General features: G+C 71.7%; 219 protein-coding genes, 3 pseudogenes and 1 riboswitch (1 of these 223 only partly in view). Of the genes and pseudogenes, 83 read left to right on the top strand and 139 right to left on the bottom strand.

Features of this window, described 5'->3' with window-relative positions:
* The 6 genes from IEY17_RS12590 to IEY17_RS12565 form a co-directional block, all read right to left on the bottom strand.
* On the bottom strand, window positions 1-1,199 hold the 5' portion of the coding sequence (locus IEY17_RS12590; protein WP_188987522.1) for a sarcosine oxidase subunit beta family protein. It extends 40 nt beyond the left edge of the window; only the first 1,199 of its 1,239 coding nucleotides appear in the window; it begins with the start codon at window positions 1,197-1,199; its stop codon lies beyond the left edge, outside the window.
* Window positions 1,196-2,497, bottom strand: a complete 1,302-nt coding sequence (locus tag IEY17_RS12585; protein ID WP_188987521.1) for a serine hydroxymethyltransferase — start codon at window positions 2,495-2,497, stop codon at window positions 1,196-1,198. The genes IEY17_RS12590 and IEY17_RS12585 overlap by 4 nt, the downstream gene beginning before the upstream one ends.
* A 122-nt stretch (window positions 2,498-2,619) precedes the next feature.
* Window positions 2,620-3,246 carry an MBL fold metallo-hydrolase gene (locus IEY17_RS12580; protein WP_188987520.1) on the bottom strand — a complete coding sequence of 209 codons (627 nt, stop codon included), beginning with the start codon at window positions 3,244-3,246 and terminating at the stop codon, window positions 2,620-2,622.
* Window positions 3,243-4,331 carry an S-(hydroxymethyl)mycothiol dehydrogenase gene (locus tag IEY17_RS12575; protein WP_188987519.1) on the bottom strand — a complete coding sequence of 363 codons (1,089 nt, stop codon included), beginning with the start codon at window positions 4,329-4,331 and terminating at the stop codon, window positions 3,243-3,245. The genes IEY17_RS12580 and IEY17_RS12575 overlap by 4 nt, the downstream gene beginning before the upstream one ends.
* A 184-nt stretch (window positions 4,332-4,515) precedes the next feature.
* Window positions 4,516-5,691, bottom strand: a complete 1,176-nt coding sequence (locus IEY17_RS12570; RefSeq protein WP_188987571.1) for an NAD(P)/FAD-dependent oxidoreductase — start codon at window positions 5,689-5,691, stop codon at window positions 4,516-4,518.
* A complete protein-coding gene (locus IEY17_RS12565; RefSeq protein ID WP_188987518.1) occupies window positions 5,691-6,038 on the bottom strand; it encodes a bifunctional 3-phenylpropionate/cinnamic acid dioxygenase ferredoxin subunit in 348 nt (115 codons plus the stop codon). The genes IEY17_RS12570 and IEY17_RS12565 overlap by 1 nt, the downstream gene beginning before the upstream one ends.
* Window positions 6,039-6,158: 120 nt before the next feature.
* Between IEY17_RS12565 and IEY17_RS12560 the strand changes: the two genes are divergently transcribed.
* From IEY17_RS12560 to IEY17_RS12550, 3 genes are all read left to right on the top strand, one after another.
* Complete coding sequence (locus tag IEY17_RS12560) at window positions 6,159-6,944, top strand: IclR family transcriptional regulator (RefSeq protein WP_188987517.1); 786 nt, start codon at window positions 6,159-6,161, stop codon at window positions 6,942-6,944.
* 139 nt (window positions 6,945-7,083) lie between these two features.
* Window positions 7,084-8,529 (top strand): MFS transporter, encoded by a 1,446-nt coding sequence (locus IEY17_RS12555; RefSeq protein ID WP_188987516.1) that lies wholly within the window; start codon window positions 7,084-7,086, stop codon window positions 8,527-8,529.
* A gap of 327 nt (window positions 8,530-8,856) precedes the next feature.
* Window positions 8,857-10,272 carry an MFS transporter gene (locus IEY17_RS12550; protein ID WP_229680080.1) on the top strand — a complete coding sequence of 472 codons (1,416 nt, stop codon included), beginning with the start codon at window positions 8,857-8,859 and terminating at the stop codon, window positions 10,270-10,272.
* On the opposite strand, the gene IEY17_RS12545 is transcribed toward IEY17_RS12550, so the two are convergent.
* Window positions 10,241-10,885, bottom strand: coding sequence for a sugar phosphate isomerase/epimerase family protein (locus IEY17_RS12545; RefSeq protein WP_229680079.1), 645 nt, complete (start codon window positions 10,883-10,885; stop codon window positions 10,241-10,243). The genes IEY17_RS12550 and IEY17_RS12545 overlap by 32 nt on opposite strands.
* 79 nt (window positions 10,886-10,964) lie before the next feature.
* Here IEY17_RS12545 and IEY17_RS12540 point away from each other — a divergent pair, with 79 nt between their 5' ends.
* The gene (locus IEY17_RS12540; RefSeq protein WP_188987515.1) at window positions 10,965-12,011 is read left to right on the top strand and encodes a LacI family DNA-binding transcriptional regulator; all 1,047 of its coding nucleotides are present in this window, start codon (window positions 10,965-10,967) and stop codon (window positions 12,009-12,011) included.
* Between the two features lie 68 nt (window positions 12,012-12,079).
* Here IEY17_RS12540 and IEY17_RS12535 read toward each other — a convergent pair whose 3' ends face one another.
* Window positions 12,080-12,217 (bottom strand): hypothetical protein, encoded by a 138-nt coding sequence (locus IEY17_RS12535; RefSeq protein WP_188987514.1) that lies wholly within the window; start codon window positions 12,215-12,217, stop codon window positions 12,080-12,082.
* Window positions 12,218-12,364: 147 nt separating this feature from the next.
* Window positions 12,365-13,273 carry a LysR family transcriptional regulator gene (locus tag IEY17_RS12530; RefSeq protein ID WP_188987513.1) on the bottom strand — a complete coding sequence of 303 codons (909 nt, stop codon included), beginning with the start codon at window positions 13,271-13,273 and terminating at the stop codon, window positions 12,365-12,367.
* A 119-nt stretch (window positions 13,274-13,392) separates the two neighbouring features.
* Between IEY17_RS12530 and IEY17_RS12525 the strand changes: the two genes are divergently transcribed.
* Window positions 13,393-14,064 carry a M15 family metallopeptidase gene (locus tag IEY17_RS12525; RefSeq protein WP_188987512.1) on the top strand — a complete coding sequence of 224 codons (672 nt, stop codon included), beginning with the start codon at window positions 13,393-13,395 and terminating at the stop codon, window positions 14,062-14,064.
* Window positions 14,065-14,084: 20 nt separating this feature from the next.
* On the opposite strand, the gene IEY17_RS25805 is transcribed toward IEY17_RS12525, so the two are convergent.
* The 5 genes from IEY17_RS25805 to IEY17_RS12505 form a co-directional block, all read right to left on the bottom strand.
* Window positions 14,085-14,207, bottom strand: coding sequence for a hypothetical protein (locus tag IEY17_RS25805; protein WP_268240336.1), 123 nt, complete (start codon window positions 14,205-14,207; stop codon window positions 14,085-14,087).
* Between the two features lie 92 nt (window positions 14,208-14,299).
* On the bottom strand, window positions 14,300-14,770 hold the full coding sequence (locus IEY17_RS12520; protein WP_188987511.1) for an MSMEG_6728 family protein: 471 nt from the start codon (window positions 14,768-14,770) through the stop codon (window positions 14,300-14,302).
* A gap of 194 nt (window positions 14,771-14,964) precedes the next feature.
* Window positions 14,965-15,831 carry a sugar phosphate isomerase/epimerase family protein gene (locus IEY17_RS12515; RefSeq protein WP_188987510.1) on the bottom strand — a complete coding sequence of 289 codons (867 nt, stop codon included), beginning with the start codon at window positions 15,829-15,831 and terminating at the stop codon, window positions 14,965-14,967.
* 64 nt (window positions 15,832-15,895) lie between these two features.
* On the bottom strand, window positions 15,896-17,317 hold the full coding sequence (locus IEY17_RS12510) for a sugar porter family MFS transporter (RefSeq protein WP_188987509.1): 1,422 nt from the start codon (window positions 17,315-17,317) through the stop codon (window positions 15,896-15,898).
* A gap of 31 nt (window positions 17,318-17,348) precedes the next feature.
* Window positions 17,349-18,299: a TIM barrel protein gene (locus tag IEY17_RS12505; RefSeq protein WP_188987508.1), complete on the bottom strand. Its 951-nt coding sequence runs from the start codon at window positions 18,297-18,299 to the stop codon at window positions 17,349-17,351.
* A 239-nt stretch (window positions 18,300-18,538) separates the two neighbouring features.
* Here IEY17_RS12505 and IEY17_RS12500 point away from each other — a divergent pair, with 239 nt between their 5' ends.
* On the top strand, window positions 18,539-19,519 hold the full coding sequence (locus tag IEY17_RS12500) for a LacI family DNA-binding transcriptional regulator (protein WP_188987507.1): 981 nt from the start codon (window positions 18,539-18,541) through the stop codon (window positions 19,517-19,519).
* Window positions 19,520-19,533: 14 nt separating this feature from the next.
* Here the strand turns inward: IEY17_RS12500 and IEY17_RS12495 are convergent, their stop codons facing one another.
* The 8 genes from IEY17_RS12495 to IEY17_RS12460 form a co-directional block, all read right to left on the bottom strand.
* Window positions 19,534-20,220: an acetoacetate decarboxylase family protein gene (locus tag IEY17_RS12495; RefSeq protein WP_229680078.1), complete on the bottom strand. Its 687-nt coding sequence runs from the start codon at window positions 20,218-20,220 to the stop codon at window positions 19,534-19,536.
* A gap of 167 nt (window positions 20,221-20,387) precedes the next feature.
* Entirely contained in the window at window positions 20,388-20,549 is a 162-nt protein-coding gene (locus IEY17_RS12490; protein WP_188987505.1) for a hypothetical protein, read from the bottom strand.
* Window positions 20,550-20,574: 25 nt separating this feature from the next.
* Window positions 20,575-20,781, bottom strand: a complete 207-nt coding sequence (locus tag IEY17_RS12485) for a hypothetical protein (protein WP_188987504.1) — start codon at window positions 20,779-20,781, stop codon at window positions 20,575-20,577.
* An 18-nt stretch (window positions 20,782-20,799) separates the two neighbouring features.
* Window positions 20,800-21,384, bottom strand: coding sequence for a DUF5947 family protein (locus IEY17_RS12480; protein ID WP_188987503.1), 585 nt, complete (start codon window positions 21,382-21,384; stop codon window positions 20,800-20,802).
* On the bottom strand, window positions 21,381-21,920 hold the full coding sequence (locus IEY17_RS12475) for a NifU family protein (protein ID WP_188987502.1): 540 nt from the start codon (window positions 21,918-21,920) through the stop codon (window positions 21,381-21,383). Before IEY17_RS12475 ends, IEY17_RS12480 begins: the two co-directional genes overlap by 4 nt.
* Window positions 21,913-23,706, bottom strand: coding sequence for a nickel-dependent hydrogenase large subunit (locus IEY17_RS12470; protein ID WP_188987501.1), 1,794 nt, complete (start codon window positions 23,704-23,706; stop codon window positions 21,913-21,915). The genes IEY17_RS12475 and IEY17_RS12470 overlap by 8 nt, the downstream gene beginning before the upstream one ends.
* A 3-nt stretch (window positions 23,707-23,709) precedes the next feature.
* Window positions 23,710-24,723 (bottom strand): NADH-quinone oxidoreductase subunit B family protein, encoded by a 1,014-nt coding sequence (locus IEY17_RS12465; protein WP_229680089.1) that lies wholly within the window; start codon window positions 24,721-24,723, stop codon window positions 23,710-23,712.
* A 133-nt stretch (window positions 24,724-24,856) separates the two neighbouring features.
* Window positions 24,857-25,933, bottom strand: a complete 1,077-nt coding sequence (locus tag IEY17_RS12460) for a hypothetical protein (RefSeq protein ID WP_188987499.1) — start codon at window positions 25,931-25,933, stop codon at window positions 24,857-24,859.
* A 256-nt stretch (window positions 25,934-26,189) separates the two neighbouring features.
* On the opposite strand from IEY17_RS12460, the gene hypF reads away from it, so the two are divergent.
* Window positions 26,190-28,466 (top strand): carbamoyltransferase HypF, encoded by a 2,277-nt coding sequence (gene hypF / locus IEY17_RS12455; protein WP_188987498.1) that lies wholly within the window; start codon window positions 26,190-26,192, stop codon window positions 28,464-28,466.
* Here the strand turns inward: hypF and hypB are convergent.
* From hypB to IEY17_RS12405, 10 genes are all read right to left on the bottom strand, one after another.
* Entirely contained in the window at window positions 28,463-29,176 is a 714-nt protein-coding gene (gene hypB / locus IEY17_RS12450) for a hydrogenase nickel incorporation protein HypB (protein ID WP_188987497.1), read from the bottom strand. The two genes, hypF and hypB, sit on opposite strands and share 4 nt — an antisense overlap.
* Window positions 29,177-29,506, bottom strand: coding sequence for a hydrogenase maturation nickel metallochaperone HypA/HybF (locus IEY17_RS12445; protein ID WP_188987496.1), 330 nt, complete (start codon window positions 29,504-29,506; stop codon window positions 29,177-29,179).
* 4 nt (window positions 29,507-29,510) lie between these two features.
* Window positions 29,511-30,599, bottom strand: coding sequence for a hydrogenase expression/formation protein HypE (hypE, locus tag IEY17_RS12440; RefSeq protein ID WP_308423980.1), 1,089 nt, complete (start codon window positions 30,597-30,599; stop codon window positions 29,511-29,513).
* Window positions 30,596-31,723, bottom strand: coding sequence for a hydrogenase formation protein HypD (gene hypD / locus IEY17_RS12435; RefSeq protein WP_188987495.1), 1,128 nt, complete (start codon window positions 31,721-31,723; stop codon window positions 30,596-30,598). The genes hypE and hypD overlap by 4 nt, the downstream gene beginning before the upstream one ends.
* Before the next feature lie 11 nt (window positions 31,724-31,734).
* Complete coding sequence (locus tag IEY17_RS12430) at window positions 31,735-32,007, bottom strand: HypC/HybG/HupF family hydrogenase formation chaperone (protein ID WP_188987494.1); 273 nt, start codon at window positions 32,005-32,007, stop codon at window positions 31,735-31,737.
* The gene (locus IEY17_RS12425; protein ID WP_188987493.1) at window positions 31,985-32,692 is read right to left on the bottom strand and encodes a D-sedoheptulose-7-phosphate isomerase; all 708 of its coding nucleotides are present in this window, start codon (window positions 32,690-32,692) and stop codon (window positions 31,985-31,987) included. Before IEY17_RS12425 ends, IEY17_RS12430 begins: the two co-directional genes overlap by 23 nt.
* On the bottom strand, window positions 32,676-32,921 hold the full coding sequence (locus IEY17_RS12420; protein WP_188987492.1) for a HypC/HybG/HupF family hydrogenase formation chaperone: 246 nt from the start codon (window positions 32,919-32,921) through the stop codon (window positions 32,676-32,678). Before IEY17_RS12420 ends, IEY17_RS12425 begins: the two co-directional genes overlap by 17 nt.
* The gene (locus IEY17_RS12415; protein ID WP_188987567.1) at window positions 32,918-33,538 is read right to left on the bottom strand and encodes a D-sedoheptulose-7-phosphate isomerase; all 621 of its coding nucleotides are present in this window, start codon (window positions 33,536-33,538) and stop codon (window positions 32,918-32,920) included. Before IEY17_RS12415 ends, IEY17_RS12420 begins: the two co-directional genes overlap by 4 nt.
* Before the next feature lie 117 nt (window positions 33,539-33,655).
* Complete coding sequence (locus IEY17_RS12410) at window positions 33,656-34,306, bottom strand: hypothetical protein (RefSeq protein ID WP_188987491.1); 651 nt, start codon at window positions 34,304-34,306, stop codon at window positions 33,656-33,658.
* A gap of 14 nt (window positions 34,307-34,320) precedes the next feature.
* Window positions 34,321-34,788 (bottom strand): hydrogenase maturation protease, encoded by a 468-nt coding sequence (locus IEY17_RS12405; RefSeq protein WP_229680077.1) that lies wholly within the window; start codon window positions 34,786-34,788, stop codon window positions 34,321-34,323.
* A 538-nt stretch (window positions 34,789-35,326) separates the two neighbouring features.
* On the opposite strand from IEY17_RS12405, the gene IEY17_RS12400 reads away from it, so the two are divergent.
* From IEY17_RS12400 to IEY17_RS12380, 5 genes are all read left to right on the top strand, one after another.
* The gene (locus IEY17_RS12400; protein WP_188987565.1) at window positions 35,327-35,992 is read left to right on the top strand and encodes a FadR/GntR family transcriptional regulator; all 666 of its coding nucleotides are present in this window, start codon (window positions 35,327-35,329) and stop codon (window positions 35,990-35,992) included.
* A 19-nt stretch (window positions 35,993-36,011) separates the two neighbouring features.
* Complete coding sequence (locus IEY17_RS12395) at window positions 36,012-37,004, top strand: asparaginase (protein WP_188987490.1); 993 nt, start codon at window positions 36,012-36,014, stop codon at window positions 37,002-37,004.
* Window positions 37,001-38,401 (top strand): aspartate ammonia-lyase, encoded by a 1,401-nt coding sequence (gene aspA, locus IEY17_RS12390; protein WP_188987489.1) that lies wholly within the window; start codon window positions 37,001-37,003, stop codon window positions 38,399-38,401. Before IEY17_RS12395 ends, aspA begins: the two co-directional genes overlap by 4 nt.
* 235 nt (window positions 38,402-38,636) lie before the next feature.
* Window positions 38,637-39,503 carry an oxygenase MpaB family protein gene (locus IEY17_RS12385; RefSeq protein WP_188987488.1) on the top strand — a complete coding sequence of 289 codons (867 nt, stop codon included), beginning with the start codon at window positions 38,637-38,639 and terminating at the stop codon, window positions 39,501-39,503.
* A gap of 85 nt (window positions 39,504-39,588) precedes the next feature.
* The gene (locus tag IEY17_RS12380) at window positions 39,589-40,041 is read left to right on the top strand and encodes a DUF6098 family protein (protein ID WP_229680076.1); all 453 of its coding nucleotides are present in this window, start codon (window positions 39,589-39,591) and stop codon (window positions 40,039-40,041) included.
* Between the two features lie 100 nt (window positions 40,042-40,141).
* On the opposite strand, the gene IEY17_RS12375 is transcribed toward IEY17_RS12380, so the two are convergent.
* The 8 genes from IEY17_RS12375 to IEY17_RS12340 form a co-directional block, all read right to left on the bottom strand.
* On the bottom strand, window positions 40,142-41,356 hold the full coding sequence (locus IEY17_RS12375) for a diguanylate cyclase domain-containing protein (RefSeq protein WP_229680075.1): 1,215 nt from the start codon (window positions 41,354-41,356) through the stop codon (window positions 40,142-40,144).
* A 384-nt stretch (window positions 41,357-41,740) separates the two neighbouring features.
* Window positions 41,741-42,409, bottom strand: a complete 669-nt coding sequence (locus tag IEY17_RS12370; RefSeq protein WP_188987486.1) for a hypothetical protein — start codon at window positions 42,407-42,409, stop codon at window positions 41,741-41,743.
* A gap of 89 nt (window positions 42,410-42,498) precedes the next feature.
* Entirely contained in the window at window positions 42,499-43,386 is an 888-nt protein-coding gene (locus IEY17_RS12365; protein ID WP_188987485.1) for a hypothetical protein, read from the bottom strand.
* Window positions 43,383-43,688 (bottom strand): WXG100 family type VII secretion target, encoded by a 306-nt coding sequence (locus IEY17_RS12360; protein WP_188987484.1) that lies wholly within the window; start codon window positions 43,686-43,688, stop codon window positions 43,383-43,385. The genes IEY17_RS12365 and IEY17_RS12360 overlap by 4 nt, the downstream gene beginning before the upstream one ends.
* Window positions 43,685-44,104 (bottom strand): YbaB/EbfC family nucleoid-associated protein, encoded by a 420-nt coding sequence (locus IEY17_RS12355; RefSeq protein ID WP_188987483.1) that lies wholly within the window; start codon window positions 44,102-44,104, stop codon window positions 43,685-43,687. Before IEY17_RS12355 ends, IEY17_RS12360 begins: the two co-directional genes overlap by 4 nt.
* 20 nt (window positions 44,105-44,124) lie before the next feature.
* On the bottom strand, window positions 44,125-44,955 hold the full coding sequence (locus IEY17_RS12350) for an ESX secretion-associated protein EspG (RefSeq protein WP_188987482.1): 831 nt from the start codon (window positions 44,953-44,955) through the stop codon (window positions 44,125-44,127).
* On the bottom strand, window positions 44,952-45,299 hold the full coding sequence (locus tag IEY17_RS12345) for a hypothetical protein (protein WP_188987481.1): 348 nt from the start codon (window positions 45,297-45,299) through the stop codon (window positions 44,952-44,954). The genes IEY17_RS12350 and IEY17_RS12345 overlap by 4 nt, the downstream gene beginning before the upstream one ends.
* A 17-nt stretch (window positions 45,300-45,316) precedes the next feature.
* Window positions 45,317-46,450, bottom strand: a complete 1,134-nt coding sequence (locus IEY17_RS12340) for a hypothetical protein (protein WP_188987480.1) — start codon at window positions 46,448-46,450, stop codon at window positions 45,317-45,319.
* Between the two features lie 212 nt (window positions 46,451-46,662).
* Here IEY17_RS12340 and IEY17_RS25365 point away from each other — a divergent pair.
* The 3 genes and pseudogenes from IEY17_RS25365 to IEY17_RS12330 form a co-directional block, all read left to right on the top strand.
* A pseudogene (locus tag IEY17_RS25365) lies at window positions 46,663-46,920 on the top strand (ArsR/SmtB family transcription factor); the annotation flags it as partial.
* Between the two features lie 63 nt (window positions 46,921-46,983).
* Window positions 46,984-47,373 carry a VOC family protein gene (locus IEY17_RS25360; protein WP_229680088.1) on the top strand — a complete coding sequence of 130 codons (390 nt, stop codon included), beginning with the start codon at window positions 46,984-46,986 and terminating at the stop codon, window positions 47,371-47,373.
* 229 nt (window positions 47,374-47,602) lie between these two features.
* Window positions 47,603-49,654 carry a putative bifunctional diguanylate cyclase/phosphodiesterase gene (locus IEY17_RS12330; protein WP_229680074.1) on the top strand — a complete coding sequence of 684 codons (2,052 nt, stop codon included), beginning with the start codon at window positions 47,603-47,605 and terminating at the stop codon, window positions 49,652-49,654.
* 87 nt (window positions 49,655-49,741) lie between these two features.
* Here IEY17_RS12330 and IEY17_RS12325 read toward each other — a convergent pair whose 3' ends face one another.
* The 8 genes from IEY17_RS12325 to IEY17_RS12290 form a co-directional block, all read right to left on the bottom strand.
* A complete protein-coding gene (locus tag IEY17_RS12325; RefSeq protein WP_229680073.1) occupies window positions 49,742-50,527 on the bottom strand; it encodes an SDR family NAD(P)-dependent oxidoreductase in 786 nt (261 codons plus the stop codon).
* A 139-nt stretch (window positions 50,528-50,666) separates the two neighbouring features.
* Window positions 50,667-52,124 (bottom strand): aldehyde dehydrogenase family protein, encoded by a 1,458-nt coding sequence (locus IEY17_RS12320; RefSeq protein ID WP_188987478.1) that lies wholly within the window; start codon window positions 52,122-52,124, stop codon window positions 50,667-50,669.
* Complete coding sequence (locus IEY17_RS12315) at window positions 52,121-53,182, bottom strand: P1 family peptidase (protein ID WP_188987477.1); 1,062 nt, start codon at window positions 53,180-53,182, stop codon at window positions 52,121-52,123. The genes IEY17_RS12320 and IEY17_RS12315 overlap by 4 nt, the downstream gene beginning before the upstream one ends.
* A complete protein-coding gene (locus IEY17_RS12310; RefSeq protein WP_188987476.1) occupies window positions 53,179-54,051 on the bottom strand; it encodes an ATP-binding cassette domain-containing protein in 873 nt (290 codons plus the stop codon). The genes IEY17_RS12315 and IEY17_RS12310 overlap by 4 nt, the downstream gene beginning before the upstream one ends.
* The gene (locus IEY17_RS12305; protein ID WP_188987561.1) at window positions 54,044-55,009 is read right to left on the bottom strand and encodes an ABC transporter ATP-binding protein; all 966 of its coding nucleotides are present in this window, start codon (window positions 55,007-55,009) and stop codon (window positions 54,044-54,046) included. Before IEY17_RS12305 ends, IEY17_RS12310 begins: the two co-directional genes overlap by 8 nt.
* Window positions 55,010-55,062: 53 nt before the next feature.
* The gene (locus IEY17_RS12300; protein ID WP_188987475.1) at window positions 55,063-55,899 is read right to left on the bottom strand and encodes an ABC transporter permease; all 837 of its coding nucleotides are present in this window, start codon (window positions 55,897-55,899) and stop codon (window positions 55,063-55,065) included.
* The gene (locus IEY17_RS12295; protein ID WP_188987474.1) at window positions 55,896-56,846 is read right to left on the bottom strand and encodes an ABC transporter permease; all 951 of its coding nucleotides are present in this window, start codon (window positions 56,844-56,846) and stop codon (window positions 55,896-55,898) included. The genes IEY17_RS12300 and IEY17_RS12295 overlap by 4 nt, the downstream gene beginning before the upstream one ends.
* Window positions 56,847-56,913: 67 nt before the next feature.
* Window positions 56,914-58,422 carry an ABC transporter substrate-binding protein gene (locus IEY17_RS12290; protein WP_188987473.1) on the bottom strand — a complete coding sequence of 503 codons (1,509 nt, stop codon included), beginning with the start codon at window positions 58,420-58,422 and terminating at the stop codon, window positions 56,914-56,916.
* Between the two features lie 156 nt (window positions 58,423-58,578).
* On the opposite strand from IEY17_RS12290, the gene IEY17_RS12285 reads away from it, so the two are divergent.
* The 3 genes from IEY17_RS12285 (at window position 58,579) to IEY17_RS12275 (ending at window position 61,765) form a co-directional block, all read left to right on the top strand.
* Entirely contained in the window at window positions 58,579-59,334 is a 756-nt protein-coding gene (locus IEY17_RS12285) for a FadR/GntR family transcriptional regulator (RefSeq protein ID WP_229680072.1), read from the top strand.
* Window positions 59,335-59,485: 151 nt separating this feature from the next.
* On the top strand, window positions 59,486-61,042 hold the full coding sequence (gene otsB / locus IEY17_RS12280) for a trehalose-phosphatase (RefSeq protein WP_188987472.1): 1,557 nt from the start codon (window positions 59,486-59,488) through the stop codon (window positions 61,040-61,042).
* 228 nt (window positions 61,043-61,270) lie between these two features.
* Window positions 61,271-61,765 (top strand): Asp23/Gls24 family envelope stress response protein, encoded by a 495-nt coding sequence (locus IEY17_RS12275; RefSeq protein ID WP_188987471.1) that lies wholly within the window; start codon window positions 61,271-61,273, stop codon window positions 61,763-61,765.
* A gap of 44 nt (window positions 61,766-61,809) precedes the next feature.
* Here IEY17_RS12275 and IEY17_RS12270 read toward each other — a convergent pair whose 3' ends face one another.
* The 3 genes from IEY17_RS12270 to IEY17_RS25355 all read right to left on the bottom strand — a co-directional run bounded on the left by IEY17_RS12270 (window position 61,810) and on the right by IEY17_RS25355 (window position 63,383).
* The gene (locus IEY17_RS12270) at window positions 61,810-62,415 is read right to left on the bottom strand and encodes an HdeD family acid-resistance protein (RefSeq protein ID WP_229680071.1); all 606 of its coding nucleotides are present in this window, start codon (window positions 62,413-62,415) and stop codon (window positions 61,810-61,812) included.
* A gap of 208 nt (window positions 62,416-62,623) precedes the next feature.
* Window positions 62,624-63,061 carry an FHA domain-containing protein gene (locus tag IEY17_RS12265; RefSeq protein ID WP_229680070.1) on the bottom strand — a complete coding sequence of 146 codons (438 nt, stop codon included), beginning with the start codon at window positions 63,059-63,061 and terminating at the stop codon, window positions 62,624-62,626.
* 127 nt (window positions 63,062-63,188) lie between these two features.
* Window positions 63,189-63,383: an RtcB family protein gene (locus tag IEY17_RS25355; protein WP_229680069.1), complete on the bottom strand. Its 195-nt coding sequence runs from the start codon at window positions 63,381-63,383 to the stop codon at window positions 63,189-63,191.
* Window positions 63,384-63,648: 265 nt separating this feature from the next.
* Between IEY17_RS25355 and IEY17_RS12255 the strand changes: the two genes are divergently transcribed.
* Entirely contained in the window at window positions 63,649-64,632 is a 984-nt protein-coding gene (locus tag IEY17_RS12255; protein ID WP_188987468.1) for an Acg family FMN-binding oxidoreductase, read from the top strand.
* A 24-nt stretch (window positions 64,633-64,656) separates the two neighbouring features.
* Here the strand turns inward: IEY17_RS12255 and IEY17_RS12250 are convergent, their stop codons facing one another.
* Window positions 64,657-65,643 carry an Acg family FMN-binding oxidoreductase gene (locus IEY17_RS12250; protein WP_188987558.1) on the bottom strand — a complete coding sequence of 329 codons (987 nt, stop codon included), beginning with the start codon at window positions 65,641-65,643 and terminating at the stop codon, window positions 64,657-64,659.
* A 512-nt stretch (window positions 65,644-66,155) separates the two neighbouring features.
* On the opposite strand from IEY17_RS12250, the gene IEY17_RS12245 reads away from it, so the two are divergent.
* Complete coding sequence (locus IEY17_RS12245) at window positions 66,156-66,671, top strand: lytic polysaccharide monooxygenase auxiliary activity family 9 protein (RefSeq protein ID WP_188987467.1); 516 nt, start codon at window positions 66,156-66,158, stop codon at window positions 66,669-66,671.
* Window positions 66,672-66,748: 77 nt separating this feature from the next.
* Here the strand turns inward: IEY17_RS12245 and IEY17_RS12240 are convergent, their stop codons facing one another.
* From IEY17_RS12240 to IEY17_RS12225, 4 genes are read right to left on the bottom strand one after another with little or no spacing between them, the layout of a single operon-like run.
* Window positions 66,749-67,489: a DUF2071 domain-containing protein gene (locus tag IEY17_RS12240; protein WP_188987466.1), complete on the bottom strand. Its 741-nt coding sequence runs from the start codon at window positions 67,487-67,489 to the stop codon at window positions 66,749-66,751.
* A gap of 2 nt (window positions 67,490-67,491) precedes the next feature.
* Complete coding sequence (locus IEY17_RS12235; RefSeq protein WP_229680068.1) at window positions 67,492-68,532, bottom strand: type III polyketide synthase; 1,041 nt, start codon at window positions 68,530-68,532, stop codon at window positions 67,492-67,494.
* The gene (locus tag IEY17_RS12230; protein ID WP_188987464.1) at window positions 68,529-69,728 is read right to left on the bottom strand and encodes an acyl-CoA dehydrogenase family protein; all 1,200 of its coding nucleotides are present in this window, start codon (window positions 69,726-69,728) and stop codon (window positions 68,529-68,531) included. Before IEY17_RS12230 ends, IEY17_RS12235 begins: the two co-directional genes overlap by 4 nt.
* A 6-nt stretch (window positions 69,729-69,734) precedes the next feature.
* On the bottom strand, window positions 69,735-70,451 hold the full coding sequence (locus IEY17_RS12225) for a class I SAM-dependent methyltransferase (protein WP_188987463.1): 717 nt from the start codon (window positions 70,449-70,451) through the stop codon (window positions 69,735-69,737).
* A 27-nt stretch (window positions 70,452-70,478) separates the two neighbouring features.
* Here IEY17_RS12225 and IEY17_RS12220 point away from each other — a divergent pair, with 27 nt between their 5' ends.
* A complete protein-coding gene (locus tag IEY17_RS12220; RefSeq protein WP_188987462.1) occupies window positions 70,479-71,303 on the top strand; it encodes a UbiA family prenyltransferase in 825 nt (274 codons plus the stop codon).
* Between the two features lie 222 nt (window positions 71,304-71,525).
* Here IEY17_RS12220 and IEY17_RS12215 read toward each other — a convergent pair whose 3' ends face one another.
* Together IEY17_RS12215 and IEY17_RS12210 are read right to left on the bottom strand one after the other, a co-directional pair.
* The gene (locus IEY17_RS12215) at window positions 71,526-72,155 is read right to left on the bottom strand and encodes a class F sortase (RefSeq protein WP_188987461.1); all 630 of its coding nucleotides are present in this window, start codon (window positions 72,153-72,155) and stop codon (window positions 71,526-71,528) included.
* A complete protein-coding gene (locus IEY17_RS12210) occupies window positions 72,152-72,682 on the bottom strand; it encodes a hypothetical protein (protein ID WP_188987460.1) in 531 nt (176 codons plus the stop codon). The genes IEY17_RS12215 and IEY17_RS12210 overlap by 4 nt, the downstream gene beginning before the upstream one ends.
* A 197-nt stretch (window positions 72,683-72,879) precedes the next feature.
* On the opposite strand from IEY17_RS12210, the gene IEY17_RS12205 reads away from it, so the two are divergent.
* Both IEY17_RS12205 and IEY17_RS12200 read left to right on the top strand, forming a co-directional pair.
* A complete protein-coding gene (locus tag IEY17_RS12205) occupies window positions 72,880-73,581 on the top strand; it encodes a response regulator transcription factor (protein ID WP_188987459.1) in 702 nt (233 codons plus the stop codon).
* Complete coding sequence (locus IEY17_RS12200) at window positions 73,565-75,367, top strand: sensor histidine kinase (protein ID WP_188987458.1); 1,803 nt, start codon at window positions 73,565-73,567, stop codon at window positions 75,365-75,367. The genes IEY17_RS12205 and IEY17_RS12200 overlap by 17 nt, the downstream gene beginning before the upstream one ends.
* 29 nt (window positions 75,368-75,396) lie before the next feature.
* Here IEY17_RS12200 and ilvA read toward each other — a convergent pair whose 3' ends face one another.
* Window positions 75,397-76,647 carry a threonine ammonia-lyase IlvA gene (gene ilvA, locus IEY17_RS12195; protein WP_188987457.1) on the bottom strand — a complete coding sequence of 417 codons (1,251 nt, stop codon included), beginning with the start codon at window positions 76,645-76,647 and terminating at the stop codon, window positions 75,397-75,399.
* Between the two features lie 146 nt (window positions 76,648-76,793).
* On the opposite strand from ilvA, the gene IEY17_RS12190 reads away from it, so the two are divergent.
* Window positions 76,794-77,699, top strand: coding sequence for a universal stress protein (locus IEY17_RS12190; RefSeq protein ID WP_229680067.1), 906 nt, complete (start codon window positions 76,794-76,796; stop codon window positions 77,697-77,699).
* On the opposite strand, the gene IEY17_RS12185 is transcribed toward IEY17_RS12190, so the two are convergent.
* A complete protein-coding gene (locus IEY17_RS12185; protein ID WP_188987456.1) occupies window positions 77,663-78,061 on the bottom strand; it encodes a DUF5313 family protein in 399 nt (132 codons plus the stop codon). The genes IEY17_RS12190 and IEY17_RS12185 overlap by 37 nt on opposite strands.
* Before the next feature lie 119 nt (window positions 78,062-78,180).
* Here IEY17_RS12185 and IEY17_RS12180 point away from each other — a divergent pair, with 119 nt between their 5' ends.
* From IEY17_RS12180 to IEY17_RS12170, 3 genes are all read left to right on the top strand, one after another.
* A complete protein-coding gene (locus IEY17_RS12180) occupies window positions 78,181-79,476 on the top strand; it encodes a nickel pincer cofactor-dependent isomerase, group 22 (RefSeq protein WP_188987455.1) in 1,296 nt (431 codons plus the stop codon).
* Between the two features lie 318 nt (window positions 79,477-79,794).
* Window positions 79,795-80,361, top strand: a complete 567-nt coding sequence (locus IEY17_RS12175) for a GNAT family N-acetyltransferase (protein WP_188987454.1) — start codon at window positions 79,795-79,797, stop codon at window positions 80,359-80,361.
* Between the two features lie 316 nt (window positions 80,362-80,677).
* Entirely contained in the window at window positions 80,678-82,144 is a 1,467-nt protein-coding gene (locus IEY17_RS12170) for an LCP family protein (RefSeq protein ID WP_229680066.1), read from the top strand.
* Window positions 82,145-82,172: 28 nt separating this feature from the next.
* Here IEY17_RS12170 and IEY17_RS12165 read toward each other — a convergent pair whose 3' ends face one another.
* The 3 genes from IEY17_RS12165 to IEY17_RS12155 form a co-directional block, all read right to left on the bottom strand.
* Complete coding sequence (locus IEY17_RS12165) at window positions 82,173-82,970, bottom strand: SAM-dependent methyltransferase (RefSeq protein WP_188987452.1); 798 nt, start codon at window positions 82,968-82,970, stop codon at window positions 82,173-82,175.
* A 400-nt stretch (window positions 82,971-83,370) separates the two neighbouring features.
* Window positions 83,371-84,525, bottom strand: a complete 1,155-nt coding sequence (locus tag IEY17_RS12160) for an MFS transporter (RefSeq protein WP_188987451.1) — start codon at window positions 84,523-84,525, stop codon at window positions 83,371-83,373.
* A 38-nt stretch (window positions 84,526-84,563) separates the two neighbouring features.
* Window positions 84,564-85,106 (bottom strand): Chromate resistance protein ChrB, encoded by a 543-nt coding sequence (locus IEY17_RS12155; protein ID WP_188987450.1) that lies wholly within the window; start codon window positions 85,104-85,106, stop codon window positions 84,564-84,566.
* A 187-nt stretch (window positions 85,107-85,293) separates the two neighbouring features.
* Between IEY17_RS12155 and IEY17_RS12150 the strand changes: the two genes are divergently transcribed.
* The 4 genes from IEY17_RS12150 to IEY17_RS12135 all read left to right on the top strand — a co-directional run bounded on the left by IEY17_RS12150 (window position 85,294) and on the right by IEY17_RS12135 (window position 90,087).
* Window positions 85,294-85,917 carry a carbonic anhydrase gene (locus tag IEY17_RS12150; RefSeq protein WP_188987449.1) on the top strand — a complete coding sequence of 208 codons (624 nt, stop codon included), beginning with the start codon at window positions 85,294-85,296 and terminating at the stop codon, window positions 85,915-85,917.
* A gap of 158 nt (window positions 85,918-86,075) precedes the next feature.
* Complete coding sequence (locus tag IEY17_RS12145) at window positions 86,076-88,454, top strand: MGDG synthase family glycosyltransferase (protein WP_188987448.1); 2,379 nt, start codon at window positions 86,076-86,078, stop codon at window positions 88,452-88,454.
* Window positions 88,451-89,371 carry a DMT family transporter gene (locus IEY17_RS12140; RefSeq protein WP_229680065.1) on the top strand — a complete coding sequence of 307 codons (921 nt, stop codon included), beginning with the start codon at window positions 88,451-88,453 and terminating at the stop codon, window positions 89,369-89,371. The genes IEY17_RS12145 and IEY17_RS12140 overlap by 4 nt, the downstream gene beginning before the upstream one ends.
* The gene (locus tag IEY17_RS12135; protein WP_188987555.1) at window positions 89,368-90,087 is read left to right on the top strand and encodes an SDR family NAD(P)-dependent oxidoreductase; all 720 of its coding nucleotides are present in this window, start codon (window positions 89,368-89,370) and stop codon (window positions 90,085-90,087) included. The genes IEY17_RS12140 and IEY17_RS12135 overlap by 4 nt, the downstream gene beginning before the upstream one ends.
* Window positions 90,088-90,159: 72 nt before the next feature.
* Here the strand turns inward: IEY17_RS12135 and hpnH are convergent, their stop codons facing one another.
* The 9 genes from hpnH to IEY17_RS12090 all read right to left on the bottom strand — a co-directional run bounded on the left by hpnH (window position 90,160) and on the right by IEY17_RS12090 (window position 100,242).
* Window positions 90,160-91,161 carry an adenosyl-hopene transferase HpnH gene (gene hpnH / locus IEY17_RS12130; protein WP_188987447.1) on the bottom strand — a complete coding sequence of 334 codons (1,002 nt, stop codon included), beginning with the start codon at window positions 91,159-91,161 and terminating at the stop codon, window positions 90,160-90,162.
* Between the two features lies 1 nt (window position 91,162).
* Entirely contained in the window at window positions 91,163-91,768 is a 606-nt protein-coding gene (locus IEY17_RS12125) for a phosphorylase family protein (RefSeq protein ID WP_188987446.1), read from the bottom strand.
* Between the two features lies 1 nt (window position 91,769).
* Window positions 91,770-93,677 carry a squalene--hopene cyclase gene (gene shc, locus IEY17_RS12120; protein WP_188987445.1) on the bottom strand — a complete coding sequence of 636 codons (1,908 nt, stop codon included), beginning with the start codon at window positions 93,675-93,677 and terminating at the stop codon, window positions 91,770-91,772.
* Window positions 93,674-94,678, bottom strand: coding sequence for a polyprenyl synthetase family protein (locus IEY17_RS12115; protein WP_188987444.1), 1,005 nt, complete (start codon window positions 94,676-94,678; stop codon window positions 93,674-93,676). The genes shc and IEY17_RS12115 overlap by 4 nt, the downstream gene beginning before the upstream one ends.
* The gene (gene hpnE / locus IEY17_RS12110) at window positions 94,675-96,030 is read right to left on the bottom strand and encodes a hydroxysqualene dehydroxylase HpnE (RefSeq protein ID WP_229680064.1); all 1,356 of its coding nucleotides are present in this window, start codon (window positions 96,028-96,030) and stop codon (window positions 94,675-94,677) included. The genes IEY17_RS12115 and hpnE overlap by 4 nt, the downstream gene beginning before the upstream one ends.
* Window positions 96,027-96,881, bottom strand: a complete 855-nt coding sequence (hpnD, locus tag IEY17_RS12105; protein WP_188987553.1) for a presqualene diphosphate synthase HpnD — start codon at window positions 96,879-96,881, stop codon at window positions 96,027-96,029. The genes hpnE and hpnD overlap by 4 nt, the downstream gene beginning before the upstream one ends.
* Window positions 96,882-96,886: 5 nt before the next feature.
* Window positions 96,887-97,783 (bottom strand): squalene synthase HpnC, encoded by an 897-nt coding sequence (gene hpnC / locus IEY17_RS12100; RefSeq protein ID WP_229680063.1) that lies wholly within the window; start codon window positions 97,781-97,783, stop codon window positions 96,887-96,889.
* A gap of 288 nt (window positions 97,784-98,071) precedes the next feature.
* Entirely contained in the window at window positions 98,072-98,926 is an 855-nt protein-coding gene (locus IEY17_RS12095; RefSeq protein WP_188987442.1) for an oxygenase MpaB family protein, read from the bottom strand.
* Between the two features lie 104 nt (window positions 98,927-99,030).
* Window positions 99,031-100,242, bottom strand: a complete 1,212-nt coding sequence (locus tag IEY17_RS12090) for a dipeptidase (protein WP_188987441.1) — start codon at window positions 100,240-100,242, stop codon at window positions 99,031-99,033.
* A gap of 111 nt (window positions 100,243-100,353) precedes the next feature.
* On the opposite strand from IEY17_RS12090, the gene IEY17_RS12085 reads away from it, so the two are divergent.
* The 10 genes from IEY17_RS12085 to IEY17_RS12040 all read left to right on the top strand — a co-directional run bounded on the left by IEY17_RS12085 (window position 100,354) and on the right by IEY17_RS12040 (window position 109,476).
* On the top strand, window positions 100,354-100,551 hold the full coding sequence (locus tag IEY17_RS12085; RefSeq protein ID WP_188987440.1) for a hypothetical protein: 198 nt from the start codon (window positions 100,354-100,356) through the stop codon (window positions 100,549-100,551).
* Window positions 100,552-100,795: 244 nt separating this feature from the next.
* A complete protein-coding gene (locus IEY17_RS12080) occupies window positions 100,796-101,251 on the top strand; it encodes a MaoC family dehydratase N-terminal domain-containing protein (protein ID WP_188987439.1) in 456 nt (151 codons plus the stop codon).
* Window positions 101,252-101,423: 172 nt separating this feature from the next.
* Window positions 101,424-102,407, top strand: coding sequence for a DUF3048 domain-containing protein (locus IEY17_RS12075; protein ID WP_188987438.1), 984 nt, complete (start codon window positions 101,424-101,426; stop codon window positions 102,405-102,407).
* A 13-nt stretch (window positions 102,408-102,420) separates the two neighbouring features.
* Window positions 102,421-103,533 carry a CapA family protein gene (locus tag IEY17_RS12070; protein ID WP_188987437.1) on the top strand — a complete coding sequence of 371 codons (1,113 nt, stop codon included), beginning with the start codon at window positions 102,421-102,423 and terminating at the stop codon, window positions 103,531-103,533.
* A 69-nt stretch (window positions 103,534-103,602) separates the two neighbouring features.
* Window positions 103,603-104,136, top strand: a complete 534-nt coding sequence (locus IEY17_RS12065) for a TSCPD domain-containing protein (protein ID WP_188987436.1) — start codon at window positions 103,603-103,605, stop codon at window positions 104,134-104,136.
* 121 nt (window positions 104,137-104,257) lie between these two features.
* Window positions 104,258-104,911 carry a Crp/Fnr family transcriptional regulator gene (locus IEY17_RS12060; protein ID WP_308423981.1) on the top strand — a complete coding sequence of 218 codons (654 nt, stop codon included), beginning with the start codon at window positions 104,258-104,260 and terminating at the stop codon, window positions 104,909-104,911.
* A 169-nt stretch (window positions 104,912-105,080) separates the two neighbouring features.
* Window positions 105,081-105,938 carry a hypothetical protein gene (locus tag IEY17_RS12055; RefSeq protein WP_229680061.1) on the top strand — a complete coding sequence of 286 codons (858 nt, stop codon included), beginning with the start codon at window positions 105,081-105,083 and terminating at the stop codon, window positions 105,936-105,938.
* Window positions 105,939-105,943: 5 nt separating this feature from the next.
* A complete protein-coding gene (locus tag IEY17_RS12050; protein ID WP_229680060.1) occupies window positions 105,944-108,061 on the top strand; it encodes a hypothetical protein in 2,118 nt (705 codons plus the stop codon).
* Between the two features lie 41 nt (window positions 108,062-108,102).
* A complete protein-coding gene (locus tag IEY17_RS12045) occupies window positions 108,103-108,888 on the top strand; it encodes a hypothetical protein (protein ID WP_229680059.1) in 786 nt (261 codons plus the stop codon).
* A 102-nt stretch (window positions 108,889-108,990) separates the two neighbouring features.
* Window positions 108,991-109,476, top strand: coding sequence for an NUDIX domain-containing protein (locus IEY17_RS12040; protein WP_188987433.1), 486 nt, complete (start codon window positions 108,991-108,993; stop codon window positions 109,474-109,476).
* Window positions 109,477-109,486: 10 nt separating this feature from the next.
* Here IEY17_RS12040 and IEY17_RS12035 read toward each other — a convergent pair whose 3' ends face one another.
* Window positions 109,487-109,924, bottom strand: coding sequence for a hypothetical protein (locus IEY17_RS12035; RefSeq protein ID WP_188987432.1), 438 nt, complete (start codon window positions 109,922-109,924; stop codon window positions 109,487-109,489).
* A 163-nt stretch (window positions 109,925-110,087) separates the two neighbouring features.
* Here IEY17_RS12035 and IEY17_RS12030 point away from each other — a divergent pair, with 163 nt between their 5' ends.
* The 4 genes from IEY17_RS12030 (at window position 110,088) to IEY17_RS12015 (ending at window position 113,355) form a co-directional block, all read left to right on the top strand.
* The gene (locus IEY17_RS12030) at window positions 110,088-110,909 is read left to right on the top strand and encodes a CoA transferase subunit A (protein WP_188987550.1); all 822 of its coding nucleotides are present in this window, start codon (window positions 110,088-110,090) and stop codon (window positions 110,907-110,909) included.
* Entirely contained in the window at window positions 110,906-111,655 is a 750-nt protein-coding gene (locus IEY17_RS12025; protein WP_188987431.1) for a CoA-transferase subunit beta, read from the top strand. Before IEY17_RS12030 ends, IEY17_RS12025 begins: the two co-directional genes overlap by 4 nt.
* A gap of 20 nt (window positions 111,656-111,675) precedes the next feature.
* Window positions 111,676-112,437, top strand: a complete 762-nt coding sequence (pcaD, locus tag IEY17_RS12020; RefSeq protein ID WP_188987549.1) for a 3-oxoadipate enol-lactonase — start codon at window positions 111,676-111,678, stop codon at window positions 112,435-112,437.
* 111 nt (window positions 112,438-112,548) lie between these two features.
* The gene (locus tag IEY17_RS12015) at window positions 112,549-113,355 is read left to right on the top strand and encodes an IclR family transcriptional regulator (protein WP_188987430.1); all 807 of its coding nucleotides are present in this window, start codon (window positions 112,549-112,551) and stop codon (window positions 113,353-113,355) included.
* Window positions 113,356-113,632: 277 nt separating this feature from the next.
* On the opposite strand, the gene IEY17_RS12010 is transcribed toward IEY17_RS12015, so the two are convergent.
* Entirely contained in the window at window positions 113,633-114,376 is a 744-nt protein-coding gene (locus IEY17_RS12010; RefSeq protein ID WP_188987429.1) for a FadR/GntR family transcriptional regulator, read from the bottom strand.
* Between the two features lie 149 nt (window positions 114,377-114,525).
* On the opposite strand from IEY17_RS12010, the gene IEY17_RS12005 reads away from it, so the two are divergent.
* The 4 genes from IEY17_RS12005 to IEY17_RS11990 all read left to right on the top strand — a co-directional run bounded on the left by IEY17_RS12005 (window position 114,526) and on the right by IEY17_RS11990 (window position 118,682).
* Window positions 114,526-115,260 (top strand): (Fe-S)-binding protein, encoded by a 735-nt coding sequence (locus IEY17_RS12005; RefSeq protein ID WP_188987428.1) that lies wholly within the window; start codon window positions 114,526-114,528, stop codon window positions 115,258-115,260.
* Between the two features lie 17 nt (window positions 115,261-115,277).
* Window positions 115,278-116,705 (top strand): LutB/LldF family L-lactate oxidation iron-sulfur protein, encoded by a 1,428-nt coding sequence (locus IEY17_RS12000; protein WP_188987548.1) that lies wholly within the window; start codon window positions 115,278-115,280, stop codon window positions 116,703-116,705.
* Complete coding sequence (locus IEY17_RS11995) at window positions 116,702-117,373, top strand: LutC/YkgG family protein (protein WP_188987427.1); 672 nt, start codon at window positions 116,702-116,704, stop codon at window positions 117,371-117,373. Before IEY17_RS12000 ends, IEY17_RS11995 begins: the two co-directional genes overlap by 4 nt.
* 127 nt (window positions 117,374-117,500) lie before the next feature.
* The gene (locus IEY17_RS11990) at window positions 117,501-118,682 is read left to right on the top strand and encodes an acyl-CoA dehydrogenase family protein (protein ID WP_188987426.1); all 1,182 of its coding nucleotides are present in this window, start codon (window positions 117,501-117,503) and stop codon (window positions 118,680-118,682) included.
* Here the strand turns inward: IEY17_RS11990 and IEY17_RS11985 are convergent.
* The gene (locus IEY17_RS11985; protein WP_268240338.1) at window positions 118,666-118,875 is read right to left on the bottom strand and encodes a DUF3616 domain-containing protein; all 210 of its coding nucleotides are present in this window, start codon (window positions 118,873-118,875) and stop codon (window positions 118,666-118,668) included. The genes IEY17_RS11990 and IEY17_RS11985 overlap by 17 nt on opposite strands.
* 143 nt (window positions 118,876-119,018) lie before the next feature.
* On the opposite strand from IEY17_RS11985, the gene IEY17_RS11980 reads away from it, so the two are divergent.
* Window positions 119,019-119,231: a hypothetical protein gene (locus IEY17_RS11980; RefSeq protein WP_188987425.1), complete on the top strand. Its 213-nt coding sequence runs from the start codon at window positions 119,019-119,021 to the stop codon at window positions 119,229-119,231.
* Window positions 119,232-119,353: 122 nt separating this feature from the next.
* On the opposite strand, the gene IEY17_RS11975 is transcribed toward IEY17_RS11980, so the two are convergent.
* The 3 genes from IEY17_RS11975 to IEY17_RS11965 are packed head-to-tail and all read right to left on the bottom strand — an operon-like array spanning window position 119,354 to window position 122,117.
* Window positions 119,354-119,932: a GNAT family N-acetyltransferase gene (locus IEY17_RS11975; protein WP_188987424.1), complete on the bottom strand. Its 579-nt coding sequence runs from the start codon at window positions 119,930-119,932 to the stop codon at window positions 119,354-119,356.
* On the bottom strand, window positions 119,922-121,400 hold the full coding sequence (locus IEY17_RS11970; RefSeq protein WP_188987423.1) for an APC family permease: 1,479 nt from the start codon (window positions 121,398-121,400) through the stop codon (window positions 119,922-119,924). Before IEY17_RS11970 ends, IEY17_RS11975 begins: the two co-directional genes overlap by 11 nt.
* Before the next feature lie 21 nt (window positions 121,401-121,421).
* The gene (locus tag IEY17_RS11965; RefSeq protein ID WP_229680057.1) at window positions 121,422-122,117 is read right to left on the bottom strand and encodes a GPP34 family phosphoprotein; all 696 of its coding nucleotides are present in this window, start codon (window positions 122,115-122,117) and stop codon (window positions 121,422-121,424) included.
* A 271-nt stretch (window positions 122,118-122,388) separates the two neighbouring features.
* Here IEY17_RS11965 and IEY17_RS11960 point away from each other — a divergent pair, with 271 nt between their 5' ends.
* The gene (locus IEY17_RS11960; protein ID WP_188987422.1) at window positions 122,389-124,266 is read left to right on the top strand and encodes an ABC transporter ATP-binding protein; all 1,878 of its coding nucleotides are present in this window, start codon (window positions 122,389-122,391) and stop codon (window positions 124,264-124,266) included.
* A gap of 128 nt (window positions 124,267-124,394) precedes the next feature.
* On the opposite strand, the gene IEY17_RS11955 is transcribed toward IEY17_RS11960, so the two are convergent.
* Both IEY17_RS11955 and IEY17_RS11950 read right to left on the bottom strand, forming a co-directional pair.
* Entirely contained in the window at window positions 124,395-124,886 is a 492-nt protein-coding gene (locus tag IEY17_RS11955) for a MarR family winged helix-turn-helix transcriptional regulator (RefSeq protein ID WP_188987421.1), read from the bottom strand.
* A 116-nt stretch (window positions 124,887-125,002) separates the two neighbouring features.
* Entirely contained in the window at window positions 125,003-126,010 is a 1,008-nt protein-coding gene (locus IEY17_RS11950; protein ID WP_188987420.1) for a PHP domain-containing protein, read from the bottom strand.
* Window positions 126,011-126,148: 138 nt separating this feature from the next.
* On the opposite strand from IEY17_RS11950, the gene IEY17_RS11945 reads away from it, so the two are divergent.
* Window positions 126,149-127,258: a tartrate dehydrogenase gene (locus IEY17_RS11945; RefSeq protein ID WP_188987419.1), complete on the top strand. Its 1,110-nt coding sequence runs from the start codon at window positions 126,149-126,151 to the stop codon at window positions 127,256-127,258.
* A 65-nt stretch (window positions 127,259-127,323) separates the two neighbouring features.
* Here IEY17_RS11945 and IEY17_RS26210 read toward each other — a convergent pair.
* A pseudogene (locus IEY17_RS26210) lies at window positions 127,324-128,090 on the bottom strand (ABC transporter permease).
* 57 nt (window positions 128,091-128,147) lie between these two features.
* A complete protein-coding gene (locus IEY17_RS11935) occupies window positions 128,148-129,083 on the bottom strand; it encodes a S1C family serine protease (RefSeq protein ID WP_188987418.1) in 936 nt (311 codons plus the stop codon).
* Between the two features lie 549 nt (window positions 129,084-129,632).
* Between IEY17_RS11935 and IEY17_RS11930 the strand changes: the two genes are divergently transcribed.
* On the top strand, window positions 129,633-130,319 hold the full coding sequence (locus IEY17_RS11930) for a GntR family transcriptional regulator (protein ID WP_188987417.1): 687 nt from the start codon (window positions 129,633-129,635) through the stop codon (window positions 130,317-130,319).
* 181 nt (window positions 130,320-130,500) lie between these two features.
* Here IEY17_RS11930 and IEY17_RS11925 read toward each other — a convergent pair whose 3' ends face one another.
* Window positions 130,501-130,941 carry an ArsI/CadI family heavy metal resistance metalloenzyme gene (locus IEY17_RS11925; protein WP_188987416.1) on the bottom strand — a complete coding sequence of 147 codons (441 nt, stop codon included), beginning with the start codon at window positions 130,939-130,941 and terminating at the stop codon, window positions 130,501-130,503.
* Between the two features lie 83 nt (window positions 130,942-131,024).
* Here IEY17_RS11925 and IEY17_RS11920 point away from each other — a divergent pair, with 83 nt between their 5' ends.
* Window positions 131,025-131,390: an ArsR/SmtB family transcription factor gene (locus IEY17_RS11920; protein WP_188987415.1), complete on the top strand. Its 366-nt coding sequence runs from the start codon at window positions 131,025-131,027 to the stop codon at window positions 131,388-131,390.
* Window positions 131,391-131,710: 320 nt separating this feature from the next.
* Here the strand turns inward: IEY17_RS11920 and IEY17_RS11915 are convergent, their stop codons facing one another.
* The 4 genes from IEY17_RS11915 to IEY17_RS11900 all read right to left on the bottom strand — a co-directional run bounded on the left by IEY17_RS11915 (window position 131,711) and on the right by IEY17_RS11900 (window position 135,418).
* Complete coding sequence (locus IEY17_RS11915) at window positions 131,711-132,334, bottom strand: cytochrome P450 (protein ID WP_268240337.1); 624 nt, start codon at window positions 132,332-132,334, stop codon at window positions 131,711-131,713.
* A 33-nt stretch (window positions 132,335-132,367) separates the two neighbouring features.
* A complete protein-coding gene (locus IEY17_RS11910; protein ID WP_229680055.1) occupies window positions 132,368-133,150 on the bottom strand; it encodes a DeoR/GlpR family DNA-binding transcription regulator in 783 nt (260 codons plus the stop codon).
* Window positions 133,151-133,235: 85 nt separating this feature from the next.
* Entirely contained in the window at window positions 133,236-134,228 is a 993-nt protein-coding gene (gene pdxA, locus IEY17_RS11905) for a 4-hydroxythreonine-4-phosphate dehydrogenase PdxA (RefSeq protein WP_188987414.1), read from the bottom strand.
* On the bottom strand, window positions 134,225-135,418 hold the full coding sequence (locus IEY17_RS11900; RefSeq protein ID WP_188987413.1) for a four-carbon acid sugar kinase family protein: 1,194 nt from the start codon (window positions 135,416-135,418) through the stop codon (window positions 134,225-134,227). The genes pdxA and IEY17_RS11900 overlap by 4 nt, the downstream gene beginning before the upstream one ends.
* Window positions 135,419-135,642: 224 nt before the next feature.
* Between IEY17_RS11900 and IEY17_RS25800 the strand changes: the two genes are divergently transcribed.
* A complete protein-coding gene (locus tag IEY17_RS25800) occupies window positions 135,643-135,774 on the top strand; it encodes a hypothetical protein (protein ID WP_268240332.1) in 132 nt (43 codons plus the stop codon).
* Between the two features lie 65 nt (window positions 135,775-135,839).
* Here IEY17_RS25800 and IEY17_RS11895 read toward each other — a convergent pair whose 3' ends face one another.
* The 8 genes from IEY17_RS11895 to IEY17_RS11860 form a co-directional block, all read right to left on the bottom strand.
* Complete coding sequence (locus IEY17_RS11895; protein ID WP_229680054.1) at window positions 135,840-139,781, bottom strand: HAMP domain-containing protein; 3,942 nt, start codon at window positions 139,779-139,781, stop codon at window positions 135,840-135,842.
* 25 nt (window positions 139,782-139,806) lie between these two features.
* Window positions 139,807-140,463 (bottom strand): response regulator, encoded by a 657-nt coding sequence (locus tag IEY17_RS11890; RefSeq protein WP_188987412.1) that lies wholly within the window; start codon window positions 140,461-140,463, stop codon window positions 139,807-139,809.
* Window positions 140,464-140,581: 118 nt separating this feature from the next.
* Window positions 140,582-141,001, bottom strand: coding sequence for a CBS domain-containing protein (locus IEY17_RS11885; RefSeq protein ID WP_188987411.1), 420 nt, complete (start codon window positions 140,999-141,001; stop codon window positions 140,582-140,584).
* A 100-nt stretch (window positions 141,002-141,101) separates the two neighbouring features.
* Window positions 141,102-142,235: an N-methyl-L-tryptophan oxidase gene (gene solA / locus IEY17_RS11880; RefSeq protein WP_188987410.1), complete on the bottom strand. Its 1,134-nt coding sequence runs from the start codon at window positions 142,233-142,235 to the stop codon at window positions 141,102-141,104.
* A gap of 68 nt (window positions 142,236-142,303) precedes the next feature.
* On the bottom strand, window positions 142,304-143,068 hold the full coding sequence (locus IEY17_RS11875) for an amino acid ABC transporter ATP-binding protein (RefSeq protein ID WP_308423979.1): 765 nt from the start codon (window positions 143,066-143,068) through the stop codon (window positions 142,304-142,306).
* Window positions 143,065-143,922 (bottom strand): amino acid ABC transporter permease, encoded by an 858-nt coding sequence (locus tag IEY17_RS11870; protein ID WP_188987409.1) that lies wholly within the window; start codon window positions 143,920-143,922, stop codon window positions 143,065-143,067. The genes IEY17_RS11875 and IEY17_RS11870 overlap by 4 nt, the downstream gene beginning before the upstream one ends.
* Before the next feature lie 20 nt (window positions 143,923-143,942).
* Window positions 143,943-144,854, bottom strand: a complete 912-nt coding sequence (locus tag IEY17_RS11865) for an ABC transporter substrate-binding protein (protein ID WP_188987408.1) — start codon at window positions 144,852-144,854, stop codon at window positions 143,943-143,945.
* A 175-nt stretch (window positions 144,855-145,029) separates the two neighbouring features.
* Window positions 145,030-145,254 (bottom strand): hypothetical protein, encoded by a 225-nt coding sequence (locus IEY17_RS11860; RefSeq protein WP_188987407.1) that lies wholly within the window; start codon window positions 145,252-145,254, stop codon window positions 145,030-145,032.
* On the opposite strand from IEY17_RS11860, the gene IEY17_RS11855 reads away from it, so the two are divergent.
* On the top strand, window positions 145,255-146,640 hold the full coding sequence (locus tag IEY17_RS11855; RefSeq protein ID WP_188987406.1) for a glycosyltransferase family 39 protein: 1,386 nt from the start codon (window positions 145,255-145,257) through the stop codon (window positions 146,638-146,640).
* On the opposite strand, the gene IEY17_RS11850 is transcribed toward IEY17_RS11855, so the two are convergent.
* The 3 genes from IEY17_RS11850 to IEY17_RS11840 all read right to left on the bottom strand — a co-directional run bounded on the left by IEY17_RS11850 (window position 146,637) and on the right by IEY17_RS11840 (window position 150,912).
* The gene (locus IEY17_RS11850; protein WP_188987405.1) at window positions 146,637-147,947 is read right to left on the bottom strand and encodes a PrsW family intramembrane metalloprotease; all 1,311 of its coding nucleotides are present in this window, start codon (window positions 147,945-147,947) and stop codon (window positions 146,637-146,639) included. The two genes, IEY17_RS11855 and IEY17_RS11850, sit on opposite strands and share 4 nt — an antisense overlap.
* 170 nt (window positions 147,948-148,117) lie before the next feature.
* Window positions 148,118-149,611, bottom strand: coding sequence for a CoA-acylating methylmalonate-semialdehyde dehydrogenase (locus IEY17_RS11845; protein WP_188987404.1), 1,494 nt, complete (start codon window positions 149,609-149,611; stop codon window positions 148,118-148,120).
* The gene (locus tag IEY17_RS11840; RefSeq protein WP_188987403.1) at window positions 149,608-150,912 is read right to left on the bottom strand and encodes an aspartate aminotransferase family protein; all 1,305 of its coding nucleotides are present in this window, start codon (window positions 150,910-150,912) and stop codon (window positions 149,608-149,610) included. The genes IEY17_RS11845 and IEY17_RS11840 overlap by 4 nt, the downstream gene beginning before the upstream one ends.
* A gap of 208 nt (window positions 150,913-151,120) precedes the next feature.
* On the opposite strand from IEY17_RS11840, the gene IEY17_RS11835 reads away from it, so the two are divergent.
* The 3 genes from IEY17_RS11835 (at window position 151,121) to IEY17_RS11825 (ending at window position 154,332) form a co-directional block, all read left to right on the top strand.
* A complete protein-coding gene (locus IEY17_RS11835; RefSeq protein ID WP_188987402.1) occupies window positions 151,121-152,740 on the top strand; it encodes a PucR family transcriptional regulator in 1,620 nt (539 codons plus the stop codon).
* Between the two features lie 650 nt (window positions 152,741-153,390).
* Complete coding sequence (locus IEY17_RS25955; RefSeq protein ID WP_308423978.1) at window positions 153,391-153,858, top strand: TSUP family transporter; 468 nt, start codon at window positions 153,391-153,393, stop codon at window positions 153,856-153,858.
* Window positions 153,859-154,098: 240 nt separating this feature from the next.
* Window positions 154,099-154,332: a hypothetical protein gene (locus IEY17_RS11825; protein ID WP_188987401.1), complete on the top strand. Its 234-nt coding sequence runs from the start codon at window positions 154,099-154,101 to the stop codon at window positions 154,330-154,332.
* A gap of 58 nt (window positions 154,333-154,390) precedes the next feature.
* Here IEY17_RS11825 and IEY17_RS11820 read toward each other — a convergent pair whose 3' ends face one another.
* The 5 genes from IEY17_RS11820 to egtA all read right to left on the bottom strand — a co-directional run bounded on the left by IEY17_RS11820 (window position 154,391) and on the right by egtA (window position 159,168).
* The gene (locus tag IEY17_RS11820; protein ID WP_188987400.1) at window positions 154,391-154,726 is read right to left on the bottom strand and encodes a hypothetical protein; all 336 of its coding nucleotides are present in this window, start codon (window positions 154,724-154,726) and stop codon (window positions 154,391-154,393) included.
* A 122-nt stretch (window positions 154,727-154,848) separates the two neighbouring features.
* Window positions 154,849-155,820, bottom strand: coding sequence for an L-histidine N(alpha)-methyltransferase (gene egtD / locus IEY17_RS11815; protein WP_188987399.1), 972 nt, complete (start codon window positions 155,818-155,820; stop codon window positions 154,849-154,851).
* Window positions 155,817-156,575, bottom strand: coding sequence for an ergothioneine biosynthesis protein EgtC (gene egtC, locus IEY17_RS11810; protein ID WP_188987398.1), 759 nt, complete (start codon window positions 156,573-156,575; stop codon window positions 155,817-155,819). Before egtC ends, egtD begins: the two co-directional genes overlap by 4 nt.
* A 3-nt stretch (window positions 156,576-156,578) precedes the next feature.
* A complete protein-coding gene (gene egtB / locus IEY17_RS11805) occupies window positions 156,579-157,919 on the bottom strand; it encodes an ergothioneine biosynthesis protein EgtB (protein WP_188987397.1) in 1,341 nt (446 codons plus the stop codon).
* 19 nt (window positions 157,920-157,938) lie between these two features.
* Window positions 157,939-159,168 (bottom strand): ergothioneine biosynthesis glutamate--cysteine ligase EgtA, encoded by a 1,230-nt coding sequence (gene egtA / locus IEY17_RS11800; RefSeq protein WP_188987396.1) that lies wholly within the window; start codon window positions 159,166-159,168, stop codon window positions 157,939-157,941.
* Between the two features lie 284 nt (window positions 159,169-159,452).
* Here egtA and IEY17_RS11795 point away from each other — a divergent pair, with 284 nt between their 5' ends.
* Complete coding sequence (locus tag IEY17_RS11795; protein ID WP_188987395.1) at window positions 159,453-160,046, top strand: TetR/AcrR family transcriptional regulator; 594 nt, start codon at window positions 159,453-159,455, stop codon at window positions 160,044-160,046.
* A gap of 115 nt (window positions 160,047-160,161) precedes the next feature.
* Window positions 160,162-161,547 (top strand): pyridoxal phosphate-dependent decarboxylase family protein, encoded by a 1,386-nt coding sequence (locus IEY17_RS11790; protein WP_188987394.1) that lies wholly within the window; start codon window positions 160,162-160,164, stop codon window positions 161,545-161,547.
* A gap of 83 nt (window positions 161,548-161,630) precedes the next feature.
* Here IEY17_RS11790 and IEY17_RS11785 read toward each other — a convergent pair whose 3' ends face one another.
* Window positions 161,631-163,106: a peptide MFS transporter gene (locus tag IEY17_RS11785; RefSeq protein ID WP_308423977.1), complete on the bottom strand. Its 1,476-nt coding sequence runs from the start codon at window positions 163,104-163,106 to the stop codon at window positions 161,631-161,633.
* Between the two features lie 225 nt (window positions 163,107-163,331).
* Between IEY17_RS11785 and IEY17_RS11780 the strand changes: the two genes are divergently transcribed.
* From IEY17_RS11780 to IEY17_RS11765, 4 genes are all read left to right on the top strand, one after another.
* Window positions 163,332-163,895, top strand: a complete 564-nt coding sequence (locus tag IEY17_RS11780; protein ID WP_188987393.1) for a TIGR03086 family metal-binding protein — start codon at window positions 163,332-163,334, stop codon at window positions 163,893-163,895.
* 183 nt (window positions 163,896-164,078) lie between these two features.
* Window positions 164,079-165,416, top strand: coding sequence for a hemolysin family protein (locus IEY17_RS11775; RefSeq protein WP_188987392.1), 1,338 nt, complete (start codon window positions 164,079-164,081; stop codon window positions 165,414-165,416).
* Entirely contained in the window at window positions 165,416-166,456 is a 1,041-nt protein-coding gene (locus IEY17_RS11770) for a hemolysin family protein (RefSeq protein ID WP_188987391.1), read from the top strand. The genes IEY17_RS11775 and IEY17_RS11770 overlap by 1 nt, the downstream gene beginning before the upstream one ends.
* Before the next feature lie 187 nt (window positions 166,457-166,643).
* Window positions 166,644-167,222 carry a TIGR03086 family metal-binding protein gene (locus IEY17_RS11765; RefSeq protein ID WP_188987390.1) on the top strand — a complete coding sequence of 193 codons (579 nt, stop codon included), beginning with the start codon at window positions 166,644-166,646 and terminating at the stop codon, window positions 167,220-167,222.
* Window positions 167,223-167,256: 34 nt separating this feature from the next.
* On the opposite strand, the gene IEY17_RS11760 is transcribed toward IEY17_RS11765, so the two are convergent.
* The 12 genes from IEY17_RS11760 to IEY17_RS11705 form a co-directional block, all read right to left on the bottom strand.
* Entirely contained in the window at window positions 167,257-168,036 is a 780-nt protein-coding gene (locus IEY17_RS11760) for an energy-coupling factor ABC transporter ATP-binding protein (protein WP_188987389.1), read from the bottom strand.
* Complete coding sequence (gene cbiQ / locus IEY17_RS11755; RefSeq protein ID WP_188987388.1) at window positions 168,024-168,791, bottom strand: cobalt ECF transporter T component CbiQ; 768 nt, start codon at window positions 168,789-168,791, stop codon at window positions 168,024-168,026. Before cbiQ ends, IEY17_RS11760 begins: the two co-directional genes overlap by 13 nt.
* Window positions 168,792-168,794: 3 nt before the next feature.
* Window positions 168,795-169,136: a PDGLE domain-containing protein gene (locus IEY17_RS11750; protein ID WP_188987387.1), complete on the bottom strand. Its 342-nt coding sequence runs from the start codon at window positions 169,134-169,136 to the stop codon at window positions 168,795-168,797.
* Entirely contained in the window at window positions 169,133-169,828 is a 696-nt protein-coding gene (locus IEY17_RS11745) for an energy-coupling factor ABC transporter permease (protein WP_188987386.1), read from the bottom strand. Before IEY17_RS11745 ends, IEY17_RS11750 begins: the two co-directional genes overlap by 4 nt.
* Before the next feature lie 224 nt (window positions 169,829-170,052).
* Window positions 170,053-170,322, bottom strand: coding sequence for a HesB/YadR/YfhF-family protein (locus tag IEY17_RS11740; RefSeq protein ID WP_188987385.1), 270 nt, complete (start codon window positions 170,320-170,322; stop codon window positions 170,053-170,055).
* A gap of 206 nt (window positions 170,323-170,528) precedes the next feature.
* Entirely contained in the window at window positions 170,529-173,423 is a 2,895-nt protein-coding gene (gene gcvP / locus IEY17_RS11735) for an aminomethyl-transferring glycine dehydrogenase (RefSeq protein ID WP_188987384.1), read from the bottom strand.
* A gap of 177 nt (window positions 173,424-173,600) precedes the next feature.
* Window positions 173,601-173,703: riboswitch (glycine riboswitch) on the bottom strand.
* Between the two features lie 75 nt (window positions 173,704-173,778).
* Window positions 173,779-174,351: a MerR family transcriptional regulator gene (locus IEY17_RS11730; RefSeq protein ID WP_188987383.1), complete on the bottom strand. Its 573-nt coding sequence runs from the start codon at window positions 174,349-174,351 to the stop codon at window positions 173,779-173,781.
* 230 nt (window positions 174,352-174,581) lie between these two features.
* Window positions 174,582-175,058 carry a bifunctional nuclease family protein gene (locus IEY17_RS11725; RefSeq protein WP_029720152.1) on the bottom strand — a complete coding sequence of 159 codons (477 nt, stop codon included), beginning with the start codon at window positions 175,056-175,058 and terminating at the stop codon, window positions 174,582-174,584.
* Window positions 175,059-175,597: 539 nt separating this feature from the next.
* Window positions 175,598-176,065 (bottom strand): glycogen accumulation regulator GarA, encoded by a 468-nt coding sequence (gene garA / locus IEY17_RS11720; RefSeq protein WP_188987382.1) that lies wholly within the window; start codon window positions 176,063-176,065, stop codon window positions 175,598-175,600.
* A 116-nt stretch (window positions 176,066-176,181) separates the two neighbouring features.
* On the bottom strand, window positions 176,182-176,568 hold the full coding sequence (gcvH, locus tag IEY17_RS11715) for a glycine cleavage system protein GcvH (RefSeq protein ID WP_188987381.1): 387 nt from the start codon (window positions 176,566-176,568) through the stop codon (window positions 176,182-176,184).
* Window positions 176,569-176,692: 124 nt separating this feature from the next.
* Window positions 176,693-177,382, bottom strand: coding sequence for a cardiolipin synthase ClsA (clsA, locus tag IEY17_RS11710; RefSeq protein ID WP_188987380.1), 690 nt, complete (start codon window positions 177,380-177,382; stop codon window positions 176,693-176,695).
* A 135-nt stretch (window positions 177,383-177,517) separates the two neighbouring features.
* Complete coding sequence (locus IEY17_RS11705) at window positions 177,518-177,733, bottom strand: hypothetical protein (RefSeq protein ID WP_188987379.1); 216 nt, start codon at window positions 177,731-177,733, stop codon at window positions 177,518-177,520.
* On the opposite strand from IEY17_RS11705, the gene IEY17_RS11700 reads away from it, so the two are divergent.
* Both IEY17_RS11700 and IEY17_RS11695 read left to right on the top strand, forming a co-directional pair.
* Window positions 177,669-179,936 (top strand): propionyl-CoA synthetase, encoded by a 2,268-nt coding sequence (locus tag IEY17_RS11700; protein WP_308423976.1) that lies wholly within the window; start codon window positions 177,669-177,671, stop codon window positions 179,934-179,936. The two genes, IEY17_RS11705 and IEY17_RS11700, sit on opposite strands and share 65 nt — an antisense overlap.
* Window positions 179,937-180,024: 88 nt before the next feature.
* A complete protein-coding gene (locus tag IEY17_RS11695) occupies window positions 180,025-181,614 on the top strand; it encodes a beta-N-acetylhexosaminidase (RefSeq protein WP_188987377.1) in 1,590 nt (529 codons plus the stop codon).
* Between the two features lie 131 nt (window positions 181,615-181,745).
* On the opposite strand, the gene IEY17_RS11690 is transcribed toward IEY17_RS11695, so the two are convergent.
* From IEY17_RS11690 to IEY17_RS11660, 7 genes are all read right to left on the bottom strand, one after another.
* Window positions 181,746-181,982 carry a phosphopantetheine-binding protein gene (locus IEY17_RS11690; protein ID WP_188987376.1) on the bottom strand — a complete coding sequence of 79 codons (237 nt, stop codon included), beginning with the start codon at window positions 181,980-181,982 and terminating at the stop codon, window positions 181,746-181,748.
* A gap of 24 nt (window positions 181,983-182,006) precedes the next feature.
* Window positions 182,007-182,660, bottom strand: a complete 654-nt coding sequence (locus IEY17_RS11685) for an isochorismatase family protein (protein ID WP_188987375.1) — start codon at window positions 182,658-182,660, stop codon at window positions 182,007-182,009.
* Between the two features lie 25 nt (window positions 182,661-182,685).
* Complete coding sequence (locus IEY17_RS11680) at window positions 182,686-184,317, bottom strand: (2,3-dihydroxybenzoyl)adenylate synthase (RefSeq protein ID WP_188987374.1); 1,632 nt, start codon at window positions 184,315-184,317, stop codon at window positions 182,686-182,688.
* Window positions 184,318-184,327: 10 nt separating this feature from the next.
* Window positions 184,328-185,575 (bottom strand): isochorismate synthase DhbC, encoded by a 1,248-nt coding sequence (gene dhbC, locus IEY17_RS11675; RefSeq protein WP_188987373.1) that lies wholly within the window; start codon window positions 185,573-185,575, stop codon window positions 184,328-184,330.
* Window positions 185,576-185,602: 27 nt separating this feature from the next.
* Window positions 185,603-186,388 (bottom strand): 2,3-dihydro-2,3-dihydroxybenzoate dehydrogenase, encoded by a 786-nt coding sequence (locus IEY17_RS11670; protein ID WP_188987372.1) that lies wholly within the window; start codon window positions 186,386-186,388, stop codon window positions 185,603-185,605.
* A 234-nt stretch (window positions 186,389-186,622) separates the two neighbouring features.
* Window positions 186,623-187,960 carry a carboxyl transferase domain-containing protein gene (locus IEY17_RS11665; protein ID WP_188987371.1) on the bottom strand — a complete coding sequence of 446 codons (1,338 nt, stop codon included), beginning with the start codon at window positions 187,958-187,960 and terminating at the stop codon, window positions 186,623-186,625.
* Window positions 187,953-189,392 carry an acyl-CoA synthetase gene (locus IEY17_RS11660; protein WP_188987370.1) on the bottom strand — a complete coding sequence of 480 codons (1,440 nt, stop codon included), beginning with the start codon at window positions 189,390-189,392 and terminating at the stop codon, window positions 187,953-187,955. The genes IEY17_RS11665 and IEY17_RS11660 overlap by 8 nt, the downstream gene beginning before the upstream one ends.
* A gap of 192 nt (window positions 189,393-189,584) precedes the next feature.
* Here IEY17_RS11660 and IEY17_RS11655 point away from each other — a divergent pair, with 192 nt between their 5' ends.
* Together IEY17_RS11655 and IEY17_RS11650 are read left to right on the top strand one after the other, a co-directional pair.
* A complete protein-coding gene (locus tag IEY17_RS11655) occupies window positions 189,585-190,307 on the top strand; it encodes a FadR/GntR family transcriptional regulator (protein WP_188987369.1) in 723 nt (240 codons plus the stop codon).
* Window positions 190,308-190,528: 221 nt separating this feature from the next.
* A complete protein-coding gene (locus IEY17_RS11650) occupies window positions 190,529-191,023 on the top strand; it encodes a VTT domain-containing protein (RefSeq protein WP_188987368.1) in 495 nt (164 codons plus the stop codon).
* A 137-nt stretch (window positions 191,024-191,160) separates the two neighbouring features.
* On the opposite strand, the gene IEY17_RS11645 is transcribed toward IEY17_RS11650, so the two are convergent.
* Window positions 191,161-192,591 carry an MFS transporter gene (locus IEY17_RS11645; protein ID WP_229680052.1) on the bottom strand — a complete coding sequence of 477 codons (1,431 nt, stop codon included), beginning with the start codon at window positions 192,589-192,591 and terminating at the stop codon, window positions 191,161-191,163.
* Between the two features lie 234 nt (window positions 192,592-192,825).
* Between IEY17_RS11645 and IEY17_RS11640 the strand changes: the two genes are divergently transcribed.
* From IEY17_RS11640 to IEY17_RS11620, 5 genes are all read left to right on the top strand, one after another.
* The gene (locus IEY17_RS11640) at window positions 192,826-193,686 is read left to right on the top strand and encodes a TetR/AcrR family transcriptional regulator (RefSeq protein WP_229680051.1); all 861 of its coding nucleotides are present in this window, start codon (window positions 192,826-192,828) and stop codon (window positions 193,684-193,686) included.
* Between the two features lie 51 nt (window positions 193,687-193,737).
* Window positions 193,738-194,622, top strand: a complete 885-nt coding sequence (locus IEY17_RS11635; protein WP_188987367.1) for a beta-keto acid cleavage family enzyme — start codon at window positions 193,738-193,740, stop codon at window positions 194,620-194,622.
* A gap of 20 nt (window positions 194,623-194,642) precedes the next feature.
* On the top strand, window positions 194,643-195,605 hold the full coding sequence (locus IEY17_RS11630) for a 3-hydroxyacyl-CoA dehydrogenase NAD-binding domain-containing protein (protein ID WP_188987366.1): 963 nt from the start codon (window positions 194,643-194,645) through the stop codon (window positions 195,603-195,605).
* 188 nt (window positions 195,606-195,793) lie between these two features.
* The gene (locus tag IEY17_RS11625; protein ID WP_229680050.1) at window positions 195,794-196,720 is read left to right on the top strand and encodes an ADP-ribosylglycohydrolase family protein; all 927 of its coding nucleotides are present in this window, start codon (window positions 195,794-195,796) and stop codon (window positions 196,718-196,720) included.
* A 62-nt stretch (window positions 196,721-196,782) separates the two neighbouring features.
* Window positions 196,783-196,953, top strand: coding sequence for a hypothetical protein (locus IEY17_RS11620; protein WP_188987365.1), 171 nt, complete (start codon window positions 196,783-196,785; stop codon window positions 196,951-196,953).
* A 73-nt stretch (window positions 196,954-197,026) separates the two neighbouring features.
* Here the strand turns inward: IEY17_RS11620 and IEY17_RS11615 are convergent, their stop codons facing one another.
* The 4 genes from IEY17_RS11615 to IEY17_RS11600 form a co-directional block, all read right to left on the bottom strand.
* Window positions 197,027-198,403, bottom strand: coding sequence for an FAD-binding oxidoreductase (locus IEY17_RS11615; protein WP_188987364.1), 1,377 nt, complete (start codon window positions 198,401-198,403; stop codon window positions 197,027-197,029).
* Window positions 198,404-198,607: 204 nt separating this feature from the next.
* The gene (locus tag IEY17_RS11610; RefSeq protein WP_188987538.1) at window positions 198,608-199,537 is read right to left on the bottom strand and encodes an NAD-dependent epimerase/dehydratase family protein; all 930 of its coding nucleotides are present in this window, start codon (window positions 199,535-199,537) and stop codon (window positions 198,608-198,610) included.
* Window positions 199,538-199,695: 158 nt separating this feature from the next.
* Window positions 199,696-199,899: a cold-shock protein gene (locus IEY17_RS11605; RefSeq protein WP_188987363.1), complete on the bottom strand. Its 204-nt coding sequence runs from the start codon at window positions 199,897-199,899 to the stop codon at window positions 199,696-199,698.
* 251 nt (window positions 199,900-200,150) lie between these two features.
* A complete protein-coding gene (locus IEY17_RS11600) occupies window positions 200,151-201,344 on the bottom strand; it encodes a Glu/Leu/Phe/Val family dehydrogenase (protein ID WP_188987362.1) in 1,194 nt (397 codons plus the stop codon).
* 516 nt (window positions 201,345-201,860) lie between these two features.
* Here IEY17_RS11600 and IEY17_RS11595 point away from each other — a divergent pair.
* The 4 genes and pseudogenes from IEY17_RS11595 to IEY17_RS11585 all read left to right on the top strand — a co-directional run bounded on the left by IEY17_RS11595 (window position 201,861) and on the right by IEY17_RS11585 (window position 206,680).
* A complete protein-coding gene (locus tag IEY17_RS11595) occupies window positions 201,861-202,685 on the top strand; it encodes a hypothetical protein (protein ID WP_188987361.1) in 825 nt (274 codons plus the stop codon).
* A gap of 34 nt (window positions 202,686-202,719) precedes the next feature.
* Window positions 202,720-203,475, top strand: a pseudogene (locus IEY17_RS25795) (amidohydrolase); the annotation flags it as partial.
* A 101-nt stretch (window positions 203,476-203,576) separates the two neighbouring features.
* On the top strand, window positions 203,577-204,317 hold the full coding sequence (locus tag IEY17_RS25790) for an amidohydrolase (RefSeq protein ID WP_268240330.1): 741 nt from the start codon (window positions 203,577-203,579) through the stop codon (window positions 204,315-204,317).
* Between the two features lie 143 nt (window positions 204,318-204,460).
* Complete coding sequence (locus IEY17_RS11585; RefSeq protein ID WP_188987360.1) at window positions 204,461-206,680, top strand: terpene synthase family protein; 2,220 nt, start codon at window positions 204,461-204,463, stop codon at window positions 206,678-206,680.
* Here the strand turns inward: IEY17_RS11585 and IEY17_RS11580 are convergent.
* The 6 genes from IEY17_RS11580 to IEY17_RS11555 form a co-directional block, all read right to left on the bottom strand.
* Complete coding sequence (locus tag IEY17_RS11580; RefSeq protein WP_188987359.1) at window positions 206,677-208,293, bottom strand: hypothetical protein; 1,617 nt, start codon at window positions 208,291-208,293, stop codon at window positions 206,677-206,679. The genes IEY17_RS11585 and IEY17_RS11580 overlap by 4 nt on opposite strands.
* A gap of 193 nt (window positions 208,294-208,486) precedes the next feature.
* The gene (locus IEY17_RS11575; RefSeq protein WP_188987358.1) at window positions 208,487-209,155 is read right to left on the bottom strand and encodes a YdcF family protein; all 669 of its coding nucleotides are present in this window, start codon (window positions 209,153-209,155) and stop codon (window positions 208,487-208,489) included.
* Window positions 209,156-209,274: 119 nt separating this feature from the next.
* Entirely contained in the window at window positions 209,275-209,898 is a 624-nt protein-coding gene (locus IEY17_RS11570) for a hypothetical protein (protein WP_188987357.1), read from the bottom strand.
* Window positions 209,899-210,370: 472 nt separating this feature from the next.
* Complete coding sequence (locus tag IEY17_RS11565) at window positions 210,371-211,165, bottom strand: serine hydrolase (protein WP_188987356.1); 795 nt, start codon at window positions 211,163-211,165, stop codon at window positions 210,371-210,373.
* Window positions 211,166-211,248: 83 nt separating this feature from the next.
* Window positions 211,249-212,613 (bottom strand): amino acid permease, encoded by a 1,365-nt coding sequence (locus IEY17_RS11560; protein ID WP_229680083.1) that lies wholly within the window; start codon window positions 212,611-212,613, stop codon window positions 211,249-211,251.
* A 289-nt stretch (window positions 212,614-212,902) separates the two neighbouring features.
* Window positions 212,903-213,841: an ornithine cyclodeaminase family protein gene (locus IEY17_RS11555; protein ID WP_229680048.1), complete on the bottom strand. Its 939-nt coding sequence runs from the start codon at window positions 213,839-213,841 to the stop codon at window positions 212,903-212,905.
* A gap of 197 nt (window positions 213,842-214,038) precedes the next feature.
* On the opposite strand from IEY17_RS11555, the gene IEY17_RS11550 reads away from it, so the two are divergent.
* From IEY17_RS11550 to IEY17_RS11530, 5 genes are all read left to right on the top strand, one after another.
* Window positions 214,039-215,616, top strand: coding sequence for an aldehyde dehydrogenase family protein (locus tag IEY17_RS11550; RefSeq protein WP_229680047.1), 1,578 nt, complete (start codon window positions 214,039-214,041; stop codon window positions 215,614-215,616).
* Window positions 215,616-216,767 (top strand): NAD(P)/FAD-dependent oxidoreductase, encoded by a 1,152-nt coding sequence (locus IEY17_RS11545; protein WP_188987354.1) that lies wholly within the window; start codon window positions 215,616-215,618, stop codon window positions 216,765-216,767. The genes IEY17_RS11550 and IEY17_RS11545 overlap by 1 nt, the downstream gene beginning before the upstream one ends.
* Before the next feature lie 60 nt (window positions 216,768-216,827).
* On the top strand, window positions 216,828-217,985 hold the full coding sequence (locus IEY17_RS11540; protein WP_188987353.1) for a Glu/Leu/Phe/Val family dehydrogenase: 1,158 nt from the start codon (window positions 216,828-216,830) through the stop codon (window positions 217,983-217,985).
* A 96-nt stretch (window positions 217,986-218,081) separates the two neighbouring features.
* A complete protein-coding gene (locus tag IEY17_RS11535; RefSeq protein WP_188987352.1) occupies window positions 218,082-219,005 on the top strand; it encodes a LysR family transcriptional regulator in 924 nt (307 codons plus the stop codon).
* A 72-nt stretch (window positions 219,006-219,077) separates the two neighbouring features.
* Complete coding sequence (locus tag IEY17_RS11530) at window positions 219,078-221,261, top strand: thiamine pyrophosphate-dependent enzyme (RefSeq protein ID WP_188987351.1); 2,184 nt, start codon at window positions 219,078-219,080, stop codon at window positions 221,259-221,261.
* Between the two features lie 89 nt (window positions 221,262-221,350).
* Here the strand turns inward: IEY17_RS11530 and IEY17_RS11525 are convergent, their stop codons facing one another.
* From IEY17_RS11525 to IEY17_RS11505, 5 genes are all read right to left on the bottom strand, one after another.
* Window positions 221,351-222,346 (bottom strand): phosphatidylinositol-specific phospholipase C, encoded by a 996-nt coding sequence (locus tag IEY17_RS11525; protein WP_188987350.1) that lies wholly within the window; start codon window positions 222,344-222,346, stop codon window positions 221,351-221,353.
* Between the two features lie 58 nt (window positions 222,347-222,404).
* A complete protein-coding gene (locus tag IEY17_RS11520; protein WP_188987349.1) occupies window positions 222,405-223,853 on the bottom strand; it encodes a carboxylesterase/lipase family protein in 1,449 nt (482 codons plus the stop codon).
* 39 nt (window positions 223,854-223,892) lie between these two features.
* Window positions 223,893-225,224 (bottom strand): wax ester/triacylglycerol synthase family O-acyltransferase, encoded by a 1,332-nt coding sequence (locus IEY17_RS11515; RefSeq protein ID WP_188987348.1) that lies wholly within the window; start codon window positions 225,222-225,224, stop codon window positions 223,893-223,895.
* Between the two features lie 529 nt (window positions 225,225-225,753).
* Window positions 225,754-226,644, bottom strand: a complete 891-nt coding sequence (locus IEY17_RS11510; protein ID WP_188987347.1) for a methylenetetrahydrofolate reductase — start codon at window positions 226,642-226,644, stop codon at window positions 225,754-225,756.
* Between the two features lie 65 nt (window positions 226,645-226,709).
* A partial coding sequence (locus IEY17_RS11505; RefSeq protein ID WP_188987346.1) for an adenosylhomocysteinase occupies window positions 226,710-226,833 on the bottom strand: 124 nt, incomplete at its 5' end.

The following is a 226,833-nucleotide window of genomic DNA, read 5'->3' as shown; positions in this document are numbered from 1 at the left end:
GCCCCTGTCGTGAAGCGGTCGAGGCCGAACGGGGCGACGTACGGATGCGGCTCACCGTGCGCGATGGTGTGCGCGTAGCACCAACCGATACCCGGCGTGGCCTTGAAACCCCCGGTCCCCCAGCCGGCGTTGACGAAGACGTTCTCGTAGGGGGTGTGCCCGATGATGGGGCTGGCGTCCGGTGTGACGTCGACGATCCCGGCCCAGGTGCGCAGCAGGTGCGCGCGGGCGAACACGGGGAACAGTTCCACCGCAGCGGCCATCTGCCGCTCGATGATGTGGAACGCGCCGCGCTGGCCGTAGCCGTTGTAGGAATCCACGCCCGCGCCCATCACCAGTTCGCCCTTGTGCGCCTGGGAGACGTACACGTGCACGGCGTTGGACATCACGATGGTCGGGTGCACCGGCTCCAACAGCTCCGACACCAGCGCCTGTAGCGGGTGCGACTGCAGCGGGGTGCGGACACCGAGCATGTCCAGCAGAACGGAGGTGTGCCCCGCCGCGCACAGCGCGACGGTCCCGCAGGCGATGTCACCGCGGGTGGTGCGCACGCCGGTCACCCGTTCGCCGTCGACGGTGAACCCGGTGACCTCGCAGTCCTGGATCAGGTCGATTCCGGCCTCGCTCGCACGACGAGCGAAGCCCCAGGCGACGTAGTCGTGCTTGGCGATCCCGGCCCGCGGCTGGTACGTGGCGCCCTGCACCGGGTAGCGGATGTTGTCGGAGACGTTGACGATCGGGCAGATCTGCTTGATCTCCTGCGGGCTCAGCCACTCCGCGTCGATGCCGTTGAGCTTGTTGGCCTCGACCCGGCGGATCGAGTCGCGGATGTCCTGCTCGGTGTGGGCGAGGTTGAGCACACCGCGCTGGTCGAACAGGATGGGGTAGTCGAGGTCCTCCTCCAGGCCCTCCCACAGCTTCAGGGAGTGCTCGTAGATCGCCGCGGATTCGTCCCACAGGTAGTTGGAGCGGATCAGCGTGGTGTTGCGGGCCATGTTGCCGCCCGCGAGCCACCCCTTCTCCAGCACGGCGACGTTGGTGATGCCGTGGTTCTTCGCCAGGTAGTGCGCGGTCGCCAAGCCGTGCCCGCCACCCCCGACGATGACCACGTCGTAGGACTTCTTCGGTTCCGGGTTGCGCCAGAGGAAGTCGGGGTGTTCGGGCAGGTGCGCGCCGGGCGGCGTGGTGTGTGCGGTCATGCCTGCAGCTCCGGGTAGAGAGGACGACTTTCAGCGAGTTTCGCGACGCGGTCGGCGAGGGCGTCGAGTCCGGCTTCGGTGGTCTCGGGGCGGAGCGCCAGCGCGATGATGTCGGACACCTCGGCGAATTCCTCGTCACCGAAGCCGCGCGCGGCCAGCGCCGGAGTGCCGATGCGCACCCCGGAGGAGATCATCGGCGGGCGCGGGTCGAACGGAACCGCGTTGCGGTTCACCGTGATGCCGACCCGGTGCAGCCGGTCCTCGGCCTGCTTGCCGTCCATTTCGGAGTTACGCAGATCCACCAGCACCAGGTGCACGTCGGTGCCGCCGGAGACCACACCGACGTTCGGCTCCTGCAGCAGCCGGTCGGCGAGGATCTTCGCGCCGGCGAGGGTGCGCTCCTGCCGTTCGCGGAACGCCGGTTCGCCGGCGAGCTTGAACGCCACCGCCTTGCCCGCGATCACGTGCTCGAGCGGTCCGCCCTGCAGGCCGGGGAAGACGCTGGAGTTGAGCTTCTTCCCCAGGTCCGCCTGGGCGAGCACGACGCCGCCTCGCGGGCCGCCCAGCGTCTTGTGGGTGGTCGAGGTGACCACGTGCGCGTGCGGCACCGGCGAGGGATGCAGCCCGGCGGCCACGAGCCCGGCGAAATGCGCCATGTCCACCATCAGGTAGGCGCCGACCTCGTCGGCGATCCGCCGGAACTCCGCGAAGTCCAGGTGCCGCGGGTAGGCCGACCACCCCGCGATGATCAGTTTCGGCCGGTGTTCCTTGGCCAGCCGCTCCACCTCCGCCATGTCGACGAGGTGGTCGCTCTCGCGCACGTGGTAGGCGACAGCGTTGAAGTACTTCCCCGAGAAGGTCAGACGCATCCCATGGGTCAGGTGCCCGCCGTGCGCGAGGTCCAGGCCGAGGAAGGTGTCGCCCGGTTCCAGCAACGCCGCCATGACCGCGGAGTTCGCCTGCGCGCCGGAGTGCGGCTGCACGTTCGCGTAGTCGGCCCCGAACAGCGCGGTGACCCGGTTGATCGCCAGCTGCTCGATCTCGTCGACGTTCTCGCAGCCACCGTAGTAGCGACGCCCCGGATATCCCTCGGCGTACTTGTTGGTCAGCACCGAGCCCTGGGCCTGCATCACGCTCAGCGGCGCGAAGTTCTCGCTCGCGATCATCTCCAGCGTGGTGCGCTGCCGGGCCAGTTCCCGGCTGACGGCCGCATGGACCTCCGGGTCCGTCTCCGCCAGCGGCAGGCCGAGCACTCTCTCGGCGCTCGGCGCCCCTTGACGACCAACCGTTGCGGACATGCGGCCGACCTCCCGAGTACATCAGTATTGGACGATTGATATATCAGTTACATGTCACGTTAGGTGCTGTTGCGCCCTCGGTCAACAGCCGGAGGACAACTTCTCGCGAATGCCGGGCTTTGTCAGTAGCCCCGCGCTATCCACTCCTCCAGATGAGGCGCCTCGGTGCCGATGGTGGTGGCGGCGCCGTGCCCGGTGTGGACGATCGTGTCGGCCGGCAGGGCGAGCAGCGTGCGGCTGATCGAGCCGATGATCGTGTCGAAGTCGGAGTAGGACCTGCCGGTGGCCCCCGGTCCTCCCCGGAACAGGGTGTCCCCGGTGAACACGGTGCCCAACTCAGGGACATAGAGGCAGCAGGAGCCCGGAGAGTGCCCCGGCGTCGACAGGACCCGCAACTCGATGCCGGCCACGGTGAGGATCTGCCCGTCCCACAGCTCCCGGTCCGGCTGGCGCTCAGCATGGGTCAGCTTCCACAGCGGCGCTTCGGCCGGGTGGAGCATGATGGGCGCATCGAAGCGGTCAGACAGCACCGGGGCCTGGTTGACGTGGTCGTCATGGGCGTGGGTGCACACGATCGCCACCACTCGGCGATCGCCGATCCGCGCCGTGATCGCCTCGGCATCGTGCGCGGGGTCGATGACGACAACCTCGCGGTCGTCACCGACGAGCCAGACGTTGTTGTCCACCTCCCAGGTACCCCCGTCGAGGGAGAAGGTGCCCGAGGTGACCAGGTGCTCGATGGGACTCACAGGACCACCACCGAACGCAGCACATCGCCGCGGTGCATCTTCTCGAAGGCCGCCTCGACCGAGTCGAGGGAGATCTCCTCGGTGACGAACTTCTCCAGCGGCAGCCGGCCCTGTAGGTGCAGGTCGATCAGTGCCGGGAAGTCGCGCGAGGGCAAGCAGTCGCCGTACCACGAGGACTTCAGCGCTCCCCCACGAGCGAAGTACTCGATCAACGGCAGTTCCGGCGCCATCATGTCCGGCGTCGGCACGCCGACAAGCACGACGGTGCCGGCCAGGTCACGGGCCTCGAACGCCTGCTTCCAGGTCTCCGGGCGCCCCACGGCGTCGATCACCACGTCGGCGCCGAAGCCCCCGGTGCACTCCCGGATGGCCGCCACGACATCGGTCTCCCGGGCGTCGACGACGTGGGTGGCACCGAACTCCCGGGCCTTGTCCAGCTTCCGCGGGTCCCGGTCCACCGCCACGATCGTGCTCGCCCCGGCGAGCTCAGCCCCGGCGATGGCCGCGTCACCGACCCCACCGCAGCCGATCACCGCGACCGAGTCACCGCGGCTCACCTCCCCGGTGTTGATGGCGGCACCGATGCCGGCCATCACGCCGCAGCCGAGCAGGCCCGCCACCTGCGGCCTGACCCGTGGATCAACCTTCGTGCACTGCCCGGCGGCCACCAGCGTCTTCTCCGCGAACGCCCCGATCCCCAGCGCCGGGCTCAGTTCCTGCCCCGAAGCCAGGGTCATCTTCTGCGTCGCGTTGTGTGTGTCGAAGCAGTACTGCGGCTTGCCCTTACGGCAGGCACGGCACTGCCCGCAGACCGCACGCCAGTTCAGGATGACGTAGTCACCCGGGGCCACGTTGACGACGCCCTCACCGACCGATTCCACGACTCCGGCGGCCTCGTGCCCCAGCAGGAACGGGAACTCGTCGTTGATCCCACCCTCCCGGTAGTGCAGGTCCGTGTGGCACACCCCGCATGCCTGAACCCGGACCACCGCCTCACCAGGACCCGGGTCCGGGATCACGATCGTCTCGACGGTGACGGGCTTGCCCTTCGCGAGCGAGACGACTCCGCGGACGTGCTGCGGCATAACGCTTTCTCCTTCTTCCTTTCCTACGATGACGACACCGCCCACTCTGACATACGAGTGGTATATCAGGCCAGGGCGCGGTGCGGTCGGGACACGACACCGGATCGACGACGATGGCTGGACAACGCATGTGGGGCAGCGGCGAGCCCGGGGAAAGGCCGAGCCGCCGCCCGCGAGCGTCGGGTCAGCGCTGCCCGGACAGCAACCCCGCCAGCTGGCGGCGCCACCGCCCGAACGAACGGGCGCGGTCCACCGCGAGAACGGCTACCGGGCTGCCGGCCTGGTCGCGGTAGACCGCGAGGAAGTCGAGCGATTCGAGGTCGCCCTCGATCACGTCGACGGTGGACTCCGCCGTGCGGTGACCCGCGAACTGGATCTTGTGACCGTACTGGTCCGACCAGAAGTACGGCACCTCGTGATGCGCCGGCGGCGTGTAGCTCCGGCCGAGCAGAGCGGACACCGCGCCAACGGGCTGCTGCACGGCATTGGTCCAGTGCTCCAGGCGCCGGGCCGCGCCGAGGTAGTTGCGATGGGAGTTGGCACAGTCGCCGACCGCGACCACACCGGGGATGTTCGTCTGGCCCTGCGCATCGGTCACGACACCGTCGTCGAGGTCGACGCCGGAGCCGTCCAGCCACTCCACGGACGGCACGGCCCCGATCCCGACCACCACCACATCGGCCGGGAGTTCGCGGCCATCGGTCAGGCGGACGGCCTTCACCTGCGTACCGCCGACCAACTCGGCGAGCAGCGCGCCGGTGTGCAGCCGCACTCCCTTGGTGGCGTGCAGCCCGGCGCAGACCTCACCCATCTCGGCACCGAGCGGCTTGAGCAACGGCACGGGCGCGGCCTCCACAACATCGACCTCGAGACCCAGTCCCACCGCCGTCGAGGCGATCTCGGAACCGATGAACCCCGCACCGATCACCACCAGACGGGCTCCCGGGACCAGTTCCTCGCGCAGCGCCCGTGCGTCGTCGAGCGTGCGGAGTGTGTGCACACCCTGGGGCAACTCCCCTGGGAGGTTCCTGGCCCGGGCACCCGTTGCCAGCACCACACCGTCGGAGACGATCCGTTCACCGTCGTCGAGCACCACCGCCCGTTCAGCGGTGTCGAGAGCGGTCGCGGTGCGCCCGAGACGCCAGTCCGCGGCCAGTGCCTCGTCCTCGGGTGTCGCCAGTTTCAGGTCGTCTTCGGAAACCGTTCCGGCCAGGAACTCCTTCGACAACGGTGGGCGGTCGTACGGCGCGTGGGTTTCGTCGCCGACCACGACGATGCGCCCCTCGAAACCCTGGTCCCGCAGCGCGCGGGTCGCGGTGAGCCCGGCCAGGGATGCTCCGACAACAGTGACCGTCCGCATCATCGGACCTCTTCCGCGAGCGCTTCAGCAACGTCCGCCCCGGTTTCCGCCGACTCGAGCACGTAGACCATCCCATCGGAAATGACGACTTCGTGCGTACGCACCGGTGTCCGCGCGGGCGGCCCGCTGGGTCGCCCGGTGCGGAGATCGAAGCAGGCGGCGTGCAGGGGACATTCGACCGCGCACCCTTCGAGCCAGCCGTCCGAAAGCGAGGCATCCTGGTGGGTGCACGTGTCGTCGATCGCGTAGAAGACACCATCCGCGTTGAAGACCGCGATTGGCACGCTGCCCTGTACGCGCACCGACTCCCCGACTGGAATGTCAGACACCGCGCCAACTAAGATCATCGCTGCTCCTGTTGCTCATAGCGGAACACGACGTGTGATACGCAACAGAGCATCCGGCACTTATCGTTTCCCGTCAATCAACCGATCCCAGATGAGCTCACCGAGGTTCGGAGTTGCACCATGCACAACAACGGCAAGGTCTCAGCGGCCGCTGAACCCCGGACACCCACCCAGGCCGTGGACCGGGCGCTGTCCATGCTCATCCTGCTGGCCAAGCGCGGACCGTCCGGCGTGACCGAGCTGGCGCTCGAACTGGGCGTCCACAAGTCCACCGCGTCGCGCCTGCTGGCCGCGCTGGAGCGGCAGCGCTTCGTCGAACAGGCCGGCCCCCGGGGGAAGTACCGGCTCGGTTTCGGCATCGTTCGGCTTGCCGGGGCAACGGCGGCACAGCTGGACATCGCGAGGGAGAGCAGGCCGGTCTGCGTTCGGCTGGCATCCGAGCTGCGCGGAACGGTCAGCCTCAGCGTCTTCGAGGGCGGCGGCGCGACCGCGGTCGTGCAGGAGCCGAGCACCGAGCGCAACTGGATCGGTCTCCGAGTGCCGCTGCATGCGACCGCGAGCGGAAAAGTGCTCCTGGCCAGCTTCGGATTCGAGGAGCTCGACGACGCCCTGTCGCGACCGCTGCAGCGCTTCACCGCACACACCGTCACCTCACCCGGCGCCTTGCTGGCGGACCTGAACCGGGTGCGCGACCGCGGCTGGGCAGCGGCGAGTGGCGAGTTCGAACCCGATCTCCACTCCGTCGCCGTCCCGGTACGCGGTCCCGGCGGGCGCATTGCCGGAGCGCTGAGCGTGTCGGCGGACGGGTACCACCTGCCCCCTGCCGAATTCCAGCGCACCGCGCGCATTCTCACCGAGGCGGCCGCGGAGATACTCGATCGGCTGCAGAGCCTGGCGGGCCCATAGCAGCCAGCGCGGAGTCCCTTGACCCCCACTAACACATCTATTAGCTTACACAGATATATTAGTCGGATGGAACGCCGATGATCATGAATCCACGCCATCGCATGTCCTCGTTGTGCCTCGGACGGAATGGAGCGGCCGGTTGAGCGGGGCGGCCGACGGGTTCCGGGGTGCGGTCGGCCGGGTGGCCGTCGAGGAGGCGCAGACCATCCGTCGTGCGGCAACGGCCGCGACCCTGAGCAACATCGCCACGTGGTACGACTTCGGCATCTACTCCTACATCGGAGCCGTTGCCCTGGATCGGGTGTTCTTCCCCGATGCCGGGCAGTGGGCAACGGTGCTCACCCTGGGTACGTTCGCCGCCGCGTTCGTGGTTCGCCCGCTCGGCGGGATCATCCTGGGGCCGTTGGGTGACCGCATCGGACGCACCAAGGTCCTGGCTGCCGCGGTGGTTCTGATGGCGGTCGCGACCGCACTGCTCGGGTTGGTTCCCAGCTACGGCGCGATCGGCCTCGCGGCGCCGTTGATCGTCTTGTTCATCCGGATGCTGCAGGGCTTTTCCGTCGCTGGCGAGTACATCGGGGTTCTGACCCTGGTCGCCGAGTACGCCCCGGACCGGCGGCGCGGCTTCTTCGGCAGCTGGCTGGAATTCGGCACGCTGATCGGGTACGCGCTCGGCGCGGGTGTGTCCGCGCTCCTGGTTGCCGCGCTGCCCGAGGAGGACCTGCTGGCCTGGGGATGGCGGCTACCCTTCATTCTCGCCCTTCCCCTGGGTGTCCTCGGGATCTACCTGCGGATCCGCCTGGAGGAGACCCCCGCGTTCCGGCAGCTGATGGAGCGCTCGCCGGCGATGGCCACCATGTCACTGCGCAGGGTGTTCCAGATTCTGGGGACCCACTACCGCTCGGCCGTGCTGATCGCTGGTGGGCTGATCGTGGCGTGGAACGTCACCAACTACGTGCTGACGAACTACGTGCCGACCTATCTGACGGGCACCCTGGCGCACCACGGCGAGGGTGGCACCAGCGAGGCGTTGTCGAGCGCGTTCCAGGTGGTCGTCATGCTGGCGATGCTGTGCACCATCGTCTTCGTCGGCAGCCTCAGCGACTGGATCGGCCGGAAGCCGATCCTGATCACCGGTAGCGTCTCGCTGATCCTGCTCGGTCTGCCTTCGGTGTGGCTGCTGCGCGAAGGGCCTCCCGACCAGCTCCTGGGCTTGCTGATCATGGGTTTCGCTTTGCTCTGCTTCGCTGCGGTGACGCCCTCGGCACTGCCCGCACTGTTTCCCACGTTCGTCCGCTACGGCGGTCTGGCCATCATCTTCAACGTGTTCGTGTCCGCGTTCGCGGGCACCGCACCCACCGTCATCGGCTTCGCGGTGACCACGACCGGCAATCTCGACTGGCCTGGCTACTACCTCATCGGGGCAGGTGTGATCGGGCTCGTGAGCACCCTGTTCCTTCAAGAGTCGGCCGGAGATCGCCTGACGGGAGCGGCACCGCTCACCTCGAGCGCGGACCTGCCCGCACCGAAGCTCTCCGAAGACGGCGTGCCGCTGGAGAACCCGCCAGCTCCCGGCCAGGGCTGACGACCTGCGCCCGCCGCATGCTGTCCTGGAGTCGAACCGCGGCTTGCGGCCCAGCGCGGACCAGGCCCTTGACCCCGGGGTGCACACCACCTACTCTCACCAGCCAACTGATATCCCAGTTGAATATCTGATCGTCGCCACCCGACGGTCACCAGCGTCGAGCACAGCCATTCGCGCGGCATCATGACCGCCGACCGGCACGAGCCCGAACGCACTGTGCGGACCGGGTGACGTCGGCTCGGTTTGTTTCGACCTCCACAACGCCACACCAGCCCGGTGCTCAGCACGGTCTGGGCCCATCGACGCCGCCCCCAGCAAGGAGATCCGGTGACCGCCTCCATCATCGACGACGCCCGTTTCGGGCCCTTCCACAGGAAGATGTTCCTCCTCACCGCCGGCGGGCAGTTCCTCGACGGTTACCTGCTCAGCATCGTCGGTGTGGTCGTTCTCGGGATGAGCGAAGACCTCGGGATCTCCGCGAGCGACGAAGGTCTGATCGGCGCCGCTGCGCTCGTCGGCCTGTTCGCCGGCGGTCTGGTCTTCGGACGCGTGACCGACCGCATCGGCCGTCAACTGCTGTTCACACTCCACTTCGTCGTGATCGCCGCCGCATCGATCGCATCGATGTTCGTCAACGATCCGACGCTGCTGGGCATCCTGCGGTTCGTCATCGGAGTCGCGTTGGGTGCCGACTACGCCATCGGCAGTGCCCTGCTGTCGGAATGGCTCCCCCGAGCTCAGCGCGGCCGCGTCATGGGAATGTTGATCACCGCGTGGTTCGTGGGCGCCGCAACCGCTTACGTCGTCGGATACGCCTTCGTCACCCTCATCGATTCCGGTGCGTGGCGGTGGGCGCTGGGCAGCGCCGCGGTCCCGGCGGTCGTGTTCATCATCGCCCGCATCGGGACCCCCGAGTCCCCTCGCTGGCTCATCAGCCGGGGCCGCGTCGACGAAGCACGCGAGGTGCTCAGGCGCGTCTACGGCGAGGAGGCCACCACCCCCGAAGCGATCGAGTCGCTCCAGGTCGACGAGACGGCCCACGGTCTGGGCTTCGCCGAGGTTTTCCGCGGCGGCTACCTCAGGCGCACCGCTTTCGTCGGCCTGTTCTGGCTGCTGCAGATCGTTCCCCTGTTCGCGATCTACACGTTCGGCCCCACGATCCTCAACGCGTTCGGCATGTCGAGCACCAACGACTCGATCATCGGTTCAGCGTTGATCAGCGTGCTGTTCGTCATCGGTTGCCTGCCCGCGTTGCGCCTCATCGACACACTCGGGCGGCGGCTGCTCATCATCTGGTCGTTCGCGCTCATGACCATCCCGCTGGCGATTCTGGGCCTGATGCCCACAGCGCCCGTCGCCGTCGTGATCGCCTGCTTCTGCGCCTACGCGTTCTTCTCCGGCGGCCCCAACATCCTCGAATTCATCTACCCCACAGAACTTTTCCCCACCGAGGTGCGTGCCACCGCGGTCGGAATCGGCACCGCGGTCAGCCGCATCGGCGCCGCCATCGGGACCTACCTGCTGCCCATCGGCCTGGACCTCATCGGGGTCGGCGCAACCATGCTGATCATGGCGGCGATCACGCTTCTGGGGTTCGCGATCTGCGTCGCGCTGGCGCCGGAGACCAGGGGGCGCCGACTGGCCGATGCCAGCGCGACCAGTCCGGTCGGTGCGACCGCAGAGTCCCAGGCCATGGGTGACCGTACGGGAGTCAGCCACGACCCGTCGGCAGTGGACCGTTGATGCGGCCGACCAGCGCGTCCTGGAGCGTTCTGACCGCCGTGGCCACCGACTCGCGCTGCCCGAGCGAGTAGTCTTCGTTCTCAATGGACAGTGGTCCGTCGTAGCCCGCCTCCTGAAGCGCGGTGGCGAACCGGGACCAGAAGGCAACACCGTCGGGGTGGCCGGTACCGACGGCGACGAAGTTCCAGGCCCGGTCGGCGACCTGTTCGTTGGGCAGGGTTTCCAGCCGGGACCGGACGGCGGCGCTTTCCTCGATGCGGGTGTCTTTGGCGTGGACGTGGTGGATTGCGCCGTCCAGTGCCTGGATGGCGGCGATCGGATCGGCACCCATCCAGAGCAGGTGGCTTGGGTCGAAGTTCGCCCCGACCGTGTCGCCGACCGCCTCGCGCAGTTTCAGCAGGCCCGGCACGCTGTCGACGAGTTGGTTGGCGTACATCTCGACCGCGATCCTCACTCCGCGCCGCTGGGCTTCGGCGGCCAGGTCGCCCCAGTAGTCGACGGCGACGGTCCACTGCTGTTCCAGCAGGCGAAGGTTTTCCGGTGGCCACACCGTGGTGATCCACGCGGGGAAGCTGCCTCCGGGCGCGGCGGGCAGACCGGGTCGTGGCGTCAAGAGATTGCTTGGATCGATCTACACTGGTGGTCGAGCACCTGAGCTTCTACCCGGTCACAGCTTCATGCCCGGAGGTCTCATGCCCCCCAGAAAGGCGGCTGCGCGCTCACCGGAGAACGGCACCGAGCGGCGACCCACGTTGCTGGATGTCGCCCGACGCGCGGGCGTCTCGCGCGCCACGGCGTCACTGGTCATCCGTGACGCGCCGGGGCCGAGCGCGCAATCCCGCGAACGGGTGCGGGCAGCCGCCGCCGAACTCGGCTACCGCCCTGACGTCACCGCACAGCTGCTCCGACGTCGGCAGAGTCAGTTGATCGGCGTGGTGTTCAGTGCGCAGGACCCGTTCCACGCCGACCTGATCGAGCACATCTACGCCGCCGCCGAGGACGTCGGCTACGACGTCGTGCTCAGCGCGGTCGTTGCGACTCGCGACGAGCGCCGTGCCTTCGAAGCACTCGTCGCATCCCGCTGCGCCGCGGTCGTCGCACTCGGTGTGCGCGAGGACTGCAGGACCGACCACGACAGCCAGCTCCCGGTCGTGGAGATCGGCCGCCCGTCGAACGAAACGTCGTTCGACGCCGTGCACACCGCCGACGAGGAGGGCACCCACCTCGCGGTGGAGCACCTTGTCTCGCTGGGCCACCAGGACATCGTCCACATCGACGGCGGCGACCAGCCAGGGGCCGTCGAGAGGCGAGCGGGGTATGTGGATGCGATGCGCAGCCACGGGCTCCAGCACCAAGCTCGCGTGCTGCCCGGCGACTACACCGAGCTGTCCGGCATCGCCGCCGCACGCACCCTGCTCGAGGACAACGAGCTTCCGACTGCCGTCATCGCAGGCAACGACCAATGTGCCGTCGGTTTGCTCGACGAGCTGCGGCGCTCCGGTATCGATGTGCCTGGCCAGATCTCGATCGTGGGATACGACGACAGCCGACTCGCGAGACTGGCACACGTCAACCTCACCACCGTGCGCCAGGATGCCGAGCAGCTGGCCCGGCTGGCCGTCCAGACAGCCCTCGATCGCCTCGACAACGGCCTCGACAGCCAACCGCGGGTCTGTCGGCTCGCCCCGCATCTCGTCGTCCGCAGTACGACCGGCCCGGCTCGCCGGCGGACGCACTGAGGCAGCTTCTGACTCTGCCGGGAGGTGCCGCGGCGAGCACGGACATGGCACGTTCCTTCCCGGATGAGCTAGGCGTACTCGCGGCGGAACTCGGCCTCGAGCTCTTCGAGCGACGTGCCCCGGGTCTCGGGCAGTGCACGAGCGCTGAACCAGACAGCGCCAACGCCCAGCACCGCGAAGTCGAAGAAGGTGTTGGCAATGCCCAACGCCGCAACGTTCGTTGCGGCAGACGATGCCGCCCTACCGCAGCGGAACGCCTTCTCCTGACAACCAGAACGAGGGTTTAGATCGATCTAAACATCGCTTAAGTTGCGTCCCGATGTGACGCATGTCAACTACGTCGCTGCGGCGACTCAGCGCGGCAGGTCGCGGTCCACCGCCGCCTGCACATCGATGCGCCGCGCGACGTCGAGGAAGGCGCGCGCCAGGATCGGCTCCGGGTCGCGGTCGTGCACGACGAGTCCGACCGCCCGGGTCTCCTCGGGTTCGACGAGGGGCACGGCGCGCATGCCCGACGGGATCCCGAACCGATGCAACCAGGACTGCGGCAGCACGGTCGCCCACGGCCCGTCCCGCACGTGCGCGTACAGGGCCGTGATCGAGTCGGTCTCCACGGTCGGCGTGGGTTTCGCCCCGGCCCGCGCGAAAACGGCATCCAGGATCCGGCGGTTCTGCATGTCGTCGGTGAGCAGGCACAGCGGCAGCTCCGCGGCCTCCCGCCAGGTCGCCGAGCCGCGGTCGGCGAACCCGTCGCCGACGAGCAGCAGGTACCGCTCCCGGTAGAGCTCCCATGTGCGCACCCCGGTCAGCGGCTCGTTGTCCAGGTAGGTCACCCCGACGTCCAGTTCGTACTGGGACAGTCCCCGCTGGATCTGCACCGAGGTCATCGACCGCACCGAGAACCGGACCCGAGGCTGCTCCGCCGACATCGCCCCGGTCAGCAGGGGCAGCACGCTCAGGGCGGTGGGGACGCTGCCGATCCGCAGCCGCCCGCTGAGCCCTTCCCGCATCGCGCCCACGTCCTCGACCAGGGCGTCGCGCTCGGCCAGGATCCGGTAGGCCCACCGGAGAATCCGCTCCCCCTCCGGCGTGAACCCCAGAAACCGGTTGCCGCGCCGGATGATCGGCACGTGGAACTCGCTTTCGAGCTTCCTGATCGCGGCGGACAGCGCAGGCTGCGAGATGTGGCACGCCCGGGCCGCCCGGGCGAAGTGCCGCTCCCGCGCCAACGCCGTCAGGTACTCCAGTCGCCGGATCATCATGGCGGCATCATAACCGGCGTTCCCGCAGGTCAGACGTAGTCCGGCGGGCAGGCCGACGCTACCTCGACACCGGTACCGTGGGTGGCGGGTTCCCAACCGGGGTCGATCATTTTCACGGGATGGGGGCGAGAGCGATGGGCGCGGCTCGTCGAACGCGCGGTGCGGTGCTGGCAGCGGTGCTGGCTGCCGGTCTCGTGTTGCCGCAGTGCACCACCGCCCCAGCCCCGCCGCCTGCCCGTGGGACCGTCCACCCGGTCACCGCAGCGGAGCTCGGCGCGAGCTGGCGGCCGGGCTGCCCGGTGGCTCCCGAGCAGCTGCGCCGGGTCGAGGTGCCGTACCTCGGGTTCGACGGCCGGACGCACCGCGGCGAGCTCGTCGTGCACGCCGACCGGGTCGCGCAGGTTGTCTCGGTCTTCGCCGAGCTGGAGCGGCTGCGCTACCCGATCGAGAAGATGCGCACGGTCGACCACTACCCCGCCGCGGACGACGAGTTGTCCATGCGGGACAACAACACCTCGGCGTTCAACTGCCGGGACATCCCCGGCACCGGCCACTGGTCCCAGCACGCCTACGGCCGGGCGGTCGACGTCAACCCGCTGATCAACCCCTACCTGGACGACACCGGGGTGGTCCAGCCGGGGAACGCGGCACCCTACCTGGACCGCAGCCGCGCCGACCCGGGGCTGCTGCACGACGGCGACCCCGCGGTGCGCACGTTCGTCGACCGTGGCTGGCAGTGGGGCGGCCACTGGCACGACCCGATCGACTACCAGCACTTCGAACTGCCCTGACGGCCGCGGCCGCGAAGGGCTCAGGCGGCGGTCCCGCCCACCGCGACCCCGCACAGATGGTCGCGGGCCTCCTCCGGGGTCAGGCACCGCAGCCCCAGCGCCCGGACCTCGGCCAGGAGCACGCCCTGCCGCGGTGTGCACAAGCCGTCGAGGACGTCCTCGTCGACCCGGGCAGTCGGCGGCGCCCGTCTGCGGGCCCCACCTGTGTTGGCACCAGGAAAGCACGCGCGTGCGGCTACCGCCGGGCGCGGTCGGACACCGGCCACACGTACGGCAGGTCGTCCGGCACGCCGTCGAAGAACACCGTGTAGTGGGCGCGGTCCTTGCGGAGCAGGGCGGACTGGTGGCTCCGGTGGAAGGCGGGATCACCGAGCCACGGCGGCAGCTCGCCCCGGGCGGCCAGGTCCCGCTGCGAGCGCACGTGCGCGACGCCGGTGGCGGCCTCGAGGTCCCGGCGGAGCGTCGCCGCGCAGGTGTCGCGGCGACCGGTGCCGACCCACACGCCGCAGATGGCGAGGCCGTAGCAGGCGAGCGCTTCTTCGTACCCGGCCCACATCGCCGTGACCGGGTGGTGCCGCCAGCCGTGCCCGGGCACCGTCAGCGCGCGGAGGATCTGCAGCGCCTCCACCCGCTGCTTGCCGAGGCGCCGGCTGTCGAGCACCCGGGCCGTCTCGGCGAAGCCCGGGTAGGGCAGGAACGTCTGCATCGACCCGTCCCCCGCGGTGAACCAGCGGAACCCCACGCTACGTCCGCGGCGCGAGGCCCGGCAAGCGAACCTGCTGGTGCACCGTCGACCGAGGTGGCGCGCATCCGCAGCGTCCTGGGCCGACCGGGGTCCGCTGACGGCCGCGGCGGGGGGCAGCCGGAACGCGGTCCCCGGGGGAACCGCGGACCGCGACCTCAGCGGCGGAGTTCCTTGGTGATCCGCTCGAGCATGTACTTCGAGGACTCCACGGCCCGGTCCTCCCAGGCGAACACGCACGCGGTGGCGATGCCGTCGAAACCCATCTCCCGCAGGGTGCCGAAGAAGGCGTCCCAGTCCACCTCACCCTGGCCGATGTCGAGGTGCTGGTGGATGCGAGCCGGGGTGCCCGGCGGGTTCAGGATGTAGCGCAGCCCGGACGACGCCTTGTGGTTGAACGTGTCCGCGATGTGCACGTGGGCCAGCTTGTCCCCGGCGTAGCGCAGCATCGCGGGGATGTCCGCCCCGGTGTCGTCGCCGGACAGGTGGAAGGTGTGCGGCGCGCAGTACAGATAGTTCACCCACGGCTTGTTGATCGCCCGCACCAGGTCCACCGCGGGCGTGTTGACCTCGCAGAAGTCGTCCGGGTGGGCCTCCAGGTTCAGCGCGATGCCCTCGCGCTCGAACACCGGCAGCAGTTCCTCCATCGACCGCCAGAAGGCCGCCTCGCTCTCGGCGGGGCGCTCGGGGCGGCCGTTGAACTCCGAGTTCATCTGCTGGCAGCCCAGTTCCGCGGTCACCTCGATCATGCGCTTCCAGTAGCGCACCGCGGCTTGGCGTTCGGTCTCGTCCGGACCCGACCAGCGGTACAGCGGGAGCACGCTGGCCAGCTGGACACCGGTCTCGCGCAGCGCGCTCTTCAACTCCGCGACCCGGTCATCGTCGGCCCGGGGGTGGACGAAGAACGGCATGAAGTCGTCGCGCGGCGACAGTTCGATGTACTCGTAGCCGATGTCGGCGACGGTCCGCACCATGTCCCGGATGGACAGCATGCGGAACATGTACGGGTCGAGTGCGATCTTCATGATTCCCTCGAACTTCTCGAGTCCGCAGTGGACTCGTCGGTGCTGTGTGCGGCGCCCGGGCTCGTCACGAGTAACGGGCGCGCAGTTCGGATTCCAGGCTTTCCAGGGACCGGCCGCGGGTCTCGGGCACGAACCTCGCGACGAAGGCGATGGCAACGACGCCGACGACCACGAAGACGCCGAACGTGGCGGCGATGCCGAGCTCGGCCACCAGCACCGGGAACGTCAGTCCCACGGCGAAGTTGGTGGCCCACAACGTGAGGCTGGCGATGCCGAAGGCGAACCCCCGCATCTTCAGCGGGAAGATCTCCGCGAGCATCAACCAGGTCACCGGCGAGGTGGCACCCTGCTGGAACGCCAGGAACGTCACGGTCAGCGCGAGCACGAGCAGCGCTCGGGTGGTGCCCTCCGGCACGACCAGCGACACGACCGCGACCAGCAGCAGCGCGGTGACCGTGCCCGCCTGCCCGACCAGCAGCATCGGCCGCCGGTTCACCCGCCCCAGCAGGTAGATGCCGACGAAGGTGGCCAGCACCGAGATCACGCCGTTGGCGATGTTGGCGACGAGGGCGCCGTTGGCGGAGAGCCCGGAGCTCTGCAGGATCTGGGTGCCGTAGTACATGATCGTGTTCACGCCGCTGAGCTGCTGCACGACGGCGATGCCGATGCCGACCAGCACGAGCCGGCGAATCCACGGCACCGCCAGGTCCGACCAGCCGCCGGTCTGCGCCTTCTCGTCCTCCTCGGCCAGCCGCTGCACGTCGGCCAGTTCGGCCTCGGCGCGCTGCGCGGAGCGGACCTGCCGGAGCACGTCGAGCGCCTCGCCGAGGCGGCCCCGCGACGCCAGCCAGCGCGGGCTTTCGGGCATGACCAGCATGCCGAACCACAGCACCACGGCGGGCAGCGACGCGACGACCAGCATGTAGCGCCACACGTGGGCGGACTCGCCCAGCAGACCGGCGATTGCGGCGTTGAAGGTGAACGCGAGCAGCTGACCGGTGACGATCATCAGTTCGTTCTGCGTGACCAGCCGGCCGCGGCGCTCGGCGGGTGACACCTCGGCCAGGTACGTCGGCACGGTCACCGACGCACCGCCGACGGCCAGTCCGAGCACGAACCGGGCCGCCACCATGAATGCCGCGTCCGGCGCGAACGTGCAGGCCAGCGTGCCCGCCAGGAAGATCCCCGCGAGCGCGAGGATGGTGCGCCGTCGGCCGCGGGCGTCGGCCAGCCGGCCGCCGGTGAATGCGCCGATGGCGGCGCCGAACAGCAGGGAGCTGGTGACCAGCCCCTCGGTGAGCGGCGTGAGCCCGAGGTCGGACTGCATGTAGGGCAGCGCGCCGTTGATCACGCCGGTGTCGTAGCCGAACAGCAGACCACCGAAGGTGGCGACGAGGGTGATGGTCCTCAGGCGGCGTGCGTGGGGGCCTCGGGCGTCGTGCGCTGCCGCGTGCGGGGAAGGCACGTCGGTGTGCGCTGTGGACATGGATCGGTCTCCTCCGTCGGAGCTTCCGGCGTCACCGGATCGTGGGCCGTTTGCTGCCGCTCAGCCCGCACCCGGCAAGGTACTCGCGGGTACGCACGGCAATGGGCAACGGCACATCCGGCGCACACGGATACAGATCCTGCTCAACGATCACGAACAACTCCGCATCCAACGACGACAACGCCGCAACAACCTCAGCCGGATCCGGCACCCCCGCCGGCGGCTCCACACACACCCCCCGCCTGACCGCCTCACCGAACGACAACCCCTCAGCCGCCACCTGCGCAAGCACATCCGGATCCATCTGCTTGATGTGCACATAACCAATACGCCCGGCATACCGGCGAATCAGATCAAGATTGTCACCACCACCATAGGCAACATGCCCGGTATCCAGACACAAATTCACAAACCGGGAATCCGTGGCATCCAAAAACCGCTCGATCTCCGGCTGGGTCTGAATATGACTGTCCGCATGCGGATGCACACACAACCGCACGTCAAACTCCTCCAACAACATCCTGCCCAGCTCATCAGCCGCCCGACCCAGCACCGCCCACTGCTCGGCGGACAACTCCGGCGACTCCGTGTAACCACCGGTCTTCTCATCCCGGAACATCGGCGGAATGAACACCAGATGATGCGCACCCACCGCCGCCGTCAACTCCGCGACCCTGCGCGTGCTCGCCACCACCTCCTCCCACAGATCCGGCCGGTGCAACGCACCGAACGTCGTCCCCCCCGACACCTGCAGACCCCGCGCACCAACCTCCTCAGCCAGCCGCCTGGGATCGGTCGGCAAAAACCCGTACGGCCCCAGCTCCAACCACCGGTACCCGGCCTGCACCAACTCGTCAAGGAACTGCGTGAACCCCACCTGGTGCTCATCCTCGGCAAACCACACGCCCCACGAATCAGGCGCGGAACCCAGACACAGATTGCCCGCCACAACACGAGCAGCGGACTGGGACGACGCTGTCATGGACCCTCCTCGGTCGGTGGGCGACGGTGCCCACCGCAGTTTTTGATCTTGAGGCCGATCATCGGCGCTGGTGACTCAGCCTGGCGCGCGCTACTAGCGCGCTCTAGTTCCCGGTACTATGGTGCCGACCACAGCAGTATGTCAAGACTTTCTGTCAAACATCGGCATAGGCGGGGTGGTGCAGGATCACGGGAGTGATCGACGAATCCGCTCGGGGTAACGGCCGGCGCAGACCGACGATGGCGGACGTGGCACGCCGCGCCGGGGTGTCGCGGGCGCTGGTGTCACTCGTCTTCCGGGACCAGCCGGGCGCCAGCGAGCGCACCCGCCAGCGCGTGCTGCGCGTCGCCGACCAGCTCGGGTACCGCCCCGACACCGCGGCGCGCATGCTGGCGAGTCGCCACAGCCGCACCCTCGGCGTGATGCTGACCGTGCACCAACCGTTCCAGGCCGACCTGGTGGAGGCCATCTACCCCGAGGCCGAACGGCTCGGGTACGAGGTGCTGCTGTCGGCCACCGCGCCGTCCCGCGACGAGCGCAAGGCCGTGGAGTCGCTGCTCAGCCACCGCTGCGAGGCCCTCATCCTGCTCGGTCCCCGCGGCGGCAGCCACCAGCTCGACGAGCTCGGGCAGCGGGCGGTCGTCGCCGTCGTCGGCCGCCGAGCGACCGGGGCGCGGGTGGACAGCGTCCACACCGCCGAGGACGAGGGTGTCCGGCAGGCCGTCGACTACCTCGCCGAGCTCGGCCACCGCCGGATCGTCCACATCGACGGCGGCGACGGACCGGGCGCACCCGAGCGGCGCGACGCCTACCTCACGGCCATGCGCGCCCGCGGGCTGGCCGCCGAAGCACGGGTGATCCCCGGCGCCCACACCGAGGACGCCGGGGTGAAGGCGGGCCGGTCCCTGCTCGGCGAACGACAGCTGCCCACCGCGGTGCTGGCCGGCAACGACCGCTGCGCGCTGGGTCTCATGCGCACGCTGGCGCAGGCGGGGCTCGACGTGCCGCGGGACGTCTCCGTCGTCGGCTACGACGACAGCCATGTCTCGCACCTGGCGCACGTCGACCTGACCACGATCCGCCAGGACGTGGACCGCATGGCCGAGCAGGCCGTTCGCCTGGCCGTCGCGCGGCTGGAGGACTCCGCGCTGCCACCGCGGGAGGTGGTGCTCGAGCCGAAGCTCGTGGTGCGCGGCACCACCGGTCCACCGGCGGACTGAGCGGGGCTGGCCGCTCAGCCGACCACGTCCGCGTCGGCGACTGTCATCGCCATCGTCCCGATGGAACTGGTGCACAGCGCCGTCTTGGGCAGGCCGAGGGAGGCGAGTTCCCTCGCGACCGGGTGGTCGCCGAGGCGCAGCAGCGCCCCACCCGGCCGGGACCGCACGCGCTGCGCCCTGAGCTTCCAGGGGATTCGGCGCAGCACCCCGTCCTGGTGGGTGTAGGCGTCCAGGGAAACCAGCTCGCTGCGGCTGGGCACCGGGATGCCGGGCTTGACGAGCAGCCCGGCGACCAGGCGACCGTCCTGGCGGATCACGCAGCTCTTCGTGCGCCCGCCCAGGCGCAGGTCGATGTCGGCCATCTCCTTGGGGAAGCCCCAGATGGTCCGGCCGGCCGCCAACGTGAAGGTCTGGTCGACCGGGAGCCAGTGGATGAAGGCGCCGCTCCCCCGCCGCACCGGGTCGCGAACGAGGAAGGCCACCGCGAACTCGTGGTAGGACCCCAGGTCGCCGTCGCGGTAGTGGACGAACGCCAGTGCGCAGACCGCGGTGCCGCGCACCGGTTCGACGGGGTCAAGCCCGGCATGGGAGAGCACCGAGCGCGCCCGGCGTGCGGGAACGGTGAACATCGCCGCGCACGCGCTGGCATCCCGGATGCGCACCGGCATGGTCACGCGCTCGCCCTGAATCAGGTGACTCACCACACACCAAGTAGAACGCGTTCATCCACCGCAGTCCAGCCGCGCGCGCCATGCGAGCATCCGGTCGGCAAAGCCGTACTCCAGAACACGTTATTGGAACGCCGCGTTTCCGCGCCGGCACCTGTTCCGGGCCGCCGCGCGGCCCGCGTCCACAGCGGACTCCGTGGTCAGCCGCGCTGAGGGTGCTTGCCCGGGATGCCGCGGCGGAACGACATCGTCATGCGCCACATCCGGACCTCGCGGACCAGCCCGGGCAGTTCCCGCACGAACAGCGCGAGCAGTCCGGCGGTGAGCAGCACAGCCTGCGCGATCAGCACCTTCCTGGCCATCCGCTCCCCTCCTCTCGTCGTGGTCTCAGCCCGGCGGGATGTTCGGCATGGCCCGCCGGACCGGGTTGTGGTGCTTCCAGTGGATCCCGGTGGAGCGGCGCGCGTCGGCCGTGCCGTCCGCGCGATGCCCCGCCTGCCGCCGGGACGCCCCGTGGTTGCCCTGGTGCAGGCCGCGGACGTGACCGGGGGTGTCCGGTTTCACGTCCGCGCGGCCGACTCGGATTCCGCCCATCTTCCCTCCTCGGGTCCCTCACCTGGGATCGGCAGCCAGTTCGGCGAAGAAACCTTCGATCGCGGGCCACACCGCCGACCCGCCGGACAGTCCCCGCCACTCGCGACGCAGCACCGCGACGAGCCGGTAGCACACGTCGACCGGGACGATCCAGTGCTCCTGGTGCCCGCGCGCGGTGTTGACCAGCAGCGCCTCCACCTCCGGTGCCATGTGGTCGAGCTCGGGCCGCTGGTCGGCGACCTGCCGCCATGCCGGCGCGGCCACCTCCCACACCGCCACCCCGGCCGGGCCGGGGTAGTGGGCGAGTGCGGTGCCGTCCGCCCGCACCACGAAGAAGGCGAGCCCGACCGGGATACCGAGGGACGCCGTGGGCACCGGGGCCAGGCGGTGCCGACGCCGCGGCACGAGCCGGTAGTGCCCGGCCGCGTCGCGATCGAACAGCACCGCGCAGGCCCGGCACGCGCACATCAGCTCACGGCGGTCGACGTCGACCAGATGCCGGTGCTCGGCCACGAGCGGCTCGCGGCACAGGTCGCAACGCTCCTCCGCGGCGCGTCGGCCCGTTCCGTGACGGATCAGGCGGTGCAGGGCTCCCGTGCTCACCCCGGCCTCCGCGCCCGGCTCAGGACCGCGTCGACGGAGATCACCGAGGCACCCTGCTCCGCCGCGACGACATCGACGTCGGTGAGCTCGGGCGCCACCGCCCGCACCGCCTCGGCCACCGCCTGCGCCACCTCGTCGGGCGGCGACGAGCAACCGCACCCGCCGGACAGGCGAATCCGCGCCACCGAGCCGTCGACATCGACCAGCTCGACCTGGACGCCTCGCCGACGGGCGTGCGGCCGGACATCGTCGAGCGCCCGCCGCACCCGCTCCCCCACCGGGTCGGGGTGCAGGTCGTGCAGCACCAGCAGGTGGTTCAGCAGTTCGTCGTCGGTCACGGTTCGCGGCGACGACCTCGCGTCGAGGCGGACCAGCCGGGCCAGCGCCTCGCCGTAGACCTCGACCAGCTCCCGCACGGCCTCCAGCGCCGCGTCGGACGTCGGCCCCGGGGCCTGCTCGACGACCTCCAGCAGTGCGTCGACGCGCGCCAGGCGCGCCCGAACCGCCTCGTCGTCCAGCCCGCCCCGGTCAGCCATGCGCCCCTCCGAACGTCGGCGAGTGCACCTTCCGCAGCTCGCGTCCGCCGCCGAGATACATGTGCACCCCGCAGGGCAGGCACGGGTCGAAGCTGCGCACGGTCCGCATGATGTCGATACCCCGGAAGTCGTCCGGTCCGTTCTCCTCGAAGATCGGCGTGTCCGCCACGGCGTCCTCGTAGGGGCCCGGCACGCCGAAGCTGTCGCGGGGGCTGGCGTTCCACGGCGTCGGCGGGTACGGGTGGTAGTTGGCGATCTTCTTGTCCCGGATGACCACGTGGTGTGACAGCACCCCGCGCACCGCCTCGTGGAACCCGCAGCCGATCGCCTCGTCCGGGACCTCGAAGTCGGTGAAGATCCGCATGTCACCGGCCCGCACCTGCTCCATCGCCTGCTCGGTGAAGTGCAGCGCCATCGCCGCGGCGTAGGCCACGAAGTACGCCCGGGCCCGGTCGCGTTCGATCGCGTTGGACAGTGGCTTGCCCTCCTTGTCGTGGGGGATCCGCCACTCCAGGGTCATCTCGGGCAGTTGGTCGCTGCGCGGCAGCGAGATCTGCACGCTGCCGCCGGTCGCCTTGACGTAGGGCGTGTCCACCAGGCCGTTGAGGGCCGTCGACCACAGGCGGGCCAGCGGGCCGCCGCCGGTGTCCAGCGCCAGGTGGTTGCGGCCGTCGAACCAGCGCGGGCTCATCACCCAGCTGTAGTTGCCGTCGAAGTCGCGTTTCTGCGGCACCGGCACGGTGGTCTGGTTCCATGGGTGGCGCATGTCGACCGGGTTACCGAGCGGGTCGTGCGTGACGAACGGTTCCTCGTTCACCCAGTCCTCGTAGAACGAGCTGCCGAGCAGGATGCGGATGCCGAGGTTGATGTCCACCAGGTCGTTGGTGACCAGTTCGCCGTCCACGATGATGCCGGGGCTGACGAACATCGCCCGGCCCCAGTCGCGCATCGTCTCGTAGCGGTAGTCGCAGACGTCATAGTTCTGCCACGCGCCCCAGCAGCCCAGCAGGACGCGGCGGCGGCCGACCTCCTCGTAGCCGGGCAGCGCCTCGTAGAAGAAGTCGAACACGTCGTCGTTGAGGGCGACGGCCTTCTTGACGAAGTCCAGGACCCGGATCAGGCGGGTGAGGTAGTCGGTGAACGTGGTGGGTTCCGGCATCGTGCCCACCCCGCCCGGGTACAGTGTGGACGGATGCACGTGCCTGCCCTCCATCAGGCAGAACATCTCGCGGGTGACCCGACTGACCTGCAGCGCCTCCTTGTAGATCTCGCCCTCGAAGGGGTTGAAGGCCCGCATGATGTCGGCGATCGTGCGGTAGCCGTGGATGCGGGCGTTGGGCGCCTCGGCGGTCTCCGCGCGCCGCAGCAGGGCGGGGTTGGTCTCCTTGACGATGGCCTCGCAGAAGTCGACGAAGACCATGTTGTCCTGGAAGATCGTGTGGTCGAACATGTACTCGGCGGCCTCGCCGAGGTTGACGATCGTCTCCGCCAGCGGCGGCGGTTTGGCCCCGTAGGCCATCTGCTGGGCGTAGTTCGAGCACGCGGTGTGGTTGTCGCCGCAGATGCCGCAGATGCGGCTGGTGATGAACCCGGCGTCACGGGGGTCCTTGCCCTTCATGAACACCGAGTAGCCGCGGAACAGCGACGAGGTGCTGTGGCACTCGGCGACCCGGCCACCGGCGAAGTCGATCTTGGTGTAGACGCCGAGGTTGCCGATGATCCGGGTGATCGGATCCCAGTTCATCTCGACGAGCTTGCCCTGCTCCTGCTTGACCGCCTCGGCCATGGGTCACCGCCCTACTCTCGTCGTCCGGTGGTGGGTGCGCCAGCGGGGGTTGTAGCCGCTGGTCAGCACGGGTCTGTTGTGGTGCCACTTCGGTTCCCGGTTGGCCACCGCGTTGGTGATGCCGCGCAACCGGCGGATGACGGCGCCGTAGGGCTTGTTGAGCACCGTCGACAGGCTGCCGCCGGTGGGCTCGTCCATGAACGGCATGAACATGTCCGGGAATCCCGGCATGGTGCAGCCGATGCAGATGCCGCCGACGTTCGGGCAGCCGCCCACGCCGGACATCCAGCCCCGTTTGGGGACGTTGCAGTTGACGACCGGGCCCCAGCAGCCCACCTTCACCTGGCACTTGGGCGAGTTGTAGTCCTTGGCGTAGTCCGCCTGCTCGTAGTAGGCGGCCCGGTCGCAGCCCTCGTGCACGGTCTTGCCGAACAACCACTGCGGCCGCAGCTTCTCGTCCAGCGGCGGCGGTGGTGCCGAGCCCGCCGCGTGGTACAGCAGCCAGGTCAGGGTTTCCATGAAGTTCTCCGGCTGGACCGGGCATCCCGGGATGTTGATGATCGGCAGGCCGCCCTGGGACGTGAACTCCCAGCCCAGGTAGTCGGCCAGCCCCATGCAGCCGGTGGGATTGCCCGCCATGGCGTGGATTCCGCCGTAGGTGGCGCAGGTGCCCGCGGCGACCACGGCCCACGCCCGGGGCGCGAGCTGGTCGATCCACCAGTTCAGCGTCAGGGGTTGGCCGGTTTCCGGGTCGTTGCCCAGGGAGGTCCAGTAGCCGTCGCCGTCGATGATGTTCTGGTTCGGGATCGACCCCTCGATCACCAGCACGAACGGCCCCAGTTCACCGCGGGCGGCGGCGTGGAACGGCCGCAGGTAGTCCTCCCCGCCCGGGCTCGGCGAGAGCACCTTGTTGTGCAGGTTCACCTTCGGCAGGCCGGGGATGAGCCCGAGCACGACGTCCTCGATGGCAGGTTGCCCGGAGGCGGTGACCGCCACGGTGTCACCGTCGCAGCTCATGCCCTCGGAGATCCACAGGATGTCGATCTCGTCGAAGCCGCCGCGCTGCTCGGCCCGGCCTGGTTCCTCCGGAGAGGTGCGCGGTGCGCTGTCGGTCGTCATGTCGTGGGCCTCCTCCGCAGTCGTTCGGTGCTCACGCCGGCGGGCGGCGCAGCGAGCGCAACGTGCCGTGCAGCCGCGAGAGCACCTCTGGCGGCATGGTGTCGACGCGGTCCAGGATCTCGGCGGCCCGCGGATCAGTGGCGCGAGCCTCGCGTTTCTCCTCGTCGGTCAGGGTGAGCGTCCGCAGCGACAGCAGCTCGTCGATCTCGGCCGCCTCGTGCAGGTCTCCCGGGCTTTCCGGGGCGACCTCCGGGTGGTCGGGCAGCAGGATCGGCGAGGACAGCACCAGGTCCCGGGATGCGCCGACGAGCACCGGGAAGGTGTGGATGTTGCGGCTGCGTTCGGCGTGTCCCACCGCCGGTTCGGGCGGGTCCATCATGGACAGGAACGCCAGGCCGGTGCCGCCGATCAGCACGTGGGTCGCGACGAGCGAGTGCCGCAGCGCCTCGGCGCGCGACGCCGCCCCGTCCACGTCGCCGGTGTTCTCGACGCGAACCCGCACGCGATGCAGGGCCGCGTCGACCCGGTGTACGTGCAGCACCAGCGACGCCGAGACCGGCGCGGATCGGCGCACGATCCGAATCCCGCGGCCGAGTTGTTCAATCCGGTCGCCACCGGGCAGGTGGATGTCGCGGACCAGGTCGGCCGCCAGCAGGTCGGACAACCGCGCCGCCACGTCGAACTCCTGCGGCAGTGCCTCGTCGACCGAGAGGTGGCCGACGCCGTCGACGTCCACCGAGTCCACCGGCAGGTACCGCCCGTCCAGCCGGCGTTCGACGTCCTTCGCCCGCACCCGCAGGAAGCGCAGCCGGACGCGGATCACCACGTCCCGCGCCGGTCGCCCGGCCTCGAACAGGCACTCGGTCTGCTGCTGCCACGACTCGACGGAGCCGGCCACCACCGGCTCCACCGGGCCCGACGCCTCGGCCCACCGCCGCGGCGCGACGACCCCGAACTGCCAGCGCATCCGGTTCTTCACCGCCGACCTGCGGTAGGGGTACAGCAGGTATCCCTCGTAGAGCACGGCGTCGGCCACCGCCCGCGCGCGCTCGAACCCCGTGCCGGTGCCACCGCCGGCTGCGCTCGTGCCGTTCGCTGTCCCGCTCAAGGGCCTTCCGCCTCCGCATCGCGTCGCGTTCGCAGGTGCGTTCGCCTGCCGGGATTCCGCCTGACGACCGACCTCGCCACATCGAGGTCCTGGTCCGGTTCTGTCACCATCCGCCACCGGATTCGCCGTCGGTGGCGTGAGATTCGTGCTGCGCGACGAGTCCACGCTACGGCGGGTGGCGTGGCGGCAAAAGTCGATCTGGTCGGGTGGAGTCCCGCCGGATGCGGTGCGGCGGGCGGGGCGTGAGACTGGCGCGGTGGACGAGTTGGTTCGGCGGCGGATCCGGGTCGAGGGCGTCGTGCAGGGCGTGGGTTTCCGGCCCTTCGTCCACTCCGTCGCGACCGGGCTGGGTTTGGGCGGGCACGTCGGCAACGACGCGCGCGGGGTGATCATCGAAGCCGAGGGCCCGGAGGGGGCGATCGCGGACCTGGTTCACGCGCTGCGCACCCGGTGCCCGCCGCTGGCGGTGGTCGAGGAGGTCACCGTCAGCGCGGTTCCCCCGCTCGGCGAACGCACCTTCCGGGTGGTCGACAGCGCGGACGGCGGCCCGCGCACCGTCTCGGTTCCCGCGGACGTGGCAACCTGCGAGGACTGCCTGCGTGAGATCTCCGACCCGGCGGACCGCCGCCACGGGTACGCCTTCACCAACTGCACCGGCTGCGGCCCGCGGTTCACGATCGTGCGCGACATCCCGTACGACCGGGGCAACACCACCATGGCGGACTTCCCGCTGTGCCCGGCCTGCGCGGCTGAGTACCACGATCCGGCGAACCGGCGGTTTCACGCCCAACCGGTGTGCTGCCCGGAGTGCGGGCCGCGGCTGCGGCTCGTCGACGCCGCGGGCAACCCACTGCCCGGCGATCCGGTCGACGGTGCGGCGGCCGCGCTCGCGCAGGGCGCGATCGTCGCGGTGAAGGGGCTCGGCGGGTTCCACCTCGCCGTGGACGCCACCGACGACGACGCCGCGTCCGCGCTGCGCAAACGCAAGAACCGCGAGGCCAAACCGTTCGCGGTGATGGTCGCCGACCTCGAACGGGCGCGGCAGCTGTGCTCGCTGGACGACGCCGAGGCAGCCCTGCTCACGTCGCGCCGCCGTCCGATCGTGTTGCTCGACCGGTTGCCGCACGCACCGGTCGCTCCGGCGGTCGCGCCCGGGAACACCCAGCTGGGGCTGCTGCTGCCGTACACGCCGGTGCACCACCTGCTGCTGCGCCGGTTCCCGAAGCCCATCGTGCTGACCAGCGGCAACGCCTCCGACGAACCCATCGCGCACCGGGACGACGATGCGCTGCAACGGCTTTCGTCGATCGCCGACGTTTTCCTCACCCACGACCGGCCGATCCACGCGCCCGCCGACGACTCCGTGGTCCGCGCGTTCCGCGGGAAGCAGCTGGTGCTGCGGCGATCGCGTGGGTACACACCGGAACCGGTGGTGCTGCCGTGGGAGTTCCCACGCCCGGTGCTGGCCTGCGGTGCGGAGCTGAAGAACACCTTCGCGCTCGCCGAGCGGCGAAAGGTGGTGCTCTCGCAGCACATCGGCGACCTCGAGGACTACCCCACGTTCCGGTCGTACGGTGGGGGCATCGAGCACTTCCGCGCGCTGCTCGGCATCGACCCGCAGGTGGTGGTGCACGACCTGCATCCGGAGTATCTGTCCACGAAGTACGCCGAGGAGCTGGACGACGTCGAGCTCCTGGGCGTCCAGCACCACCACGCGCACATCGCGTCCTGCCTGGCCGACAACGGCCACCCGGGGCCGGTGGTCGGCGTGGCGTTCGACGGACTGGGGTACGGACCGGACGGCACCCTGTGGGGCGGCGAGTTCCTGCTTGCCGACCTGGCCGGGTACCGGCGGGTCGGGCACCTCGAACCGGTGCCGCTGCCGGGTGGCGCGGCGGCCGTCCGGCAGCCGTGGCGGGTGGCGGTGTCCTACCTCGTGCGCGCCTACGGCAACGACGTCCCCGCCGGTCTGGCTCTGCTGCGCCGCCGAGACCGCTGGGCGCGGATCGCCGCCCTGACGCGGACTCCGCGCCACTCCCCGCTGAGTTCCAGCGCCGGCCGGTTGTTCGACGCGGTCGCCGCGCTCCTCGGGGTGCGCGACGTCAACGACTACGAGGGGCAGGCGGCTATTGAGCTGGAGCAGTTGGCCGATCCCACCGAGCGCGGGCGCTACGAGCTGCCGGTGTCCGGTGGCGACGTGCTGCGCCTGCGCGGGGCGGACCTGATCCGCGAGGTGGTCAACGACGTGCTCGCCGGTGCGGCGCCCTCGGCGGTGGCCGCGCGGTTCCACAACGCGGTCGGGCGGGCCATCGTGGAAGCGTGCGTGCGGGTGCGGGACAGCACCGGTGTTCGCACCGCCGCCCTGTCCGGCGGGGTGTTCCAGAACGCGTTGCTGCTGGACCGCACGACGGCGGCCCTGCGCGCCCGGGGTTTCCAGGTCCTGGTGCATTCCCGCGTGCCGCCCAACGACGGCGGCATCAGCCTGGGGCAGGCCGCGGTCGCCGGTGCGCTCGACCGCGGCCGGGAGAGCTAGCCGACCGGGGACCCCGACGCCGCCGGGGTGCGTTCGCGCAACCAGTCGTGCCAGCGGTCGAAACCCGTGCCGCTGAGCGCCGAGACGGGCAGCACCTCGACGCCGGGGCGGGTGCGGTCCACAGTGCCACGGAAGCGGTCCACGTCGAACCCGAGGTGCGGGAGCAGGTCGACCTTGTTCAGCAACACCAGGTCGGCGGCCCGGAACATGTGCGGGTACTTCAGCGGCTTGTCCTCGCCCTCGGTGACCGAGGCGATCACCACCCTGGCGTTCTCCCCCAGGTCGAACAGGGCCGGGCACACCAGGTTCCCCACGTTCTCGACGAACACCACGGAATTCCGCACGGGGTCGAGCGAACGCAGGGCCTCGGCCAGCATCGCGGCGTCCAGGTGGCACCCCGTTCCGGTGTTGATCTGCACGACGCGGCTGCCGAGCGCGCGCAGCCGGTCGGTGTCGAGCGACATTGCCTGGTCACCCTCGACCACGCCCAGCGGCACGTCGTCGAACGTCCGCGCGGTCCGCTCCAGCAGGGTCGTCTTGCCCGCGCCCGGTGAACTCATCAGGTTCACCGCGACGATCCCGCGTTCGCGCAACCACTCCCGGTTGCGCTCGGCGAGCTCGTCGTTGCGGGCCAGCACCCGCTGCTCGAGCTCGACGGTCCGGACCCGCCGGTCCTGCAGGGTTTCACCGCATCCGCACGTTCCGCACACCTAGACCACCTCCACCGACTTGACCAACACCTGCTCCCCCGCCACCACGGCGACATCGGTGCTGCCGCACCGACAGCGGGCGAGCAGGTCGTCGATTGCGAACTCAGCGCCACACGACCGGCACTTCCCGCGCCCGGCGGGTTCGGCGATGGCCAGCTCGGCGCCCTCCAGCGGGGTTCCCCGCGCCACCAGGTCGAAGCAGAAACGCACCGCGTGCGGCACCACCCCGGACAGCACGCCGACCTCCAGGTGCACGCGCCGGACCGGGGCCTCGCCGGTGGCGGACACGACCGCGTCGACGATGCACTGCGTGATGCCGAGTTCGTGCACCGCGTCAGCAGATCCTCGGCAGCGGGTCGCCGACCAGCAGGTCCACGATCCGGGTGCCGCCCAAGGCGGTGTTGAGCAGCACCAGCCCGGGCGGGTCGTCGGCGATCCGGCCGATGGCGGTGGCGTCCACACCGAGCGGATGCGACCGCATCACCCGCAGCGCGTCCGCGGCCTGCGCACCGTCCACGACCACCACGACGCGCCCTTCGCAGGCCACGTAGAGCGGATCGATGCCAAGCAGCTCGGACGCGCCCCGCACCTCCTCGCGCACCGGCACCGTGTCCTCGTCGACCACCACGGCGACCCCGGAGGCCCTGGCGATCTCGTTGAGTACCGTGGCCACGCCACCGCGGGTGGGATCGCGCAGCGCCCGCACGCCGGGCACCGCCGCCAGCAGGTCGCCGACCAGCCCGTGCACGGCCGCGGTGTCGGACTCGACGTCGGCGTCGATGTCAAGCTCGCCGCGGGCCAGCATGATCGTGATGCCGTGGTCCCCGATCGGGCCGGACACCACCACCGCGTCGCCCGGTCGCACCGAGTCGACGCCCAACCGGTGGTCGGTGTGCAGTGTGCCCAGCCCCGCGGTGTTGATGTAGCAGCCGTCGGCCTTGCCCTTCTGCACGACCTTGGTGTCGCCGGTGACCACCCGCACCCCGGCCACCGCGGCGGCATCGGCCATCGAACGCGTGATGCGCACCAGGTCCGCGGTCGGGAAGCCCTCCTCGATGATGAACCCGGCCGACAAATAGCGCGGCGTGGCCCCGGAGACAGCGAGGTCGTTGACCGTGCCGTTGACCGCGAGGTCACCGATGTCGCCGCCGGGGAAGAACAACGGGGACACCACGAAGGAGTCGGTGGTGAACGCCAGCCGGGCGGCGTCGGCGGCCAGCTCCGCACCGTCCTCCAGGCGCGCCAGGACGTCGTTGCGGAACGCCTCCAGGAACACCGCCTCGATGAGCGTCTGGGTCGCCTTGCCGCCGGAACCGTGCGCGAGCGTGATCCGGTCCTCCCGCAGCCTCGGCTTGCGGGATCGGGCGCGCTCGATACGGTCCAGCACCTGCTGTTCGGCCTCGGCCGCTCGGTCGGTGGTCACGCCCCGCTCACCTCCCGCACCCGCCGCCGGTTGAAGCGGCCGAAGTTGTAGTACGCCGCACACGCCCCCTCCGGTGACACCATGCAGGTGCCGATCGGCGTCTCCGGGGTGCACGCGGTGCCGAAGACCTTGCACTCCCAGGGTTTCAGCACGCCCTTGAGCACCTCCCCGCACTGGCACGCCTTCGGATCGGCCACCCGCAGCCCCGGCAGGTCGAACCGCTTCTCGGCGTCGAACGGCGCGAACCGCTCGCGCAGCCGCAGCGCCGAGTGCGAGATGAACCCCAGGCCGCGCCACTCGAAGTAGGGACGCAGCTCCATGGTCTCGGCGATGGCGCGCAGCGCGGTGGTGTTGCCCTGCCACGGAACAACGCGGGTGTACTGGTTCTCCACCTCCGCGCGACCCTCGGCGAGCTGGCGCAGCAGCAGGTAGATCGACTGCAGGATGTCCAGCGGTTCGAACCCCGAGACCACCAGGGGTTTGCCGTAGTCGCGCGGGATGAACTCGTAGGGCCGGCAGCCGATGACCGTGGACACGTGGCCCGGGCCCAGGAACCCGTCCAGCCGCAGGTCCGGCGAGTCCAGGATCGCCTTGATCGCCGGGATGATCGTCACGTGGTTGCCGAACACCGAGAAGTTCTCGACCCCCTCCGCCTCGGCGCGCAGCAGTGTCATCGCCGTCGACGGCGCGGTGGTCTCGAAGCCGATGGCCATGAACACCACGTGCTGCTCCGGGTCCTGGCGGGCCAGCTTCAGCGCGTCCAGCGGCGAGTAAACCATCCGGATGCTGGTGCCCTCGGCGTTGGAGTCGAAGAACGAGCCGTCGCTGCCCGGCACCCGCATCATGTCGCCGAACGACGTCATCAGCACGCCCGGGCGGCGCGCGATGTGGATGGCGTCGTCCACGCGGCCCATCGGGATCACGCACACCGGGCATCCTGGTCCGTGTACCAGGGTGACGTTGTCCGGCAGGAGGTCCTCGATGCCGTGCTTGTAGATGGTGTGCGTGTGCCCGCCGCAGACTTCCATGAACTTGTACTCACGGCCGGGGTCGCAGAGCCTGGCGATCTCCGCGGACAGCGCCCGCGCCCTGTCCGCGTCCCGGTACTCGTCGACGAACCGCATCCGCGCCCCTCCTAGTCGATGTGCGAGTCCTCGAACGCGTCCAGCTCGTCGCTGTAGGACTGGCCGATCCCCGCAAGGAACTCCAGCACGGCACGGGCTTCTGTCTCGTCCACCTTGGACAGCGCGAACCCGACGTGGATCAGCACCCACTCGCCCGGTGCCGGCGGGTCCTCGGCGAGCAGGCTGATGTTGATGTTGCGGCGGACGCCGCTGACCACGACCTTGGCCAGGTCCGCCCGGTCCGGCAGGACCTCCACGACCTCACCGGGGATCGCCAGGCACATCGGCCGCTCCCTCGTCGTCGAGCGCCGCCAGCTCCAGCAGCGCCATCTCCCACAGGGCGTGGTACAGCGTGGTCTGCGCCTCCTGGATGCGGTGCACGGACGAGGACGGGACCACGAACAGGTGTTGGATGCTGTCGGACTCGGCCATCTTGCCGCCGCGGTCGCCGGCGATGCCGACGGTGAGCAGCCCGCGGTACCGCGCCTCGTCGAAGGCGCGGAGCAGGTTCGCCGAGTTGCCGCTGGTGGACAGGCCCACCGCGATGTCGTGCCGCCCGCCGAACGCGGCGATCTGGCGGGCGAACACCACATCGAAGCCGACGTCGTTGGACAGTGCGGTCACCACGGCGATGTCGCTGGTCAGGCCGATCGCGGGCAGGGCTCGGTGGTTCGGTCCGGGGTGCAGGAACAGGCTCGCCAGATCCTGTGCGTCGGTGGAGCTGCCGCCGTTGCCGAAGCTCAGCAACCGGCCGCCGACGGCGAACCGCCGGGCCATCGCGGCCGCGCAGTCGACGATCTGCCGCCGGTAGCGGCCCAGCAGGTCGGCCCGCAGCCGGGTGATCTCGCCGATCTTGTCCACGGTGGACCGGCGGACCTCGGTGAGCACGGCGTTTGCGTCTCCCTCGGCCTCGGCCAGGAACGGGTACAGCGACTCGAAACCGTCCACGTCGTCAGCTGCGGAACCCACCGCGCCCCTCCCCCGTGATCGCGATCGCCTCGCCAGCGTGGACCAGGACGGTGTCGCCGGGCCGCGGCGCCACCAGCGCCACGCTCACCGTTTCCCGCCCGGCACCGGTGTCCACCACCGCGAGCTGGTCGTCCAGCAGGCGCACCACGCGCACCTCCACGGCCGCGTCGGAGCACGTCACGCAGTGCTCCCCGCGACATTCCGGACCCGGCACCCCCGCGGAGGTCATGCCACCACATCCGTACGGAGTGCGCCGGGGTGCTCGAAGAACACGTGCACCAGCTCCCACAGCACGTGGTAGGCGGTCACGTGCACCTCCTTGACCACCCGCGGGTCGTCGGAGGCCGCGACGAGGACGTGGTCGAAACCCGCGGTGGCGATCCGGCCGCCATCGCCGCCCACCAGCGCCACGGTCAGCAGGCCGCGCCGCCGGGCCTCCTCCAGCCCGCGCAGCACGTTGGCGCACCAGCCGTCGGTGGAGATGCCCAGCGCGATGTCCGGCGGGTCGGCGAGGTGGCGGATCTGATGCGCGAAGACCTCCTCGAAGCCCTCGCCGGTGGCCACCCCGGTCACCGTGGCGACGTCCGAGGTGAGCGAGATCGCGGGCAGCGCTTGTTTGCCGACGATGACCGGGTGCACGAACTCCACGGCCACGTGCTGTGCGTCCGTGCTGGGGCCGCCGTTGCCGAACACGACGAGCTTGCCGCCCTGCTGGAACCGGCGCGCCATCGCGTGGCACGCGCGGGCGACCTCCTCGGCGTCGCGCGCCAGCGCGTCCAGCGGGCGCACGCGTCGCTGGAAGATCTGCTCCAGGGCGGTGTCGGCGGTTTTTTCCGGCCACGGCATCGAAGTCACGTCCTCACCTCGGGGACTTCGGTCCACCCAAGCTAGGACCGGCGAAACCGATGGCACAAATCGATCTGCCGACCCGGACCCGGACGAAGGAACCCGGTCGCCGCACCGTCATCGCGGCCGCGCCACCGCGTCCACAAGGGAGGTGATGATCAACGCCGCGGCGGGGACCGCGGCCGGTGGGGTGTGTCGCGGTTCACACGTCACCACGAAGCTCCGGCACGTTCCGCGGGTTTCGGGCGGTGTGCCGCCGAGCAGTCGCCCGAGTTCGTCCGGTGTGACTTCCGCGACCGCCAGCGATCCGGGCGGGTCGTCGCGGCGTGCCGCGCACACCAGTACGGCGACGTCGCAGTCGCCCAGCGCGGCCAGGAAATCCGCGGTGCGGATGCCGAAGTCGGCGGTGCGCGCCCCGGTCGGCAGACCGTGCCGGCGCAGGGTGTCGAGCACCTCCCGGCCGAACGTACCGCCCGGCTGCCGCTCGTCGCCCGCGCTGGCCACCAGTAGCCGCGGCGCGGTGCCGGCGGAGATGGGTTCGACCTCGTCCGGTGCGAAGAAGAAGCGGTGTCCGAGCTGGCTCATCGGCCCGAGGTCGAACGCCGGATCGTCCAACAGCGACACCACGACGTGCTCGCTGCCGTCCATGCCGCGCTCCAGGCGGTCCACGACCGCGATCCGCCCGGCCAGCGCCAGGTCCACCACATCGGACCGCCGCGACGGGTTCAGCCGCACCCGGCACCCGGGGCGGATTTTCTGCTCCGCCATGCCCCGTCTTCCCTTCACCGCACGCACAGCACGTCCCGGAGAACCTCCTGCACCAGTCGTGCCGCCGCGTCGACCGATCGCGCCACCGGGCCGGACAGCCCCATGCGTTCACCGCAGTCCGCGGGCTCGCACCCCACGAGCAGCACCCGGCCCACCTCGGCTCCGAGCGACCTGCACAGGGCGAGCACCGCCTGCGGGTTCATGCCGTGGCTGTCCACCGGCGGCGCCCCGCCGGGTTCGGCGTCCGGTTCGACGACGAACAGCGTGCCCGGCTCCTCGCCCCGCGCCACGGCGTCCACGAGGATGAGCGCGTCGTACCCGTCGAGCAGCTCGTAGGCCAGGTGCAGGCCGCGGACGCCGTAGTCGGCCACCACCACGCCGCCCGGCACGGGTTCGCGGCTGAGCCGGTCGGCGACCGCGACGCCGAACCCGTCGTCACCCCGGAAGACGTTGCCCACACCGGCGACCAGGACGCGCCCCACCGGCCATCACCGCCGCGGCTTGCCGTCATCGCGCTCCGCCATGCGAGCAGGGCACCACAACGGCTGCCACTCCGCCAATCGGGAGCAGCCCCACCCCGGTCGAACACCGGGCAGGGAGGGAGCGATCAATTTTATCCACAAAGGACGAATGTTTCCGAAAGATCAGCGCCGCAACGGATCCCGTTCGCTCCGGAGCGACACACGGCGAATCAGGCGAGGCCCGGGCGCGGCCGCCGAACACCGCGCCACAGGTCAGGCGCCGAGTCGTCCACGAGTTCCCAGCACCGGCGACGCGAAAGACTCCCGGGACTTTACGATCACGCGCCGAACGAGCGGACCATCACCCCGGGCCAGGTTCCCAACTTTGCACGAGGGGGCGCGGAGCGGGGTGCCCTTCGCCGGACTGCCGCGTGACGGGCTTGCCCGCACGCCCCCGCCGCGCAGCGCGGCTTGACAACGTGCCGGTACGCGGTTCACGCTTACGGGCGTGAACCTGTCAGACAGCCGGACAGCCGGACAGGTGGTCCGGGTCAGCGCGATGGAGGCCGTGCTGGCCCACCTCCGCGGCGCCATCGAGCGAGGCGAGTACGCGATCGGCGACAAGCTCCCGTCCGAGGCCGTGCTGAGCAAGGAGTTCCAGGTCAGCCGCTCGGTCGTGCGGGAGGCGCTGCGCGCCCTGCAGACGCTCGGGCTCACCGTGTCGCGCACCGGGAAGGGTTCCTTCGTGGTCGCCACCGAACCGGCCGAGATGCCCACCTTCGGGCACTACTCGGCGCGCGACCTGATGGAGGTGCGCCGGCACGTCGAGGTCCCGGCCGCCGGTTACGCCGCACTGCGGCACCGCCCGGACGACCTGGACGCGCTCACGGGTCTGCTGGAGCGCATGGAGCGCGAGACCGACGACACCCTCTGGGTGGCGCTGGACTCCCTGTTCCACATCACCGTCGCCCAGGCGTCGGGCAACCCGGTGTTCGGCAAGGTCATCGAGGAGATCCGGGACGCGCTGGCCCGTCAGTCGGCGTTCCTGAACCAGCTCGGCGACCGCCGCCCCGCTTCCAACCGCGAGCACCGCGCGCTCGTCGACGCCATCGCCGCGCACGACAAGGACGCCGCGGTGCGCGCGATGAACACCCACCTGGAACACGTCGAGCGCGCGCTCACCGACATCGTCGGCGCGTCCCCCGACCGCCCTGACCGCGGATGACCGCGCTGCTGGAGACCGCATGATCCCCGCCCCGACCACCGTCCCCACCCACGTCCCCCTGGTGCACGTCCTGCGCGACGGGCTCGTCGAAGGGGTCCACCACGGCTCCGCCGTTGTGCTGGCCCCCGACGGCGAGGTCCTGTTCCAGGCCGGTGACGTCGACGTGGCCTGCTACCCCCGCTCCACGGCCAAGCCGCTGCAGGCCGTGGCCATGGCCCGCCTCGGCCTGTCGCTGCCGCCGCACCTGCTGGCCCTCAGCGCGGCCAGCCACTCCGGCGAGGAGTTCCACCTCGCCGGAGTGCGCCGCATGCTGGAGGCGGGCGGCGGCACCGAGGACGACCTCGGAAATCCCGCCGACCTGCCGTTCGACCCTGCCGAACGGGACTCCTGGATCGCCGCCGGGCGGCCGGCCCGCAGGCTGGCGCACAACTGCTCCGGCAAGCACGCCGCCATGCTGCACACCGCGCGCCGGCACGGTTGGTCCACACAGGACTACCTGAACCCGGACCATCCGCTGCAGTGCGAGATCGCCGCCACCGTTGAGGACCTCACCGGCGAGAAGGTCGCGCACACCGCCACCGACGGCTGCGGGGCCCCGCTGTTCGCCGTGTCGCTGCGGGGCCTGGCCACCGCGATCGGCCGCATCGCCACCGCCGCGCCGGGCACTCCCGAGGCGCTCGTGGCGCACGCGATGCGCGCCCACCCGGAGTACGTGGGCGGCAGCCGCCGCGACGTGACGGCGCTGATGCGGTCCGTGCCGGGCCTGGTGGCCAAGGACGGTTTCGAGGCCGTGCAGATCGCCGCCCTGCCCGACGGGACCGCGTTGGCGGTCAAGATCGCCGACGGTGCCGACCGCGCCCGCCTGCCGGTCGTGCTCGCCGCCCTGCGGATCGCGGGCGTCGACGGCGACCTGCTGCTCCCGCTGGCCCCTCCCGGCGGCCCGGACGGGCTCGCGGTCGCCGGGGACCTCGCCGCACACCTCCGCGATCACCACAAGAGGACGATGCCGTGACGACTCGGACCGAACACGACCTGCTGGGCGACAAGGACGTTCCCGCCGACGCCTACTGGGGCGTGCACACCGCGCGGGCGCTGGAGAACTTCCCCATCACCGGCACGGCGGTGTCGACCTATCCGCACCTGGTGAACGCGCTGGCCGCGGTCAAGGAGGCCGCGGCCCGCGCCAACGCCGAGCTCGGGCTGCTGCCGCCCCGCATCGCCGACGCCATCGCCACGGTGTGCCAGGAGATCCGCGGCGGGGCGCTGCACGACCAGTTCATCGTGGACGTCATCCAGGGCGGCGCGGGCACCTCGACCAACATGAACGCCAACGAGGTCATCGCGAACCGGGCGCTGGAACTACTCGGGCACGCCAAGGGCGACTACGCCCGCGTGCATCCCAACGAGCACGTCAACCTCAGCCAGTCCACCAACGACGCCTACCCGACCGCGGTCAACGTCGCCACGATCACCGCCGTGCACCAGCTGTCCGCCGCGATGCGGGTGCTGGAGCGGGCTTTCGCGGCCAAGGCCGTCGAGTTCCGCGACGTGCTCAAGATGGGCCGCACGCAGTTGCAGGACGCCGTGCCGATGACGCTGGGCCAGGAGTTCGGCAGCTACGCGGTGATGCTCGGCGAGGACCGGCAACGGCTGGACGAAGCCGTGGCGCTGCTGCACGAGATCAACCTCGGGGCCACCGCGATCGGCACCGGGCTGAACACCCCGCCCGGTTACGCGGCGGCCGCCTGCCGCCACCTGGTGGCGATCACCGGGCTACCGCTGACCACCGCAGCGGACCTGGTCGAGGCCACGCAGGACTGCGGGGCGTTCGTGCACCTGTCCGGTGTCCTCAAGCGCATCGCGGTCAAGCTGTCCAAGACCTGCAACGACCTGCGGTTGCTGTCGTCCGGGCCGCGTGCCGGACTCAACGAGATCAACCTGCCGCCGGTGCAGGCCGGGTCGTCGATCATGCCGGGCAAGATCAACCCGGTGATCCCCGAGGTGGTCAACCAGGTCGCGTTCGAGGTGATCGGTAACGACGTGGCGATCACCATGGCCGCCGAGGCCGGGCAGCTCCAGCTCAACGCGTTCGAGCCGATCATCCTGCACTCGCTGTCGGAGAGCATCACGCACCTGCGCGCCGCCTGCCTGGTGCTCGCCGAGCGCTGCGTCGCCGGGATCTCCGCAAACCCCGACGTCACCCGCGGGTACGTGGAGAACTCCATCGGCCTGGTCACCGCGCTGAACCCGGCGATCGGCTACGCGGCAGCGACCGAGATCGCCAAGGAGGCGCTGGCCACCGGCCGCGGGGTGGCCGAACTGGTGCTGGAGCGCGACCTGGTTCCCGCCGAGAAACTCGCCGCGCTGCTGCGCCCGGAGAACCTGGCCAACCCCACGGCCACGCCCTGATCGCCGTCAGGCGCCGCGAGCCCGGTGCGTCGACGTGGCTGAGAAGCCCGGTCGCCCGACACGACGATCGAGGCGACCGCAGCGCACCCGCACTGCTCCACGCCGTTCTCGTGTCGACGCTCGTCGCAGCGCTCCTGCTCACCCCGTCGCTGCTGTGGATGTCCGCGTTGTTCCAGGGCACTCCGCAGCAGCGCGGGAGCTGACGAGCAGGGTCGTGGCGGTCCACAATCGGCCCATGACCACCGCGAAACTCGATGCCGCGCGGCGCGGCCTCGGGTCGGCGCTGTTCGAACGCGTGGCAGGCCCGGACGGCGCCGCCACCCGGGAGCGGATCCACACCGCGCCAGGTCCCCGCTGGTTCGCCGAGGACCGGCCGATCCGGCGGGTGCACGGTGACGCGGCCATGTTCGTCGGCGGGTTGCGCGCGCTACTGCTGCAGTCGCTGCATCCGCTGGCGATCGCCGCGGTGTCCGCCCACTCCGGGTATCGCGGTGATCCGTGGGGGCGTCTGCAGCGCACGAGCACCTTCCTGGCCGTCACCACGTTCGGCACGGCGCACGACGCGCAACGGGCGGTTGACCGCGTGCGGCGAATCCACGCCAAGGTCCGCGGCACGGCCCCGGACGGCCGGCGATACCACGCCGCCGACCCGCACCTGCTCGAATGGGTGCACGTCGCCGAGGTGGACAGCTTTTTGCGCTGCCACCAGCGCTACGGTGCGCGGCGGCTCTCCCCGGCCGAATGCGACGCGTACGTCGCCGACACCGCCCGGGTGGCGGCGGCGCTCGGCGTGTCCGATCCGCCGCGGTCCCAGGCCGACCTCACGGCGCGTCTCAACGCCTACCGGCCCGAGCTGCGCAGCACCCGGGAAGCGCGCAGCACCGCCCGGTTCCTGCTGCTCGAGCCTCCGCTGCCGCTGCTGGCCCGCGGCCCGTATGCGCTGCTGGCCGCCACGGCCGTCGCCATGCTCCCGGCCTGGGCCCGGTGGCCGCTGCGGCTGCCCTACCTCCCCCTCACCGAAGCCACGACCGTCCACCTGGCCGGGCGCGGCGTGGTCGGCGCCCTCCGCTGGGCGTTGACGGCGCCGCCCGACCAGCCGTGAGCCGGCCGGTTCATCGACGATCGCGTGCCCACGATCTCGGCGATCCACCGACTGCGCCGACCGGCACCGCGGGTATCCCGGTGTGGTGGAAGCGCAGGACCTGCCGACGTTGCACGACCTGGAACAGCTGTCCGAGGTCGTGCGGGGGCACGACCTCGGAAGGGACCTGTACCTGCGCTGGTCCCGGGGCCCGGGGTTCGACGCGGACTCGGTCAGCCGCGATGCGCTGACCGGCGTCGAGCTGCCCGGACTGTCGGCGAACCCGCTGCGCGTCGAGTCGTGGTGGGGCAGCCGTTCGCTGCGCCTGTGGGTCGCCCGCCGTCTCCACGACTACCGGCACCTGCGGGACCGCCAGCCGGGCGCGGACGTGCGGGCGTGGTTGCTGGCGGGCACCGAGGTCGCGCGGGGCCCGGACAACGAACCCCTGGTCGCCTGCGACCGACCGCTGGCGTGGGTGGCCGAGGAGGCGCTGCGCGAAGCGCACCGGCTGGTGACCGAGCAGAAATCGGACTGGGGTTCACTCGACCGCCAGGCGTGACGGTCCGTTGTGGACGGTCAGCGGCAGGGCCGTGATCCGGAAATCGCACGAGGGCCACCCGGGCGAGGACCACAGCACCACGGACCCGTGCCGAGCGATGTCACGCCCCGCGGGGCGAGCGCTTGCGGCGGTACATGTCGCGGTCGGCCCGGTGCATGAGCTCCTTCGGGCAGGTGCACGGGTCGGCCGCGGTGGCCAGGCCCACGCTGGCGCGGAGGCGGAGGCGGTGCCCCGCCGCGACCCGGTCGACGTCGAGCCGCCGGGTGATCCGCTCCCGCAGCCGCTCCGCCGCCGCGACGCCGGGCACGTGGCTGACCACCGCGAACTCGTCACCACCGATGCGCGCCACCGTGCCGCTGGTGCCCACCGAGGTGAGCAACTGATCGGCCACGGCGATGAGCAGCTGGTCTCCGACCGCGTGCCCGTACCCGTCGTTGACCGGTTTCAGGCAGTCCACGTCGGCGACGAGTACCGCCAGCACGCCCCCGTCCCGGGCCAGCTGCGCCAGGCCCTGCTCCAGCCGGTCGGTGAACAGCGCGCGGTTGGCCAACCCGGTCAGCGGGTCGTGCAGCGCCAGGTGCGCCAGATCGGGGTCCACCGCGCAACGTTCGCTGAGCTCCTCGCACTGCACGACGAAGGACGCGGGACTGCCGTCCGGCCCCGGCACCACGCTGCAGCTGACCATCACCCAGATCGGGTGGCCGTCCCGATGCCGGTAGCGCTTCTTCAGTCGCGCCGAGCTCACCCACCCCGACAGGAGCTCCGCGAGGGCGTCGTTGCTGGCGGCCAGGTCGGCGGGGTAGGTGACGTCGCAGAACCGCATTGACAGCATCTCGTCGCGGGAGTAGCCGAGCAGCTCGCACAGCGCGTCGTTGACGGCCGTCCATCGCCCGCCGAGGTCCATCATGCCCATCCCGTTGGGCGCGTTGGCGAACACCCGCAGCCAGAGCTGCTCGGCTCGGAACGGGTCCTCGATCTCGTGGAACTGCACGAGCAGCAGGTGGCGTTCGCAGCGGGGTTCGCCGATCAGCGACACGCACTGCGTCACCCACCGGACGCTGCCGTCGGCGCGCTGCAACCGCCGCTCGACCGTCGTGTCCCCACGGCGCAGGACGAGCTCGTCCGGTGGGCCGGCACCGGCCTCACCGCTGGTGGCCAGGGTCTCCGGCGGGCTCCCGAACAGCTGCACGCATGCCCGGTTGACGTGCACGCACCGCCCCATCGGCGTCACCAGCGCCATCGGCGTCAACGACTGGTCCAGTACGGCCCGCCACAACAGCGCCACGTTGGCCGGCGCGGAAGTCCGATCGGTCACCGCGGCACACCTCCGCCCCTGCTCAAGACGACCGGCAGCCAGCCTGGACCGTGCGTTCGGGGCATACGCGACCTCGGGGTTCGGGAATGACAGACATACCAGGCCAACCCTGACGGCAGTGGCGCCGCGCCGCTGCCGGGCAACTACGGAGACGCATACGTATGTCGCGGGTACGTATGTCGCCGGGCCGACGCGAGAAAGCGGTCCAGCACCCAACGAACCTTCCCCACGCTCCAGCCCCGCCCGACCCACGGTCTCTCCCCGGCGGATGGCCCACCCAAATTCCGGCAAACTCGGCAGACTCCCCCGTGGGTGGGGTGTTCAGGTTTCGGCGAACTGGGAGGTGGTTGGGCTTGCTGGGCGCGTGCGTAACGCGGAGCGCCCCTAGTCCGGCACGACGGCGGCGAACAGCTCGCCCGCGGTGAGCCGGGCAACGAGCTCGGCCACCGCGGCCCGACCGCCGCCGCGCGCGTCGATCCAGCGGCTCACCCGGCACGCGGCGCGGGCGTAGGTCTGCTCGTCGGCGCTGGCGGCCCGCAGCCACTCGTCGAGGGTGCCGGGCAGCGGCCCGGTCGGCGCCACCCGGCAGCGGTCACCGCCCGTGTGGAGGTAGCGCGGATCACCCGAGACCAGGACCGCCAAGCCCTCGTCGAACCACTGCGGCACCTGGTCCGCGTGCGCACCGAGCCGGTGCCGCAGCTCCACGTGCGACATCTCGTGCGAGGCGATCACGGGATCGACTCCCCGCGGCGACAGCAGCACCGCCCGGTTGAGCACCGCGACGCCGCGTTCCCGGCCCCCGCCGATCCGCCGGTAGCAGTCGTCGTCCAGGCACACCAGCAGCCGGGGCGAACTCACCACGCCACCGTAGAACTCGTGGACCCGTTGCCGCGCGGCCACGACCGCGTCGACAACCCGCTGCCGCTGCGCCTCGGACAGCCCGGAGCCCGCGTACGCACCCGGCCCGACGGCGACGAACCCGTAGCAGCCGAGACAGACCGTCGCGGCCACGGCGGGAAAACCCACCGCCACCACGACAACGACTGCGATCACCAACGCACTGCCCGAACCCACCGCCCAGAACCACCACCGCCGAGCACGCCCGCCCACCACGGCTCCATACAACCAGAACGGCCGCCCCGTCAGGCGTGGTCCGCTGTCGTGGCTGGGCCGCTCGGGTCGCGCCGTGTGCTCTGTTCCCTCGGCTCGGACTCCGAGCGGGACCGGACGCTGCTGGTCGCCGCGGCGTTCGGCGTGCCGGGGCGGTACCTGCTCGTCGGCTCGTTGCTCGTCGCCTGGCAGCGTTCGCTGATCTCGGCGATCGTCTTCATCAGGCCCGCCACCGCCCGGGTCGTCCTCGCGACGTGCTTGACCAGGTTCTGCGCGCTGGACAGCAGTTTCTGCATCGTCGCGACGATGCGGCCGCCGTACTCCGCCGCCACCTGCACGGCCTGCGGGATCGCTGCCGCGATGCTGGCGCCGAAGGTGGCCTGGGCCGCGGCGACCGCCTGGTTGAGGATCATGATGATCCTGCCGGTGGCTTCCTGGACCAGCGTCGTGACCTCCTGGAGCGTGGCCGCGACCACCTGTCCCGCGCCCGCGGCGACCTCCGCCAGCGCCGCGCTCGACTCGCCGAGCCCGGCGAGGCCGTCCACCAGCTCCGCGGCGGTCCGCAGGTACCCCGCCGCGGCCTCACCCGACCAGCTGCTGGTCTCCGGCCCGGTGGACTGCCGGTAGGAGTCGGCCAGCGATTCGACCACGCGGCCCGCGTCCTGGAATCCCTGCGCGCCCGTGGAGATCGCCGCCGGGTCACCGACCAGTTGGTGCAGCGGTTCCTCGAGGAACGACACCGATGCGGTGATGAAGCCGAAGCCGGCGTCGGCCAGGGCGGACAGCGGGCTGGAAGCTGGCCCCGCCAGCGACTCCAGCCCGGCTCCCGTCCCACCGAGCCCACCGGTGACCCAGTCGCGGTTGCACACGGCGTCGGTGGTCGCCCTCAGTTCGTCGAGCAGCTCCGCGGTGCTCGTCATGGCGTTGCCTCCCCGCCGAGCAGCTCTGCGTTGTGCTCGTCGACGTGCTCGTAGTCCTCCGCGGTGCGCACGAGGGCCGCACCCACCGCGTCGACCGCCGACGACGCGTGCGTGATCGCCTCCGCGGTCTGGGTCATGGCACTGCCCAGCGCGGCCGTGAGGAACTGCACGAACGTGCCGAGGGCGTTGTCGCCCATGCCGCCCCGCAGCCCGGCCGCGGTGCTGGACAGGCCGTCCGCGAGCTGGGTGAGTGTGCCCGCGTGCGCCCGGATCTGGCCGGGATCGACCTGGAGGCTGCTCATCGGACGATCACCTCCGGGTTCGCGAAGTACTCGTCGTCGTCGACCGGACCCCGCCGCTCCTCGGCCTCCCGGACCGCGGCGGGGGGTAGGTGCTCCTTGACGAAGTCCAGCGACGGCCCCTCACCGACGTAGCCGGCCATGATCTCCACCACCTGCGCGCCGACCGTGCGCTGCGCCTGCTGTGCGGTGGCCAGGATGAGCTTCGCGAGCTGCTCGGCTTCGAGCGCGCGTGCCGCGGGCGTCAACCTGATGTCCTCCAGCGCACCACCCGGTCCGACCTGCACGGCGACCTCCCCACGCGGGGAGGTCGCGCTGCCGCGCACCTGGCTGAGGCTCCTGCTGACCGCTTTGGCGTCCGCGGCGGCCCGCGTCAGCCTCTCGTCGTAGCCCGCGAGCCACTGTGCTGCCGATTCCACGTGTTCCCTCCGGATGTCGTTCACCTGTCCCCGGGTCGCCGGGGTTCGCGGGCCAGGCTGGCCAGTTCCTCGAGCGCGAACCGGAAATCCGCGCCGCGCAGCGGGTTCACGCTCACCCAACCGCGGTCAGAGCGGTCCACCCGCACCCTGCCCTGCGGACCGTCCAACCAGGACAGTTCGCGGCCGACGCGGACGCTGCGCCCGCCGACCCGCCGCGTCGCCCCCAGCTGCCCGCGCCCCGACAGCGTCGGCAGCAGGGCGGCGAGCCGGTCGAGCGCGGCGGGATCGCCGCCGCGCCGGTGGACGAGGTCCCGCAGGAACCGCTGTTTTTCCGCGTCGTCGTCGATCTCGCCGATCAGCCGTACCGCGTCGGTCAGGGCCCGTTCGGGCAGCGCGATCGGCATCGACCGGGCCGCGGCGAGCTCCGGCACCTCCGCCAGCAACGGATCGGTGAGGTCCTTCGCCGCGACCCGGCGAATCCGCACCGGGGTGGCCGGGTCGCCGTCGAGTCGCTGCTGGCAGATCAACGCCCACGACCGGTAGACGACGGCCACGACGCCGGTCGCGCCGTCACCGTCGACCACGACGAGGTCGACCGTGCCGCGGTGCTCGCGCAGGGCGGTCACCAGCTCGGCGGCGGCACCGGCGGGGCCGTCCTCGTCGGCGAGCCCCCGCAGCTGGAGCGTCCGACCGGCCGCGGCCATCAGCACCTCCCGCTCCCCGTCGATCCGCCCGAAGGAGGGAATCTGCAGCGGGAACGGAAACGGCACACCGGCGTGCGCGGCGATCAGGTCAAGCTCGACCTGTCCGAACAGGATCGACCTTCCGGTCGGGGCGGTCGCCGCGGTCATGCCTCGGCCCCGCCCGTGCTCCGCAGCGCCTGCGCGGCCCCGGCATCGTTGGCCACGTACTCGGCGAGAGTCGCGTCCAGGGCGCGGTGGAAGTCGGTCAGCTCGGTGCCGGCCGACTGGATCTCACCGGCCAGCCCCGACCGGCCCGCAGCCTCCCGCAACCGAACCGCCAGGTGGATCGCGGGCGGTGCGGTGCCGAGCATCGGCAGCCGGTCGGCCAACCGGTTCGCGGAAGGCACCAGGCTGCTGGTTTGGTCGGCGATCCCGGCGAGCGCCGAGATCTGCGTGGTGAGGTCCTGCGGCGCCACCTGGTAGCCGCGCGCGGGTGCTGCTTCGGAAGTCACGGTCGCTCCTGTCGGTGTCACTGCCCGATGACCGGCGCGCTGGCCGGCCGGTCGTCGTCGAAGAGTCCCTGGTCGATGGTGGGCAGCCGGTTGTGGTGCACCTTCTCCTCGTCGTCCGCGCCGTGCCGGGGCGCCGCCCCGGGCGGCACCAGGCCGCTGCCGGAGGCCGCGCGCGCCGCGGCGAGACCGGACAACACGCCGGAGCGGGCCAGGGCACCACCGAGCGCACCGCCGCCGCTGCGCAACCCGGGTTCCAGCGGGTCCGCGCCGACCAACCGGTGCCAGGGCAGGCCAGCCGACGTCGAACCGCCACCGGCGAACCCGGCGGCCGTGGTCTGCGCGGGCGCGTCGAAGGTCCGGACGGCCTGCGCACCGGCCGACACCGGAGCGATCCGCCGGCTGCTGTTGCGCAAGCTCATCTCGTAGCGCTGCATCACGTGGACCGCTTCGGCCTTCTTCTGGGCGGCCGTCACGCTGGACAAAAACAGGCTGGCGCCGCCGACGGCCACCGCCCCGATGGCCGCCCCCATCAGCGCACCCGGCCCGGCGCCGACACCGCCGGCACCCGCGCCGACCACACCCCCGATCACCGCGCCGGCCCCGGCGCCCGCCGCGGCACCGGCCAGCACGCTCCCCGTCGGGTCCCCGGGCGGCGGCGGCATCGCGTTGCGCGCGGCGGCGAGCGCGTCAGCCGCCTCCTGCGTCGCCTGCTGGGCGGTGTACGCGCGGTCACTGATCCCGGCGGCCCGCTCCCCCATCTCGCCGAGCCGGTCCGCCGCCAGCGCCCCCGCCTCGCTGCTCCAGTTGGCCTGCATGGCGCTGCGCTGCTGGCGCATCGCGTCGGCGCGGTCGGACAGCTCGGTGCTGTGCCGCCCCCATTCGGCCGCCATCGTGCTGACGTCGCCAACGTCGGCGTTCTGCCAGAGCATCTGGTAGAGCTGCTCGTGGGTGTAGGCGTTCCAGTTCGTGCCACCCGGCGGGATCGGGGACCCGAAGTAGCCTTCCCAGACGTCGCGCAGGGCGTCCACGACGGGCTGCAGCAGCGCGCCGCCCGGCCCGGCCTGGTCGAGCGCGGACGTGGCGGCGCGGGCCAGCTCCTGCACCCCGGCGGAGGCCGCGGCCATCGCGTTCGATGCGGTTTCGTCGATCATCTCCGGTCGTTCGTCCTCCTGCCCGGTTCACGGGTGACGGAGCCGTGCATGAACGTCATGCGGCTTCTCGCTTTCGACCTCGGACCCGCTGCCTGGGAACGACACCCAGATCACCAGGAGCACCCGGGAGAAACATCAGCAACATTGCTGATGTTGCGCTTCCACCCCGGACGATTGACAGGCAAGCGACGACTTGCCTAACGTTTCGGGCTGTGGATGCGGTCTTCAAGGCGCTGGCCGATCGCACGCGCCGCACGATCCTCGACGAGCTGACCGACCGGGACGGCCAGACCCTCTTCGAGATCTGCGCGCGCCTGGCCTCCAAGCACGGGCTCGGCTCGTCGCGGCAGGCGATCTCGCAACACCTCGACGTCCTCGAGGCCGCGGGACTGGTCGAGACCAGGCGCGAGGGCCGCTACAAGTTCCACTACATCAACACCACACCGCTCGAACCGATCGTCGAGCGGTGGCTCAAGAAAACCGGGGAAGACGCCGGTGACCGCACCGGCGCGGAACGGGGGAGAGGGATCACCATGAGGATCAACCTGGCCAGCGTGCTCGTCGACGACCAGGACAAGGCGCTGCGGTTCTACACCGAAATCCTCGGTTTCCAGCAGAAGAACGACATCCCGATGGGTGAGCACCGGTGGATCACCGTGGTGTCCCCGGAGGACCCGGACGGCACCGAACTCGTCCTCGAACCCGACGTGCACCCAGCGGTGAAGCCGTTCAAGGAGGCGCTGGTCGCCGACGGCATCCCGTTCACCTCCTTCGCCGTCGACGACGTCCGGGCGGAATACGATCGATTGCGCGGGCTCGGGGTGCGCTTCACCCAGGAACCCACGGACATGGGCCCGGTGACCACGGCCGTGCTCGACGACACCTGCGGCAACCTCATCCAGATCGCCCACCAGGCGGGCTGAAGTCACCGGATGCCGGGGCCCGATCCCACCTCGCGGACCATGTCGTCAGGCTTGGAGGTTGACCGAACGGCCCGGAACCGAGGTCAGCTTTTCACCTGTTCAGGTTGACCCGCTTGCAAATGGGCAGTCTAGGGCTACATGGGCAGGCCAGGATGACGCGCCGAGGAGGTGCCGGGTGGTTCAAGAGTGGGCCAGGCCCTCCAACCGTCCCGGGGATCTGGAGCTGGGAGTGACCGCGGCGAAAGTCCTCGCTGCCGAGGACATGCGCGACTACGCGATCTTCTCCCTCGACGCCCAGGGCAACGTGGCCAGTTGGAACGCCAGCGCGGAGCGGGCCAAGGGCTACCGCAGCGATGAGATCATCGGGCGGAACGTCTCGATCTTCTACCCGCGGGAGCAGGCCGAGTCCGGATACCCGCAGTGGGAACTCGACCAGGCCGCGGAACACGGCTTCTTCATCGACCGCGGCTGGCGGATCCGCAAGGACGGGAGCCGATTCTGGGCCCACGTCGTGATCACCGCCCAACGCGCGCTCGACGGCACCCTGAACGGGTTCATCAAGGTGACCCGCGACGAGACCGTGGCGCAGGTTCGCCAGCAGCGGTCCAAGCGCCGATTCACCGATCTGTTCGAGCTCGCTTCGACGGGCGTCGGCCTGTTCGATGACACCGGCCGCATCCTCGACGCCAACGGTGCGTTGTGCGATCTGCTCGGTTACCGGCTCAGCGACCTCTGCGGCAAGCTGGACCGCGATGTCCTCCACCCGAGCGATCCGGGCGATGGGCTGGTGGGCGGGCCTGCTGCACCCGGCGGCGCTGACCAGCCGATCCCGCACCGGGTGCTGGCGCGGTCCGACGGCCAAGCGGTGCTGTGCCAGGTGCACAGCAGAGCGTCCGTGCTCGAGGACGGCACCCACGCCTGGCTGGCGACCTTCCACGACGTCACGGAGGAGGTCCACCGCACCGAGAGGCTCCGCTACCAGGCCACCCACGACGAGACGACCGGGTTGCTCAACCGCAGGGGGTTCGAGGAACTGCTGTCCTCCCTGCTCTCCCCGGACGCGGCCGGGCAGGTCGCGGTGTTGTTCTGCGACCTGGACAACTTCAGGCGCGTCAACGACGCGCTCGGTCATGAGGCGGGTGACGAACTGCTCGCCTCGGTCGCCGAACGCCTCACCGCGGAACTGCCCGCGAAATGCACGGCCGCGCGATTCTACGGAGACCAGTTCGCGATCGCCTGCTCGGATGTGGAAGCCGCCGGTGGGCTTGCCGCGCTCAGCCGGGATATCGCCGAGTCCTTCCGGATGGTCGTACCGGTTCGGGATTCTCTGGTGCACGTCTCGGCCGCGGTCGGTGGGACCGTTGCCGAGCACGCCGACGTCGCCTTCCCCGAACTCCTGCGCGCTGCCGAGGCGGCGATGGTCGAAGACCGGATGCGCGGAGAGGGCCGGATGGGTCTGGCGCGCGGTCTCGTCGTGCCCGCTCCCTCGGACGCCGACCAGCTCACCATCGAGCAGTCCCTGCGCGAGGCGATCGCCGAGGACCGCGTGGAGTTGCACTACCAGCCCATCGTCGACAACACCGGGTCGGTGCTGATGGCCGAGGCGTTGTTGCGGTGGTGCCGCCCCGACCTGGGCCGACTCGCACCGGACGTCGTGCTCAGGGTGGCCGAGCGGGGCGGCCTACTCGCCGCGCTGGACCGGTACGTCCTCCGGCGGGCGCTGCGCGAGTCCGTCGGCTGGCGCGGGCCCGACCACCGCCCGATCGCCGTAACGGTCAACCTGTCCGGGCTCCAGCCCGACCGGCCGAGCTTCGCCGCGGAGGTGTCCGCGGCCATCACCGAGGCCGGTGCAGATCCCCGGCACCTGGTCCTGGAGATGGTGGAAACCGTCCTGACCGAGCTCGGGCCTCGAGCGCGCCAGGTGTTGACCGAGCTCGCCGCCACCGGCGTGCGGTTCGCCATGGACGACTTCGGCACCGGTTACTCCTCGCTCGCCCGGCTCCGGGAGCTCCCCACGCAGATCCTCAAACTCGACCGCGGGTTCGTCGGCGGCATCTGCGCCAACCCCACCGACCTGGGCATCACCCGAGCCGTCAGCGAACTGGCCCGCACGATGGGATGCCTCTGCATCGCGGAAGGTGTCGAGAACATCACCCAGCACCACCTGCTCCGCGCCATCGGTGTCGACGCGTACCAGGGTTACCTGTTCTCCCCGCCGCTTCCGGCAGCGGAGTTCCGCGACTTCCTCAGCACCACGCCGCTGCAGCTCCCGCGGCTGTAGCGGCAACGCGGTCTTCCGTGTGATCGCGGAATATCCGCGAAATCGCTGTCCGCACAGCGCTGCGCCTCCGCGGACATCGGGTCTGCGTCAGGTCGGGGGCGTGTAGCGGCCGTCGATCGCGGTCCAGCCGCCGTCGACGAACAGCTGGCTGCCGGTCACGAAGGAGGACGCGTCCGAGGCCAGGTAGACCACCGCCCCGGCGAGCTCCTGGGGCCGCGACCAACGACCGAACGCGCTCTTGCCCGCGTACGCCTCGTACCACTCCGGGACCGCGCTGATCTGCGCGGTCAGCGGCGTTTCCACCACGCCCGGAGCGATCGCGTTCAGCCGCACCCCGGACGGACCCAGCTCCGCGGCCGCGGTCCGCAGCAGCTGCACGAGACCCGCTTTCGTGGCGGCGTACACGCCCTGGCCAGGTTCCACCGTCGCGGCGCGGATCGAGCTGAACCCGATGATGCTGCCCCGCCCCCGCTCAGCCATCCCTGCGCCGAACGCGCGCACGAGGTCGAAGGAGGCGCGCAGGTTCAGCGACACGACCTTGTCGAACTCCTCGGCGGTGTAGTCGAGCAGCCGCTTGCGCACGTTCACCGCGGCGGTGAACACCAGAACGTCGACGGCGCCGAGCTCGGCCGCGGCCCGCACGACGGCCTGCCCGTCAAGGACGTCGAGCTCGTAGGCCGACAACGCATCCCCTGCGGCGGCCGTCGTTTCGGCGGCTTGGGCATCACGGTCGGCACAGACAACCTCGGCTCCGTGCGCGGCGAGGGCCAGCGCGCTCTCCCGGCCGATGCCGCTGCCCGCGCCGACGACCACGGCCTTGCGCCCGTCGAGCCGGAACAGCCGCGCGTAGTCGGCCATCGGGTCCGTTCCCATGTGCACCTCGCAAATGTCGTTCGGACTCGTCCTGCGTGGCATCCGGCGAAATCCGGTGGACGTTCGTCGCGTCGATCCGCACCGGAACCGCCGCCGGGGTCACCCAGCACCGCGAGGGCGCCGCTGCGACGCCCGGCGCTCAGTTCGGTTCGGGACGGATGATCGCCATCCGGGTGACGGTGAGTTCCTCGATCGCGAACCGCGGTCCCTCGCGGCCCGCCCCGGAGTGCTTGACGCCGCCGTAGGGCATCGTGTCGCTGCGGAAACCCGGGACCTCGTTGACGACCACCCCGCCGACCTCCAGCCGGTCCAGCGCGGCGTACGCGGTGCGCAGTGATCCGGTGTAGACGCTGGCATGCAGGCCATAGCGGGAGTCGTTGACCGCGTCGAAGGCCGCGTCGACGTCGGGCACCGAGCGGACGGCGACGACCGGGCCGAACACCTCCTCGTCCCAGGCCGGAACACCCTTGGGCACGTCGAGCAGCACGGTCGGCTCGATCACGCCGTCACGCACCCCTCCCCCGCTCACCACGCGGGCCCCGGCCCGCACCGCCTCGTCGATCCACGCCCGGACCCGCTCGGTCGACCGCTGGTCGATGAGCGCCGACACGCGCGTCTCGGGGTCCCGCGGATCGCCCGTGACCACACCGCGCACGCGGTCGCCGAGCCGTGCCAGGAACTCCTCACGGACGGAGTCGACGACGAGGACGCGTTGCACGCTGATGCATGCCTGGCCGGAGGCGTAGAAACCGCCACGCACGACGGCGTCGGCCGCGGCGTCGAGGTTCGCGTCCTCGGCGACGACGAGCGCCGCGTTGGACCCCAGTTCGAGCAGGACCTTGGTGGGCGCGGCGTCCCGCGCGATTTGGTGGCCGACCGCGGCCGACCCGGTGAACGACACCGCGCCGATGCGGCGATCGGTCGTCAGCGCCACGCCCACGTCCACCCCGCCGGTGACCAGCTGGACCGCGGAGCGCGGTGCTCCGGCGGCGGCGAGCGCCTCGCGGACCAGGTGCACCAGCCACAGCGTGGCCAGCGGGGTCTGCGGCGCGGGTTTGGCGACCACCGGGCATCCCGCGGCCAGCGCGGGCGCGATCTTGTGCGCGGCGAGCAGCAGCGGGTAGTTGAACCCGGCGATGCCCACCACCACGCCGATCGGTCTGCGCACCCAGAAGCCCTGCAGTCCCTCGCCACTGGGCAGCAGGTCCAGCGGCACGGTCTCGCCGTGCAGCCGGGCCACCTCCTCGGCCGCGGTGTGCAGCGTCAGCAACGCGCGGTCCACCTCGACGCGGCAGTCGACGAGCGGTTTGCCGGTTTCGGCGATGAGCAGCCGCACCATCTCGTCGCGGCGGTCCGCGATGGCCCGGTGCGTCGCGAGCAGCGCCTCCCGCCGGACGTGGGAGGGCAGCCGGCCCACGGCGTCGCGCACCGCGAGCGCCGCGTCCAGCGCGCGGCGCGCGGCGGCCACGTCGCCGACCGGTGCGTGCGCGACGACCGAACCGTCGTATGGAAAGCGGACCGCCGCCATACGCGGCGCCGGTTCCCACGACTCGCCGATCGGCAGACCCTCCGGGAACTCGCCCTGCACCTCGTTCATCGCTCTCCCTCGTTGGCGGCGCGGAAGGCCGACGGGTATGCCTCCCGGTAGCTCACCCAGCGGCCGGCGGGCGTCTCGACGGTCTCGGCGGCGAGCAGCGCGTGCCCGATCGCCCGGGTGAAGCAGTCCCCGGCGGCGTCGAGAATCAGCTGGAACCGCGTCAGGTCCGGTGCGCCGCGGGCGCCGGTGGCCAATGCGAAGACCGTGTCGCCGTCGAGCATCGTGTGCACCGGACGGATGCCGCGGGCCATGCCGTCGTGCGCCACGCCGGCGACCTTCGCGCACTGGGCCTTGGACAGCGCGGCGTCCGTGGCCACCACGCCGATGGTGGTCGCCATCGGGGGCCGCGCCAGGTCGGGCAGCGGCGGCGGGTCCGTCGGGGCGCTCGCCAGGTCTGCGGGGTCCGGGCGGGTCACGCCGGTGAACTCGCCGGGCAGCCCGAAGCGGGTGGCGTAGAGCTCCCCGGTCGCCGGGTCGACGCAGGACCCGGCCGCGTTCACCACGGCCAACGCGGCCACGGTCGTGCCGTCGTCGAGTACCGCGCTGGCCGAACCGACGCCGCCTTTGAGCGCCCCGGCCTTCGCCCCGGTCCCGGCGCCCACGACGCCCTGCGGGACCGGCCCGTCCCCGGCCGCGTCGTAGGCGGCTGCGCCCATCGCGGCGTCGGGGTGGGCGGTGAAGTCGCCGCCGCGGCCCAGGTCGAAGATCACGGCCGCGGGCACGATCGGCACCACCTCGCCCGGTCCGCCGACCGAGACGCCCGCCCCGGCATCGCGCAGGCGCCGCATCACGCCGTCGGCGGCGGCCAGCCCGTACGCGCTGCCACCGGAGAGCACGACCGCGTCGACGTGCTCCACCACGTTGCGGGGGTCGAGCAGGTCGGTCTCGCGGGTTCCCGGGCCCCCGCCGCGCACGTCGACCCCGCAGCGGGCACCGCCGGGCGGGGCGAGCACAACCGTGGTGCCCGACAGCCAGCCGTCGCCGCGGCGATGCGCGTGGCCCACCCGGATTCCGGGGACGTCGACGAGGGTGTTCGTGGCTCCCGTGCGTGCGGTCATGACGTCGGCTCCTGGACGAGGTCGGCTGCGGTGGCCCCGGCGAGGGCCTTCTCCAGGGTGGGGATCGCGGCGATGAGCCGCCGGGTGTAGGGGTGCCGGGGGTCGCCGTAGACCTGCTCGGTCGGCCCCATCTCGACGATGCGGCCCTCGCTCATCACCGCCACGCGGTCGCAGACGTGCCGCACCACGGCCAGGTCGTGCGAGACGAACACCAGGGTGAGCGAGAGCTCGTCGACGAGGTCGGCGATCAGGTTGAGCACCTGGCCGCGCACCGACACGTCGAGGGCGCTCACCGGTTCGTCGGCGACGATGATCCGCGGTCGCGGGGCCAGCGCGCGGGCGATCGCGATGCGCTGGCGCTGGCCGCCGGAGAACTGGTGTGGGTACCGGTCGGCCGTGTCGCGGCCCAGACCGACCGCCTCCAGCAGCGCCGGCACCTCGTCGCGGTGGTCGCGGCCCTGCGCCACCAGCGGTTCGGCCACGATGTCGCCGACCCGCATCCGCGGGTCCAGCGAGCTCATCGGGTCCTGGAAGACGAGTTGCAGGTGCTCGCGGAGCATCCGCAGCCGCCGCTCCGGCAGCCGGGTGATGTCGGTGCCGTCGACCATCACGGTGCCGCTGGTGGGCCGGTCGAGGCCCGCGATGATGCGCAGCAGGGTGGACTTGCCGCACCCGGACTCGCCGACAATGCCGAAGTGCTCGCCGGGGGCGACGTCGAAGCTGATGCCGCGCAGCGCGTGCACCGGCGGTGCGGGGTGCAGCAGCGAGGTCCGCGGCCGCCGGTAGTCGCGGGTCACGGCGCGCACGCTGATCGCCGCCGTCGGGTCGGGTTCCGGCGGCAGCTCGGGCAGGTGCACCTGGTCAGTCATGGCGGGCCTCGCTCGTCGGCGGGTGGAAGCAGGCGTAGCCGGTGCCGGTGGCCATGTCCGTCCACGGTGGACGTTCGGCGCACGCGCCGGTAGCGTGCGCGCAGCGGTTGCGGAACACGCAGCCCGCCGGGAACCGGCCCGCGGCCGGGACCGAGCCGGGGATCGTGGCGAGCCGGCCGCGGTCGTCGACGTCCAGGTTGGACGCCTCGATCAGCCCCTGCGTGTAGCGGTGGCGGGGGCGGGTGAAGACCTCACGCACCGGCCCGGCCTCGACGATGCGTCCGCCGTACATCACCAGCACCCGCTCGCACACGGTCGCGACCACGGCGAGGTCGTGCGTGATGAACAGCATCGCCGCGTCGCGCTCCTGGACGCCGCGGACGATCACATCGAGCACGCGCGCCTGTACGGTGACGTCCAGCGCGGTGGTCGGCTCGTCGCACACCAGCAGCGCCGGGTCGTTGGCCAGGGCCAGCGCGAGCATGATGCGCTGCCGCTGCCCGCCGGAGAACTGGTGCGGGTAGGCGCGGGCGGCGGCCTGCGGATCCGGCAGCCCGACCCTGTCGAGCAGCTCCACCGCGGCGGTGGCGGCCGCGCGGCGGTCCCGCTGCGTCCGGTGCACCAGCATGGCCTCGGCCACCTGGCGGCCCACCCGCATCGTCGGGTTGAGCGCGGTCATCGGCTCCTGGAACACCATCGCGACGTGCTTGCCGCGGACCCGCGACATCGCCGCCTCACCGGCGCCCACGAGGTCGTGGTCCACGCCCGCGAGCCGGACCGAACCGCTGGCGCGCACCCCCTCGGGCAGCAGGCCCACAATGCTCAGCGCGGTGAGGGACTTGCCGGACCCGGACTCGCCGATCAGGCCCACCCGCTCGCCCGCGCGGATGGTGAACCCGACGTCGGCCACCAGCGTCCGGTCGCCGCTGACCACGTCGAGGCCCCGGACGGTGAGCAGGTCCGGCTGGGCCGGGGCCCGGCCGGTCGCGGCGGCGGTCTGCGCGGACGTACTCACCGGCGGCCCTCCAACTTCGGGTCGAGGAGGTCGCGCAGGCCGTCGCCGAGCAGGTTGAACCCCAGCACGGCCACGGCGATCGCGGCTCCCGGGTAGACGGCCAGCATCGGCGCCGACCAGAGCATCTCCTGGCTCTCCTGCAGCATCCGGCCCCATGACGGGGTGGGCGGTGGGGTGCCGAAGCCGAGAAACGACAGCGCCGCCTCGGCGAGGACGGCGATGGCGAACCCGACCGAGGACTGCACGATCACCAGGCTGCTGACGTTCGGCAGCACGTGCCGGACGCCGATGGCCCACGGGCCGCGGCCGGCCATGCGGGCGGCGAGCACGTACTCGGTCCGCATCACCTGCAGGGTGCCGCTGCGCACCAGCCGCGCGAAGTTCGGGATGGACGCGATGCCGATGGCGATCATGGCCACCAGCGTGCCCGAGCCGTACACCGCGGCGAACATGATGGCCAGCAGCAGCGCCGGGAAGGCGAGCAGGAGGTCGTTGCCGCGCATGAGTAACTCGCCGAACCAGCGCGGCGCCATCCCGGCGACGACACCGAGCGGCACCCCGATCACCGCGGCGACGCCCACGGCCACGAAGCCGACGAACAGCGTGGTGCGGGCCCCGACGAGGATCTGGCTGAACACGTCGCGGCCGAACTTGTCGGTGCCGAACCAGTGCTCCCAGGACGGTCCCGCCAGCCTCGCCTGCGCATCGACCAGGGTCGGGTCGTGCGGCGTCCAGAGGAACGACAGCAGCGCCATGCCGATGACCGCGGTGACGATCGCGCCGCCCACGACCAGGCTCGCGTTCCACCGGCGGCCGGTGTCCGGTGCGCTCATCGGCCCCCCGTCCGCAGTCGCGGGTCGATCACCAGGTACAGCAGGTCGACCAGGTAGTTCACCAGCAGCACGGCCACCACCAGGACCATCACCACGTCCTGCACGAGGATCAGGTCCCGGTTGGCGACACCGTCGAGCAGGAGGCTGCCCAGCCCCGGGATCACGAAGACCCGCTCCACCACGACGGCCCCGACCAGCAGGGTGGCCAGTTGCAACCCGAGCACCGTCACCACCGGCACCGCGGCGTTGCGCAGCCCGTGGCGCACCAGCGCCCGCATCGGTCGCAGCCCCTTCGACCGCGCGGTGCGCAGGTAGTCCTCGCGCAGCACGTCGAGCACCGCGCTGCGCACGTAGCGGGTGAGGACCGCAGCCTGCACGACGCCGAGCGAGAAGGCGGGCAGCACCAGCTGGCTGGCGAACGCGGCGGGGTCCTCGGCCGGCGGGGTCCAGCCGTTGGCGGGCAACCAGCCCAGGCCCACCGCGAACACGGTGATCAGCAGGATGCCCGCCAGGAACGCCGGCACCGCGACACCAACCTGGGACAGCGCCGACAGCAGCACGCCCGACGGTGTGCGGTGCCGGACCGCGATCAGCGTCCCGGCCGGGACGGCCACCAGGACGGCGATCAGGATCGCGGTGCCGACCAGCCACAGCGTGACCTGCAGCCGGTCGGCGATCTGCGGCCCGATCGCGGCCCCGGACACGTAGGAGTCGCCGAGGTCGAACGTGACCAGCCCGCGCAGCCAGCCGAAGTACTGCGCCACGAGCGGCCGGTCCAGCCCGAACCGCGCGCGCAGCTGGTGGACCGCTTCCTCGGACGCGTTCACGCCCAGGGCGACGCGGGCCGGATCACCCGGCAGCACCGCCATGAACGCGAACACGGCGACCGAAATCACCGCGAGACTGGCCAGCAGGACGGCGGTCCGCCGCAGCAGCCGCAGCAGCACGAGCGCCCCTTCCCGTCGAAGACTTTCCGCTGGTCACCGAACCTCACGACACCGCCTGGCCGGGCCCTCAGAACCGGCCCAGTCCGGTGAGGTCGAACGACTCGGAGAGCCGGTTGCGCGGCAGGCCGGTGATCACGGAGTCGGCGACCACCAGGTTCGGCAGCAGAAACAGCCAGTCCGCGGCGGCGTCCTGGGACACCATGCGGGCGGCCTCCCTGAGAAACCGGACCTGCTCCTCCGGCGTGCCGCGGTCGGCTTTCCGCAGCAGGTCGCGGAAGGCCGCGTTGTCGTATCGGGTGTAGTAGCCCGGATTGCCGAAGACGGCCCCCAGGTCGCGGGGTTCGATGTGGCCGACGATCGACATGTCGTAGTCGGCGTTGGTGAACACGGTGTTCAGCCACGCGGCGGGGAACTCCAGCTGGTCCAGGTGGACCCTGAATCCCAGCTGCTCCAGCTGGCTCTTGACGACCGTGCCGCAGGACGTGGCGTAGGGCAGGGTGGGCAGCCGCAGCCGCAGCGTCGTGCCCGCCTCGCCGGACTCCTGCAGCAGTTGCCGCGCCCGCGCCGGGTCGTGCGGGTACAGCCCGGTCAGGTCCTCGTACCACGGGTCCGTCGGGGGAACCATGCTGCCGATCAGCTGGCCGCGGCCCGCCCAGCAGGTGTCCAGCAGCGCCCGGTGATCGATGCCGTAGCGCACCGCCTGGCGCAGCTTCGGATTGCGCATCGGCCCGGAACCGCCGTTGAACGCCAGCAGGACCTCGTTGTTGGTGGTGCCCTCGATGACCTGGTAGCGGGGGTTGCCCGTGAACTGGCCGAGCGACTCGGGCGTCTGCACCGAGCTGATCACGTTGATCGTTCCGCTCAGCAGCGCGTTGTTCACCGCTGTCGGATCCTTGAAGTACCTGAGGGTGACGGTCGGAAAGTACGGCTTCGGTCCCCAGTAGTCGTCCCGGCGGGCGAGGATGATGGAGTCGCCGCGGGTCCACTTCCGCACGATGTAGGGCCCGGTGCCGACCGGCGTGGTCGCCAGCTGGTCCACCCCGGTGCGGCTGAACATGGCACCGACGCGGGTGGTCATCCGATAGAGCCAGTCGTTGCTGGGTTCGCGGAGGGTGACCCGCAGTTCGGTCGGCGACACCACGTCGGTCCGCTCGACGACGTCGGCGGCCTTCTTCAGCGACACCGTCCAGTCGGTGCGGACGCGATCCAGGGAGAACTTCGCGTCCTCGGCGGTGAACGGCGCGCCGTTGCTGAACGTCGCGCCCTCGACGAGGTGGAAGGTGTAGGTGCGGCGGTCCGGCGAGACGTCCCAGGACCGGGCCAGCGACGCGACGATGTCGCCGCGCTGGTCGACCTTCACCAGCGTCTCGTAGACGTTGTACAGCAGCGCTTCGGGGATCGCGGCGCCGTCGGTGCGGGTGAAGTCCAGGTTCGCGGGTTCGGCGACGAACCCGATGCTCAACGCGTCCTCTCCGGCGCCGTTCCCGCCGGCCCCGGACCCCGCCGAGCACGATGCCAGCAGCAGCGCGGCGACGGCCGACAGCGCCGCGGCCGCCTTCCTGATGTGGGACCTCACGCAGATCTCCGTCCTGTGCTCCGCAGCGCCGAACGTGCTCCGCTGTCGCGCACCACCATAATGGTCTGACCAGTTAACCTGGTTTCAGTTATGCTCTGCATCACGCCGTCGGTTGTCAAGAGTGCGGGCCCGTCGGCGATGACCGGAAGAGGACTCGTGAACGACGCCAGGTTCCAGCAGGTGCGGCCGGTGCGGCTGTACCAGACCATCGTCGAGCAGATCGAGGGCGCCATCGCGCGCGGCGAGTTCCGGCCCGGGCAGCGGCTGCCGAACGAACGGGAACTGGTCGCGCAGTTCGGCGCCTCCCGGCCCACGGTGCGCGAGGCACTGCGGGTGCTGGAGGCCAACGGCGTGATCCGCTCCCGCCCCGGCGACCCGCACGGCCCCGAGGTGCTGCCGTTCTCGCCCAGCGGCCTGGCCAAGCAGATGACCCGGCTGGCCCAACTGGAGGAGATGTCGGTCGCGGAGCTGGTCGCGTTCCGGATGATCCTCGACTCCGCGGCGAACCTGCTCGCCGCGCGGCTGCGCTCGGCGGCCGAACTCGCCGCCATGGAACGCACCCTCGCGGTGATGGCGGAGGCGATCGACCGCGGCTACGACGAGTTCAGCAAGGCCGACGTCGCCTTCCACGACGCGATCGCGAGCGCGAGCCGCAACTCCCTGATCCAGGTGTGCAACAACGTCGTGCGTGGCGTCGTGCTGTCGCTCATCGAGGACAGGGTGGCGCGTTCGCGCAACAGCCGGGCGCTGATGCGCGAATCCCTCCAGCACCACCGGGAGGTCCTGGCCGCGATCCGGGCCGGGGACGGCCAGGCCGCCGCCCGGATCTCCCGCCGCAACATCTATGACTACTACGCGGGCTACGTGCCCGAGAGCGACCGTGCGGCCATGCGCGCGCTGCTGGAGGTCTGAAGCGCGCTCGCCGACGGGTGGCTGTCGTCCACATCCCGTCGGGTCGAGGTGCCCTCACACGGCGGATCCCGTCCGCGGGGCTCAGACCGGCGGTGGCCGGGACGCGCTGCGATATTGGCATGGACGCTCGCTGCGCGAGTGGAGGGTCGCCATGGACGCCACGCACCTCGATCCGGGCCGCTACCACGCGGCGCTGTTCGACCTGGACGGAGTGATCACCAACACCGCCTCGGTGCACGCGGTGGCGTGGAAACGGCTGTTCGACGACTACCTCGTGACCCGCCCGCCGGTGCCCGGGGAGGACCACCGGCCGTTCGACGACGCCGACTACCGCGACCACGTCGGCGGCAAACCCCCGGTGGACGGGGTGCTGGACTTCCTCCGCTCGCGGGGCATCGACCTGCCCCGCGGAGCCCCGGACGACGACGCGGGCGCGGAAACCGGGTACGGGCTCGGCAGGCTCGCAGACCGCCACTTCCGCAGCGTGATCGCGACCAAGGGGGTGCGGGTCGCCGGGGACGCGGTCGCGCTGGTCAAGGTGCTGCGCCGACGCGGCGTCCGCACCGGCGTCGTCTCCGCCAGCCGCAGCTGCACGACGGTGCTCGCCGGCGCAGGGCTGGCGCGGTTGTTCGACGTCCAGGTCGACGGGGTGCTGGCCGAGGAACTCGGGCTGCCCGGCAGACCCGATCCGGCCATGTTCCTGGAGACCGCACGGCGGCTCGGCGTGGCCCCGGACGCCTCGGTGGTGTTCGAGGACGCCGAGGCGGGTGTGCGGGCCGCGCGGCGCGGTGGCTTCGGCCTGATCGTCGGCGTCGACCGCGGCGGGACACGGGAGCGCCTGCTGGCTTCGGGTGCGGACGTGGTCGTGTCCGCGCTCGACGAGATCACCGTGTCGCCCGGCGAACGCCCGCTGTCGGCGGTCCCCGACGCCCTCACCGCCTGGGACGAGATCGCCGCCCGTCTGCGCGGGCGGTCCCCGGTGCTGCTGTTCGACTTCGACGGCACGCTCAGCCCGATCCGGGACACTCCGGAAGAGGTCGAGATGCCCCCGGACAACCGGCGGGCGCTGGAAGAGCTCGCCCGGTCCTGCCCGGTGGCCGTGGTCAGCGGGCGCGACATGCGGGACGTGCGGCAGCGCGTCGGGGTCGCCGCCGCGTGGTATGTCGGCAGCCACGGGTTCGAGGTGGCCGGTCCGACCGGGGAGGAGGTCGTCGCGCATCAAGGCGGGCAGGACGCCCTACCCGCGCTGGACGCGGCCGAACAGCGCCTGCGAGCCGAACTCGGGTCCGTGCCGGGCACCCTGGTCGATCGCAAGCGCTTCGCGCTCGCGGTGCACTACCGGGCCGTTCGCGCCGAGGACGTCGACCGCGTCCGGGAAGCCGTCGAGCGGGTCGCCGCGGCGGCACCCGCGTTGAAGCTCACGCACGGCCGCTGCGTGCTGGAACTGGTGCCCAAGGTCGACTGGCACAAGGGCCGCGCCGTGCGCTGGCTGCTCGGCCACCTCGGCGCGGACCGCGCCACGGTGCCTCTCTATGCCGGTGACGACGTGACCGACGAGGATGCGCTGCGCGAGATCCACGGGGACGGGATCGGGATCGTGGTGCTCAGCGGTGAGCACGGCGACCGCCTGACCTGGGCCCACTACTCGGTGGCGGGGCCGGGCGAGCTGAGCGAGCTACTCACCCGCATCACGTCGTCGCTGCGGTGAGGGCCCGTGCCCGCGCACGGTCGCCACCTGGCGCGGCGGTACGGGGCGTTGACCCAGCTCATCACCTTCGTGCTGCGGCCCACGATGTCGCACCGCGCTCGACCCGCGTCCCCGCCTTCGCTGGGTGATCACCTGCCGGTTCGGTGAGCTCGGGTCCCGCCAGGGTGTGCGCGGCGGCGCTTGCGGGTACGACGACGGTCCTGGGGGCGAGTGCGAACGGAGGCAGCGATGGCTGAGCAGGAAGCCCGGAAGGCGGAATCCCAGGCGGAGCGCACCGGGACGAACTGGACCACGACATCCGGGCGGGGCACCGCGGGAAGCACCGGTGAGATCGCCGAAACATCGCAGGGGCGCACCACGATCGGCGCCACCGTGGTGCAGAAGATCGCCGTCGCGGCCACCCGGCAGGTGCCGGGGGTGGCCGCGCTGGGCGGCGGCATGGCGCGGGCGTTCGGAGCGCTGCGCGAACGCATCCCCGGCGGCAGTTCGTCGCAGACCACCGGTGTGGTCGTCGAGGTCGGGCAGAAGCAGGCCGCGATCGACCTGGAGATCGTCGTGGAGTACGACGTCTCGATCGTGGAACTGGCCCGCGCGGTGCGCCGCAACGTCATCACCGCGGTGGAGGGGATGACGGGCTTGGACGTCGTGGAGGTCAACATCGCCGTTTCCGACATCCGAGTGCCTGGTGAGGAGGAGGAACCCGCGCCCGCACGCGTCGAATGACGCCTCCCGGCGCGGCCTGCGATGCGGGCGCGGGCTCGGCGTGGTCACGCAGGGGCCGGGCCTGCGTGGTGCGCGGGTGCGGGGACCGCGTGGGGACGCGTCTGGATCGCGCGAACAGTCGCGATCCCGCCGTAGACGATCAACCAGATGCCCATGATGTAGGTCAGGGTGACCAGCCCGATGCCGGGGTAGGCCAGCAACGCGATGCCCGCGAGCACGCTGAGAATCCCGGCCGCGATCGCCCACCCGCGCGATTCGACGCGGCTGCCGATGATGCCGTGGAAGGTCTCGATGACGCCGCTGACCATCCAGAACAGCCCCAGCACGATCGGGAACATGACGGCCGCCGCCACCGGCGACCGCAGGATGATCACGCCGCTGATGACAGCCAGTACGGCCAGCAGCACCTGCGCCAGGGCACCTTCCCGATGCGCGCTGACGGCCCTGACGAACCAGAAGATCCCGCCGATGAACAGCTGAACCCCGAAGATCACGGCCAGGGTCAGGATCGCTGGACCCGGCCACGCCAGCACGGCGACGCCGGCGAGCAGGGTGAGGATCCCGAAGGCCATCAACCAACCCCAGGACCGGCCGAGCCGGGCCAGTGGGTCAGCGGCCGCCATGGCGGCCTTGTCCTGCGCGTTCGACATGATCGCCTCGCATGGGTGGAAACGGATCCGACTGCTCCAGATTGGTCCCCGGCGCGGCTTCTCCCCAGGGCCCTACGCCCCGAAGTCGTTCGCTCGCCGCGCCGTGTCGTGCTCCCCGGACCCACCGCAGTCCCCGTTGCCAGGAGAGCCAGGTGCCCGGGGGCGACGGTCCCGCAAGGCGACCGGCGCCCCTGGGCGCTGCGGTGCGTCAGCTCCCGGCGCGGAAGAGGAACCTGGCCTTGCCGACCCAGATCTCGTCGCCGTCGGCGAGTTCGGCCCGTTCCACGAGGCGGCGGTTGAGGTAGGTCCCGGTGAGGGAACCGCGGTCCTCCAGTACGTAGGCGCCGTCGCGCCACCGCAGTTCGGCGTGGTGGCGGGCGACGGTGGCGTCATCGACGACGATGTCGCAGTCCCGCGCCCGACCGATCGTCACCCGCGGCGTGCCCAGCGCGAACCCCGTGCCCGCGTCCGGTCCGCGGTGGATCACCAGCCGAGGACGCGCCTCCGGCTCGACCGGTGCACGCGGCGGGGGCACACTCTTCGCGCCTGCCTCCGGCGAGCGGGACTGCTCCGTCCAGAGCGAGGTCGGTTCGAACCAGGTCACATCCTTGCTCGGGGCGGGCGTGCGGTACCAGGTCTGGTTCACCAGACAGTCTCCTCGTGCTGCGTCGGAAGTGGAGTCGGTGCCGGACCACCCGGCAACCGCCGCCAGCATGCCCGGCCCACCGCGCACCATGCCCAGGTCTTTCGTCCCTTTTTTCCGGGTCGTCCCCCTAGGGACCGGTGCCCATGCTGCCCGGGATGATGCCCAGGTCGCCGCGCCGGCGCGGATCGTGTCCTTGCGGGGGCACCAAGACGTCCACGCCGTCGTGGGTCTCCTCGGCCACGTGGTTGTGGTGGCAGGAGATCGGCTCGCCGAACCGGGCGCCCGGCACGGTGCGCGCCAGCACCCCATGCACCAGCGACATCACGCGGCTGACAGCGCAAGCCGCAGCAACCGCCACAGCTGCACGGTCCCGAATTTGCTTGAACATCAGAAGAACCACCCACCCAGGGACACACCGGGCAAGGTCCCGAATTCGCCTAAAGTTGGAAGAACCACCCCCCTGGGGCGCGGGGGCGGGGTTCCACATGGATGTTGCGGGAACCGGAGCGCAGCATCAGCCACACCCGGTCCGGGCTGCGGGCGTTTGCCGCCGTCACTGTGGCGGTACGCCGGAGAGGAGTCGCGCGATGCGCACGTTCCCCGCTGCACTGGGACTGGACCCCGACGAGGTGGAGCAGGGCGTCCGGCTGGCCGGGATGGCCCCGTCGCTGCACAACAGCCAACCCTGGCGCTTCCGGGTGCTACCGCACGCCATCGAGGTGCACGCGGACCCGGACCGCCGGCTGCCCGCCGCCGACCCGGAGGACCGCGAGCTGCGGCTGGCGTGCGGCGCTGCGCTGTTCAACCTGCGGCTGGCGCTGGAGCACGCGGGGGTGCGGCCGGTGGTGACCCTGCTGCCGCATCTGGCCGGGCCGACCACGCTGGCCGAGGTGCGCAGCGGTGGGCGGGCGAACCCGCGCCCGGAGATGACGCTGCTGTATGAGGCGATCCCGCGGCGGCACACCCACCGCGACCCGTTCCGGGCGACCCCGGTGTCCGCCGAGGTCCGGCATCTGCTGGCCAACGCGGCCCGCGAGGAGAAAAGCTGGTTGCACGTGGTGCAGCCGGGCGGACGCGGCACCCTCGAAGGTCTGGTGCACCGCGCCAACCGCGCACAGCAGGCCAGTGCCCGCTTCCGTGCCGAACTGGCGGCCTGGACCGGGCGGCCTGACGACACCACCGAGGGCGTGCCGGTGTCGCGGGCCGGGCCCAAACCGGAACCGCAGGACCAGTGGGTGCACCGCGACTTCACCGGCGGCCACGCCAGCCGCTCGGCCGAGGTGGAGTTCGAGGCCACCCCGCTGCTGGTCGTGCTGTGCTCGCCGCGCAGCAGCCGGGAAGCCGACCTACAGGCGGGGCAGGCGCTGCAGCGGCTGTGGTTGACCGCGACGACCCGCGGCCTGGTCGCCTCGGTCCTCTCGCAGGTCGTCGAGGTGCCCGAGACCCGCGACGAACTGCGACGGCTGCTCGGCGGCGACCTGGCCCCGCAGGCGCTCCTGCGGATCGGCCACGGGGCGCCGACGGTTCCCACACCGCGCCGCGAAGCCGCCGACACCCTGATCGACGCGTGATCAGGGGCCCTCGGCGAGGGAGCGTCAGCGGTCGGCCAGTTCCCGGAGCATCTCGCGCACCTCCCGGCGTGGCGTCCGCGGCGGTCGCTCCGTGCGCGGCGGCCAGCCGACCCGGATGGCCAGTTGCGGGTACTGCTGCCCGTGCAGCACCGTTCGGCGCACGTGGTCGCGGGTTTCGACCACTTCGAACGCCTCGCTGAGGGGGCAGCTCGCCAGCCCCGCCAGCTCGGCGCGGCACAGCACCACACTGGTCGCCTCACCGGCCGCCAGGTGCGCGCGGACGTCGTCAGCGCGGGTGCTGACCAGCAGGAGGCTGCCCGCGGTCGCGGGCGAGCCGACCTCCTCGTGTGCGACCGGCACGCGCCCGTAGTCGCGGACCACCACGTCGCCGTACCGCTGCCCGTGCACGGGCGAACTGCTTTCCGGCATGCCTTCGGCTGCCTCGACTGTCAGCCCGGTCCAGGCCGCCAGTTCGGCGCGGTAGCGTTCGGACGCCCCGTGCATCACTGCCGCCTTGATGAACGCCTGGGCCAGAGCGTGGCGCTGCTCCCCCTCGACGACCAGCACGTCCGCCCCGGATTCCCGACCGGCCCGCACGAGATCGCCCAGCAGTTCACCCGGCACCGGCTCGGGTCGGTACTGCCTGCGGTCGGCGTGGCGTTCGCAGGCCGCTCCGGCGAGCGCGACGTCGGTCCCACCCGGTTCCGCTGCGGCGACCACCTCGATGGTCGCCAGCAGGTCCGGTTCGGCGGGATCCGGGATCCGCTCGACGCGCACCTGCCAACCCAGCGCCCGCAGCGCCAGAACGGCGTGGTGCAGCGCGGCCCCGTTGCTGATGACCAGTTCGCGCCCGGTCGGATCGGTCTCCGGCAGCACGCGCGAGCGGTCCATCCGCAGCTCCAGGACACCGGCGCCGGCCCGCCACCGCCACGGCTGCACGTTGAACAGCGACGGAGCGCGGCTGGCCAGCGCGACGGCCTCGCGCAACGTGTTCCCGCCCGGATGCTGCATCACGACACCCTCCCGCGTCGCCGGGTACCCATCAGGCTCGCGCGGCCGCCCGGGCGGGAACAGGGTCTACCGGACTGTGTTCCGGCCGGGTCGGCTTGGCCGCCCGCTTCGGGCTGGACAAGCACCGGCGCCCGCGCCATGATCGACAAGTCCGCAACACCGTGGTGAACCGGTTGTGGTGCTGCGGGAGCTTGCTGGACATGGCGCTGCCAGTGCGGTCCGCGCCGCTGCTCCTGCTGCTGTCGCCGGACTGGCCGGTGTCCGCAGTGGACGCAGCGACCGCAGCGGGAAAATCGCGAAAACGCTGGGAAAAACACACCGGATCACGCTGGCCTGCGGGAACTGTCCTCGGGCTGCTCGGTTTCCTTGACGGGTCGGAAAAACCGCATCTATGGTCCAGACCACCCGATCGGCACCGCTCTCCCGGACTGGTCGGCAGGTCGCCGGAATGCCCCCCTCTCCCTTTCCTCGGCCGAGCTCCACCAGCACCGTCTCCCCGAAGAGGAGCTGCGATGAACCTCAAGCCGAAGCTCGCCGCCGCCGCGGTCGGCGCTGCCCTCGCCCCGCTGCTGGTCGCCATCCCCACCAGCACCGCCAGCGCCCACGGATGGATCACCAGCCCGCCCAGCCGCCAGCAGCAGTGCGCCGCCGGGACGGTTCCCTGCGGGGCCATCAAGTACGAGCCGCAGAGCGTCGAGGGCCCGAAGGGCCTGCAGAGCTGCAGCGGCGGCAACAGCCGGTTCGCGGAACTGGACGACGACAGCAAGGGTTGGACCGCCACCCAGGTCGGCAACTCGGTGACCTTCAACTGGAAGCTCACCGCCGCGCACCGCACCTCCACCTGGGAGTACTTCATCGGCGGCAACCGCATCGCCGTCTTCGACCAGGGCGGCCAGCAGCCCCCGAGCCAGCTCTCCCACACCGTCGACCTTGGCGGCGTCTCCGGTAGGCAGAAGGTCCTCGCGGTCTGGAACATCGCCGACACCGCCAACGCCTTCTACGCCTGCATCGACCTCAACGTCGGCTGACCACACCACGCACGAGTGACGAGTGGAGGGCACCGTCGGAGTGAAGTGCCCTCCACTCCGTCCACAGCGGATCGCAATCAGACGAAAGACGTTACGTGGTGCCGGGTCTCTTGGTGGTGCGGGACGGGTACGCCAAGACGAGCGTCCACTCTGGACGCGAAGAGGGTGCTCGGGATCTGCGGTGCGGACGGCAGACCCAGTACTGCCAGCAGGCCGTTGTCGGAGAAGTCGCGCAGTTGCGCCACATCCAGCGACCACGGCTCGTGCGCCAGCGGAGCCACGACCGTCGTGCCGCGGCAGCGGGTGTAGACCCGCCACCTCGCCGTCAGGAAGCGGTCCAGGTCCGTCGGCGCGATGCGGTGGCCGCGGCGGGCCCGGAAGCACAGCGACGCATCACCGCTCGTCGCCCGGTACTCGATCCCGCGCGGCGATGACGCGCGACCTTGCGCGCAAGCCCGGCACGGCAGGTGCGCCACCGCGCCGGCCAATGGCGCGAGAAGGGACTCGGAGACCGCGACCACGAAGAACACCACGCCGCGCCGCCCCTCGTCATCCACCACGTAGGTGCGGACGTTGACCTCGTCGAACCGCCGGGAGCAGCGCAGCCCCACCACGCCCGTGAGCGTGATCCGCAAGCCCACCAACCCGATCCAGCCCGTGCCCGCGAACACGTCGACGTGGGTGCGGGGCGGCAGCAGCGGTGCCAGTTTCGGCGCCGGGCACGGCCAGTTCAGCAGCACCACGTCGCGCAGCGCCAACGAGACCAGCGGGAAGCGCACCGCGTGCGGCGGCGTCAGCGCGACCGGTTCGACGCCCACCGCTACCCCGCCCGCAGCAGCGCCGCATACAGCGTCAGGCCCGGTCCGAAGGCGAGCGCGACCACGTGCCCTCCGGCTTCCAGGTGCCCGCCGGACAGCAGTTCCTCGACCACCAGCAGCAGCGTCGCCGACGAGCAGTTGCCGTGCTCGGCCAGCACTTCCCGCGACGGCCACAACGCCTCCGGCGGCAGACCGAGCGTCCGCTCGACGGTGTCGAGGATGCGCGGCCCGCCCGGGTGCACGGCCCAACCGAGGACGTCACCGCGCCGCAGGCCGTTTCGCGCCAGCAGGTCGCCGACCACCGCGCCGACGTGGCAGGCCAGCACGTCGGGCACCCGCGGCGACAGCCCCATCCGGAACCCGAGATCGGTGATCTCCCAGGTCATGTGGGCGCGCACGCTCGTGTCGGTGAAGGCGGCCAGGTCCACCAGCGTCAGCCGCCCGGTCCGCCGCGGGTGCAGGACCGCGGCCACCGCGGCGTCGCCGAACAGCGCGTGCGAGACGATCTGCTGCGGGTCGTCGGTGGGCGGCTGGATGTGCAGCGACGTCAGCTCCACACACAACAGCACCGCCGCCCGGTGCTGGGCCGTGACGAAGTCGGCGACGCTGCCGAGCGCGGGCAGCGCCGCGTAGCAACCCATGTGCCCGACGAACAACCGCCGCAGATCCGGGCGCAGGCCGAGGGAGTCGACGAGCTTGATGTCCAGCCCCGGGGTGCCGTATCCGGTGCACGAGGCCACGGTGAGCAGACCGATCTCGCCGGCATCGACACCCGCGTCGGCCAGGGCCGCGGCCACCGCCCGGTGCCCCAGCGGCGGTGCCTCCTCGTCGAAGCGGCGCATCCGGGCGGCCGTCGACCAGCCCGACAGGTCCTCCTTGATCGGGTTGGCCACGGTGTTCCTGCGCCGCACCCCGGCCGCGGCGAACAGCCGCCGCGCCAGCGGCCGCCCGCCGAAGTGGTCGCGGAAGAAGTCGTCCCACAGCACCTGCTGCTCGACGGTGTCGGGCAGCGCCGAACCCAGCCCCGCGATCACCGGCGTCACCAACGCGGTGAGTCGGTGTCGTGGTCGGGGTCGCCGCCAAGCGCGGCCACGCCGAGCCAGTCGGCGCAGACGTCGGAGGTCGCTGGCTGCAGCGCCCCGCACCGCGCGTCGCGGTAGATGCGCTCCAGCGGATGCCCGCGTCGGGTCGCCGCCGCCCCGGCCGCCTCCAGCACCGACGACGCCACCTGCGCGGCGGTGTCGCCGGCGACCAGCTTCGCCCGCCACACCCAGCGGTTCGTCTCCGGCTCCCCCGGCTGCTCGGTCACCCGCCGCGCCGCCTCCCGCACCACCGACTCGGCTGCGGCCACCGCCGCATCGGCGCGCCCCATCCGGGACCGCACCGTAGGCAACCCGTGCAGGCCGCGTTCGCACAGGTGCGCCGCACCGTTTCGCAGCGCAGAGCGGGCCACCCCGACGTACACCGCGGCGTAGGAGGCGACCAGCCACTGGGGCATGACCTGCGCGACCAGCAACGCCAGCCCCTCGATTCCGCCGAGCAGCGCCTCCGGGCCGACCCGCACGTCGAAGTGCACGTCGTGGCTGCCGGTGGCCCGCATGCCCATCGCATCCCAGGTCGGTTCGACCAGGACGCCGTCACCTGCGGGCACGAGGAAGTACGACACCGTCGGCTCGGCCGCATCACCGTCCTTCGCGGTGACCAGGTACGCGTCCGCGTGCCCGGCGCCGGAAACGAACGCCTTGCTGCCGCGGATTCGGTACCCGCCGTCGACCCGCCGGTAGGTGGTCGTGGTGCGCGACAACCGCGAACCGCTGCCGCGTTCGCTCATCGCCACCCCGTACAGGGCCCCGGCGGCGGCTGCCCCGAGCAGCCGGTCGCGTTCGGCGAGAAACGCGTCCGTGGCCCCCAGTTCTCGCAGCAGTTCGTCGGAAGTGTGTGCGAGCGCGCCGGTCACCGAGGCGTGCATGTTGAAGATCAGGGCGGTGGAGCCCGCCCCGCTGCCCAGTTCGACGGCCACCGCGGCGTAGTCGGCGAACGACGCGCCGGAACCACCGAGTTCCTCGGGCACCATCAGCCCGAGCAGGCCGTGCTCGCGCAGGTCGGCGAAGTCCGCGGCAGGGAACTCGCCGGTGGCGTCGTGCTGCTGGGAGCGTGCCGCCAGGCGCGGCAAGAGTTCCCGCGCCACCTGCCGCGCGGCGGCGGGTGAAGATAGTTCTGCGACCGGGAAAACCGACAACGGCGATCATCCTCCCTTCCGGCCGATGCCCTGGAACAGCACCGCCGTGGTGAAAACCGGCACCATCCGGACCGCGGCTCGCCGCCGGAGGGCCCACGCCGCCAGGTCCCGCCCCGACGGGCGCAGTCCCCACATCGCCAGTTTGACGCCGTGGCGGGCGGTTTCGGCACGCAGCCGCGCACGGTCGACCAGCAGCGCCGGGTCGTGCAGGCCCCGCACCGCCAGGCCCGGCAGGCGTTCGGCGATGCCGATGGCGACCACCCGGCACAGCGCGGTGTCCGCCAGCGCGTCCAGCACCAGCAGGCCGCCGCGCCGCAGGACACGGCAGACTTCGGCCACGGCCGCGGGCAGGTCGGCAACGTGTTCCAGCACCTCCCCGGCGACCACGCAGTCCGCGCACCCGTCGGGCAGCGGAACCGCCCGCACGTCACCGACGACCAGCAGCACCCCGTGGTCTTCGGCTTGGCGCAGCGCGGTTTCCGAGCGGTCCACGCCGACGTGCCGGTATCCCTTGCCCACCAGGTGCGGGGCGAGCAGGCCCGCCCCGCAGCCGAGGTCGACCAGCACCGCGCCGCGGCGCGACGCCGGCGGGATGAGCGCTGCGCGCGCGGCGGCCAGCCAGTGCAACATCGCGAAGACGCCGCGGGGCTGCCACCACTGGTCGGCGAACACCTCGTACAGCTGGGGATCGTTGCGCCGCACGGTCCGGTCGGAACGTGCCATGCGCTCCAGGCTGGCACACTCAGCCGAATGCGGCACCTCGCAACGGCGTGCGCGCTGGTCCGGGCCTCGCACCCGGTTCCGGCATTCGGTGTCACCGCGATCGCGACCGGGCTGGCGGCCACCACGGGGCGCGGCGCGGCCGGTCTGCTGCTCACCGCCGCGGCGGTGCTGGCCGGCCAGTTGTCGGTGGGGTGGCTCAACGACCTGGTGGACGCCGAGCGGGACGCGCGGGTTGGCCGGTGCGGAAAGCCGATCGCCGCGGGGGTGCTGTCCCGGGACGTGGTGCTGGTCGCGGTCGTGGTGGCGGCGCTGGTGGCGGTGCTGGGCTCGGTGCCGTTCGGTGCTGCCGCCGCGGCGGCGCACGTGCTGGCGCTGGTTTCGGCGTGGGCCTACGACCTCGGGGTGAAGGCTGGTCCGCTGTCGGTCGTGCCGTACGCGGTGTCGTTCGGGCTGCTGCTGGCTTTCGTGACGCTCGGCAGCGGCAACCCGCCGCCGCTGTGGCTGGTGCTCGCCGGGGCGCTACTGGGGTCGGCCGCGCATTTCGCAAACGTGCTGCCGGACCTGCACGACGACGCGGTGACGGGAGTGCGGGGCCTGCCGCACCGGCTGGGCGCGGCGGGCAGCAGCGCGGTGGCCGCGGCCCTGGTGCTGGCCGCGTCCACGGCACTGGTGTTCGGGCCGCCGGGCCTCGCCGCCGCGGGCTGGGTGGTGTTGCCCGGCGCGGCGCTGGTGCTGGTGGTGGGACTGGTGCTGGGGCGGCGGCCGGGGGCGCGCACCGCGTTCCACGCCGTGCTGCTCGTGGCGCTGCTGGACGTGGTGCTCCTGCTGGGCGCGGGCGTCTCCCCAAGCTGACTTCGGTCCACAGTAGATGTTCCCGGCTCGGTGGCGAACACCAGCGCCGCCTGCTGCGGTCCCGGCGGGACCTGCGCCGCCCGCCGGGACGCGAGGTTCGCCGATTTCGAGGAGTACGCGCCGATTCCCACTGACATCGCCGGGTTCGTCCACAACGTCCGGTGTGTCGTGGGGCGCCACACCGAACCTGCATGCGCGCGAGCCGCGCGCGACGCCTCCGCGTCAGAGGACGAGCATGGCGAAGGCGATGATGTTGTCCCGGTAGCTTCGGGCCGCCTTGTCGAATGAGCCGCCGCAGGTGATCAGCCGCAGTTCCGGGCCAGTGGTGTCACCGTAGACCTCGTCGGACGGGAACCGCGCCTTCGGCACCTGCCGCATGCGCTGCACCACGAACCGGGCCACCCGCCCGTCGCGGCGGCCGACGAGGATCTCGTCGCCGGGCCGGAGTTCCCGCAGGCGCGCGAAGATTCCCTCCTCGCCGTTGCCGTTGACGTGCCCCAGGATCACGGCGGGTCCCGTTTCCCCCGGCGTGGGGCCGTGCTTGTACCACCCGGCCAGCATCGGCTGGTCCAGCGGCGGCACCTGCACCGTCCGGTCCGGGTTGAGCCCCAGCGGCACCAGCGACGACCTGGCGCCGATGCGTGGGATCTCCAGCCAGACCGGTTCGGACGCGGGCAGCGCGGCGGCGGAAGCCAGTGGCGCGGCAGCGGAAGCCGGTGGCGCGACCGGGGGGTACCCGCCCGATGCCAGATCGAGGGGTTGCGCGGCCACCCCGCACCCGGCCAGCAGCACGGCCAGGGCGGCCGCGGCAACGCCGCGACCACCCCGGATCACGCGGTCGCGCGCGGTCATCCGACGTGCCTGGTGTTCGCCCGGCGGCGCAGCCACACCGCGCCAGCCCCGGCCAGGCCCGCGACCGCGGCCGCACCGCCCAGCAGCGCCGGGTCGACACCGTTGTCCGGTCGGCCACCGGTCTGCGGCGCGCCTTCGGGACGCTGCCGCACCTGCGGGGCCGGGGACGCCTCCGTGACGTCCGACGGAGGCTGCTGGCGCTCCGCCCGCGGCGGCACCTGCGTCGGCTTGCCACCCGGCGGCACCTGCGGGTCTTCGGCCCGCGGCGGCACCTCCGTCGGCTTGCCACCCGGCGGCACCTGCGGGTCTTCGGCCCGCGGCGGCACCTCCGTCGGCTTGCCACCCGGCGGCACCTGCGGCACCGGTGGGGTCTGGGCCTGCGGCGGCTCCGTCGGCGTGGACTGCCCGGGTTCGGTCGTCACCGGTTGCGGGGCCTGCTCCGCGTCCGCCCAGCCGAGCGGGGCCGTCAGCGGCAACGCCGTCGCGCCCAGCAGAGCCGCGGCCGCGGCCATGCGCCCAAGCTTCATCAAGCACTTCCTTCCACTCCATCCAACCGCCCGCGGCGGCCGGATTCCTCGGGGACGGCTGCGAGCCTGCCGCGGTCTTATCAAGATCCAGTCCACCAAAGATGAAGAACCCGTTCGGAAAATCCGGATGTAACGATCCTGTTCAACCGCACGCGTTCCGGCCTCGCCGGCGCACGGCGCCCGCGATAATGCGAGCCGTGAGCGCACAGGTGCTGGTCGCCGAGGACGATCCGAAACAGGCAGAACTGGTCCGCCGCTATCTGGAGCGGGAGAACCACCGCGTCGTCGTGGTGCACGACGGGCGCGCGGCGATCGACGAGGCCCGGCGACGCACCCCCGACCTGGTGGTGCTGGACGTGATGATGCCGAAGGTGGACGGTCTGGACGTCTGCCGCGTGCTCCGTGCCGAGTCCGACGTGCCGATCCTGCTGCTGACCGCCCGCACCACCGAGGACGACGTGCTGCTGGGCCTGGACCTGGGCGCCGACGACTACGTCACCAAGCCCTACAGCCCGCGACAGCTCGTGGCCCGCATCCGCGCCCTGCTGCGCCGGGTCCGGCGGATGCGTGAATCCGGGGAGCAGCCGCTGCGCGTGGGCGAGCTGGTGGTGGACCCACAGCGCCACGAGGTCACGATGGGCGGCGTACTGCTGGACTGCACGCCCGCGGAGTTCCGGATGCTGGCGGTGCTGGCGGCCGAACCGGGCCGCGCCTTCACCCGCGCCCAGCTGCTGTCGCAGGCGTTCGGCACCGACCGCTACATCACCGAGCGGACCGTGGACGTGCACGTGATGAACCTGCGCCGCAAGCTGGAACCCGATCCGCGACGGCCGACTTACCTGCTGACGGTGTACGGCATCGGTTACAAGCTGCGCGACGCCGATGGCCCGGCGGCATAGCCTGCTGGCGCGGCTGCTGGCCATGTCGGTGCTGGTGGCCGGTTGTTCGATCGGCGCCACCGCGTGGCTGGCCGCGCAGAGCACCAACAGCGCGATCAACCAGGAGATCGGCGAAACCCTGGCCACCGACGCCAAGATCTACGACGCGCTGCTGGGCCACGCGGCCACCCACCCGCAGTGGTCGGGGGTACAGCAGCTGGTGGCGGAGCTGGCCGCGCAGACCGGACGGCGCATCGCGGTCACCACCACCACGCGCGCGCCCATCGCCGACTCCGGTGGCCCGCAGGACCCCCCGCTGCCGAAGACACCGTCCGCGGTGGTGGATCCGCTGGCCGTCGACCCGGTGCTCAAACCAGACTCCGCGGACTCCGGCATCGATGCCCGCGCGGTGGGCCCGTACCGGTTGACCGACGCCGAGCGCGAAGACATCCGCCAGCACGCCCAGCGGCAGCAGGCGTGCCTGCGGGCGCGCGGGGAGCAGGCCACCCTCGTCGAACTGCCCACCGGCCGCACGACGGTGCAGGTACTCGACCAGCAGGCCAGCGCGAGGGTGCCCCCGACGTTCCCGCTGGTGGTGGCCCCGACACCGCCGCCGGCGGAGCGGATCGGGTGGTGCGCGGAGCCGCCGCCGACCACCGCGACCGAAACCGAGGCCACCCGGCAACTGCTGGAGCTGGTCAACGCCTGCCTGTCCCGGCAGGGGCTCGAGCCGCTGGCGGTGGCGCCCGAGTCGGTCGTCTTCCCCGAGGGGCTGCAGTCGACACCGGAGACCAAGCGCTGCGTGGACGCCGGGCGACGCGAACAGCTCGCCCCCTACGTCTCCCCCGCCGCCCAGCTGTTCATCACCCGCCCAGGCAGCAGCATCAACAGCGCCGTCGATCTGTCCACTGTGGGCGTGGCGCGGATCGCGTGGACGGCGCTGGGCGTACTGGTGGTCACCGTCGGGGTGACGGCGCTGGCCGCCAGCCGGCTGGTGCGGCCGATCACGGCGATCACCGCGGCGGCGCGGCGGATGGGCGACGGCGACCGCTCCGTGCGCGTCGACACCCGGGCGCGCGGCGAGATCGGCGAGCTGGCCGCAGCGTTCAACGCGATGTCCGAGCAGGTGGCGCGCAGCGAGCAGCAGCGCCGCACGATGGTCAGCGACGTCGCGCACGAACTGCGCACCCCACTGGTGAACGTGCGCGGCTGGTTGGAGGCCGCGCAGGACGGGGTGGCGACGCTGGACCAACCGCTGGTGGCGTCGCTGCTGGAGGAGACACTGCTGCTGCAGCACCTGGTCGACGACCTGCAGGACCTCGCGCTGGCCGACGCGGGCAAGCTGCGCGTGTACCCCGAGCCGGTGCACGTGGGGGCGCTGCTGGAGCAGGTGACGGCGGCGCACCGGGGTCGTGCCGAGGCGGTGGGCATCGAGCTGACCGCGACCGTTGACGGCGACCCGGATCTTACCGCCGACCCCACGCGGCTGCGCCAGGCGCTGGGCAACCTGGTGTCCAACGCGCTGCGCTTCACCAGGCCGGGCGGCCGGGTGTCGCTGTGGGCGCGGCGGGAGGGCGACCACGTGCTCATCGACGTGGCCGACACCGGTGTCGGCATCGACGCCGAATCGCTGCCGCACATTTTCGACCGGTTCTGGCGGGCGGAGAAGTCCCGCAGCCGCGACCGGGGCGGCAGCGGCCTGGGCCTGGCGATCACCCACCACCTCGTGGCAGTGCACGGCGGCCGCATCGAGGTGCGCAGCACCGTCGGCGTCGGCACCACCTTCACCCTGCACCTGCCCGCCTAGGCAAGGTTTCCCTGCCGGGCACGCGGGCTTCAGAGCAGGAAGGAGAACAGCGGGGAGCCCGGCGGCACCTGCTCGATCTGCAGCTGCGACTCGGCCATCCGCTTGAGCAGCGCGTCGATGTCCTCCGCGCTGTCCAGCTCGATGCCCACCAGCGCCGGACCGGTCTCCCGGTTGTTCTTCTTGACGTACTCGAAAGCCACGATGTCCTGGCCCTCGTCGAGCACGTCGTCCAGGAAATGCCGCAACGCACCCGGTTCCTGCGGGAACGTCACCAGGAAGTAGTGCCGCAGCCCCTCGTGTACCAGGGACCGCTCGACCACCTCGCCGTAGCGGCTCAGGTCGTTGTTGCCGCCCGAGACCACGCACACCACCGGACCGCGCGGTCGGCGCTGCAACGGCATCCGGACCGCCGCGCTGGCCAGCGCCCCGGCCGGTTCGGCGATGATCCCGTCGGTCTGGTACAGCTCGATCATCTCGGTGCACACCGCGCCCTCGGGCACCGCGACCAGCTCGTCGACCAGCTCCCGGACCACCCGGTAGCTGACGTCGCCGACGCGGCCCACCGCGGCACCGTCGACGAACGTGTCCACCGTGGGCAGCGCCACCGGACCGCCGTGGTCCAGCGCCGCGCGCATGCTCGCCGCACCCGCCGGTTCCGCCCCCACCACGTGCACCTCGGGGAAGTGCTCCTTGAGCCACAGCACGATGCCGGCCAGTAGACCACCGCCGCCGACCGGCACCACCACCGTGTCGATCGGGCCCACGTGCTGCTCGGCGATCTCCAACCCCACGGTGCCCTGCCCGGCGATGGTCCGCGGGTCGTCGAACGGGTGCACGTAGACCGCGCCGGTGCGGGCGCTATCCTCGTGCGCGGCGACGCTGGCCTCGTCGAACGAGCTGCCGACAATCACCGGCTCCACCCACCGGCCGCCGATCTCGGCGATCCGCCGCCGCTTCTGCCGGGGCGTGTTGGCCGGCAGGTACACCCGGCCCCGGATTTCCAGCTCGTGGCAGGCGAACGCCACGCCCTGCGCGTGGTTGCCCGCGCTCGCGCACACCACACCGCGGTCCCGCTCGTCCGACCCCAGCGACGAGATCAGGTTGTAGGCGCCACGGACCTTGTACGAGCGGCAGACCTGCAGGTCCTCCCGCTTGAGCCGCACCGGAACGCCCAGCTCGCCGGTCAGTCGGCTGCTCAGCTCCAGCGGGGTGCGCCGCACCACCTGCCGCAGACGGGTACCGGCACGGAAGATCGCCGCGGGATTCAGCTCATCGGACACCTGTCGATACTAGTTCCGCACGCGGCCATCCCTCCTGGCGGGTGCACCGGAGCCGCCGTTCGTAGCAACGGCGGGAACATCGGCCCTGTCGGGGCGCGGGCCCCCATCGCACGCTGAGGCGAAGGCATGACCCTGGGGGTGTGGTCGTGGTCAGGACGAAGCAATCCGTGGTGGTGGGCGTCGACGGCTCCGAGTCGTCCGCGCAGGCCGCGCGCTGGGCGACCGCCGAAGCAGCGCGGCTGGCAGCACCCGTGCACCTGCTGCTGGTCAACGACGACCCGGCCCGCGAGGCGTTCGCCAAGCAGACCGTGCACGACCTCGCCGAACGCTGCCGGTTGGACCACCCGGAACTCGACATCACCGCGGACGTCGACGACGGCCACCCCGCGGCCGAACTGATCCACCGTTCCGACGCGGCACTGCTGCTCGTGGTCGGCTCCCGCGGGCACGGCGCGTTCCGCGACGCCCTGCTCGGCTCGATCAGCACCTCGGTGGCCGCGCACGCCCGGTGCCCGGTCGTGGTCGTGCGCGGCCACGAGACCGAGTCCGGACCGGTGGTCGTCGGGGTCGACAACTCCACCGGCAGCCGCACGGCGCTGCACTACGCGTTCGAGGCCGCCAACCGGCGGCACACCGAACTCGTGGCGGTGCAGGCATTGCCGGACACGTACTTCACCGGCAGCGCCTACCCCCAACCCGACCGCCGCGACCTGCACGACCGCGCGGACCTGCACCTGTCCGAACAGCTCTCCGGCTGGTGCGCGGACTACCCGGACGTGCCGATCCGCCGCGAGGTGGCCGCCCAGCACCCGGTGACCGCGCTGTGCGACGCCGCCCGGCACGCCCAACTGCTCGTGGTAGGCCACCGCGGGCACGGCGGCTTCGCGGGCTTGCTGCTCGGCTCGGTCGCCAACGGAGTGCTCCACCACGCCCCCTGCCCGGTCGCGATCGTCCGCGCCGCGCCGCCTGACCGGCGTACGCGACCGGGGCGGAGGTCCCCCGCACTCCGACGCGATCAGGCGTCCGGGGAGTTGCGCCAGACCGCTCGGTAGCGCTCCGCCGCCTCCGCGTCACGCTGACGACGCACCGCCGAGCCATGCCCCGGCGGGTAACCGTGGCGGACCAGGCGCGCATCCACGTTGTCCACCGCGCTCGTCAGAACGATCCGCGCCACCACGAGCAGCCCGAGCAGCAGGGCGCCCGCCGCGATCGGCCAGGAACCGCCGAAGACGCCGAGCCCGACGAACACCACCGCCGCCAACGGCGCGATCTGGAGCAGGCCGCGCAGCAGCACCCGCAGCAGCCACGTCCGGCACGTGCCGTCGTGCAGCACCCACTCCCGGTGACGCTCCGGCAGCGTGCCGCCGAACTGGTAGTACAGCCACATCACGGGGTTCGGGCGCTTGCCGGGCACCGCGCCAGCCTACAACCCGCGTCCCGACGCCCCCTTCCACCGGGCCGTTCCGCATGCAAGGATCACGGTCAACTGTTCTGACCACTGCCGGGAACAGCACGCGAAGAAGGATCGGACGCATGTTCAACGTCGAGAAGGTCCGGTTGGCCGGAGCGGACATCCGACTCCCCAGGATGATCCCGATCGAGCAGCGGTTCGCCGACCCGACCGTCGCGGACCTGGAAGGCACCATCCGCGGTCAGGTCGCCGAGCACGACCGCATCCGCCCGGTCAGCGGCAAGCGGATCGCGATCACCGCGGGCAGCCGCGGCGTGGCACAGATCGACCGCATCGTGGCCACCCTCGTCGACGCCCTCGTCAACCACGGCGCCAAGCCGTTCGTGGTGCCCGCCATGGGCAGCCACGGCGGAGCCACCGCCGAGGGTCAGCGGCAGGTGCTGGCCGAGTACGGCATCACCGAGCAGACCGTGGGCGCCCCGGTGGTGTCATCGATGGAGACGGTGGTGGTCGCCGAACTGCCCGACGGCACCCCGGTGCACCTCGACGCCGAAGCCGCGCAGGCCGACGGCGTGGTGGTGCTGGGGCGGGTCAAGCCGCACACCGACTTCCGCGGCACCCACGAGAGCGGCCTGGCCAAGATGATCGCCATCGGGCTCGGCAAGCACCGCGGCGCGACGGTCCTGCACTCGCACGGCTTCGAAAAGTTCGACACGCTCATTCCCGAGGTGGCCCGCGCGGTCCTGGACGTCGTGCCGATCGAGTTCGGCATGGCCGTGGTGGAGAACGCCTACGAGCACGTCGCGCACCTGGAGCTGGTCGAACCCGAACGTCTGCTCGACCGGGAGGCGGAGCTGCTCGAGGAGGCCAAGCGGCTGATGCCGACGCTGCTGGTGTCCGACATCGACGTGCTGGTGGTCGACGAGATCGGCAAGGACATCAGCGGCGCCGGGATGGACCCCAACATCACCGGCCGCGCTCCGGTAAACTCCGACAAGTTCCACGCGGTGCCGATCAAGCGGATCGTGGTGCTGGGGCTGACCGAGCACACCAACGGCAACGCCTGCGGCCTCGGCGTGGCCGACGTGACCACCCAGCGCTGCCTGGACCAGATCGAGTTCGGCTCCTTCTACACGAACTCGCTGACCTCCGGGGTGCCCGACGGCGCCCGCATCCCGATGGCGCTGGCCAACGACCGCGACGCGATCGTGGCGGCCCTGCACCTGTCCCGCGGCCCGCAGGACCGCCCGGCGAAGGTGGTGCGCATCCGCAACACCCTGTCGCTGTCGCGCATCGAGGTCTCGGAGTCCTACGCCCAGGAGGTGGCCGACCACCCGGACCTGGTCGCGGTCGGCGAACCGCACGACTGGGCCTTCGACGACACGGGCACCCTCCCCCCGCTCCCACCCATCCACTGACCCGCTCGTGTGAGGCGAGGGGACCAGGGAAGGGTCTCCTCCTCCACCTGCTGCTCCGCTCTGTCTCGGGTTGAGCACGCCCACGAGGGTTGATTTCGGTCGACACTGAAGGGATAGGATTGACTTGAGGGCGGCGGGTTCTCCACTCGGCGCAGGCGGGCCGTTCTTCCCGCCCGCCCCGGAGGCGGGCCCACCGCGTGCTCTCCGGGATCGAGGAACTGCCCGCCGTACTGCGGGAACCCGAAATCCGGCAGTGCCGCCGGACCGCCGCCTCGAACTAGAATTTCTGCCAAGCCGTCGGACGAAGGCGAGACCGCCATGCAGCCTCCCCTGCAGACCGAACGCCTGATCGTGCGCGACTGGACGACCAGCGACTCCGACGTGCAGGCCGCGCTCGCGCTGTACGGCCGGCCGGAGGTCACCGAATGGCTGACCCCGGTCGTCTCCAACGTCGCTGACCTCGCCGCGATGCGGGCGGTGGTGCACTCCTGGACCGAGTCGCAGCCCCTGCTGCTGCCGCCGACCGGGCGGTGGGCGATGCAGCGCCGCTCCGACAACCTCGTCGTCGGCGGCCTGGTGCTGCGCATGCTCCCGCCCTACGACCACGATCTGGAGCTGACCTGGCAGCTACGCCCGGAGGCGTGGGGCCACGGCTACGCCACCGAGGCGGCGACCGCGCTGCTGCACTGGGCGTTCACCTACGACATCGACGAGGTGTTCGCGCTGACCCGACCGGACAACACCCGCGCGATCGCCACCGCCGAGCGCATCGGCATGGAGTGGGTCGGCGAAACGGACAAGTACTACGACACCACCCTGCAGGTCTACCGGATCCGCCAAGGGGACCTGCCCGAACGGCCCACCGACGGCGAGTTCCGCGACTGAGCATCGCGCGAGCGGCGGTCGAGTTCCCGAATTCGCCTGAACCTGGGAAGTCGAGCCTCTGGGCGTTCGCACCCTACCCGCACGGGCCGGGCCGCAATCCGGGCCGCGGCGCGACGGGAGCTGCGTCGGCACCCTGGGATCAGGGTCCGCAGTGGACGGATACGGCGGTCGGGTGATCTTCGCCGTTCTGTCGATCACGGTGCGTCGCACGATCGTCCGCGATCGGACGATCTGCCGAGTCCGCTGGTGAATGCCATGCTGGAAGGGCTGCCGGGGTGCGCCCGACAGCCCGGAAAGCGCCAGCCGGAGGAGATCCGTGCGACCGCAACACGACACCGGGGCGGCCGGTCGCCGTCCCGCTCCCCCGCGCCGCCCCGTGCGGCGGCACCGGCCCGCGGGCACCGGAGCTCGCGTCGCGGTCACGCTCCTGTCGGCGTTCGTGCTCTTCGTCACCGGGTACGCGTGGTCGAACTACCGGCACCTGCTCAGCGGGCTGGCGACCAGCGACGTCACCGACGGCGCCGCGGCCGACGGGGCCACCGACATCCTGCTGGTCGGGATGGACAGCCGCACCGACGCGCACGGCAACCCGCTGCCCGCGCACGTCCTGCGGGATCTCCACGCCGGCGCCAACGACGCCGCGCTGACCGACACGATCATCCTGCTGCACATCCCCAACGACGGCACCAGCGCGGTCGGTTTCTCCTTCCCGCGCGACACCTACGTGCACATCCCGGGCCACGGCCAACACAAGATCAACTCCGCGTACGGGCGCGGCAAGGACGCGGCGATCGCGAGTCAGCAGCGGCGCGGCCCCGCCGACCCGGCCGAGCTGCAGCGCCTCGGGGCCGACGCCGGGCGCAAGCTGCTGGTGCGCACCGTCGAAGGGCTCACCGGCGTGTCGGTCGACCACTACGCCGAGGTGAACCTGCTCGGCTTCGCCCGGATCACCGAGGCCGTGGGCGGCGTCCCGGTGTGCCTGACCGCCCCGGCCCGGGACAGCTACTCGGGGGCGAACTTCCCCGCCGGGCGGCAGACCATCTCCGGTGCGGACGCGCTGGCCTTCGTCCGCCAGCGGCACGGGCTGCCGCGCGGCGACCTGGACCGGGTGGTGCGACAGCAGGCGTTCCTGGCCGGACTCGCACAGACGGTGCTCTCCAGCGACGTGCTGGCCAACCCGGCCCGGCTGCGTGCGCTGATCACCTCCGTGCAGGAGTCGGTGGTGCTCGACCGGGACTGGGACGTGCATGCCTTCGCCGAGCGGCTGCGCGACCTGGCCGGTGGGGCCGTCCGGTTCACCACGATCCCCGTCGAGGACCCCGCCTACGAGACCCCGGACGGCCTGGCCGTGCGGGTGGATCCGCGCAAGGTGCGGGCGGCGATCGAGGTGGCCCCGGCCGCCGATGCCGTCACCGACGTCCTCAACGCCACCCGGACGTCCGGGCTGGCGCAGCGGGTGCACACCGAGCTGGCGCGGCACGGGGTGCGGGTCGGCGAGGTCGGCAACACCACGGCGCGCGGCACCTCGGTCGTGCGCCACGCCCCGGACAGCGCCGACGCGGCGGCGCGGGTCGCGGAGCTGCTCGGCGGGCTGCCGACCGAACGCGACGCCACGCTGCCCGGTGGCCGGGTCCAGGTCCTGATCGGCAGTGACTACCGCGGACCGGCCGCGCCGCGCTTCGCGCCACCGCGCGGCGTGGTGTTCGACGGCTTCCGGAGCGGGCAGGCCCCGGGGGCCGGCGCCGACGCGATCACCACCGCCGCAATCCCCTGCGTGAGCTAGTCCGCAGTGGACGAGGAGCTGCGCGGGTTCAGGGCTTGCGGCCGACGGCGGCGTAGATGCCCTGCTGGTCGTCGTCGTCGCCTTCCTCACGGTGCCAGCTGGGCGCGTCGACCAGGCCCGGCGGCACCAGCTCGAGCCCTTCGAGCATGTCGGAGATCTCCGCGTAGCTGCGGAAGTACATCGGGTCGCGGCTGTTCTTCATCGCCTCGACCACGCCCGCCATCTCCGTGGGCATCTGGTCGGCGGTCAGGTGCGAGAGGGCGACGTAGCTGCCGGGCGCGAGGTGTGCGATGTACTCGGCGAGGATCTCCTTGGGCCGCCGCTCGTCGGGCACGAAGTGGAACACCGCGACGGTCAGCAGCGCGACCGGCTGGTCCAGGTCGAGCAGGCGGCGGGTTTCGGCGGCCTGCAGCACGGCCTGCGGTTCGCAGATGTCGGCGTCGACGATCGAGGCGCGCTCGTTGTCCCGGAGCATCAGCTGGCTGTGTGCGACCGCGACCGGGTCGTAGTCCACGTAGATCACGCGGGACTCCGGGTTCGCGCGCTGTGCCACCTCGTGCACGTTCCCGGCCGTGGGGATGCCCGATCCCAGGTCGAGGAACTGGGTAATGCCCTGGTCCACCAAATAGCGCACCGCACGGCCCAGGAAGGCCCGGTTGGACCGGGCGATGCGCAGCCCGTCGGGCTGGGCCTCCAGCACCTTCCGGCCGACGGCACGGTCGACGGCGAAGTTGTGGCCGCCACCAAGCAGCCAGTCGTAGACCCGCGCGGCGCTGGGCGCCTCGGTGTTGACGTGGGCAGGTGTCCACTCTGAGTGGTCAGGCATGGGCGACCTCGCACTGGGCTTCGACGAGTGCGCCGAATCCTCGCACACGGACGTGTCGCGTGGAATCCGCCTCCCGGGTCACCTCACCAACCAGCGATATCACTCGATCCGGTCATCTGACTGCACGTTCGGTGTTCATTCGTCCCAGAGCGGAATCTCGCGGTCCGGCCGCATCGGTGGTGAGGCGGCCCCCTCGCCCGTCCCACCACCGACCACCCGGACCGGCCGGGGCCAGCCGGCGAACTGCGCCACGGCTGGCCGGGATCGCACCGGCCGGTGCCGGGGGTGTTGCTGCGGTGCGCCGGGAAACCGGCGTGCCAACGACCGCCCGCTGAGGATACGCCGCCGGTTGTCCCGTCGCGAGCGAAAAATCCGCCGCACGGCGCGGAAATCGCGGCGATCACCGCCGAACGCGGGTTCGGCCCAGCTGCAGCGCGGCGGCGATGCCCACCAGCACCACCGCCAGACCGGCGAGACCGACGCCCAGCGCGGCCGCGGCGGCCAGCACCCCGACGAGCAGCGGGCCACCGGCGTCGCCGAGTTCGCGCCCGACCTCGGCCGCGCCCATGGTCTGCCCGAGCCGCTCCCGCGGCGACGATGCGGCCAGCTGCGCGAACCCCAGCGGCGTCACCAACCCGGTGCCGACACCCAGCACCGCAGCGGACGCGAGCACGCCGGCCAGTCCCGGGATCGTGGTCGCCAGCAGCAGTCCGACGGCCGCCACCACCAGGCCGACCGCCATCCCCGCGCCCTCGGGCAGCCGCCCGGCGTCGTGGGCCCGGCCCGCCCACGGCTGCACCAGGGTCGCGGTCGCCGCCAGCACCGACACCGCGCCACCGGTGGCCAACGGGCCCAACCCCGATGCCGCGCCCACCACGGGCAGGAAGCCGACCCCGACGGCCAGCGCGGCGGTCGCGCCCGCCAGCGCCACCGTCGGCCGCAGGAAACCCGGTGCCGTCAGCCGGCGGACCAGGTCGAGCACCGTCTGGCGGGTACGCGGCAGCGGCGGCACCGCGGGCACGGCCAGCGTCGCCCACCCGAGCACGGCGAGCGCGAGCCCGGCCAGCGTGCCGAACAGCAGGTCGAAGCCGCCCAGAGTGATCAGCACGCCGCCGAGCACCGGGCCGAGCGTGTGGCCGAGGCCCTTCCAGGCGCCGTAGCCGCCGAAGGCCCGCCCGTGCCGGGCCGCCGGTGCCAGCCGGGCCACCAGGGCGCCGGCCGCCGGGGAGAACGCCGCCGCGGCGGTACCCTGCCCGAATCGGGCCAGCCCGACCGCGGCCGGATCACCGGCCAGCACGAACGCCGCCGACGCCGCCGCGAAGGCCAGCAGCCCGCCGAACAGCACCGGGCGGGGACCGATCCGGTCGCTGAGCGCACCGAAGACCGGTTTCAGCACCACCTCGGCCCCGTCGTAGACGGCGAGCAGTAGTCCCAGCGTGAGCAGCGAGGAGAACCCGGTGTAGGCGCCGAGCCCGGCGGCGATGCTGTGCGCGCCGAAGGCCGTGACGAATCCCGCCGCGTACAGCGGGAGGACCCGCGCACCCGCCCCGGCCATCCGGACCTCCCCTCCACCGTCCACTGTGCTGTGTCAGGTCACATCTGGTGCAGGGCCTGGAAGACCTGCTCGGTGTAGTCGGCCAGCCGGTCGGCGCAGTGCTGGAGCCGCTGCCGGGCCTCCTCGGCGGCGGGCGCGCCGAAGACGTCACGCGCCATGAGGTCGCGGTACCACCGGCGCAGCCGTTCCAGGCTCTGCTCCTCCTCCTCGAGTTCGGCCATGGTGAGCTTGCCGGTGCGCAGCTCCTTGTCGATCTCGGCGTCGAACCTGCCGCACTCGGTCAGGAACTCCGCCCACTCCTCCTGTCGTTCGGCGGTGAACATCGCGGTCAGCCGCGCCGCGTCGTGCTCGCCGCGCCCGGTGGCGGAGAGCACGATGACCTCGCCGGAGCCGCGCTCGGCCAGTTCGATCGCCCGTGCCACACCGTCGGCGACGCCGGGCACGTCCGGCAGCGCCCAGGTGCCCTGCCCCAACGACAGCGCACCGGCCCGGCGCAGCTCGCGCCACACGGCCACGCGGTGCCGCGACGGCTGCGCGGGCAACCGTACGACCAGCACCAACCATCGCGTCTCCTCCGCCACCCGCGACAATGTAGCAACTGTTACACGATGATCGGTATCGAGCCGACCGCGGAATGTTCGTCCCGGTACGCCGTCGGCCCGCGCCGCGGAGGCGTCGTCCGGCAGCCCGTGGGCGGTGGCAGTGGCGTCGCCCACGGCGGGGGACTGGGCGACACCACTTCACCTGATCGAGTGGTTAACTTCCGGCATGCCCGCTTCGCCGCCCACCCCAGCGCAGGTCTACCAACTCCTCCTCGAAGGCAACCGGCGATTCGTGGGGGGCACCCCGGTGCACCCCAACCAGGACGCCGACCGCCGGGCCGCGCTGGCGCCCGCGCAGCGGCCGTTCGCGGTGCTGTTCGGCTGCTCCGACTCCCGGCTCGCCGCCGAGATCATCTTTGACCAGGGGCTCGGCGACCTCTTCGTGGTGCGCACCGCCGGGCACGTCGTCGGCGCCGAAGCGCTGGGCAGCATCGAGTACGGCGTGAGCGTGTTCGGCGCGCCGCTGGTCGTGGTTCTGGGACACGACTCCTGCGGGGCCGTCACGGCCGCCCGCCGGACCTGCCTGGAAGGGGTCTCGCCGAGCGGCTACGTCCGCGACGTCGTGGAGCGGGTGACGCCGAGCGTGCTGGCCGCCCACGCGGCGGGCACCACCGACGTCGACGGGATCGTCGACGTGCACATCGAGCGCACCGTGGACCTGCTGCTGGAGCGGTCGAGCCTGCTGGCCACCGAGGTCGCCGCGGGCCGCTGCGCGGTGGCCGGGCTGTCCTACCGGCTGGCCGAGGGAACCGTCCGGCTGGTCGCCGGCAAGGGCGCGCTGACCGCCTGACCCACGGGACGCTCCCACCCCACCGGCCACTGTGGACGCTGCGCCGGGTTCTCCACTTCGGACGACGGCCACCCCGGTGCGGGTCACTCGAACGGCCGGAGCCCGCCGCGCACGCTAGCCTTTGCTGCGAGCACGGTCGGGCGAAAGGATCGAGCCGCGTGACGCCGCGTCGGGTGCTGCTGATCAGTGCCACCATCGGGGAAGGGCACAACGCGACCGCCCGCGCGGTCGAGGAGGCGGCGCGGCGGGTCTGGCCAGGGTGCGAGGTTGCCTGGCTGGACGCGTTGCGCGCGATGGGCCGCTGGGTGCCGCGGGCGTTCACCTGGATCTACGCCACCAACGTCGAGTCCACGCCCTGGCTGTACGACTTCTTCTACGACTCGCTGTGGCGCCACCGCTGGTTCGCCACCGCCTCCCGCCGCTTCGTCGGGGCCTGGAGCGGGCGGGCGCTGCGCCGGGCGGTCGCCGAGCACGCCCCCGACCTGATCGTGTCCACCTACCCGCTGGGCACCGCCGGGCTGGACTGGCTGCGCCGCCGCGGTGGCCTGGACCTGCCGGTGGCCGCGGTGGTGTCGGACTTCTGCCCGCACCCGTTCTGGGTCTACCCGGAGATCGACCTGCACTACGTGATGAGCGAGGCGAGCCTGCGGGCGCTGCACCGGGCCGAGCCCGACGCGGTCGGCGCGGCCTGCGTGCCCCCGGTGGTCTCGGCGTTCCGGCCCGCGGACCGGGCGGCGGCGCGCCGCGCCTTCGGCCTGCCCGAGGACGGGTTCGCGGTGCTCATCTCCTGCGGCTCGCTGGGCTTCGGGTCCGTCGAACGGGCGGTTGCGGCCGCGCTGCGCGCCGACGGGGTGGGCCGGGTGGTGGTCGTCTGCGGCCGCAACGAGGCGCTGCGGGAGCGGTTCGCCGCGCACCCCGACGAACGGCTCGTCCCGCTGGGCTGGGTGGACGACATGCCCGGCCTTGTGGCCTGCGCGGACGTCGTGGTGACCAACGCGGGCGGGGCCACCGCGCTGGAGGCACTCGCGTGCGGGCGGGCCGTGGTGATGTTCGAGCCGATCGCCGGACACGGCCGGGCCAACGCCGAGCTGATGGCCGAGGCCGGGTTGGCCGAGCTGTGCCCGACCCAGGACGAGCTGACCGCCACGCTGCGGTGCTGGGCGGCCGACCCGCACGAACCGGCCCGGCGGGAGGAACAGGCGCTCAAGCACAGCCGCGCCGCCGATTTCACCGACCAGGTGGCCGCGCTGGCCCGGTTGCCGCGGCACCACGGACGCCGCCCGCTGCGCCCGCAGGACGCGTTCTTCGTCTACGCCACCACCCCGCTCGTCTCCCAGCAGACCGGCGCGATCCTGCTCATCGAGGGCCGCCGCAGGCCCGTGCACGAGTGGTGCGCGCACCTCACCGCGCGCATCGAGCAGCACGCCGGCACCCTGCCGATGCTGTCGCTGCGGCTGGTGCAGCGGCGCGGCCGGAGACCGCAGTGGATCCACGACGGCGACATCGACCCGGCCGACCACCTGCGGTGCCGGGAGGTGCGCGACGAGCGCGGCGCGCAGGCGGTGGTCCAGGAGTTTTTCAGCACCCCGGTGCGCACCGACCGCCAGCCGTGGGAGCTGCTGCTGCTCGGCGAGACCGCCACCGGTCGGACATCGCTGCTGGCGAAGATGCACCACGCGCTCGGCGACGGCGTGGTGGTGACCAGCACCCTGCTGAGGCTGCTGTCGGACAGCCACACCCCGACTGCGGTGCCGGGGCGCGGCGACGGGCGACCGTGGCATCGCAGGGCCGCCGAGGTGCTGCGCGGACTGGTGAGCCTGGCCGCCGCGGGCCCGGCTCCGGCCACGCGGCTGACCGGGCGCAGCACGGCGGGGCGGTCGTTCGGCCGCCTGGAACTCCCGGCCGCGGCGGTGCGCGCCCGCGCCCGCACACACGGGGTCAGCACCACCGCGCTGCTGCTGGCGCTGGTCGCCGAGGCACTGCACCGCGCGCTGGGCGCCACCACACCCGGCCAGCGGTTCCGGGTCATGGTGCCGCGCACCGCCCGCACCAGGCGCGGCGGAGTCGGCGCGGACGCACCCGGCAACCACACCGCCTCGCTGTCGATCGACCTGCCGGTCGGCCCGATGCCACCGGCCCGGCGGATCGAGGAGGTCGCCGACCGCCTCGCCGCACCGGACCGCACCGGGCAGCCCGCTGCGGCGAGCGCGGTGCTGGCCGCGCTGGGCCTGCTGCCCGCTCCCCTGCACGCCTGGGTGGTGCGCCGCATCTACCAGCGGCGGTTCTTCAACGCGGTGGTCTCGGTGCTGCCCGGTCGGCGCAGCCCCGCGCACTTCGGCGGAGGCCGCATCGCCGGGGTGCTGCCGGTGCTGTCGCTGGCCGACGGCGTCGGGGTCGCGGTCGGCGCGATCAGCTGGGGCGAGCGGATCGGCTTCGGCATCACCACCGACACCGGGCTGGCCCCGGACGCCGCGGTACTGGCCGGGCACCTGCGGGACGCCTTCACCGAACTACGGGGCGGGGGCGATCCGCGGTGAACACGCAGAGCACGGAGCTGGTGGTGGCCGTTCCGGCCGCGATCGCCGGGGCGGCCAGTTTCGGCCTGGCCAGCGCCATCCAGCACCGGGTGACCAAGCAGGTGCCGAAGGTGCGGACCTTCAGCCCGCGCATGCTGTTCGTGTTGATCCGCAAACCGATCTGGGTGCTCAGCGTGCTCACCGTGGTGGTCGGGCTGTCGCTGCAGGTCGTGGCGTTGGCGTTCGGACCGCTGGTGCTCGTGCAACCGCTGCTGGTCACCTCGGTGCTGTTCGGCGCGGCCTTCGCCGCGTGGCTCGCGCACCGCCGGTTGGACCTGGTGCTGGGCCTGGGTGCGCTGGCCTGCATGGGCGGGTTGTCGGCGTTTCTGGTGCTGGGCCGCCCGTCCGGGCAGGGCAGCGAGTTCACCGGTGCCTCGATCGTGCCGCTGTCGCTGGCGCTTGGGCTGCTCGCGGCGGCGGCGCTGCTGGCGGCGCGGCTGCTGCCCGGGGAGATCGGGGTGATCGGTATGGCGGTGGCCACCGGCGTGCTGTACGGGGTGACCGCGGCGTTGATCAAGGTGGTGGCCGGTCAGTTCCGCAGCGGCGGACTGGTCGAGCCGTTCCAGCACTGGACGCTGTACGTGGTGTGCGCGATCGGGCCGATGGGATTCCTGCTCAGCCAGCAGACCTTCCAGCGGGGCCGGTTGATGTCGCCCGCGCTGGCGGTGATCACCACGGTGGACCCGTTGGTGGCGGCGGCGATCGGGGTGAGCTGGCTCGGCGAAACCATCGAAGCCTCGCCGGCGATCCTGGCGGGGGAGCTGGTCGCGGTGGTGATGATCATCGGCGGGATCGTGGTGCTGACCCGCCGCGGCGAGCAGTTGCGCCGCGCGATGGACGAGCGCGACGGCGGTCAGGCGGAGGCGACGTGGGGATGATGCTGCGCGGGCGAGCCGCGCTGGTCACGGGCGCGTCGTCGGGTATCGGTGCGGCGACCGCGGCCGAACTCGCCGCCGCCGGGTGCCGGGTCGTGCTGGTGGGTCGCGACGAGCAGCGGCTCGCGGAGGTGGCCGGGCGCACCGGGGGCGATCCGGTCGCGGCCGACCTCACCGACCCGGCGGGGATGGACCGGGTGGTGTCCGTCGCGCGCGGGGCGGACCTGCTGGTGCACAGCGCGGGCGTCGGCTGGGCCGGGGAGCTGGGTGCGATGCCGCCGGAGCGGCTGGAGGCGCTCACGGCGCTGAACCTGACCGCCCCGATGCAGCTCACCCGCGCGATCCTGCCGGAGTTGCGGCGGCGCCGCGGGCACCTGGTGTTCGTCGCGTCGATCGCCGCCGTGGGCGTGCGCGGCGAGGAGGTCTACGCCGCGACGAAGGCGGGGCTGCGTGCGTTCGCCGCGAGTCTCCGCCAGCACGACGGTGTCGGCGTGACCACCGTGCTGCCCGGCGCGGTCCGCACGCCGTACTTCGACGGCCGCCGCTACGAGCGCCGGTTCCCCCGCATGGTCAGCCCGGAGGACGTGGCGGCGGCGGTCGTCCGGGCGGTGCGGCGCGGCGAGGAGGAGGTTTTCGTGCCGCGCTGGCTGGTGGTTCCCGCCCGGCTGCAGGGCGCGCTGCCCGGGGTGTTCCACCGCCTGGCCCGCCGCTTCGGCTGACCGCGGGGCCCGCGATGCGCGGCTCGCCCGGCCAGAGCTCTGGGTGATACCCGGGCGAATCACACGGGTCTTTCAGCTGCGCAGGGCGCGCAGCGACTCGCGCAGCGAGCCCACGGTGGCCAGCACCGCCGTCGGTTCGTAGCCGCAGTGCGCCATGCAGTTCGCGCAGCGCGGGTCGCGGCCGCGGCCGTAGGCCGACCAGTCGGTGTCCTCCAGCAGCTCATGGTAGCTGCTCGCGTAGCCGTCGCTCATCAGGTAGCAGGGCCGCTGCCAGCCGTACAGCGAGTACGACGGGATTGCCCACGCGGTGCACCGGAAGTCGACCCGGCCCTCCAGGAAGTCCAGGAACAGCGGCGAGTGGTTGAACCGCCACCGGCGGCGCCGCCCTTCGGCGAAGACCTTGCGGAACAGCTCCCGGGTCTCGGTGACGCCGAGGAAGTGGTCCTGGTCGGGCGCCTTGTCGTAGGCGTAGGCCGGGGACAGCATCATCCGGTCGACCTTCAGGTCGTTGTTGAGGTAGTCGAGCACCTCGATGACCGACTGCGGGGTGTCGGAGGTGAAGAACGTGGAGTTGGTGGTCACCCGGAACCCCCGCCGCTGGACCTCCCTGATGTTGTCCACGGCCTGGGCGAACACGCCCTTCTTGCAGACCGAGGCGTCGTGCCGCTTCGCCAGGCCGTCGATGTGCACCGCCCACGCGAAGTACGGCGACGGCCGGAATCTGTCGATCTTGCGGGGCAGCAGCAGCGCGTTGGTGCACAGGTAGACGAACTTCTTGCGCCGCACGAGTTCTGCGACGAGGACGTCGATCTCGGGGTGCATCAGGGGTTCGCCGCCGGCGATGGACACCACCGGGGCGCCGCACTCCTCGACGGCGGCGATGGCCTGCTCCACCGGCATCCGCTGTTTGAGCACGTCGGCCGGGTGCTGGATCTTGCCGCAGCCGGCGCAGGCGAGGTTGCAGGCGAACAGCGGTTCCAGCTCCAGGGTCAGCGCGAACTTCTCCCGGCGGGCGAGCTTCTGCCGGAGCAGGTAGGCGCCGACGCGGACGGCTTGGCGCATGGGAATGCCCATGTCAGGACACCTCCTCTGGTGCGGCGGACGGCTTGTGCGGCACGGCGGTGGACGCCCACCGCAGCAGGCATGGGCCCAGGGCGTGCAGCCGGGCGAGCGCGGTCATGGCCCGCGCTGGGGTGCCCGGCCGCAGGAGCGGCTGCCGGGCGGTGTCGACGACGACGCGCACCACCGCAACCGGACGGTTCCCGGCGGCACGCGCCAGCACCGCGGACTCCATGTCGACCGCGAGCGCCCCGGTGCGCGCCAGGTCCGCCCGCCGGGCGCCGTGCACGAAGCGGCGGGCGGTGACGATCGGGCCGCAGCGCACCGGGAAACCGGCTCGGCACAACTCGGCGACCAGCACCGGCGCGGTGCGGCAGCGGACGGTGCCGCCGCAACCGCGCACCTCGTCGGCCACGATCACGTCGCCGCTGCGGACGTCCTCGCCGAGCCCACCGGCCACCCCGGCGACCACCAGCACGTCGAAGTCCGGCAGACCCGCGGCGCTGCGGGTGCTGCGCCGCGGACCGAATCCCGTGCGCCGCACGGCGTCGGGGCCCAGCGCCGCCCGCAGCGCCCTGGCTTCCGATGCCAGGGGCGCGCAGACCAGCAACCGCGGTCGCATCTCACCTCCCGGCCCGCAGGTACCGGCCGAGCGCGGTGAGCGGGAAGATCACCCGGTACAGGTGGTAGTTGATGTAGAAGTCGCCGGGGAAACCGGTGCCGGTGAACTGCGGTTCGTCCCAGCCGCCGTCCGGGCGCTGGGTGCGGACCAGGTACGCGACACCGCGGCGCACCGCCTCGGTGTCGTGCCGGTCCGCGGCGAGCAGCGCCAGCAGCGCCCATCCGGTCTGCGACGCGGTCGACTCGCCGCGGCCGATCCAGGCCGGGTCGTCGTAGGAGCGCAGGTCCTCGCCCCACCCGCCGTCGGGGTTCTGGTGCTGCTCCAGCCAGCGCACCGCCCGGCGCAGCGCCCGGTGCTGGGGCCGCAGCCCGGCGCGCACCAAGGCGGGCACCACGGCGCCGGTACCGTAGACGTGGTTGGCACCCCAGCGACCGAACCAGGATCCGTCGTCTTCCTGGTGGGCCAGCAGCCACTTCACGCCGCGCCGCACGACCTCGTCGTCGTGCCCCAGTACGGCCAGCGCCTCCACCACGTGCGCCGTCACGTCCGCCGACGGCGGGTCGATCACCTCGCCGAAGTCGCAGAACGGCAGCTGGCGCACCAGTTCGCGGGTGTTGTCGGCGTCGAAGGCGCCCCAGCCGCCGTCGGCCGACTGCATGCCGCGCAGCCACCGGGCGCCCCGCTCGATGGCCCCCTGCACGGCCGCCTGGTCCGGGTGGTCGATGCGCCGCAGCGCGAGCAGCACCTCGGCGGTGTCGTCGATGTCGGGGTAGTTGTCGTTGTCGAACTCGAACGCCCACCCGCCACCCGGGGGCAGGTCCGGCCGCCGCACCGACCAGTCGCCGGTGACCCGGATCTCCTCGGCGAGCAGGTAGTCGACGGCGCGGCACAGCGCCGGGTGGTCGGCGGGCACCCCGGCGTCGCGCAGCGCCTGCACACCCAGCACGGTGTCCCACACCGGGGACTGGCACGCCTCCAGCCGGCGCACCGGCCCGGCCGGGGTCTGCTCGCGGATCAGGAACCGCTCCAATCCGGCCAGCCCCTGCCGCAGCACCGGGTGGTCCATCGGGTAGCCGAGCAGGTGCAGCGCCAGCAGCGAGTACACCCACGGCGGCTGGATGCCGCCCCAGGAGCCGTCGGCCTCCTGACGGGCGATGATCCACTCCGCGGCGCGCCGCATCGCGTTCCGCCGCAGTGCCCGAAGTGGACGGCGCTGGTAGCCGTGCAGGACCTTGTCGAGGGTGTGGAAGGCGTACTGCCACGACCACTGCGGCCGGGGCCGCGGGGCCTGCCGCCCGGTGCGCAGCTCCTGCACGGTGGTCCCGAGGTCGCGGCGCGGCCGCAGTGTGCACACCACGGTCAGCGGCACCACGGTCTGGCGCGCCCAGCACCCCCAGTCGGCCAGGTTGAGCGGGCACCACGGGGGCAGCAGCACGATCTCGGGCGGCATGGCGGGCAGCTCGTCCCAGGACCACTCGCCGAACAGCGCCAACCAGATGCGGGTGAACACCCGGGTGGCCTCCAGCCCGCCCTGCTGCAGGATCCAGGTGCGGGCCGCCGCCATGTGGTCGGCGTCGACGTCGTCGCCGGCCAGCTTCAGCGCCGTGTACGCCTCGACCGTGGTGGACAAATCGCCCGGGCCGTCATAGAAGTTCGCCCAGGTGCCGTCGGCGCGCTGCTGGGAGCGGATCCAGCGGGCCGCCTGCTCGGTGTCCGCGGTGGTGCGGATGCCCAGGAACTGCCGCAGCAGCAGGTCCTCGACGTCCATCGTCACGTTGGTCTCCAACTCCCCCTTCCACCAGCCTTCGGGGTGCTGCCGGGAGAGCAGGTGGTCGCGGGCGGCGGCCAACGCGGTCGCCGCGTCCGGGACCGCGCTCGTCGGGGTGGGCTGCTGCACCTGTTCGGTCAATGTTTCCTCCGTACGATGAACTCGGCGAGTTCGGTGAGGGCGGCCGCGGCGTGCTGCGGGCCGGTGGGCAGATGCCGCTTGGCGGTGGCCAGCCGGCGGTCGCACTCGCGGCGCGTCCAGTCCGCGGAACCGGCGCGCCGCACCATCTCGGCCGCCTCGTGCAGCTGGTCCTCGGTGAGCGGGTCGGACTGGGCGTAGAGCTCGCGCAGCCGGTCTCCCGCAGCAGTGCCGGAGGTCAGCGCGTGCACGACCGGTACCGACTTCTTGCGGGCGCGCAGGTCGGCCAGCACCGGTTTGCCGGTGACCTCCGGATCGCCCCACAGGCCGAGCAGGTCGTCAACGAGCTGGAACGCCATGCCGAGTTCGGTGCCGAACGCATGCAGCCGCGACACGACCTCCGGCGGTGCGCCGACATGGACCGCGCCGATGGAGGCCGCGCAGGCCAGCAGTGCGGCGGTCTTGTCGTGCGCCATGCGCAGGCACTGCCGCAGGCTCACCTCCTGGCGACGCTCGAAGTCGAGGTCGGCGGCCTGGCCGGCGATCAGGGCGCGGGTGGCGTCGGTCAGCCAGCGGGCCGCGGCCGCGGCATGCGGCGATGACGACTCCAGCAGCACGTCGGTGGACAGCGCCAGCAGCGCGTCGCCGGCCAGCAGCGCGGCCGGTCGGCCGAAGACGATCCAGGCGGTGGGCCGGTGCCGCCGCGAGGTATCGCCGTCCATCACGTCGTCGTGCAGCAGCGAGAAGTTGTGCACCAGTTCCACGGCGGCGGCTGCGGCCACCGGTTGCTCCGCGGCGGCGCAGGTCTGCGCGGACAGCAGCACCATCGCCGGGCGCAGCGCCTTGCCACCGCCGCCGTCCGGGGTGCCGTCGGCGTTGCGCCAGCCGAAGTGGTACTCGCACACCCTGCGGGTGTCCGGGTCGAGCCGGGCGACGACCTTGCGCAGCACCGGGTCGACCACCTCCCGGGCCGTGCGCAGAACTGGGGGCAGCACCGTCGTCATGCGGTCACCTCCACGCCTCGTTGCGATCGCAGGTCCAGGTCCACCGCCTCGGCGGCGCGGGCGCCGCTCACCACCGCTCCCTCCGTGGTGTCGGGCCACCCGGTGGCGGTCCACGCCCCGGCCAGCACCAGTCCCGGCACACCGGTGCGCGCCGGGGGCCGCACCGCCGCGGTGCCGGGCGCCTGCCGGAAGGTGGCGCGCGGTTCTCGGGTGACGAAGAAGTCGAGGACCGCCGCCTGCCGGGCGCGGGGGAAGATCCGCTGCAGGGCGGGCAGGAACAGCTCGCGCAGGTCTTCGGTGCGGGTGTGGATGTGCTCGTGCGCGGCCGACTGCGACAGCGCGAGGTACTGGCCGCGCGGTGCGCCCGCGATCGCGGTCCGGTCGAACACCCACTGCACCGGGGAGTCCAGCACCGCGGCCATGTCCAGGTGCGTGACCGGCCGATCGTAGAGTACGTGCACGTTGATGATCGGCGCCGCCGACAACTGCTGCCAGGCCCTCGCCCCCGCCACCGGCAGGTCCGCCACGAGCGCGGCGGCCGCCTGGTGCGGAACCGCGACGATTACCGCGTCCGCGAACCGCACGGAGTCCCCTGTGGACTCCCGCAACGGAACCTGGAAACCCGCTCCGCAACGGCGAATCGCCCGGGCCCTGCAGCGCAACCGCATGTCCACCCCGGCCGCCGCCAGGGCTCGGTGCGCCGCGGAGCCGTGCAGCTGGCCGAGCGGCACCTGCGGGATGGCGATGTCGGCGCTGTCCGCGGTGTCCAGCACCCCGGTGCGGAAGACCCTGGTGGCCAGGGCCATCGACGCCTCGTCGGGATCGGCGTTGAGCGCCGCGACCGCCAGCAGAGCCCACAGTGCTTCCACAGCGCGCGGTGATTCGCCCCGATCCCGCAACCACTGGCCGAGGCTGACGCGGTCCAGCTCGGGATCGTCCGGGTCGAGCCGCCGCAGGGCCAGCGCGGTGCGCATGACTCCGATGCGCTCGGAAAGCGTCAGCATCCGGTAGCCGAGCAGTGCCGGGGCGAGGTGCGCGGGAGCGGGAAAGCCGTTGCGGTGCAACAGGGATGCACGCCCGTCGGCGGACAGCACCGGGATGCGGAAGCGGCTCTGCATGCGGATCGAGCCGGCCACCCCGAGCCGCTGCAGCAGTCCTCTGTAGGCGGTGTAGCAGCGGAGGAACACGTGCTGCCCGGTGTCGATCACCAGGTCGCCGCGCGTGAAGGAGTACGTCGCGCCGCCCAGCCGGGACCGCGCCTCCAGCAGCACGACCTCGTGGCCGCGGTCCGCGCAGTGCAACGCGGCGGTGATCCCGGCCAGTCCCCCGCCGACCACGATGACCCGGCTCACAGCGCCATCCCGACCAGCGACCGGGCCGCCACCCCCGCCTTACGCCACCCCGACAGGGAGATCCGCTCGCGCAGCGCGGCCCGCGGATCGGCGGCGATGCGGCCCAGCAGCTGGTGGTAGATGCCCGCCATCGACGCGCAGCAGGCCCGGCTGCGCCGGTCGAGCATCGGCAGCAGCCGCAACCCCTCGGCGTACCACCGCTCGGCGCGCTCGGCCTGGAAGCGGATCAACCGGTCCCAGCGGTCGGGGTCCTCCACCAGTCCGTTGCCCGGCTCCAGGCGCACCTCGAACCGCTCCAGGTCCTCCCCCGGCAGGTAGACCCGACCGTGGGCCTGGTCCTCGCGGACGTCCCGCAGGATGTTGGTGAGTTGCAGCGCGACGCCCAGGGCGTCCGCCCGGCGCGCGGCGGTGTCCGGGTCGAGGGTGCCGAACACACCCAGCGACAGCCGGCCGATCGAACCGGCCACGCAGCGGCAGTAGTGCAGCAGCTCGTCGAACGTCCGGTAGCGAGCGCCCCGCACGTCGGCCTCGCAGCCGTCGATGAGCTCGTCGAACGCCGCCAGCGGGATCGGCAGGCGCTCGGCGGCGTCGGCCAGCGCGACCAGCACCGGGTCGGCGGAGTCGGTGCTCGCCGCGTGGATCGCCTCGCGGGCCTGCTTGAGCCGCCGCAGCTTCTCCTCGCCGGGCAGGGGACCGTCACCGATGTCGTCGCACCGCCGGGCGAAGGAGTACACCGCCGACAGGGCCCGGCGCTTCGGGCCGGGCAGCAGGCGGATGCCGTAGGAGAAGTTGCGCGCCTGCTCCCGGGTGATGCGTTCGCACTCCAGGTAGGCGGCGCGGATCCGCGCCATGCCGGTCACCGGGGGCCTCCCAACGCAGAGAGCAGCCCCCACTCGAGGAACGTGCGCCGCCTGCTCGGCCGGACGCGCACCCGCAGCGGGTCGTGCCCGGCCGCGGCGAACGCGGCGGCCGTGGCGCGGCCCCCGGCGACGTACCCGGCGACGGCGACCCGCGCCATCCCGGACAGCTCGCCGACCAGCGGCGCACCGGACTCGAGCAGCCGCCGCGCGCGGTCCACTTCGAACTTGACCAGTCCGCGCAGCCGGGTGGAGGCCCGGGCGGCGATCAGCTCGGACTCCGTGCAACCGAACCGCCGCAGGTCCTCGGCGGGCAGGTAGACGCGGTCCTGCTGGTGGTCCCCGGCGATGTCCTGGCAGTGCTCCAGGATCTGCAACGCGGTGCAGATGCGGTCGGACAGCGAGATCAGCCGCGGCTCGGCGCGGCCGACGACGTGCAGCACCGCCTCGCCGACCGGGTTGGCCGACAGCGCGCAGTAGTCGACGAGGTCCTCGAATGTCTCGTAGCGCCGGACCCGCTGGTCCTGGCGGTTGGCGTCGATCAACTTGACCAGCACGTCGTGCGGGATGGCACACTCGGCGACGGTGGGGGTCAGCGCGCGCAGGATCGGGATACGTGCGATGCCCTGGTAGGCGCGTTTGAGTTCGAGTTCCAGCAGGTCGAGCAGTGCGTCGCGGTCGCCGGGGGCCTCGTCGCCCGCGTAGTCGACCAGCCGGAAGTACCCGTAGAGGGCGTGCAGGTGCCGCCGCAGCCCGGTCGGCAGGATGCGTGCCGCGACGGGGAAGTTCTCCGAGCGCATCCGGGCCAGCACGGCCGCGCTCCGCGGCAGGTCAGCCGACCGCGACGCACTGTCCGGATGACCGGAATCCCCGCCGGACACAGCGTCGTCAGGCAACGACAAAACCATCGACCCCCCTCCTCCTATCCCGCCGACCAGGAGGCGCAACCGGCATCGTATGAGCACCACTGCCGCCCCGCAGGGTGAAAGCAGCCCATCGCCGTTTCCGGTGGTTCGCGCCGGTGTTCGACCACGCGATGGTCCCTTTCGGACTTTCGAGTCCCCCGCCCGGCCCACCTCGAAACGCCCGAGCGGGCATCGCCGGTCACGCCACCGCGGAATCCTGGGTGGACCGTACGGTGAGTCTGCTGTGGACCATGGTCGCTCCGGCCTGCTGACGTGCCGTCAACACTGGTGGCGGTGGAACGAGTCCGGGCCCAGCTTCTCGATCTCGTAGCCGTTCGGGTAGGACAGCGGGGTCGGGGCCACCGGGCGCGAGTCCGGCCGCGCCGGGCCGACCCGCACCAGGTGGGCCCGCAGCCGCAGCGCCAGCTCCGCCGCTCGCCGCCCCGCTTCACCGACCTGCGGGAACCCGAAGGCCGCCAGCAGGTGCGGTTCCATCAACAGCCGCGCCGCGTGCGCCACCGCCGGGGACAGCAGTCGCGGGTACCAGGACCCGAACAACCGCAGCGTCGCCTCGGCGACGCGGCGACCGCCGGGGTCGAAGCCGAAGTGCTCCCGCTCGTAGTCGTCGAAGAGCCGCTCGAACTCCGCGTAGGTCTCGGGGATCGCGCTGATCCGCATGCCTTGGCCGAGCAGTCGCATGGTGTTGGTCAGCGCCCGCACCTCCCGCGGGTGCAACCGCCGCCAGCCGAACCGGTCGATCCAGCGCACCGGGGTGACCACGAAGGTCGACAGCGTGTAGCGGTAGTCGTCCTTGCTGATCCGGAACCGGCCGTGGATGGCGTTGAGCTGCTCCAGCGCCCGCCGCCCGCGGTCGCTGCCGACACCCCAGTGGAAGATCTCGAAGAGGATCAGCACGGTGTCGTCATAGCGCCGCTGTGGGCGCCGGGTGAACTCGCCGGTGCGGTCCAGCAGCCGACCGATGCTCGGCACCGCGTAGGTGCGGAACAGCGCGAACTCCAGGGCCTTGGTGATGTCCCACGGGAACTCGTACTCGGCGAGCAGCCGGTAGATCTCCTCGCAGTCGCGGTCGGGATCCAGCGCGAGAATCCGCTCCAGCCGGTCGAATCGCCTCATGCCCGCACCCCTCGTCTCGGTGCGTGTTCGACTGCCGCGACGGTAGCGGCCGGTGAGACACGTGGTCAACACGTGCCTCCCGGCCAGGTTGCTTGGACGGAGGCTCACCCATCACCGGATCGGGGGCCGTCGAGTTCCTCGATGGTGGCCAGCGACGGTTGTTCCGTGCGCTGGAGTTCGCGGGCGACATCCTCCGCGTCGCGGAGCACCCGGAGTGCGTTGTGCCAGGTCAACTTCGCGAGGTCGGTCTCGGACCAGCCGCGGGTGAGCAGTTCGGCGATCAGGTTCGGGTAGCCCGCGACGTCGTCCAGGCCCTGCGGGGTGAAGGCCGTGCCGTCGTAGTCCCCGCCGATCCCGATGTGGTCGATGCCCGCGACCTCCCGCATGTGGTCGAGATGGTCGGCCACGGTCGCGACGGTGGCCACCGGACGCGGGTGGGCGGCCTCGTACGCCCGCAACGCGGCCACCGCCTCCGGCGTCATGTCGAACGGGTGGTAGCCCTGCTCGCGCAGCGCCGCCTCGGCGGCCCTGCTCCACTCGATCGCCGCGGGCAGTACGAACTTCGGCACGAACGTCGCCATCGCCACGCCGCCGTTGTCCGGCAGCGCAGCCAGCACGTCGTCGGGGATGTTGCGCGGATGGTCGCAGACCGCGCGCGCCGAGGAGTGCGAGAAGATCACCGGTGCCCGGGTGGCCTCGAGCGCGTCGCGCATCGTGTCGGCCGACACGTGGGAGAGGTCCACCAGCATGCCCAGGCGGTTCATCTCCCGCACCACCTCGACGCCGAAGCGGGTCAGCCCGCCCGCAGCGGGAGTGTCGGTGGCCGAGTCGGCCCACGGCACGTTGTTGTTGTGGGTGAGCGTGAGGTAGCGGACGCCGAGCGCGTGGAAGGCGCGCAGGGTGGCCAGCGAGCAGGCGATCGAGTGACCGCCCTCGGCGCCCATCAGCGAGGCGATGCGGCCGTCGGCGCGGGCGGCCACCACCTCGTCGGCGGTGCGCGCCAGCCGCAGGTGCTCGGGGTAGCGGGCGGCGAGCGCACGCACGCAGTCGATCTGCTCGAGGGTGGCGCTGACCGCCTGGTCGCCCTGGTACTCCCCCAGCACGTACACCGACCAGAACTGGGCCCCGACACCACCGGCGCGCAGCCGAGCCAGGTCGGTGTGCAGCCGCGCGGACTGGTCGTGGGCGATGTCGCAGCGGTCGAGGTCGTATCCGACCTTCTCGCGCAGCGCCCACGGCAGATCGTTGTGCCCGTCGACCACCGGGTGCTCGGCGAGCAGTGCGCGGGCTCGCTCCAGTGCAGTGGCGTCGGTCATTTCCACCCCTCTGAATCCGCGATGTGGTTCAACCGGGCGAGCATATCCGGCGATGATCGCGCCGCGGCTGATCGAATCGACGAATCCGGCCGCCGGCCGCACCATCGTGGAATGGACGACATCCCCAGGCAGTACTGCCACAACGACCTGCCGAGCGTGCTGGCCGAGTACGGTCACCTCGCCGCGCAGCTGCCGAGCGCGTCGCACCGGCACGCCGAGCGGCTGCGCGCACGCTTGGCGGAGCTGGACGAATTGATCGACCAGCACGTCGCCCGCCTGGCCGACCACCAATCCATTGTGGATAAATGATCCGATGTCTACAGTGGACCCCGTTTGTCGGAACGCGATGCGACCTCCAGCCGAATCCGGGTCCTCGAATGCGCGAGGCGGTCGGCCCCGCGGGACACCAACCTTCCGAATTTGCCTGAACCTGGGCCCCCTACCCGTCGGTAACCATCCAAGATCGCCTGAACTTGCGCGTTCTGGGCGCACACCGTAAGGAGATGCGCGTACCCGCGGCTATCGTGGTGCCATCGAAGGCTGGAGGGTCCGCATGGGGATCGATCCCGCGGTGGTCGGCACCACACTGCCGGTCATCACCGTTGACGTCGAGCGCGGGCGGCTGCGGTTCTTCGCCGCCGCCATCGGCGAGACCGACCCGATCTACACCGATCTCGCGGCGGCACGGGCCGCCGGGCACCCGGACCTGCCGGTGCCACCGACGTTCCTGTTCGGGCTCACCCTGGACGGGCCGGATTCCTTCGGATTCCTCGCCAACCTCGGAGTCGACCTGCGCAAGGTACTGCACGGCGAGCAGGCGTTCACATATCACTCGATGGCGCACGCCGGGGACACCCTGGTGCTGCGCCCGGTGATCCGCGACGTCTACGTCAAAAAGGGCGGCGCCCTGGAGTTCATCGTGCGCGAGACGGCGGTGACCCGGGCGGACGGCACCGCGGTGGCGGACCTGACCGAAACCCTCGTCGTCCGCCACCGGGCGGCGGACTAGCGGCGGGCACGGCGCAACCGGCGGACCGCGAGCAGCGCTCCGGCGCGGCAGGACGCCGCACATCGCCTCCACCGCCTGGTGCTCCGCGGCCGGACACCCGGGTGACCGACATGGAGCAGCCAGCCTTCGCGTGGCGCTGACCGGCGTAGCCTGGATTTCGAGAGGAGTCCGGATGCAACGCGCCTGGTTCGCGACAGCGCTGACCGTGCTCGCGGTGCTCGCCACGGCCTGCGGTCTGTTCACCGCACCGCGTGGGGGTTCCCCTGCGCGGCCGCCGCCGGCGGCGCCGACCACCTCGCCCGTTCCGCGGACCAGCCCCACTCCGGAGCCACCGCCCGAACCACCGCCGGGACCGCCGGTGCTGGCGGTGAAGATCGACAACGTGGCGAAGGCTCGCCCGCCGGTGGGTATCGGCGCGGCCGAGCTGGTCGTCGTCGAACCGGTGGAGGGCGGCTACAGCCGGCTGTTGACGATCTTCGGCGGTGATGATCTGCCACCGCTGATCGGCCCGGTGCGCAGCGCCCGCGAGACCGACGCGGAGCTGCTGCCCCAGTTCGGCCACCCGACGCTGGCGTATTCGGGCGCGGCGCCCGAACTGCTGCCGCTGATCGCCGCCGCCCCGGTGACCGACGCTTCCGACGCCCACCAACCCGCCGCCTACTCGCGCGACAGATCGCGATCCGTGCCGCACAACCTCTTCCTCCACCCCGCCGCACTGCCGCAGGGCGCGGCCTGGCCCGCCCAATCGCGCCCCGTGTTCGGGCCGACGCCGGCCGATGGCACCCCGACCGACCACCGCCGGGTCGACTACCCGTCGGCCACCGTCGAGGTCTCGTGGTCGCCCCAGCAGCGCGCCTGGCTGGTGTCCATGGACGGCGAACCCTACGTCGCGAGCGACAGCGGGCGCCTCGCCCCGTCCACCGTGGCGATCCAGCAGGTGGCGGTCCGCGAGTCGGCGATCCGGGACGCCGCGGGCAACCCGTCACCGATCGCCAAGACCGTGGGCAGCGGCCGGGTCGTGGTGCTGCGTGACGGCCGCGCCTTCGAGGGGACCTGGAACCGCCCCGCCCCCGAGGCCGCCACCACCTGGACCGCGCCGGACGGCTCGGCGCTGACCGCCGCGCCCGGCCAGGTGTGGACCGTGCTGACGCCGTGACCGGGGGTGGCGGATGGAGCCGATCCGGTTGTTCCTGTGCGGTGACGTGATGCTGGGCCGCGGGGTGGACCAGATCCTCCCGCACCCGGGTGATCCGCGGCTGGCGGAGAGCTACCTGCGGGATGCGCGGGACTACGTCGCGGCGGCCGAGGAGCGCAACGGGCCGATCCGGCGGCCGGTGGACCCCGCGTGGCCGTGGGGCGCCGCGCTGCGGGCGCTCGACGAGGCGGCGCCGCACGTGCGGGTGATCAATTTGGAGTCCGGCATCACCCGCAGCGACGACTTCGCCCCGGACAAGGGCGTGCACTACCGGATGAACCCGGCGAACGTGGCATGCCTGACCGCCGGCCGGCCGGACGTGTGCAACCTGGCCAACAACCACGTCCTGGACTTCGGCCACCGCGGCCTCGCCGAGACGCTGGACACGCTGTCGGCAGCGGGCCTGCGCCGGGTCGGCGCGGGGCGCGACGAGGATGAGGCCCGCCGCCCGGCGGTGGTCGGCGCACCGCGCGGGCGCGTCGTGGTGTTCGGCTACGGCGCGGCCACCAGCGGCATCCCGGCCGGGTGGGCGGCGACCCGGAACCGCTCCGGTGTCAACTTCGTGCCGGAGCTGACCGACCGGTGGGCGGCCGAGATCACCGCGGATATCCGGGAGCGCACCCGCCCCGGCGACATCGTGGTGGTGTCGCTGCACTGGGGTTCGAACTGGCGCTACCACGTCGGGCCGGACCAGATGCGCTTCGCGCACCGGCTGGTCGACGGAGGCGTGCACGTGGTGCACGGGCACTCCTCGCACCACCCGCGCCCGATCGAGATCTATCGGGACCGCCTGGTGCTGTACGGCTGCGGCGACTTCATCGACGACTACGAGGGCATCCCGGGCTACGAGCGCTACCGCGACGACCTGCGGCTGCTGTTCTTCGCGTCGCTGTCGCCCGCAGGCGATCTGGTCGACCTGCGCATGCTGCCGATGCAGGCCCGCCGGATGCGCCTGGAGCCGGCGTCGGCCGAGGATGCGGCGTGGTTGTGCGGCACGCTGGCCCGGGTCAGCGGCCGGTTCGGCACGGACGTCCACCTGGCCGACGGCACGCTGGTGGCCGCGCCCCGGGCCCGAGCACCGCGCTGACGTGCGGCTGCGGTACCGTCGCTGTCCTCAAAGGACTTTTGACGCGACCCGAAGGGGGCCCTGGCGGCAATGGCCCGCACCGACGTCGCCCCGGCCCGCCGCAGGCGGCGGGTGATCCGGCTGGAGCAGAGCGCGCCGCGCCAGCAGCCGCCGCGCCGCCGCCGCGGCTACACCGTGCGGTTCGACATCGGCGGCGTCACCGGCCACCTGACCACCAACGCCTACCCGGACGGCAAGCTCGGCGAACTATGGGTGCACGTCGACGGCCAGGGCACCCCGATCAGCGGTTTCCTGGCGAGCCTGTCGACGGCGGTCTCGCTGGGCCTGCAGCACGGTGTCCCCCTGGAGACCTACGTGGCCAGGTACGCGGGCATGCGGTTCGACCCGTCGGGCCCGGTGGCGGACCCGGACATCGGCTACGCCCACTCCCTCCCGGACTACGTTTTCCGCCGTCTGGCTCTCGACTACCTCGATCCGGCCACCTGCACCGACCTCGGCATCACCCCGCCTCGGAGCCCCGATCGCGCTGAATCGGCCGTCCAGAACACGCGGTGGGAACACCTGAGCGACAAGTCGCAGGCTGATCTTGGTCACCCGACGTAGCCAGACCGGACTCTTCGAGTGATCTTGCTCGGCGCCCGCCCGTACTCGGACGGCACCGACTAGACACGAACACGTGAGCGAGGCACACGAATTCCGCCGACCGCGCGGCTTCCGATCCCTCATCCCCTTCCCCGCTTGGGCGGCCCTGGTTCAAAGCGGCATCGTCAGGAAGCACCACGCCCGTGAGCGTCTGCTCCACCAGGGCGAGCCCGGTGGTTGGGTGCTGCTGTGCGTGTCCGGGCGGCTGAAGGTGATCTACTCCGAACCCGAGGGACGCGAACTGATGCTCGCCGTGCGCGGCCCCGGTGACGTGATCGGCGAATTCTCCGGGCAGGACGGGCGACCCAGGTCGGCCACCGTGCAGGCGATCGAACCGGGGGTCACCTCGAAACTCTCCGACCAGCGGTTCGACGACGTCGTGGACCGCCACGGCATCAGGGCGCAGCTGAACAGCTACATGCTGGGCAAGGTCCGGGAAAGCGCGCCGCACGCGTGGCGACTGGCACACCGGACCACGGCGGCGCGGCTGGCGGACCTCCTCGTGGCCCTCATCGGGGCAGCCGGTCCGGACCACCCTGCGCCGACCACGATTCCGATGTCGCAGGAAGAACTGGCGACCGCGCTGGGTCTGGTGCGGTCCGCGGTCACGCCGGTCCTCGCCGAGTGGAAGGCCGCTGGGCTGATCCAGGTGTCGCGCGCCAGGCTGCACGTCCTCGACATCCCGGGACTCCTCGACATGCACCGCGGTGATGTGTCCACTTCTGGACAGAACTGATCGTGACCACCGGGCAACCTCGGCACCGTCATCCACGTACACCACTGGAGGCGAATCGGTGGACCACGAACTCGAACTCCCCGACAGCACCCGCGCACTGGGCGAGTACCGCGGCATCCTCGCGGTGGACGTGCACTGCTTCGGCAGGCACAACGACGCTCAGCAGAAGATGATCATCGACCTGCTACCGGAGATCATCCAGCAGTCGGCGAGCCGCGCAGGTCTCCCGCAGCTGTGGGACGGGCATTTCCGCGCACCGCGTGGCGACGGCTACCTCTTCGGCTTCCACGTCGACCTGGTAAGCGCCGTGGTGGACAGGTTCTTCGACGCCCTGCAAGGTGCGATGCGCCAGCGGGCCGCGCAGTTCCGAGCGGCCGAGATCACGCTTCGCGTGCGGACCAGCCTTCACCTCGGGCCCGTGCAGTCGTTCGACGCGCTCCTGACCGACTCACCCAGTGGGAAGGTCATGGTCGACACGGGGCGGATGGTGGACGCTGACTCCGTTCGGGCGCTGCTCGACCATTCCGACCCGAACGTGACGTTCGTGGCGTCGGTCATCTCGAACGCGGTGATGGAACACGTCGTGCGTGCTGGCCGGACCGCCCGGAAGCCCAGCGAGTTCGTCGAAGCACCGCTGCAGGTCGACGCCAAGGACTACTCAGGCGTGGGGTACCTGCGCGTGCCCGCACCGTCGCAAAAACTGCTGAGTTCGGGTCTGCTCTTCGGACAACCGGAACCAGATCCGGAACCGACAACGGAAAAACGGGCCATCGCCGGAACCGCGAACGACGTGCACGGCAGAGCGGATAACGTCGCACAGACCCACGATGTCTCGGGCGGGATCAACCAGGGGACGCAGAACCGCGGCATCGTGGTGAAGGGGAACGGCAACACCACCGCTGGTCACGGCATCGACCAGTCGAAGGACAAGCAGGAGTTCTCCGGGCACTTCTACACGCATGGCGATGCCAACTTCGGGCCTTCCAGCGGTCGCCGCATCAACACTGACGACACGGTGGGACGGTGAGCGCCGTGAGCTACGACGTGGATGCCTTCGGCATGCTGGACAGCCCCGAGCCCGTCGGTGCCCGGTTCGAACCCCCGCAGAGCACCGGTCTCGACGAGGTGCCGACACAGCCGCCTGCGATGTCGGTGAACGGCGATGGCAATGTCACGACGTATGGGAACATCGACCAGTCCGTGACCAACCTCCTCCAGCTCATCGTCGGCAAGGATGCCGCCGATGCCTTGGCACGGGCACACGACCGTGAGCACAACGGCCGCGGCCTGCAGGACCGGGAGGCGCTCGAACGGCTGGCGTCCAGGTACGTGACACCCCCTGGCCTCCTCGGGGAGCAGCGGGGCAGCGCGTTCCAGGTGCTCCACGACCGCAGGGTCCTGTTGATCGCCGGCGAAGGAAGCGCCTGTGGTCAGTTCTCTGCCGCTCTCCGACTCGGTTACGAACTGCAGGAGAAGCACCCCGAGCTCGTCGTCCGAGAGGAACTGGCGGATACCGGGTTCCGGCTGCAGGCGAAAACGCTGTTGGTCGCGCACGAACCGGCAGCCGTCCTGGTTGACCTACGCGGTGCCGGGCGCGACGAGATCCAGAACGTTCGGCGAGGTCTGGTGGAATTCACCGACCAGCTCGAGCAGTACCGGAGCTACCTGATCCTGATCATTCCGCACAACCTGGCGCCCGCCTTCGGGGAGTCCTTCCCGGGACGCGTGCACCGACTGGCGAAGCCATCGTCCGTTGACGTGTTCGTCCGACACTTGACGGGTGTGGAGAACGCGCACGAGCTGGTCGAGAAGTCGGGCGTTGCGCAATGCGTGGAGCGACTGTGGCCGCCGAAGGTGAAGGATCTCGCGGAAGCTGTGTCCGACCGGATCAACCGGGGCACAGATCCCGACGAGGCTCTCCGCGCGGTGCTGGAGACCGAGTCCAAGGACCCGACCACCACCCTTCGAGCCGAGATCACGAGGAAACAGCAGGCCGAAGACACCGAGTGGCTCGCGCTGCTGCTCGCCGCAGGCTTGTTGGAAGGCGCCTCGGCCAAGCACATCGCGGTCGCGGCGGACACGATGCTGGAGCACAGCAACGTCGCGCGGGAACAGGTCATCCCGCTCCTGCGCCCGAGCCCGTTCACCCGGTTGCACCACCTCGGCGACGACTACTTCGACCTGGAGACGTGCGAACTGAAGCCTCCGGGACTCGGAACCCAGGTTCTTCGGCACTTCTGGCGGGAACACCCCGATGTCCACGACACTCTCCTGGAGTGGATCAGGGATCTACCGCGGCAGATCGAGGACCTGAACCGCAAGGAACTGGAGCGAGTCGCCGACCGAGTTGCTGAACTGGCGGCCGAAGGCGGCGCCGACATCGCGGTGTCGCTCGCGGACGAATGGGCCAGGACCGCGGCAGCAGACCGGTCGGACGGAGCCGAGACCTCCGACCACTGGAAGAACCGTTACCGCAGGTCGATCGCGGTGCGCCTGTTGACCACAACCGCGCTGGATGCATCACTGGGCAGGTCTGTCCGCCAGAAGCTCTGGGAGTGGTCAAGAGACGGCAACGCGGACCGGAAACTGCTGACCGCCGAGGTCTGCGCCGGGATCGGGCAGGTGTTCCCCCGCATCGCACTCACCAGGCTCAAGCACCTGGCGACCTCGGAGAGCGAAACGGTTCGTCGCGCGGTGCTGGCCGCGGTGCTGCAGATCGGTGGCGAACTTGGTGTCTCGACGTTCCTGCGCTACATGGCGGAGTGGTTTGACGACGCCTCGCCCGCACGCCTGAAAATCCTGAGCGAGAGCGTGGCATCCGTGCTCGCCGAGCGGACGTCGGACATCGACAGCGATGCCGCAGTGGCCTTCTGGGACCGCGCCCTCGGCAGCATGGCCCCGGACGACCTGCGGCCGGTCGCGGAAAGCTGGCTGCGCACAGCCGCCAACCTCGAGCCCGAGGAACGAGGCGCATTGGTGGAGCCACTGGTGGCGGCCACCAGGGGAGATGCCCGCCGGATCGCCCAGCTCCAGTACGCCAGCAGTTTCGGCACACTGCCCGACTTCACCTCGCTCGGCGACAAGCGAGTGGCCGACAGCGTCCGGCACCTCCGGACGCGGCTGGATGAAGTCCATCCGGTATGGCGGTAGAAGGTGCACCGGACGCCCGCACTGGGAGAGGGGGACGGCACGTGCGTTACCGCCGGTCCGCGCGGCAACTGCGAAAGCTGATGGCCAGTGGGTCCGGAGCATCAGCAGATCCGTCACGTTCAGCGCGCAGCGACCATCCGCTGCTGCTCCGCAGCAGCGACCCGGCCCTGTACTTCGACGTGAAGCTGTCCGTCGAGTTCACATGGACTGGCACGGGTCCCGCACCGCTGACCGCGGGGGACATCGCGGTTAGAGGCGTCGCGCGCCGGGCCGAGGAGGTCAGCAAGCTCCGCGCGCTGACCGAATGCGAGCGGCTGCGCGCTGAGCTGAACATCGCTCTGCTGCATTGGGAACCGGTTGCCATGACAGGTGTCCACGCTCGGGCGCACTGCGTGTCCGTCGAAGCCGACCCGGAGCTGATCGCCGGGGTGGCGGCCAGGGAGGAGACGATTCGCCGCCGAACGGTCCTGTCCTGGCAGCGCGAGCAGCGGGAGGACGAGGTCCGGTGGCTTGGTTCGCTGATCACCGATCCGCTTCGGGCGACAGCGTGGTGGTTCGCCGACAACCTGGACAAACCGGATCAACTGGTGAAGGTTGCGCAGGATTTCCAGTTGCTGCGCACCACGCTGGAACCTGAGCAGTCGGACTCGGCCGGACGTCTGGTCGATGAGTTCCTGGATGACGCCGACAAGGCCGAGAGGATGTGGTTGCTGGAGACACTGCTGAATGCGTTCGGCACCTATGGCCGGAGCGACCTCGCCGACCGACTGCGGACGAGGTACGGGGGCTCCATTGCAAGCGCCGACGACGAGCCTGCTGCCAGCTGACACGAAGGGCCTCATTGCGATGGATCGGGGCGCGGCGGAGGGGAAATCGGCGTGGTCCTCGGTTAGGGTGATCTTTCCCACCGAGCGAAGGGACCAGCCGCGATGCCGAAGTTCAGCTGGCACACCCGCGCCGTGCCCGAGGGCCTGCCGGTGCGGCAGGTGTACGGGTTTCTGTTCGTACCCGACGGTCGGGTGCTCATCCGGGTCGACGGGCGGAAGCACTCGCTGCCCGGTGGCCGACCCGAGCCCGGTGAGGTCGAGTACGCCGACATCCTGCGGAGGGAGACGCTGGAGGAGGTCACCGTCGACATCGACGACCCGCACTACCTCGGATACCAGTGTGTCGACGACGGCATCTCCCCCTACGCGCAGGTGCGGATGGCCGCGCTGATCACCACCGCGCACCCCGCCGCGCCCGACCCCGACAGCGGGCGCACCTACCGGCGGCTGCTGGTGCACCCCGGCAAGGCCGGGGACCTGCTCTCCTGGGGCGAAACCGGGTACCTGCAGGCCACGGCCGCCGCCGAGGCCGCCGTCACGGTACTCGGCCTGCCCGGCGACGGGCTGCCCGACGAGGGCTACCTCTGAGCACCGGCCGTTACCCGCGGTTCTTTAGCAGCTCGGCGCGTTCCGGGCGGCCGATGGCCCGGTAGACCCGCGCCCAGACGTCCGGGTCGCCCAGCGGCAGGCCCCGCCAGTGGCCGGTGACGCGCGTCGGGAACCGCACCACCCGCCCGTCCACCACGGCCGCGAAGCCCACCCAGACCTCCACCTCGTGGTCGGTCTCGATGACGAACCGCTCGCCGATGCGGTGGCCCCCGTCGCGGACCTCCGCGGCGCGGAACGGCCACTGCCCCTCCCCCAGCGCCTCGCGCACCAGGTCCGCGTCCGCGTCGGTGGTCAGATCCCAGTCCCGCACCCGGTCGACCAGGCCGAGGCCGGCGAGCAGCCCGGAGCCGCCGAGGGCGACGACCGCACCGCGGCTCTGCAACGCCGCGCACACCGCTGTGACCACGTGCAAGGGCGGAGTCAGCACGGCTTCGACCTTAGAAGATCGCTGGGATCCACTCACACCGCGCTCCAGGTCCCGCGGCAGCCGATTCCTTGACCGCTGCCCGCGCGCTCGCCTATCGTTCGCAGAAAGCACATGTGTTCTCTATGCGCACAGCAATGTTCGACGAGGAGCGGAGTTGGTCGGGGTGGCACGCATCCTGCAGCTCGATGAGGCGATCGCGGAGCTGGTCCACGACGGGGACGTGGTGGCCCTGGAGGGCTTCACCCACCTGATCCCGGTCGCCGCCGGGCACGAGATCATCCGGCAGCGGAAGAAGGACCTGACCCTGGTCCGGATGACACCCGACATCGTCTACGACCAGCTGATTGGCGCCGGCTGCGCGCGCAAGCTGATCTTCTCCTGGGGCGGCAACCCCGGTGTCGGGTCGCTGCACCGGTTCCGCGACGCCATCGAGAACTCCTGGCCCGTGCCGCTGGAGATCGAGGAGCACAGCCACGCCGGGATGGCCAACCGCTACGCCGCCGGCGCCGCCGGGCTGCCGTTCGCCGTGCTCCGCGGCTACGCCGGCACCGACCTGCCCCAGCACACCAGCACCATCAGGATGATCGAGTGCCCGTTCACCGGGGAGGAGCTGGCCGCGGTCCCGGCGATCAACCCCGACGTCGGCATCATCCACGCGCAGCAGGCCGACCGGGCGGGCAACGTGCAGATGTGGGGTATCACCGGGGTCCAGAAGGAAACCGTGCTCGCCTCCACCCGGTCGCTGGTCACCGTCGAGGAGATCGTCGACGAGCTGACCCCGCGGCCCCACTCCGTGGTGCTGCCGAACTGGGTCGTCACCGCCGTCGCCGAGGTTCCCGGCGGGGCGAGGCCGTCGTACGCGCAGGGCTACTACGAGCGCGACAACGCCTACTACCAGCAGTGGGACCCGATCGGCCGGGACCGCGAGCAGTTCGAGAAGTGGCTGGAAGCCGAGGTGCACGGCACCGCGAGGAGTGCGCGATGAGCGAGTTCACCGCCGACGAGATGATGACCGTCGCCGCCGCCCGGTCCCTGCGCGACGGAGCGGCGTGCTTCGTCGGCATCGGGCTGCCCAGCACGGCGGCAAACCTCGCCCGCCGCACCCACGCCCCAAACCTGGTGCTGATCTACGAGTCCGGCACGCTGGGCGCCAAGCCCGACCGGCTGCCGCTGTCCATCGGCGACGGCGTGCTGGCCGACACCGCCGACTCGGTGGTCAGCGTCCCGGAGATCTTCAACTACTGGTTACAGCCCGGCCGCATCGACATCGGGTTCCTCGGCGGCGCGCAGGTGGACCGCTTCGGCAATATCAACACCACGGTCATCGGCGACTACGCCAACCCCGAGGTGCGGCTGCCCGGTGCCGGAGGCGCCCCGGAGATCGCCGCGTCCTGCCGCGAGGTGCTCATCGTGATGCGCATGAGCACCCGGAACTTCGTCGACAGGCTCGACTTCGTGACCTCCGTCGGCTACGGCGGCGGCAGGGGGGACCGGGAAAGGCTCGGCCTGCGCGGCCGCGGCCCGGTTAAGGTGATCACCGACCTGGGCGTGCTGGAGCCGGACCCGCAGAGCTGCGAACTGACCCTCACCCAGCTCAGCCCCGGTGTCACGGTGGAGCAGGCGCAGGAGGCGGTGGGCTGGCCGCTGAAGGTCGTGCCCGAGCCGACCGTGCAACCGGAGCCGACCGAGACCGAGCTGACCGTGCTGCACGAACTGATGGAGACCCGGTGAAAACGTCAACTGGAGACCCGGTGAACGTCAACTACGAGCTGACCGGGCCGGACGACGCCCCGGTCGTGGTGCTGTCCAACTCGGTGGGCACCGACCTGACCCTGTGGGACGCGCAGATGCCCGCGCTGGCGCGGGAGTTTCGGGTGCTGCGCTACGACCAGCGTGGCCACGGCGCCACCCCGGCCAAGCCGGGCCCCTACACCCTCCAGCAGCTCAGCGGAGACGTGCTGGCGCTGCTCGACCGGCTCGGCATCGACCGGGTGCACTTCGCCGGGGTCTCGCTGGGCGGCATGACCGGCATGTGGCTGGCCGAGCACGCCCCCGAACGCATCGACCGGCTGGCGTTGATCTGCACCTCCGCCGACCTGGGACCCGCCTCGAGGTGGCGGGACCGCGCCGCGGCCGTGCGCGAACAGGGCACGAAGGCGATGGTCGACATGTCGCTGCCGAGGTGGTTCACCCCCGAACTGGCCGGGCGGCCGGACATCGTGGCGAAGTTCGGCGGCATGCTCGCCACCGTCGACGACGAGGGCTACGCGGCGTGCTGCGAGGCCATCGCCACCATGGACCTGCTGCCGAAGCTCTCCGAGATCACCGCGCCGACCCTGCTCATCGCCGGGGCCGAGGACCCGGCCACGCCGCCTGCGCACGCCGAGCGCATCGCCGCGACCGTGCCCGGGGCCCGCGTGGAGGTACTGTCCCCGGCCGCGCACCTGGCCAACGTCGAGCAGCCCGAGGCCGTCAACCGGCTGCTGCTGGACCACTTCACGAGGAGCCTGTGATGCCCGCGGTGCACGTCGCGATCGACGCCGGGATACCCCGCACGAACAGTGCCGTCGCGATCGCCCATACGATCCTCGACGAAGAGCGGACCGACTGACCAGGAGCTGACCATGGAGCCCGTGTCCGAGACGAGCGGCGGGTACGTCCAGTCGCTGGCGCGCGGGCTGCTGGTGATCCGCGCGTTCAACGAGTCCAACCCGGAGATGACGCTGTCGGAGGTGGCCCGCGCGACGGACATGTCGCGCGCGGCCGCCCGCCGGTTCCTGCACACCCTGGTTCACCTGGGGTACGTGTGGACCGACGGCCGGGTCTTCGCGCTCACCCCGCGGGTGCTGGAGCTGGGCTTTGCGTACCTGTCCAGCATCTCGCTGCCGGAGATCGCCCAGCCGTACCTGGAGCGGCTGGTGGCCGAGGTGCACGAGTCAGCGTCGGTGTCGGTGCTCGACGGGACCGACATCGTGTACGTGGCCCGCGTGCCGACCTCGCGGATCATGACGGTGTCGATCAACATCGGCACCCGGTTCCCGGCCTACGCCACCTCGATGGGCCGGGTGATCCTCGCCGACCTGCCGGACGAGCACCTGGATGAGCACCTCGCCCAGGTGGAGCTGCAACCCCTGGGCCCGCACACCATCACCACCCCGGCGGAGCTGAAGCGGGAGCTGGCGCGGGTACGTGAGCAGGGCTGGGCGCTGGTGGACCAGGAGCTGGAGGCGGGCCTGCGGTCGATCGCGGCACCGATCCGGGACCGGTCGGACCGGGTCGTCGCGGCGGTGAACATCTCCTCACACGCCAGCCGCACCAGCGTCGAAGACGCGCGGACCAGGCTGCTGCCGCCGCTGCTGGAGACGGCAGCCCGCATCGGCGCGGACCTGGCGGTCTCGCCGAACCCCCGGGCCGGCGCCCTGCCCCGCTGACCTCCGCATGCGCGGTTTCGGCGTGTCCTCCAGCGACGTGGCGATTCCGGTGGACACTTGTTTCCACGGGTGCGGGTCAGTGGCGGCGGCCTCTTCCCACACGCGGGCGTTGACGCGGGCGAACACGTCGACCGCCTCGGCCGACGCGGCGGCCCACGCAGGCGTGTCGCGCACCCACGCCTCGGCACTGGCGTGTGCCCGTCGACGATCAACCGGTACACGAGTACGCGCGGGTCGATGACCCTGGCACACCCCGCGTCGGCCACGCCCAATCAATTCAGGCCGTGACGGCGGGGATCGTGGCGTAGAAGCCGCGGATGTGCTCGACCATGCGGTGTTCGGCGAGGTCCGGGTCGTGGGCGCGCAGCGCTGCCAGGATCGCCCGGTGGTCGTCGCGGAGGCCCGCCGCGATGCCGGTCCACTTCTCGCCGAGGTCGCGGAAGGCCCGCGAAAGCGGGTGGCGCAGCGACTCGCGGATGGCGATCGTCATGTCGGCGATCAGCCGGTTGCCCCCGGCCTCGGCGATCGCCACGTGGAAGGCGATGTCCAGTTCGTTGAACCGGTCGCGGTCCAGGTCCGGGGCGGCCATTTCCTCGACCATCCGGTGCAGGTCCGCGAGCTCCTGGTCGGTGGCCCGCACCGCGGCGTTGCGGGCGCTCTCCCGCTCCAGCATCACGCGGGCCTCGACCACGTCACGCAGCGGGAAGTTGGCCAGCGCCACGTGCAGCCGCAGCAGGCGGGTCATGGCCTGGCTGGGCAGGGCCGCGACCGTGGTGCCCGAGTCGGGGCCGGTACCCACAGCCATCCGCAGCACGCCCTGCGCCTGCAACGCCCGCAGGGCCTCCCGCACCGCGGAGCGGCTGACGCCGAGCATGGCCGCGAGGTCGCGTTCGGGCGGCAGCCGGTCGCCGACGCGCAGCGTGCCGGTGAGGATCTGCTCCTCGATGCGGTCGATGACGAGTTCGTAGGTGTGGGCGCGCGCCACCGGCCGCCAGTTCGCGGCCTGCTCCTGCCCCGCCATTCGGCCCACCCCTTCGCATGTCCGGTCACCGACGAGAGTACGGTGCGCGTATGGTCCGACCATAGTATGGTCCACATACGCTGGTTCGGCGTCGAGCGCGCGGCCCGGCGAGGATCTCGGTGGACGCCGAGCGGAGGAGTGATGCGCAGATGAGGGTGGCGTTGTTCGCGACCTGCCTCGGGGACGCACTGTTCCCGGCCGCCCCCAAGGCGACGGTGCGGATCCTGGAGCGGCTCGGCCACGAGGTGGAGTTCCCCATCGCGCAGACCTGCTGCGGGCAGATGCACACCAACACCGGTTACCGCCGGCAGGCCGTCTCGTCGGTGCGGACCTTCGTGGATGCGTTCGCCGACTACGACGCCGTGGTCGCCCCGTCCGGATCCTGCGTCGCGTCGGTGCGCCACCAGCACGCGCTGGTCGCCGACGGGGACCGGCGCCTCACCCGCGCCGTCGAGCGGATCGCGCCGCGGGTGTACGAGCTGTCGGAGTTCCTGGTCGACGTGCTGGGCGTGACCGACGTCGGCGCCTACTTCCCGCACCGCGTCACCTACCACCCCACCTGCCACTCGGCCCGCCTGCTGCGCGTCGGCGACAAACCGCTGCGGCTGCTGCGCGCGGTGCGCGCGCTGGACCTGGTCGAGCTGCCCGCCGCCGACCAGTGCTGCGGGTTCGGCGGCACCTTCGCGTTGAAGAACCCGGACGTGTCGGTGGCGATGGGGGCGGACAAGGCCCGGCACGTCCGAGAAACCGGCGCCGAGGTGCTGTGCGCCGGCGACAGCTCGTGCCTGATGCACATCGGCGGACTGCTGTCGCGGCAGCGCTCCGGCATCCGGGTGCTGCACCTCGCCGAGATCCTCGCCTCGACCGAAGGAGCGGACCAGTGACGGTCGTCGACCTGGGCATGCCCGCCTTCCCCCGCGCCGCAAAGCGCGAGCTGGCCAACTCGCAGCTGCGGCACAACCTGGCCAACGCCACCGCCACCATCCGGCAGAAACGCGCCACAGTGGTCGACGAACTCGACGACTGGGCGCAGCTGCGCGCGGCCGGTGCCGCCCTCAAGGCGCACACGCTGTCCAACCTGGACACCTACCTGGAGCAGTTCGAGGCGGCGGTCACGGCTGCGGGCGGCACCGTGCACTGGGCGCGCGACGCCGCGGAAGCCAACCGGATCGTCGTGGACCTGGTGCGCGCCACCGGCGAGCGCGAGGTGGTCAAGGTCAAGTCGATGGCCACCCAGGAGATCGCGCTCAACGAGGCGCTGGCGGCGGCCGGGATCGACGCGTGGGAGACCGATCTCGCCGAGCTGATCGTGCAGCTCGGCCACGACCCGCCCAGCCATATCCTGGTGCCCGCGATCCACCGCAACCGGGCGGAGATCCGCGAGATCTTCCGCCGCGAGATGGGCGCGGTGGGGGTGCCCGCGCCGGAGGACCTCACCGACGAGCCCGCCCGGCTGGCCGAGGCGGCGCGGCGGCACCTGCGAGAGAAGTTCCTGCGCGCCAAGGTCGCCGTGTCCGGGGCGAACTTCGCCGTGGCCGAGACCGGCACGCTGGTCGTGGTGGAGTCCGAGGGCAACGGCCGGATGTGCCTGACCCTGCCGGAGACGCTGATCAGCGTGGTGGGGATCGAGAAGCTGGTGCCGCGCTGGCAGGACCTGGAGGTCTTCCTGCAGCTGCTGCCGCGGTCCAGCACCGGGGAGCGGATGAACCCCTACACCTCGACGTGGACCGGGGTGAGCGCCGGGGACGGCCCGCAGGCGTTGCACGTGGTGCTGCTGGACAACGGCCGCACCAACGCGCTCGCCGACGAGGTGGGGCGGCAGGCATTGCGCTGCATCCGCTGCTCGGCCTGCCTGAACGTGTGCCCGGTCTACGAGCGCACCGGCGGCCACGCCTACGGCTCGGTCTACCCGGGGCCGATCGGCGCGGTGCTCACACCGCAGCTGCGCGGCACGACGTCCGAAGTGGACAAGGCGCTGCCCTACGCGTCGTCGCTGTGCGGCGCCTGCTACGACGTGTGCCCGGTGGCCATCAACATCCCGGACCTGCTGGTTCACCTGCGGACCCGGGTGGTGGACCAGCACGACGTGAAGTCTCGGCCGCTGGACGCCGTGATGCGCCTGGCCTCGTGGGTGTTCGGCGACTCGCGGCGGCTGGCCGCCGCGGAGCGGGTCGCGTCGTTCAGCCGCCGGTTCCTGGGCCGCGGCGGCACCATCCGGCGGCTCCCGCCGCCGCTGTCGCGCTGGACGGACGCGCGTGACGCACCCGCACCGGCCGAGGAGTCCTTCCGCGTCTGGTGGCAACGCACCCGAGGAGGCAGTTCGCGATGAGCACGGCGCATTCGGCACGCGAGGCGGTGCTGGGCCGGGTCCGGTCGGCGCTGGCCGGGACCGAGCGGACCCCGCTGGCGGACATTCCACGGGACTACCGCATCGCGCGGCCGGCGGCCGACCTGGTGGGGCTGTTCTGCGAGCGGGTCGCCGACTACCGGGCCACGGTGGAGCGCGTCGAGCCGACCGGGCTGACCGCGGCGATCGCGGCCGCCGCGAAGGCGGTCGGAGCCCGCCGGGTGCTCGTCCCCAGCGGAGCACCACAGGCGTGGTACGACGCGCTGCGGCCGGAGTTCGCGCAGGTCGATGACGGCGAGGGCATCGACACCGCGGGCCTGGACCAGATTGACGCGGTGATCACCACGGCCGTGGTGGGCATCGCGTCGACCGGCACGATCGTGCTCGACCACGGTCCGGGCCAGGGGCGTCGCGCCGTGACGCTGGTGCCGGACGTGCACATCTGCGTCGTCGAGGAGTCCCAGATCGCCGACGACGTGCCCGCCGCGCTGCGCCGCCTCGACCCGAACCGCCCGATGACCTTCATCAGCGGCCCGTCCGCCACCAGCGACATCGAGCTCAACCGGGTGGAGGGCGTGCACGGTCCGCGCACCCTGCATGTCCTGGTCACCGCCGACCTCGGAAGTCGCCTTCAAACTCGTTCCGCGTAGCCGGTGGTCCGCCTTCCCGGGCGGGCCGCGACGCCGCTTGCTGATCACGCGCGACCGTCCGGGTGACGTCCAACATCACCGTCCGGGCACACTGATCACCAGAACCGGTGATGCGAAGGAGTCGACCATGGTGGCCGGTGCGTCAGGAGGGGATCTCGTCGACCGGGCGGCGACGCTGCGACCGGTGCTGGAACGCAACCGCGCCGAAGGGGAGCGGGAACGCAGGCTGCCCGAGGAGTCGATCGCCGCGCTCACCGAGGCCGGTCTGTTCCGCGCCTGGGTACCCCGCCGCTTCGGCGGTCTGGAACACGACCTGCGCACCGTCATGGACGCCACCGCCGAGGTCACCAAGGGCGACGCCTCCGCCGGGTGGCTGGTGCTGATCCTCGCCTGCGGCGACTGGCTCACCGGACTGTTCCCCGACCGGGCCCAGGAAGAGGTCTTCGGCACCGACCCGGACACCCGCGTCTGCCAGGTCCTCACACCGAAGGCGACCGCGCGGCGCACCGACGGCGGCTGGCTGGTCAGCGGTAACTGGGCCCCGGCGTCCGGCTGCCTGCACGCCGGGTGGGCGATGCTGGGCATGGTGCTGCCCGAGGCCGGCGACGAACCCGGAGGCGCCGCGTTCGGACTGGTGCCGATGGCCGACCTCCGCGTCAAGGACACCTGGTTCACCCTCGGCATGCGCGCCACCGGCAGCAACCTGCTGGTCGGCGAGGACGTGTTCGTGCCCGAGCACCGCGTGCTGCGCCGCGGACCCGCGACCCGCGGCGAGTTCCCGCGCCACCGCAACGACTCCCCGCGGTACCGCACCGCGCTGGTGCCGACCCTGGCCACCTTTCTGATCGCGCCGTTTCTTGGCATGGCCGAACTCGCACTGGACCACGTGGTCGCGCAGTCCGGCAGGCGCGGCATCGCCTTCACCAGCTACGAGCGCCAGCGCGACTCCACCGGGTTCCAGCTGGCCGTGGCCGAGGCGTCGATGAAGCTGGACGTCGCGCGGCTGGTCGCGGACCGGGCGGCGGCGGTCGTGGAGGGGCATGCGCTGTCCGGCACGCACCCGGACCTGCTGGAGCGGGCGCGGCTGCGGATGCACTCCAGCCACGCGGTCCAGCAGTGCCGCGAAGCGGTGGACGTGCTGGTCTCGGCGTACGGTGCCGGTGCGCTGGCCGAGGCGGACCCGCTGCAGGCGGTGCTGCGCGACATCCAGACCGCCAGCCGGCACGCGCTGTCGCACCCGGCCAGCAACGCCGAGGTGTTCGGCCGGGCGCTGCTCAACGTCGAACCCAACATCACCGAGATGATCTGAAACCCCTGTCCGTGCTCCTCAGAGTCGGCCTGTCCGTGCTGCTGTGCGAGCCGGCCACGCACAGGTACGGGCCGTTGGGCGAGATGCCCTCGACGTCGACCTCTTCGTCGGCCTCGCCGGGCAGCGGGACCACGTCGGCCAGCGGGAAGCTGACGTGCGTCCCGGCGGCCACCGCGCCGGCCTCGAACCGCAGCCGGACCGTGCGTGCGACATCCCATCTGCCGTTTCCACCGCACCGTTCCCCGCCCAGGCCACACGATCCAGTGACAGCGGGAACCGGATTCCGGTAAGCCTGGTCGAAAGCGGTGTCGTGAACGATCGAGGAGAGGAGTTCGGGTGGCGGACATCCGGGTTCAGCTGCGCGGTGGGCCGGAGGACGGTCACGAGGTGACAGTGTCGGCGGACGCGTCGGGCAACCCGGTCCCGCGCATCACGCTGCCCGCCCGGGTGCGCAACGCCCAGGCGGTGCCGCCGCAGCTCATCTACGAGCGAAGCACGCGGGGCGCCGACGGGACGTGGGTGTTCGACTACGTCGGGGCCCAGCCGTAGCGCGGGCCGGCAGCGGTGGGCGCAACCGGCTGCGCGCGGACCGCGTCCCACCGGGCGATCTCCAGGGACATCGACGGTTCGATCTCCCTGGAGATCGCCACCGGCGCCGGTTCGAGCGGTGATCAGTCCTGCGGGGGCCGCCACATCGGATAAAGGTCCGGGCCGTCGTTCGGGAGCTCGATCGGGGCGCCGCGGTCCTGGAAGCCCAGGCGCAGGTAGAGGCGGCGGCTGCGGGTGCTGCTGGCCTCCAGGTAGGCCGCGGTTCCCGCAGCGTCCCAGCGGCGGAGGACCTCGCCGAGCGCCCGGGTGCCGACGCCGGTGCCCTGCACGGCCGGGTCGACGCCGATCAGCGCCAGGTACTGGTGCGGTTCGCGCGGGTGGCACCGCGCGCTGAGCTCGCCAAAAATCCGAAACCACTGCGCCCGGGGCCCGGCGAGGTCGAGCAGGCGCTGCATGTCGTCCTCGGCGAGCATGCTCGGCAGTTCCCGCTCGCAGGGCAGCCACACCTGCACCGCCTGGGCGTCCGGCGTGCTGATCACGTCGCCGACCCGCTCGGTGTGGGCCAGCACCATGGTGAACCACTCCCGGTACACGCGGTGCCGGTGCTCGCGGTCCGGCAGCAGCCAGCGGGCGAAGGCGTCGTCGCCGAAGGCGCGCACCAGCGTACGCGCCCGCGGATCCATTCCGTCCTCAGTGGACATCAGCGGTCTCCTTCGGCAACTGCACCGTGGTGGCCCGTGGCCCCATGCCGATCCGCGCGTACGCCTCCGGCCGGGCCCGTCGGAGCACCGCGCCCCACCCCGCGCCGAGCAGGAACACGACCAGGAAGCCCATCGGCAGCGCCCACGCCGCCGGGTCGCCCTCGGCGACCCCGAGCACGGTCCCGAACGACGACACCGTCAGCACCAGCACCACCGCCAGCACCGCGGCCGCCACAGCCGGTGCCACGGTGGTGCGCCACCGGCTGTGCCCGTGGTCGCGGACGCGCAGGAAGTAGCCCACCACGGCCAGGGACGTCAGCAGCACCAGCACGAGCACCCCGAGCGCCCCCACCGAGGCACCCCAGAAGAACAGGTAGGTGATCGGGTCGATCCCGGTCACCGCGACCAGAACCACCACCGCGGTGGTGATCGCCGTGGTGGTCAGCGACCCGGCGGCCGGAGCCGCGGTGCGCGCGCTCGTGGACCCCCACCAGGCGAACCCGACGCCCTCGCGGCCGAGGGCGAAGAAGTAGCGGGCACAGACGTGGTGGAACGACAACGTCGCGGCGAACAGGCTCGTCACATACAGCGCCGAACCGACGGTCACCAGGGCGCTCGGCAGCCGCTGCGCGGCGAGCACGAACAGCAGCTCGGTGGAGTGCTCGTCGGCCTGCGCCACGATCTCGCCAGGCCCGGTTGCCACCGTCATCGCCCAGGTTGACAGCGAGTACAGCCCGCCGATGACGGCCAGCGAGGTGTAGGTCGCGTAGATCACCGTGCGGGGGTTCTTCGCCTCCTCGGCCAACACGGTGGAGTTCTCGAACCCGATGAAACCGGTGAAGGCGATCACCAGGATCACTCCGGCCGCGCCGGTCATCAGCTGCACCGGGTTCAGCGTGTCGAGCACGACCCCGGTCGGAGCGGGCGCGGACACGAACGCCACGTCGAAGATCAGGATGATCGCCACCTCGGCCAGCAGCAGCACGCCCAGCACGCGCCCGTTGACGTCGATACGCAGCACGCCCAGCAGCGCGACCACGGCCAACCCGACGGCGGCGGGCAGCCACCACGGCACCTGCGCGCCGCTGACCTGGCGCACGAAGTCCGCCGCTCCGACGCCGAAGCCGCCGACCAGGCTGGCCAGGATCATCAGGTAGGACACCAGCGCGACACCGCCGGCGGCCGTGCCGGTCACCCGGCCCAGCCCCTTGGCGACGTAGGCGTAGAACGCACCGGCGTTGGCCACGTGCTGTGACATCGTCACGTAGCCGATCGCGAACGTGCCCAGCACCAGCGCGATCGCCAGGTAGCCCAGCGGGATTCCGGTCACTCCGGACACCGCGAACCCGCTGACCGCGCCGCCGCCCACCACCGTTTCCGGGGCGGCCGCGGCGACCGTGAAGAACACAATGGACAGCACGCCCAACCGATGTCGGGCCAGTGCGGCGGACACTTTGGACGGTGACAAAGGCGCCCTCCTCGGTGGTGGTCAGCGGCGGGGAGTGATCGCCGACTGCCCGTGGGCGGCGGCGACCTCGTTGATCAGGGTGCGCAGCGGGCCGGGGATGCGCGGCTCCCAGGACTCCATCCGGTACTCGCCCTGCCGCGCGACGTGCTTGGGCAACCGCACCTGCCGCAGCACCCCGGTCTCCCGGACCAGCAGCGCGAAGGTGATTTCGGCCAGCCGGTCGGTGACGGTGATCATGCCGCTGCCGCTGGTCGTTTCGGCGCTGGTGAACAGCAGCTCCAGCTCGTCCTCGGCCGGGCGGACCGCGGTGTCGGCGCACCGCCATGCCGCAGCCGAGCCGCCCCGCCAGCCGCCGGACACCGGCACCTCGCGCAGCACGTCGGTGATGGTCAACCGGGCACGCACCTTCTCGGTGGCGGTCTGGCCCAGGTACTCCAGCCAGGTCCGCAGGTCATGGCCCGGTTCCTGGCGGATCTCCCGCAGCACCACCCAGGACAGAAAGTCCGGGCAGCGGCCCCGGCCGCTGGGCCGGACGCTGGGCGTCACCGCGATCTCCTCCTCCAGGATCAGCTCGGCGAGCAGACCCCCGGCGCAGCCCAGCGCCACCAGCGCGGCGTCCACGCGGGCCGACAGGCGCTGCTCACCGGTGTGTGCGGCGAGGAAGAACCGATCGGCCACGCGCAGCGGCAGGCGCGCGTCGCCTCCCGAATCCGTCACCGGTCACCCCCGGTCAAAATGCTCATCACGCGGTCTCTCCTGTTCGACAGTCCGCCCCCGTGTTCGGATCGTGTTCGAAGCAGCGCACAGAGTAACGTATCTGAAGATCCATTCAAGTTCGCTGCTGGCGGCGCGCGCCAGGTCCGGCCCGGTCGTTGCCTGGCGCCGGGCGCGGGAATCGGGCCCGTCACCGCGGCGTTGACTTCCACCTGACGCGAAGTTCGAGGATGGTCGCGGACCACCTCGAACGACCTCGAAGGGGACTGCGACCATGACGGTGACCTGGGAGACGATGCGCTCCTTCGCCAGTGACAAGTCGGTGACCCGGCAACGCCTCTCCCCCGGGCTGGCCCGCCGGATCCTGCGCTACGCCCGCCCCTACACCCGCGACATCGTCCCCTTCCTGGTGCTGGTCGCCGCTGCGGCGGTGCTCGGCATCGTCAACCCGCTGCTGTTCAAGGCGATCATCGACGACGGCATCGTGCCGCGGAACACCGCGGTGGTCGTCTGGCTGGCGGTCGCGGTGGCCGGGGTCGCGCTGCTGGAGGCGGCGCTGTCGCTGCTGCAGCGTTGGTACTCGGCCCGGCTCGGCGAGGGGCTGATCTACGACCTGCGCCGCGAGGTCTTCGACCACGTGCAGCGGATGCCGGTGGCGTTCTTCGTGCGGGCGCAGACCGGGGCGCTGGTCAGCCGCCTGAACAACGACGTCATCGGCGCGCAGCGGGCGCTGACCAGCACGCTGTCGTCGGTGGTGTCCAACGTGCTGAGCCTGGTGCTGGTGCTGGCCACCATGTTCACCCTGTCCTGGCAGATCACCCTGATCGCGCTGGCGCTGCTGCCGCTGTTCCTGCTGCCGGTGCGCTGGATCGGCCGCCGCCTGCAGCGGGTGACCCGCGAGCAGATGAAGGTCGACGCCGAGATGAGCTCGCTGATGACCGAGCGGTTCGGTGTGGCCGGGGCGATGCTGGCCAAGCTCTACGGGCGAGCCGAGGAGGAGTCCGAGCGGTTCGCCACCCGGGCGGAGCGGGTGCGCGACATGGGCGTAGTCTCGGCCATGTACAGCCGGGTGTTCTTCGTGGCACTGACGCTGCTGGCGGCGCTGGCCACCGCGGTGGTCTACGGGCTCGGCGGGTCGCTGGTGGTGGCCGGGGCGTTCGAGCTGGGCACCATGGTGGCGCTGGCGACGCTGCTCAACCGCCTGTACGGACCGCTGACCGCGCTGTCCAACGTGCACGTCGACGTGATGACCGCACTGGTCAGCTTCGACCGCGTCTTCGAGGTGCTGGACCTGCGCCCGATGGTCCAGGAGAAGGCCGACGCGCGGGAGCTGCCGCCGGGGGCCGCCGACGTGGAGTTCGACAACGTGTCCTTCCGCTACCCGGCTGCCAGCGACGTCTCGCTCGCGTCGCTGGAGTCGGTGGCGCGCCCGGACAACGCGCCCGCGCACGACGTGCTGCACGGCGTGTCCTTCCGCGCCGAACCCGGCCAGACGATCGCGCTGGTCGGGCACTCCGGGGCGGGCAAGACGACGATCACCCAGCTGGCCGGGCGGCTCTACGACGTCGACTCGGGCGCGGTGCGCATCGGCGGGGTGGACGTGCGCGACGTGAAGCTGTCCTCGCTGTACGCGACGGTGGGGGTGGTCACCCAGGACCCGCACCTGTTCCACGACACCATCCGCGCCAACCTGGCCTTCGCCCGACCGGACGCCACCGAGCAGGAACTGCTGGAAGCCCTGCGCACGGCGCAGCTGGGGCACCTGGTCGAGTCGCTGCCCGACGGGCTGGACACGGTGGTCGGCGACCGCGGGTACCGGTTGTCCGGTGGGGAGAAGCAGCGGCTGGCGCTGGCGCGGCTGCTGCTCAAGGCACCGCCGATCGTGGTGCTCGACGAGGCGACCGCGCACCTGGACTCCGAGTCGGAGGCGGCCGTGCAGGAGGCGTTGCAGACCGCGCTGTCGGGCCGGACCGCGCTGGTGATCGCGCACCGGTTGTCGACGATCCGCGAGGCGGACCGCATCCTGGTGATCTCCGAGGGTCGTATCGCCGAGGAGGGCACGCATGCGGAGCTGCTGGCTCGCGGCGGCCTGTACGCGGAGCTCTACCGGACCCAGTTCGCGCAGCAGACCGACACCGAGGACGCGGCCTGACCTGCCCCTGTTCGAGCCCCGGTGCCGTGCGCTGGGCACCTGCGGTGCCGCGGCGTGTCGGTCGTCCGGCACACCGATGGACAGCGGCGCGATCCGGCACGTCGGTTTTCAGGAAATCCGCCGCGGTGTCAGGTGGTCGCGGGCGGGGCGGTGGTGAGGGTGCCGTCCGGGTCGAGGTGCGCCAGCACCGCCGTGCAGAGCTCGTCGAGCTGGCGCACCTGGTCCGCGGACAGGCCGTCGAACAGCAGCGACCGGACCTTCTCCACGTGGCCCGGGGCGGCCGCGACGAGCTTGTCGTACCCGGCCTCGGTGAGTTCGGCGACGTTGCCGCGGCCGTCGCTGCACGCGCGGTGCCGCCGTACCCAGCCCTGTTGCTCCAGTCGGGCCACCACGTGCGAGACGCGCGACGGCGAGGCGTTGGAGCGGGCGGCCAGGTCGCTCATCCGCAGCGCTCGGCCCGGCTCTTCCGAGAGCATCGCCAGGACCCAGTACCCGAAGTGGGTCAATCCGGAGTCCCGTTGCAGCTGCGCGTCGAGCGCGGCCGGGATGACGGTCATCAGCGCGGCGAACTTCCGCCAGGCGCACTGCTGCTCGCCGGTCAGCCATCGCGGTTCGGTCACTCCACCAGCATATCCGCCGGTATGTGCCCCTTCGGGGTATCTGCGCTGGTCAGCGGCGCAGCTCACGCAGCGCGGTCCTGGTCGGCAGGTCGGCGTCCCCGCGGTGGTCGTGCGCTTCAGCTGGCCCGGTGACCGCGCCTGCCGCGCAGCAGGTCCTCCGCGGTGCGGGTGTTGATGACGCGGTCGGCGGGCACCTCGCACTCCTCGGCCCGCGCGCAGCCGTAGCCGAGCCAGTCCAGTTGCCCGGGCGCGTGCGCGTCGGAGTCGATGCTGAACAGGCAGCCTGTGTCGCGGGCCAGCCGGAGCAGTTCGCGCGGCGGGTCCAGCCGCTCCGGCCGCGAGTTGATCTCGACCGCGACACCGTTGTCCCGGCAGGCCGAGAACACCTCCTCGGCGTCGAATGTGGACGGTGGGCGCCGCTTGCCGCCGATGAGGCGGCCGGTGCAGTGGCCCAGCACGTCGACATGTGGATTGGCCGCTGCGGCACACATCCGGCGGGTCATCTGCGGGGCGGGCATCCGCAGCTCGGAGTGCACGCTGGCCACCACGAGGTCCAGCTGCGCCAGCAGATCTTCCTCCTGGTCCAGGGAACCGTCGGCGAGGATGTCCACCTCGATGCCGGTGAGGATGCGGAACGGCGCCAGCCGCTGGTTGAGCTCGGCGACCACGTCCAGCTGGTGGCGCAGCCGGTCCGCGGACAGCCCGCGCGCGATCGTCAGCCGCGGCGAGTGATCGGTGAGCACCATCCACTCGTGGCCGAGTTCCCGGGCCGTGGCGGCCATTTCGGCGATCGGGCTGCCGCCGTCGGACCAGTCGGAGTGGGTGTGGCAGTCGCCGCGCAGCGCGACCCGCAGCTCGCGCCCCCGCTCCGGAACGTCCACTTCGGACCGCAGGCGGGCGAGGTAGCCGGGGACCTCGCCGCGGTGGGCGGCTGCGATGACTCCCGCGGTGGTGCCGCCGATGCCAGGCAGCTCGGTCAGCCGGTTCGCGGCGATCCGTTCGTCGAGGTCGGCGCAGTCGTCGACCACCGCCGCGGCGCGCCGGAAGGCCCGCACCCGGTAGGTCGGCGCACCGGCCCGCTCCAGGCGGAACGCGATTTCCCGCAGCGCTCGTACCGCATCCACGGGTCCTTGGTAGCCCCTGGTGGCCCGCCCCGCCACCCGAGTCCGGCCGTGGCTCCGGCGGGCGGGCTGCGGGGCGTGAGGTGTGCGCCACCGTTTTCGGTTCGGGGGGGGTGGTCACGTCGTGGTCGGCGGCGTTGAATGGCGGCCGACAATTCTTTTCGACGATCTGCGAGGTGTGGTGTGCAGCAGTACGAACTGGCGGTGCTGCCCGGCGACGGTATCGGCAACGAGGTGATGCCCGAGGCGCTGCGCGTCCTGGACGCGGTCAGCGCGAAGTACGGCCTGCGGTTCAGCTACCGGCACTTCGACTGGAGCTGCGAGACGTACCGGAGCACCGGCCGCATGATGCCCGCCGACGGCCTCGACCGGCTACGCGACCATGACGCGATCCTGCTCGGCGCGGTCGGCTGGCCGGGGGTGCCCGACCACATTTCGCTGTGGGGCCTGCTGCTGCCGATCCGCCGCGCCTTCGACCAGTACGTCAACCTGCGGCCGGTGCGGCTGCTGCCCGGCGTGACGCCGCCGGTGCGCGACAAGCAGCCCGGCGACATCGACTTCTGGGTGGTGCGGGAGAACACCGAGGGTGAGTACTCGCAGCTCGGCGGGCGGCAGGGCGAGGGCACCCCGAACGAGATGGTGCTGCAGACCGCGGCGTTCACCCGCCGCGGCACCGACCGGATCATGCGCTACGCCTTCGAGCTGGCCCGCAAGCTGGACAAGCCGCACGTCACCTCGGCCACCAAATCCAACGGCATCTACCACTCGATGCCGTACTGGGACGAGCGGTTCGCGGCCATCGCCGCCGAGTACCCCGACGTCACCACCGACGAGTACCACATCGACATCCTGTGCGCGCGGTTCGTGATGACGCCGGAGCGGTTCGACGTGGTGGTGGCCAGCAACCTGTTCGGCGACATCCTCTCCGACCTGGGGCCGGGCGTGACCGGCACGATCGGGGTGGCGCCTTCGGGCAACATCAACCCGGAACGCACCTACCCGTCGACGTTCGAGCCGGTGCACGGCTCGGCCCCCGACCTCGCCGGGCGTGGCATCGCCAACCCCATCGGGCAGATCTGGTCGGCGGCGATGATGCTGGACCACCTCGGGCAGGCGGAGGCGGCGGCGGACGTGGTCGGCGCGATCGAGCGCGTCCTGTCCGACGCGGCCGCGCCCCGCACCCCGGACCTCGGCGGCCAGGCCACGACCGAGGACCTCGGCAAGGCCATCGCCGCCGCCGTCCAGGGCTGACCCGCGCCGGGGTCGCACGCCCCTACGCGGCGGTGGTTGCCGCGATGCGGGCCGTTGAGAAAGCGTCATGCCCGCAGGGACAGGGGCTTGCCGGACCTGGTCAGCAGGCCGCGCGCCACGATCTCCCGCACCACCAGGATCGACACCGACTCCACGGCCAGCAGCGCCACCAGCACGTAGAGCTGCACGATCCCGGCCTGCAGCGGGCTCGCCCCGCCGAGCAGCATGCCGACGAACGCGCCCGGCAACGTCACGGTGCCCACCGTGCGGGTCTGGTCCAGCTCTGGTACCAGGGCGGTGCCCGCCACCGGGCGGACGATCTCCAACCGTGCCTCCCGGCCCGTCAGGCCCAGCGCCAGCGCCGCCTCCACCTCGCCGTGGCGCTGGTGCAGTTCGTCGAGCAGCCGCCGCCCGGCCAGCGCGGTGGCCACCAGCGCGCCCCCGATCAGCTGACCGACCAGCGGGATCAGCACCAGCCCGGTCAGCGGCACGGCGCGGGTGGCCACCAGGAGTCCGACGGCCGGGGCCACCCCGGCGGCGATCGGCAGCCCGGCCAGCCACCATGTGCGGTCGCGGGTGATGCGCCGCCCGCGGTGTGCGCGGCGACGGCGAACATCAGCACGATGAACAGCGCGGCCAGCGCGGTCCACCGCACGAGGTGGGCGATCAGTAGGGACACCGCCAGTAGTTGCACCGCGCCGCGCAGCCCGGCCAGCAGCACGTCGCGGTGGCGGGCGAGCCCGCCGAGCCCGGCCACCGCCGCAGCGGCGACCAGTAGCAGCGCGATGGCTGCCCCGAGTTGCGGGGTGACCGGGATGGAACCTGAACTCACCCGACGACTCTATGTCCCGACCATGTCCCCGGCCCCGCACCGCAGGCCGCCGGCGGGTCAACGGGGGTCGTCGAGGAGTTCGACGGGTTCCGTGATCACATCGACCAGGGCTCCGTTGCGGGTCACCGTGATCTGCAGGGGGCGGCCGATGGCTTCGGCGAACATCAGCCGCTGCAGGCCCTGGGCGTCGCGGACCGGGTTGCCGCCCGCGGTCAGGACCAGGTCGCCGCGATGTAGTCCGGCGCGCGCTGCCGGACTGCCGCCCACCACGTCGACCACGCGCAGACCGGTGTCCTGGCCGGTGCGGGCGGCCAGGTCGTCCGGCAGCGGCGCCGGGGTGGTGACCAGGCCGAGGAAGGCGCGGCGGACCCGACCGTGCCGGACCAGCGAGTCGATGATGCGGTGGGTGGTGGCGTTGATCGGGATGGCCAGCCCCACCCCGATCCCGGCGACCGCGGTGTTGATGCCGACCACCGAGCCCCGCGAGTCGGCCAGCGCACCGCCGGAGTTGCCCGGATTGAGGGCCGCATCGGTCTGGATGACGTCCTCGATGATCCGGGCCGCGGTGCGGCTGCGCGCGGGCAGCGAGCGGCCGAGGCCGCTGACCACCCCGGCGGTGACCGACCCGGCCAGGCCGAGCGGGTTGCCCACGGCCACCACGAGCTGGCCGACCACCAGCTCGTCGCTGTCGCCGAACCGCACCGGCGGCGGGGTGGGCCAGTCGGCGCGGACCACGGCCAGGTCCGACAGCGGGTCGCTGCCGACCACCTCGAAGGGGGTGCTGGTGCCGTCGGCGAACCGCGCGGTGCCGCTGGTGGCGCGGCCGACGACGTGCGCGTTGGTCAGCAGGACACCGTCGGCGACCACCGCCGATCCGGCTGCCTCGCCCCATTCGTTGGTCGCGTGCAGGCCGGCCACGCTGGGCGTGATCGCCTCGGCCACCGCGACCACCGTCTGCGAGTAGGCGTCCAGCGCCCGGAACTCGTCGGCCATCCCGACCTCCCGCTGCGAGTCGTGTGCCTGCGCAACGCCGCGCAGGCCACGCACATTCCGCTGGCGTGATCAGCGGGCCGCTCGGGCGGCGGTGATGGCGCTGAGGCCGAGCCACCACGTCGGTCATGACCAGCGACAGGACGACGACCTGCGCGTCGTGTTGCGGGTCCCTGACCGGCGGCAGCGGCCAGCACCGGTCTCACGCCGAGGAACACCAGCACCACGGCCAGCCCGACCGGCGCCCGGTGGACCAGGCGCCCGAGCAGGCGGCGCAGGGGATGCAGGCCGAGCAGTGCGAGGGTGTTCGCGCCGAACAGCAGGTCGGTCTGAGCAGCCAGCTGGGCGGTCGCGGACACCGAGAACAGCGCGAAGGCCGTCAGCGATCTGTCCTGAGTGGACAGGACTGGACCGCGAGCCGGATTCAGCACATCCGGGACGAACCACCCGGAATGGACGCATACTGTATGCTAAATCCGCTGGCGCCGCCGCCAACCGCACGAGCCGACCGGGACCGCAGAGCGGATCCGGCCAAGCCCCGGAGTTGATTGCATGTCACTGACCTCGAAACTGCCGCAGGGCCTCGCCGCGCGCCAGGTCACGCGCCCGGTGCCGCTGCGGGAGACGGTCTACGAGGCCATCCTGGAAATGATCATCGCCGGAGAACTGAAGCCCGGGCAGCACCTGGTGGAAAAGGAACTCGCCGAACTGCTTGGCGTGTCCCGCCAGCCGGTGCGCGAGGCGCTGCAGTGGCTCAACAAGGACGAGTGGGTGGACCTGCGCCCCGGCTACGGGGCGTTCGTGCACAGCCCCACCCCGGAGGAGGCCGACCAGCTGCTGAGCGTGCGCACCCTGCTGGAGGCGGAGTCAGCTCGACTGGCGGCGTTGCACTCCACCAAGGAGGGTGTGGCCGAGCTCAGGCAGATCCACAAGCGCGGGGTGCAGGCCCTCAAGGCCGACGACATCGACGAGGTGGTCAGCGCGAACGCCGAACTGCACGCGCGCATCATCGAGATGAGCGGCAACAAGATCCTCAACGAGCTGGCCGCGCAGATCAACCGCCGGGTCCGCTGGTACCACACGCCGGTGGCCAGATCCCGCGGCAGGAAGGCGTGGGACGAGCACTCGGCCCTGATCGACGCGATCAGCAAGAAGGACGCCGAACGGGCGGCCCAGCTGATGCGGGAACACACCGAGCACACCCGCGAGACCTACCTCGCGGAGAACTCAGACGACTGACCCGCCACCCAGCGCCACCCGCGGCTCACAACCCCACCCGTGGCACACTCCCCGGCTCCGTCCCCTCGCACCCCCAGATGTCAGCTGCCGCTACAAGCGCACCGCAGGTCACCAGGCACTACAGATCCCCAGGTTCGGAGCATCAAACTTGGACGGTTACCCACGGGTAGGGTTCCCCAACCTAGGCAAGTTCGGGAGGCGAATCTGAGTGCTCGCCCTCCGGAACCTGGAGGCTGGGGGGTTGGCCGGCGGTCTCGGAGTCAGCCTTGACGACGTAGACCTCCCAGGGCTCGCGACCGGGGCCATGGACCCAGACCTTGTCCTGGCGGGCGTAGCAACAGGTCGTGTCGTTTTCGACCTGAGTGAACAGTCCCAGCTCGGTCAGCCGCTTGGTCGCGTCGTTGACGGTCTCGGTGTCCTCGACCTCGACACCGAGATGGTCCATCACCGTGTCCTGGCCGGGCTCACCCTCCAACAAAACCAGCTTCAGCGGCGGATCGGCGATGGCAAAGTTGGCATAGCCCGGCCGCAACTTGGCCGGTTTGGCACCGAAGAGCTTCGAGTAGAACGCGATCGATCCTTCGAGGTCACCGACCCGAAGGGCGAGTTGCATGCGAGACATCTCATCCCCTTGATTAGATGACCATCTAATCAGATGGTGACACCAGCTTGCCCCTTTGATTCGACTACTGTCAAGATAGAAGCATGTCGAAACAAGACGGGCAGGTCGACGCGGCCTTGTGCTGCTCGCCGGTGATGCGGGAGCCGCTGACCGCGGAGCAGTCGACCGAGCTGGCACGCGTGTTCAAGGCGATCGGCGAGCCGGTGCGGCTGAGGCTGCTGTCGCTGATCGCCTCACACCCCGGTGGGGAGGCGTGCGTGTGCGATCTGGCCGGGGCGTTCGAGCTGTCCGGACCGACGATCTCGCACCACCTCAAGGTGTTGCGCGAGTCCGGGGTGATCGAAGGCGAACGGCGCGGCACCTGGATCTACTACCGCGTGCGCCCGGAAACGCTGCGGGCTGTCTCGTCTGTGCTGGTGCCCGCCGACGCCGGGGCGGTCACCGCATGACCCGCGCAGCAGAAGCTCCGGTGGTAGTGCGGTTGTCGACACCGGACCGGTTGCTGCCGGTATGGATCGGCGTGGCGATGGTGGCCGACCTACTTGGCCAGGCGCCCAATTCCCGGCGGGTGCGGCGCGGAGACCCCGGCAGGCGCCCGCCTTGACGGCACCCTTGAGACAGCGCTGACGACGTCGGGCGCCCCTCGCCTCGTCGGAGATCATGGGGTTCGGGGGATGAAGCGGGCTTGGAAGCCCTGCGGGAGCAGGAGGTCGTGGAACCTGGGTTCGCAGGTCCGCGTCGTGGGGCGGACCTCGTGGTGCCGGGCCAGTCAGAAGGCCGCCAGGACGAGCTGGATCATGCCCAGCTGGGTACCGACGCAGACCCGGGGGCCCGCTCCGAACGGCAGGTAGGTGTGGCGTTTCGGCGTTCTCGCCGGGTCCAGCCAGCGGTCCGGGTCCGGCTCGTCCGGGTCGGGCCACCAGCGGGGATCGCGGTGCATCAGGTAGGGGCTGAACATCACCTGGTCGTCCGGGCGTAGCTGCCACTCGCCGAGCGTCGTCTCGCGGCGGGCGGTGCGGCCGATCAGCCACGTCGGCGGCCACAGGCGCAGGACTTCGACCACCGCCTCGGTCTGCGGCAGCGCCGACAGCGGCGGTGCCGCCGCGTCCTGCCAGGCCGCTGCTTCCCCGGCGACGCGGCGGTGCAGGTCCGGCCGGGTCGCCAGCGACCACACCAGCCAGGTCAGCGCCGTGGCCGGAACCCCGAACGCGGCCAGCATGATGCCGCGCAGCAGGCGCTGCACCTGCAGTTCGGTCAGCTCCGGTTCGCGCACCGCAAGCAGGACGTCCAGCAGGTCCCGCGGGTGGTCGGCGGGCGGCCGGGCGCGACGGCGGCGGATCCGCTCGGTCACCGCAATCAGCGTGTCCTCCCGCGCCCGCAGGAAGCGGCGGATGCGCCGGGACGGCCACCAGGCCTGCTCGGCGGGTCAGACGACGACGACCTTCGCGCCCGGCAGGGCGCGGAACGGGGCGAGGGCCTCATCGGTGGCGGAGCTGTCCGTGACGAGCGTCCACGATCTCGGCAGCGGCGCCCACGCGTTGAACGGCGCCGTGCCAAGCTTGCTGGCGTCGGCGAGCACGTAGACCTCGCGGGCGCGCTCCACCATCAGCTCCTTCAGCCGCGTCTGGTGCAGGCTCGCCTCGCAGATGCCCAGCCGCGGGTCCAACCCGTCCGCGCCCAGGAACACCTTGTCGGCGGTGATCCGGGACAGGGTCAGCTCGGCCAGCGGGCCGACGAAGCCCTGGCTGATGTGCCGCATCTCCCCCGCCAGCGCGATCACCCGCACCGCGTCGGCGTCGGCCAGCTCGGTCAGCGCGGTGATCCCGTTGGTGATCACCGTCAGCCCGGCGCGGTCCCGCAGGTGGTGGGCCAGCCGCCCGGTGGTGGTGCCGGCGTCGAGGATCACCGCCTCGGCGGAGCCGATCCGGGCCGCCGCCCACCGCGCGATGCGGTCCTTCTCCGCGGTGGCCAACCGGGTGCGCTGCCCCAGCGACGGCTCCGCGGTGGCCGCGGGCATCGCGCCGCCGTAGGTGCGGGCGAGCTTGCCCTGCTCGGTCAGCAGGGACAGGTCCCGGCGGATGGTGGACGGGGTGACCGACAGCGACGCCGCCAGCTGCTCGACCTGGACCGCGCCCTGCTCGGTCACCAGCCGCTCGATCAACGCCCGCCGCTGGCCGGCGGGCATCCGCTGCCCGGACTCCGTGCTCACCCCGTCATCCTCCCAACAACCGCTGCGCAACCCCGACATCATGCCCGGCCGCGTCGCGGTACCGCCGAACCCGGGCCGGGCGGCTTCAGGGGCGGCGGGCAAGGGCTGCGGCCTGGCGCAGGGCCTCGACCATGCTGCCCGCGTCGGCCCGGCCGGTGCCCGCGATGTCGAAGGCCGTGCCGTGGTCCACCGAGGTGCGGATGACCGGCAGTCCGACGGTGATGTTCACCCCGGCCTCCAGGCCCAGGATCTTCACCGGCCCGTGTCCCTGGTCGTGGTACATCGCCACCACCAGGTCGAAGTCGCCGCGGCCGGCGCGGAAGAACACCGTGTCGGCGGGCAGCGGTCCCTGCGCGTCGATGCCGTCGGCGCGGCAGACCTCCAGCGCGGGGACGATCTTCTCCTCCTCCTCGCCGCGGCCGAACAGCCCGTTCTCCCCGGCGTGCGGGTTGATGCCGCACACCGCGATCTTCGGCGCGGCGATCCCGGCGTTGACCAGGGTGCGGTGCCCGCGCCGCACGGTGCGCTCCACCAGGCCCGGGTCGATCCGCTCGATGGCGTCGACCAGCCCGATGTGCGTGGTCACGTGGATGACCCGAACCGTGCCGGTGGACAGCATCATCGACACCTCGGGCACCCCGCACAGCTCGGCCAGCAGCTCGGTGTGTCCGGGGTAGCGGTGCCCGGCGGCGTGCAGGGCCGCCTTGTTCAGCGGGGCCGTGCAGATCGCGTGCACCTGCCCGGCCATGGCCAGCTCCGCGGCCTTTTCCACGTAGCGGTAGGCGCCCTCACCGGCCACGGCGGACAGTTCGCCGAAGGGCAGGTCGGCCGGGATCAGGCCGAGGTCGATGACGTCGACCACGCCGGGCTCGGCCGTCGCCTTCGCGGGGTCCTCGACGGGGTGGATCCGCACGTCGACACCGCAGATCTCGGCCGCCCGCGCCAGCCGTGCGGCGTCCCCGATCACCACGCAGCGGGCCAGTCCGCGCACCTCGGGCTCGGCGAGGGCGCGCACGACCACCTCGGGTCCCACACCGGCCGCGTCGCCCATCGTGACGGCAATGGTGGGCAGGTTCATCCAACTTCCTTTCCGGACCGGACCGCGGTGACGGCTCGGTGCAGTGTCTCCGGCGTGCCGAAGCCGCCGGCCTTGGTGATGACGTAAACGGGCTGCGGCTCGGTGCGCGCCAGCACCACGCCCGGTTCGAGTTCGTTGAGCAGCCGCAGGCCGGTGACGCCGCGGCGGCTGAGCACGGCGCGGGCGGTCTCCCCTCCGGTGAGCACCAGCAGGCCCGCGTGCCGGGTGGCCGGGGCGCACACCTCGGCCAGTGCGGCGTTCACCCGGCGGGCGGCGGCGATCTCCACCGGCCCGTCCAGGGTGACCACCACGTCGCCGGTGGCGAGCTCGTCGCGCAGCTGCTCGGACATCCGGGCCAGGGCCGCGGCGTTGGCGTCGAGCAGGTTGCGCACGGACAGCCGGCGGGTGTGCGGGAACCGCTGGGCCAGGAACTCGGCCTGCTCGCGGGACACGCCGTTGGCGCTGCCGACCACGGCAAGGGCGTTGCCGCGGACCGGTGGCGGCGGTCCGGCGTCGCGGCCCGGTCGTAGCTGCTCGGCGAGGGCGTGGGCCAGACCGGCCGAGCCGATCCAGTACGGCTGCGGCTGGGCCGCCGACCCGGCCGCGACCACGGTGCGCAGATCGCTTTCGGAGACCGCGTCACAGACCACCACGTCGGCCTCGGTCAGCAGTTCGGCGAGCTTGACCCGCAGGGCCGCCCGGTTGCCGCGGATGGAGGCGAGCGCGACGTGCCGCACGGTGAGCGGTTTGAGCGCCGAGGCGATGTCCACCGGGGGGTCGTCGGCCTCGGCGGCCCACGCGTCGGTGTGGTGCAGGGCGATGCCTCCTACGTGCACGACCCCGCCGAGCACCGTGCGCCCGGTGGCCGGGGACGCCGGGCACAGCAGGACGCCGGCCCCGGCCGCGTGCTCGACCACCGCGCCGACCTCGGCGGCAAGGTTGCCGCGCAGCGTCGAGTCGATCTTCTTGAACACCACGCGCCCGTCGGCGTGACCGCGCAGCGCCGCGGTGACGCGCTCGGCGGCGACGACGGGCTCGACGTGCCGGCTGTCGGTGTCGGCGACGAAGACCTCCGCGTCCCCGGTGTCGTCCAACGCAAGCAAGGTGCGCATTTCGCGCAACGCGAAGGGGACTCCGGAATCACCGGCACCGCTGAGGTCGTCGGCCACGACCAAGACTCGCGATCCCATGATCACCTGCTCTTCCGCTCACGGAAACCCGGTCGCGCACCCCGCGCGGCGGCTCGCCAACCATAGATACAAGTGCGCGAATCGCGCAATGGTCGAGACGAAGATGCTCACAACGCGCATGTGTGGTGTTCCGGGGGCGCGCCCCTGTGACTTTCGGGACGTCCCCACCGACGCGCCTGCTACCAGCGGTTATCGTGGTCGCCAAGCAACAGTTGGGAACCGCCATGGCTGAACCGCACGGCATCGACCACCTCGACGCGACCTTCGCGCGCGACCTCGCCTGGGCGCAGAAGCTGCGCGAGCAGCTCGCCCAGGTGCCCACGACCGAAGAACCCGCGGATTCCGAACAGTCCTGAGCGCCCCCGGTGGACGGGTGAGCGGCATCCGCCGCGCGGCGGATGCCGCTCACCCGAAGTCCGGATCAGCTGTCCGCCTCGGGACTGATCCCGGCCGGGAGGTGCTCGGCCAGCAGCTCCAGCAGGGCGTCGCCGTCCACCGGCTTGGTCACGTACGCCGTCGCCCCCGCCGCGATGCTGCGCTCCCGGTCGCCTTTCATCGCCTTCGCCGTGATCGCGATGATCGCCAGATCCCGGTAGCGCGGCATCTCCCGAATGATGCGGATCGTCTCGTTGCCGTCCATCTCGGGCATCATCACGTCCATCAGCACGATGACGATGTCGCCGTGCTGCTGCAGCGCCTTCAGCCCGGCCAGCGCGTTGTCCGCGCGCACCACCTGCAGCCCGTGCTGCTCCAGCAGCATGGCCATCGCCTGCACGCTGCGCTCATCGTCGTCGACGACCAGCACCTTCTCCCCGTTGAACCGCAGCGCGGCGTGCTCCTCCGGCTCGGTGGGCAGCATGTGGTGGTGACCCTCCTGCCGGATCAGCTCGGTGGAGCGCAACGGCGGATCGATGCCCTCGACCGAGACGTCCAGGCTGGTCTCGGCCGCCGTCGGCACGTAGACCCGCTTCGGGCGCTCCGGTTCCTCCGGCGACTCGGCGGCCGCGGTGGGCCGCCCGGACGGCGGCTCCACCGGCAGGTAGAGCGTGAAAGTGCTGCCCTGCCCGTATTCGCTGCGCACCTGCAGCTCCCCGCCGAGCAGCGCGGTCAGCTCGCGGCTGATCGACAGCCCCAGACCGGTGCCGCCGTACTTGCGCACCGTCGTACCGTCCACCTGCTGGAACGCCTCGAAGATCAGGTTCAGTTTGTCCGCGGGGATGCCGACGCCGGTGTCGCGCACCGAGAACGCCAGCCGCTGCTCGGCCCGCCGCAACGGCTGGGTCTGCACCTCGGTCGGCTGGGCCGGCCGGATCCGCAGCTCCACACCGCCCCTGTCGGTGAACTTGACCGCGTTGGACAGCAGATTGCGCAGGATCTGCTCCAGGCGGTTGCGGTCGGTGTAGAGCGTCGGCGGCACCGACTGGTCCACGACCACCGTGAAGTCCAGCCCCTTGTCCGCCGCCAGCGGCTCGTACAGCGACTCCAGGTGGGTGGCCAGGTCGGGCAGCTCGACGTCCTCGGGCAGCAGGTGCATCTGCCCGGCCTCCACCTTGGACAGATCCAGCACATCGTTGATCAGCTGCAGCAGGTCGGTGCCCGCCTGGTGGATGGTCCGGGCCAGGTCCACCTGCTGCGAGGTGAGGTTGCCCTCCATGTTGTCGCTGAGCAGCTTGGCCAGGATCAGCACGCTGTTGAGCGGGGTGCGCAGCTCGTGCGACATGTTGGCGAGGAACTCGGACTTGTAGGCCGATGCCTGCGACAGCTGCCGGGCCCGCTCCTCCAACTCCTGCCGGGCCTGTTCGATCTCGATGTTCTTCAGTTCGATGTCCCGGTTGCGACTGGCCAGCAGCGCCGCCTTCTCCTCCAGCTCGGTGTTGGAGCGCTGCAGCTCGGTCTGCTGCTGCTGGAGCTGCTCGGACCGCGCCTGCAACTCCTGGGCCAGGTGCTGGGACTCGGCCAGCAGCGCCTCGGTGCGCGAGTTGACCACGATGGTGTTGACGTCCACGCCGATGGTCTCCTTCAGCCGTTCCAGCAGATCCAGGTGCACCGGCGTGAACTCGTTGACCGACGCCAGCTCGATGACCGCCAGCACCTCGCCCTCGAACAGCACCGGCACGATCACCACGTTCTTCGGCCGGGTCTCGCCGAGCCCGGAGCCGATCCGGACGTAGTCCGGCGGCGCGTCGCTGACCAGGATCGACTTGCGGTCCTGCGCCACCTGCCCGACCAACGACTCGCCGACCTCGAAACGCAGCGGCGGCTGGCCGTTCCGGCCGCCGGGCGTGCCGTAGCCCGCGGTGCGCTCCAGGATGACGCGGCCGCCGTCGCTGGTCCGGCTCAGGAAGAACGCCCCGTACTGGGCCGAGACCAGCGGCGCCAGTTCGGTCATGATCAGCTGTGCCAGCGCCTCCAGGTCGTGCTGGCCCTGCATCAACGCCGAGATCCGCGCCAGGTTGGTCTTCAACCAGTCCTGCTCCTGGTTGGCCCGGGTCGTTTCCTTGAGATTGTTGATCATCGCGTTGATGTTGTCCTTGAGCTCGGCGACCTCCCCGGAGGCGTCCACGGTGATCTGCCGGGTCAGGTCGCCCTCGGTGACCGCGGTGGCCACCTGCGCGATCGCGCGGACCTGCGTGGTGAGGTTGCCGGCCAGCCGGTTGACGCTCTCGGTCAGCCGCCGCCAGGTTCCGGAGACGTCGGCGACCTCGGCCTGGCCACCGAGCTTGCCCTCAGTGCCGACCTCACGGGCCACCCGGGTGACCTCCGCGGCGAACGCCGAAAGCTGATCGACCATCGTGTTGATCGTGGTCTTGAGCTCCAGGATCTCGCCGCGCGCGTCCACGTCGATCTTCTTGGACAGGTCACCGCGGGCCACCGCGGTGGTCACCTGGGCGATATTGCGCACCTGGTTGGTCAGGTTGCGCGCCATGATGTTGACGTTGTCGGTGAGGTCCTTCCACGTGCCGGCCACGTTCGGCACCCGGGCCTGGCCGCCGAGGATGCCCTCGGTGCCGACCTCACGGGCGACGAGGGTGACCTGCTCGGCGAACGCGCGCAGCGTCTCGACCATCCCGTTGATGGTTTCGGCCAACGCGGCGACCTCGCCCTTGGCCTCCACCGTGATCTCCTTCGACAGATCGCCGCCGGCGACCGCGGTGGCCACCTGGGCGATGCTGCGGACCTGGTTGGTCAGGTTGTCGGCCATGATGTTGACGTTGTCGGTGAGGTCCTTCCAGGTCCCCGCCACACCGTGCACCCGGGCCTGACCGCCCAGCTTGCCCTCGGTACCGACCTCGCGGGCCACCCGGGTGACCTCGTCGGCGAACGCCGAAAGCTGGTCGACCATCGTGTTGATGGTGTTCTTCAGCTGCAGAATCTCGCCGCGCGCGTCCACGTCGATCTTCTGCGACAGATCGCCGCGGGCGACCGCGGTGGCGACCTGGGCGATGTTGCGCAGCTGCGCGGTGAGGTTGTCGGCCATGAAGTTGACCGAGTCGGTCAGCGCGCGCCAGGTGCCCGCCGCACCCGGTACCTGCGCCTGACCGCCCAGCCGCCCCTCGGCGGCCACCTCGCGGGTCACCCGGGACACCTCGTCGGCGAATGACGACAGCTGGTCGACCATCGAGTTGATGGTCGTTTTCAGCTCGCCCATCTCGCCGGCGGCCTCGACGGTGATCTTGCGGGTCAGATCGCCCGCGGCGACCGCCTTGGCGACGTGCGAGATGTCGCGCAGCTGCCCGGTGAGATCAGCGGCCATACCGTTGACCGAGTCGGCCAGCTGCCGCCAGGTGCCGACCAGGCCGGGCACCTGGGCCTGGCCGCCGAGCTTGCCCTCGGTACCGATCTCCCGCGCGACCCGGGTGATCTCCTGGGCGAACAGTGAGAGCTGGTCGAGCAGCTCGTTGACGCCGGTGCTCAGCCCGGCGAGCTCGCCGGGCAGCGCCATGTCCTGGGCGCGCCGCGGCATCCGCTGCGTCAGGTCTCCTCGGGTCAGCGCGCCCAGCACCCGGTTGAGCTCGGCCATCGGCCCCACCAGGGTGCGCACCATGCCGTTGACGGAGGTCGCCGCGGCCTTCCACCCGCCGCGCGTCCCATCGAAGTCGATCGGCTCGATGGGCCACTGGCCCTGCTCGGCCGCCTCGGCGACCCGCTGCAGCTCGCCGACCAAACGCTGGTTGCGTTCGGCGAGCTCGTTGAACAGGGCGGCGACCTCGGTGGCCATGCCCCCCTCGGAGAACACCAGACGGCGGCGGAAGTTGCCGTCCCGCAGCTCCCGCAAACCCATCGCCAGCCGTGTCAGCACGACGTCGTCGGGCGCCATCGGTGCCGCCCGCTGCGCCACCACGACGTCCGGTTGCTGCGCCATCACATCCCCCTACGGGCGCCGTGGTTCAACGCTTGTTCCGCGAACCGCGGTCCAGGCGCAGTTCGGTGGCCAGCACCGCGGCCTCGCTGCGGTGCCGCATCGCCAGCTTCGCCAGCATCTGGGACACGTAGTTCTTGATGGTCTTCTCGGCGAGGAACATGCGCTCGGCGATCTCGCGGTTGGTCAGTCCCTCGCCGATGAGCTCCAGCACCTGTCGTTCCCGCGCGGTCAGCTCGCGCAGCGGGTCGGCCTGCTCCTGCTCCTTGCGCAGCCAGGACAGCATCGCCTCGGTCTTCTTCGGGCTCAGCAGCGACTCGCCCGCCCCGACGGTGCGGATGGCATTCACCAGTTCATTGCTGACCACGCCCTTGAGCACGAACCCGGCCGCCCCGGCCATGATCGCGTCCATCAGAGCGTCGTGGTCGTCGAAGGAGGTCAGCATCAGGCAGCGCAGCTCGGGCAGCTGCGACTGCAGTTCGCGGCACAGCTCGACGCCGTTGCCGTCAGGCAACCGGACGTCGAGCACCGCGACATCGGGTTGCGCCTTGGGCACCCAGGCCAGCGCCTCGCCGACGGTGGCCGCCTCCCCGACCAGTTCCAGCTCCGGTTCGGTGGCCAGCAGCGCGGCGATGCCCCGTCGGATCACCTCGTGGTCGTCGACCACGAACACGCGCGTCGTCATCTGGAACTTCCGCCCCCTTCGCACCGGACCCACTGGGAGGGCACTGACCAGGATAAATAGGCCGGGTCCGGGACGCTGGCCGGAAGCCGCGCGGAGCGGCGCAGGGGGTGTGGCACCATCACCTCGCCGCGTAGATGCTTTCCACGAAGTGCGCGATCTGGTCGTCGGTGAGGTTCCGGGCCACGTCGGCCTCGCTGATCATGCCGACCAGCCGGTGCTCGGAGATCACCGGCACCCTGCGGATCTGGTGCTGCTCCATGATGGTCAGCACCTGGTCGATGTCGGACTCCGCGTCCACCCAGTGCGGCTTGCCCTGCGCCAGTTCACCTGCCTTGACCTCAGCCGGGTTGCGCCCCTCCGCGCAGCACTTGATCACGATGTCGCGATCGGTGATGATGCCGTGCAACCTGTCGTCGCGGCCGCAGATCGGCAACGAACCAACGTTCAGATCGCGCATCATCTGCGCGGCCTTGTACAAGCTCTCGTCCTCGCCGATGCACTGGGCACCCGCATGCATGATTTCCCGCGCCTTCGTCATCACTGCGTCCTTTCCGTCGTCAGCGCACACCGTCTCCGGTGTCGCCCTGGCACTACCCGGCCGAATCGGCGGCGAAACCGCGAGGTCAGCGGCCCGCAGGTCAGCGCAGCCGGCTCGGCGAGAGGAACTCGCAGCCCGCCCCGGCGGCGCCGGTGAGCAGGTCGGCGACGGCGTCGGCGACGCCGGGGGCGTACTTGAACCCGCGGCCGGAGTGCCCGGTGGCCAGCACGACCCGGCCACCGCCGACCGGACCGACCAGCGCCTGCCCGTCGGTGGTGTAGAGGTCGGTGAACGCGTCGGTGCGGATCGGCTGCGGGTGCAGGCCCGGCAGCACCCGCTCGACCGCGGCGGCCACCGCCCGGACCTCGGTGAGGCTGTGCCGCCGGTCCACCGCCTCGGGCGCGGGTACCGGGTGCGCGGTGACGGCCCCGGCGACCTTGACCATGACGCCATCGACCGTCGGCGTGCCGTACAGGTGCGCGTTGCGGCTGTGGTGGATGAAGATCGGGAACCGCTCGGGCCGGTACTGGTCGATGTCCTCGGCGCCGAACCAGGTGAGCAGCAGGCGCCGCGGCTCCACCGCCGCGGCCAGGTCGGCGGGCAGGAACCGGGCGGCCCACGACCCGGCGGCAACCACCACCCGGCCAACCCGGTACGCGGCACCGTCCGCGGTGCGGACCAACACGCTGTCGTCGTCCTCGGCGATCTCGACGACCTCGGTGTAGCGCAACACCTGCGCCCCGGCCTGCTCGGCCACCCGGGTGGCGCTGAGCACCGCCTGCTCGCAGCGCAGGTAACCGGCCTGTTCGTCGAGGACGGCGACCTCGCCGTCGAGCAGCCGGTGCTGCGGGTAGCGCTCGGCCGCCTCGGCGGTGGACAGCACCCGCACGGCCGTGCCGCTGACGCGGGCGCTGTCCAGCAACCCACGGACGTAGTCCCCGGCCGGGTCGCCGATGGTCAGCCCGCCGCACTGGTGCAGGACCGCGTCGCCGGACTCGGCCTGCAGTTCCCGCCACAGCTCCAGCGACCGCCGCAGCAGCGGCGCGTACTGCGGGCCCTCGGCGTAGGCCAGCCGGAACAGCCGGGTCTCGCCGCCCACGGCCCCGCGGTCGTGGCCCGGGGAGAACTGCTCGAAGGCGAGCACGTCGACGCCGCGCCGCGCCAGCCGCCAGGCCAGCATGCTGCCAATCGTGCCGGTGCCGATGATGCCCACCTGCGCGTGGCGCACAGTCATGACCTCACATCCCGTCTTCTCGCCGCGGCGAGCCGCTTGGCCCACCCTCGCACCGGTACCGCCCGCGCTCACAACACCTTCGACAGGAACGCCCTGGTGCGTTCGTGTTCCGGTTCGGCGATGACCCGGCGCGGGTCGCCGCGTTCGACGATGTCGCCGTCGGCCATGAACACCAGGGTGTTCGCGACCTCGCGGGCGAAGCCGATCTCGTGCGTGACCACGAGCATGGTCATCCCGTCGGCGGCCAGGTCGCGCATCGTGGCCAGCACGTCGCCGACGAGTTCGGGGTCCAGCGCCGAGGTCGGCTCGTCGAACAGCATGACCTTGGGGCGCATCGCCAGCGCCCGCGCGATCGCCACCCGCTGCTGCTGCCCGCCGGACAGCTGCGCGGGATAGGCGTCCTCCTTGGCCGCCAGGCCCACCCGGTCCAACAGCTGCCGGGCGCGTTCCCGCACCTGCTCGCGGGGTTCGCCGCGAACCCTGGTGGGGGCCTCCAGCAGGTTCTCCAGCACGGTGAGGTGTGGGAAGAGGTTGAACCGCTGGAAGACCATGCCGATCTCGGCGCGCTGCTTGGCGATCTCGCGTTCGGGCAGTTCGACGAGCCGGTTGCCGATGCGTCGGTAGCCGATGCGCTGCCCGTCGACGAGCACCTCGCCGGCGTCCACGCGCTCCAGGTGGTTGATGCAGCGCAGCAGGGTGGACTTGCCGCAGCCGCTGGGGCCGATGACGCAGCACACCTCCCCCGCCCGCACCTGCAGGTCGACGCCGCGGAGCACCTCCAGCGAGCCGAACGACTTGCGCACGTTGCTGAGCTGGATCAGCGCAGTGCTCACGCGGCCGCTCCTTTCCCGAAGTGCCGTTCGACGCGGTGCTGCACCACGGTGAGCACCGAGGTCATCGCGAGATACCACACGGCGGCGACGATGAGCAGCGGCATCGTCTGGTAGGTGCGGGAGTAGATGACCTGGGCGCTGTGCATCAGATCCATCGCGCCCAGCACGCTGACCAGCGAGGTGTTCTTCAGCGTGGCGACGGTCTGGTTCGCCGTCGGCGGGATGATGATCCGCATCGCCTGCGGCAGCACGATCCGGCGCAGGATGTGCCACCGGCCCATGCCCAGCGCCTGCGCGGCCTCGGTCTGGCCGCGGTCCACGCCGAACAGGCCGCCGCGCACGATCTCGGCCATGTAGGCGGCCTCGTTGAGCGCCAGCCCGAGCACGGCTGCGACGAAGGGGGTGATGAGGTCGTTGGCGTTGCCGGCGACCAGCACCGGCCCGAACGGGATCCTCAGTTCCAGCACCGGGTACAGCGCGGAGAGGTTGAACCAGAAGATGAGCTGGATCAGCAGCGGGGTGCCGCGGAAGAACCAGATGTAGGCGGCCGCCGCCCCGCTGATCAACCGGCTCGGCGACAGCCGCATCACGGCCAGCACGATGCCCAGCAGCAGGCCGGCGACCATCGTGATCGCGGTCAGCTCCACGGTCAGCAGCGCGCCCTGCGCGATGGACCGCGCGGTGAGGTACTCGGCGACGACGTCCCACTCGTACTGCTCGTTGGTGACCAGGCTGTGCAGCAGCGCGGCGGCCAGCACCACCAGGACGGCCGTCCCGACGATCCGCCAGGGCCGTCGCCGCCGGACGATCACAAGCTCGTCGGCGGCACCGACCACGGTGTCCACTGTGGTCATCGCGGGTTCTCCTCGGGACTTCAGGGGGTTTCCACGACGGGATCGGTGATGGCGCTGCTGTCCATCCCCCAGCGGTGGAAGATCCGCTGGTAGGTCCCGTTCGCCATCAGGGCGCGCAGCCCGGCCTGCACGGCCGGGGTGAGGTCGGAGCCCTTGGGCAGGCCGATGGTGATGGCGCTGCGGTTCATCTCGCCGATCAGCTCGAACGAGTCCGGGGCCCGGGTCTGGGCGTAGGCCAGCACCGGGGAGTCGGCGAACACCGCGTCCACCCGGCCGCTGTCCAGCTGCAGCAGCGCGTCGTTCTGGCTGGGCAACACGACCGGTTCGATCGGTTCCGCGCCGCGGCAGGTCGCCGCGTTGAGCTCCGGTAGGCGCTGCGACTCCTGGATGGAGCCCTGCTGCACGGCGACCTTGTATCCGCACAGCCGCTGCGTGCTGAGGCCGAGCGGGTTGCGGGTTTTGACCGCGATGCCGCTGCCCCACGTGCCGTAGCGGACCATGTCCAGCACCTCCAGCCGCTTGGCCGTGGGCGACATGCTGGAGATGGTCAGGTCGTAGCGGTGGGCCTGCAGGCCCGGGATGATGCCGTCCAGCGGCACGTTGTGTAGCGTCACCGGCACGCCGAACACCCGGCCCAGCGCCCGGGCGAGGTCGGCGTTGAGCCCGACGATGGTGGTGTTGTCCGCGGCGTAGAACTTGGTCGGCGCGCTGGAGACGTTCATGACCACGTGCAGCGCACCCGCCTCCCGGACCCGCGCCGGGACCAGCGCGGCGACCGCCGGGTCGACCGCGACCTTCTCGAAGGTCTCGTACTGCGGGCCGTCCGCGGTCTCCGCGAGCCGCTCGTCGGGCGTCGAGCACCCGAGCGCGACCAACGCCACGAGCAGCGCGACGACCAGCCGCAGCCCGCGCGCGACGGGGGAAGAGGGCATGCGAACTCCAGGGTGCTGCATCGGCGCCAGGAGAGGGCCCGGTGATCTTCCGGTCGGGTGGACGTATGGTGAAGCCATTCGTGGCCAGACCGCAAGACCTGCAGCGCGAGTCATCCGGTCCGCGGGCGACAGGAAAACTTGCGCTCGCCGATGTCAATCCCTTGTGGACGCCTGGTCAGTAGGCGCGCATGAGCCGATCGAACGCGGCGTTGGCCGCGGCCCAGTCGTGCGTGATCAGCTCGGCCGGGACGTCGGGGCGCGGTTCAGCGTCCACGGTGACGACGAACCCCGGTTCGGAGACCCGGCGTCGCAACTGCACCAGTCGGCCGCCGGCGGAGCAGCCGAGCCGCTCGCCGTTGTCCTTCGCTTCGCTCTGCCCGGGTTGCAGGTGGTGCACCATATGCCCGTTGTAACCCAATCCGGGCGGCCTGGCACGACGTTCATCGCCGCCGAAGCACCGTCGGCGAGCATCAGCGGTGGTTACCAGCAGCCGCTGGTGCCGCTGCTCGCCGCCGGGCTGGACGCGATCGCCCCCGGCTCGCTGCTGGTCCTGCGGCTGCCTGCGGCCCTGGTGACCGCGCTGGGCGTGGTCGTCACCGCGTTGATCGCACGCGAGCTCGGCGGCGCCCGCACCGCGCAGATGCTGGCCGCTGCCGCCTACCCGCTGTCGCCGTGGCTGCTGGTGAACGGCCACTGGCTGACGGCGTCCACGATGGACCCGCTGCAGTGGGGCGTGATCATCTGGCTGGTGACCCGGTGGGCACGGTGGCACGCGATCGGAATTCGGCGCGACCGGCTGCTACTCGGTGCGGGGCTGGTGGTCGCGGCCGCCCTGCAGACGAAGTTCCAGGTGGTCGCGCTGGTCGCCGCGATGCTGCTGGGTATCGCGCGGACCGGACCGCGGGCCCTGTTCACCCGGCCGCTGTTCTGGGTGGCAGCCGCGATCCCGGTCGGCACCGCGCTGCCCACCCTGTGGTGGCAGGCCGCGCACGGCTGGCCCGCGGTGGCGATGGGTGCCGTGGTCGACGCCGAGAACGACCGGCTGCTGTTCATCCCGACGGCGCTGTTCTACGCGGGCCCGGTGGTCGGCGCGGTGTTCTGCTGCTGGGGACTGGTGCAGTTGGTGCGCAACCCCGCGCTGCGCCCGATGCGCTTCCTGGGGTGGATGTGCGTGGCGGTGCCGGTGTTGTTCGTGGTCGCCGGGGGACGGCCGAACTACGTCGCGGGCCTGTACGGTTTGCTGTTCGCCGCGGCGGCCGTCGGGCTCCAGCACCGGGCGCGGCGGCGCCGCTGGCCGTGGCCGGTCTACCTGTGCTCGGCGCTGCTGCCGGTGGCGATGCTGCCGGTCTACCCGCTGGACTTCCTGGCCCGCCACCCCGGCTTCCCCAGCTATCCGCGCCAGTACGAGACGGGCTGGCCCGCCCTGGTGGAGGCGGTCTCGCGGGCCTACCACGACCTGCCGCCGCAGCAGCGGTCCCGCACCGCGATCGTCGCCGAGACCTACTACCTGGCCGGAGCCCTTGACGTGCTGGGACGCCCGGCGGGACTGCCCCGCGCCCACAGCCCGCACCGCGGGTACTGGTTCTTCGGCGCACCGCCGGACGATGCCGACACCGTGCTCTACGTGGGCGCCCGCACCCCGCTGGCCGACCACTTCGGACAGTCGCGGGTGCTCGGGCGGATCGAGACCCACCTGGTGAACATGGTGCAGGGCACCAAGATCACCCTCTACACACACCCGTCGCGACCGTGGTCGGCGCTGTGGCCACGGCTGCGCACCGGCTAGCGCGGTCCCCAGGGGCCGCCCGGCCGCGGCCCGTTGGGTCCCGGAGACTGCGGTGGGCGCCCCGGCGGCCGGTGCATGCCGGGCCGGTAGACCGGCAGCTGGGCGGTCGCCAGCTGCGCGGGCGGCGCGAGGAAGCCCGAGCGCTCCTGGTGCACCCACGGTGGCGGCGCCACCCGCGGGACGCGCCGGAAGAACGCGTCGCGCGCCGACCCCATCAGCCCCACGATCGCCTCCCGTCGGGCAAAGAACTTTTCCGGCGGGATCGTCTCCTTCTCGGCGTGCGCGTGCAAGAGTGCCAGTTCGGTGGCCGCCAGCTGGTAGTCGCCCATCGCGCGCGCCCCGGTCACCCCGGCCTGGGTGCGCGCCCAGTGCCGGGCCCGGCGGCGCCCCGCCATGCTGCCCAGCATCTGCACGTCGGCGGGCTGCACCAGGCCGCTCGGGATGTAGGCGGGCAGGTACCGGCGGATCAGGTGGACCAGCCGTTTGCGGTCCAGCACCAGCACCACGACCAGGGCGACGAGAACCAGGAACTGGATTAGGTAGGCCACCACCATGCCGGGGAACCCGGCCAGGGTCAGGCTGCCGTTCCACAGCGCGTGCAGGAACACCGCGCCGCACCAGCCGCCGACGACGGCGAAGAACCGACCCGCCCCGCGGTGGGTGGCGGCGTAGGCGACGCCGAGCCCGGTGAGGGCGGTGTACATCGGATGGCCGAGCGGAGCGACGACGCCGCGGATGAGCACCGTCATCCAGATTTCGCCCGTGGCCGCGTCCAGGCCCTGCATGTAGTAGAGGATGTTCTCGACGAGCGCGAAGCCCAGCCCGCACAGCGCCGCGTAGACCAGCCCGTCGGTGGGACCGTCGATCTCGTGGCGGCGCACCCACAGCAGGTACAGCAGCAGCGCGCCCTTGAAGCTCTCCTCGACCACCGGCGCCACCACCGACACGGTCACCGCGGTGGCGGGTTCCGGTCCCAGCACCGGGGTCATGAGGACCTCGCCGGTGGTGTTGACGATCAGCGCGCCGACGATCGCCACGCCCCCGCCCCAGCCGAAGGCGAGCCACAGGTTGAGTCGCGGTTCCGGTTCCAGCCGATCGACCAGCAGGATCAGCGCGACGAGCACGATCGCGGTCGGCAGCGCCAGCAGCGTGCCGATGACGACGTTCACCGGGCCGCCCTGCACGAAGTACAGGCCCAGCGCCAGCAGCAGGCACACGCCGGAGACGACCAGGCCGACGATCAGTGAGATCGGGGCGCGGTTGGTGCTGCGGCCTTCGAGGATCGAGCGCGGGCTGAGTGCGGGCATGCCCGCGAGCCTAGGAGATCCGCCGCGCCCGCGTACCCGGACCTGGGGTGATCGAGGGGGTGGCAGTGCTGTGAAGCACGCCGTCGCGCCAGCGGCCGTTGCGATCCTGGCGGCGATCCCGCGGAAACCGCCTGGTTTCCGCGGGATCTGTCCGCTGCCCGCAGACCGGGTCAGGTGTTCTGCGGGAAGCCCAGGTTGACACCGCCCTGCGAGGGGTCCGGCCAGCGCGTGGTGACCACCTTGGTGCGGGTGTAGAAGCGGATGCCGTCGGGGCCGTAGGCGTGCGCGTCGCCGAACAGCGAGTCCTTCCAGCCGCCGAAGGAGTAGTACGACACCGGCACCGGGATCGGCACGTTGACGCCGACCATGCCGACCTCGACCTCTTCGCAGAACCGGCGGGCGGCCCCGCCGTTCTGGGTGAAGATCGCGGTGCCGTTGCCGTACGGGTTGCCGTGGAGCACCTCGATCGCCGCGTCGTAGCTGGGCACGCGCAGCACCGACAGCACCGGCCCGAAGATCTCGTCTGTGTAGATCGACATGTCGGTGCTCACGTGGTCGAACAGGGTCGGCCCGAGCCAGAACCCGTTCGGCTGGCCGTCGACCTGCAGGTCCCGGCCGTCGACGACAAGCTTGGCACCGGCGTTCACCCCGGCGTCCACGTAGGACGACACGCGGTCCCGGTGGGCGGCGGTGACCAGCGGGCCCATGTCGCAGCCGCGGCGGCCGTCGCCGACGTGCAGCTTCGCCATCCGCTCGGCGATCTTGGCCACCAGCTCGTCGCCGACCGGGTCGACCGCGACGACCGCGGAGACCGCCATGCAGCGCTCCCCCGCCGAGCCGAACCCGGCGGAGACCGCGGCGTCGGCGGCCAGGTCCAGGTCGGCGTCGGGCAGCACCACCATGTGGTTCTTCGCCCCGCCGAGGGCCTGTACCCGCTTGCCGTGGCCGGTGGCGGTCTCGTAGACGTAGCGGGCCACCGGGGTGGATCCGACGAACGACACCGCCCGCACGGTCGGGTGCGCCAGCAGCGCGTCCACCGCGACCTTGTCGCCGTGGACCACGTTGAACACGCCGTCGGGCAGCCCGGCCTCCTGCCACAGCCGGGCCAGGAACACCGCCGCCGACGGGTCCTTCTCGCTGGGCTTGAGCACCACGGTGTTGCCGCACGCGATGGCGTTGGGCACGAACCACAGCGGCACCATGGCCGGGAAGTTGAACGGGGAGATCACCCCGACCACGCCGACCGGCTGGCGTACCGAATGCACGTCCACCCTGGTCGAGGCGTTCTCCGAGAAGCCACCCTGGAGCAGGGCGGGGATGCCGCAGGCGTACTCGACGTTCTCCAGGCCGCGCTGCACCTCGCCGGCGGCGTCGGAGAGCACCTTGCCGTGCTCGGCGGTGATGATCTCGGCCAGCTCGGACTTGCGCTGGTTGAGCAGTTCCCGGAAGGCGAACAACACTGCCGAGCGCCGCGCCAGCGAGGTGCGCCGCCAGGTCGTGAGCGCCTCGGCCGCCGCGGTCACCGCGGTGTCCACATCGGACTCGGTGGCGAAGGCGACCTGCTTGGTCACCTGTCCGGTGGCGGGGTCGAAGACGTCCCCGGTGCGCTGCGGGTCGCCCTGCTGGGCGCCGCCGGCGATCCAGTGCCTGATCAGCTCTGTCATGCGTGGAGCTCCTGCTCGGTCTGGGAGATGGTGTCGGTGAGAATCTGCAGCCCCTGCGCCGCTTCCTCGTCGGTCAACGTCATCGGCGGGGCCAGGCGCAGGACGTTGCCGTGCAGTCCGCCCTTGCCCACCAGCAGGCCGTGCTGCTTCGCCAGCTCCATCACCCGCGTGGCCGCCGCGGGCGCGGGCCGCGTGGTGCCCGGCTCGACCAGCTCCACCCCGATCATCAGGCCCTTGCCACGCACGTCGCCGATCAGCGGGCAGCGCTCGGCGTGCGCGCGCAGCCCCGCCAGCAGCCGGGTGCCGAGCTTGGCGGCGTTGCCCTGCAGGTCGTGGTCGAGCAGGTACTCCAGGGCGGCCGCGGCGCCACCGGTGGACACGGGGTTGCCGCCGAAGGTGGAGATGGAGTTGGCCGTCAGGCAGTCCATCAGCTCCGCCTCGGCGACCACCCCGCCGATCGCCAGGCCGTTGCCCAGGCCCTTGGCGAAGGTCATCGCCGCCGGGGTGACGCCGTGCGCCTGGATGCCCCAGAAGTGCTCGCCGGTGCGGCCCCAGCCGGTCTGCACCTCGTCGGAGATCAGCAGGATGCCGTACTCATCCAGCACCTCGGCGAAGGCGCCGAACAACCCGTCCGGCGGGGTGGCGAAGCCGCCGACGCCCTGGATCGGCTCGGCGATCAGGCACGCCACGTCACCGGAGGTGGTCGTCTCGATCACCTCACGCAGGTCGTCGACGCAGGCGGCGATGTAGTCGGCGTCGGACAGGTGCCGGAACGGGCTGCGGTAGCGGTAGCCACCGTGCACGTAGCTGACCTTGAGCGGGGACAACGAACTGGCGGACCAGCCGCGGTTGCCGGTGACGCCGAGGGTCCCGAAGGCCCGCCCGTGGTAGGAGTTGCGCAGCGCGAGCACCTGGTTGCTGCGCCGGTACTGGGTGGCCAGCATCAGCGCAGTCTCGTTGGCCTCGGTGCCGGAGTTGGTGAAGAACACCTTGGGGTTTTTCAGGCCGGACAGCTCGCCGATCCGCTCGGCCAGCTCCACCTGGTGGCGGATCAGGTACAGCGTGGAGGTGTGCAGGATCCCGGTGTCGACCTGGCGGCGGACGGCGTCGCTGATCTCGGCGATGTCATAGCCGATGGCGTTGGTCAGGATCCCGGCGAAGAAGTCGAGGTAGGTCCGGCCGTCGGCGTCGGTGACGTGGCGTCCCCGGCCGCTGACGATCTCGATGGGCTCCTCGTAGTACAGCGCCAGCCAGCTGGGCAGGACGGCGCGGTGCCGCGCCAGCAGGTCGGACTCGGTCATGGATTTCCCCCGCTTCTCGGTGGAATCTCGGCTCGTTGTGCGCAGCGGTGCGAGTGACGTGGACGTCTTCTCGCCGCGGGAGCACCGACCTCGGGCGTCCCGCTCCGCCGCGCCAGTCTGGCCTGCCGCGGCGTCGCGGAGCCATGGGCAACCTGTACGGGATCGGGCTGTCTGGCATTACGGTGTGTTCACCCAGGAAGGAGGGCTGATGAACCCGATCCCGCCGGACGTGCTGGCGCTGCCCACCGTGTCCGAGGTGCTCAACCTGCCCGTGTTGCGGCGCGGCAAACCGCGCGTGGTCGCCGGGGCCCGCGGGCTGGACAGGCAGGTGCGCTGGGTGCATGTGACCGAGCTCGCCGACATCGCGCCGCTGCTCAGCGGCGGGGAGCTGGTGCTGACCACCGGCATCGCGCTGCCCGAGGAACCCGCCGAGCTGGCGCGCTACGTCGACGGGCTGGCCGGGGTCGGCGCGGCCGGGCTGGTGGTGGAGCTGGTGCGCCGGTGGCGGGACCGGGTCCCGACGGCGCTGGTGGACGCCGCGCACCGGCACGACCTGCCGCTGGTGACGCTATCGGAGGAGACGAGGTTCGTCGCGGTGACCGAAGCGGTCGCCGCGCGCATCCGGGACGCACAGCTCGAGGAACTGCGCGCCACGCATGCGATCCACGAGACGTTCACCGCGTTGACCACCTCCGGCGCGGAGCCCGCCGCGGTGCTGCGGGAGGCGGCGCGGCTGGTGGAGTGCCCGGTGGTGCTGGAGGCGCTGGCACACCAGGTGCTCGCCTACGACGCCGCGGGGCAGGATCCGGTGGCGCTGCTGTCGGACTGGTCGGAGCGCTCCCGGTCGGTGGTGCAGACCGGGCGCACCTGCTACGAGCCCGACCAGCAGTGGCTGAGCACGGTGGTGGGGGCGCGCGGCGACGACTGGGGGCGGCTGGTGGTGCTGACCCCGCAGCCGACGCACCGCCACGTCGTGGTGGCCGAGCGGGCGGCGTCGGCGCTGGCGGTGAACCGGCTGGTGACCCGGGACCGGGAGAGCCTGGAGCGGCAGACGCACCGGACGCTGTTGACCGAGCTGCTCGCGGGCGGTGCCGACCCCGCCGATCTCGCGGCTCGCGCCGCGGGGCTGGGCGTACCGCTGACCGGGCCACTGGTGGGCATCGCGGTGCGCCCGCGCACCACCACGACGGTCGCGCCCGCGCTGGAAACCCAGCAGGTGCTGCGCGATCTGGCCGAGGCGACGGCGCTGGCCGCGCGCCGGGCGAAGCTGCCGGTGCTGGCCGGGGTGATCGACGACGTCACCGTCCAGGCTTTGGTGGCGGTGCCCGCCGACAGCGACGCGGTGCTGTCCCGGCTGGCCGCCGAGGTGCGGCGGTCGGCGGAGGCGCACTCGCTGCCGGTGGTGATCGCGGTGGGCAGCTCGGCCGCGTCGGTCAGCGGGGCGCGGCGGACGTTGACCGAGGCCGCGCAGGTCGCGGAGGCGGCGCTGCACGTCGACGACGGCAGCCGCGAGTTCCACCGGCTCGATGACGTGCGGCTGCGCGGCCTGCTGCACCTGCTGCGCGGGGACGAACGGGTGATCGCCTTCGCGGAACGGGAACTCGGCCCGCTGCTGGCCCACGAGCGGCTGCTGGACGCCCTGCGGTCACTCTGCCGGCACGGCGGCAACAAGTCCGCCGCGGCGGCATCGGCTCACCTGTCGCGTACCGCGTACTACGCCCAGCTGTCGCGCATCGAGCAGTTGCTGGGGGTGTCGCTGGACAGCCCGGAGTCGCTGTTGTCGTTGCACGTCGCGCTTCTGGCGTGGGACACCCGCAGCCGAACGTGACGCTCCGGCCACGGTGCACCGAACGAACCCGCGCAGATCCGGCGCGACACCCGCTACCGATCGCACCAACCACCCCCGAATTTCCCTGCACTTGGGAACTCCGGACCCCGCCAGGCTCCCGAATTTCCCTGAACTTGGGAGGTTTGGGCCATGGTGGGCGGCTCGTCAGGGAGGCGCCACCGAGGCACCGGGACGGGATGTCGCGGGGCTGACGAGGTGATTTCGCTGATGCTGACGGGGTTTCAGCTCAGTGGAAGACACCCCCGCCCGCGGGAGCGTGGCGCCTGGCGGGTGTAGCCTGGGCCCCGCTGGTCGCGCCCCGGCAGCACCTCCCCCCAGTGGCTGCCGGGTGCGCGGCCGGCCTCGCCTACCGCGCTACCGGAAAGAAGAAGCGTCGATGTCGCCGCTTGTGGTGCTGGGCATCGCCGGTGCGGTGGTGCTGCTCGGCGCGATCGTGCAGGGCAGCGCCGGTCTGGGAATGAACCTGCTGGCAGCCCCACTGCTGGCGCTGCTGGATCCCCGCCTGGTGCCGGTACCGTTGCTGGTGGCGTCCCTGGTCCTGTCGGTGCTGGCGATGCGGCGGGGAGTTCGGCCACGTCAACTGGCGCGGCACGGGTTTCAGCATCATCGGGCGCACTCCCGGCACCGCGTTGGGCGCGCTGGCCGTGGCGTTGCTGCCGCGGGACGCGTTCGGCGCCGCGGTGGGCGGTTTCGTCCTGCTGTGCCTGCTGGCGTCGCTGGTGTCGTGGCGACCGCGCCCGACAGCACCGGCGCTGGTGGTCGCCGGATTCGCCGGCGGGGTGCTGGGTACCGCCTCGTCGATCGGCGGTCCCCCGGTCGCCCTGCTGTACCAGCACGAAACCGGTCCGCGGATCCGGGCGACACTGGCCGCCTACCTCACCTTCGGCGGGGTGCTGTCGCTGGTGGCGCTGGCCGCTGGCGGGCAGATCGGGTGGCCCCAGGTACTCGGCAGCGCGGTGCTGGCGCCGTTCATGGCTGCCGGTTTCGCGCTCTCCGGACCGCTGCGCCGGTATCTGGACACCAGGTGGATGCGCCCGTGCGTGCTCGCGCTGTCCGGCGGCGGCGCGGTGCTCCTCATCGCCCGCAGTCTGTTCTGACGACCGTGGGAAAGGCCCCCCGGTGTGGGATCCGCTCGGTGAACGAGTGATCATGTCCCCGCGGCGGCGTTGGGCGGAACGGGACCATGCACACCGACCACACGCCCGGCGCGCGCTCGTCCCGTCAGCGGAGGTGGGGAGAATGTTGCGACCCGGATACCACCGGCGACCGACCGGACCGCAGCGGCACCGAACCGCCCGGCAGGCCGCGCTGCGGGCTGATGAGCGCGGGGCCGCGTCATGACCGGAGCCGTCGTCGTCCGATTCGCCCCCGGCGTGGTCGGCGAGTCCCGCCGCCAGGCCCACCTGGCCCACGCGCCCGAGCACGGCATCCCGGAGTTCTGGTCGACGTTCTGCGGCCTGCGGATCCCCGCCGAGCAGGCCGAGGTGTCCACGCGCCCGGCCGGGATGCCGTGCGTGCGCTGCCTGTCCGGCGGGTTCCCGACGCTGGCCACCCCGGCCCTCACGGACTGATCCGCCGCAGCGAACCGGGCACCCCCGAACGCCTCGGAGGTGCCCGGAAGGGAGGCGGTCAGCGCCAGAAGAGCACCGAACGCACCAGGACTCCCGCCGGGGCCTTCTCACCCGGCTCCAGCACGTAGTAGGAGTCCCAGGAGCAGTCGGCGTCGCGGAAGACCACGGCCGTCGCGTCGGTCCAGTTGTTCACCTGGTAGGCCGCGGGCTCCCACGGCGCCACAAGGTGCTGGCAGACGTCGTCGACCGGGTTGTGCAGCACCTGCCGCGTGAACACGCCGTCCTGGTTGAGGGAGTAGGTGAAGCTGCCGATCGCGGCACCCGCGGAACCGGGCAGCGACAGCAGCATTCCGAGGGCACCGAGTGCCGCGGGGATGAGGGCGCGCATGCGCATCGGAGTCGTCCTTTCGTCGGGGAAAACGAACAACTGCATCCGCAATGGTCGTGCCCCGCCGACGCCACGCCAGCGCACTCACCCCGCGGTGGGGTGGTTGCACCCGATCCGCTGGCGGCCGGTCAGGCCGCCACGGCCAGCGACAGCGCGAAGTCACCGGCGTCGTCGAGCCACCAGCGGTGCAGCCGGAAACCGGCTGCGGCGAGCTCGTCGTGGACCCGGTCGCGGCGGAACTTCGCGGAGATCTCGGTCCGGATCTCCTCCCCGGCGGTGAAGTCCACGTCCAGCGCCAGTTCCGCCAGCCGCACCCGCAGCGGCCGCCGCGCCCGCAGCCGCATCTCGATCCACTCCTGCTCGGCGTTCCACAGCGCCACGTGGTCGAACTCCCCGGGAGCGAAATCCGCACCGAGTTCGCGGTTGAGCACGTGCAGCACGTTGCGGTTGAACTCGGCGGTCACGCCCTGCGCGTCGTCGTAGGCGGCGACGAGCCGCCGCGGGTCCTTCACCAGGTCGGTACCCAGCAGCAGCCACTCCCCCGGGCGCAGCGCCGCGCGCACCGAGTCGAAGAACCCCGCCCGCTCGGTGGGTAGCAGGTTGCCGATGGTGCCGCCGAGGAACGCGACCAGCCGCGCGGTGTTCGATTGCAGCGCGCCGAGTCCGCTGGTGAAGTCGTCGACGACGCCGCGCACCCGCAGTTCCGGATAGTCCAGCGCGATGGAGTCCACCGCCGCGCGCAACGCGGAGGCGGAGACGTCCAGCGGCACGAACAGCTCCAGCGTCTGCTGCTTGCGCAGCGCGTCGAGCAGCAGCCGAGTCTTCTCCGAGGAACCCGAGCCGAGTTCAACGAGCGTGGCGGCGCCGGTGATCTCGGCGATCTCCAGCGCGCGCCGCTGCAGGATCTGCTGCTCCGCGCGGGTTTGGTAGTACTCCGGCAGCTCGGTGATGCGCTCGAACAGGTTGCTGCCCGCAGCGTCGTAAAACCACTTGGGGGACAACCACTTGGGCTGGTCCGTCAGCCCGGCGCGGGCCTCGCCGCGCAGCTCACGGGCCGCATCGGCGTCGGTGAAGCGCACGATCAGCTCGGGTTCGCTCACGGCTGCCACACCTCCGCCAGCGCGGTGACGTCCACCCGGCCGGTGTCGGCCACCATTAGGGACCGGTCCGGAATCTCGACCCAGCCGTCGGCGGGCCCGAACGGTTCCGAGGCCACCACCACCGACTCGTCGGTGCGCCGCACCCACAGGGCGTGCGTCCAGGTGGTGGCGACCAGCCGCGCGCCGTCGGTGAGCAGCAGGTTCATCCGTGATCCGGGTGCTGCCGCCACGACCTCCCCCAGTAGTTCGGCAACGGCGCGCTCGGCGGCCACGCCCTCACCCAGCCGCTGGCGCAGCAGCGCCCACAGCACCGCCGAGTCGGTGGGCGCCTCCAGGGTCAGCAGATCGACCACCTCCAGCCGCGCGGCCGCTTTCGCCAGCGACTCGGGCCAGCCGGTGACACGCCCGTTGTGGCTGAACAACCAGGTGCCGTCGGAGAACGGGGCGCACGCGCCGGCACCCACCGGCATGCCCGCGGTCGCCGACCGCACCGCGGCCACCACCGCCGGGCTCACCACCTCGGCGGCCACGTCGCGGAACGAGCCGTCCGTCCACATCGGAACCGCCGCGCGGTACCGGGCGGGCCCGGAGCCGTCCGGCCGGTACCAGCCGACACCGAAACCGTCAGCGTTGAGCGTGCCCGCCCCGCGCATGTCGCGGGGCGCGAAGGACTGTTCCAGCAGCGAATGTTCCGGTTCCAGCACCAGTTCGGCGAGCGTCGTCACCGGTCCCAGATATCCCAGGTGGCGGCACATGGGTCAGTCGCCCTCCTCGTCCCGCGCGGTCCGCGCGCAGCGGAACCCGGCAAAGATCTGCCTGCGGATCGGGAAGTCCCAGTTGCGGAACGTGCCGCGGCAGGCGGCCCGGTCGGTGCCGAACGAGCCGCCGCGCAGCACCTTGTAGTCGGGACCGAAGAACACCTCGGAGTACTCTCGGTACGGAAACGCCGAGAACCCCGGGTACGGCCGGAAGTCCGAGGCGGTCCACTCCCACACGTCACCGATGAGCTGCCGCGCGCCGCACGGCGCGGCCCCAGCCGGGTAGCTCCCCGCGGGCGCCGGCTGCAGGTGCCGCTGGCCGAGGTTGGCGTGCTCGGGGGTCGGGTCGGCGTCGCCCCAGGGGTAGCGACGGGAGCGCCCATTGCCCGGGTCGAACCGCGCGGCCTTCTCCCACTCCTGCTCGGTGGGCAACCGCCTGCCGGCCCACGCCGCGTAGGCTTCGGCCTCGTAGAAGCTGACGTGGACCACGGGTTCGTGCGGCGGCACCGGTTCGACGTGGCCGAAGCGGCGGCGCAGCCAGCGGTCCCCGTCGCGCCGCCAGAACAGCGGGGCGCGCAGGTCGGCGCGCTGCCGGTGCGCCCAGCCCACCTCACTCCACCACCGCGGGTCGTCGTAGCCCCCGGCGTCAATGAACGCCAGAAACTGGCCGTTGGTGACCGGGGTGGTGTCGATGAAGAACCCGGGCACGTGCACCTCGTGCGCGGGGCGCTCGTTGTCCAGCGCCCACGGCTCGGTGGAGGTGCCCATCACGAACGGCCCGCCGGGCACGTGAACCTCCGGCGGCAGCACCTCCGACGGCGGCGGGGGCGGTGACTCGGCGGTCAGCGCGGGCGGTCCCTTGCGCAGCTGGTGGGTGGCCAGCATCGTCTCGTCGTGCTGCTGCTCGTGCTGCACGATCATGCCGAAGGCGAACGCCTGCGCCACCAGCCGACGGCCTTCCAGCGGAACCCGGTCGAGTAGGTCGAAGACCTTGTCCCGCACCGTGTCGACGTAGTCGCGGGCCTCGGCCGGTCCCAGCAGCGGCAGCTGCGGCCGGTCGGCGCGCGGGTGCTGGAAGGCGTCGTAGAGGTCGTCGATGTCCGGGCGGATCGCCGGCGCGCCGCCGACATCGCGGACCAGCCACAGCTCCTCCTGGCTACCGATGTGCGCCAGGTCCCACACCAGCGGCGACATCAGCGGCGAGTGCTGCCGGATGAGGTCGTCGTCGTCCACCGCGTCGGTCAGCTGGGTACTGCGGCGCCGGGTGCGGGCCAGTTCGGCGGCCACGTGGGCCCGCAGGTCCTCGATTCCCAGGTTCGCCAGCTGCTGCGTGCTCTCCATCGCTCCCCTTTCGCCTGGTTCACCGGTCGCCGACCGCGGCGAGCCGCCGGGCGACGTGGTCGGCCAGCCGACCGGGCAGCTCCGCGGGGCTGTCGGGTTGCTCCAGTCGGCGGCACGCCAGCTCGAACACGTCGCGGGCGCAGCGCGCCAGCGCCCGGTCGAGCAGCCCGTGCCGCGCCGCCTGCACCCAGCGCCCCCGCGCGGGTACGGTCAGCTCCAGCACCTCGTCCACAGTGGATTCATCGCGGAACAGCGCGATCAGCGCCCCGGCGGGCAGCATCCAGTCCGTGCCCGGCTGCGCGTCCAGGTAGCGCACCTCCAGGTAGCCGCGCGGCCGCACCGGCGGGAACACCGTGCTCAGGTGGTAGTCGAGATCGTCACGGGTGGGCGGGTTGGGCAACGCGCCGTGGATCCACTCGGCGAAGCTGATGCCCGTGGGAGCCGTCCAGTCGCCGTTGTCCCGGCGCAGGCACACCAGCGAGGTGTCCAGCACCCGCCTGGCCCAGCTCCGGGGCGGGTCCTCGGTGACCGGGCCCGGCCGGGTGCGCGGCGGGTCCGTGCGCAGCAGCGCGCGGGTGCGGGTGGACACCCAGCCGGTGCACTCGCCGAACAGCATCGGCGAATTCGCGAACGTCGCCAGCATCACCGGCCCCAGCGCGTGCAGCGCGTTCCACCGCGCGGCCACGCGGTGCGCCTCGCCCGCGTCGAGACACACCTGCACGCCGGCGGTGCTGCACATCATCAGCCGGCCGTCCAGGCCGATGCGGTCGAACGCGGTCTCCATCGCGGCGTAGCGGGGGACCTGCAGGATGCGCCGGGGGAACCGCAGTGGGTCGGTGCCCTGGTCGCCGAGCACCAGACCGGCGGTGCGCAGGCGGCGCGCGACGTACGCGGCGTCGGCTTCGACGACGCTGAACAGCGACCGCATGGAGGGGGTGGGGAGGCTGGAGACCTCGACCTGGCCGCCGGGTTCGACGGTGAGCACCGAGCCGTTGGGCAACCGGCGGTGCGGGCTGTCCGGGACCAGGGAGCGGGGGGCGTGCGGGCCGAGGGCGGCGATCAGCGCCGCGGCGTCGAGCGGTCGGCCTGGATCGTCGGCGTGGTGCACGGTCCATTCCAGCTCGACGCCGGCGAGTTCCGGAGGGCCGTGCTTGAAGCACACCGACGCGACGTATGCCTCGGCCTCCGCTCGGGTGCGCACCCGGGAGGTCGGGAAGTCCGCTGCAGCAGGATCGGTTGACACGGGCAACGTTTGATCACCGCCTGTGATTGACCGATTACCGACGCTACCGCGCGGCCGGGGCACCCGCACCCCTTGTTCTTGCCCCGAATCCCTGCTAAGGAAGGTGCGTTCCGCCTGGCGGGGCCGGGGGCGGCAGCTCAGACACCGGCTCGCTGCGGCGTGCGCCGGCTGGCCACCGCGGAGTCCTGATCGGACCGACGGTGTGATCACCGCCACCCGGACGGGGGGACCGGGCTGCAAAACGTACGTACGGATTGCGATGCCGCCGTCTCACCTGGGACGATGGGGACATGCCCCGGGTCAGCCAGGATCACCTCGACGCCCGGCGCCGCCAGATCCTCGACGGCGCCCGGTCGTGCTTCGCGCGCTTCGGCTACGAAGGCGCCACCGTGCGCCGCCTGGAGGAGGCGACCGGACTGTCCCGCGGTGCGATCTTCCACCACTTCAAGGACAAGGAGTCGCTGTTCCTGGCGCTGGCCGAGGACGACGCGACCCGGATGGCCGACGTGGTGGCCGAGCAGGGCCTGGTGCAGGTGATGCGCGACCTGCTCGCCGAACCGGGCGACGGCGGCGGTCTCGCCCCCGGCGCGGACTGGCTCGGCACCCGACTGGAGGTGTCCCGGCGGCTGCGCACCGACTGCGACTTCCGGGAGCGCTGGGCGCAGCGCTCGGAGCAGCTGACCGCCGCCACCCGGGCCCGCCTGCAGTGGCAGCGCGAGTCGGGGAACCTACGCGACGACGTCGACGTGGACGTGCTGACCGCCTACCTGGAACTGGTGCTGGAGGGCCTGGTCTCGCACCTGGCAATGGGGCTGCCCGCCAAGCACCTCGGGGAAGTGCTCGACGTCGTCGAGGAGAGCGTCCGCCGCCACCGCGGCTGCTGACCGGCGGCGCGGCCAGGTCAGCGAGCAGGCCACCTGATCCCAATTGGACCGCGACAGCGCGCCGTCCGGTGGTTACCGTCAGCGCGGACTTTGCGCCTGGACGTGGAGTGGAGTAGTGGACCCGAAGCTCGCCAAGGACCTCGACACCCTGCCGGACCTGCTCGACGGCGTGCAGCGCTACGCCGCGCAGGTACTTTCGGACATCGCCGACCGGCCGGTCGCCACACCGCCGCACGAGCGCGACCCGATGCCGCTGCCCGCGGACGGGATCGGCGGCGCGGCAGCGCTGGAGCTGTTCTGTGACCGCTGGGCGCCGGGGTTCTCGGGCAGCGCCGGGCCGCGCTACCTCGGGTTCGTCACCGGCGGCAGCACCCCCGCCTCGATCGCGGGCGACTGGCTGACCAGCGCCTTCGACCAGAACGCGGTGAGCCGCGCCGACTCGGCCGCGGTCGACCTGGAACGCGAGGTGATGGACTGGCTGCGGGAGCTGTTCGGACTGACCCCGGAGCACCGCGGCGTGTTCGTCAGCGGCGCGACGATGTCGAACCTGGTCGGCCTGGCCATCGCCCGCGAGTGGGTCGGGGAGCAGCTCGGGGTGTCGGTCGCGCAGGACGGCGTCGCCGCCCTCGGGGAGCTACCCGTGCTGTCCGGGAGCCCGCACTCGAGCATCCACAAGGCGCTGTCGGTGCTCGGGCTGGGTCGCGGCAGCATCCGGTTCGTGCCGACCGTGGCGGACCGGGAGGCCGTGGACGTCGACCGGCTCGCGGCGGAGCTGGCCGCGCTGGACGGTCGGCCCGCGATCGTGGTGGCCAACGCCGGAACGGTCAACACCGTGGACTTCGATGACCTGCGGGCCATCGCCGCGCTGCGGAGCCGGTACCCGTTCTGGCTGCACGTCGACGCCGCCTTCGGCGGGTTCGCCGCGCTGTCGCCGGAGCACGCCCACCTCGTCGCGGGTCTGGCGGAGGCCGACTCGGTGTGCGTGGACCTGCACAAGTGGTTGAACGTGCCCTACGACAGCGCCGTGCAGTTCACCCGCCGCCGCGACCTGCAGGTCCGCGTCTTCCAGAACGCCGCGGCCTACCTCGGCATGCCGACCGCGGACCCGGATCCGGTGCACCTGGCGCCGGAGAGCTCCCGGCGGCTGCGCGCGCTGCCCGCCTGGTTCACCCTCGCCGCCTACGGGTGGCGCGGCCACCGCGAGATCGTTGAGCGCGACGTCGCACTGGCGCGCGAACTCGGCGACCGCATCAGCGCGATGCCGCACCTGCGGCTGCTGGCCCCGGTTCGGCTCAACGTCGTCTGCTTCACGCTGCGCGACAACCCTTCGCACGAACGAGTGGATGCGGTGGTGCGCTCGGTCGCGGAATCCGGCGCGGGTTTCCTCACCCCGACCGTCTACAAGGGAACGCCCGCGCTGCGCGCGGCATTCAGCAACTGGCGGACCACCAGCGCGGACGTCGCCCGCATCGCGGAGGTCCTGCGCGCCGCCGCCGACTGAGACCCACTTCCCTGCCGTGACGCGGTGAAGGGCATCGTCGACCACGTGGTCAACGATGCCCTTCAGCCGTACGTCGATCAGGGTCAGAGCACGCCGTGCATGTAGCGCTTGATGCTCTTGGCCGCGACCAGCAGCAGCACCGCGCAGCCGATGGTGGCGGCGCCGACGATGCCGAAGTACACCTGCTGGTTCTCCACCGAGTACAGCTTCACCACCTGCGCGCCCAGGCCCTGCCCCATCGCCGGGGCGAGGAAGTACAGGCCCATGGTCTGCGAGGCGAACACCTTCGGCGCGAGCTTGGTGCTCGCCGACAGGCCAACCGGCGAGAGCATCAGCTCACCCACGGTCATGATCACGAACACCAGCGCCAGCATCACCGGCAGGTGCTGGTCCGGGCCGACGACGAACTTCGACAGCACCACCCACAGGAACGACAGGCCGACGAAGAACAGGCCGCCGACGAACTTCTGCGGGGTGGACGGCTGCCGCTCGCCCAGCTTCATCCACAGCCACGCCATCACCGGCGCCAGCACGATGATCGACAGCGGGTTGATCGACTGGAACCACGAAGCCGGGACCTCGAAGCCGAACACGTCCAGGTCGGTGTCCGCCTCGGCGAGGTTGGCCAGGGTGTTGGGCTGCTGCTCGAACAGCAGGAAGAACAGCGCGGTGGACAAGAACAGCGGGATGTAGGCGATCAGCCGGTCCCGCTCGATTCTGGTGATCTGCCGGCTGGACAGCATGACGACGAAGTAGACCACCGGCAGCACACCGGAGATGATGCTGATCAGGTTGACCAGGCCCGCCAGCCCCATCAGGCCGGAGACCGACAGCCCGACCAGGACGACCACGAACAGCAGCGCGAGCCCGGCGGCGCGGCCCAGCACCCGGCCCTTGTGCCCGGCGGGCAGCGGATTGACCGGCTTGAGCCCGGCCCCGCCGAGGTTGCCGCGGCCGAGCACGTACTGCACCAGCCCGGCGGCCATGCCGACCGCGGCCGCGCCGAAGCCGACGTGCCAGCTGACCTTCTCGCCGAGCGTGCCCACCACGAACGGCGCGACGAACGCCCCGAGGTTGATGCCCATGTAGTAGATCGAGAACCCGGCGTCGCGGCGCGTGTCGTGCTCGCCGTAGAGGCCGCCGACCAGCCCGGAGATGTTCGGTTTGAGCAGCCCGGTGCCGATCACCAGCAGCACCAGGCCCAGCACCACGGTGGTGACACCGCCCGGCAGGGCCAGGCTGATGTGGCCGAGCATGATGATGACGCCGCCGTAGAACACGGCACGCTGCGCGCCCACGACCCGGTCGGCCAGCCAGCCGCCGAGGATGCCGGTCATGTAGACCGAGGCACCGTAGACGCCCACCACCGACAGCGCGGTCGACTCGGGGATGCCCAAGCCGCCCTCGGCGACCGCGAAGTACAGGTAGTACCCCAGGATCGCGCGCATGCCGTAGTAGGAGAAGCGCTCCCACATTTCGGTGAAGAACAGCGTCAACAAGCCGCGCGGGTGCCCGAAGAAGCCCTTCTGCGGCGCGTCCGCAACCGTGGGTGTGCTCACGATCACGTCCTCTCGTCGTGTGTTGACCGGGCGGCGGTGGCCGCTGGTCGAGACCAAACCTGCGGCAGGTTACGTCGCGGCGCAGTGGTGTGGACCACCGGGGCGTAAAACCGCCGGACGGACCGCGACCACCGTCCACAGCGGTCACACTGTGACCAGCGGCACCAGCAGCCCCGTGCGGCGACAGGTGGCCGCAATCACACCAGATGGACACCAGGAGGAATGATGCGACTACTGGACGCGCACCGCAGTGCCACGTCGGAGTTTGACGCCCGCGTCCGGCGCATCTCCGCCGGCCAGTGGGACGCCCCGACGCCGTGCGGCCAGTGGTCGGTCCGGGACCTGCTCAACCACCTGGTGTCCGAGCAGCTGTGGGCGCCGTGGCTGCTCGACGGCGCCACCCTGGACGAGGTGGGCGACCGGTTCGATGGCGACGTGCTCGGCGACGACCCGGTCGGCGCCTGGTCGCGTGCCGCGGCGGCGGCCCGCGAGGCGTGGGAACGGCCCGGTGCGACCGAGGGCGAGGTGCACGTCACGGGCGGGGTGATCCCGGCCGTGGACTACGGCTGGCAGATGACACTGGACCTGGCGGTGCACGCCTGGGACCTGGCCCGCGGCATCGGGGCCGACGACCGCCTGGAACCGCGGCTGGTGTCGGCCGTGCACACGGTGTTCGCGCCGCAGGTGCCCGCCTGGCAGGATCTGGGCCTCTTCGCGCCACCGGTGCCGGTGCCCGACGACGCCGACGAGCAGACCAGGTTGTTGGCGCTGCTCGGCCGCCGGTCGTGATGATGTTGTCCCTGGCGCACCGCTGGGTTGCGGATATACTGGGCGCCGTATTTCTCCGTTTTTCACTCGAGGAGTGACAACTTCAGTGCCTGCGGCACAGTCTCCTGAAGGCAGTACCGAGCCGGGACATAGTCCCGGCTTTCCGCGACTGGTGGCCGGTCGCCCGCAGCGGGGTGGCCGGTGATGGAAGTACTGCTGGCGGTTCTCGGTCTGCTCTTCGTCGGAGTTCTCACACTGGGCACCGGTCTCGCGGTCGCCGCGGAGTTCTCCCTGACCTCCCTGGAGCGCAGCACGGTCGACGCCCACCTGCGGCAGGTGGGCGACCGGCGCGCCAACGCGGTTTCCCGGGCTCACCGGACGCTGTCGTTCCAGCTCTCCGGCGCCCAGGTCGCGATCACGCTGACCACGCTGGTGACCGGTTACGTCGCCGAGCCGCTGATCGGCGATCTGATCCAGCCGGTGCTCACCGCGCTGGGCCTGCCGGACGCGGCGGCCGGGGCGGTGTCGTTGACCCTGGCGATCCTGCTGGCGACCACGTTGTCGATGGTGTTCGGCGAGATGGTGCCGAAGAACCTGGCGATCGCGCGGCCGCTGCCGACCGCGCGCGCCGTCTCCGGCTACCACGCCGGGTTCTCGCGGGTCTTTCGCTGGTTGATCGACGCGCTGAACAACAGTGCGAACTGGGTGGTGCGGCGCTTCGGCGTCGAACCCCAGGAGGAGCTGCGGTCGGCGCGCTCTCCCGACGAGCTGGGGTCGATCGTGCGCTCCAGCGCGGCGCACGGGACGTTGGACGAGTCCACCGCGCAGCTGATGGACCGCTCGCTGCGGTTCGGCGACCGCACCGCCGACGAGCTGATGACCCCGCGGGTGCGGGTCGAGTCGCTGGCCGCCGACGCCGACGTGCTGGACCTGCTGGAGATCGCCCGGCGGACCGGGTTCTCCCGGTTCCCGGTGCACAGCGGTGACCTGGACGACGTGCACGGCGTCGTGCACGTCAAGCAGGCGTTCGGCGTGCCCGCCGGGCAGCGCGAGAGCACCCGGGTCGGCTCGCTGGCCCGCCCGGCGCCGACGGTGCCGGGGACCCTGGACGCCGACGCGCTGCTGGACAAGCTGCGCGGCTCGGGCCTGCAGCTGGCGCTGGTGGTGGACGAGTACGGCGGCACGGCCGGCATCGTGACCCTGGAGGACGTGGTCGAGGAGATCATCGGCGACGTCCGCGACGAGCACGACCGCCGGGAGATCGCCGCGGTGCGCCGACTGGGCGACGGCACCTGGATCATCTCCGGGCTACTGCGCCCGGACGAGGTGGTCGAGGCCACCGGGTTCGAGATGCCCGACGGGGACTACGAGACCGTCGCCGGCTTCGTGCTCGCCGAGCTGGGCCGCATCCCGGACGTCGGCGAGCGGCTGGCGCTGGCCGACTGGTCGCTGACGGTCACCCAGATGGAACGGCACCGCATCGCCGAACTGCGGCTGACCCACCAGCCCGCGCATGCGGTGGCGGAGCCGGAGGTGGCGTGATGAGCGACGGCCTCGCGATCCTGCTCGGTGCCGTTCTGCTGCTGCTCAACGCGTTCTTCGTGGGCGCGGAGTTCTCGCTGCTGTCCTCCCGCCGGGACCGGCTGGAGGCGCTGCTGGCCCAGGGCACCTCCCGGGCGCGGGTGGTGATCAGGGCCAGCCAGGAGGGCTCGTTGATGCTCACCAGCGCCCAGCTGGGCATCACGCTGTGCTCGCTGGGGCTGGGCCGCCTGGGCGAGCCCGCGGTGGCGCACCAGCTGGAGGTGCCCTTCACCGCGCTGGGCATCCCCGAGCCGGTGCTGCACGCGGTGGCGTTCACCATCGCGCTGGCACTGGTGGTGGTGCTGCACGTGCTGATCGGCGAGATGGTGCCGAAGAACCTGGCGATCGCCGAACCGGAGCGGTTGGCGCTGTGGCTGGTGCCGCCGCTGGTCGGGTTCGTCAAGCTGGCCCGGCCGCTGATCGCGCTGTTCAACATGCTGGCCAACGCGGTGCTGCGACTGCTGCGGGTGGAGCCCAAGGACGAGTTGGAGACCGCCTACACCTCGGCCGAGCTGGCCGAACTGCTGGTGGAGTCCCGCCGCGAGGGCCTGCTGGAGCACTCCGCGCACCGCAGGCTGGCACAGACGCTGTCGTCGGCGGAGCACACCGTCGGCGACGTGCTGGTCCCGCTGGCGGACCTGACCACGCTGCCCGCGCGCCCCACCCTGGGTGACGTGGAGCGCGCGGTCGCCGAGACCGGCTTCTCCCGCTTCCCGGTGCGGGGCTGCGACGGTGCGCTGCTGGGCTACCTGCACATCAAGGACGTGCTGGACCAGGCCGGGCATGACCCGTCCACGCCGATCGCGCCCGCCCGGATCCGGCGGTTGCCGGAGGTGGCGGTGCACGCCCGGCTCGACGAGGCCGTGACCTCGCTGCGCCGCGCGGGCAGCCACCTGGCCACCGCCGTCGACACCACCGGCAATCCGGTGGGCGTGGTGGCGCTGGAGGACCTCGTCGAGGAGTACGTCGGGACCGTCCGCGACGGCACACACGTGCGCTGAGGCCAGAGCGACCGGGCGGGACACATACGGCCGGGAGCCACGTCGGCAGGACATGTCCGTCATCAAGACCCCGCTTCGCACGCAGGAGTTCCGGGGGAACGTCAGGCCGCACGGCGCCTGGATCACCAGCGAGGAGTTTGACGCCGCGCCACGGTCGGAACCCGTACGTAGTACGAGAGGAGTTCCGATGTCCGCGATGCCCGATCTCGGCCCCGCCGCCCAGTGCCTGGCGGGCCTGCTGTCCAACACCACCGACGCGCAGCTGAGCGCGCCCACCCCGTGCCGCGAGTATTCGGTGGGCGATTTGATCGACCATCTCAACGGGCTGTCCCTGGCCTTCACCGCGGCGGCGGGCAAGGACCGCGCCGCGACCGCCGGCGGGCCCTCCGGGGACGCCGACCGGCTGCCGGGTGACTGGCGAACCCGGATCCCGCGGCAGCTGACCGAGCTCGCCGAGGCGTGGCGTGACCCGGCCGCGTGGGAGGGCATGACGCAGGCCGGGGGCTTCGAGCTGCCCGGCGCGGTCGCGGGCCGGGTCGCGATGAACGAACTGGTCGTCCACGGCTGGGACCTGGCCCGCGCCACCGGGCAGCCGTACAGCTGCGACGCGGCGTCGATGACGACCGCCCTGGAGTTCGCCGCCGAGGTCGCCGCCGAACCCGCCCCCGCCGGGATGTTCGACCCGCCGGTCAAGGTGTCCGCGGACGCCGAGCCGCTGGACCGGCTGATCGGCCTGACCGGCCGCGACCCGGCCTGGCGGGGCTGACGCCGTCACCGGCTGCCCACCCGGCCCCCGGGGGTCAGGAAATCCGGAAGCCGAAGGGGAGTTCGAGGCGATGCGCGGCGAGGAGCTCGGCATCGGCGAGGAGTTGTTCGGTCGGGCCGTCGGCGACCACCCGGCCGTTGTCGATCACCACGCTGCGTGGGCACAGCTGCAGCGCATACGGCAGGTCGTGGGTGACCATGAGCATCGTGCCGCCGAGCCCCAGTAGGACCTCGGCGAGTTCCCGCCGCGCCACCGGCTCCAGGTTCGACGACGGCTCGTCGAGCACCAGAATTTCCGGTTGGCAGGCGAGCACGGTGGCCAGGGCGACGCGCCTGCGCTGGCCGCCGGACAGGTGCAGCGGCGAGCGGTGCGCGTGCGTGGCCATGCCCACCGCCTCCAGCGCGGCCTGCACCCGCTGCTCCAGTTCGGCGCCGCGCACCCCGAAGTTGGCCGGCCCGAACGCCACGTCCTCACGCACCGTGGGCATGAACAGCTGGTCGTCGGGGTCCTGGAAGACCAGCCCGACGCGGCGGCGGATCTCTTTGAGGTTCTCCTCCCGCACCGGCAGCCCGCCGACGCTGATCTCACCCGCCTCGGCGCGCAGCACCCCGTTGAGGTGCAACGTCATCGTGGTCTTGCCCGCCCCGTTGGGGCCAAGCACCGCGACCCGCTCGCCGCGCTCCACCTTCAGGTCGATCCCGTCGAGTGCGCGGTGCCCGTCGGGGTAGCGGAAGACCAGCCCGCGCACCTCCAGGGCGGGGACGGTATCGGGTGCGGTGGTGCGGTCCGGCAACGATTCGCTCAGACGGTCCACAGGGTCACTCCCAGGACGACGACGGCGACGCACGGCGGCACCATGCCCAGCCACCACTGCGCCGAGGACGAACGGGGCGAGCTGCCCAGTTCGGGCATGGTGCCGCTCCAGCCCCGCGACACCATCGCCAGGTGCACCCGCTCGCCGCGTTCGTAGGAGCGGATGAACAGGCTGCCGATGCCCCGCGCGGTGGCGCCGACCTGCCACAGGAACCGCGGGTCGTGGCCGCGCGAGATGCGGGCCACGCGCATCCTCGCGGCCTCGGCCACGATCACCTCCGCGTAGCGCAGCATCAGGGTGATGATGGTGATCAGCAGCCGGGGCGCCCGCAGGCGCTGCAACCCGACCACGAGCTCGCCCGGCTCGGTGGTGGCCGCCAGCACCAGCGACGTCGCCAGACCGAGCGTGCCCTTGGCCAGGATGTTCCAGCCCGCCAGCAGGCCCTCCACCGACAGCGCCAGGCCCGCGACGTCGGTCGTCGGGCCGCCGGCGGTGAACGGCAGCAGGAACGCGAGCACCACGAACGGCACCTCGATGAGCAGGCGGCTGGCCAGCCAGCGGACCGGGATGCCGGCTGCGGCCACCAGCGCCAGCAGCAGCGCTGCGTGGCCGCCGAACGCCCAGAACGCCTCGCGCGGCGTGGCGACCACGCACAGCACGGTCAGGAACGCGGCGACGATCTTGACCTCGGGCGGCAGCCGGTGCAGCGCCGAATTGCCGGGCAGGTGCAACGCGCTCGCATGTCCGGCACCCATCGCTCAGACGCCCCCGTTGCGGCGCCGCAGCCCCCAGAACAGGCTGCCGGCGGCCGCGAGCGTGACCACCGCGCCGATCACTCCGGCCACCCCCGTCCAACGGTCGTCGCCGCCGACGGTGTAGTCCGCGAGCGGCCCACCGGCGAACGGGTGGTCGGCGGCGTTCTGCGCGATGCAGCGGCCCTCCAGTCGCTCGCCCTCCTCGGTCTGCACCACCGTGCAGCCCTGCTGGGTCACCGCGTCCAACCCGTCCGGGTCGGAGTCGGCGAAGTAGGCCACGACACCTGCGACGACCAGCACGACCGCCGCGAACAGCAGCAGGAAACGCCGTCGTGGAACGCTCATCGGACGATCTCCTCGGTCGGGCGCACACAGGTGCGCAGCAGGTGGACCAAATCGGGCCTGGCGGCGGCGACCGCTCCCACGGTGGCGGCGGTGATAACGCCCTCGCCGATCCCGATCAGGCAGTGCACGCCGATCACCGCGATCGCGGCGGTACCGGTGCCGTACCCGGCCGCCCCGCCGAGCGCGTACTCCACGACGAAGCCGCCGGAGGCGGCGACGGTGTTCGCCCAGGCGGCCGCGAAGGCGGTCACCAGCAACCCGGCGCGGCTGCGCACCGCGAAGCGGCGCAGCGCGAGGGCGACGAGGTAGCCGACCGCGGTGCCGATCAGCGCCATGTTGGTGATGTTCGCGCCGAGCATGGTCAGGCCGCCGTCGGCGAACAGCAGCGCCTGCACCACCAGCACGATCGCCACGCACAGCGCGCCGACCCACGGTCCGGCCAGGATCGCGGCCAGCGCGCCGCCGAGCAGGTGTCCGCTCACCCCCGGCAGCACCGGGAAGTTGATCATCTGGGCGGCGAAGACGAACGCGGCGACCAATCCCGCCATCGGCGCGGTGCGGTCGTCGAGGTCGGCGCGCGCCCTGGCCAGCGCAATCGCCAGCCCGGCCACGGTGACGGCTGCGAACAGCAGCGCGGTGGGCGCGTTCAACAGCCCGTCGCTCATATGCATGGCGAGCGTGGTGGAGGGCATCGCGAGCTCCTCGGTAGCCGGAAATACAGCGCAACGAGACTAATTGCCGCAGGTGCGTTGTCGCCACTACCTGGCAGGAGAGGTTTGGTACTGCACAAACAGGACAAACAAGGACGAACCAGCCACGCATACCCGGCCCCCGCAGTTCGCCTTCCCCCGCACGGCCCCGAAAAAGCCGCCGACCCGGGCGCGGGTGCACCCGGGTCGGCGGTCGAGTCGTGGGGTCAGTCGCGGACGGCCAGCGCGAGCTCGCCGTTGGCGTCCCGCTCCGCGTCGAGCGTCTTGTCGCCGAGCAGGACCGCGACCTGCGATTCGAGGAACACCCGCACCCCGGATTCCTCGATCACCTCGTCGCCCTCCTGTGGCTGGGCGGCGATCGCCGCCTGCAGGCCGTCCCCGGCCGGCGCGATGCGCAGGCCGGATCCTTCCGGAGAGTCGCCACCGACCAGGACAAGTTTGATGACCTCGGCTGCGCTCTCGCTGATGGTGAGCATTGCTCCACTTCCTCTCGGAGCCTGGGCAGTGAAGTGGCCACCGTTTCATCCACCCCCGCCGGTGCGCAAACGGAAGCCGCCCGGGCGTGTCGCACCGGCCCCGCCCACCACAGCGCCCCCGGCCGTGCTCCGGTTCCACCACCGGGTGACGAGGGTGCGCATCCTCGAGGACACCCGGGTGGATCAGGCCCACCCGGGTGGCGTCCTCACGCCTGGTAGGCGTCCAGGGGCGGGCAGGAGCAGACCAGGTTGCGGTCGCCACGCGCGCCGTCGATCCGGCGCACCGGCGGCCACACCTTCGCCACCCCGGTGCCCAGCGGGTAGGCCGCCTCCTCGCGCGAGTAGGCGTGGTCCCACTGCCCGGCCAGCGAGGCCGCCGTGTGCGGGGCGTGCACCAGCGGGTTGTCGTCGGCGGGCCACTGCCCGGCCACGACCTTGTCGATCTCCGCGCGGATGGCGATCATCGCCTCGCAGAAGCGGTCCAGCTCCGCCAGGTCCTCGCTCTCGGTGGGCTCCACCATCAGCGTCCCGGCCACCGGGAACGACATGGTCGGTGCGTGGATGCCGTAGTCGGCCAGCCGCTTGGCCACGTCGTCGACCGAGATACCGCTGGTCTTGCTGATCGGCCGCAGGTCCAGGATGCACTCGTGCGCCACGAAACCGCCCTTGCCCGTGTAGAGCACCGGGAAGTAGTGGTTCAGACGGCGGGCCACGTAGTTGGCGGCGGCCACCGCGGTCAGCGTCGCGCGACGCAGCCCGTCAGCGCCCATCATCCGCACGTACGCCCACGAGATCGGCAGGATCGAGGCGCTGCCCCACGGCGCCGCGCTGATCGGGCCCACCCCGGTCTCCGGACCGGCCGTCGGCTGCATCGGGTGGTTGGGCAGGAACGGCGCCAGGTGCGCGCGCACCCCGATCGGGCCCACGCCCGGGCCGCCACCGCCGTGCGGAATGCAGAACGTCTTGTGCAGGTTCAGGTGCGAAACATCGGCCCCGAACCGGCCCATCCGGGCCAGGCCGATCAGCGCGTTGAGGTTCGCGCCGTCCACGTACACCTGCCCGCCCGCGTCATGCACCAGCGCGCACACCTCGCGGACGGTGTCCTCGTAGACGCCGTGCGTGGACGGGTAGGTGATCATGATCGCGGCCAGGTCGGCGGCGTGCTCGACGACCAGTTCCCGCAGGTGCGCCAGCTCGATGTTGCCCGCGTTGTCGCAGCGCACCACGACCACCCGCATCCCGGCCATCACCGCGCTGGCGGCGTTGGTACCGTGCGCGCTGGCCGGGATCAGGCACACGTTGCGGTCCGCCTCGCCCCGGCTGCGGTGGTAGGCGCGGATGGCCAGCAGGCCGGCGAACTCACCCTGGCTGCCCGCGTTGGGCTGCAGGCTCACCGCGTCGTAGCCGGTGACCTCGGCCAGCCACCGCTCCAGGTCATGCACGATGCTCAGCAGCCCTTCGGCGTCCTGCGCGGGTGCGAACGGGTGCAGCGAGGTGAACTCCGGCCAGGTGATGGGCTCCATCTCGGCCGTGGCGTTGAGCTTCATCGTGCAGGAACCCAGCGGGATCATGCTGCGGTCCAGCGCGATGTCCTTGTCCGCGAGCCGCCGCAGGTAGCGCAGCAGCGACGTCTCCGAGCGGTGCGTGTGGAACACCGGGTGCGTCAGGTACTCGGAGGTGCGCAGCAGCCCCGCGGGCAGCGCGTCGGGGGTCTGCGCGTCCAGCTCGTCGATGTCCACGCCGTCGATACCGAAGGCGCGCCACACGGTTTCCAGGTGCGCGCGCGTGGTGGTCTCGTCGCAGCTGATGCCGACGTGGTCGGCGTCGACGCGGCGCAGGTTGATGCCGTTGCGGCGGGCCGCGGCGACGACCTCGTCCGCCCGGCCGGGCACCGCCGCGACGACGGTGTCGAAGAAGTCCCGGTGCAGCACCTCCACGCCGCCGCGACGCAGCTGCTCGGCCAGCACGGCAGCCATCCGGTGCGCGCGGGTGGCGATCTGCCGCAGTCCGGCCGGGCCGTGGTAGACGGCGTACATCGACGCCACCACCGCCAGCAGCACCTGCGCGGTGCAGATGTTGCTGGTGGCCTTCTCACGGCGGATGTGCTGCTCGCGGGTCTGCAGTGCCAGCCGGTACGCCTGGTTGCCGTCGGCGTCCACGCTCACCCCGACCAGTCGGCCCGGCAGCTGCCGCTCAAGGCCCTTGGCCACCGCCATGTACCCGGCGTGCGGCCCGCCGAAGCCCATCGGGACGCCGAAGCGCTGCGTGGTACCGACCACCACGTCCGCGCCCACCTCGCCCGGCGGGCGCAGCAGGGTCAGCGCGAGCAGGTCGGCGGCCACCACGACCCTGCCGCCGCGCCGGTGCACCTCGGCGATGATCTCCTCGTGGTCGCGCACCGCGCCGGAGGCGCCGGGGTAGGCCAGCAGCGCACCGAAGAACTCGCCGTCCGGCAGCGCCGACGCGCCCGCGGACAGGTCGGCGACCACGACCTCGATGCCCAGCGGTTCGGCGCGGGTCCGCAGCACCGCGATGGTCTGCGGCAGCGTGTCGGCGTCCACCACGAACCGCGGCGACTTCGACCGGCCCGCCCGCCGCACCAGGGTCATGCCCTCGGCCGCCGCGGTGGCCTCGTCCAGCATCGAGGCGTTGGCCACCGGCACCCCGGTCAGGTCGGCGACCATCGTCTGGAAGTTCAGCAGCGCCTCCAGCCGGCCCTGTGAGATCTCCGGCTGGTAAGGGGTGTAGGCGGTGTACCAGGCCGGGTTCTCCAGCACGTTGCGCAGGATCACCGGCGGCGTGATGGTGCCGTGGTAGCCGAGCCCGATCATCTCGGTGTGCGGGGTGCAGCGCCGTGCCAGGTTCCGCAGCTCGGCCAGCGCCTCGGCCTCGGTGGCCGGTTCCGGCAGCGACAGCTGCAGGTCGTCCTCACGGATGGCGTCCGGAACCGCGCTGCGGCCGAGCTCCTCGAGCGAGCCGACGCCGATCACGTCGAGCATGTGGGCCAGCTCGGCGGGCCTCGGTCCGACGTGCCGATCGGCGAACGGCGTGCCGTGCTCCAGAGCAGCGAGCGGAATGCGGTCATGGGTCACGTCGGTCATCGCCAAACCTCAATCGTCGCGGCGGGCAAAGGGCGGCAGCGCGGCAGGAACCGGCTGCGCTCTCCCCCTCTGTCACTGTCCGCGAAACGAACGCCTGAGAGCTTCACCCGGGTGGCCCCAGGCTTGCACCGTCGGCGGGGTGCACCACGGCGGTGGCGACCCTCTTTCCAGAGGTATCTCGCCCGCGCGGTCCAGGTGGCCTGAGAGGTTGTCGGGGAGGGTTTGCTCCTTCGGCGCCGACCGCGGCCGAAACCGGGCCGGACTCTCCCGCACGGGGTCGGCGATGTGCCGCAGCTTACCCGATCAGGGCTGCTGCGGACCGTCGATGTCACCGGCCGCACACCGGCGGCGGCACTCAGCCGGTCCCGGCCTGCCGGTCCCGGCGCCGCCGGGCCAGTTCGTCGGCCACCGGCGGGGCCAGCTCGGCGCCGTCGGCCCGCTCGGCCGGGAACTCGTGGATCGTGCCACTGATCTCGCGCATCGCACCGCTCACGGCGATACCGAATACCCCCTGGCCACCCTGCAACAGGTCGACCACCTCCTCGGCAGAGGTGCACTCGTAGACCGTCGTCCCGTCGCTGAACAGCGTCAGCCGCGCCAGGTCCTGTACCCCGCGGTTGCGCAGGTGCTCCACCGCGACCCGGATGTTGTGCAGCGACACCCCGGTGTCCAGCAGCCGCTTGACCACCTTGAGCACCAGGATGTCCTTGAACGAGTACAGCCGCTGCGACCCGGAGCCGGCCGCGCTGCGGATGGACGGCACGACGAGCTTGGTGCGGGCCCAGTAGTCCAACTGACGGTAGGTGATACCGGCGATCTGGCACGCGGCCGGACCGCGGTAGCCGACCAGTTCGTCCGGTAGCGAGGCGTCGGGGAACAGTTCACCCTGCTCCGCGGCAGCATCCCGGCTGGGTGCTTCCTCGACCACGCCTGCCTCCCCTCACCCGGCCCGAAGCCGACGACGATCACCAGCGCCCGGATCGCGTGGATCCAGGGCCGCGAACACCGCCCACCGGCCGAATCACACCGGGGCAATTCGCGTGCCTCGACGGTAAGCCCGGCCCGCGGGCAGGTCAACGCGACGCGCGGGCAGCCCAATGGACCCGGCCCCCGCTGCATGCGCCGCGGGGGCCGGGGTTGCTCGTGTGGACCTGTTCGTCAGGTGTCCGCGCCGCGGAAGTCCTCCGGGGAGACCGAGTCGAGGAACTCGCGGAACTTCTCGACCTCGTCCTCCTGCTCGTCTGGAATGATCAGGCCCGCCTCGTCCAGCACGGACTCGTCGGCGTGGATCGGGACCCCCGCCCGCAGCGCCAGGGCGACCGAGTCGCTCGGCCGAGCCGAGACCCGCACATCCCCGTCGAACACGAGTTCGGCGAAGAACGTGCCCTCCTGCAGATCGGTGATCCGCACCTGCTCAAGGTCGCGACCGAGGGCGCCGATGACGTCCTTGAGCAGGTCGTGGGTCAGCGGTCTGGCGGGGCGCACGCCCTGCTGCTCGAGGGCGATGGCGGTCGCCTCGACCGAGCCGATCCAGATCGGCAGGTAACGCTCCCCGTGCGCCTCGCGCAACAGCAGGATCGGCTGGTTTGCTGGTAGTTCCACTCGCACGCCGACGACGCGCATCTCGCTGCTCATCGTCACATCGCCTCCTCCAGCGCGCCGAAGCGTGACTTCCCCGTCGAGGATCGCGCACCGACGCCTCCGACGCTACCCGCGATACGGCGGACACGCCCATCCCTTACGGCAGCCTGGTCGGCCGCCGTTTCGCGGCTGTTCGAGTCGGCGCACCTGGCCGAACCGCTGGCTGAGCTCGTCATCGAGCATTACTCAGCACGATACACCGCCCACCGCCCCCGCGGAGCAGTGAAAAACCGCCGCTGTCACGGGGAAACCGGTTGCAGCGCCGGGAAATTCCCGGTCCCGCGGAAAAGGCCGGCGCCTCGACCACGCGCACCGCGAGTGCCAGCGGGGCGACGTCGCCTGACACCGCCCCGCTGCCCGCCGCGAAGTCCTGTCCGCCTCGGTGAGGACGCGGATCGCGGTGGCGCACACGAGGTTGCCGGGGGCGACCACACCGGCCGCTTCCGCCCACTCCACAACTCCCGGCACCTCGGTTGCGGGCCGCACCCCCGCGGGGGCGGCCGCACCGTCGCGCGACCGATCCGCGCGTCCCCTTACCGGTTCGTCTGTCCCCCCTCGATCGGGCCGGTCAAAAACACCAGCCGGAACTTCCCGATCTGCACCTCGTCACCGTTGGCCAGCACCGAGGTGTCCACCGGCTCGCGGTTGACGTAGGTGCCGTTGAGGCTGCCGACGTCAACGACCACGAAGTCGTTGCCCTCGCGCCGGAACTCGGCGTGCCGACGGGAAACCGTGACGTCATCGAGGAAGATGTCGCTGTCCGGGTGCCGTCCGGCGCTGGTCGTCTCCCGGTCCAGCAGGAACCGCGAACCCGCGTTCGGGCCGCGCTTGACCACCAGCAGGGCGGACCCCGCGGGCAGCGCATCGACCCCGGATGCTGCGGCAGGCTCCGGGGCCGCGCTCTCGGTGCTTTCCGGCTCCGAGAGGAAGGGCCTGAAGACCGAGGTGGTCTCCGGTGACTGCTCCGGCGGAACCTCGCCGAAGCCGCTGTTCTGGCTCACCTGAGCTCTCCTCTACGCGGATAGATCGTGCCAAGTACGTTCCAACGTACCGTGCGGTGACGGGCGTGGAACGCGCGACTCCCGACATCGTCCCAGCCGACCCCGACAGCCGACGATCATGCCTGGTCGATCAGCTTCCGGTATGCCTCGGCGTCGAGCAGGCCGTCCCACTGAGCCGGGTCGGCCAGCGTGATCTCGACCATCCAGCCGTCCTCCAGCGGGGCCGAGTTGACCAGCTCCGGCTGGTCCTCCAGCTGCTCGTTACGGGCCACCACCTCGCCAGTGACCGGGGCGTAGATGTCCGAGACACTCTTGGTCGACTCCACCTCGCCGAGCGCGTCGCCGGCCGCGACCTGCTCGCCCACCGCGGGCAGCTGCACGAACACGACGTCACCCAGCTGCTGCTGGGCGTAGTCGGTGATCCCGACGCGCACCCGGTCCTCGGCGGTGCGCCGCACCCACTCGTGCTGTTCGGTGTACCTGATCTCGTCCGGGGCCGCCACGGTGGTCCCGCCTTCCTCGTCGCTGCTGCTGTGCTTGTCCGGGCGCGATGGTGGTCGCGTGATCGGCTCGGCGAGCGTATTTGCCGCGCAGCGGGCGCCGCAAGGCGACCCCCCGGGAGGACGGCTAGACCGGCTTGGCGCGCGCCTGGCGCACCGCGACCACGACCTGGCCCAGATACAGGATGCCCGCCCACAGGTACAGCGCGCCTCCCCAGCAGGTGAAGGCGTAGGCGATGGGGCGCGCCACATCGGCGAACGGGAAGGGCTCCTGCACCAGCAGCAGCAGCGGGAACGCGTACATCAGGCAGAACGTCGCGGCCTTGCCCAGGTAGTGCACGTCGGGCGGCTCGTAGCCGTGCCAGCGCAGCACGGGCAGGCACACAGTGAGCACGAGGTCGCGGAGGACCAGTGCCGCGGCGACCCACCAGGGCACCACGTCGCGCAGCACGAAGGCGACCAGGGTGGCGATGATGTAGAGGCGGTCGGCGGCCGGGTCGAGCAGTTCGCCGATGCGGCTGTACTGGTTGAGCCAGCGGGCGAGCTTGCCGTCGAGCCAGTCGGTGATGCCGCTGACGACGAGCACCAGCAGCGCGAGCAGGTCGGCCTGGGGACCGAGCAGCAACCAGAGAAACAGCGGCACGCCGGCCAGCCGGATGACGCTGAGCAGGTTCGGCAGCGTCCACCATGGATCGGCCCACACGCCGGCGGCGGCCTCCCGGATCCGGGCGATGCCGGGATCGGGTCGGCCCGGACCGGGGTTGTCCCGCCCCCCGCTCGTGGTGTCGTCCGTGGTGCGCTCGGCATCCTGCACCACGAGCCTCCCCTGGATGGTTGTGCGTCATACCCCGCGCAGGGACGCATGTGCCGCATCCCCGCCCCGGGTCAGGATCTCACATTCCTCGCACAACACACCTGGCGGCCGGGCCGGTGCACGACCGCCGGGTGACGGCTAGGCCCGGGTGAGGCTCCAGCCGCGGCGGTGGAGGTCGGCGTCGGTGAGGAACCGGGCCCGGCCGCGGTCATCCACGCCCGCCCACCGGGCTCCCGCGGAGCCCTCGAGGACGAAGGAGTGGCCGCCACTCCAGACCACGCTGCAGGGCGTGGTGGGCAGCTGGGGCGTCTGGGATTCCGCGGCAGCGTTCTGCGCGTCCGGTTCCGTGCTCATCGTCAGCAGTACCTCCGTTTTCGTTGTCGGTGAGAGCCGTTGCGGTGTTAGCCCGATCTCCCCGGGCGCCTTGATTGTGTGCACCCGGACACGTTCTGTCGCCCTGGATCAGCGTGGCCCGCGCCCAGCGGACGCGGTGCGTCGCCGAGCTGCGCGCGCCCGGCGGCGCGGTGCCGAGCGCGACCGAACCCGGCGTGCCGCTCGTCCGCACAGCCACGTTTCGCGGTGTGTCAGCGGGGTTTCGCGCCGACTCCCTGGCGCGGGTAGGGGTTGTGCGGTAGACCACAGGGCGACAGCAGCGACGCGGGAGGTGCAGGTGCACATGGGTGCCTATGCCGAGACCTATCGGCAGAGTTTGACCGACCCCGAGGGGTTCTGGCTCGACGCGGCGAACGCCGTCGAGTGGGAGCAGGCCCCGACCCGGGCGCTGGACGACTCGGCCGCGCCGCTGTACCGGTGGTTCCCCGACGGGGTCCTCAACACCTGCTTCAACGCCCTGGACCGGCACGTCCGCGACGGGCGCGGCGAGCAGCCGGCGCTGATCTGGGACTCAGCGATGACCGGCACCGTCCGCTCCTTCACCTATCGCGAGCTGCTGGAGCGGGTGGCGCTGTTCGCCGGAGCGCTGCGGGCGCAGGGCGTGGCGCGCGGCGACCGGGTCGTGCTCTACCTGCCGATGATCCCGGAAGCGGTCGTGGCGATGCTGGCCTGCGCGCGGATCGGCGCGGTGCACTCGGTGGTCTTCGGCGGGTTCGCCCCGCGGGAGCTGGCCGCGCGCATCGACGACGCGCGCCCGAAACTGATCGTGGCCGCATCCTGCGGGCTGGAACCGAACCGGATCGTCGAGTACAAGCCGATCGTGGACGAGGCGCTGCGGCTGGCCGAGCACCAGCCGGAGCGGGTGGTGGTGTTCCAGCGGGAGCAGGCGCGGGCCGAGCTGGGACCGCGCGACGTCGACTGGAACGACGCGCTGGCGCAGGCCGAACCGGCGGAGTGCGTGCCCGTGCGCGCCACCGACCCGCTGTACGTGCTCTACACCTCCGGCACCACCGGGCGGCCGAAGGGCGTGGTGCGCGACAACGGCGGGCATGCGGTCGCGCTGCGGTGGTCGATGGCCAACATCTACGACATCGGCCCGGGCGAGGTGTTCTGGACGGCCTCCGATGTCGGGTGGGTGGTCGGCCACTCCTACATCGTCTACGCCCCGCTGCTGACCGGGGCGACGACGGTGGTCTACGAGGGCAAGCCGGTCGGCACGCCGGACGCGGGCGCGTTCTGGCGGGTGATCGCCGAGCACCGGGTCAAGGCGCTGTTCACCGCGCCGACCGCGCTGCGCGCGATCAAGCGGATGGACCCGAAGGGCGAGCTGCTCGCCGAGCACGACACCAGCAGCCTGCGCACGCTGTTCCTGGCCGGGGAGCGGCTGGACCCGGAGACCTACCACTGGGCGTCCGACCAGCTGGGCGTGCCGGTCGTCGACCACTGGTGGCAGACCGAGACGGGATGGCCGGTCTGCGCGAACCTGCGCGGCCTGGAGCCGATGCCGATCAAGCCGGGGTCGCCGACGGTGCCGGTGCCCGGGTACGAGGTGGCCGTGCTGGACCAGGCCGGGCGGCCGGTGCCGCCGGGCGCCGACGGGGCGATCTGCCTGAAGCTGCCGCTGCCGCCGGGGACGCTGCCCACGTTGTGGGGCGACGACGAGCGGTTCCGCGAGTCGTACCTGTCCCGCCACCCCGGCTACTACCTCACCGGGGACAACGGCTACGTCGACGCCGACGGCTACGTGTTCGTCATGGGCCGTACCGACGACGTGATCAACGTGGCCGGGCACCGGTTGTCCACCGGGTCGATGGAGGCGGTGCTGGCCGCGCACCCGGCGGTGGCCGAGTGCGCGGTGATCGGGGTGCACGACGCGCTGAAGGGCCAGGTGCCGCGCGGGTTCGTGGTGTTGAAGTCCGGTGTGGACATCGCCGAGGAGACGCTGCGCGAGGAGCTGGTGGCGGCGGTGCGCGCGGAGATCGGGCCGGTGGCGGCGTTCCGGGACGTGGCGGTGGTGGACGGGCTGCCGAAGACCCGCTCCGGCAAGATCCTGCGCAAGGCGATGCGCGAGATCGCCGACACCGGCGACACCCGGGTGCCGTCGACCATCGAGAATCCGACGGTGCTGGACCGGTTGCGGCCGGCGTTGCGCGGGGACCGCTGACGGTCCGATACGTCCGTTCGGAGGCTTTCGCCGCCAACTGTGGTCTATACCTTTGTGTGCACCGTTCCCCGATCCTGGAGCGAGGCACATGACCGCAGGACCAGCCAGATCGATGCTGCGCCGGACCGCGCTGGCCGCCGTCGCCGGGGCGCTGCTCACCGGCGGGGTCGTGGCACCCGCCACCGGCGCGCCCGCCGCCCAGCAGTCCCCGATGGACACCATCATCCCCGCGCCCGAGTCAGTGCGGCCGGACCCCTCCGCCACCTTCGAGCTGTCCCCGCAGACCTCCATCCAGGCCCGCGGCGAGGCGGCCGAGGTCGGCGAGTACCTGGCCGGGATCCTGCGGCCCTCGACCGGGTTCCCGGTCCCGGTCAACCGCGGGCAGCTCGGCACCGGCGACATCGCGCTGACCCTCGACGGCTCCCCCGACCTCGGCCCGGCCGGCTACCGCCTGGCGGTCGACGACGACACCGTCACCGTGCAGGCCACCACCACCGACGGGCTGTTCAACGGCGTGCAGACGCTGCGCCAGCTGCTGCCCGCGGCGATCGAGAGCCCGACCACGCAGCCGGGTCCGTGGCCGGTGCCCGGCGGTGAGATCGTCGACCGGCCGCGCTTCGCGCACCGCGCCGCGATGCTCGACGTGGCCCGCCACTTCTTCGACGTCGAGCAGGTCAGGCGCTACATCGACCAGATCGCGCTGTACAAGGTCAACCGGCTGCACCTGCACCTGTCCGACGACCAGGGCTGGCGCATCCAGATCAACAGCTGGCCGCGGCTGGCCGAGTACGGCGGCAGCACCGAGGTCGGCGGCGGTCCCGGCGGGTACTACACGCAGGACGACTACACCGAGATCGTGCGGTACGCGGCGTCCCGGCACATCACGGTGGTGCCGGAGATCGACATGCCCGGGCACACCAACGCGGCGCTGGCCTCCTACGCGGAGCTGAACTGCGACGGGGTGGCACCGCCGCTGTACACCGGCATCGAGGTCGGGTTCAGCTCGCTGTGCGTGGACAAGGAGATCACCTACCGGTTCGTCGAGGACGTCATCCGCGAGCTCGCGGCCCTGACCCCCGGGCCGTACCTGCACATCGGCGGCGACGAGGCGCACTCCACCAGCGAGGAGGACTACACGAAGTTCATGGCGCGGGTGCTGCCGCTGGTGGCCAAGTACGGCAAGACGGTCGTCGGCTGGCACGAGTACGGCAGGGCCCAGCCGGAGGGCGAGGCGGTGCTGCAGTTCTGGGGCACCACCAACGCCGACCCGCTGCTGGCCGAGGCCGTCGCCCGCGGCAACAAGATCCTGCTGTCGCCGGCGAACAAGGCGTACCTGGACATGAAGTACGACGAAGACACGCCGCTGGGCCTGCAGTGGGCCGGGTTCATCGAGGTCGCCGACGCCTACGGCTGGGACCCGGGCAGCTACCTGCAGGGCGTGCCGGAGGAGTCGGTGCTCGGCGTGGAGGCCCCGCTGTGGAGCGAGACGCTGGAGACCTCCGACCACATCGAGTTCATGGCGTTCCCGCGGCTCCCGGCGATCGCGGAGCTGGGCTGGTCGCCGAAGGCGGCCCACGACTGGGAGTCGTTCCGCCAGCGCCTGGCGGCGCACGGCCCGCGCCTGGCGGCGATGGGCGTCGACTACTACCGCTCCCCCCAGATCCCCTGGGCGCAGTGACACCGGCTGACAGGTGGGGGCGGCCGATCGGCGAAGGGTGCCCTCCACACCTCCGCTGAGCCGCTGCGCCTGCCCTGGACCGGCATGCTGGTTTCCCGGGAGATCGTGCCGGTGCCGCCGGAGCACGTCCGCTAGGGGATGTTGGGTTCCAGGACCGCCCACCAGTCGGCCAGGGTGGGGCGCTCGGCGAGGTCGGCGAAGGTGATCCGCACCCCCAGCTTCCGCCACTTCTCCACCAGCGTCATAATCCGCACCGAGTCCAGGCCCCAGTCGACCAGGTTCTCGTCGTCGGTCAGCTCCGTCGGGTCCTCGAAGAGCAGCTCGGCGACCTGCGCCCGCACGTCCTCCAGCGTCAGCTTCTGCGACATCCCCACATACTCCCCGGTTGCTCGTCAGGCCACGTCGGACTCGGGCGCCACCAGCGACCGCGCCAGCCGCCGCGAGGTGTCCACCACCGCGCACCGCTTCGCGGCGTAGCTCAACGCCATGCGGTGCTCCTCCAGCGAGAAGTCCGCGACCGCGTCGGCGGCCAGGAACGCCTGCACCTCCTGCTGGAACGCCTCGGCGGCGGTCATCAGGCACCCGATGTGCGCGTAGATGCCGGTGATGACCAGCTGGTCGCGGTTCCAGCCGCGCAGCATGGCGCGCAGGTCGGTGCGCTGGAAGGCGCTGTAGCGCCACTTGGTCATCAGCACGTCACCGTCTTCGGGCGCCAGCTCGTCGATGATCGCCTCCTGCGCCGGGTCCGCGACGCCAGGTCCCCACCACTCCAGCTGCAGGCCGCGCTGCTCGGGCGTCTGCCCGCCGGGCTGCGCGCAGTACACCACGGGCACCCCGGACGCGCGGGCCCGCTCGCGCAGCAGGCGGATGTTGGGCACGATCTCGGTCAGCGGTTCCCGGCCGGCCGGGAAGGCGTTGACGAAGTGCCGCTCCATGTCGTGGATGAGCAGCACCGCCCGCTCCGGGGCGGGCCGCCAGGCCACCCGGTTCGCCGGCAGTTCGTCCTCCGTCGGCACCCGGTACGGTGCGATGGCCGGTAGCGCCACCGTGCGTCCCTTCTGTCGTCGTCAATCACCGGCGGTGCAGTTCGGGGACCAGGTCGCGGGCGATGGCCGCCCGCAGGTCCCGCTTGCTGACCTTGCCGACCCCGGTCTGCGGGAACCGCGCCACGAACTCCACCCGGTCCGGGACCTTGTAGGCGGCCAGGCCGCGGTCGCGGACGAACCGGATCAGCTCGCGGGCCTTCGGCGGGGTACCGCGCGGCACGACGAAGGCGCAGGTGCGCTCGCCAAGGTAGTCGTCGGGCATGGCCACCACCGCCGCATCGTGCACCGCGGGGTGCGCGAGCAGGTGGTTCTCCACCTCCTCGGCGGCGACCTTCTCGCCGCCCCGGTTGATCTGGTCCTTCGCCCGGCCCTCGACGACGATGTTGCCCTCGGGGGTGAGCCGCACGACGTCGCCGGTGCGGTAGAAGCCATCGGGGGTGAAGGCCCGCGCGTTGTGCTCCTCGGCCCGGTAGTAGCCGCGGATGGTGTAGGGCCCGCGGGTGAGCAGGTGCCCGGTCTCCCCCGGCGGCACAGGGTTGTCGTCGTCATCGACGACGAGCAGTTCGTCATCCGGCGAGATCGGGCGGCCCTGGGTGGTGAGGATGACCTCCTCGGGGTCGTCGAGCCGGGTGTAGTTGACCAGGCCCTCGGCCATGCCGAACACCTGCTGCAGGGTGGCGCCGAGCACGGGCCTGACCCGCCGCGCCACCTCCTCGCTGCACTTGGCGCCGCCAACCTGCAGCACCTGGAGGCTGGACAGGTCGTGCTCGGTGTCCGGTGCCGCGTCCAGCCAGACCAGCGCCAGCGGGGGCACGGCCGCGGTGAGCGTGACGCGTTCGCGTTCGATGAGCGGGAAGACCTCGTCGGGGCCGGGCCGGCGGGCCAGCACCACGCGGCCGCCGGCGTACAGGACGCCGAAGATGCCGGGCGAGCTCATCGGGAAGTTGTGCGCGATCGGCAGCGCGGCGAGGTAGACGGTGTCGGCGGTGACGCCACAGATCTCGTTGCTGGCGCGCAAGGAGTAGATGTAGTCGTCGTGGGTGCGCGGGATCAGCTTGGGCACGCCGGTGCTGCCGCCGGAGAGCTGGAGGAACGCGATGTCGCCCGGCCGCGGGCCGGGCAGCTCCACCGGATCTGCGTCCACATCGGACAGTGCACGGAACTCGCCGGGCTCGCCGGCGATGAGCACGTGCCGCAGCCCCGGCACCTTCGCGGCGACCTCGGCGGCCAGCCGGCGGTGGTCGAACCCGGCCTCCACGTCGACGGTGATGTAGGCGCTGGCCTCGCTGAACTCGCAGAAGTAGGCGATCTCGGCCAGCCGGTGCGCGGGCAGCGCGAACACCGGTACCGCACCGAGCCGGAACAACGCGAAGCACACGTCGAAGAACGCGGCGATGTTCGGCAGCTGCACCACCACCCGGTCACCCGCGCCGATGCCGAGCCGGTGCAGCCCGGCGGCCAGCCGGTCGGCGCGGACGTCGAGGTCTCGGTAGCTGACCCGGCGGTCGCCGTCGACGACGGCGATGCGGTCGGGGTGTTCGGCGGCGCGGTCGCGCAGCAGCTGCCCGAAGGTGTCGCCGCGCCAGTAGCCCGCCGCGCGGTAGCGTTCGGCGAACTCCGGCGGCCAGGTGGGGCAGCCGGGCACGGATGCGGTCATGTCGGTCCTCTCAGACGACCCGGTCCAGGCCCATCGCGGACAGGGCGGTGCGGAACTTCGCGGTGGTCTCGGCCAGTTCCTCGGCGGGGTCGGAGCCGGCGACGATGCCCGCGCCGGCGAACAGCCGCAGCAGGTCGTTTTCGATGTCGGCGCAGCGGATCGCCACCACCCACTCACCGTCCCCGGCGGCGTCGGACCAGCCGACCAGGCCCGCGTAGTAGCCGCGGTCGAAGGGTTCGGTCTCGGCGATGACCTCGCGGGCCCGCCGCACCGGCGTACCGCACACCGCCGGGGTGGGGTGCAGCGCGTCGGCCAGTTCCAGCGAGGAGGTGGCCGGGTCGCGCAGCTCCCCGGTGATCTCGGTGGCCAGGTGCCACATGGCGGCGGTGCTGATCACCTCGGGGCGGGCGGGCACATGCAGGTCGCGGCAGAACGGGCGCAGCGCCTCGGCGACCGCGTCGACGACGGCGGCGTGTTCCCGGCGATCCTTGTCCGATGTGGACAGTTCGGCGGCGCGGCACCGGTCCTCCACCGGGTCGGCGCTGCGCGGTCGGGAACCGGCCATCGGGTGGGCACGCACCCGCATTCCACGGCGGGACACCAGCAGTTCCGGGCTCGCCCCCAGGAAGGTCCGCTCCAGCGGCGGCTGCGGGCCAAAGCTGTCGCGGGTGCCGTCCTCGCCGCGCCGCGGCAGGTCCACGGCGAAGGTGTAGCTGGCCGGGTCGGCGAACGCCAGGTTGCGCAGGACGGCGCGGACGTCCACGGGCGCGGCGGTGGTCACCTCCAGCGACCGGGCCAGCACCACCTTGCCCAGCTCGCCGTCGTCCAGCCGCCGCAGCACGCGGCTGACGCCGCGCTCGTACTCGGCGGGCGCGGGCACCGGCCGCACCCCGCAGTCCGGGACGCTGGTTTGCGGCGCGCGTGACACCACGACGTTCAGCGGCGCCGAACGGACGACCTCCTCGGGCATCACCAGGTGCGCCGGCAGATTCTCGTCGAACGGCACCGCGCCCACGACCACCGGGTTGCGCCGGCCGAACTCCTCGGCGCTGCGCAGGAAATCCGCCACCCGCCCGGGCAGGCCGGTGCGCGCGCACTGCGTTTTGGGCACGGTGGCAGCGACGCCGCAGCCCAGTAGCACACCGTGAGGCCCGGAGAAGAAGAACGACGAACCCGCCTGGTAGGCCGCCAGCAGCCTGGTCGCGGCGTCATCGGCGACGACGTCGATACCGTCGATCTCGCTGTCCACAGTGGTCATGGCAACCTTTCCGCGGTTCGGTGCCGGTCAGGCGCGCAACGTGGCGCCGCCGTCGACGTACAGGTCGTGCATGGTGATGTGCCGGGCCTGGTCGGAAGCCAGGAAGACGACCGCGTCGGCGATGTCCTCGGGCGTGGCCAGCCTGCGCAGCGGGATGCCCACCCGGAAGACCTCGGGCGAGCCGGCGATGACGCGGTCGGCGCCGCGCTCGTCGGCCCACATGCCGCGCTGCATGTCGGTGTCGGTGGAGCCGGGGGCGACGACGTTGCACCGGATGCCGTACTCGGCCAGTTCCAGGCCGAGGGACTTGGTGAACAGCGTGGCCGCGGCCTTGGAGGCGGCGTAGGCGGCCATCCCGTGCCGCGGCACGCCGGCGGCGTTGGAGCTGACCGTGACGATCGCGCCGCGCCTGCGCGGGATCATGTGCCGGGACACGGCTCGGGACATCGCGAACACACCGGTGGCGTTGACCGCGAAGGTGCGGTGCCACTCCTCGTCGGTGAGCTCCTGCACGGTGCCGACCTGCAGCACGCCGGCGATGTTGGCGAGGATGTCGACCGGGCCGAGTTCCCGCTCGACGCGGTCGACCACCTCGGTGACCGCGGCGGAGTCGGCGACGTCGGCACAGTGGGCGTGGACCTGGTGGCCCTTCGCGGTGAGCTTGGTGGCGACGGCCGCGACACGGTCGGCGTTGCGATCCACCGCGGCGACGGTGGCGTCGAGGCCGGCGAACGCGGCGGTGACCGCCGCTCCGATGCCCTGGCCCGCACCCGTCACGATGGCGACCTTGCCGCCAATCCCGGTCCGGTTCATGCCCACTCGCTTCGCAACTCAGGCTAGCCTAACCTTTGTCAGGCGAGCCTGAGTCTAGAACACGGACCTGATCGAAAGCCTCCCTCCGACGAGGTGGCATTGCTCACCGACCGCGACGACTCCCGCGGCTCGGGGGATCAGTCTCTCTTAAGGATTCGCCACCCCCTCGCCCGCCGACGCTGGCGCGCCGCTGCTCGGGTGACAGCACATTCCTCGATGCGCAGAGGTGGTGGGTCAGTACGCGATGCCCGCGACGAAGCCGAGTTCCAGCAGATCCTGCGGGCGCAGGCGGAGCAGCCCGGCCAGTTCGGGCGCGTCGGCCGGGTCCCGCTTGAGGATCGCCGCGCTGGACTCGGGCGCGATCACCGCGAAGTAGGCGTCCGAGGTGATCCAGGTGCGTTCGGGCGCGGCCAGCGCCAGCGCACCGCCGGACCCGCCCTCACCGATGACCAGCGTGGTGATCGGCACACGTGCCTCGGCGACCGCGGCGAACACCTCCGCGATGGCCGGGCCGACGCCGCCCTGCTCGGCCGCGGCGTCGTTGGCCGCGCCCGGCGTGTCCACCAGCGTCAGCACCGGGATGCCGAGCTGGTCGGCGAGCCGGACCAGCCGGGCCGCGGTGCGGAACCCCGCCGGGGTGTTGGCCGTCCCCGTCTGCGCGGCAAACGCGACCGTGCGGCCCTCGTGGTCGCCGAACCCGCAGATCATTCCGTCGTCACGGCCACCGGCCCGGTCCCCGCTGATCTCGAACCGGGAAGCGAAGTAGGCGTCCAGATAGGCGCGTGCCCGCGGCCGGTCCTCGGCGCGCGCCCGCTGCACCGCCTCCCACCCGCTGCCCGGCAGCGCACCCGCGGTGAGCGCCGGCGGGACCGGGGCCGGATCGGGCGGGCGCACCGACCGCTGCGGATGCAGCAGCGACACCAGATCCGCCAGCACCTCCGGCAGTTCGGCGTCGTCCACGACCCGGTCCACCTGCCCGTCGGCGAACTTGCCCTCGGCGCTGAACGCCGCACCGGTGTCGCTGGGGTGCCGCACCCTGCTGCCGCCGAAGGCCACCGCCGCACCGGGCGAGGCGAGTACCACGTCGGCCGCGGCCGACAGGGCTGCCCACATACCGCCGGTGGTCGGGTTGCGCAACACCGTGATGTGCGGGACGCGCTCCTGCCGGGTCAGCACGCAGGCCCGCGCGATGGCCTGCAACTGGCGCAGCGCGCAGATGCCCTCCTGCATGCGGCTGCCGCCCGACGCGACCAGCGAGATCACCGGCAGCCGCAGGTCCCGGGCCTGCTCGAAGGCCGCCACGATGCGCGCCCCGGCGGCGATGCCCACCGAGCCGCCGAGGAAGGCGAAGTCGAAGGCGACGAGCACCGCCTCCGCCGAGCCGACCCGTCCGCGCCCGCACAGCACCGACTCGCCCGCACCGCTGCGCTCGGCGGCGCGGGCCAACTGGTCGTCGTATCCCGGCCAGCCCAACGGGCCGTCCGGGAACACCGGCACCGGCGGGGGTTCGAACTCCTCGAACCCCCGGCTGATCGCCTCGACCAGGTCGCGAGCCGCGGAGTGCTCAGCCATACCGCAGCGCCTTCTTCTGCACCTTGCCCATCTCGTTGCGCGGCAGGGCGTCCAGGAATCGCACCACTCGCGGGCGCTTGTGCGGGGTGAGCAGCCGCGCCACGTGGTCGACGAGCTCCTGCTCGGCCACCTCCTGGCCAGGGGCGCGCACCACCCACGCGACGATCCGCTCCCCGAGATCGGCGTCAGGCTCGCCGGTGACCGCGACCTCGGCCACCGCCGGGTGCTCCAGCAGCGCGTTCTCGATCTCCCCGGCGCCGATCTTGTAGCCGCCGCTCTTGATGATGTCGGTGGCCTTGCGCCCGACGATCCGGATGTAGCCGTCGGGTGCGCGGGTGGCCATGTCACCGGTGCGGAACCAGCCGTCGACGAACGCCTGCGCCGTGGCGTCGGGGCGGTTGAGGTAGCCGCTGAACAGGTTCGAGCCGCGCACCAGGATCTCGCCGACCGTCTCGTCGTCGCTGACCGTGATCTCCTCGCCACGCTCGTCGACGAGCTTGAGCTCGACCCCGGCGAGGGGTCGCCCCACGTAGCCGGGGCGGCGGTCGCCGTCGGCCCGGACACCGCAGTTCATGATCGTCTCGCTCATGCCGTAGCGCTCGACGACGCGCAGGCCGGTCAGCCGCTCGATGCGCTCGTGCTCCACCGCGGGCAGCGCCGCCGAACCCGACACCAGCAGCCGCGCCCGGCCGACCGCCTTGCCGATCTCCGGGTCGCGCTCGGCGTCGTCGGCCAACCGGTGGTACATGGTGGGCACGCCGAACATCATGGTGGCCGGCCCGGCCAGCTCCTCGGCGACCGCGGCGGAGGAGAACCTGCCGAGGTGGTGCACGGCGCCGCCCAGCCGCAGCGGGCCCAGGGTGCCGAGAATCAGCCCGTGCACGTGGAACAGCGGCAGCGCGTGCACCAGCACGTCCCGCGCGGTCCACTCCCACGCCTCGGCCAGCGCGTCGAGGTTGGCACGGATCGCGCGGCGCGGCAGCACCACGCCCTTGGGCGGCCCGGTGGTGCCCGAGGTGTAGACGATCAGCGCCGGCTCACCCTCGTCGGGCTCCGGCGGCAGCTGGCCGCCCCGCACGGCGAGGTCGATCTCACGCACCGGCACCTCGCCGAGCCCCTCGGGAGCCTGGAAACCCGGCGGGACCAGCAGAACCTCCGGCCGGCTGTCGCCAAGGATGTGGGCCAGCTCCCGCTTCCCCACCTTCGGGTTGATCGGCACCACCGCGACACCGGCGGTCAGCCCGCCGACCACGGCCGCGCAGGTCTCCAGTGAGTTCGTCGCCCACACCGCGATCCGCCCGGCGCCCGCGACCTGCTCGGCGATCCCGGCGGCCACGCAGGCCAGCTCCCGGTAGTTCAGCGCGCGCGAGCCGAAGCGCAGCGCCTCGGAGTCGTTGGGCTCGTGCAACTTCGGCAACAGCACCGGTGCCATGGCCACCTCCACGTCAGCAACATCTCACCCCGGGACCTGGGCTGCCCGCCGGATCGGCAGTGGTCCACTGGCTCGTCCACTTTTGCGTCACGTCAGGACCGCGTCAAGGGCCCGTGGCAGGATTGGCTCATCCACTGGGCCACATGCCCAGTGTTAGCCTGACCACAACGTCGTCCGGCCTGGAGGATCGCGGTGTCCGAAGCCCTGCGCCCGCTCGCCCGCCCGCGCCTGTACGAGCAGGTCGTGCAGCGGTTGCGCGAACATGTGGCGGACTCGGGCCTGCGGGTGGGCGATCGCCTCCCGCCCGAGCGCGAGCTGGCCGAGCGGCTCGGAGTGAGCCGTGCCTCGGTCAAGCAGGCGATCGTGGTGCTGGAGGTGCAGGGGCTGGTGGAGGTCCGGCACGGCGGCGGCACCTACCTGCGCCGCGCGTCGCTGGACGTCGAGCCGGTCGATGAGCTGGTGGCCCGTAAGCGTCGCCTGCCGGACGTGCTGGAAGCGCGGGAGGCGCTGGAGACCAAGCTGGCCGAGCTGGCCGCGCAGCGGCGCACCGAGGCCGACCTGGCGGAGATCGACGCGGCGCTGGCCGACATGCGCCGCGAGATCGAGGCGGGCGAGCTGGGCAGCGAGGGCGACCGGCGGTTCCACGCCGCGGTCACCGCCGCCGCGCACAGCTCGCTGCTGGCCGACTTCATGCGCACCATCGCGTCGGAGATCGCCGAGAGCCGCCAGGAGTCACTGCGCCAGCCCGGCCGGCCGAGCAGGTCGCTGGCCCAGCACGAGCGCATCGCCGAGGCGATCCGGGCGGGCAACCCGCGGGCGGCGGTCACCGCGATGCGCCGCCACCTGCGGACGGTCAGCCGGGTCCGCCTGCTGTCCTGGGAACCGGACGACGACGCCCGCGCCGGCGAGGAGTGAGCCGGCCGCCCACGACGCCGCAGCCACCGACGCCAGGCGTGCGACACGCCGCCGGCGCCACGGTCCGCACCGGCTGGCACCTCGGAAATCGCCCGGATGGGTGATCGATGGTGGGGTCCGGTATGGTCGGTGCGCCTGGCTCGGAGTGTTCCGGGAGTGACTGACGTGATCGACCACCCTGATCCGCCGCGCGGCGGACGCGCCGCCGGTTGGGTGGTTCGATGATCGGGTGGCTGCTGGCCACCGCGGGCACGGCTGCGCTGGGCAGTGTCTTCCCGCTGGTCAACATCGAGCTGTACCTGCTCGGCGCGGTGTCCACTGTGGACGGCGTGAGCTGGTGGGCGTTCGGGCTGGCTGCGGCCGTGGGCCAGGTGGCCGGCAAGACGCTGTTCTACCTGGCTGGCAAGGGCGGCTTCGCCCTCGGGGAACGACTGCGCCGCCGGCTGGAGGCCGGACGCCGCGGCCGGTGGGCGAACTGGCTCGAGAAGTTCCACCAGCGCACCGAGGAACGCCCATGGTGGGGACTGGGCGTGCTGTCGGTCAGCGCCGTGCCCGGCATCCCGCCCTACAGCCTGATGTGCTTTTTGTCCGGCGCGGCTGGCCTGCCGCTGCTCGGGTTCCTCGCGGCGAGCCTGCTCGGCCGCTCGCTGCACTTTCTGATCGTCGCCGGGGCCCCCGGCGTGCTGCACTGGCTACCGTCGGCACTGGGATCCTGAACCCACCCATTCCACTCCTCAAGGAGTTCGCCACCGCACTCGCCCCAGCACCAGGCCGCGCCGTGCGTTCGGTGTCGGAGCAAGCGATGGTGTGCCCGAGTTTCGGGTGGAGTGTTGTTGGGCTCGTTGCGTCGTGATCAGGTGGTGTGGCGGCGGACGAGGGCTTCGGCGACGGCCACCAGGAGGGACGCCGCGACGAAGCCGACCGACACCAGCAGGCCGCTGGCGATCGCCGCGTCGAAGCCGTGCGCGGACAGCGCGCCGAAGAACAGGCCCGACGCCGCCGCGGTGCCGACCGCCGAACCGATGCGCTGGCCGGTCTGCTGCACCCCCGCCGCGATGCCGCCGTAGCCCGGGTCGATCTCGCTGAGCGTCACCGTCTGGTTGGGGGAGATCACCAGCCCACTGCCAGCGCCCGCCACCAGCAGCGGCAACGCCGTCACCCACCCGACCGCCGGACCGGGGTGCGCGGCCAGCAGCAGATCCGTGGCCATCAAACCCGCGAGCGCCGCCACCAGCCCGATGATCACCAGCCGACGCCCCAACCGGTGCACGATACGTCCGCTCAGCGCCGACGACACCGCCGAGCCCACCGCGAACGGCGTGAGCGCCAGCCCCGCCAGCAGCGCCGAGTACCCGAGCCCGCGCTGGAAGTACACCGCGAGGACGAAGAAGATCCCGGTGAATCCCGCGAAGTACAGCAGTGCCAGGCCGGCGCCGAAGGAATAGCTGCGGATCGTCAGCAGCCGCAGGTTCACCAGTGGTGCGCGTCCGCGCGCCTGGTACAGGTGCTCCCACACCACGAACAGCGCGAGCAGCACCGCGGCGACGGCCAGCAGGTACCACGGGGTGCCCCGGCGGCTCTCCTGCTCGATCAGCGGCAGCAGCAGGCACAGCAGTCCCCCGCCGAGCAGCAGCACGCCGACGAGGTCGAGGCTGCTGGCCCGGTCGGCCGGCACGTCGCGCGGTAGCACCCGCAGCCCGTAGAGGATCGCGGCCGCGCCGATGGGCAGGTTCACGAAGAACACCCAGCGCCAGCCGTCCTCGGCCCCGGCGAGCTGGATGATCAGCCCGCCCAGCAGGGGCCCGATCGCGGTGGAGATCCCCACCACCGCCCCGAACAGCCCGAACGCCCGCCCCCGGTCGCGGCCGTGGAACAGCTGCTGCATGAGGCCGAGCACCTGCGGGCTGAGCATGCCCCCGGCCGCCCCCTGCAACAGCCGCGCCACCACCAGCCACAGCGGTTCGGGCGCGAACCCGCACAGCGCGCTGGCCGCGGTGAACAGCGCCAGCGCCAGCAGGAACATGCGGCCGCGGCCGCGGTCGTCACCGAGACGTCCGGCGGGCACCAGGACCAGCCCGAAGGTCAGCGCGTAGCCAGAGACCACCCACGCCAGCGCGGTGGCGGGGGCGTTCAGCCCCAGCTGGATCGACGGGAGCGCGACGTTGACGATGCTGACGTCGAGCAGGGTCATGAAGCCCGCGACCAGGCAGATGCCAAGCACGCGCCAGCGGTGCCGGTCGGCCTGCTGCGGGCGGGTCTGCTCCACCGGGTCGGTCGCGTTCACCGACACAGCTCAGCACGTTGGCCGCGGGCTCGCAGCGCCCCGGGCGTGGTGGTGGGGTGCACAAGCGTTGCGACCGACTGACTTGTCAGTAACGAAGCAGCTCACCGCCCGCGCCGGGGCGAGACCCATCACCCGATTTCTAAGCCCTCCTCCCCCGAAAGCACGATCAACCAAGGATCGCAACACCGATCCAGGAGATTGCGATTCTCGCAATGGACGCTAGCGTTTGGCCCCGTGCAGGACACGATGTCGGCGCTGCGCCAACGGGTGCGGGACGTGCTGCGTGAGTACCCGGGGAGCCAGCGCGCCTTCGCCGAGCGCATCGGGCTGGACCCGACCAAGCTGTCGAAGTCGCTGACCGGCACCCGCCGGTTCACCCCCGCCGAGCTGGCCCGGATCGCCGAGGCCGGCGGGGTCACGGTGAACTGGCTGATCAACGGCAGCGACCAGGCCGAGACGGTGGTCGCCGTCCCGCAGCACACCGCCCGGTCCGGCCGCGCACCCGCCGACCGCCGCGAGGCCGGCCGCTACCAGCAGATCCTCGACGCGGCCTGGAAGCTGATCGCCGAACGCGGCTACCACTCGGTGCGGGTCGCCGACGTCGCCGAGGCGTGCGGCACCAGCGCGGCCACCATCCACTACTACTTCCCCGGCCGCAACGACCTGCTCACCGAGACGCTGCGGTACTCGGTGCGGCTGGCCTTCGACCGGCAGGTCGCCGAACTGCACGGCATCGAGGACGCGCACGAGCGCCTGCTGCGCCTGGTCGAGCTGCAGCTGCCTACCCCGGGCCTGCTGCGCCTGGAGTGGTCGATCTGGTTGCAGGTGTGGACCGAGAGCGCCCTCAACCCCGACCTGCAGGTACTGCACAGCGACTCCTACACCCGCTGGCACGACACCATCGCCCGCACCATCCGCGAGGGCCAGCAGCAGGGCGTGTTCACCGACACCGACGCCGAGGAGCTCACCGTGACGCTGACCGCGCTGATCGACGGGCTGGGCATCCAGGTGCTCGCCGGGCGCCCCGGCCGGTCGGTGGAGCGGATGCGGCAGGTGCTGCGCGACTTCGTCGAGCGCGAGATCGTCCGGCGCTGACCGGGCACCCGAAATCCGCGGGGCCACCGCGGCCCGGAAAGGAGTCCAGCGATGGGCAACCACGTGATCATCACCGCCGCGCTCACCGGCGCCGGCGACACCACCGGCAAGAGCGAGTTCGTCCCGGTCACGCCCGAGCAGATCGCGCAGGCCGCCGTGGAGTCCGCGGCGGCGGGCGCGGCCGTGGTGCACATCCATGTGCGCAACGTCGAGACCGGCCAGGGCTCCCGCGACGTGGCGCTGTACCGGGAGGTGGTGGAGCGCATCAGGGAGACTGGCGTCGACGTGGTCATCAACCTCACCGCCGGGATGGGCGGCGACCTGGTCATCGACCAGGACGACCCGCTCAAGCCGGTGGACGGCACCGACCTGGTCAACGGCCTGGACCGGCTGCCGCACGTCGAGGAGCTGCTGCCGGACATCTGCACGCTGGACTGCGGATCGCTGAACTTCGGCGAGGGCAGCCAGCTCTACGTCTCCACCCCGGACATGCTGCGCGCCGGGGCCGCGCGGATCCAGGAGCTGGGCGTCAAGCCGGAGCTGGAGATCTTCGACACCGGGAACCTGTGGTTCGCCACGAAGCTGATCGAGGAGGGGCTGATTGACGCCCCGCCGCTGTTCCAGCTGTGCACCGGCATCCCGTGGGGCGCTCCGCCGGACCCGGGCGTGCTGCAGGCGATGGTGAACATGCTGCCCGCCGGCGCGAACTGGGCCAGCTTCGCCATCGGCCGCGACCAGCTGCGCTGGGTGGCGCTGACCGCCGCGCTGGGCGGCAACGTCCGCGTCGGCCTGGAGGACAACCTCTACCTGCGCAGGGGCGTCAAGGCCACCAACGGCCAGCTCGTGGAGCGCGCCGTGACGATCATCGAGGCGATGGGCATGTCGGTCGCCACCCCCGACCAGGCCCGCGAGCAGCTGGGCCTGAAGAAGCGTTGACACGGCTGGGAGTTGCTGAGGTGGACGAGAACACCCCGAGCCCGGCCGCGGTGCGGCGGGTCGCCTGCATCGGCACGGGCGTCATCGGCGGCGGCTGGGTCGCGCACTTCCTGGCCCGCGGCTTCCGGGTGAGCGCCTGGGATCCGGCGCTGGACTTCGAGGCCCGGCTGCGCCGGTTGGTGGAGGCCGCGTGGCCCGCGCTGACCGAACTCGGCCTGGCCGACGGCGCGTCCCGGGAGAACCTGGTGGTCGCCGAGACGCTGGAGCAGGCCGTGGCCGAGGCGGAGTTCGTGCAGGAGAGCGCGCCGGAGGACCTGGCGGTCAAGCGCGACCTGCTGGCCCGCATCGACGCCGCGACCCCGCCGGGAGTGGTGGTGTCCTCATCCACCTCCGGGTACGGCATGACCGAGATGCAGGTGGACTGCGCGACCCCGCAACGGCTGGTGGTGGGCCACCCGTTCAACCCGCCGTACCTCATCCCGCTGGTCGAGATCGTGGGCGGCGAGCGCACCGAGCGGTGGGCCGTCGAGTGGGCCGCGGAGTTCTTCGCGGCCACGGGCAAGTCGGTGATCGTCCTGGACCGCGAGGTGCCGGGCTTCACCGCCAACCGGTTGCAGGAGGCGATATGGCGGGAGGCGCTGCACATGGTCGCCAACGGCGAGGCCACCGTGGCGCAGATCGACGCGTCGATCACCGAGGGGCCCGGGCTGCGCTGGCCGCTGCTGGGGCCGTGCCTGACCTTCCACCTGGCCGGTGGTGAGGGCGGCATGGCGCACATGCTCGACCACTTCGGCCCGTCGCTGAAGTCGCCGTGGACCCGGCTGGAGGCACCGGAGCTCACCGACGAGCTGCGGGAGGCGATGGTCAACGGCTGCGAGGAGGCCGCCGGGGGCGCCAGCATCGCCGAGCTGGTCGCCGCGCGCGACCGGGCGTTGATCGCCGTGCTGCGCGCGATCAAGGACGTCCGCCGGGACCTGCTGTGACCGGGCCGCGGCGGTTCCCGCCCGCGGTGGCCGACCGGCTCGCCGCGCTGCTCGAAGCCGCCCCGGACTACGCGCGCCGCGCCATCGGCTGAGGCTCGGCGCCGGAAAACCGCTGGAGCGCCAAAGGCGATTCGCGGTGGGCGGGGGCGTACCGTGGAGACCAACCGCCTTGTCCCGGGAGGTCGTGGGTGAACGCGTGTGACCGCGCCCGCGGTCTGCTGACCGGGGTCGGCCTCGGTGATGCCATGGGCGCGCCGTTCGAGGGCAAGCCCTCGGTCGGCGAGCGGGCCCTGCGGGAGTTCGAACGTTCCCCGGACCAGCTGCGCTACACCGACGACACGGCCCTGACCATTGCCGTCGCCGAGCACCTGCTGAGCCGGGCGCGGCTCGGCGGGCACCTGCTCGACGAAGCCGAGCTGGCCGCCGCGCTGGTGGAGGCGTGGACCCGCGAGCCGTGGCGAGGGTTCCCCCGCACCGCGGCCGGGCTGTTCGAGCAGATCAGTAACGGGATGCCGTGGCGGGACGCGGCGGTGGCGGTGTTCCGCGGCAGCGGGTCGTTCGGCAACGGCGGCGCGATGCGGTGCGCGCCGGTGGCGCTGGCCGCGAGCAGCGCCCACCACGCCGCCGAGCTGGGCCGCCGGACCGCGTCGGTGACCCACGGCCACCCCGACGGCCAGGAAGGCGCCGCGGTGCAGGCGTGCGGCGCGTACCTGGCGCTGCACGCGGCCCAACCGCTCGATACCGAGTCGTTCCTGTCCAGGTTGGTGCGCGTCATCCGGGACCCGGGGTGGGCGCGGCGGTTGGAGGCCGTCGCCGCGCAGCTCGGGCACCGCGACCCCCACCGCGCCGCCGAGGCACTGGGCAACGACGTACGCGCCACGCACTCGGTGCCCCTGGCGCTGTGGGCGTTCCTCGCCCACCACGACAGCCCGGTCGACGTCGTGCGCCAGTGCATCCGCGCCGGTGGTGACACCGACACCATCGCCAGCATGGCGGCGGCGCTGACCGGGGCCCTGCGCGGCGCGGCGGGCTGGCCCCAGTCCTGGCTGCGCCGCATCGAGGGGATGGCGCTCCTGCACGAGCTGGCCGATCGCCTGGCCCGCATTTCGGGATGACCGGTGCGGGCGGGCTCGTCTACCGTGGCGGGTGCTCCGCCCAGCTACCGACTGGAGGATCGATGGACCCCGAAACGCCGGAAGCCGACGCCGCCGAACAGGTCCGCCCGGCGGAGGACGTTCTTGACGAGGAGGAGCCAGGGACGCTGGAGGTGCCGCTGGACGCCGACCCGGCCGACGCGGCGGACCAGAGCCGACCGGTCCCGCTCGACGACGCCTACGACCACGACTGACCGCCACCGCGGGGCGCGGCAAGGCGACCTGCGACCGACTCGGCGACGATGCACCTGTCAAGCCCGGGAGGCATCACGGCAGGACGCGGCCCGGGTTGAGGATGTTGTTTGGGTCGAGGGCGTTCTTGATCGCGCGCTGGGTCCACAGCGCCGGTTCGTCGAGTTCCTCGCCGAGCCAGCGGCGCTTGAGGTGGCCGACGCCGTGTTCGCCGGTGATCGTGCCGCCCAGTTCCAGACCCAGCGCCATGATCGCGTCGAACGCCTGGTGCGCGCGGGCAGTCTCGGCCTCGTCGTCGGAGTCGAAGGCCACGACCGGGTGCATGTTGCCGTCCCCGGCGTGTCCGGCGCACAGGACCCGCACGCCGTGCTGGTCGGCGATCCGGCCCAGCCCCTCCACCAGGTCCACCAGGTGGCGGCGCGGCACGCACACGTCGTCCACCAGCAGCGCCAGGCCCAGGTGCTCGTGGGCGTCGCCGACCAGGCGGCGGGCCTGCATGAGCAGTTCGCCCTCGGCGGGGTCGTCGGCGACGATGACCTCGGCGGCGTCGAAGGAGCGGGCCACCTCCTCGAAGGCCGCCAGCTCCGCCGGTGCGGCCTCGCCCCGGTCGGACTGCACCAGCAGCATGCCCGCCATGCCGTCCGGGAACCCGAGGTCGGCGATCTTCTGCACCGCCAGCACCGTCGGGCGGTCCATGAACTCCAGCACCGACGGCCGGTGCCCCTTCCCCAGGTAGCCGGCGACGGTGCGGGCGGCGTCGGCGACGGTCGGGAAGAACGCGACCGCGGTCAGCGGCCGGGCGGCGGCCGGGCGCAGCGCCACGGTCACCTCGGTGACCACGCCGAGGGTGCCCTCGGAGCCGACGATCAGGTGCGTCAGGTCGTAGCCGGCGACGCCCTTCGCGGTGCGGCGCCCGGTGCGCATCACCCGGCCGTCGGCGAGCACGACCTCCAGGCCGCGGACGAAGTCGCCGGTGACCCCGTACTTGACGCAGCACATGCCGCCGGCGTTGGTGGCCACGTTGCCGCCGATGGTGGAGATGTCGCGCGAGCCGGGGTCCGGCGGGTAGAACAGGCCGTGCTCGGCGACCGCGGCCGCCAGCACCCCGTTGATCACGCCGGGCTGCACGACCGCGATCTGCTCCTCGACGTCGATCTCCAGGATGCGGTCCATCTTCTCCAGCGACAGCAGGATGCACCCGTCCAGGGCGTTGGCCGCGCCGGACAGTCCCGAGCGGGCGCCCTGCGGCACCACCGGCACCCGGTTCTCGTTCGCCCACCGCAGCGTCGTGGCGACGTCCTCAGTGGACCGTGCCCGGACCAGCACCGACGGCGTCCCGGACGGGCAGAAGGTGGCCCGGTCCCTGCGGTGGGCCTCCAGCACGTCGACGTCGTCGAACACGCGGCCTTCGGGCAGCAACTCCCGCAGCGGGTGCGCATCGGTGGTGGTCATCGCCTGCATCGTCTCCGACAGGTGGAAGTGGTCTGACCTGTCGAACCTAACCCGTCGTCGCCGGAACTCCCAGCCCCTGACCGTCGTTCCCACGGCTCAGGAGAACCTTGGAACGATCATGGTGAGCCACCCCACAACCGGTGCTCACCGAGCGGTGTCCACCGCTGTGCCGTGGGATCGCATGGGCCGGTCGGCACGCCGTGGTCAGCCGGGCCAGAGGTTGAGCATCGCGGCGAAGCCCTCCCGCCAGCTCGGCCAGGTCGGGCGCCAGCCGATCGTCTCGCGCAACCGGAAGTTCGTGGCACCGCGCTGCTCGGTCAGCTGGTGCACCGTCAGCCAGTCCAGCTGCGCCCGGGCCTGGTCCATCGTCAGCGAGACCGGGGCCGGGCCGCCGACCATGCGGGCGTAGGCGGGCAGCCACTCCGCGGACTCGGCGGGCTCGTTGTCCACCACGTTGTAGGCGCCCGGTTCGCCGGCGGTGAGCATCTCCAGCACTGCCCCGGCCGCGTCGTCGACGTGCGTGAACGACGTCAGGCCGACACCGTCGGACACCAGCGGCAGGCCGCTGCCGCGCACCCGCGTGTGGATCGCACCTCCCGGCGCGTAGTGCGTTCCCGGGCCGTACAGCGCGCCGTAGCGCAGCGCCACGCCCTCGATGTCCGGGCAGGTCAGCAGCGCCTCCTCCATCGCCGCCAGGCCGCGCACCACGGCGCCCCAGCACCCCGGCGCATCCGTCCACAGTGGAGAATCTTCGTCCAGCACCTCCTCGCCGTGCGGGCGGTAGGCGGCAGCCATGCTCTGCCCGATGATCCGCCGTGCCCCCACCGACACCGCAGCGGCGACCAGGTTCTTCGCACCGCGCTCCCGGAGTTCCGCGGTGCGGCGCAGCCCCTCGTCCCGGTCGCGGCCGCCAAAACCGGATGTCTGGTCGATGACCACGTCCGGGCTGGCGCGGCGTAATGCGCGCCGCAGCCCGGACGGGTCCAGTAAATCGGCCACGGCCACGTCGTCGGCCTCGGCCGCTTCGTCCACCCCGTCCGCCCGCCGGACCAGCGCGGTCACGTGGTGACCTCGCTTTCGCAGCAGGGGCAACAGCGTTCTCCCGACCACGCCGGTCGCACCGGCGACAACCACACGCAGGGGCACTTCGACCTCGCACCGGGTTCAACGTCAGCGGGGTGGAAGCGTACCCCGGCCGGACATACCCGGAACGGGTGAAAATAGACTGTTTTCCGTGGCGGCGGACCGGGCGCCGCTCGCGGCCCGGCCCGACCGCCCCGCTCGAGGCTGGATCAGAGGGTGCGGATACCCGCGGCCTGCGGCCCCTTCGGGCCCTGGGCGATCTCGAACTCCACCCGCTGGTTCTCCTCCAGCGTGCGGAAACCGGTGGCGTCGATGGCGGAGTAGTGGGCGAACACGTCGGCGCCGCCGCCGTCGGGAGTGATGAACCCGTAGCCCTTCTCCGCGTTGAACCACTTGACGGTACCGGTAGCCATTCCTTGTCTCTCCTGATTCTGCTGGCCAGGGTCAACACCACGCAGACCCCAAGTCGCTGAGATGATCACCCCGGCCGAACGGCCACGGCACAAAAAAGTGCCTGCGTTCTGGCAGGCACTTTCCAGTACTGCTGGGACCAAAACCGCAACCGCTGCAACGCTAGCACTCCGTTCGCGCGATGTCACACATCGAACGCAGCATGTCAACGCGGTCGGCGCGGGGCCGCGTCGCGGCGGTTGCGGCGCACCTGCTACGGGATGCTCAGCAGGCCCTGGCCGCTCTCCTCCGCGGCCTGGTTGCGCTCGGTGCGCTGCTCGACCAGCTGCAGCGCCGACGCCCGCGGGGTGCGGCCCTCGGTGTCCCAGGCCGCCAGCAGCGGTGGGATCTTGGCCAGCATCTCCTCGCGCAGCACCTGGAACGAGCGCACCGGGTCGGCATCCACCCGGCCCAGCAGCAGCCACCACGCCCAGGCGGCCGCCCCGGCGTTGGCCACGAAGTCCGGGATCACCGGGATGCCGCGGGTGGCCAGCAGTTCCTCGGCATCGGCGGTCACCGGGGTGTTGGCCGCCTCCACGACGACCCGGGCGTTGATCTCGGGCACCAGCGGCGCGGTGATCGCGTAGGACACCGCAGCCGGGACGAGCAGGTCGACGTCGGCGGAGAGCACGTCCTCGCGCGGCAGCCGCCGCACGTGCTCGGGCACCCGCGTGCGGTCGATCTCGCCGAAGCGGTCGCGGGTTTCCAGCAGCGCCGGGACGTCCAGCCCGACCGGGTCGAACAGGGCGCCCGCCGCGTCGGCCATCGCGACGACCTTCAGTCCCGCCTCGTGCAGGTAGAACGCCGTCCCGCCGCCCATGGTCCCGACGCCCTGCACCGCCACCGTGGTCCGCGCCGGGTCCCAGCCGCGCGCGTGCACCACGCCGAGGCAGCTCTGCGCCACCCCGTAGCCGCCGACCACGTCGCCGAGCAGCAGACCACCGGGCACGGGGGCGTTGAGTCCGGCGCGGACGCGGCGCAGCGTGCGCTCCGGGTCCGGGGCCCGGCGGATCGCCGCGTGGTAGGACTGCCCGAGCCCGACCTCCGCGAACACCTCGTCGATGAGGTGTTGCGGCACCCCCAGGTCCTCGGCCGTCACCCAGTGGGCGGCCAGCCACGGTCGCATGGCCCGCACGAAGCGGCTCAGCACGCCGCGGGCCTGCGGGTCCTTCGGGTCGCAGTCGATCCCGCCCTTGGCGCCGCCCACCGGCAGGTCGAACACGGCGGTCTTGCGCGCCATGCCGAGCGCCAGCGCCTCCACCTCGGACATCGTGCAGCCGGCGCGCATCCGGGTCCCGCCCGTGGCGAGACCGGACACCAGGCTGTGCACGACCAGATAGCCGTTCCGCCCGGTCACCGGGTCAGTCCAGGTCACCCGCAACAGCGGGTCACGGTCGACGACTGCCATGGGCCGAACCTCCTCCCGTACGCATACCTGACACACCTGGGCGCGCACGCCCGGAATCCACCAGTGATCGATCACCAGGCAACCCGTCGCACCCCGCGACGATCGCCGTACTACCGCAACGAATGCCGCACGAAGCGGCTCAGTGATGTCGCAGCCAGAGCGAAGAAGAAGACAGCCACCGGACCGGACGCGGATTGCGGAACCGCTCGACTCGCATGGCCCACCTCCGCAGTCGTCAGCCGGGGAATGGCTCGAAGTTAAGGGCGGGCTCGTCGGATTGTCAACAATCATCGGAGCCTCCTGGCGTGACGTCATCGGAACGGGTGCGTGGCGGGCGGATCACGCGGCGGTCACGGCTCCGGCAGAGCTGTCCAACTGGGCCGCACCCGTCACCCCGACGGGGCCTTAAGCTTCCGATCGCGGCGTGGCACAGCGCCGCGGGAAGCGTGCCGCGGGCACGGCGGAACTTGGGTGAAACGGCGCCCAAGGTGCCCGCGCGACTGGGAGGATGCACCTATGAGCCAACCAGGACCCCAGGGCCAACCGGGATCGCTGGACGAGGGGGCCCAGCAGCAGCTGATCCAGGAGATCGGCCGGACGATCGTGCGCTCGCTGCCTCCTGGTTGGCAGGAAGTCACCGTCGAGTACCGCGCGCTGGGCGAGCACCACGAACTGGTGGCCCGCCTGCTGGCCCCCAACGGCACGGTCATCCCGCTGGCCGCCCCGCCCGGGGTGGCCGAGCTGTTCGCCGAACTCCGGCACGGCATGTACCAGGCGGACCGGGGCACCTGGGTGAGCGCGCTGTACCGCCTGCAGCGCCCCGGCAGCTACACCGTCGACTTCAACGGGGACTACCAGCCGAACTGGCACACCGCTCCCCCGGCGGCGGCCTTCGCCGCCGAGCTGGCCCGCTACCCGCGCCCGGCGGAGTCCACCCCCGAGTGGCTGGCCGCGGGCGCCGGTGGCACCGAGCCGGTGCTGCGCACCGCCGAGGTGTTCGACGACAACGGGCGGCCCATCACCGAGCGTCCGGAGATCAGCCCCGCCGAGCGGGACCGAGTGGTGGAGTACCTGGAGCGCGCGCCGATCGTGCTGGCCGCGCGCAGCTACGACACCGACCGGCTGGACCCGAACCGCAGCCCGGCGGTGCCGATGACCTTCCACACCGACGGCAGCTGGATCTGGCCCGGCGCGGTCGGCTACTACCTGCGGCAGCACGGCGTCGCGCCGGAGGCCGACCTCGTGGCGCACATCCGCAGCCGCGGGTTCCAGGTGCCCGAGGTGGACGAGCAGACCCGCGAGAAGGCGGTCGCGGTCATCACCGGCGAGCGGCGCGGCTGACCGCTCCCGCCCCGAGGGCTGGGAGAATCGCGGCATGCGCGAGGTGGCCTTCGTGGGCGGACGGGTGGCCACGATGGACGCCGCCCGCTCCTTCACCGACGCGGTGCTGGTGCGCGACGGCCGCATCACCGCGGTCGGGCACGACGCGGTGCGCGACCGCGCCACGCCGTCTGCCGAGCTGGTCGACCTGCGCGGTCGGCTGCTGCTGCCGGGCTTCCATGACGCCCACGTGCACCCGGTCTTCGGCGGCATGCAGCGGCTGCGCTGCGACCTCACCGACAGCACCGACGCCCGCGACTGTCTACGCCGCATCGCCGAGCACCGTCGCACCACCTCGGGCTGGGTGCTCGGCGGTGGCTGGGACATGGCGCAGTTCCCCGGTGGCACGCCGACCCGGGCCGACCTGGACGCGGTGACCGGCGACCGGCCCGCCTACCTGGTCAACCGCGACCACCACGGGGCCTGGGTGAACTCGGCGGCGTTGCGGCTGGCCGGGATCGACCGCCGCACCCCGGACCCCCCAGACGGGCGGATCGAGCGGGACGCCGACGGTGAACCCGCCGGGACGCTGCACGAGGGCGCGACGCGGCTGGTCGAGCGGGTGCTGCCGCCGACGGGTCCCGACGAGTGCCTGGCGGGTCTGCTGGAGGGGCAGCGCCACCTGCACCACCACGGCGTGACGTCGTGGCACGACGCGATCGTCGGCCCGTACCTGGGCTACCCGGACATCCTGGACACCTACCTGACCGCGGACCGCCGGGGCCTGCTGACCGGACGGGTGCGCGGTGCGCTGTGGTGGGACCGCACCCGCGGGCGGGACCAGGTTGACGAGCTGCGGCAGCGCGCCGGCGGGCCCGCGGCCGCCGGTTCCGCGCCGATGCGGTCAAGATCATGCAGGACGGGGTGTGCGAGAACTTCACGGCCGCGCTGCTGCTGCCCTACCTCGGCGCGCACGGCAGCGGGTTGTCCTTCGTGCCCGCCGAGGACCTGGCCGCCGCGGTGCGGCAGCTCACCGACGCGGGCTTCGAGCTGCACTTCCACGCCATCGGCGACCGGGCGATCCGCGACGTGCTGGACGCGCTCGCCGGGGCCCGGCGCACCGGGCTGCGCCACCAGATCGCGCACGTGCAGGTCGTGCAGCCCAGTGACATCCCCCGGTTCCACGAACTCGGCGTGACCGCCACGATCCAGCCGCTGTGGGCGGTCAACGACGCCGCCATGACCGAGCTGACCGCGCCGCGCCTGGGGCACCGGCGGGCGGGCCGGCAGTACCCGTTCCGGTCGCTGCGGGCCGCGGGCGCGGTGCTCGCCGCGGGCAGCGACTGGCCGGTGTCAGACACCGACCCGCTGCGGGGCGTGCACGTCGCGGTCAACCGGCGCGCCCCGGACACCGACGACGAACCGTTCCTGCCGGAGCAGGCGATGGACCTTGTCGACGCGCTGGCCGCCTACACCGCGGGCAGCTCCTGGGTGAACCACGCCGAGGGCGAGACCGGGACGGTCGAGGTCGGCAGGGCCGCGGACCTTGTGGTACTCGACCGCGACCCGTTCACGCTGCCGCCGGAGGAGATCGGGCAGTGCCAAGTAGACCTGACCATGGTCGACGGCGTGGTCGTCCACGAGCGCACGTAACCGCCTGCGACGACGCGCTGGGCCGGTCGGGCGACCGCCCACCACGATCGTGTGGAGCGGTCCGGAAAACATTGGCCGCCAAGAAGATCACTGGTTTCGTGCGCAGCGTCGGTGACCATCGCGGAGAGGTCGGTGCGCGGAGCATGCAGCCCTTTCGACTGCCGGAGTTCTACCTGCCCTACCCAGCTCGGCTGAACCCGAACCTGGAGCGCGCGCGGGAGCGCAGCAAGGCGTGGGCGTACCGGATGGACATGATCGACGTGCCACAGCAGGGGCACGCGATCTGGGACGAGGCCGACTTCGACCGCCACGACTACGCGCTGCTGTGCGCCTACACGCACCCCGACGCGGACGGGCCGGAACTGGACCTGATCACCTGCTGGTACGTGTGGGTGTTCTACTTCGACGACCACTTCGTGGAGCTGTACAAGCGGGATCCCGATCTGGAGGGAGCGCGGGCGTATCTGGACCGGCTTCCGGCGTTCATGCCGCTGGAGGGCCCCGTCACCGCGGAGCTGACCAACCCGGTGGAGGCCGGTCTGGCGGACCTGTGGCAGCGCACCGTGCCGTCGATGAGCGTGGACTGGCGGCGTCGCTTCGCCGAGAACACCAAGCACCTGCTGGATGAGTCGCTGTGGGAGCTGGCCAACATCAGCGAGAACCGGCTGTCCAACCCCATCGAGTACATCGAGATGCGCCGCAAGGTCGGCGGTGCGCCGTGGTCGGCGAACCTGGTGGAGCACGCCGTCGGCGTGGAGGTCCCCGCCGAGATCGCGGCGACCCGGCCGATGGCGGTGCTGCGCGACACGTTCTCCGACGCGGTGCACCTGCGCAACGACCTGTTCTCCTACGCGCGGGAGGTGCAGGACGAGGGCGAGCTGAGCAACGGCGTGCTGGTCTTCGAGAAGTTCCTCGGCTGCACCACGCAGGAGGCGGCCGAACGCGTCAACGACCTGCTCACCTCCCGGATGCACCAGTTCGAGCACACCGCACTGACCGAGGTGCCGCGGTTGCTGGACGAACGCGGCATCGATCCGGCCGGGCGGCTGGCGGTGCTCGGCTACGTCAAGGGCCTGCAGGACTGGCAGTCCGGCGGCCACGAGTGGCACGCCCAATCCGGCCGCTACCCGGACGGCGCCCCGTCCGTGCTGGCCGGTCCGCAGGGGCTCGGCACATCCGCCGCCACCATCGTCAACTCGCTGATCTCCACTGCGCCGCAACGACTTCGCAGCTACTCGCACGTTCCGTGCACCGCCGTCGGCCCGGTGCCGCGGCGCGAGATCTACATGCCCTACCAGGTCACGCTGTGCCCGCACCTGGACGTCTCGCGGGAGCACCTGGTGGATTGGGCCCGCGCGACGGGCATCTTCGAGGACGTACCGCAGGTCTGGGACGAGACGTTGCTGCGGATCCACGACCTGCCGCTGTGCGCCGCCGGGCTGGACCCGGACGCCACCGTCGAGGAGCTGGACCTGGCCTCGGCGTGGCTGGCGTGGGGCACCTACGGCGACGACTACTACCCGCAGGTCTTCGGGCATGCCAGGAACATGGCGGGGGCGAAAGCGCTCAACGCGCGGCTGGTGGAGCTCATGCCCGTCGAGGGCGCCAGCCCCCTCGTCCCGAGCTGCGCGCTGGAACGCGGCCTGGCCGACCTGTGGGCGCGCACCACGGTACTGATGCCCGCGGACCAGCGGCGCGCCTTCCGCCAGGCCGTGGAGCGGATGCTGGACAGCTGGTTGTGGGAGCTGGACAACCAGCACCAGAACCGGATTCCGGACCCGGTCGACTACATCGAGATGCGGCGCAGCACCTTCGGCTCCGACCTGACGATGAGCCTGTCGCGGTTCTCCCACGGGCAGACCGTGCCGCCGGAGATCTACCGGACGCGCACGATCCGCGCCATGGAGAACTCCGCGACCGACTACGCCACGATGGTCAACGACGTGTTCTCCTACCGCAAGGAGGTCGAGTTCGAGGGCGAGGTGCACAACTCCGTCCTGGTGGTGCAGAACTTCCTGGACTGCGACCGGGACCGTGCCTTCGAGATCGTGCACGACCTGATGACCGCGCGGATGAAGCAGTTCCAGCACGCCGTGGACGTCGAGCTGCCCGCGCTGATCGCGGAGTTCGGCCTGGACTCCGAGGCCCGCGCCGCACTGACCCGCTACGCCACGGAGTTGCAGGACTGGATGGCCGGAATCCTCAACTGGCACCGGAGGTGCCGCCGCTACGTCGACTCCGAGCTGCGCTACAACACCCCGGTCGGCCCGGGCGGGGGACTGCCCACCGGCCCCACCGGGCTGGGCACCGAGGGCCTGCGCATCCCGGCCCCGAGCGCCGCGTGGGACCCGGTGGTCGGCTAGCGCGAATCCCTGCGTGAGCTCGCCTCCAGGTGAGCCCTGATCGCCACGAGGCGTTGCCTGACGGGCCCTGCGCGGGCCGTCTCCAGTGCGCGGACGACGCGGAGAAGGGAGGGGCATTCGGCGACGCTTCGATCCTTGAGCTCGTGCGCGTTGACGATGTGCGGAAACGCGACGAGCGCAGGATGGTCCGTGGTGAGGTGGTCGTGCTCGGGGCCCGGCAGGAACGCCTGCTGCATCGGCGAGGACGGGGTGTCGATGATGACCAACGTCTCGCCGCAGCGCTGGTGCTCCTGCAGGCAGGAAAGCTCCTGCGCGAGGGCGGGTGTCAGCTCCGCGGCCCAGACGACGATCTGCGTGGCGAGCGGAATCAGGGTCGAGACGGTGTCGAACCACGTCGCATCCGGGAGGTACAGGGCGGTCCTGGGGACAAACTGGCCGAACGTCGACGCCAGCTCCAGCTCTCCGGCCTTCGTGCTGGCCACCGTGATCATCGAGACGGCTCGCTCGAGTTCGGCCAGCGCGGCCTCGCAGTCGCGGTAGGAGATGGCGTGCACGTGGTCGCCCTGCGGGTCGTCCTCGAGCACCGACGCGAGCGGCGACGACGCGGTCGATTCCTCGACGAGGTCGAAGTTGCGCAGCAGCAGCACGAACGGTTCACCGGAGCACAGCCAGCTGCGGACCTGACCGACCGAGCTGTGGTGCTTCTCCCGAGCTGCGCGGACGAGCTTGCCCATGTGGTTGCGCGGGGCACCCGCCAGCAACCAGGGCACGCCGAAGCCCTTGCGCCGCCTTTGGATGTCCCAGTAGCGCTGCCGTTGGAGGTAGCTGAGGTTCAGCTCGGGCTCGCCGACCGCGAACCGGTCCAGCACCGTGCCCGCGTGCTCCGCGCGGCTGAGCCACTCGTCGACATCGGGATTGCTGCCCCGATCCTGCCCGAACGAGGTCAGAAGTTCGGCGAACTTCTTCCGGGCGATCTTGTCGCGGCCCTTCTGGAGCCACACCAGCGCCGCGTTGTACAGGCCCTGCGCCGCCCTCCCCCGCAGGTGGGGGTCCTGGCTGTGCCGGTATCGCCGGAACATCTCGGTCCACAGCGCCGCGAGTTCCGCGTACTTGCTGGATCGGCTGCCCGCCCCGAGGTAATCGCTGCGCAGGTACGCGTGGGTCGCCAGCGCCCGGCACAGCGCTCGCTCCACGCGGACGTCCACCGGCCGGCGAGCGCCGTCCACCACGTCACGCAAGACGCGGGCGGCGGCAGCGTTGCCGGCCGCATCGGCGCGGCCGATGTAGGCGCACAGGTCGGTCAGCATGGTGATCACCCGTTCGGCCAGGTCGGTGTCCGGGTGGTGGGCGTAATGCACGCCGAACCAACGCAGCAGCAGGAACGCGTCAGCGATGTTGCCGGCGCGGTAGAGCGCGGTCACGATCTCGTACACGATGAAGGCGTGGTCGCACGGGTCGTACTCGCCCAGGCGCGCCGCCTGCGCCGGGACGGTCTCGAACAGCCAGGTCTGGAAGTCGCGGTCGGCCACCTGTCTGGTGGCCTCCTGCCGCATCCGCTGCCACCTGCCGATGGCGCCGTCCACCACGTCCGCCAGCGTCACGTCGTCGTTCACGGGCATCACCCCTTCCGGAGCCCTCGGCCGGAGAGACGATGCTATCGCCGTCCTGCTGGTGATTTCCGGCTTTTGGGGCTGTGTGCCGCCGAATGACGTGGGACGACTGCTCGGCATGGCGGCCGCGGTGCTGGGGCCGAGCAGGCGCGAGCCACGGGACGACCGTCGTGGTCCCACTGTCTGCTGTGGACTGTCACTCGTCGACGAGGCGTCTGGTGTATCCGGCGTCGACCAGGTTCCGGTATGCCTTCCGGACCTCCACCGGGACGGCCTGGGGCACGGCGAACCCGCGCTCGGCGTAGCGGGTGATGCGCTGGGTGTCGCCGACGAGCATGGTGATCACGCGGTCCGGATCACCGATGCTCGCGACGTACTCGTCGAGCGAAAGCGGGCGCGATGCGCAGCGCACGTCGACCTCGGGCCAGAGCTTCCGGCACGTGGCGTAGGCCCTGCGTTGTTGGTACGGCCGCGAGATCAGGATCACCGACCGCACGGTGAGACCCCGGTCGGCGAGCAACGCACGGGTGAACTCGATGTTCTCACCCGTGTTGGTGGCCTTCGTCTCGACGAGGATCGCGTCATCGGGAACGCCCAACTCCAGGGCGTGTTCGCGGTAGTGGACCGCCTCGCCGCGGGGAAAGCGCTCGACCGTCGTCGGTGCGTTGGCACCGGAGAAGACGATGATCGGGAACATTTCGCGGTGGAACAGCTCGGCGGTGAAGGTGGCCACGTTGAGGTCGTGGCCGCCGAGCCCGACTCCGATGTCGCTCGGTCGAAGCACGTGGTGCATGTCGTGGTAGTCCCACAGGACCTCGACATCAGCGCGATGCTCGGCGGGCAGAGCGTTCTCCGCTCGCGACATGAGGACTCCTGCGACGTCGGCGGCCGGTCGGGTCTGGACAGTGTAGGCCCAGGCGGCGGGGTGCACCCTGCGGTTCAGCGCGAGTGCGCACCCGGGCGTCCGGGTGCGCACTCGTCCGGCTACGCCACCGCGGACCAGTGGGTGAGGTACTTCGCCGTTTCCGCCGCCAGAAGGGCGTCCAGTTCCGCCCGGTTGGCGTTGCGACGCAGGCGGAACGGCCTGCCCCGCCGGACGTCCAGAACCATCGGAGTGGCCCCCGGCAGGAGGCCGGGCATCGCCTGTTCGAGGACGCGCAGGGCCAGGTTGGCCGAGTCCGCTTCCAGCTGCGGTTCCTTCAGGTACGGCAGGACGACCTCCAGGCGGCCGTCGGGGTGGCGCAGCGCCAGCGAACTGCGCTCCGAGACGGTGATCGCCAGGTCGCCGCTGCGCCAGCAGCCGGACGTCATCGGGACTCCGGTCACCCGGGCCCGTTGCCACCACCGCTGGAAGCCGACCTGCAACTCCCGGAAGTGCTGCTGCTGGACCGGCCGCGCCTGGCGGACCGCCGCGGCGATGATCTCCAGTGCGTCCGGCGACGTGACCGCGCGCCGCAGCGCCAGCCGGAACGGACCGTAGAAGGCCCACGCCATGCTGGTCTCGTCGAGGTAGATCTCGCGCTGGTCCCGCACGATGCCCGCGCAGCCGCGCGGTGTGCTGCGTACGTAGTCCAGAAACGAACCGAGACTGATCTGAACGCCGTCCACGAGCACCCCTTCCCGTGGTCACGAGCGCACCCGGCCGCGGACCAATGCCTCACACGACGGTCCACAATGGTCTGAGTGCGCCCAAATCCCCTGCCCGACAAGGGAATACTACCACGTCAGCGACGTTTTTAGAACACATTTTCGGTACTTGTCCCGCGGCGGTCCACGTGCCGGAGCGATTGGCCATCATGACTCCGACGATGACGCCGCCGCTGGGCGTTGTCGGACCGCAGCCGGTCCGACGACCAGCACTCCAGCATCGCATCGGCGGGCCAGCGCGCCTGGATGCTGAAGCGCCAGGGACCCGGTGCGGACCCCCGGCGAGGCGCCCAATTTTCCCAAGTTCAGGGAAACTTGGGGGTCCTTCGGACGTGTAGCGCGGACAGTACGAACCAACTTCCTGGATCGTCGCATGACGAGCCGAGCGTGATCTTCCGAAGCGCTGGGACCGAGGTGCTTGCGCGGGCCGGGCTCAGCGCGCCAGCGAGCGGTAGACGGCCCGGCCCAGTTCCGCGATCGCGTCGCAGGCCGGTCCACCGCGGGAGCCGCGCGCGGAGCGCTCGTCGGTCAGCTCGTCGACGAGGACCGCCACCACCGCCCGCGGCCGGTCGGTGCCGATCAGCGCCACGTCGTGGCGCAACCCCTCCAGCTCACCGGTCTTGTTCCAGCACCGCGCCCCCTCCGGCAGCAGCGCGGGCAGGCGGTCGCGGACCTGCTGACGGGCGAGGACGCCCAACGCGTGGTCGGTCAGGTCCGGCGGAAGCGCGGCGCCGCGCGCCAGGGCGTCCAGCACGCGCGCCTGGTCCAATGCGGTGGTCACGTTGCGGCCCGGCGCGTCGACGTCCATCAGCCGCCGCTCCACGCGGGTGTCCGTGCACCCGAGGTCCGCCGCGCAGTCCCGGATCGCGTCGAGACCGACCACGTCGATCACCGCATTGGTCGCGGCATTGTCGCTGATGATGATCATCAGGGTAACCAGGTCGCGCAGGGAGATCCGCCGCACGCTGGGCAGCTCCCGCAGCACGCCGGAGCCGCCGACCCGCTCGGCCGGCAGCTCCACCTCGGTGTCCAGGCCGATCCGCCCACTGCACACCGCGCGCAGGGCGGTGATCATGACCAGCACCTTGATGGTGCTGGCCGCGCGCACCACCCGCTCGGCGCCGACGAGCACCGGCTCCCGCTCGTCCAGCGCCCACGCCGCGAACCCGACGCGTCCCGGGAAACCGTCCCACGCCAGCTCCGCCCGCAATCTCTCCGCGAACCCCACCGTTCCTCCACTGTCTCGTGCGTGGCTGCGCCCAGACCACGATCCCCGGGCGGCGCCCGCACCACAACAGCCGCAGGGCGGTATCAGCGCGCCTCGTCAAGAGTGCTGAGGTCGACCGAACCGCCGGGCATCACGCGCCGCGTGCTGCGGTAGCCGTAGAGCGCGTAGACCAGCAGGCCGACCACCAGCCACCCGGCGAACCGCAGCCACGTCTGCGCAGCCAGAAACGACATCAACCACGCCGAGAACAGCACGCCCAGGACCGGCACCACGGGCATGCCCGGGCAGCGGAACCCGCGCGGCAGATCCGGGCGGCGGTAGCGCAGCACCGTCACCGCCGCGCACACCAGCACGAACGCGAACAGCACGCCGATGTTGGTCAGCTCAGCGGCCTGCTGCACCGGCAGCAGCCCGGCCAGCACCGCCGCGACGACGCCGAGGATCCACGTCGCGCGGTGCGGCACCCGACGCACCGGGTGCAGCTGCCCGAACCACTTCGGCATCAACCCGTCCCGGCTCATCGCGTACCACAACCGGGAGGCACCCATCAGGAACGAGAAGCTGACGGTGACGATGCCCAGGATCGCCCCGATCGCGATCACCACGGCCACCGCCGGCAGCCCCGAGCTGGCGAACGCGCTGGAGAAACCGCTGTCCGGGTTGATTTGGTGGTAGGGCACCATGCCGGTGAGCACGATGCACGCCCCGACGTAGAGCACCATCGAGATGGCCAGCGACCACACCATCGCCTTCGGCATCAGCCGGCGTGCCTGCACCGACTCCTCCGCGGCGGTGGACAGCGCGTCGTAGCCGAACACCGCGAAGAACACCGTGGCCGCACCGGTCACCGCACCGCCCCAGCCGAACGGGGCGAACGGGGTCAGGTTGGCGACGTCGACCCGGGACAGGCCCACCACCACGACCAGCAGCACCACCGCGATCTTCACCGCGGTGAGCACCACGTCGACCTTCGCCGAGGTCCTGGTGCCCCGGTTGAGCAGCCATGCCACACCCAGGCAGATCAGCATCGCGATGAGGTCCACCCGGTGCCCCTCGCCGGTGCCGGGCGCACCGAGCATCCACACCGGCAGGTCGATCCCCACCGACTCCAGCAGGAAACCGGCGTAGCCGGACATGCCGATGGACACCGTGGCCACGATGGCGGTGTACTCCAGCAGCAGGTCCCAGCCGATGATCCAGCCGACCACCTCGCCGAGCACGGCGGCGGCGTAGGTGTAGGACGACCCGGCGCGCGGCACCATCCCGGCGAACTCGGCGTAGGCGAAGGCGGCGCACAGCGACGCGGCCCCGGCGATGAGGAACGACACCAGCACGGCGGGCCCGGCGACGTCGCGGGCCACCGCCCCGGCCAGGCTGAAGATCCCGGCGCCGATGATCGCGCCCACGCCGATCATGGTCAGCTGCGGCAGCCCGAGCACGCGCAGCATGCGCCGGTCGTCCGGTTCCTCGGGTTTCGGCACGGTGCGCCGGAAGATCCCGTTGGGCCCGGTTCCGAACAACGACCCGCCACCGACGGCTGTTTCCTTCCGCACCGCAACACCTCCCGCTCGCATCGCCCGTGGTGTGCCCGGGCGATGCGGGGATGTTCGTCGATGCGGGTCATCCGGGAAAGGTGGTGAAGCGCGCGGATGCCTGCGGCTGACCGCAAGAACCACTTCCGCTGCCTCGCCCGTCGGTCGCACAGCCGCGGCACGACCCGCGCGGCGCGCGATCACCTCAGAGGGTGCCGAGGACCGCGTGGGCCGCCGCCGCGTCCTGGACTCCCAGGCCGACGCTGTTGTAGAAGACGATCTCGCTGTCACTCGTTCGTCCCGGCTGCTCGCCGAGCAGCACCGCGCCCAGCGCTCGCAGCCGCTCGCGCGTCAGGTCGCCGCGCTTGAGCGCCTGCGCGATCGGTCCCGCGTGCACCACGGCCGTGTCGACTTCGTCGACCACGACCGCTCCCGCGCGGCGGACCAGCTCCGCGTCCACCTCGCACCGGTGACGCTCGAAACTGCCGACGCTGATCACCGTCGCTCCCGCCGCGACCGCGGCGGTCGGGACGACGGGTTCCGCGCTGAGGGTGCACGCGGCGATCAGCGGTGCGTCGCGCACCGCTGCCTCGGCGCTGGCCGCGGCGCGCACGGCGATGCCGAGCTCATCGGCCAGCTCCGCCGCCGCGGCCTCGCGGCGCTGCGCGTCGCGGCTGAAGACACGCACTTCGCGGAGTTCGCGGACGCGGGTGATCGCGCGCACGTGGGCTCGTGCCTGGACGCCGGAGCCGAGCACGGCCAGTTCGTCGGCGGTGGGCGCGGCCAGCGCGTCGGCGGCGACCGCGCTGGCCGCGGCGGTGCGGACCTCGGTGAGGGCGGTGGCAGCCATGACGGCGACGGGGTGGCCGGTGGTCGGGTCGAGCACCAGCACGGTGGCCGTAACGGGGGGCTGACCGCGTTCGGCGTTGCCGGGGTGGACGGCCACGAGTTTGCCGACCGCTCCGTGGCGCGGGGAGAGCCTGCTGAGGTAGCACAGGGTGGTGTCCGCCCCGGTGCGGATGACGACCTTCTCGGCGAGTTGGGCCTCGCCACGACCGAGGGATTCGAATGCCACGCGTTGCGCGGCGATGGCGGTGTCCAGGTCCAGTGCTGCCGCCACGTCGGCGTCGCTCCACAGCTTCACGTGCCGCACGGTGCCACACCCGGTCGTGGTCACGGAACCCGATCGGATCCCTGAGCATCAGCGATGCTGTCGCTCAGAGCGAACAGAATTCACTCTTCTGATTCTCCGCGAAGTCGCGCGGGACGAATTACGGTGATCCCGAGCGGCGCAGGGGTCCGCGGGCGAGAACTCCAACCAGCAGGAAGAGGTGCATCTCGGTGCAGTCGACGTTGAGCTCCGTGATCGGTCCGGACGCTCCCGCCCAGACCGGCAGCGGAGGCGAGTACCTCTCGCGCAACCCCGCGAACCTGGAGGACGTGGTCGCCCGGGTCGAGCTCGGCGGCCCGGAGACGCTGCCGGCCGCGGCGGAGCAGGCGCAGCGCGCGCAGCGCGAATGGGCGCAGATGCCCGCGCCGGTGCGCGGGCGCGTGGTGGCCGGGCTGGGGCGGCTGGTGGAGGCGAACAAGGAGTCCCTGGCCCGGCTGGTGACCCGCGAGATCGGCAAGCCCTACGCGGAGGCGCTGGGCGAGGTGCAGGAGATCATCGACACCTGCGACTTCTTCCTCGGCGAGGGCCGCCGCCTCTACGGGCAGACCGTGCCCTCGGAGATGCCCGACAAGCAGCTGTTCACCTTCCGCGTGCCGGTGGGCGTGGCGGTGGTGATCACCGCGGGCAACTTCCCGGTGGCGGTGCCGTCCTGGTACATCGTTCCCGCGCTGCTGTGCGGCAACGCGGTGGTGTGGAAGCCCGCTGAGTACGCCGCGGGCGCGGCACGGGCGCTGGCCGAGCTGGTCTGGCGGGCGGGCGTGCCCAAGGGCGTGCTCAACCTCGTCTACGCCGACGGCGAAGCCACCTTCGAAGGCTTGGCGACCGCGCTGGCCGCCGGCACCGTCAACAAGGTCGGTTTCACCGGGTCCAGCGCCGTCGGCACCCGCGTCGGCGAGCTGTGCGGCCGGTACCTGCAGAGCCCGTGCCTGGAACTGGGCGGCAAGAACCCGATGGTGGTCGCCCCGGACGCGGACCTCGACCTGGCCGTGGAGGGCGCGCTGTTCTCCGGCTGGGGCACCGCCGGACAGCGCTGCACCTCGCTGGGCAACCTGATCGTGCACCGCGACGTGCACGACGAGTTCCTGCGCCGCCTGGACGCCGCGCTGCGCTCGGCGGCAATCGGCGATCCCACCGAGGACGTGCTCTACGGCCCGCTGCTGGACCAGAAGTTCGCCGACAACTTCGAGTCCATTCTGGACACCATCGCCGACCACCACACCGTGCTGGGCTCGGAGTCGGTCGGGCGGATCGACGAGACCCGGCCGCGCAAGGGCTTCCGCGGCGACCCGTCGACCGGGCTGTACTACCATCCGGTGCTGCTGGACGGGCTGCTCCCGGACGACCACGTCTTCCGCAACGAGACCTTCGGCCCGATCGTCGGCGTCACCACCTACGACTCTCTCGACGAGGCCGTCGAGCTGGGCAACGCGCCCGGCTACGGGCTGTCCGCGGCGATCTACACCACCGACCCGGCCACCGCGTTCCGGTTCCGCCAGGGCATCGGCGCGGGCATGGTCAGCGTGAACAACTCCACCTCCGGCGCGGAGGCGCACCTACCGTTCGGCGGCAACGGCAGGTCCGGCAACGGCAGCCGCCAGTCCGGTATCTGGGTGCTCGACCAGTTCACCCGGTGGCAGTCGTTGAACTGGGACTTCTCCGGCAAGCTGCAGAAGGCCCAGATGGACGTCGACACCGTCGAGCCGGAGCTGGACTTCCGCCTGCCGCCGGAACTCGGCGGTGATGCCTGATGGCACCACTGCCCACACGGGCCGAGGTCGTGGTGATCGGCGGTGGGGTGATGGGCGTCAGCACCGCCTTCCACCTCGCCGAGGCCGGCGTCGACGTGCTGCTGCTGGAACGCGACGAGCTCGGCTCCGGCAGCACCAGCAAGGCCGCCGGCGGGGTACGGGCGCAGTTCTCCGACCCGGTCAACATCGAACTCGGCCAGCGCAGCCTGCGAGCCTTCGAGGACTTCGCGCGGCGGCCCGGCGGCGAGATCGACCTCAAGCAGCACGGCTACCTGTTCCTGCTGTCGGACCCCGAGGACGTCGCCGCGTTCGAGAAGAGCGTTCGGCTGCAGAACGAGCTCGGGGTGCCGAGCCGGATGCTGACCGTGGCCGAGGCATGCGAGCTGTCACCGTACGCGGTGCCCGACGGGCTGCTGGCGGCCGCCTTCTCCCCCACCGACGGGCACTGCACCCCGGAGGCGGTGGTGCAGGGCTACGCGCAGGCCGCCCGGCGGCACGGCGCCCGGATCCAGCGGCACTGCGCGGTCACCGGCATCGAGACCACCGGCGGGCAGATCACCGCGGTGCACACCGCGGCCGGCACCGTGCAGACCTCCACGGTGGTCTGCACGGCCGGTGCGTGGTCGGCGGAAGTCGGCGGGTTCGTCGGCGTCGACCTGCCGGTGCGCCCGCTGCGTCGGCAGATCCTGGTCACCGAACCGGTGCCGGACCTGCCGCCCCGGATGCCGTTCACCATCGACTTCGCCACCAGCTTCTATTTCCACGACGAGGGGCCCGGCCTGCTGATCGGCATGTCCGATCCCGACGAGGAGTTCGGCTTCCGGCTCAACACCGACGACCGCTGGCTCGGGCGCCTCAGCGACGCCGTGGCGCAGCGCGCCCCGCGGCTGGCCGACATCGGCATCGCGCACGGCTGGGCCGGGCTCTACGAGATCACCCCGGACCACAACGCCCTGGTCGGCGAGGCCGAGGGGCCTGGCCGGTTCCTGTACGCCACCGGCTTCTCCGGCCACGGCTTCTTACAGGGCCCGGCGATCGGGGAGGTAATGCGCGACCTGGTGCTCGGTCGCCCGCCGGTCGTCGACGTCTCCGGCCTGGACGCCCGGCGCTTCGCCGACGCCGAGGTCCGCCCCGAGCACAACTGCGTGTGAGCCCGGGCCGCGCACCGCGCGACCCCGAACCCAACCCGCGCACTTCCCGAGGAGCGAACCGTGCGTGATCTGCTGCAGGACATCGACGAGTGGGGCCCGGAGAAGGTCGTCTGCGTCTCCGACGCCCGCACCGGCATGCGGGGGGTGCTGGTCATCGACAACACCGCCCGCGGCACCGGCAAGGGCGGCACCAGGATGAGCCCGACCGTCACCGTCACCGAGATCGCCCGGCTGGCGCGGGTGATGACCTGGAAGTGGGCCGCGGTCGACCTGTTCCACGGCGGCGCGAAGGCCGGGATCTTCGCCGACCCGGACTCGCCCGACAAGGAGCGGATCGTGCGGGCCTTCGCGCGGCAGCTGGCCGACCAGATCCCGGCCAGCTACGTCGCCGGGCTGGACATGGGCATGACCGAGCACGATGCGGCGATCATCCAGGACGAGCTCGGCGACCGGGGCGCGGCGGTCGGCGCGCCCGAGGCACTGGGCGGGGTGCCCTACGACCAGCTGGGCGTCACCGGGCACGGGGTGGCCGAGGCGGTGGCCGCGGCGCTGGCCCACCGGGGCCGCAGCGTCGCCGGGGCGCGCGTGGCCGTGCAGGGCTTCGGCGCGGTGGGCGCGGCCACGGCCCGACGCCTGCACGAGCTCGGCGCGCAGCTCGTCGCCCTGTCCACGATCGACGGTGCGGTGCACGATCCGGACGGGCTGGACGTGCCGGAGTGGCTGGCCGCACGCGCCGAGTTCGGCGACGCCTGCGTGGCCAAGGCCCCGGCGCAGCAGCACATCCCGCGCGGCGAGGAACTGGTGGTGGACTGCGACGTGCTGATCCCGGCGGCGGGCCAGGACGTCATCGACGAGTCGGTGGCCGCACGGGTGCGGGCCGGGCTGGTCGTGGAGGGCGCGAACCTGCCCACCACCCCGGCGGCGCGGGAACTGCTGGCGGCCCGCCGGGTGACCGTGGTGCCGGACTTCATCGCCAACGCCGGCGGCGCCATCGCGGCGGGCTTCGCGATGGATGCCCGGCATTCGGCGTTCCGGCCCGAACCGGAGGCGATCCTGCGCACGGTCGCCGAACGCACCCGCGCCAACACGGTGCTGGTTCTCGACACCGCCCAGGCCACCGGGGTGCTGCCGCACCAGGCGGCGCTGGACTTGGCCAAGCAGCGGGTCCGCACGGCGATGGAGCTGCGTGGCAGGCTCCCCAGGCCCGCGACCGTGTGAGGCTGTCATGAACTCCAGGTGCGCGGCGATGCCGGTGGCAAAACCGCGGCGGTGCGGCCCGAGCGGCGTCGCGGACGAGGACGGAGGGGGTCCGGCGTGCTGAACCCGATCCACTTGCGAACCCTGCAGGAATGCGTGCGCACCGGCTCGTTCGCCGAGGCCGGGCGGGTGCTGGGCTACACCGCGTCGGCGGTGTCCCAGCAGATGGTGCTGCTGGAGCGGGCGATCGGTGCGCCACTGTTCGAGCGGTCCGCGCGCAGTGCCCGCAGCACCGCGCTGGCCGTCCGGTTGGCCGAACGCAGCCGCGACGCGCTCGGTGCGCTGGACGCGCTGGAACGCGAGGTGCGGGCGATGGTGGCCGGTGAGGAGGGCAGCCTGCGGCTGGCCAGCTTCGCCACCGCCAACGCGCGGGTGCTGCCGGACGTGCTGGCCGCCGTGGTAGCGCAGCGCCCCAACGCGGAGGTGCAGCTCGACGAGGGCGAGCCGGACGAGGTGCTGGACGGCGTGCTCGACGGGACGGTGGACGCGGCCGTGGTGTTCGAATATGACCTCGACCCGCGGCAGTGGCCGGTGGAGCTGTGCGTCGAGGAGCTGATGGCCGAGCCGCTGCGGCTGGCGCTGCCCGAGTCGCACCGGATGGCCGGGAAGGCCGAGGTGGAGCTGCGGGAGCTCGCCGACGACGCGTGGATCTGCACCCGGCAGGACACCGCGGGCGCCCGCTCGCTGGTCCGGTTGGCCGCCGCCGCGGGGTTCGTCCCGCGGATCACCTTCCGCAGCAACGACTACTCGGTGATCCGCGACCTGGTGGCTCGCGACCTCGGGGTGGCGGTGCTGCCCGGGCTGGCGATCCCGGACGACCGGGTGCGCGTGGCCCGGATCGCCGGGTGGCAGCCGCACCGCCGGGTGAAGGTCCTGTACCGCAAGCAGAACACCAACCCGCTGCTGCCGACCGCCCTGGAATGCCTGGCGAAGTCCTGCGCGGCGGTGGCCAACGACTGGCACACCGACGCGGCGTCCTGACGCTCGGCGGCCCGCGGGTTCCGCCGGGCGAGACCGAGCCGAGCCGCGCATTCTTTCCCGCACGGAGGACCGATGAACGACAAGCTTGAGCCCGTCGACGAGCATTTCCGTACCACCGTGGCCGGGTGGTCGGCGCGGCCCGCATCCGGTGCGGCCGTCGCCGGGGACCTGCTGGCGCTGTTTGACTCGCAGGCCGGCAGCCGCCACCTGGACCTGCAGGCGCGACGGCTGGGGGCGCGGGGCGTGGGGTTCTACAGCATCGGCTCGTCCGGGCACGAGTCCAACGCCGCGGTCGCGGCCGCGCTGCGGCCCACCGACCCGGCCCTGCTGCACTACCGCTCCGGCGGCTTCTACCTGCACCGGGCCCGGCAGGTGCCGGATCAGCACCCGCTGCGGGACGTGCTGCTGGGCGTGGTGGCTTCGGCCGACGAGCCGATCTCCGCGGGGCGGCACAAGGTTTTCGGCAACGCCGCGCTGTCGGTCATCCCGCAGACCTCCACCATCGCCTCGCACCTGCCGCGCGCGGTGGGCCTGGCGTTCTCCCTGGGTCGGGCCGGCAAGCTGGGCGTGCCCACCCCGTGGCCTGCGGATTCGGTAGTGGTGTGCAGCTTCGGCGACGCCTCGGCGAACCACTCCACCGCCACCGGCGCGATCAACGCCGCGCTGCACTGCGCCTACCAGGGGCTGCCGATGCCGCTGCTACTGGTCTGCGAGGACAACGGAATCGGGATCAGCGTGCGCACCCCGCAGGGGTGGATCGAGTCGGCCTACGGCGACCGAGCGGGGCTGGAGTACGTCACCGCCGACGGCGCGGACCCGGTGCAGTGCCTGGAGGTCGCGCGACGCGCTGCGGACTGGGTCCGCGAGCACCGGGCGCCGGCGTTCCTGCACCTGCGGACGGTGCGGTTGATGGGCCACGCGGGCTCCGACGTGGAGTCGGCGTACCGGTCGCGGATTGAGATCACCGCCGACTACCGCCGCGATCCCCTGCTGGGCACCGCGAAAGCCTTGGTGGACAACGGGGTTCTGCGCCCGGAGGAGGTGCTGGCGCGCTACGAGGCCAAGCGGGACGAGGTGGCCCGCGTCGCCGAGGACGCGCTGCGGCGGCGGAAGCTGGGCAGCGCCGCCGAGGTGATGGAGGCGATCTGCCAGGACCGACCGGACGTCGTCGCGCGGCGGGCACGCGAGGTGCCGCCGCGCCGCGAGGAGGTCTTCGGCGACCAGCTGCCCGAGTCGGAGGGACCGTTGACGCTGGCGCAGGCCATCAACCGCTCGCTGGCCGAGGAACTGGCGCGGGACCCGCGCGTCGTGGTCTTCGGCGAGGACGTCGCGCGCAAGGGCGGCGTGTACGGCGTGACGCGCGGGCTGCGTAAGAAGTTCGGCGGCACCAGGGTCTTCGACACGCTGCTGGACGAGCAGAGCATCCTGGGCACCGCGCTCGGCGCGGGGTTGGCGGGCCTGCTGCCGGTTCCGGAGATCCAGTACCTGGCGTACGTGCACAACGCCGCCGACCAGGTGCGCGGCGAGGGCAGCACGTTGAGCTTCTTCTCCGACGGGCAGTACCGCAATCCGATGGTGGTGCGCATCGCGGGCTACGGGTACCAGAAGGGCTTCGGCGGGCACTTCCACAACGACAACAGCGTGGCGGCGCTGCGCGATCTTCCCGGTGTGGTGGTGGCGTCACCGTCGCGGCCGGACGACGCGGCGGCCATGCTGCGCACCTGCGTGGCGGCGGCACACGAGGACGGCCGGGTGTGCGTGTTCCTGGAGCCCATCGCGCTGTATCACACCCGCGACCTGCACGAGACCGGGGACGGTGGGTGGCTGGCGCACTACCCGGCGCCGGGTGAGCATCACGTGCCGATCGGTCGCGCCCGCCAACACGGCGACGGCACCGACCTGACGCTGGTCACCTTCGCCAACGGGGTGCCGATGAGCCTGCGCGTCGCGCGGCGCCTGCGCGAGCGGGGCGTGTCGGCGCGGGTGCTGGACCTGCGGTGGCTGGCGCCGCTACCGGTCGAGGACCTGGTGGCGGCGGCGCGTGCGACCGGCCGGGTCCTGGTGGTGGACGAGACCCGCCGCAGCGGCGGGGTGTCCGAGCCGGTGGTGACGGCCCTGGTGGACGCGGGTTTCGAGGGGCGGATCGCGAGGGTGACCAGCGAGGACAGCTTCATCCCGCTCGGCGCGGCGGCGTACCACGTCCTGCTGGACGAGGACCAGATCGAACAGGCTGCCCTGGCCCTCCTCAAATCCTGACCGTCCCCGATCGCCGACGGGTGAAGGGCATCGTCGAGCTGTCTTCGGGGGCCGGGTCGTCGGCGGAATCGCTGCGCTGTGTGCGCGGATCACCGCGCGGCGCGCCGATCCGGGTTGGCGGCGATGATGGCGTTGACCAGGGCTGCACCCGGGAAGTCCATCAGGACGACACCGGTGCGCGACGGGGCCTGGCCGGTCAGGTGTTCCAGCGCGTAGTCGTTGACGCCCCGGATGCCGGGGGCGCCGCAGGCGACCGTGTTCGGGTGTGCGACGGGGCTGGAACCGCTGCTGAAGTTCACAAACATCCGGGACGGGTCACCGGCCGCGGTGCGGGCCAGGTGGTCGCGCACCGCGAACCACTTGTCGTCGATGTCGAAGACCGTCGGCACCTCGTACCTGTCCTGGACGTACTCGTCCCAGGTGTCGGCGGTGAACTGGCCGAGGCCGCGGCCCGGTAGGAGGCCGCCGTGCGCGTTCTGCAGGACCGCCAGCACGACCTTGCCGCGCACCTCGCCGAGCGTCGGCACCGCTCCGCCCGCCGGGTCGTACAGCACCCCGCCGTGCGGGTCCTCCCGCCGGTACCGGTCCAGGATCTGCCCGACGTCCAGGCTGCTGTTGTGGTCCGCGCAGGAGCCGATCTCCCCGGTGCACTCGGCTTTGAGCCGCATCAGCACCACCTCCCCCGGGTGCTCGGCCAGGAACTCGTCGGCTTCCCGCAGCACGTCGGCGAAGTTGGCGTTCTGGTAGAACGGCCCGTGGTGCAGCGTGAACAGGTCGTCGTAGCGGCGCACCCGGATGTCGATGGCGCGGATGCCCGCCCGCAGCTGGGCGGTGAGCGTTTCGGCGCTGTCGCCGTGGTTCTCCTGCGTCTGCGTCAGATCTCCGCCGTGCAGCGAAAGGCTCTGGTGCGTGCCGGGGATCGACAGCTGCGCCAGGCTGGAGCCGTCGGGCAGTGCGGCCATCCAGTCCGGGTTGGTCGCCTCGGTGATGCTCGCGCAGTGCGGGGCCGCGGACGCGGTCGCGGGCAGCGCGACCGACAGAGCCAACGCCAGGGCCGCCGTCGCGCGGACAGTTCTGCCAGGCATGCGCCCAGCATCCCGGTCCCGCGCGGGCGGCGGCCCGAGTGGCGGGAACTCGCCAGGATCAGCCCGCGGCGAGGTGCGCCCAGATGCGCCGCGAAACCCCGATCGGGTCGGTTACCACCGACGGCGGCGTGTTCCAGATCCGCGTCCGCCGCTCCGCCGAGTACGCGGGCCAGCCCGGGTCACCGCTCGCCGCGAACGACACCCACGCGCGGCGTATCTCCGCCGACAGTGCCTCGAACTCCGGTGGCACCTGACCGCCGAGGAACAGCTGCCCCAGCTCGTTGTCGGTCGTGCCGAAGACGAACGGCAGGTCCAGCCCGTGGCAGGCACCCAGCGCCCCGCCGCGGGCCGGGCTCGGCCAGGCGAACTCGTACAGGTAGCTGCGCCCCCCGGCGTCGGCGTGGCCCTCGGCGCACCACGTCGCGGGCATCCGGAACAACTGGTCGCTCAGCACCAGCGTGTACAGCTCCGCGTCGGAGGCGTCCGGATAACCGGCCCGGTACTCGTCGAGCACCGACGGCGCCAGGCGCAGCTCGCGCAGCAGCGCCGCCGGGTCCTTCGCCTCCGGCGGGAGGTCCACTGTGAACAGTGTCGCCTCGTCGGTGTTGTAGCCGCAGATCAGGTCCACGTCCCGGCCCGCGCCGGCGCGCAGCGCCACCCACGGCAGGTCGGCGAGCACCTCGCCGTCCAGCACCACGCCGTAGGGCGTGGCATTGGTCCACGCCCCGGGGGCCTGTTTCATCTCGCCCATCGCGGCGACCTGCGCCGCGTGGAACGCCTCGGCGGGCAGAACGGCCAGCCCCTCGGTCGTGGCCGGGACGTCCAGCCGCCCGGTGATCAGTTCGCTGACCTTACGGAACTCCTCCTCGTCCCAGAACAGCGATCCGGGGCTCTGCGCGATGCCGCGGCGGAACAACCCGCTCCCAGCCGATCCTGCGACCAGCGCGACCACCGAGGTGGCCCCGGCCGATTCGCCGAAGATCGTCACGTTGCCCGGGTCGCCGCCGAACGCCGCGATGTTGTCCTGAACCCACCGCAGCGCGGCCAGCTGGTCGAGGATGCCGCGGTTGGCCGGGGCGTCCGCCACCCAGCCGAAACCCTCGTACCCGACCCGGTAGTTCACCGTGACCACCACGACCCCGGCCCGCGCCAGCCGCGCCGGGTCGTATGACGTGCTCGACCCGCCGAGGTAGGCCCCGCCGTGGATCCACACCATCACCGGCAGTCCGCCGCCGGGGTCCGGCGTCCAGACGTTGAGGGTCAGGCAGTCCGGGTTGTCGCCCGGGGTCCACAGCCCCGATGCCTCCGCCATGATCGGCGGCTGCGGCACCGACGCGCTGAACGAGGTCGCGTCCCGCACCCCGTCCCACCGCTGCGGCGCCACCGGCGCCTGGAACCGACGCGGCCCCTCCAGCGCCGCCGCATACGGAATTCCCTTGAAAACGCTGACGTCACCGCTGGCGACTCCCCGCACAGCGCCTGATTCGGTGAGCACCACAAGATCCATGCATCAATACAACCATCCGAACGGAGTGCGGTGCACCGGTCACACCCGGTCGTCGAGTTCGGCGGCCGCCAGCGGGAGCGCCTCGCAGAACTTCTCCAGGTCCGGGACCGCGGTGCGGTTGGCCTGCAGGCCCACGTGCACGGCCCCGCGATACTGCGACACCGCGATGCCCAGCGCCTGCCCGGGCGCGAGCGGCGCCACCGGGTAGAGCTCGGTGAGCTCCGCGCCGGCCAGCCGGGCCGGGAAGTCCGGCAGCGGGACGTTGGTGACCACCAGGTCGAACAGCAGCGCCGCGCTGTGCCCGGCCAGCGGCGCCGCCACCTGGTGCAGGATCGGCGGCATCCGTTCGGCCAGCACCGGGAACGCACCCGGACCGCGCAGCGGCCCCGTGCTCTTGTTGCGGCCCATCTCGGCCCGGATTGTTCGTAGCCGCGCCACCGGGTCCGGCTCGCCGACCGGCAGGTCGCACAGGTACCCCGACAGCTGGTTGTTGCCGGTCCGCGGTCCGGGGCGGCGGCGGGAGACCGGCACGAGCGCGCGCACCGGCACGTCCTCGGCCGGGTGACCGCGGTTGTCCAGCCACCGGCGCAGCGCCCCGGACACCACCGCGAGCACCACGTCGTTGGTGGTGCCGCCGTGCCGGGCGCGGATGCGGCGCAGCTGCGCCAGCTCCAGCGGGACCAGCGCCACCCGACGAGCCGGTGAGGACGGCGCGCGCAGTGGTGAACCAGGCACCGGGACCCGGAAGTTGCGCACCATCGATGAGGCGATGCCCAGTGACTCGCCGGATGTGGCGAGCATGCCGCGCACCGCATCGAACAGCTGCTGCGGTCGGCGGACCAGGTCCAGGGCATCGGCCAGTGGTCGGCGCGGCGCCGGCAGGTCCGGTGTCGGCTCACCGGCCAGCCCGTCCAGCAGCCGCATCCCGATCTCGACGGCCCCGCGGCCGTCGGCGAGCGCGTGGTGGAACTTCACCAGGATCGCGAACCGGTCCCCGTCCAGGCCGGTGATCAGGTGCAGCTCCCACAGCGGGCGCCGCAGGTCCAGCGGGTCGGCGACCAGCTCCGCGACCAGCGCCGCCAGCTCCTCCCGCCCGCCCGGCGAGACCACCTGGTGGCTGTGCACGTGCCGGGCGGCGTCGAAGTCGGCCACCTCCGCCCACCGCGCCTGCCCGGGCAGCCAGGACCATTCGATCCGCTGCCGCAGCCGGGGGATGCGCGCGGCTCGCTCGGCGAGCCGCGACAGCAGCTCTTCCCGATGCACCAGACGCCTCGGCCGGAACACGGCGACGGCGCCAAGGTGCATGGGGGCGGTGTCCTGCTCCAGGCACAGGAAGGCCCAGTCCAGCGCCGAGATCGTCGTCGTCGTCACCGCTCCCACCTCACCGCAGCGCGCGAAATCCGGAAATGGGTCGGCCGCGTTACACGGCGGTGTCGATTCACGAAACCGGGGTAACCGAAATGGCGGGGGAACGCCGACGAAAGGGACGCGAATTCTTTTTCCGAAAGACCCGGTAACAACGCCACCGACCTGCTCCTTTCACCCGCGGCGCGCACAGTTTTTCCACCACGTGCCCCGTCGCACGGTTGAAGGACAAGTCCGAATCACCGGACCGCAGAACGCCGAATGCGTCGACTTTAACCCGAAAAAGGCGCGGAGGAAAACGGCGGCGGCGCGGCCCGCACCCGATGATCGCTTCGCTGGGTGGCCGGTCGCGGCGCGGCGATCACCCACACGAATCCACACCGAGCCCGCCCGAGGACCGCCAGGACGCGCCGCGATGACTGCGCGCGCAGGACGACCCCGCGAACACCACCACGCGACGTGACCGAAGTCACGCCACACAGCGAAAACCCCGCCGCCCCGGGATTTCGGGACGACGGGGTGTCGGTCCGTGCGCTCAGCCCTTCAGCACTCCGTCAGAGAGGCCGAGGTTCTCCAGGACCTCGCGGGTCGCCTTGGCGCGGTTGAGGCTGTAGAAGTGCACCGCCGGGACGCCTTCGGCGATCAGCTTCTCGCACAGCCGGGTGGTGATCTCCAGTCCGGCGGTGCGGAAACCGGCCGGGTCATCGCGCAGCGGGTCCAGCACCGCGGACACCTCGTCCGGGATGGTCATGTTGCTCAGCTGCGTGGTCATGCCCAGCACCTTCGGTGTGGTGATCGGCATGATGCCCGGCAGCAGCGGCTGGTGGCAGCCGCGCTGGGCCAGCCGGTCCCGCAGCCGCAGGAAGTACTCCGGTTCCAGGAACATCTGCGCCACCGAGAAGTCCGCCCCGGCCCGCAGCTTGTTCACCATGTGCCTGGTGTCGGACTCCAGGTCGGGCGAACGCGGGTGCATGTGCGGGAACGCCGCGACGCCCACGCAGAAGTCACCGCACTCGCGCACCAGCCGCACCAGTTCCTCGGCATAGGTGATGCCCTCCGGGTGCGGGATCCACTCGCCCATCGGGTCGCCCGGCGGGTCGCCGCGGATCGCCAGCACGTTGCTGATGCCCTCGGCCGCGTACGAGCCGATGACGTGCCGCAGTTCCGCGATCGAGTGGTTGACCCCGGTCAGGTGTGCCATCGGCACCAGGGTGGTGTCGGTGGCGATGCGGCCCGTGGTGCGCACCGTGCGGTCCCGGCTGGATCCGCCCGCGCCGTAGGTCACCGACACGTAGGCGGGGTCCAGCGGCTCCAGCTCCCGGATGGCCCGCCACAGCTGGCGCTCCTCCTCGTCGGTCCTGGGCGGGAAGAACTCCACCGAGAAGACCGTCTTGCCCGGGCGGAGCCGGTCTATGACCTTGGTCATTGCCTGGCCTCGCTCTCCCTTGCGGGTCGTGGGGCGCGACCGGGGCCCGGCCGCGCCCACGGCGGTCAGTAGCGGTAGTGGTCGGGCTTGTACGGGCCGTCCACATCCACCCCGATGTAGGCCGCCTGCTCCTTGGTCAACCGGGTCAACTTCACCCCCAACGCATCCAGATGCAACCGCGCCACCTTC

The organism is Saccharopolyspora thermophila (assembly GCF_014646075.1).
Taxonomy (GTDB): Bacteria; Actinomycetota; Actinomycetes; order Mycobacteriales; family Pseudonocardiaceae; genus Saccharopolyspora; species Saccharopolyspora thermophila.
This window is presented reverse-complemented; position numbering and strand designations above follow the sequence as displayed.

Excerpts from the sequence above, each read along its gene's own strand:
- IEY17_RS12585 (WP_188987521.1), bottom strand. The coding sequence starts at position 2,497 with ATGTCCGCAACGGTTGGTCGTCAAGGGGCGCCGAGCGCCGAGAGAGTG.
- IEY17_RS12575 (WP_188987519.1), bottom strand. The coding sequence starts at position 4,331 with ATGCCGCAGCACGTCCGCGGAGTCGTCTCGCTCGCGAAGGGCAAGCCC.
- IEY17_RS12570 (WP_188987571.1), bottom strand. The coding sequence starts at position 5,691 with ATGCGGACGGTCACTGTTGTCGGAGCATCCCTGGCCGGGCTCACCGCG.
- IEY17_RS12565 (WP_188987518.1), bottom strand. The coding sequence starts at position 6,038 with ATGATCTTAGTTGGCGCGGTGTCTGACATTCCAGTCGGGGAGTCGGTG.
- IEY17_RS12560 (WP_188987517.1), top strand. The coding sequence starts at position 6,159 with ATGCACAACAACGGCAAGGTCTCAGCGGCCGCTGAACCCCGGACACCC.
- IEY17_RS12540 (WP_188987515.1), top strand. The coding sequence starts at position 10,965 with ATGCCCCCCAGAAAGGCGGCTGCGCGCTCACCGGAGAACGGCACCGAG.
- IEY17_RS12530 (WP_188987513.1), bottom strand. The coding sequence starts at position 13,273 with ATGATGATCCGGCGACTGGAGTACCTGACGGCGTTGGCGCGGGAGCGG.
- IEY17_RS12525 (WP_188987512.1), top strand. The coding sequence starts at position 13,393 with ATGGGGGCGAGAGCGATGGGCGCGGCTCGTCGAACGCGCGGTGCGGTG.
- IEY17_RS12520 (WP_188987511.1), bottom strand. The coding sequence starts at position 14,770 with ATGCAGACGTTCCTGCCCTACCCGGGCTTCGCCGAGACGGCCCGGGTG.
- IEY17_RS12515 (WP_188987510.1), bottom strand. The coding sequence starts at position 15,831 with ATGAAGATCGCACTCGACCCGTACATGTTCCGCATGCTGTCCATCCGG.
- IEY17_RS12510 (WP_188987509.1), bottom strand. The coding sequence starts at position 17,317 with ATGTCCACAGCGCACACCGACGTGCCTTCCCCGCACGCGGCAGCGCAC.
- IEY17_RS12505 (WP_188987508.1), bottom strand. The coding sequence starts at position 18,299 with ATGACAGCGTCGTCCCAGTCCGCTGCTCGTGTTGTGGCGGGCAATCTG.
- IEY17_RS12500 (WP_188987507.1), top strand. The coding sequence starts at position 18,539 with ATGGCGGACGTGGCACGCCGCGCCGGGGTGTCGCGGGCGCTGGTGTCA.
- IEY17_RS12490 (WP_188987505.1), bottom strand. The coding sequence starts at position 20,549 with ATGGCCAGGAAGGTGCTGATCGCGCAGGCTGTGCTGCTCACCGCCGGA.
- IEY17_RS12485 (WP_188987504.1), bottom strand. The coding sequence starts at position 20,781 with ATGGGCGGAATCCGAGTCGGCCGCGCGGACGTGAAACCGGACACCCCC.
- IEY17_RS12475 (WP_188987502.1), bottom strand. The coding sequence starts at position 21,920 with ATGGCTGACCGGGGCGGGCTGGACGACGAGGCGGTTCGGGCGCGCCTG.
- IEY17_RS12470 (WP_188987501.1), bottom strand. The coding sequence starts at position 23,706 with ATGGCCGAGGCGGTCAAGCAGGAGCAGGGCAAGCTCGTCGAGATGAAC.
- IEY17_RS12465 (WP_229680089.1), bottom strand. The coding sequence starts at position 24,723 with ATGAGCTGCGACGGTGACACCGTGGCGGTCACCGCCTCCGGGCAACCT.
- hypD (WP_188987495.1), bottom strand. The coding sequence starts at position 31,723 with ATGCGGTTCGTCGACGAGTACCGGGACGCGGACAGGGCGCGGGCGCTG.
- IEY17_RS12430 (WP_188987494.1), bottom strand. The coding sequence starts at position 32,007 with ATGTGCCTGGCGATCCCCGGTGAGGTCGTGGAGGTCCTGCCGGACCGG.
- IEY17_RS12420 (WP_188987492.1), bottom strand. The coding sequence starts at position 32,921 with ATGACCTCCGCGGGGGTGCCGGGTCCGGAATGTCGCGGGGAGCACTGC.
- IEY17_RS12415 (WP_188987567.1), bottom strand. The coding sequence starts at position 33,538 with ATGCCGTGGCCGGAAAAAACCGCCGACACCGCCCTGGAGCAGATCTTC.
- IEY17_RS12410 (WP_188987491.1), bottom strand. The coding sequence starts at position 34,306 with ATGGCGGAGCAGAAAATCCGCCCCGGGTGCCGGGTGCGGCTGAACCCG.
- IEY17_RS12400 (WP_188987565.1), top strand. The coding sequence starts at position 35,327 with ATGGAGGCCGTGCTGGCCCACCTCCGCGGCGCCATCGAGCGAGGCGAG.
- IEY17_RS12395 (WP_188987490.1), top strand. The coding sequence starts at position 36,012 with ATGATCCCCGCCCCGACCACCGTCCCCACCCACGTCCCCCTGGTGCAC.
- IEY17_RS12385 (WP_188987488.1), top strand. The coding sequence starts at position 38,637 with ATGACCACCGCGAAACTCGATGCCGCGCGGCGCGGCCTCGGGTCGGCG.
- IEY17_RS12365 (WP_188987485.1), bottom strand. The coding sequence starts at position 43,386 with ATGACGAGCACCGCGGAGCTGCTCGACGAACTGAGGGCGACCACCGAC.
- IEY17_RS12360 (WP_188987484.1), bottom strand. The coding sequence starts at position 43,688 with ATGAGCAGCCTCCAGGTCGATCCCGGCCAGATCCGGGCGCACGCGGGC.
- IEY17_RS12350 (WP_188987482.1), bottom strand. The coding sequence starts at position 44,955 with ATGACCGCGGCGACCGCCCCGACCGGAAGGTCGATCCTGTTCGGACAG.
- IEY17_RS12340 (WP_188987480.1), bottom strand. The coding sequence starts at position 46,450 with ATGATCGACGAAACCGCATCGAACGCGATGGCCGCGGCCTCCGCCGGG.
- IEY17_RS25360 (WP_229680088.1), top strand. The coding sequence starts at position 46,984 with ATGAGGATCAACCTGGCCAGCGTGCTCGTCGACGACCAGGACAAGGCG.
- IEY17_RS12325 (WP_229680073.1), bottom strand. The coding sequence starts at position 50,527 with ATGGGAACGGACCCGATGGCCGACTACGCGCGGCTGTTCCGGCTCGAC.
- IEY17_RS12320 (WP_188987478.1), bottom strand. The coding sequence starts at position 52,124 with ATGAACGAGGTGCAGGGCGAGTTCCCGGAGGGTCTGCCGATCGGCGAG.
- IEY17_RS12315 (WP_188987477.1), bottom strand. The coding sequence starts at position 53,182 with ATGACCGCACGCACGGGAGCCACGAACACCCTCGTCGACGTCCCCGGA.
- IEY17_RS12310 (WP_188987476.1), bottom strand. The coding sequence starts at position 54,051 with ATGACTGACCAGGTGCACCTGCCCGAGCTGCCGCCGGAACCCGACCCG.
- IEY17_RS12300 (WP_188987475.1), bottom strand. The coding sequence starts at position 55,899 with ATGAGCGCACCGGACACCGGCCGCCGGTGGAACGCGAGCCTGGTCGTG.
- otsB (WP_188987472.1), top strand. The coding sequence starts at position 59,486 with ATGGACGCCACGCACCTCGATCCGGGCCGCTACCACGCGGCGCTGTTC.
- IEY17_RS12275 (WP_188987471.1), top strand. The coding sequence starts at position 61,271 with ATGGCTGAGCAGGAAGCCCGGAAGGCGGAATCCCAGGCGGAGCGCACC.
- IEY17_RS12270 (WP_229680071.1), bottom strand. The coding sequence starts at position 62,415 with ATGTCGAACGCGCAGGACAAGGCCGCCATGGCGGCCGCTGACCCACTG.
- IEY17_RS25355 (WP_229680069.1), bottom strand. The coding sequence starts at position 63,383 with ATGTCGCTGGTGCATGGGGTGCTGGCGCGCACCGTGCCGGGCGCCCGG.
- IEY17_RS12255 (WP_188987468.1), top strand. The coding sequence starts at position 63,649 with ATGCGCACGTTCCCCGCTGCACTGGGACTGGACCCCGACGAGGTGGAG.
- IEY17_RS12250 (WP_188987558.1), bottom strand. The coding sequence starts at position 65,643 with ATGCAGCATCCGGGCGGGAACACGTTGCGCGAGGCCGTCGCGCTGGCC.
- IEY17_RS12245 (WP_188987467.1), top strand. The coding sequence starts at position 66,156 with ATGAACCTCAAGCCGAAGCTCGCCGCCGCCGCGGTCGGCGCTGCCCTC.
- IEY17_RS12225 (WP_188987463.1), bottom strand. The coding sequence starts at position 70,451 with ATGGCACGTTCCGACCGGACCGTGCGGCGCAACGATCCCCAGCTGTAC.
- IEY17_RS12220 (WP_188987462.1), top strand. The coding sequence starts at position 70,479 with ATGCGGCACCTCGCAACGGCGTGCGCGCTGGTCCGGGCCTCGCACCCG.
- IEY17_RS12215 (WP_188987461.1), bottom strand. The coding sequence starts at position 72,155 with ATGACCGCGCGCGACCGCGTGATCCGGGGTGGTCGCGGCGTTGCCGCG.
- IEY17_RS12210 (WP_188987460.1), bottom strand. The coding sequence starts at position 72,682 with ATGAAGCTTGGGCGCATGGCCGCGGCCGCGGCTCTGCTGGGCGCGACG.
- IEY17_RS12200 (WP_188987458.1), top strand. The coding sequence starts at position 73,565 with ATGGCCCGGCGGCATAGCCTGCTGGCGCGGCTGCTGGCCATGTCGGTG.
- IEY17_RS12180 (WP_188987455.1), top strand. The coding sequence starts at position 78,181 with ATGTTCAACGTCGAGAAGGTCCGGTTGGCCGGAGCGGACATCCGACTC.
- IEY17_RS12175 (WP_188987454.1), top strand. The coding sequence starts at position 79,795 with ATGCAGCCTCCCCTGCAGACCGAACGCCTGATCGTGCGCGACTGGACG.
- IEY17_RS12165 (WP_188987452.1), bottom strand. The coding sequence starts at position 82,970 with ATGCCTGACCACTCAGAGTGGACACCTGCCCACGTCAACACCGAGGCG.
- IEY17_RS12160 (WP_188987451.1), bottom strand. The coding sequence starts at position 84,525 with ATGGCCGGGGCGGGTGCGCGGGTCCTCCCGCTGTACGCGGCGGGATTC.
- IEY17_RS12150 (WP_188987449.1), top strand. The coding sequence starts at position 85,294 with ATGCCCGCTTCGCCGCCCACCCCAGCGCAGGTCTACCAACTCCTCCTC.
- IEY17_RS12135 (WP_188987555.1), top strand. The coding sequence starts at position 89,368 with ATGATGCTGCGCGGGCGAGCCGCGCTGGTCACGGGCGCGTCGTCGGGT.
- hpnH (WP_188987447.1), bottom strand. The coding sequence starts at position 91,161 with ATGGGCATTCCCATGCGCCAAGCCGTCCGCGTCGGCGCCTACCTGCTC.
- IEY17_RS12125 (WP_188987446.1), bottom strand. The coding sequence starts at position 91,768 with ATGCGACCGCGGTTGCTGGTCTGCGCGCCCCTGGCATCGGAAGCCAGG.
- IEY17_RS12115 (WP_188987444.1), bottom strand. The coding sequence starts at position 94,678 with ATGACGACGGTGCTGCCCCCAGTTCTGCGCACGGCCCGGGAGGTGGTC.
- hpnD (WP_188987553.1), bottom strand. The coding sequence starts at position 96,881 with ATGGCGCGGATCCGCGCCGCCTACCTGGAGTGCGAACGCATCACCCGG.
- IEY17_RS12095 (WP_188987442.1), bottom strand. The coding sequence starts at position 98,926 with ATGAGGCGATTCGACCGGCTGGAGCGGATTCTCGCGCTGGATCCCGAC.
- IEY17_RS12090 (WP_188987441.1), bottom strand. The coding sequence starts at position 100,242 with ATGACCGACGCCACTGCACTGGAGCGAGCCCGCGCACTGCTCGCCGAG.
- IEY17_RS12085 (WP_188987440.1), top strand. The coding sequence starts at position 100,354 with ATGGACGACATCCCCAGGCAGTACTGCCACAACGACCTGCCGAGCGTG.
- IEY17_RS12080 (WP_188987439.1), top strand. The coding sequence starts at position 100,796 with ATGGGGATCGATCCCGCGGTGGTCGGCACCACACTGCCGGTCATCACC.
- IEY17_RS12075 (WP_188987438.1), top strand. The coding sequence starts at position 101,424 with ATGCAACGCGCCTGGTTCGCGACAGCGCTGACCGTGCTCGCGGTGCTC.
- IEY17_RS12070 (WP_188987437.1), top strand. The coding sequence starts at position 102,421 with ATGGAGCCGATCCGGTTGTTCCTGTGCGGTGACGTGATGCTGGGCCGC.
- IEY17_RS12065 (WP_188987436.1), top strand. The coding sequence starts at position 103,603 with ATGGCCCGCACCGACGTCGCCCCGGCCCGCCGCAGGCGGCGGGTGATC.
- IEY17_RS12055 (WP_229680061.1), top strand. The coding sequence starts at position 105,081 with ATGATCATCGACCTGCTACCGGAGATCATCCAGCAGTCGGCGAGCCGC.
- IEY17_RS12040 (WP_188987433.1), top strand. The coding sequence starts at position 108,991 with ATGCCGAAGTTCAGCTGGCACACCCGCGCCGTGCCCGAGGGCCTGCCG.
- IEY17_RS12025 (WP_188987431.1), top strand. The coding sequence starts at position 110,906 with ATGAGCGAGTTCACCGCCGACGAGATGATGACCGTCGCCGCCGCCCGG.
- IEY17_RS12015 (WP_188987430.1), top strand. The coding sequence starts at position 112,549 with ATGGAGCCCGTGTCCGAGACGAGCGGCGGGTACGTCCAGTCGCTGGCG.
- IEY17_RS12010 (WP_188987429.1), bottom strand. The coding sequence starts at position 114,376 with ATGGCGGGGCAGGAGCAGGCCGCGAACTGGCGGCCGGTGGCGCGCGCC.
- IEY17_RS12005 (WP_188987428.1), top strand. The coding sequence starts at position 114,526 with ATGAGGGTGGCGTTGTTCGCGACCTGCCTCGGGGACGCACTGTTCCCG.
- IEY17_RS12000 (WP_188987548.1), top strand. The coding sequence starts at position 115,278 with ATGCCCGCCTTCCCCCGCGCCGCAAAGCGCGAGCTGGCCAACTCGCAG.
- IEY17_RS11995 (WP_188987427.1), top strand. The coding sequence starts at position 116,702 with ATGAGCACGGCGCATTCGGCACGCGAGGCGGTGCTGGGCCGGGTCCGG.
- IEY17_RS11990 (WP_188987426.1), top strand. The coding sequence starts at position 117,501 with ATGGTGGCCGGTGCGTCAGGAGGGGATCTCGTCGACCGGGCGGCGACG.
- IEY17_RS11975 (WP_188987424.1), bottom strand. The coding sequence starts at position 119,932 with ATGTCCACTGAGGACGGAATGGATCCGCGGGCGCGTACGCTGGTGCGC.
- IEY17_RS11960 (WP_188987422.1), top strand. The coding sequence starts at position 122,389 with ATGACGGTGACCTGGGAGACGATGCGCTCCTTCGCCAGTGACAAGTCG.
- IEY17_RS11945 (WP_188987419.1), top strand. The coding sequence starts at position 126,149 with ATGGCGGCCGACAATTCTTTTCGACGATCTGCGAGGTGTGGTGTGCAG.
- IEY17_RS11935 (WP_188987418.1), bottom strand. The coding sequence starts at position 129,083 with ATGGCCGACGAGTTCCGGGCGCTGGACGCCTACTCGCAGACGGTGGTC.
- IEY17_RS11930 (WP_188987417.1), top strand. The coding sequence starts at position 129,633 with ATGTCACTGACCTCGAAACTGCCGCAGGGCCTCGCCGCGCGCCAGGTC.
- IEY17_RS11925 (WP_188987416.1), bottom strand. The coding sequence starts at position 130,941 with ATGTCTCGCATGCAACTCGCCCTTCGGGTCGGTGACCTCGAAGGATCG.
- IEY17_RS11920 (WP_188987415.1), top strand. The coding sequence starts at position 131,025 with ATGTCGAAACAAGACGGGCAGGTCGACGCGGCCTTGTGCTGCTCGCCG.
- pdxA (WP_188987414.1), bottom strand. The coding sequence starts at position 134,228 with ATGAACCTGCCCACCATTGCCGTCACGATGGGCGACGCGGCCGGTGTG.
- IEY17_RS11900 (WP_188987413.1), bottom strand. The coding sequence starts at position 135,418 with ATGGGATCGCGAGTCTTGGTCGTGGCCGACGACCTCAGCGGTGCCGGT.
- IEY17_RS25800 (WP_268240332.1), top strand. The coding sequence starts at position 135,643 with ATGGCTGAACCGCACGGCATCGACCACCTCGACGCGACCTTCGCGCGC.
- IEY17_RS11895 (WP_229680054.1), bottom strand. The coding sequence starts at position 139,781 with ATGGCGCAGCAACCGGACGTCGTGGTGGCGCAGCGGGCGGCACCGATG.
- IEY17_RS11890 (WP_188987412.1), bottom strand. The coding sequence starts at position 140,463 with ATGACGACGCGCGTGTTCGTGGTCGACGACCACGAGGTGATCCGACGG.
- IEY17_RS11885 (WP_188987411.1), bottom strand. The coding sequence starts at position 141,001 with ATGACGAAGGCGCGGGAAATCATGCATGCGGGTGCCCAGTGCATCGGC.
- solA (WP_188987410.1), bottom strand. The coding sequence starts at position 142,235 with ATGACTGTGCGCCACGCGCAGGTGGGCATCATCGGCACCGGCACGATT.
- IEY17_RS11870 (WP_188987409.1), bottom strand. The coding sequence starts at position 143,922 with ATGACCACAGTGGACACCGTGGTCGGTGCCGCCGACGAGCTTGTGATC.
- IEY17_RS11865 (WP_188987408.1), bottom strand. The coding sequence starts at position 144,854 with ATGCCCTCTTCCCCCGTCGCGCGCGGGCTGCGGCTGGTCGTCGCGCTG.
- IEY17_RS11860 (WP_188987407.1), bottom strand. The coding sequence starts at position 145,254 with ATGGTGCACCACCTGCAACCCGGGCAGAGCGAAGCGAAGGACAACGGC.
- IEY17_RS11855 (WP_188987406.1), top strand. The coding sequence starts at position 145,255 with ATGCCCGTTGTAACCCAATCCGGGCGGCCTGGCACGACGTTCATCGCC.
- IEY17_RS11850 (WP_188987405.1), bottom strand. The coding sequence starts at position 147,947 with ATGCCCGCACTCAGCCCGCGCTCGATCCTCGAAGGCCGCAGCACCAAC.
- IEY17_RS11845 (WP_188987404.1), bottom strand. The coding sequence starts at position 149,611 with ATGACAGAGCTGATCAGGCACTGGATCGCCGGCGGCGCCCAGCAGGGC.
- IEY17_RS11840 (WP_188987403.1), bottom strand. The coding sequence starts at position 150,912 with ATGACCGAGTCCGACCTGCTGGCGCGGCACCGCGCCGTCCTGCCCAGC.
- IEY17_RS11835 (WP_188987402.1), top strand. The coding sequence starts at position 151,121 with ATGAACCCGATCCCGCCGGACGTGCTGGCGCTGCCCACCGTGTCCGAG.
- IEY17_RS11825 (WP_188987401.1), top strand. The coding sequence starts at position 154,099 with ATGACCGGAGCCGTCGTCGTCCGATTCGCCCCCGGCGTGGTCGGCGAG.
- IEY17_RS11820 (WP_188987400.1), bottom strand. The coding sequence starts at position 154,726 with ATGCGCATGCGCGCCCTCATCCCCGCGGCACTCGGTGCCCTCGGAATG.
- egtC (WP_188987398.1), bottom strand. The coding sequence starts at position 156,575 with ATGTGCCGCCACCTGGGATATCTGGGACCGGTGACGACGCTCGCCGAA.
- egtB (WP_188987397.1), bottom strand. The coding sequence starts at position 157,919 with ATGGAGAGCACGCAGCAGCTGGCGAACCTGGGAATCGAGGACCTGCGG.
- IEY17_RS11795 (WP_188987395.1), top strand. The coding sequence starts at position 159,453 with ATGCCCCGGGTCAGCCAGGATCACCTCGACGCCCGGCGCCGCCAGATC.
- IEY17_RS11780 (WP_188987393.1), top strand. The coding sequence starts at position 163,332 with ATGCGACTACTGGACGCGCACCGCAGTGCCACGTCGGAGTTTGACGCC.
- IEY17_RS11775 (WP_188987392.1), top strand. The coding sequence starts at position 164,079 with ATGGAAGTACTGCTGGCGGTTCTCGGTCTGCTCTTCGTCGGAGTTCTC.
- IEY17_RS11770 (WP_188987391.1), top strand. The coding sequence starts at position 165,416 with ATGAGCGACGGCCTCGCGATCCTGCTCGGTGCCGTTCTGCTGCTGCTC.
- IEY17_RS11765 (WP_188987390.1), top strand. The coding sequence starts at position 166,644 with ATGTCCGCGATGCCCGATCTCGGCCCCGCCGCCCAGTGCCTGGCGGGC.
- cbiQ (WP_188987388.1), bottom strand. The coding sequence starts at position 168,791 with ATGGGTGCCGGACATGCGAGCGCGTTGCACCTGCCCGGCAATTCGGCG.
- IEY17_RS11750 (WP_188987387.1), bottom strand. The coding sequence starts at position 169,136 with ATGAGCGTTCCACGACGGCGTTTCCTGCTGCTGTTCGCGGCGGTCGTG.
- IEY17_RS11745 (WP_188987386.1), bottom strand. The coding sequence starts at position 169,828 with ATGCCCTCCACCACGCTCGCCATGCATATGAGCGACGGGCTGTTGAAC.
- IEY17_RS11740 (WP_188987385.1), bottom strand. The coding sequence starts at position 170,322 with ATGCTCACCATCAGCGAGAGCGCAGCCGAGGTCATCAAACTTGTCCTG.
- gcvP (WP_188987384.1), bottom strand. The coding sequence starts at position 173,423 with ATGACCGACGTGACCCATGACCGCATTCCGCTCGCTGCTCTGGAGCAC.
- IEY17_RS11725 (WP_029720152.1), bottom strand. The coding sequence starts at position 175,058 with ATGAGCAGCGAGATGCGCGTCGTCGGCGTGCGAGTGGAACTACCAGCA.
- IEY17_RS11705 (WP_188987379.1), bottom strand. The coding sequence starts at position 177,733 with ATGAGCACGGAACCGGACGCGCAGAACGCTGCCGCGGAATCCCAGACG.
- IEY17_RS11695 (WP_188987377.1), top strand. The coding sequence starts at position 180,025 with ATGACCGCAGGACCAGCCAGATCGATGCTGCGCCGGACCGCGCTGGCC.
- IEY17_RS11690 (WP_188987376.1), bottom strand. The coding sequence starts at position 181,982 with ATGTCGCAGAAGCTGACGCTGGAGGACGTGCGGGCGCAGGTCGCCGAG.
- IEY17_RS11680 (WP_188987374.1), bottom strand. The coding sequence starts at position 184,317 with ATGACCGCATCCGTGCCCGGCTGCCCCACCTGGCCGCCGGAGTTCGCC.
- dhbC (WP_188987373.1), bottom strand. The coding sequence starts at position 185,575 with ATGACCACTGTGGACAGCGAGATCGACGGTATCGACGTCGTCGCCGAT.
- IEY17_RS11670 (WP_188987372.1), bottom strand. The coding sequence starts at position 186,388 with ATGAACCGGACCGGGATTGGCGGCAAGGTCGCCATCGTGACGGGTGCG.
- IEY17_RS11665 (WP_188987371.1), bottom strand. The coding sequence starts at position 187,960 with ATGGCTGAGCACTCCGCGGCTCGCGACCTGGTCGAGGCGATCAGCCGG.
- IEY17_RS11660 (WP_188987370.1), bottom strand. The coding sequence starts at position 189,392 with ATGGCACCGGTGCTGTTGCCGAAGTTGCACGAGCCCAACGACTCCGAG.
- IEY17_RS11650 (WP_188987368.1), top strand. The coding sequence starts at position 190,529 with ATGATCGGGTGGCTGCTGGCCACCGCGGGCACGGCTGCGCTGGGCAGT.
- IEY17_RS11635 (WP_188987367.1), top strand. The coding sequence starts at position 193,738 with ATGGGCAACCACGTGATCATCACCGCCGCGCTCACCGGCGCCGGCGAC.
- IEY17_RS11620 (WP_188987365.1), top strand. The coding sequence starts at position 196,783 with ATGGACCCCGAAACGCCGGAAGCCGACGCCGCCGAACAGGTCCGCCCG.
- IEY17_RS11615 (WP_188987364.1), bottom strand. The coding sequence starts at position 198,403 with ATGACCACCACCGATGCGCACCCGCTGCGGGAGTTGCTGCCCGAAGGC.
- IEY17_RS11605 (WP_188987363.1), bottom strand. The coding sequence starts at position 199,899 with ATGGCTACCGGTACCGTCAAGTGGTTCAACGCGGAGAAGGGCTACGGG.
- IEY17_RS11600 (WP_188987362.1), bottom strand. The coding sequence starts at position 201,344 with ATGGCAGTCGTCGACCGTGACCCGCTGTTGCGGGTGACCTGGACTGAC.
- IEY17_RS11595 (WP_188987361.1), top strand. The coding sequence starts at position 201,861 with ATGAGCCAACCAGGACCCCAGGGCCAACCGGGATCGCTGGACGAGGGG.
- IEY17_RS25790 (WP_268240330.1), top strand. The coding sequence starts at position 203,577 with ATGCAGGACGGGGTGTGCGAGAACTTCACGGCCGCGCTGCTGCTGCCC.
- IEY17_RS11585 (WP_188987360.1), top strand. The coding sequence starts at position 204,461 with ATGCAGCCCTTTCGACTGCCGGAGTTCTACCTGCCCTACCCAGCTCGG.
- IEY17_RS11575 (WP_188987358.1), bottom strand. The coding sequence starts at position 209,155 with ATGTCGCGAGCGGAGAACGCTCTGCCCGCCGAGCATCGCGCTGATGTC.
- IEY17_RS11560 (WP_229680083.1), bottom strand. The coding sequence starts at position 212,613 with ATGCTGCGCGTGCTCGGGCTGCCGCAGCTGACCATGATCGGCGTGGGC.
- IEY17_RS11545 (WP_188987354.1), top strand. The coding sequence starts at position 215,616 with ATGGCACCACTGCCCACACGGGCCGAGGTCGTGGTGATCGGCGGTGGG.
- IEY17_RS11530 (WP_188987351.1), top strand. The coding sequence starts at position 219,078 with ATGAACGACAAGCTTGAGCCCGTCGACGAGCATTTCCGTACCACCGTG.
- IEY17_RS11525 (WP_188987350.1), bottom strand. The coding sequence starts at position 222,346 with ATGCCTGGCAGAACTGTCCGCGCGACGGCGGCCCTGGCGTTGGCTCTG.
- IEY17_RS11520 (WP_188987349.1), bottom strand. The coding sequence starts at position 223,853 with ATGGATCTTGTGGTGCTCACCGAATCAGGCGCTGTGCGGGGAGTCGCC.
- IEY17_RS11510 (WP_188987347.1), bottom strand. The coding sequence starts at position 226,644 with ATGACCAAGGTCATAGACCGGCTCCGCCCGGGCAAGACGGTCTTCTCG.